Below are 218,061 nucleotides of genomic sequence, written 5' to 3'. Positions count from 1 at the left end.
ACTAAAACGGGTCTATTTACAAATAGAAGCTGTAGCAAAACGACACACCATACTTTTGCCTCCAGAATTCGTAAAAAAACTTCACAGATTGAAGTGAAGCTGACTGTGTGGACAATGAGCGGAAAGCCAAATGGTCAATATGGTACCTAAGGGGATACAGCAACGGCAGAGAGGTTTCCAAGTCCATCAGGATCCATCGCCTTTTACGGCCTGAGATAACCAACTGCTTTAGTGAATACACAATATTTACCTCAAAATTATCATGGATATGAAGAGAATGTACTCTGTACCTAATGCAAGAAACGAGAGGGAGATCAGAAATCCTAACGTATTGATTTATCAGTTAGTGGGAGTGTCTTATGAACTTATTTACCACAGTAGGTGATTTAACATAATATACATTATGCGCACCAACATAAACAAAGGGAAAATCCAGTCTTTAGCGGTCATGATTGTCCTGCTCATTAGCCACGATCAAACCCCACATCTCACTTAATTCCGTATTCTCGGCTTAACCGACCGTGCAACCTCAACACATTGGTTTCAATTGCCGTCACCACATTCTCCGGAAAATCTGCCGGTAATGAAGCCTTCACGTTATCCAGTGCTGCGGGAATCATTCTGGCAAAGTCACTCAGGATTTCATGCATCTGCACTTCCGGGAATTTCAGCGCCTTTGCTGTCGCCAAAAAATGTCGCGGATAAATTTTATCGATTGCCGTTTTTCTGCCTTTGGATGCGTTAAGCCCCATTGCCAGTTTGAGATCGCTGATGTGTATTCCCGCGCCACCCAATACCGGAAATGCTGAAATGATGTCGTAAAATGGCGTGAGTCGATAACTACCACCGGCCTGGATAAAAACCGAAAAATTTTTCGCATGGCCGTCCGTCGCGCCAATCAACCACTGGAATACCTGGAATTTCATAAAATCATAACGATCGCGAAGCGCCTCGCTGGACCCTATTAAAAACGCCATGATCCGCGCGATGCCTGGGCCTCCGTCAGATTCATATTTCACCGATGAAGGTAAACCGAATGTCTGACACATATCCTCCTGTGGCAAGCGAAGTAAAACCGTTCGTTCAGTATTCCAGCGCCTGTCAAAGCGTTCGACCGCTAACGCGCGCACTCTACCCGCTTTTATGATTTCTGCGTCCGGAACATTCAACCCGAGTTCTTTCGCCAGCAGCAGACAGTAATATTCATTATCCACGCTTTGACTGAGATCGAGCGTCGCGTTGGGCTGCCTGATTTCACCAATCGGTAATTTAATGATATGCGTCGTCGGCGTTATTCCTTTCGGAATGCACCAGTCATTGCCCATTCTGAGCAGCGCGGTCTTCTCCTGCGCGCCAGCAACCGAGATGCGAAAGTCATTTTCTTCTCTAATCATGCCTAGCGGAATATCTGCTTTATAAGCCGTTAATACTTCTTCAAGTCTGGCGTCAGTAAGCTTTTCCCATGCCATTATCGGGTGCGTTACGGTTTCATCTTCTGGTAATAACGTCACGGCGCCAACGCTGTCCCGCCCTATTTCTGACAATAAATCAAACGGTTGTCTGGATTTAGCATGATAACGTTTAACGATCCGGTCGCGTACAACCGGGCTATCGGGTAACAGGTTATCGAAGAAGTTAAACACGGCATCAGAGGTGATATTCCCCCTCTGCAATGGCATCGATAGCGACAACGGCCTGGCATAACGGTTGGCTAACCACTCCGGCGCATACCTAAAAGTGTGCGCGCCATTGGCCAACTTCGTTAACTCGCCTACCCGCTGGTTGTTCATCCAAGTGACAAGTTTAGGCATTACCACTCCAGATCTTGCTGTTCTGTTGATTCTGGCGCAGCGTTTTTCGTGTCGCATAGCGTCATTGAGAGTTCAAGTGACTGTAATATCTTAAAAAATGTCGTCAGCGTGGTGTTATCGGGATTATTCTCGAAATTCGAAATCGTCGCCTGCTTAATGCCGATTTTTTTCGCCAGCTCGCTCTGCGTCCAGCCATTTTGCTGACGAACCAGTTTCATTGCATTCGCTAATTGCGTTGGGCTATAGATCATCGGAAAGCTTATCATGCCATACGTCCACAGAAAGTTTATCCGCTTAAGGGGATATTGTCCGTTTTATCCCTTAGTGAGGATAAAGTCAATCTGTAAACGCATTTTATCCGCTATACGGGATAAATGCTGCGATATCCGCGATCGCGGATAAAAGGGAGAATTTAAAAAACGGCGCTGATGCGCCGGTTGAAAAGAAATAGGAATACCGATGCTCAAAAATTAACAGCCACGGTTATCAGGATGTGGCTGTCAATAAAACTATAACCCAGGCGCTTTCCATAACGATGTCGTCAGTCCGTGATCAACCAGCCCCAGTTGATCCTGATATACAGCCTGCCACTTATCGCGTGAATCTTGATAAAGTTCATGCTTTTCCGGGTCTGGTGTATGCGTTCGTTCCCAGCGTACAAGACGTTCTCCAGTTTCTGCCATTGATGAATAAATCCCGGCACCGACGCCAGCGGCAATAGCACATCCTAATGCGGTGGCTTCTTTGACCACCGGAATATTAACGGGTAATCCCGCGACATCAGCGAGAATTTGACTCCATAATTTCCCTTTTGAACCTCCGCCTGCAAAGACTAACGATGTGGGATGAATATTAGAAAAATCAGCAATTTGCTGCAAGTTACACGCTGATACAATCGCCGCATTTTCTTCCAGCGCACGGAACAATGTCGCTTTGTTACATTTATCCGGGTCAATGGACAAGTTAATAAAGGAAGGCGCAGCGTGATACCAGGTTTTAAAGCGCATTCTGTCGGAGAATATCGGCATCACGCCCCACGACCCAGGCGGCACCCGACTGGCCATCTCTTCCAGCAGCGTATAGGTGTCGATACCTAAACGTTCGGCAATCAGTTTTTCTTCGGCACAAAAGGCATCGCGGAACCAGCGCATGGTGAGTCCGGTAAAAAAGCTAATAGATTCAGCTTGTACCATGCCAGGAACAACATGGGGATTAACGCGCACGTTCATTTCTGGATCGGTCACTGGTGCAGCTAAGTTCACTACTTGCTGCCAGAATGTGCCGCCAAGAACAGCGGTTTGTGCCGGACGCACAACGCCTAATCCAAGGCAACCGAGTTGCACGTCCCCTCCTCCCACGACCACCGGAGTGCCAGCCTTCAGGCCGCAAAGTTCCGCAGCTTGTGAACTTACCACGCCCAGCAATGTGCCGGTTTCTTTGACAGGAGAAAGAATGTCAGCCCGCAGTCCGGCCATATCCAGCAATGCAGGTTTCCAGTCACGGGTGGTTAGATCAAGAAGTCCCGTGGTGCCTGCGTTAGACGGATCGACCGCCAGCTCCCCACTTAACATATAGGCCAGCCAGTCGCTGATCATGGTGATGGTCGACGCTTGTCGGTAGATATCAGAACGATGGTGCGCCAGCCAAAGTAATCTGGGAATGGCGCTTAAAGCCAACGTTTGTCCGGTCGCGCGATACACTTCGTTTTCAAAGGTATTGTTATGCAGTTCTTTTAGTTCGCTGACTTCCCGCGCCGCTCTGGCATCTACATTGGCGCAGGCCCAGATCGGTGTTCCTTCATTGTTATATAAAACAATGCCTTCGCGCATCGAACATGCCGAAACGGCAGCAATATATTCCGGCGCGATACCAGAATTATGTAACGCCTGGCGCATACATTCGCACGCCAGTTGCCAGTTCTTATTCAGATCAAATTCCATTGAACCGGGAACGTCAGGTACTGCCAGATGCCGCCACTCCGCCTGTCCTACCGCGATTTGATTGCCTTCCAGGTCGAAAATCACAGCCCGAATACTTCCGGTGCCTGCGTCCAGCGCCATCAGGTAATGCTTTGATTCTGAAGGGGTAAAGAGTCGAGCCATTAGATTGTCCTCGGCTTAAGCGTTCTGTCTGTTCCTCTATACGTTCTCCATCGTTCCCGGTAATAAGGTGATGCTAAATTAACCACGTAAAATCGCAGCGGCAGTATCCTGGTCGGTAACCAGCGCGTTGATGTAGCCGCCTTTCATCGCAGCGGCGATCGCTTCGGCTTTATTTTCGCCCCCTGCGACACCTACTCTAATTGGAATGGTTGTCATCGCGGTTAAAGGTAAGCCAATCAGTTCGTTATGTATTTTGATATCCGTGACAACGTCACCTTTAGCGTCAAAAAAGTAACCTAAAATATCGCCAATGGCCCCTTTTCGACCAATCATTAACTGTTCGCCCTGGCTGATATAACCGGAGCGAATAATCGTCGCATCCTCTTTTTGATTCACGGCGCCAATGCCGACAATTGCCACATCCGCAGCTTGTGCGGCTAACAGGACATCTTTGACGCAGTTTTCATTTTTCAGCGTTCGGGCAATTTCAGCCGAAGATGCCCGTAATGGCGCCGGAATGATGTTGACGCTGCACGCTGCGTTAAGTTGCCCGATGCCTGTCATATAAGAGCCGACGCCACCGGAGAGCGTGACCAGGCGGATTTGCTGTGACGAAATAAAACCACTTAAGCGTTGCAGCGTGTTCATCGTTGCCTCGCCAAAGCCAATCGCCAGCATTTGCTGTGGCTGGAGCAATCCCATCAACATATGCGCTGCGCCGATTCCTAAGCGCCCGCCGACATCTGCATCTGCGAGTCCAGGGATCACCCGCACATGCTGTAATGAAAACTGGCGACGTAATTGCGTTTCATATTCCAGACAGCCTTCAAAGCGAGAATTAATCTGCACGCGAATAATGCCGGACTGATGCCCTTTCTCCAGTAACCGCGACACTTTCAAACGCGTTAGCCCTAGGCGATCGCTAATCTCGCTCTGGGTCAGCCCGTCGTGATAGTAAAACCACGCGATCCGCGCGACCTGTTCTTCTTCGCACATTCCCTGTTCTGAAATTACCGAATCGTTGATTGTCATAATTCATTCTTCACTTTGAACATATTTAAATCTTTAATGCAATTGTTCAGTTATTGCGCGCTTATATCTGTGATAGCCACCACAGTTTGGTCAAACAGCAATGAACAAACGCAACCATAAAAATCAAAATAGCATAAATTGTGATCTATTCGTCGGAAATATGTGCAATGCCCACCTAAGGTTATGAACAAATTAAAAGTAGAAACACATTTGTTCAAAACTCACCTGCAAAACTGAATGGGGGAAATATGCAAACGAGTGATACCCGCGCGTTACCGCTACTTTGCGCCCGCTCGGTTTATAAACAGTATTCAGGGGTTAATGTCCTGAAAGGCATCGATTTTACGTTGCATCAAGGTGAAGTCCACGCCCTGCTCGGCGGTAACGGCGCGGGTAAATCGACGCTAATGAAAATCATCGCCGGTATTACCCCCGCTGATAGCGGCACGCTGGAGGTTGGTGGCAACAACTACACCAGATTAACGCCAGTTCATGCTCATCAGTTGGGTATTTATCTCGTTCCCCAGGAACCGCTGCTTTTCCCAAGCCTGTCGATAAAAGAAAACATCCTGTTTGGGCTGGCAAAAAAACAGCTCTCCATGCAAAAGATGAAGAACTTGCTGGCGGCTCTGGGCTGCCAGTTTGATCTCCATAGTCTGGCGGGCTCACTGGATGTTGCCGACCGCCAAATGGTGGAAATCCTGCGCGGTCTGATGCGCGATTCGCAAATTCTTATTCTCGATGAACCTACAGCGTCGCTTACCCCTGCGGAAACCGAACGCTTGTTTGGCCGTTTGCAGGAACTACTCGCCACTGGCGTGGGTATTGTTTTTATCTCACATAAGCTGCCGGAAATTCGCCAGATTGCCGATCGTATTAGCGTGATGCGCGACGGAACTATTGCGTTAAGTGGCAAAACCAGCGAGCTGTCTACCGACGACATCATTCAGGCCATTACGCCAGCAACGCGGGAAAAATCTCTCTCAGCCAGTCAAAAGTTATGGCTGGAATTGCCCGGTAATCGCCCACAACATGCAGCCGGAACATCGGTACTGGCGCTGGAAAATCTGACTGGCGAAGGTTTTATGAATGTCAGTTTTACGCTGAATGCCGGAGAAATTCTTGGCCTGGCTGGGCTAGTGGGGGCCGGGCGCACTGAACTGGCAGAAACGTTATATGGTCTGCGGCCTTTGCGTGGCGGGTGCATCATGTTGAATGGTAAAGAGATCAATAAATTATCTACCGGAGAACGTTTGCATCGCGGTCTGGTTTATCTACCAGAAGATCGCCAGTCCTCAGGATTGAATCTCGATGCTTCGCTGGCGTGGAACGTTTGCGCCCTCACCCATAATCAACGCGGATTCTGGGCAAAAACCGCGAAAGATAACGCCACACTGGAACGATATCGTCGCGCGCTGAATATTAAATTTAACGAATCGGAACAAGCTGCACGAACTTTATCCGGTGGCAACCAGCAAAAAATCCTGATTGCCAAATGTCTGGAAGCTTCGCCGCAAGTATTGATTGTTGATGAGCCGACGCGCGGCGTGGATGTCTCGGCGCGTAATGATATCTACCAGCTGTTGCGCAGCATCGCCGCACAAAATGTGGCCGTGCTGCTTATCTCCTCCGATCTGGAAGAGATCGAACTGATGGCTGACCGCGTGTATGTGATGCATCAGGGTGAAATTACCCACTCGGCACTGACCGGGCGCGATATTAATGTCGACACCATTATGCGCGTTGCCTTCGGCGATAGTCAGTGTCAGGAGGCGTCATGCTGAAGTTTATTCAGAACAACCGTGAAATCACGGCACTGCTGGCGGTGGTGCTGCTGTTTGTATTACCCGGTTTTCTCGACCGTCAGTATTTAAGTCTGCAAACGCTGACCATGGTTTATAGCAGCGCACAAATCCTGATCCTGCTGGCGATGGGCGCGACGCTGGTGATGCTGACGCGCAATATTGATGTTTCGGTAGGCTCAATTACGGGTATGTGCGCGGTGCTATTGGGGATATTACTGAATGCGGGGTATTCACTGCCTGTGGCTTGTGTCGCGACGTTACTGCTCGGCTTGCTCGCGGGATTTTTCAACGGTGTCCTGGTCGCGTGGCTAAAGATCCCTGCCATTGTCGCTACGCTCGGTACATTAGGGTTGTACAGGGGCATCATGTTGCTGTGGACTGGCGGTAAATGGATTGAGGGATTACCCGCTGAACTGAAACAACTCTCCGCCCCGCTACTGTTTGGCGTTTCCGCGATTGGTTGGTTGACGATAATTCTGGTGGCATTTATGGCCTGGCTGCTGGCGAAGACGGCGTTTGGACGCAGTTTTTATGCCACGGGCGATAATTTACAGGGCGCTCGTCAATTGGGCGTTCGTACAGAAGCCATTCGGATTGTGGCATTTTCGTTGAACGGCTGCATGGCGGCACTGGCGGGGATTGTGTTTGCTTCGCAGATTGGGTTTATCCCTAATCAGACCGGCACCGGGCTGGAAATGAAAGCTATCGCTGCCTGCGTGCTGGGCGGCATTAGTTTGCTCGGCGGTTCCGGCGCGATTATCGGAGCGGTGCTCGGCGCCTGGTTCCTGACGCAGATCGATAGCGTACTGGTGCTGTTGCGCATTCCGGCATGGTGGAATGATTTTATCGCGGGCCTGGTTCTGCTGGCGGTGCTGGTGTTTGATGGACGCCTGCGTTGCGCGCTGGAACGTAATCTGCGGCGGCAAAAATATGCCCGCTTTATGACGCAACCGCCATCCGTTAAACCCGCTTCGTCAGGTAAAAAACGGGAGGCCGCGTAATGCGTATTCGCTACGGTTGGGAACTGGCCCTTGCCGCACTGCTCGTTATTGAGATCGTCGCATTTGGTGCAATTAACCCACGGATGTTAGATCTCAATATGTTGCTGTTCAGCACCAGTGACTTTATCTGCATTGGCATTGTCGCCCTACCGCTGACGATGGTGATTGTCAGTGGCGGGATCGATATTTCGTTTGGTTCGACCATCGGCTTGTGCGCCATTGCATTAGGCGTACTGTTTCAAAGTGGTGTGCCGATGCCGCTGGCGATTCTTCTGACTTTACTGCTCGGCGCATTGTGCGGGCTGATTAACGCCGGATTAATTATCTATACCAAAGTTAACCCGCTGGTGATTACGCTTGGCACTCTGTATCTGTTTGCCGGAAGCGCTCTGCTGCTTTCCGGGATGGCCGGAGCGACGGGGTATGAAGGTATTGGTGGATTCCCGATGGCGTTTACAGATTTCGCTAACCTGGATGTGCTGGGACTCCCCGTTCCGCTGATTATCTTCCTGATATGTCTCCTCGTTTTCTGGCTGTGGCTGCATAAAACTCATGCCGGACGTAACGTGTTTTTGATTGGGCAAAGCCCGCGTGTGGCGCTTTATAGCGCGATTCCAGTTAACCGCACCTTATGTGCGCTCTATGCCATGACGGGGCTGGCGTCTGCGGTCGCCGCTGTGCTGCTGGTATCGTATTTTGGTTCAGCACGTTCCGATCTCGGTGCGTCGTTTCTGATGCCCGCCATCACCGCCGTGGTGCTTGGCGGTGCCAATATTTATGGTGGTTCCGGTTCCATTATCGGCACCGCCATTGCGGTTTTATTAGTGGGATATTTGCAACAAGGTTTGCAAATGGCAGGAGTGCCAAATCAGGTGTCCAGCGCCCTTTCCGGTGCGCTACTTATCGTCGTTGTCGTAGGTCGTTCCGTTAGCCTGCATCGCCAGCAAATTAAAGAGTGGCTGGCGCGTCGGGCCAATAACCCATTGCCATAAAGGATATCTTCATGACACTTCATCGCTTTAAGAAAATCGCCTTACTTAGCGCCCTTGGCATTGCCGCAATCTCTATGAATGTGCAGGCCGCAGAGCGTATTGCATTTATTCCCAAACTGGTTGGCGTGGGATTTTTTACCAGCGGTGGCAACGGCGCACAACAAGCGGGTAAAGAGCTGGGCGTTGATGTGACCTACGATGGGCCGACAGAACCCAGTGTTTCTGGTCAGGTACAGTTGATTAATAATTTCGTCAATCAGGGATATAACGCCATTATCGTTTCTGCGGTTTCGCCAGATGGTTTATGCCCGGCACTGAAACGCGCCATGCAACGTGGGGTGAAAGTACTTACCTGGGATTCTGACACCAAACCGGAGTGCCGTTCTTACTACATTAACCAGGGAACGCCCGCCCAGTTGGGAGGTATGTTGGTGGATATGGCGGCGCGCCAGGTGAATAAAGACAAAGCCAAAGTCGCGTTTTTCTATTCCAGCCCCACCGTTACGGACCAAAACCAGTGGGTGAAAGAAGCGAAAGCGAAAATCGCCAAAGAGCATCCAGGCTGGGAAATTGTCACTACGCAGTTTGGCTATAACGATGCCACTAAATCGTTACAAACCGCAGAAGGCATATTAAAAGCGTATAGCGATCTCGATGTCATTATCGCCCCCGACGCCAACGCCCTGCCCGCCGCCGCGCAAGCCGCTGAAAACCTCAAAAATGACAAAGTTGCGATTGTGGGATTCAGTACGCCAAACGTGATGCGTCCGTATGTAGAGCGCGGCACGGTGAAAGAATTTGGCCTGTGGGATGTGGTTCAGCAAGGCAAAATTTCAGTTTATGTCGCGGATGCATTATTGAAAAAAGGTGCAATGAAAACGGGCGACAAGCTGGATATCGAGGGCGTAGGTCAGGTGGAAGTCTCGCCAAACAGCGTTCAGGGCTATGACTACGAAGCGGACGGTAATGGCATCGTACTGTTACCAGAGCGCGTGGTTTTCAATAAAGAAAATATCGGCAAATACGATTTCTGATGTGCATTACTTAACCGGAGTAAGTTATGGCAGATTTAGACGATATTAAAGATGGTAAAGATTTTCGCACCGATCAACCGCAACACAATATCCCTTTTACCCTGAAAGGTTGCGGTGCGCTGGATTGGGGAATGCAGTCTCGTTTATCGCGGATATTTAATCCGAAAACGGGTAAAACCGTGATGCTGGCCTTTGACCATGGTTATTTTCAGGGGCCGACTACCGGACTTGAACGCATCGATATAAATATCGCCCCACTGTTTGAACATGCCGATGTATTAATGTGTACGCGCGGTATTTTGCGCAGCGTAGTGCCCCCGGCGACCAATAAACCAGTGGTACTGCGGGCGTCAGGTGCGAACTCTATTCTGGCGGAATTAAGTAATGAAGCAGTAGCGTTATCGATGGATGACGCTGTGCGCCTGAACAGTTGCGCAGTGGCGGCGCAGGTTTATATCGGCAGCGAATATGAACATCAGTCGATCAAAAATATTATTCAGTTAGTCGATGCTGGAATGAAAGTGGGAATGCCGACCATGGCAGTCACTGGCGTGGGCAAAGATATGGTGCGCGATCAGCGTTATTTCTCGCTCGCGACTCGAATCGCCGCTGAAATGGGGGCGCAAATTATCAAAACCTATTATGTCGATAAAGGTTTTGAACGGATTGTTGCCGGATGTCCGGTACCCATTGTTATTGCTGGCGGTAAAAAATTACCAGAGCGCGAGGCGCTGGAAATGTGCTGGCAGGCTATCGATCAGGGCGCATCTGGTGTGGATATGGGGCGAAATATTTTCCAGTCTGACCATCCGGTGGCGATGATGAAAGCCGTACAGGCGGTGGTACACCATAACGAAACGGCTGATCGGGCATATGAATTCTATCTGAGTGAAAAACAGTAACTGCGGATTAAGGAGAAGAAACATGCACGTCACACTGGTTGAAATTAACGTTCATGAAGACAAGGTTGACGAGTTTATCGAAGTTTTTCGCCAGAACCACCTGGGCTCGGTACAGGAAGAAGGCAATTTGCGCTTCGATGTCTTACAGGACCCGGAAGTGAATTCGCGCTTTTATATTTACGAAGCCTATAAAGATGAAGACGCAGTGGCGTTCCATAAAACCACGCCCCACTACAAAACCTGTGTCGCGAAACTGGAAGCGCTAATGACCGGGCCGCGTAAAAAACGTGTGTTCAATGGGTTGATGCCGTGAGGCGAATTCATCAGTTTTATCTACAATTGGGGTAACGCGCTGACGGGAGTAAAAAAATGTCTGACTGGAACCCCTCTTTATATCTGCACTTTGCCGCTGAACGATCGCGTCCGGCGGTGGAGTTGCTTGCCAGAGTGCCGCTGGAAAATGTCGAATATGTTGCCGATCTTGGCTGTGGCCCAGGTAACAGCACCGCCTTTCTACACCAACGTTGGCCTGCGGCGAAGATAACTGGCATCGACTCGTCTCCGGCGATGATTGCCGAAGCGCGCAGTGCTTTGCCGGACTGCCAGTTTGTGGAAGCAGATATCCGCAACTGGCAACCGGAACAGGCACTCGATCTGATTTTTGCTAATGCCTCGCTGCAATGGCTGCCCGACCACTACGAATTGTTCCCTCATTTGGTTTCGTTACTTAATCTTCATGGTGTGTTGGCAGTACAGATGCCAGATAACTGGCTGGAGCCGACCCATGTGCTGATGCGCGAAGTCGCCTGGGAACAAAATTATCCAGATCGCGGGCGTGAGCCGCTGGCTGGCGTTCATGCTTATTACGATATTTTGAGCGAAGCCGGATGCGAGATTGATATCTGGCGAACCACTTACTATCACCAGATGCCGTCGCACCAGGCGATTATCGATTGGGTGACCGCCACTGGATTACGTCCGTGGTTACAGGATCTGACCGAGAGCGAACAGCAGCATTTTCTTACGCGCTACCATCAGATGCTGGAAGAGCAGTATCCACTGCAAGAGAACGGACAGATACTGCTGGCATTTCCGCGTCTGTTTATTATTGCCCGACGTACGGAGTAATTATCACGTCAGCTGGTAATGGCGATCGGGAAGAATTTTCGCTGGAATTTCTGCTTCATCGTTCATCTGTAACAGGTCAATTTCAATAGCGTTGCAGATGGCATCCAGCGGTAAATCATTGTTTTCAGTACCGAACGGATCTTCAAGTTCTTCAGCCAGACAATCCAGCGAAATAAAAGTGTAGGAAATCAGCACAGAGATAAAAGGCGTCATGTAATGCAGATCCACGACCAGTGCAAACGGCAGCATGATACAAAACAGATAAACGGTACGATGCAAAATCAGGGTGTAGGCAAAGGGAATTGGCGTATAGGCAATGCGCTCGCAGCCTGCCAGAACCGCTGAAATATCATTAAGCCGATCGTTGAGGCTAATAAACAGGATATCTGAAAGTTGTCCATTGCGTCGCTGAACCGCCAACCACTCCCCCATTATTAACAAAATACGGTTAGCCGGAGTGTTTGAAGCCAGTACACGCTGAAGATCTTCAGTCTTGAGATAATGTGCCAGCACTTCCGCCTGTGGTTGTTTGCGTAACGTCATGCGTAAACAGTGGGCGAAGGCGATTTGCAGTCGGGCAAACTCCCTTACCCTTGCCGAATCCGGCAATGTCGTTTTTACCTCACGCAATAATGACCGCGAAGCAATCATCAACTGCCCCCAAAGTTTGCGCGCTTCAACGTAACGGGCGTAACCAGCGTTATTACGAAACCCCAGAAAGATGGCGATGGCGACACCAAGAATGCTGAACGGTGCGAGGGTGAATTTGATGCCCAGATGAGTGTACCAGGGCAGCATGAAAATAACAGCGATAGAAAAGAGAAAATTGAGTAGTAAGCGCGAGGATATCTTGGATAATACTGAACCGTGCCAGACAAAAATACGGCGCAGCCAGTGTTGTTGTGGACGAACAATCATGGTTATCTTCAGGCGTGGAAAAGTCGCCCTATTAAACGTGATTACGATCACATTCTCAAGACAGTACTTACAAATTACCTACAAGACTACAACATTTACAGGTGCTACATATGGCACCTGGTTATGATAATTAGCATATAGGATGTTGTAACTAAAATAGCTAAATAAGAAACCCGGTCGAAACCGGGTTCAGATAACGAAGCTATTTAGCACAACGGACGTACAGCTTCGCGCATCCCTTTTTCCAGAATGGAATCCAGGTCATTAGCAACCAGTTCGACCAGGCCAGGCACTTGCGTCAGGTCCTGTTCCCAGTGGTCTTTTTCTGCCAGCACAATAGCGACCAGCTCCTGGGTGTCGATGATACGGTCACGATGCTGGCTCCAGAGTTGCTGATAACGTTCCAGCCAGTGGGCATCATCCTGTACCGGATACGCTTCCCCGTTACGTTCTCCACGATAGAATGCAATCAATGCGGCTAACGCGAAGGTCAGTCGGGCCGGAAGTTTACCGTTCGCCTTCTGTCCTGCCAGCAACTGCGGCAGAATTCGGGTACGGAACTTGGTCATACCGTTGAGCGCGATGGAAAGCAGCTGATGCTTAATGTAAGGGTTACGGAAACGCCCGGTGACTGCACTGGCGAAAGATTCCAGTTCATCACGAGGCAAATCCAGTACTGGAATAATTTCTTCGTAGATGGCTTTCTCAACGAATGCGCAAATTTCAGCATCGTTCATCGCTTCGCCTACAGTATCCAGCCCTGCCTGGAACGCAACTGGCACCAACGCCGTATGCGCACCGTTCAGGATTGCAACCTTACGCTCTTTGTATGGTTTAATATCATCTACAATCAATACGTTGAGCGGATATTTGTCCAGACGTAGTTCTGAAGCTAAAGATTTCGGCCCCTGAATCACAAACAGGTAAAAGTGTTCAGCGGTATCGAGGAAACCATCGTGATACCCCAGCTCTTCTTCCAGTTTCGCCACTTCATCACGCGGATAACCGGTAACGATACGGTCCACCAGCGTTGAACAGAAGCTGTTAGCCTGATCCAGCCATTGAATAAATGCTTCTGGTAGCGCCCACTCCTGCGCGTAGCGCAGAACCAGTTCACGCAGCGCATCGCCGTTATAGTCGATCAGTTCACACGGGATGATGATCCAACCTTTATCCAGCGCACCGTTGAAATGGCTAAAACGTTCGAACAACAGGCGAGTCAGTTTTGCCGGATAGCTTACCGCTGGCGCGTCATCAAATTTGTCGCCTGCATGGTAGCTGATACCTGCTTCGGTGGTGTTAGAGAAAACAAAGCGCATTTCCGGGTTGTGCGCCAGTTTCAGGAATTCATCGTATTCACTGTAGACGCTGATTTCACGATTAACAGAACGAATCAGACGCGCATCGCTAACCGCTTCGCCCTTCTCATTCAAACCACGAATGATGGTGGTGTACAGACCATCCTGAGTGCTCAGTGACGGCGGGAATGAAGTTTCAATCGGACGAACTACGACCACACCAGAATTCAGATCGGTGTGCTCATTCAGGAGATCAATTTGCCAGTCGACAAAGGCACGCAGGAAGTTACCTTCACCAAACTGAATGATACGTTCTGGATACTGTGCACCGGGAAAATCGCGACGATTTAGTGTTTTCACAATGGGTTCCCTTTTGATTAGTCATACAACCTGTTTGAATTGGTACGACAGGTTAGCAAACTTTAATACGCTGAACCCCTGTTTTGATCAACTCGCGGCGAACAATTCACGTTTTTTGGCGAAAAATGTGCTGTTGGTCAAGATTCCGGAAAGTGAAAGCTTGTAATCATGATTCCCGGTAAAAATGGGAAATGACAAAATTGGTAGAACAAATCAGATGTTCACCGCCGAAAAATCACAACCTGTCAGACAACTTCCTCGCCATAATGCATAGTGCTGGTACGATTTCGCCCGTCTTTTTTCGAGCGATAAAGACAAGTATCGGCTTCTACCATCAGTTTGTTGAAATCATCGATTAACGTACGAAATGTTGCACTTCCACTTCCGACACCAATGCTAACCGTCAAATAAAGCGTTTTTTGTTGCCAGATAAACGGTTGCATTTCTACGCCTTTACGGATTTTTTCCGCCATCAGCAGACCATCCACAGGATTCACTGAAGGCACTGCAACAGCAAATTCTTCGCCGCCCATCCGTGCCACCAGCCCTTTATCACCAACTATCTTCTGTATATGCCGGGCAAACACGCTTAAAACTTTATCACCACATTCATGACCATAGTTGTCGTTTATGCTTTTGAAATAGTCGATATCAAGCAGCATCACCGTCAGATGTTGTGTCTGTTGTAGTGACGAATTTTTTAACGCCTCAAAAAGACCTGAGCGCGAGTAAACCTGGGTGAGAAAATCAAAATCGGCACGCAGAGAAACTTGCTTAACCAGCGAATTAATTGCCGCCACGCTAAAGGAAACCATGATTGGGCAAATTGCCATGGTAGCAATCCCCAGACGAGCGGAGAACATTTGTGGGATAGAGAACGGCGAACCGACGGCGATATCTATCACCGAATTTGCCACCAGCACGATTTCCACCGCTCCCGTCAAAAAAGTCAGCAAACACGTTACCTGCGGGGTATAGCGTACCGCACACCAGATCAATGCAGGCAATGGGAACGCCAGACTCCCCGCACCGCCAATCACTACCGAGGCAATGACAGATACAATGAGCGCAATAAACGGCATCATCTGTTCTGCTTTAAAGCGTGGCAACGCCCTGGGGATCGCCAGCGTCAACATACACGGAACAATTAACACGCCCGTCGAAAACTGTTCGCTAAACCAGTCAGCAAGTAAGGGCCAGAAATCCAGACTATCAATACTTACTGAACCAACCGCCCCGACAATTGCGCATAATAATGCGGCTATAAGGCAATAATTAAACAAGCGTAAGGCACTTACTGGCTCATACTTATTTTTCCCCAGTCGCTTATCCCTCACCACTAACCGAGCCACGGTCACAATAAACATCATATTGGACAAGTTGATGACCAGTGAAACTAAACCCCATTCGGTAGTCATCGCATCATAAGCCAGCATCGCCACGTAACTGATTGCATAGTAATGCAGTCGATTGAGCCAGACATACCGGGCAAAAACCCCTGCCATCACACCATTCAGCGGCCAGAAGAGAGAGAGTTCATGAACCAGACGTAACTCTGCACCAACAAAATAGAACAGCGTGGTTAGCGCAAAAATCGCGATGCTATTACGTAGCAAATGGCCTTCCAGGAACAAATGGAAAGTTGAGATGGGGTGTACACGCATTAATTATCTGTCCATACAATTGCAGGCTGCAATTATTTTAACGCAATAAGTAAATTCTCATAAAGGATAGCATGTTCACTGGCAGCGGTGACAAATAAAGATATTAATCCGATACGGCTTTGTCGAAATCTGACATTCTTATGGCTGATTCATCTGAATAACCAGCCAGTGGTAGATAACCATCACAATATAACGTTGTTGTTCCTCACTTAACGAAACACCCTGCGGAATGTTGTGCCACTTAGCCAGACAGCCGCGACAACATGTTGCTGTAGCATGCTGGGCAATAAACACCGGATGCCCGCGCATGGGAGTTTGCTTGCCATCGTTCGCCGGTAAGGCCGGGGCAAGACGTTTAGCGACAAAATCCGCCGCATGTTGTTCGATAACCGGCGCGCCCTTCTCCAGACAATACTGACGCTCCTTCACGCCTAAACGAAAGCGGGAGCGAAATTTTGAACGGGATAAACGCGCGAAGAGTGGATCAAGAGACTGCATTAGTAAACCGAGCGTCCTAATTGTTTCGTCAATTGTTCAAGTACTGCAATACCGGCAAGAGAGTTACCTGCGTCATCCAGTTCCGGACTCCAGACCGCAATGGCCATTTCATGTGGGACGATCGCCACAATACCGCCACCAACGCCAGATTTCGCCGGAAGTCCCACCCGCCAGGCAAACTCGCCCGCGTTCTGGTACATACCACTGGTTGCCATCAGCGCGTTAATTTGTCGCGCCTGCATTGGCGTCACCACGGGCTCATCGATATGAATAGCCTTCCCCTGATTTGCCAGAAAGACAAACGTTCGGGCCAGCTCAACGCAGCTCATTTTTAGTGCACAGTAGTGAAAGTAGTTTTGCAGTACTGTTGTCACATCATGATGGAAATTGCCAAACGACTTCATCAGCCAGGCTATCGCCGCATTTCTCGCAGAATGCTCGAACTCTGAACGCGCTACCACCGTATCGTAGGCAATATCAGACACACCGCTTAGTCCACGCACCACTTCCAGCATACGTTGCCGTGGGGCGCTTAATCGCCCTTGCAGCATGTCGCAGACCACCAGCGCACCGGCATTAATAAAAGGATTTCGTGGAATACCCTGCTCCATTTCAAGTTGCACCAGAGAATTGAATGGCGATCCCGACGGATCTTTGCCTACACGTTGCCAAATCTCTTCTTCGGAGTAATGACGCATTGCAACAACGAGGCTGAGCACTTTGGAAATAGACTGAATTGAAAAACGCTCTTGCGCGTCTCCGGCCTGAAAAAGCTGCCCGTCAATGGTACAGATAGCAATGCCCAGTCGGGAACCCTCTACCGTTGCCAGTGCCGGAATATAATCCGCGACTTTCCCCTGACCAATTAGCGGACGTACTTGCCGCAAAATGTTTTCTAAAATTGCATTATCCATGGCGACTGCCACTCTCTGCTCCTTGCTCGCAGGTCTGAAAAGACCTGCGAGTATAACAGAGCTAAATATGTGTCGTCAGATCCGGTCTTTCCATACTGTCTGGATATTACAGAACTCATGTAACCCAAAATGGGAAAGTTCACGACCAAAGCCGCTCTTCTTCACACCGCCAAACGCTACCCGTGCATCACTGGCGCTGAAACCATTGATAAACACCCCTCCACATTCCAGACGTGCTGCCATTTGTTTCGCCAGTGCTTCATTAGAGGTAATAATGGTTGCAGAAAGTCCAAACTCGCTGTCATTAGCCAGTTTAAGCGCATGTTCAGCATCTTTCGCAATGGTGATTGCCGCGACGGGTCCAAACAATTCTTCACGAAACGCGGTCATTTCTGGCGTGACGTCTGCCAGAACCGTTGCCGGATAGTAGTTTCCTGCGCCTGCTACCTTTTCCCCTCCGAGTAACAGACGGGCGCCCTGTGCCAGTGATTTTTCAACCTGATGATGTAGCTCATCACGCAAATCGAAACGCGCCATCGGTCCGAGGTCGTTTTCCTCATGACTCGGATCGCCCATTTTCAACGCCGATACCGCCGCCACAAAACGTTCGGTAAATGCAGAGGCAATCCCCTCTTCGATGATAAAGCGTTTTGCTGCTGCACAAACCTGCCCGGTATTCTGATAACGTCCGGCAACCGCGGCTTTCACGGCCAGGTCCAGATCGGCATCGTTAAGCACAATAAACGGGTCGGAACCGCCCAGTTCAAGCACACATTTTTTCAGCGCCGCCCCAGCCTGCGCGCCAATGGCTGCTCCGGCACGGACACTTCCGGTGACTGTAACCGCAGCAATGCGCGGGTCTTTAATCATCTGGCTTACACCGTCATTGTCGGCATTCAACCAGCCATATACGCCTTGTGGGATACCTGCATCGTTAAAGACCTGAGCAATTAACTGTGCACAGCCCATCACATTTGGCGCATGCTTAAGCAAATAACTGTTACCTGCCAGGATAATGGGAACAGCCCCTCGCATCACCTGCCATAACGGAAAGTTCCACGGCATAATCGCCAGGATCGTCCCCATAGGACGATATTCAATAACCGCTTGCTGATTTTCTACCTGCGTAGGTTCGCTCTTCAGCATTGCCGGGCCATGCTCTGCATACCAGTCGCACAAGTTAGCTGATTTCGCCACTTCGGCACGCGCCTGTTTGATCGGTTTCCCCATTTCTCGAGTGATCATTTGCGCCATCTCTTCGCTACGGGCGCGCAAAGCCTCACCGAGATCACGCAGTTTTTCTGCGCGATAATCTACGTTTGTTACGCGCCAGTCGCGAAAGCCTGCCGCCGCGAGCCGAAGTGCGTGTTCAATATCGTCAGCGCCAGCCCACGGCAGTGCAGAAAGTTGTTCGCCATTGGCTGGATTTATTGAAATAGCATGGGTAAGCGGAGTAATGGTCATCCGGGTATCTCCTTCGTGAGTTATGGTGTGAAGATACGCAGATTTACTCTTTCGTGAAAATGAATAATATTAAGCCACTTGTTCACGAATTGAGAATGCTATGGATCTGACCCAACTGGAGATGTTTAACGCCGTTGCCGAGGCAGGCAGCATTACCCAGGCGGCAGCAAAAGTGCATCGTGTGCCATCTAACCTGACTACCCGTATCCGCCAGCTGGAAACAGAACTCGGCGTTGAACTGTTTATTCGCGAGAATCAGCGTTTACGTCTCTCGCCTGCCGGGCATAACTTTTTACGCTATAGCCAACAAATTCTCGCGTTAGTGGATGAAGCGCGGAGCGTTGTCGCTGGCGATGAGCCACAAGGCTTGTTTTCTCTCGGTTCGCTGGAAAGCACCGCAGCGGTACGCATCCCAGCTACACTGGCAGAATTTAACCGTCGTTATCCTAAAATTCAGTTTTCCCTTTCCACTGGCCCTTCCGGAACTATGCTGGACGGTGTACTTGAGGGAAAACTGAATGCGGCATTTATTGATGGTCCGATTAACCATACAGCCATTGACGGGATACCGGTGTACCGCGAAGAGTTGATGATCGTTACGCCGCAAGGACATACTCCCGTTACCCGCGCCAGTCAGGTTAATGGTTGTAATATCTATGCCTTCCGCGCTAACTGCTCGTATCGCCGCCACTTTGAGAGCTGGTTTCATGTCGACGGCGCAGCGCCGGGGACAATTCATGAGATGGAGTCATATCACGGTATGCTGGCCTGTGTAATCGCCGGAGCGGGAATTGCGCTTATTCCTCGTTCCATGCTGGAAAGTATGCCGGGGCATCATCAGGTTGAAGCCTGGCCATTAGGTGAGCAATGGCGTTGGTTAACGACATGGCTGGTCTGGCGTCGTGGCGCGAAGACTCGTCAGCTTGAGGCGTTTATTGAACTGCTTGACACATCGCTGGAACAGCATGAAGCGGCAAAATGAGATGTGGATCACAAAGTCATTGTATTCACATCATTAACCGTTTTAAGATCATTTCATCACCTTTTCGCAACTCACCCGATAATCTGTTATGACAACAAACACTGTTTCCCGCAAAGTGGCGTGGCTACGGGTAGTTACGCTGGCAGTAGCCGCCTTCATCTTCAATACTACCGAATTTGTCCCTGTTGGCCTGCTTTCTGACATTGCGCAAAGTTTTCACATGCAAACTGCTCAAGTCGGCATCATGTTGACCATTTATGCATGGGTAGTAGCGCTAATGTCATTACCTTTTATGCTAATGACCAGTCAGGTTGAACGCCGCAAATTGCTGATCTGCCTGTTTGTGGTGTTTATTGCCAGCCATGTGCTGTCATTTTTATCGTGGAGCTTTACCGTTCTGGTGATCAGCCGAATCGGCGTTGCTTTCGCACATGCTATTTTCTGGTCGATAACGGCGTCTCTGGCGATTCGCATGGCGCCAGCAGGTAAACGAGCGCAGGCGTTGAGTTTAATCGCTACCGGTACAGCACTGGCAATGGTATTAGGTTTACCCATTGGTCGAATTGTGGGGCAATATTTCGGCTGGCGAACGACGTTTTTTGCCATTGGTATTGGAGCGCTTATCACTCTGCTATGCCTGATTAAGTTACTTCCATTACTCCCCAGCGAGCATTCCGGGTCGTTGAAAAGTCTTCCGCAACTGTTCCGCCGCCCGGCATTGATGAGCATTTATTTGTTGACGGTAGTGGTGGTTACCGCGCATTACACGGCATACAGCTATATCGAGCCTTTTGTGCAAAACGTAGCTGGGTTCAGCGCCAATTTTGCCACCGCATTGCTGTTAATACTCGGAGGCGCAGGCATCATTGGTAGCCTGATTTTCGGCAAACTCGGCAATCAGTATGCGTCTACGCTGGTGAGTGCGGCAATTGCGTTATTGCTGGTGTGCCTGGCGCTACTGTTACCTGCGGCGAACAGTGAGATGCACCTCGGCGTACTGAGCGTTTTCTGGGGGATTGCAATGATGATCATCGGCCTTGGGATGCAGGTAAAAGTGCTGGCGCTGGCACCGGATGCTACCGACGTTGCGATGGCGCTATTTTCGGGGATATTCAATATTGGTATCGGCGCCGGGGCGCTGGTGGGTAATCAGGTGAGTCTTCACTGGTCGATGTCGATGATTGGCTATGTTGGCGCGGTGCCTGCTCTCGCCGCGTTAATATGGTCAATCGTCATATTCCGCCGCTGGCCAGTGAAACTCGAAGAACAGACACAATAGTTGAAAGGCCCATTCGGGCCTTTTTTAATGGTACGTTTTAATGATTTCCAGGATGCCGTTAATAATAAACTGCACCCCCATACACACCAGTAAGAAGCCCATCAGGCGGGAGATCGCTTCAATTCCCCCCTTGCCCACCAGCCGCATAATTGCGCCAGAGCTACGTAGGCTTCCCCACAAAATGACCGCAACCAGAAAAAAGATCAGCGGCGGCGCAACCATCAGAACCCAGTCTGCGAAGGTTGAACTCTGACGTACTGTGGACGCCGAACTGATGATCATCGCAATGGTCCCCGGTCCGGCGGTACTTGGCATTGCCAGTGGAACAAAGGCGATGTTGGCACTGGGTTCATCTTCCAGCTCTTCGGATTTGCTTTTCGCCTCCGGTGAGTCAATCGCTTTTTGCTGGGGGAAGAGCATACGGAAACCAATAAACGCGACAATTAAGCCGCCAGCAATACGCAGACCGGGAATCGAAATCCCGAATGTGTCCATCACCAGTTGTCCGGCATAGTACGCCACCATCAAGATAGCAAAAACATATACCGAGGCCATTAATGACTGACGATTACGTTCGGCGGTGTTCATGTTACCCGCAAGCCCGAGAAACAACGCTACGGTAGTTAACGGGTTAGCTAACGGCAATAACACCACCAGCCCCAGGCCTATAGCTTTAAACAAATCTAACATTGGTGGTTGCCATCCTGTGTCGCTAGTTATCTGCGAAAAGTATAAAGGGTAAACAAGGGGAAAGTTTCACTCTTTAACTAATCTTGCAGCACACTGCGCAATACTTGAACCGATTTAGCAAATCGTGGCATCAAGGGATTCATTCGTTTGACTTATACTTGCCTGGGCAATATTATCCCCTGCAACTAATTACTTGCCAGGGCAACCATTGTGAAAAGTACCAGCGACCTGTTCAATGAAATCATCCCATTAGGTCGCTTAATCCATATGGTTAATCAGAAGAAAGACCGTCTGCTTAACGATTATCTGTCACCGCTCGATATCACCGCGGCACAGTTTAAGGTGCTCTGCTCTATCCGCTGCGCGGCGTGCATTACTCCCGTTGAGCTGAAAAAAGTCCTTTCGGTTGACCTTGGCGCGCTGACCCGCATGTTGGATCGCCTGGTTTGCAAAGGCTGGATTGAGCGGTTGCCGAACCCGAATGACAAGCGCGGCGTGTTGGTGAAACTCACCAGCAGCGGCGCGGCAATATGTGAACAATGCCATCAATTAGTTGGCCAGGACCTGCATCAAGAATTAACAAAAAACCTGACGGCGGACGAAGTGGCAACGCTTGAGCATTTGCTTAAGAAAGTCCTGCCGTAAACAAAAAAAGAGGTATGACGATGTCCAGACGCAATACTGACGCTATTACCATTCATAGCATTTTGGACTGGATCGAGGACAACCTGGAATCACCACTGTCACTGGAAAAAGTGTCAGAGCGTTCAGGTTATTCCAAATGGCACCTGCAACGGATGTTTAAAAAAGAAACCGGCCATTCATTAGGTCAATACATCCGCAGCCGTAAGATGACAGAAATCGCGCAAAAGCTGAAAGAAAGTAACGAGCCCATCCTCTATCTGGCAGAACGTTATGGTTTCGAGTCACAGCAAACGCTGACTCGCACCTTCAAAAATTACTTTGATGTTCCGCCACATAAATATCGGATGACCAATATGCAGTGCGAGTCGCGGTATTTGCATCCATTGAACCATTACAACAGTTAATAAAAATGTGACAACGTCACTGAGGCAATCATGAAACCACTTTTATCCGCAATGGTAACCGCGCTTATTCTCTTTTCCGCGCAGAGCTTTGCGGAGCAAACCTCGCAACCGGTCGTTACTTCCTGTGGCGATGTGGTGATTGTTCCCCCATCGCAGGAACAACCACCGTTCGATTTAAATCACATGGGTACAGGCAGTGACAAATCGGATGCGCTGGGCGTGCCCTATTATAACCAACACGCCATGTAGTTTATTCAGGCCCCGGCATATCGGGGCTTGTTAGCCTCTCACCTTCACCGCTTTACGCCACCGCAAACCAAACACATTGATATACAGTCCGGTCATAATAAGCACGGCACCTAAGAATTGCAGGCCTGTTAGGCGTTCATCCAGCAGTAACGCTGCACTTGCCAGACCGACTACCGGCACCAGTAATGATAATGGTGCGACACGCCATGTTTCATAGCGTCCAAGCAGCGTACCCCAGATCCCATAACCAACTATCGTCGCCACAAATGCCAGATACATCAACGCCAGAATGGTGGTCATGTCGATAGTGACCAGACTGTGAATCATTGTTTCCGAGCCATCGAGAATGAGCGAGGCGACAAAAAACGGGATTATAGGGATTAATGCGCTCCAGACGACCAGAGACATCACTGCCGGACGGGATGAATGAGACATGATCTTTTTATTGAAGATATTGCCACTCGCCCAACTAAATGCCGCCGCCAGGGTCAAAATAAAACCGAGCATCGCCACATGCTGACCGTTAAAGCTATCTTCGATTAACACCAGTACGCCAAAAATCGCTAACGCAATCCCCGCCAGTTGCTTACCGTGCAGTCGTTCGCCAAAAGTAAAAGCACCAAGCACGATAGTAAAAAACGCCTGAGCCTGTAAGACCAGCGAGGCTAGTCCTGCCGGCATACCGAAGTTAATGGCGCAAAAGAGAAAGGCAAACTGCGCAAAACTGATGGTTAAACCATACCCCAGCAGCAAATTCAGCGGTACTTTTGGCCGCGCCACGAAAAAGATTGCCGGGAAGGCGACCAGCATAAAGCGTAAACCGGCCAGCATCAGCGGTGGCATGTTATGGAGCCCCACTTTGATGACCACAAAATTAAGCCCCCATACAACGACGACTAATAGCGCCAACAACCCATCTTTCCGCGACATTTTCCCGCCTCTGAATTTTCATTTTTTGTCAGCAATCAACTTAGCTGAATTTACTTTTCTTTAACAGTTCATTCGTTAATCACCGTTTACCACGGCATTAATGGCAAATAAGTCGCTATACTTCGGATTTTTGCCATGCTATTTCTTTACATCTCAAAAACATAACGAAATGCATTGTCGGACAGCCAAATGAACTTATCTCTGAGACGCTCTACTTGCGCCCTTCTCGCCTCGTCGTTGTTATTAACTATCGGACGCGGCGCCACGCTGCCATTTATGACTATTTACTTGAGTCGCCAGTACAGCCTGGGTGTCGATCTCATTGGTTATGCGATGACAATTGCGCTCACTATTGGCGTCGTTTTTAGCCTCGGTTTTGGTATCCTGGCGGATAAGTTCGACAAGAAACGCTATATGTTACTGGCAATTACGGCCTTCGCCAGCGGTTTTATTGCCATTCCCCTGGTGGACAGTGTCACGCTGGTGGTACTTTTTTTCGCACTCATCAACTGTGCCTATTCCGTTTTTGCCACAGTGTTGAAAGCCTGGTTTGCCGACAATCTTTCATCCACCAGCAAAACGAAGATCTTCTCGATCAACTACACCATGCTCAACATTGGCTGGACCGTCGGCCCACCACTCGGCACCCTGTTAGTCATGCAGAGCATCAATCTGCCCTTTTGGCTGGCAGCTATCTGCTCAGCGTTTCCCATGGTTTTCATTCAAATTTGGGTAAAGCGCAGCGAGAAAATCATCGCCACAGAAACAGGCAGCGTCTGGTCGCCAAAGGTTTTGTTACGGGATAAAGCGCTGCTGTGGTTCACCTGCTCGGCCTTTCTGGCTTCTTTCGTGAGCGGTGCCTTTGCCTCTTGTATCTCGCAATATGTGATGGTCATAGCGGATAGTGGTTTTGCTGAAAAAGTGGTCGCAGTGGTCCTGCCTGTTAATGCCGCGATGGTGGTTACGTTGCAGTATTCCGTTGGGCGACGAATTAACCCGACCAACATCCGCGCGCTGATGACGGTAGGCACACTCTGTTTTGTCGTCGGGCTGGTCGGTTTTATTTTTTCCGGAAACAGCCTGCTATTGTGGGGAATTTCAGCCGCGGTATTTACTGTTGGTGAAATTATTTATGCTCCCGGTGAGTATATGTTGATTGACCATATTGCGCCGCCTGGAATGAAAGCCAGCTATTTTTCCGCTCAGTCATTAGGCTGGTTGGGTGCAGCAGTAAATCCATTAGTGAGTGGTGTGGTACTGAGCACTCTCCCGTCTTCCTCGCTGTTTATCATCCTGGCGGTAGTCATCATTGCCGCGTGGGCGCTGATGTTAAAAGGTATTAACGCCAGACACCAGGGGCAGCCAGCACTCTGTTGACATTCGTGCCGTGCCACTGCTGGCACGGCTTTGCTAATCATTATTCTGAGGCAAAGGCATAGCCTTCCCTCGCCGAGCGGGTAAATATGAGTCCGCGCACTTTTTTGAGACGTTTTGAGGCGTTAACCGGCATGACGCCCGCCCGCTGGCTGCTCAATGAGCGCTTAATACGAGTACAGGATTATCTGCAAAATTCGGCTTTTAACATCGATAAAATTGCCGAGCTGACGGGTTTTGGCAATTCAGCGTTATTGCGTCATCACTTTCACCAACGTTTTTTATTATCCCCTTCGCAATATCGTAAAAACAGCCGTTCCCCATCACAATAACCGCCTGATTCAGCCTTTGTTTAGGTAATCTCTGCTAATATCTTTCTCATTGAGATGAAAATTAAGGTAAGCGAGGAAACACACCACACAATAAACGGAGGAAAATAATGTTGGGTAATATGAATGTTTTTATAGCTGTTCTGGGAATAATTTTATTTTCTGGCTTTCTGGCCGCATATTTCAGCTACAAATGGGATGACTAATGAACGGAGATAATCCCTCACCTAACCGGCCCCTTGTTACAGTTGCGTGCAAGGGACCTGATTTTTTGACGGCGAAAAAAAACCGCCAGTAAACCGGCGGTGAATGCTTGCATGGATCGATTTGTGTTTTGCTTTTACGCTATCAGGCATTTCTCTGCGCTGGTAACGGTTCTTTGACACAGTAGCATTATTTTTCTCAATGAATGTTAAACAGAGCTTAAACTCGGGCTATCACACTCTGCTCGTCAATAAACATGCAGCGATTTCTTCCGGTCTGCTTACCTTCGTACATTGCTCTGTCAGCCCTTCCAATAACCACATCCAACGGTTCTTCAGGAAATGCGCGGCTCACGCCAGCGGTCACTGTTATTGGGATATGTCCGCCAGGATGCGCTATGGCATGGTTATCAACTAACTGACAAATACGTAGCCCAGCACGACACGCCTCATCATCATTTTGCGCTTTGATGATAATAATAAACTCTTCACCACCATAGCGATAAACCGTATCGTAGTCACGCGTCCAACCGGCTAAGTAAGTCGCCAGGGTTCGTAATACCACATCACCGATTAAATGCCCGTAGGTATCATTAACCAATTTAAATCGGTCTATATCCAGCAGCATCAAATAAAGATTCAATGGTTCAGCATTACGTAATTGATGATCAAAGGATTCATCAAGCACCCGACGGCCAGGTAATCCCGTCAATACATCCATATTGCTGCGAATAGTCAGCAAATAAATTTTGTAATCTGTTAATGCTGCGGTAAAAGAAAGCAACCCTTCCTGAAATTCGTCAAAATGAACTTCTTGCCAGCGATTTTCGACAATAGCCAGCATTAATTCCCGACCACAGTTATGCATATGCTGATGGGTAGAGTCTATTATCCGAACATAGTGTAATTCATCACTATCGAGTGGTCCATGATGATCAAGCCACCGACCAAACTGGCACAGTTCATAAGAATGGTTATCCGTAATTTCTGGCTGACTGGTATCTCTCGCTACCACGCTATGGAACATACTCACCAGCCACTGGTAATGGGCATCGATAGCCTTATTGAGATCTAACAAGATAGCATCGATTTCCGTTGTCTTCTTGATCATTGCCACTCCTTTTTCACAATTCCTTGTGCGTTCTATTGTAACGAGAGAAAAGAAAATTTATGTCAACAATTCCATAGAAAAAACATTAATTAATGGATAAAAACATAACGGCGTGATTTAAAACAAAATAAACAGAAAAAAGTGATTAAATCTGTCAGAACACGTTAAATTCAAGCCAGAAGATATAATACCGATTATGCCAAAGGGAAGAAGGTAATGGCCTGAAAGATTAGGTCTTTTGGCAGTATTATAAATCCAATTATTTCTGCAAATGTACGCAGATCCCGGATAACTAAAAAAGAAATGAACAGCATATTATAATATAGCACCGGACTGGATGTAGCCCGGTGCTATATGGGGGGAATTATACGTTCAAGCCGCGATGTTGCAGCATCGGTGTAATCTGTGGTGCCTTACCTCGCCATTGGCGATACAGGTGTTCTAAATCTTCGCTATTACCTTTGGAAAGGATAGCGTCGCGAAAACGTTGCCCATTTTCACGCGTTAAACCGCCTTCCTCGACAAACCATTGATAACCATCGTCTGCCAGCATTTGCGTCCACAGATACGCGTAGTAACCCGCCGCATATCCGCCACCAAAAATGTGAGCGAAATAACTACTGCGATAACGCGGCGGTACCGCGGGAAGATCCATGTTTTCCGCCGCCAGCGCCCGAAGCTCGAAATCGTCCACGTCGTGGCGTGCTTCATTCTCCTCCAGACAATGCCAGCGCATATCAAGAAGCGCAGCGCTAAGTAACTCGCTCATCTCGTAGCCTTTATTGAACAGGCTGGCATTGCGCATTTTCTGTTGTAACTCTTCCGGCATGGTTTCTCCGGTTTGGTAATGCTTCGCATAGCGAGAGAATACCTGCGGATTTGTCGCCCAGTGTTCGTTGATTTGTGAAGGGAACTCGACGAAATCACGCGGCGTGTTGGTGCCAGAAAGCGTCGCATAACGTTGGCTGGCAAACAGGCCGTGCAGCGTATGACCAAATTCATGGAATAAGGTTATAACATCGTCCCACAATAACAATGCAGGTTCGCCTGTCGCTGGTTTCTGATAATTGCAAACATTGTAAATAACGGGACGTGTGTCATTGAGCGTCGATTGCTCAACAAAATTCCCCATCCACGCGCCGCCGCTTTTGGAATCACGGGCAAAGAAATCACCGTAAAATAGCGCAAGACCGACTCCGTTATGGTCAAATATTTCCCATACGCGCACATCCGGGTGATAGACCGGTATATCAAAGCGCTCGACAAATTTAATGCCGAAAAGCTGATTTGCAGTCCAGAATACCCCCTCATTCAACACTGTGTTCAATTCGAAATAAGGCTTGAGCTGCGCTTCATCGAGATCGAATTTCTCGCGTCTTACCTGCTCGGCATAAAATGCCCAGTCCCACGGCTGGACGCTAAATCCGCCTTGCTGCTTTTCGATAACCGCCTGAATAGACGCCAGTTCATCGTCTGCTCGCTTACGCGCGGCCGGGACAATTTCACGCATGAAGTTAAGTGCTGCTTCGGGTGTTTTTGCCATCTGGTCGGCGATTTTCCACGCAGCATAATGAGGGAAACCAAGCAGTTTCGCCTGCTGCGCGCGGATCTCCACCAGCCGTTGAATAATGGCACGGGTATCGTTAGCGTCTTTTTTTTCTGCCCGAGTCCAGCCCGCAGTGAACAGTTTTTCACGCGTCGCGCGATCGCGCAGTTCGGCAAGCGCCGGTTGCTGGGTGGTATTCAGCAGTGGGATAAGCCACTTGTTATCCAGACCTTTCTCGCGCGCTGCATCCGCCGCCAGGGCAATATCTTGCTCACTCATCCCGGCCAGTTGCCCAATATCGTCAACCACCAGCCCACCGGATTTGTTCGCCGCTAATAACCGCTGGTTAAACTGACTGATAAGGGTCGCCGCCTCTGTATTCAGCACTTTTAATTTTGCCTTATCGGCCTCTGCAAGTTTGGCCCCGGCAAGAACAAAACGTTGATGAATCACCTCGACCAGTCGAATAGATTCGCTATCAAGACGCAGAGATTCACGGCGCTGCCAGATGGCATCGACCCGAGCGAACAATTCGCCGTTCAGGTAAATGTCATTAGCCAGTTCCGCAAGTTCTGCCGAGAACTGTTCATCAAGACGCTGTAATTCATCGTTGGTATGCGCCGAGGTCATAGCGAAGAAGACGCTGGTCACACGTGTGAGTAATTCCCCGCTCTTTTCAAGAGCCAGAATAGTATTAGTAAAATCGGGCGTCTGTGGGTTTAACGCTATCGCTTCTATCTCAACCCGCTTTTGCCGCATCCCCTCGTCGAATGCCGGGCGATAGTGATGATTTGCAATCTGATCAAAATGGGGCGCCATATAAGGCAGCGTGCTCTGCGTAAGAAAAGGATTCGTCGTTGACATTTTCTACTCCTGAAAACGAGGTGTTCCATAGCGTAGGCTGACTGATAACGGAGTGCAATGTTGCAAACCAGTATTACCCGCTCTTAAGCATCACGTGCTATGTTAGTGACACACAAAAGCGTTGAGGAACAGTGAGATGATCGTTTTAGTAACTGGAGCAACGGCAGGTTTTGGTGAATGCATTACTCGTCGTTTTATTCAACAAGGGCATAAAGTTATCGCCACTGGTCGTCGTCAGGAGCGGTTGCAGGAGTTAAAAGACGAGCTGGGCGATAATCTGTATATTGCCCAACTGGACGTCCGTAACCGCGCCGCCATTGAAGAAATGCTGGCATTGCTTCCTGCCGAGTGGAGTGACATTGATATTCTGGTGAACAATGCTGGACTGGCGCTGGGTATGGAACCTGCACATAAAGCGAGCGTTGAAGACTGGGAAACCATGATTGATACCAACAATAAGGGCCTCGTGTATATGACGCGCGCAGTCCTGCCAGGCATGGTTGAGCGCAATCGTGGTCACATTATTAACATTGGTTCAACGGCGGGTAGCTGGCCATATGCAGGTGGCAACGTCTACGGCGCGACAAAAGCGTTTGTTCGTCAGTTCAGTCTGAATCTACGCACAGATCTGCACGGTACGGCAGTACGTGTCACAGACATCGAACCCGGGCTGGTGGGTGGCACCGAATTTTCCAATGTCCGCTTTAAAGGCGATGACGGCAAAGCAGAAAAAACTTATCAAAATACCGTTGCACTGACGCCAGAAGATGTCAGTGAAGCCGTCTGGTGGGTAGCCACTCTCCCCGCTCACGTTAACATCAATACCCTGGAAATGATGCCGGTTACCCAAAGCTATGCCGGGTTGAATGTCCATCGGCATTAATTTTTATACCCGGCCTCACCGCCGGGTTATTGCTTGTCACAAAAAAGTGGTAGACTCTTGCAGTTAACCCACTCAAAAGCAATAACGAATGACCGTCGAAACACAACTTAATCCCACACAGCCTGTCAATCAGCAAATTTACCGTATTCTTCGCCGCGACATTGTGCATTGTCTGATTGCACCAGGTACGCCATTGTCGGAAAAAGAAGTTTCTGTTCGTTTCAATGTGTCACGCCAACCGGTTCGCGAAGCCTTCATTAAACTGGCTGAAAACGGCCTGATTCAAATTCGCCCGCAGCGTGGCAGCTACGTCAATAAAATCTCCATGACCCAGGTTCGCAATGGCAGTTTTATTCGACAGGCCATTGAGTGCGCGGTGGCACGGCGGGCAGCGAGCATGATCACTGAAAGCCAGTGCTACCAACTTGAGCAAAATCTTCACCAGCAACGCATTGCCATTGAGCGCAAACAACTGGATGATTTTTTTGAACTTGATGACAACTTCCATCAACTCCTTACCGATATTGCTGACTGTCAGCTCGCGTGGGACACCATTGAAAACCTGAAAGCGACCGTTGACCGGGTGCGCTACATGAGTTTTGACCACGTTTCGCCGCCGGAAATGCTGCTTCGCCAGCACATGGATATTTTCTCTGCGCTGCAAACACATGATGGTGATGCCGTTGAAAAGGCAATGGCATTGCATTTGCAGGAGATTAGCGAGTCCGTACAGCTAATACGCCAGGAAAATAGCGACTGGTTCAGCGAAGAGTAATTCTTTTCCTCTCATCCCATTCGGGGTGAGAGTTCATCCCCCTTCTTCTGGTTTATGCAAGCATCAAAAAAGATGTGAACTTGATCATAAACAAAAAAAAATTCACTCGACAGGAGTATTTATATTGCGCCCGTTACGTGGGCTTCGACTGTAAATCAGAAAGGAGAAAACACCTATGACGACCTACGATCGTAACCGTAACGCAATCACTACTGGCAGCCGTGTTATGGTTAGCGGCACCGGTCACACTGGCAAGATCCTGTCGATTGATACTGAAGGTCTGACCGCAGAGCAAATCCGCCGCGGTAAAACCGTAGTAGTTGAAGGTTGTGATGAAAAACTCGCACCTCTGGACCTGATTCGTCTCGGCATGAACTAAGCGTGTGAATGCCGCCATCGGCGGCATTGCTGTCACTTATCACTTCACCGCATATTTCGCCACGGTCGCTTTCGCACCATGCGCTAATAAAGACAAATACGCTTCCGTCACCTTTGCAGTGAACAACGCATTGTTCGGCAAATCGTCACCAAATATCGCATTAATCGCCATCAAGGACTGCACGCGCGCTTTCCCTTCTGCACTACTTTGCACGGCCTTCTGAATGGCCGGTAATAACGGGTCGCTGATTTCGATGGGATTACCCTGCTCATCAACACCGCCGACATATCGCATCCAACCAGCGACGCCAAGCGCCAACAAATCGAACGCGCTGCCCTGTTTCAGATGCCAGCGAATGGAATCCAGCATGCGCTGTGGGAGTTTCTGACTGCCATCCATCGCAATCTGCCAGGTTCGATGGCGTAACGCTGGATTACTGTAGCGTTCAATCAGTCGATCCGCATAATTTTGCAGATCCACGCCCTGCACTTTCAGCGTCGGCGCCTGTTCCTGCAACATCAAGGCATGTGCCGCACGGCGATAATGTTCATCTTCCATGCAGTCGTTAATATGCTGATATCCGGCCAGATAGCCCAGATACGCCAGGAATGAGTGGCTGCCATTGAGCATACGCAGTTTCATCTCTTCATAAGGCAGCACATCGCTGACCAGTTCAGCACCTGCTTTTTGCCATTCCGGACGTCCGGCAACAAAGTTATCTTCAATAACCCACTGACGGAACGGTTCACAGGCTACACCGGCTGGATCGCGCACGCCGGTAAGGTGCTCAATTTTATTCAGCGTTTCTGCCGTCACTGCCGGAACAATGCGATCAACCATTGTCGAAGGAAAAGTCACGTTTTCGACGATCCATTGCGCCAGTTCTGTATCGACTGCATGCGCGTAAGAAGTGACAACGTCACGCATCACATGACCATTTTCCGGCATATTGTCGCACGACATTACTGTAAATGCCGGTAAGCCTGCGGCCTTGCGCCGGGCCAGCGCCTCCACAATAACCCCTGCTGCCGTTTTCGGCTGGTGGGGATTATTTAGATCGTCAACGATCATCGGGTGATCCAGCATTAACTGCCCGGTCGCCGGAGAGTGAAAATAGCCTTTCTCTGTAATAGTCAGAGAAACAATTGCAATTTGCGGTTCGCACATGGCAGCAAGCACAGCTTCTAAACCGTCTATTTGCACGTGCAACGCTTTTTTCACTACCCCCACTACACGAGCGGTCCAGGCATCGGCCGACATTTCCGCAACGGTATAGAGATTATCTTGCTGTTTTAGATCGGCGATTTGCTGTTCACCGCCAATCAGGTTCACTTCATAGTAGCCCCAATCGCTGTGATGCTGGGCAGCCAGGATATCGGCATACACGCCCTGATGCGCGCGATGAAATGCGCCAAAACCTAAATGAACAATTTTGGGCGCCAGGTTATTACGATCATAAACAGGGAGTGTCGCTTTTGCTGATAACAAATTATTTCCCATGACAATTCCTTTAATTTCAATATGGCAAGCTGAATGGTTTGTTATATGAATAAAAAATCCCTCCTCACTAAGAGAAGGGATTCTGGATTTACAGACTTGTTGAAGGTTGCGCAGCTCTTACAACGCGCGGTTGATCTTCTGCCGCATCTTCCAGCGCACTCAAATCGCGGTCTTTAACTTCTGGCATTTTCAGCGCGGAGATTAAACCGATAACAGAATAAGCCATAATCATTATCGCAATCGGATACCAGGATTCAGTCATGGTGCAGAAAATACCCGCCAGGATAGGACCGAAACCTGAGGCAATAAGACCACCAATTTCTTTAGAAATTGCCATCCGGGTAAAGCGGTTTTTACAGCCGAACATCTCTGCCATGGTAATGTTTTCCAGGGCAAATAATCCCAACACCGCACAGTTATGAATCACAATCAACGCAACCATGATGGTGCTCGGGGCATAGCTTTTATCGACGATAATAGACAGCATTGGCCACGCCAGCACAATGGCTGAAGTATTCATAATAATGTAGGGAATACGACGACCAATTTTATCGGACAACCATCCCAGGAATGGAATAGTCATAAAACCGATAATTGAGCTGATCATTAAGGCATCTGTCGGAATCGCTTTATTAAACAGCAACGTCTGTACTAAATAACCTGCAAGGAAAGTTTGAATCAGGCCGGAGTTTCCTGCTTGCCCAAAACGAAGACCCGTTGCCAGCCAAAAAGATTTGCTCTGGAACATACTACCAGAAGGCACAGCTTTTGGCGCAGGTTGCTGACTGTCATTAACCTTCTCAAATACCGGGCTTTCTTTCAGGTTCATACGCAGCCAGATAGCAAAGACCATTACTACCACACTCGCCAGGAACGGTATACGCCATCCCCATGCCAGCAGTTCTTCTTTACTGAGAATAAAGAACATAAAGGCCCAGATTGCCGTTGCGCTCAAGGTTCCGCAGTTCGTTCCCATCGCGACGAACGAGGAGATAATTCCGCGCTTTCCTTTCGGTGCATATTCAGCAAGCATAGTACCTGCACCAGAAATTTCCGCGCCGGCTCCCAACCCCTGAACAATACGCAGCGTCACCAGCAAGATTGGCGCAAAAACACCAATCTGCGCATAGGTCGGCAACACGCCAATTAGGGTGGTACAGATCCCCATCATGGTGATGGTAATAAAGAGTACTTTTTTACGCCCTATTCTGTCGCCCATTTTGCCGAAAATAAATGCTCCGACAATACGTGCCACATAACCTGCACCGTAGGTTCCCATTGCCAGAATTAACGCCATTGCGGTTGATGATTCCGGGAAAAATATTTCATGAAACACTAACGCTGCGCCGAGCGAATATAGCTGAAAATCCATGAATTCAAGCGCAGTCCCCAACCATCCCGACACTGCTGCTTTCACCAAATCCTTAGTGCTTCTTTCGTGTTTTTCTATTGTCATAATGGATATCTCTAAATAAGAGGTAAGATGCGTACTACTTACTCGCTGTTATTGGTATTATTCAGAAAAAGTGAGTAAGACTTTGCAGCAATGTTTTTGATCCTGTTCAAATAAACTTATGGCATCAGCAACATGCTGAAAATCAAACGTGTGAGTAATTAATTTTTCTGGTTTAATTAACCCTTTGCTTAACCAGTCGATCACGACCGGGAATTTGTTAGCATTTAACCGGGATGAGAAAATAGAAAGTTCTTTTCCGGTAATTCCCTGCTGAATGACTTCAGACGGTTCACTGGAGAAGCCCATTAACACAATACGTGCCGCTGGAGAAGCCAATGTAACCGCTTCTTTCAAAATTGACGGATGGCAAGCAGCATCAATAATTAATGTTGGCTTGATTCCTTTTTCAGCGAATATTTCACCAAGCGGAGTCTGACCATTATTAATCGCCCAATCCGCCCCGCTCTCTTTCGCTTTTTCCAGTCGTTCATCAATGCGATCGGCAACAATCACGTTTTTGACGTTATAAACACCCTTTAATACCTGAACAATAGTCAGGCCAATCGGACCTGCGCCATAAACCAGCACGGTGTCATCTTCAGTAGGTTTACCGTGTCCGGTTACGTTCGCCGCAATGGTAAAGGGCTCGATCATTACCGCAAATTTATCTGCCACTGCATCGGGGATTTTCCACGCATTTTTTGCCGGAACAACGGCATATTCACTGAAACCACCGTCAGCGTGAACACCTAATACAGCTAGCGTTGTACAAACATTCGGTTTACCAATTGAGCACGGATAGCAATGCCCACAGCTCACTACCGGATCTACCGCAACACGTTCACCGATCCGGCTGTTTTCAATACCTTCGCCGACGGCATCAATCACGCCAAAAAATTCGTGGCCAATGACGCGCGGATATTTTGCAAACGGATTATGACCGCGATAAATATGGCTATCAGAGCCACAAATACCGGCCAGTTTCACTTTTACCCGTACTTCACCCGCAGACGGGTTGGGTATTTCACGTTCGATAATTGCCAGTTGATTTGGTTTTTCAATTAAAATACTTTTCATTATTTTTCTCCTTACCAGTTCCACAGCGTGCCATCTTCCAGACGTGCGACTGGCAGATAAGCGGGTTCGTAGGGGTATTTTGCTGCCAGCTTTTCATCAAACTCGATGCCAAGACCCGGTTTGTCGCCCGGATGCATATAGCCGTTATCGAAAGTCCAGTTATGCGGGAAGACTTCGAGCATTTGTTCTGAATAGCCCATATATTCCTGAACACCGAAATTCGGCACCCACAGATCAAAGTGCAGCGCCGCAGCCATGCAGACAGGCGACAAATCAGAAGGACCGTGTGAGCCAGTGCGTACCTGATACAGGGATGCGAAATCAGCGATCCGACGCATACCGGTGATGCCGCCCGCATGAGTCAGCGTAGTGCGGATATAGTCGATGAGTTGTTCTTCTATCAGTTGTTTGCAGTCCCAAATGCTATTGAAGACTTCACCCACCGCAATTGGCGTGACGGTATGTTGGCGAATGAGGCGGAAACACTCCTGGTTTTCCGCAGGCGTCGGGTCTTCCATCCAGAACATGCGATAATCTTCAATGCTTTTACCAAAACGCGCCGCTTCAATAGGCGTTAAACGATGGTGCATGTCATGCAGCAGATGTTCATCAAAACCAAACTTGTTACGTACCGCGTCGAACAGTTTTGGCATGAAGTCGAGATATTTTTCCGTCGACCACAACTGCTCCTCCGGCCACTGCCCTTTTGTCGCAGGTTCATAAGCCAGCCCCTTGCCTTTGGACATGCCATAGGTGGTCTTCATGCCTGGAATGCCGCACTGTACGCGGATGGCTTTGAATCCCAGTTCCTGATGACGAGCATAATCATCCAGTGCCTCATCAATGGAGTGACCGGTTGTGTGACAATAAACCATAACCCCTTCGCGAGACGCGCCACCCAGTAGCTGATAAAGCGGCATGTTGGCGGCTTTGGCTTTAATGTCCCACAGCGCCATATCAACAGCCGAAATGGCCGACATGGTGACTGGACCGCGACGCCAGTACGCCCCTTTATAGAAAAACTGCCAGATATCTTCGATACGGTGAGCATCGCGGCCTATAAGCTGCGGACAAAGGTGATCTTGCAGATAAGACGCAACGGAAAGCTCGCGTCCATTCAGTGTGGCATCGCCAAGACCGGTAATACCGTCCTCGGTGGTGATTTTTAAGGTGACGAAATTACGCCCCGGACAGGTAACAAAAACTTCAGCCCTTACGATCTTCATGTTCGATTCCTTGCATCGCTTGTCGTGATGCATGACATCTACGCAACTGAGCTACTACCATACAAGTATAAAAATTGGAAAAGGGAAGCGTGATCACAAAAAAAAGAGCATATTTACGCCGTGAATAAATCTAAAAAAAGCCAGACTTTGCTGTTATTCTGGACACCGGGTAGAGCATATCTTATTAATAATAAAGTACATTTTGTATTCCCGACAAAATCAAGCTCGCCCCCAGCCAGCAACAATAATCAACATCCCGCATAGCGCGACCAATGCTCCAGTCCAGTCGTAGAGACTGAGTTTTACGCCATCCACAACTCGCAGCCACAGCAGCGCCGTGCAAACATAAACGCCACCATAAGCGGCATACACTCGCCCACTGGCCGCCGGATGCAATGTTAACAGCCAGACGAAAAGCGCCAGGGAAATCCCCGCCGGAACCAGCAGCCATACGCTAGCGTTCCGTTTAAGCCATAGCCAGGGCAGGAAGCATCCGACAATTTCACACAAGGCGGTAGCAAAAAACAGTAACGTTGTTTTAATCATCTTTGTCACTCATTGACATCATGTATATTTATGGCTCGACATAATATCATCACCCTATACATCCTTCTGGTACGTTTTGCGTTCGCAGTGGATCGTGTAAAATCCCCTTTAAACATTCATGTAAGGAATGAATCATGAATATTACTTTCTGCAAACGGCTCGGACTGCTCGCTTTTCTGCTACCTTGCGCACTGGCATTTAGCGCAACGACTCATGCAGAAACCAATAAACTGGTGATTGAGTCTGGCGACAGCGCACAGAGTCGCCAACAGGCGACAATGCAAAAAGAGCAATGGAATGAAACTCGCAATCTGCGTCAAAAAGTCAATAAACGCGCCGAAAAAGAATGGGATAAAGTTGACTCCGCATTCGATAGCCGCGACAAATGCGAACAAAGTGCCAACATTAATGCCTACTGGGAACCGAATACTTTACGTTGCCTGGACCGTCGTACAGGCCGCGTAATTACCCCCTAAACTGTTATTGATATAAGGAATGTAAGGACACGTTATGACAAGCGCCCACAGTGTTAAGCTACGTCCGCTGGAGCGTGAAGATTTACGCTATGTGCATCAACTCGACAATAACGCCAGTGTGATGCGTTACTGGTTTGAGGAACCCTACGAAGCCTTTGTTGAACTCTCTGATCTGTACGATAAACATATTCACGATCAGAGTGAGCGTCGTTTCGTGGTGGAGTGCGATGGTGAAAAAGCGGGTCTGGTGGAACTGGTTGAAATTAACCATGTCCACCGCCGCGCAGAATTTCAGATAATCATCTCCCCGGAATACCAGGGTAAAGGTCTGGCAACACGCGCAGCAAAATTAGCAATGGATTATGGCTTCACTGTTCTTAATCTCTATAAGCTGTATCTGATTGTCGATAAAGAAAATGAAAAAGCGATTCACATTTACCGTAAGCTCGGTTTTACGGTCGAAGGTGAACTGATGCATGAATTCTTTATTAATGGTCAATATCGCAATGCCATTCGCATGTGTATATTCCAGCATCAGTATCTGGCGGAACATAAAACGCCGGGTCAGGCAATGCTGAAGCCGACCGCGCAATAGCGTTAATAATAATCAATGGTATTTTTGATTGTGTAAACCCGTTCGACGGCGGGTTTTTCCGCTTCATCAACAATGATCAATTGGCAGTCCACCGGATTGGCGTGGCTGTCATATTCACAGCTTTGCTTAACATTACCAACTTGTTGATTATTCAGTAAAGTAACTGCCGTGTAATCGAGTTTTTTGATCGGATCAGGTGACGGTGTTGCAGTGACTGATAACGTTTTGTCGTTGCTTACTGTGGTTTTACCCAGCGGATAGCCCTGTTCATCATACCTATAATCCACCTTCATCTGTTTACTGCTGGCTTTAACTACAAAGCCATTATCATCGGTTTCCCAACTCACTCCGGCGGAAGGTAATTCTGCTAACTGACATTTACCCTGTAAACGTACTTTTTTCTCCAGTGTCTGCGCGTCACGGTAATAATTCGCATCCAGCACTAAGGCAACCACGGTATTATTTTCCAGATCCAATAATTCAAGCGAATCGAAGCAACCTTCTTCCGATAAGCTGCCTGAAACACGTTTCGTCACTTCCCCTTGTTCATTCATCAATGTCTGGGTGAAATCTTTAACCGGACCACGCAGCGGATCAAAATCAAATTCATTAGAGAAACTGGCCATCTCTGGCGTAAAAGAAAACGTCACTTCTGCGCGATCGCATCCTGTAAGCATTATCGCGAGCAAACATGGCAGTAATTTGAAATTCACTTTAGTCACCAGACAGTAGAGATTATTATCAATCATAGTAGTAAATACAGTACTTTACACGTGAAATGCTATGCTTAGTGAGTAATATTCATTTAAGGAGCCAATGATGAAAATCTCAACTTATTGCGCCGCTCTACTGCTCACAATTGCCTCACCCGCCGTGCTGGCCGCGCCAGATTCTTGTGAACGGATAAAGAGCGATATTTCACAGCGTATTATCAATAACGGTGTGCCAGAAAGTAGCTTTACTTTAAGTATTGTGCCGAATGATCAGGTCGATCAGCCTGACACCAGGGTGGTTGGCCATTGTGCCAATGATACGCATAAAATTCTCTATAGCCGCACCACCAGCGGTAACAATTCTGCCCCTGCACAACCGACTCAGGATGGCGCGCCTGCCGAACCGCAATAAAAAGTATGATGGACGCTGGCGCGTCTTATCAGGTCTACATTCTGCAACGTGCTTGTGTTAGGGTTAACTCTCAAACTGGGCGGTGAGATGATCGGGCGAGCGCTATTTTATGGCCTGCATATGACTGTCGGAATGGCCGTCGCAGGTTAACAACTTGGTGCGGAGTAAGCCGCACGTTTCAGGATGATAGGAATGACGCATTTTTCACAACAAGATAATTTTTCTGTCGCGGCGCGCGTGCTGGGGGCGCTGTTTTATTACGCCCCAGAAAGCGAGGAAGCCGCGCCTCTGGTTTCTGCACTTACCAACGATGGCTGGGAAACTCAGTGGCCTCTGCCGCAAACTTCTTTAGTGCCGCTGGTAACGGCTTTTCAGCAACAAAGTGAAGAGTCGCGTGCGCAGGCCTGGCAGCGTTTATTCGTTGGCCCGTGGGCGTTGCCGTCCCCGCCGTGGGGATCGGTCTGGTTGGATCGTGAATCGGTACTGTTTGGCGATTCAACGTTGGCGCTTCGTCAATGGATGCGCGAAAAAGGCATTCAGTTTGAGATGAAGCAAAACGAACCTGAAGATCATTTTGGTTCCTTGCTACTGATGGTGGCCTGGCTGGCGGAGAACGGTCGTCAGACTGAGTGCGAAGAGTTGCTGGCGTGGCATCTTTTACCGTGGTCGACGCGCTTTCTCGAGGTGTTTATCGAAAAAGCAGAACACCCTTTTTACCGCACGCTTGGTGAACTGGCTCGCTTAACGCTGGCTGAGTGGCAGTCACAATTGCTGATTCCCGTCGCAGTTAAGCCGCTGTTTCGTTAAGGTTCCCGTAGCATTACCGGATGGCGACATTAGCGCGCCATCCCATATTAAATAAGTTACAGTGTCACACCATTTCCCCACATAAAGCACGTACAGCTTTTGCGCCTGACGTCTTTTCCCGCAAAATAGATGCCCGTGTTTAAATTGCCATTTCTACTCATGCATCATCTACACCTTTACCCGGATCTGCGCACCCTGTTTCGTCGTCTGCTTATCGCAACGATAATCGGTATTCTCGCGGCGTTTGCCGTTGCCGGATTCCGTCATGCCATGCTGTTGCTGGAGTGGTTGTTCCTGAGCAATGATTCCGGGAGTCTGGTCAATGCTGCGACAAACCTTTCTCCGTGGCGACGCTTGTTAACTCCTGCGCTCGGCGGTCTGGCGGCAGGTTTATTGCTCATGGGCTGGCAGAGAGTTACGCAGCAACGACCCCATGCGCCGACCGATTATATGGAAGCGTTGCAGAGCGAGGGGCAGTTCGATTACGCAGCAAGCCTGGTAAAATCACTTGCCTCTCTGCTGGTGGTGACCAGCGGTAGCGCAATTGGCCGTGAAGGCGCGATGATTCTGCTGGCGGCTCTTGCTGCATCCTGGTTTGCCCAACGTTTTACGCCGCGTGAAGAGTGGAAATTATGGATTGCCTGCGGTGCTGCGGCAGGCATGGCTGCAGCCTATCGCGCACCGCTTGCCGGGAGTTTATTTATTGCCGAAGTGCTGTTTGGCACCATGATGCTGGCCTCTCTTGGCCCAGTGGTGATTTCAGCCGTGGTGGCATTGCTTGTCAGCAATCTTATTAATCACAGCGATGCATTGCTCTACAGCGTTCAGCTCGAGGTGACGCTGCATGTGCAGGACTATGCGCTAATTATCAGTGCCGGCGTGCTGGCTGGTCTTTGCGGACCATTACTGTTGAAAATGATGAGCGCCAGTCATCAAGGTTTTGTTCACCTAAAACTGACGCCGCCCTGGCAGTTGGCGTTAGGGGGGTTGATCGTCGGCCTGCTTTCCCTGCTCACGCCTGCCGTATGGGGCAATGGTTATAGTACGGTGCAATCCTTTTTAACCACCCCACCACTGTTTACGGTCATTGCTGCGATCTTCATCTGCAAACTTTTTGCCGTGCTGGCCAGTAGCGGTTCCGGCGCGCCTGGCGGCGTGTTTACGCCAACGCTATTTATCGGGCTTGCAATTGGCATGCTGTATGGACGTAGCCTGGGGTTATGGCTTCCAGGCGGCGAAGAAATGACGCTTTTACTCGGACTAACAGGGATGGCAACACTGCTGGCTGCGACCACGCATGCGCCAATTATGTCAACATTGATGATATGTGAAATGACCGGGGAGTATCAGCTACTCCCCGGTTTATTGATTGCCTGCGTGATCGCGTCGGTAATGTCGCGGACCTTACACCCTGACTCTATCTACCGACAGCACACTACGCAGCATGGCTAAGCGGATGTATTGACCCAGTTCTCGCTGTTCAGCGCGGGGCAGATAAGGCAGTTCACCAATGAGCGGTGCCGGGAGTTTTTTACCCAGCACATCAATGATTTCAGCATAATGCGCTAACCCAGGGTTAATACGATTAGCCACCCAGCCAATGAGCGGCAGACCGTCGTTCGCAATCGCTTGTGCGGTCAGAAGCGCATGGTTAATACAGCCTTCCTGAATGCCCACCACCATCAACACCGGTAGCTGCTCCTGGACCACCCATTCAGAGAGCGGACGCAGATCATTCATCAGGCTGCGCCATCCGCCAGTCCCCTCAACGACAACATGATCAACTTTGTCAGTCAGGTTAGCCAGACCATCTGAAATGAGCGTGTAATTGATTGGACAACTGTGCGCCACGCTACTTTCTTCTTCGCTTAACGCAATGGGATTGACTGCTTCATAAGGCAGTTCAATTGATGAAACACTCTGCAACACCAGGGCATCTTTATTACGCAGCCCCTCAGGTGTCTCTTTGCTCCCCTTCGCTACGGGTTTGTATCCCGCAACCGTTTTTCCCTGGGAGGCTAACGCTTGTAGCAATGCGCGGGAAACCACCGTTTTCCCTACAGAAGTGTCTGTACCTGTTATAAAGAAACGCTTCAGCATCACTAACTCCACCGTTATGCTTCACTAATATAAGCCAGGAAAATAATTCAACGTGGAAAGTCTAAGTTATGCTTTCTGCACTCAATTTGAGATAGCGCAAATTTTGGTAGAACAGTTAAAAAATGTTAACCCTGCAACAGACGAATCAGCAAAGATCCATTATATAGCGCATCTTTTACCAGCGCGGCCCCTGCCATTGTCCCCTGATTGGTGAACTGAGTGCTCTCAACGCTAATATGCTGGCTGTATGCAGGAAGCGCCTGCTGACGGATGCTGTCAGAAATCACAGGGAACAGAATATTTGCCGCTTTGCTTAACGGCGAGCCAATCAGTATTTTTTGTGGGTTAAATAAATTCACCATGATGGCCAGAATGCGCCCAACATGCGCGCCTACGCCAGTGATAATATCCTTTGCCAGCAAGTCACCCTGCAACGCCGCATGGCATAATGAATCCACGCTCAAAGGCTGCCCGTGCAACATCGAACTCATTGACTGATTAAGGCGTAATTGCGCCAGTTCGAGGATGCTGTCCACACTGGCGATGGTTTCCAGACAACCGTGGTTACCGCAATAACAGCGTTTACCATACGGATCCACCTGGGTATGACCAATTTCTACCAGGCTACTGCTTCCGGCATGTAACAAGTGACCGTCGGTAATCACGCCCGCGCCAACATTGTGATCAATTACCACCTGAATCACATCGCGCGCCCCGCGAGAGGCTCCAAATAATGCCTCGGCCATCGTCCATGCACTAATATCATGCTGAATGTAAACCGGTACACCTGTGTGCTGCTCCAGCGCTTCGCCGAGCGGCATCTCTTTCACATCCTCGTAAAACGGCATCCGGTGCACAATACCATTTTCCGTATCAATAATTCCCGGCAAAGTAATGGCGATGGATGTCAGGCGTTCGAGTTTTTTCTGATGACGGATAAAAAACTGATCAATATGCGCAATGATACGTTCCAGCAAAGGCAATTCATCCTGAAGCGCCAGCTCCAGTGTCTCTTCCACCACCAGCTTGCTGCTTAAATCACGCAGGGCAAGAAAAATTAAACCACGACTGATGCGCAGAGAAAGATAATGCCAGGCTTCTGTTTCCACCACCAACCCCACCGCAGGGCGGCCACGGTTTCCCCCTTCTTTAATTTCTAACTCTTGCACCAGGTGCGCTTCTAGCATTTCGCGGACAATTTTGGTGATACTGGCGGGAGCCAGTTGCGCCATGCGGGAAAGGTCGATACGCGAAATGGGACCAAGCTGATCAATCAGGCGATAAACAGCACCCGCGTTGGTCTGCTTTATTTGATCAATATGTCCAGGCTGGTTTTCTGCAACCACCTTATACTCCCTATATTTTCGCGCTCCGAAATAATCTGTAGGCTATGGTGAAACACTTCAATGCGTGCCGTCAAATTTTTACTTAGCCATGTGATTAACAGCACACTTTTCGGGTTTTTTAGCTGAATTTTACCTCACCTGAGAGCATTCAGCAGCTGAATACGAAAGTTTCGCGCTGCCGGACTTTGTTCATGATGCGTCGGCCAGACCAACCACATTTCAGAAACCGCATCTTCTTCAGCAATAGGTATCCAACGCATTTCATTAAGCTGAACACGCTTAAATGAGGCGGGTAAAATCGAAACGCCCAAACCGGCAGACACAAGGCCAATGATGGTCATCGCCTCGCCCACTTCCTGGGTAATAACCGGTGTAAGATTGTAGCGTCGCATCAGGCCCAGAATGTCATCATAAAGCCCTGTCCCAACGTGAGGATCAAAGAAAACAAACGGCTCTTTTGCCAGTTCCGCCAACGTAACTACAGATTTACTCGCTAACGGATGATCGTGCGGAATCATCGCCATAAGCGGTTCATGCACAATTACCGCATGGTTCAACGTCTCCGGCAGCAAAGTATTGCGTAACAGTCCCATATTGAGCGTCCCTTCGATAAGGGGCGCAATTTGCTCGCGGGTATTCATCTCGCGCGTCTGCAAATGGACATCAGGAAATTCGCGGCGAAATAACGATAAGGTATCTGACACTGCGCGAATGAATGGCGCCGATGAGGTAAAACCAATGCGTAACTCTCCCGCCTCCCCCTGATGCAGTCGTTCTGCCCGCGCTGCGGCATCGTCTACCAGAGAAAGAATTTGACGACTATCGGCAAGAAATTGTTTGCCCGCAGCGGTGAGCGCAACGCTTCGATTGGTCCTGGCCAGCAGGCGCGCGCCAATTTGTTGCTCCAACGCCTGAATCTGTTGGCTTAGTGGCGGTTGAGAAATATTCAGGCGCGCAGCAGCACGACCAAAATGCAATTCTTCTGCAACAGCGATGAAGTAACGTAGGTGACGCAATTCGATATTCATATTTCATACATATTATTTGAGACTATTAATATATTAGACATAACAATTCGATTTTCCTACTCTATTCCTGAGCTAACACAACGCGCATATTTAGTAAGGATTTCAAGTGAGTCGTACCACAACTGTTGATGGTGCTCCGGCAAGCGCCACTGACAAGCAAAACGTTTCCCAGCCAAACCAGTTCATCAAACGCGGTACGCCGCAATTTATGCGCGTGACCCTGGCGCTTTTTTCTGCCGGACTGGCAACCTTCGCACTTCTCTATTGTGTGCAACCTATCCTTCCGGTTCTTTCGCAGGAGTTTGGCTTAACACCCGCAAACAGTAGTATTTCACTGTCCATTTCAACGGCAATGTTGGCTATCGGTTTGCTGTTTACTGGCCCGCTTTCCGATGCCATTGGTCGTAAGCCGGTGATGGTTACGGCGCTGTTATTGGCCTCCATCTGCACGTTACTTTCGACGATGATGACCAGCTGGCACGGTATTTTGGTGATGCGCGCCTTGATTGGCCTTTCATTAAGCGGCGTGGCTGCGGTGGGCATGACCTACCTTAGCGAAGAGATCCACCCGAGTTTTGTCGCCTTTTCGATGGGGTTGTACATCAGCGGTAACTCGATTGGCGGCATGAGCGGACGCTTAATTAGCGGTGTTTTCACCGATTTCTTCAGCTGGCGAATTGCACTGGCAGCGATTGGCTGTTTCGCACTGGCCTCGGCGTTAATGTTCTGGAAAATTCTTCCAGAATCTCGCCATTTCCGCCCTTCCTCACTGCGCCCTAAAACATTGTTTATCAACTTCCGTCTGCACTGGCGCGACCAGGGATTGCCTTTATTATTTGCAGAAGGTTTTTTGCTGATGGGCTCATTCGTCACCCTGTTTAATTATATTGGCTATCGCTTGATGCTTTCTCCGTGGCATGTCAGCCAGGCGGTGGTGGGTTTATTATCGCTGGCCTATTTGACCGGTACCTGGAGTTCACCAAAAGCCGGAACCATGACCACCCGCTTCGGACGCGGTCCGGTGATGCTCTCTTCGACAGGTGTCATGCTTGTTGGCCTGTTAATGACATTGTTCAGTTCGATATGGCTGATTTTTGCCGGGATGTTGCTCTTCTCCGCCGGATTCTTTGCTGCTCACTCGGTCGCCAGCAGCTGGATTGGCCCCCGTGCTAAACGCGCCAAAGGCCAGGCTTCCTCGCTGTATCTGTTCAGTTACTACGTGGGTTCAAGTATTGCCGGAACATTAGGTGGGGTCTTCTGGCATAACTACGGTTGGAACGGCGTTGGCGCCTTTATTGCGTCGATGCTGGTGGTCGCGATTATAGTGGGTACACGTTTGCACCATCGATTGCACGCCTGAAAAAATAAGCCCGGGCTGAGTAAAATACCCACCCGGGCTTATTGTCTGCTCAACTCAACGTTAATAACCATCCTAAAATAGACGAAGCGCCAGCCAATTCCCGCAGCGCATCTAATGTCATCAGGATAATAAATACCCAAATTAGCGGATTCATTTACTGTGTGTCATTTATTGATGATGCAAAGTAATTCTACCGTTTTGGGAACAGAGAAATAGTAAACTCGATCAAGACTACTGATATTAGTAGGGAATTTACCTTAAGTCACATCGCGTTATTATTTACCAATTTACTTTGTACATATCGTTACATGCCGAAACCAACCACTCACGGAAGCCTCTCATTACCCGAGATATAGTCATTACATCGGCCCCGTAGTGGGGTTGCATAAAAAAACCAAATTGAGGGTATGACAATGAAAAAAGTATTAGCTCTGGTTGTTGCCGCTGCGATGAGTCTCTCTTCTGCCGCTTTTGCCGCAGAGACTGCGACCACACCTGCCCCTGCAACTACTGCCACCAAAGCTGCACCTGCAAAAACCATGCATCATAAAAAACAGCATAAAGCAGCACCTGCCCAAAAAGCGCAGGCGGCTAAAAAGCATCATAAAAAAGCGAAAACTGAACAGAAAGCTCCGGAACAAAAAGCACAAGCCGCGACAAAACACACCAAGAAACACAGCCATCAGCAACCTGCAAAACCAGCTGCCCAACCAGCAGCTTAAGTTTTCAACAGCAATAATGGCGCGCCCCCTCGCGCCTGAAAATTACGGCGCTAGACGGATAACGTTTAGCGCCGCCTTAAGCGGAGGGTACTATGGTGGGCCGTTATCGCTTTGAGTTCATTCTTATCATCCTTATTTTATGTGCATTGATTGCCACTCGCTTTTATCTTTTCTGATCGTAGTTATCTGATTTCACTCCCACTTTAATCCCGTCCCAGCTATAGTATTTATGAGGGTTTGCTTTTAATAATCATAATTACCCACCAGAGTGTGATATGCGTACAACCATTGCTGTAGTGCTGGGTGCAATTAGTTTGACATCTGCATTGGTATTTGCAGATAAACCTGACAGTCCTGAATCGGCTAATGATGAAGTCAGCACCCTTTTTTTTGGTCATGATGATCGAGTGCCAGTAATTAACACGACCCAATCTCCGTGGGATGCGGTTGGGCAACTGGAGACTGCCAGTGGAAATCTCTGCACGGCCACCCTGATTGCGCCCAATCTCGCATTAACGGCGGGTCACTGTTTATTAACGCCGCCAAAAGGCAAACCAGACAAAGCAATTGCGCTGCGTTTTGTGTCGAATAAGGGGCTATGGCGCTATGAGATCCACAACATTGAAGGACGCGTTGACCCGACATTAGGTAAACGGTTAAAGGCAAATGGAGATGGCTGGATTGTCCCGCCTGCTGCTGCGCCGTGGGATTTTGGTTTGATTGTGCTGCGCAATCCGCCTTCTGGCATTACACCCTTACCACTTTTCGAGGGAGACAAAGCAGCACTCACCGCCGCATTAAAAACGGCAGGTCGTAAAGTGACCCAGGCAGGCTATCCCGAGGATCACCTGGATACGTTGTACAGTCATAAAAATTGCGAAGTGACTGGCTGGGCGCAAACGTCGGTGATGTCGCATCAGTGCGATACCCTGCCGGGTGACAGCGGTTCGCCGCTAATGCTGCATACTGATGACGGCTGGCAGTTGATTGGCGTGCAAAGTTCGGCGCCTGCGGCTAAGGATCGCTGGCGGGCCGATAACCGGGCTATCTCTGTTACCGGCTTTCGCGACAAACTGGAAGAGTTATCCCGGCAATAGCATTTAAATGCTGCCCGAAAATACGGGCAGCATAAACATCAGGCGAGTTTCACCATGATCATTCCGGCTAACAACAGGACCAGACCAACCCAGCCTTTGCGGTTTAACCGCTGACCAAACAGGACCCAACCTGCTGCTAATGTGGCGACAATACCAAACCCACCCCACAGCGCATACGCCACTGACAAGTCGATCCCTTTCACTGCCTGGGATAGTGCACTAAAAGCAGCAAGTACCGCCGCCAGCGACAGCAAGCCATAGACTTTACGGCGAAAGCCATCAGAAAATTTCAAAAAGACGTTAGCAATAATTTCCAGCACTATCGCCAGTGCCAACCAGGCGGCGTGAATCCATTCAAACTGAGCCATGATTCTGCTCCAGCGTAGATTTACGCACTTTACGTGTACCCGATTTAATCAATACAATCCCGGCAACCAGAGTTGTTAACCCGACAATTTTCATCAGCGATAAACTTTCATCAAATAACAGAACGCTAAACAGCGTAATAAATAAAATACCGATACCTTCCCACAGCGCATAGGCTACGCCTAACGCAATTTTTTTAACGGCGAAAGAGAGAAGTATATATGACAGAGAAATCATCACCAGCATTAAAATAAACCCACTGTTTCCATCACTGACGCTAGCCCATTTCATAGATAACGTGCCGGTAATTTCTGTGGCAATAGCCAGACCTAATAAAATCCAATAAAAATACATTACCCTTCTCCTGCAAGAGAATTATTTTAATATTCGCTTAATTCAGCGAAAGTAAAGTGGTCAAGCCCAGCGCATAGCGCAAGCTTCGGCAGAAGAAAGGACTAAAGCGCGTTGCGCCAGTGCTGCTCACCTGCGAGCAAGATAGTGGATGAGGTACGAAGATGGGTAAATGTAGAAAATAACGTCCTGAACAAATTGTCCATAAAATTACAATTATCCGCAGTGTTGCTTCTCGTCATCGCGGATGATAATTGTCCTCGGTAGTTGAACACGTCTGATTTGTATCATAGCTTAAGAATTAACTCAAAACATTTTCACTTCTTTACCTGAGTGGTTTGATTTTCGTTATAATGCCGCAGCAAAAAAGAAAATATTATTAGCGAAGGAAGAAAAAACGAGGATAAACATGGCAAAGCCGATCATCACGCTCAATGGCTTAAAAATCGTCATTATGCTGGGAATGCTGGTCATTATTCTGTGCGGTATCCGGTTTGCCGCCGATATCATCGTCCCCTTTATCCTCTCTCTATTTATCGCGGTAATTCTTAACCCGCTGGTACAACGCATGGTTCGCTGGCGAGTGCCGCGCGTGTTGGCGGTGTCAATTTTGATGACCATTATCGTGATGGCGATGGTGTTAATGCTGGCCTATCTCGGTTCAACACTCAATGAACTGACCCGCACTTTGCCACAGTATCGCAGCTCAATCATAAAACCCCTGCAGGCTCTGGAACCTTTATTACAGCGCGTGGGGATTGATGTCTCAGTTGACCAACTGGCGCATTACATTGATCCGAACTCGGCAATGACGTTGCTCACCAACTTACTGACTCAGTTATCTAATGCCATGTCGTCAATATTTTTACTGTTGCTGACGGTGTTGTTTATGCTGCTCGAAGTGCCGCATCTGCCCGGTAAACTCCAGCAAATGATGGCGCGTCCGGTTGAAGGGATGGCGGCAATTCAGCGCGCGATTGACAGTGTGTCGCATTACCTGGTACTAAAAACCGCTATCAGCATCATCACCGGACTGGTCGCCTGGGCGATGCTCGCTGCACTGGATGTTCGCTTTGCTTTTGTCTGGGGATTGCTGGCCTTTGCGCTTAATTACATACCCAATATTGGTTCAGTTCTGGCAGCGATTCCCCCTATCGCTCAGGTACTGGTGTTTAATGGTTTCTACGAGGCGTTACTTGTACTGGCGGGATATCTGCTGATTAATTTGGTCTTCGGCAATATTCTGGAGCCACGCATTATGGGGCGCGGGTTAGGACTTTCCACACTGGTGGTTTTTTTGTCATTAATTTTTTGGGGATGGTTGTTAGGTCCCGTGGGAATGCTGCTTTCTGTGCCATTGACGATTATTGTCAAAATTGCACTTGAGCAAACGGCGGGAGGCCAAAGCATCGCCGTTCTGTTAAGCGATCTCAATAAAGAGTGACGGCCTCCGTAGAGGCCGTTGAGGTTACAGAGCTTTGAGGATTGCATCCACGCTGGCTTTGGCGTCACCAAACAGCATGTGGGTGTTCTCCTTGAAGAACAGCGGGTTTTGCACGCCAGCATAGCCGGTGTTCATCGAGCGTTTAAAGACAATCACGTTCTGCGCTTTCCACACTTCCAGCACAGGCATACCAGCAATCGGACTCTTCGGATCATCCTGCGCCGCCGGGTTAACCGTATCGTTAGCACCAATCACCAGTACGGTATCGGTATCAGCGAAGTCATCGTTGATTTCGTCCATTTCCAGCACGATGTCATACGGTACTTTCGCTTCCGCCAGCAACACGTTCATATGCCCTGGCAAACGGCCCGCAACCGGGTGAATCCCGAAGCGCACGTTGATACCGCGCGCACGCAGTTTCTCGGTGATTTCTGCGACCGGATACTGTGCCTGCGCTACCGCCATGCCGTACCCTGGAGTAATGATTACTGAATGCGAGTTTTTCAGCAGCTCCGCCGTCTCTTCTGCGGTGATTTCGCGGTGCTCGCCCACTTCCTGATCATCGCCGGTAGAGGAACCATCAGTGCCGAAACCGCCCGCAATGACGCTGATAAAGGAACGGTTCATCGCCTTACACATAATGTAAGAAAGAATCGCGCCCGACGAACCGACCAGCGCACCGGTCACAATCAGCAGGTCATTACTGAGCATAAAGCCCGCCGCTGCCGCCGCCCAACCGGAGTAGGAGTTCAGCATCGACACCACCACTGGCATATCTGCACCACCGATGGAAGCCACCAAATGCCAACCGAATACCAGCGCAATAGCGGTCATTATCAGTAATGCCAGCACCTGCAAGCCAACACTATCGGTACGAACAAACACCATCAACAGCAGGAAGGAAACGACCAATGCAGCCAGGTTCATTTTATGGCGGTTTGGCAGCATCAACGGTTTAGACGAAATCTTTCCGCACAGCTTACCGAACGCCACAACCGAACCGGTAAAGGTTACCGCACCAATAAAGATGCCAAGGAACACTTCCGTCAGGTGAATATTGGCCAGAATCGGTGCCATTCCCGCGTCATGATGCAGATAGCTGTTAAAGCCAACCAGCACCGCCGCCAGCCCCACGAAACTATGCAGGATCGCCACCAGTTCCGGCATTTCGGTCATTTCGACTTTCTTCGCCAGACGGATACCAATCGCGCCACCAATGACCATCGCAACCAGGATCCAGCCAACATTGCCAGTATCCGGCCCGAAGATAGTTGCAATTAACGCAATCGCCATCCCGGCAATACCGAAGTTGTTACCACGGCGAGACGTTTCATGTTTAGAAAGCCCGGCCAGACTGAAGATAAACAGGATCGCGGCAACAATGTATGCAGCTGTAACTAATCCTCCAGACATATGTTACCCCTTAGTTTTTGCGAAACATTTTCAGCATGCGCTGAGTCACGGTAAAGCCACCGAAAATATTAATGCTGGCGATAAGCACCGCGATAAAACTAAGGAAGCTAACCCAGCCGCCCTGGCCAATCTGCAATAGAGCTCCGACAACAATAATTCCTGAAATCGCGTTAGTAACCGACATCAGCGGCGTATGCAACGCGTGGGAGACATTCCACACCACGTAATAACCTACCACGCAGGCCAGCGCGAAAACGGTAAAGTGCCCGAGGAATTCTTTCGGTGCTACGCTTGCCAACCAGCCGAAAAGGATGATTGCCAGCGCCATCAGCGCGTATTTACGCCACGGTGAGCAGGCACATTTTTCTTCGGTTTTAACATCAGGTGCCGCTTTCTGTGCTGCCTGCGGTTGGACTGAAACCTGAATCGGCGGCGCCGGCCAGGTAATTTCGCCAGAACGGATCACGGTCACGCCGCGAATCACCACATCATCAAAATCAACCGTGATATTGCCGTCTTTCTCTTTGCACAACAGTTTCAGCAGATTGACAAGGTTGGTGCCGTAAAGCTGTGAGGATTGCGTCGGCAGGCGACCAGGAAGATCGGTGTAGCCAATCACTTTGACGCCATTCTCCGTGGTGAAGATTTCACCCGGCACGGTGTATTCACAGTTACCACCGTTTTGGGCTGCCAGGTCGACAATCACACTACCCGACTTCATAGAATCAACCATTTCACGGGTAATCAGTTTCGGTGCTGGTTTGCCTGGAATAAGCGCAGTGGTCACAATGATATCGACCTCTTTTGCCTGGGCGGCAAAGAGTTCCATTTCTGCTTTGATGAACGCTTCCGACATCACTTTGGCGTAACCATCGCCACTACCTGCTTCCTCTTTAAAATCCAGCTCGAGGAACTCCGCGCCCATACTTTGAACTTGTTCTTTCACTTCCGGGCGAGTATCAAATGCACGCACAATTGCGCCGAGGCTGTTTGCTGCGCCAATGGCGGCCAGACCAGCAACACCCGCACCAATCACCATCACTTTTGCGGGCGGCACTTTACCTGCTGCGGTGATTTGCCCGGTAAAGAAACGCCCAAACTCATGAGCCGCTTCAACAATGGCGCGATAGCCGGCGATATTCGCCATCGAACTTAATGCATCAAGCGATTGCGCGCGAGAAATGCGTGGTACAGAGTCCATCGCCATCACCGTCACGTTACGCTCCGCGAGTTTTTGCATTAACTCCGGATTCTGCGCGGGCCAGATGAAGCTCACCAGCGTGGTTCCCGGATTTAGTAACGCAATTTCATCATCTAACGGCGCATTGACCTTCAGAATGATCTCTGACTGCCAGACGTTATTCCCTTCTACAATTTCGGCGCCCGCTTGCACAAACGCTTTATCGTCAAAACTAGCCAGTTGACCTGCGCCGCTCTCTACCGCGACGGTAAAACCTAGTTTCAGCAACTGCTCCACTGTTTTTGGCGTTGCTGCAACACGGGTTTCATTGGTTAACCGTTCTCTTGGTATGCCAATTCGCATGATATTCCCTTCCATCGGTTCTATTGATGATGGTTTGCCTGTGTTTTTGATACACAAGCCGCTCATGTACGAGCTAAATGTTACTCCGTTAAAATAAATTAGTAACAAACGCCTATAACGTACTGAAAATAATGCCTGTGATCTAGCGTCAAAAATCAGTATTTCGGCGTGAACTCGCAAAATATTAACGATTCAGCCTTGATAGCGGGATAAACACCATAGAACACAGGATAATGGGCGATAATTGTCTTTGATAATCAGGTAAAACATGAGATATCACCGACGCCAGCCACCGGTTAACATTAAATTAACTTATACAATTCAGCCAGTTCAGTCATTCTTCTGTTATTGTGGCTATTTTTTAAGCACGGACGCTCATTCGAGCAGATTTAAAATCAAATCAAGAAGTCTGATATGAAAAAATCACGCAGACAGTTACACACTTTAAATGCAATAATCAGCCACGTTTCTCGTTAATAACAATACCAGTACCTGGTTTGCGCAAGGCGAAGGATTATTTTTATGAAGCTTAAGAACACCCTCCTGGCGTCGGCACTGCTTTCTGCTACGGCATTTTCCGTTAACGCAGCAACAGAACTGACACCGGAGCAAGCGGCAGCGGTTAAACCTTTTGACCGTGTAGTGGTTACCGGTCGTTTTAATGCCATTGGCGAAGCGGTTAAAGCCGTTTCCCGTCGCGCTGATAAAGAAGGCGCCGCCTCTTTTTATGTTGTCGACACTTCAGATTTCGGTAACAGCGGTAACTGGCGTGTAGTTGCCGATCTTTATAAAGCCGATGCTGAAAAAGCAGAAGCTGATAAGAATCGCGTTTTTAATGGCGTTATTGAACTGCCTAAAGACCAGGCTGTTTTGATCGAACCGTATGACACCGTTACCGTCCAGGGCTTCTTCCGCAGCCAACCGGAAGTGAACGATGCCATCACCAAAGCAGCAAAAGCGAAAGGTGCCTACTCTTACTACATCGTTCGCCAGATAGATGCCAACCAGGGCGGCAACCAGCGTATTACTGCGTTCATCTACAAACAAGATGCTAAAAAACGCATCGTCCAGAGCCCGGATGTGATCCCTGCGGATTCTGATGCTGGTCGCGCGGCACTGGCCGCAGGTGGCGAAGCCGCGAAGAAAGTTGAAATCCCGGGCGTTGCCACCACTGCATCACCAAGTGCTGAAGTTGGTCGTTTCTTTGAAACTCAGTCCTCAAAAGGCGGACGTTACACTGTCACGCTTCCTGACGGCACCAAAGTAGAAGAATTAAACAAAGCGACCGCAGCAATGATGGTCCCGTTCGATAGCATTAAGTTCTCGGGTAACTACGGCAACATGACCGAAGTCTCCTACCAGGTTGCTAAACGTGCCGCGAAGAAAGGTGCTAAGTATTACCACATTACCCGCCAGTGGCAGGAACGTGGTAACAACCTGACCATCAGTGCAGACCTGTATAAATAAATAACTATTCAGTATCACATTAAGGCGGCTTTATGCCGCCTTTCAGATTTTTAGCTACAAATTTTCCCGCAACCATTGCATGCCGCCACTTCTCTTCGTAAAATCCCGCGCTTTAGTGGCATTCACCATTTTTATGCGTTTTGCCCTAATATTTATTCTTCTGAACACGTTTTAAATACTGGATATCGATGGAAAAGAAACTGGGACTGAGCGCACTCACCGCGCTGGTATTAAGCTCAATGCTGGGCGCGGGTGTTTTCAGTCTGCCGCAAAATATGGCGGCGGTTGCCAGCCCGGCAGCACTGCTCATCGGCTGGGGTATTACTGGCGCTGGCATCTTATTGCTGGCCTTTGCCATGCTGATCCTGACACGCATTCGTCCCGACCTTGACGGCGGTATTTTTACCTATGCACGGGAAGGGTTTGGCGAGTTAATCGGCTTCTGCTCCGCATGGGGATACTGGCTATGTGCGGTTATCGCCAACGTCTCTTATTTGGTTATCGTCTTTTCCGCATTAAGTTTCTTCACCGATACGCCGGAACTACGCCTGTTTGGCGATGGTAACACCTGGCAATCGATCGTCGGTGCATCGGCATTGTTGTGGATTGTTCACTTTTTGATTCTGCGCGGCGTACAAACCGCCGCCAGCATTAACCTGGTGGCGACATTGGCAAAATTATTGCCGCTTGGTTTGTTTATTGTGCTGGCGATGATGATGTTCAAACTGGACACCTTCAAGCTCGACTTTACAGGCCTTGCGCTTGGCGTGCCGGTATGGGAACAGGTGAAAAACACCATGCTAATCACACTGTGGGTATTTATTGGTGTGGAAGGTGCGGTGGTTGTTTCTTCACGGGCGCGGAATAAACATGATGTTGGCAAAGCAACGCTTCTGGCGGTGCTTTCTGCACTGGGCGTTTATTTATTAGTCACGCTGCTTTCGCTGGGGGTGGTTGCTCGTCCTGAACTGGCTGAGATTCGTAACCCGTCTATGGCCGGTCTGATGGTGAAAATGATGGGGCCGTGGGGCGAGATTATCATCGCTGCCGGATTGATCGTTTCTGTTTGTGGCGCGTATTTAAGCTGGACCATTATGGCGGCAGAAGTCCCCTTCCTGGCAGCTACCCATAAGGCATTCCCGCGTATTTTTGCGCGCCAGAATGCACAAGCAGCGCCGTCTGCCTCGCTGTGGCTGACCAACATCTGCGTGCAAATTTGTCTGGTGCTGATTTGGCTGACTGGTTCCGATTACAACACGTTGCTGACCATCGCCTCAGAGATGATTCTGGTGCCCTATTTCCTGGTTGGCGCATTCTTGTTGAAAATCGCTACTCGTCCACTGCATAAAGCGGTAGGTGTCGGCGCCTGCATTTATGGCTTATGGTTATTATACGCTTCAGGCCCAATGCACCTGTTGTTGTCCGTCGTTTTGTATGCGCCAGGGCTACTGGTCTTCCTGTACGCGCGTAAAACGCATACACATGATAATGTATTGAATCGTCAGGAAATGGTGCTGATTGGCATGCTGTTAATTGCCGCAGTTCCGGCAACCTGGATGCTGGTGGGATAACGTTCGTCCCATCGTATGCTTGCAAAGGAGATTAACGATGGGGAAAACCCAGCCCTTGCCAATATTAATCACTGGTGGAGGCCGTCGCATCGGCCTCGCTCTCGCCTGGCATTTCATTCATCAAAAGCAACCGGTGATTGTCAGCTATCGAACGCACTATCCTGCCATTGATGGACTGATTAATGCGGGTGCGCAGTGTATTCAGGCTGATTTTTCAACGAACGACGGCGTGATGGCGTTTGCCGATGAAGTGTTAAAAACCACTCACGGCCTGCGTGCCATTTTGCATAACGCCAGTGCGTGGATGGCAGAAAAACCAGGTACGCCACTGACTGATGTTCTGGCCTGCATGGTGCAGATCCATGTTAATACCCCTTACCTGCTCAACCATGCGCTGGAAAGATTACTGCGCGGTCACGGACACGCCGCCAGCGATATCATTCACTTCACCGATTATGTGGTGGAGCGCGGAAGCGACAAACATATTGCCTATGCTGCAAGTAAAGCGGCACTGGATAATATGACCCGTTCGTTTGCCCGCAAGCTGGCACCGGAAGTGAAAGTGAATTCTATTGCGCCATCGCTGATCCTGTTTAACGAGCATGATGATGCCGAATATCGCCAACAGGCGCTGAATAAATCACTGATGAAAACCGCGCCTGGTGAGAAAGAAGTTATCGATCTTGTCGATTACTTACTCACCAGTTGCTTTGTAACCGGACGCAGTTTCCCGCTTGATGGCGGTCGTCATTTGCGTTAATGCAGCTTCATCCAGCAAATAATTAGCACCCATGCGCTTAACCCCCAGCACGCAACAGAACCCACAAAAGCAGCGGGCAAGCGCATGATTCCGGTGAAATACCACAACGACGCCAGATAAACAAAATAGGGAATAATCGACCACATACTGAAAACGATTGTGGCGCGTAAAGCTTCAATGCCGCGTTCACTGACAACAATATAATGCGCGATAAGCGCAAAGGTCGGGAAAAGCGGGATCAGCCCGGCGATATAGTAATTTTTCGTTTTTGCTAATACACCAATCAACACCACCACCAGCGCACCAAGCGCGGCTTTGATTACCAGCCCCATTGTTTTACCTTAACACTTCCATAACAAGTCATCTGTAGAATACCCGATGCAACCTTGTTTAGAAACGATTGATAGTAAGTAAAATCAGCGCGGTGTATTGTGACGTTTTTATATCTGCCGTGAATAATATGAACACTATCGTTTTTGTGGAAGATGACACAGAAGTTGGTTCACTGATTGCCGCGTACCTGGCAAAGCATGATATGCAGGTTACCGTGGAACCGCGCGGCGACCATGCCGAAGAGACAATTCTGCGGGAAAATCCGGATCTGGTGCTGCTCGATATCATGCTGCCTGGCAAAGACGGAATGTCCATCTGCCGCGATTTACGCGCAAAGTGGTCCGGGCCGATTGTTCTGCTGACCTCTCTCGATAGCGATATGAACCACATTCTGGCGCTGGAAATGGGCGCCTGCGACTATATTCTCAAAACAACGCCCCCCGCTGTTCTGTTGGCGCGTTTACGTTTACATTTGCGCCAGAACGAACAAGCGACGCTGACCAAAGGTATTCAGGAAACGTCTCTGACACCTTACAAACCATTGCATTTCGGTACGTTAACTATCGACCCCATCAACCGCGTAGTGACGCTTGCTAACCATGAGATTTCCCTCTCGACGGCTGATTTTGAATTGTTATGGGAATTAGCCACCCATGCCGGACAAATTATGGACCGGGATGCGCTGCTGAAGAATTTACGCGGCGTAAGTTATGACGGGCTGGATCGTAGCGTGGATGTAGCTATTTCGCGGTTACGAAAAAAACTGCTCGATAACGCTGCCGAACCCTACCGCATTAAAACCGTGCGTAACAAAGGCTATCTTTTTGCGCCTCATGCGTGGGAATAAGCGATGAAAAAACTGTTTATCCAGTTTTATCTTTTGCTGTTTGTCTGCTTTCTGGTGATGTCTCTGCTGGTTGGCCTGGTGTACAAATTTACCGCCGAACGCGCGGGCAAACAGTCACTGGATGATTTGATGAACAGTTCGCTGTATCTGATGCGTAGCGAATTACGCGAGATCCCTCCGCACGACTGGGGAAAAACGCTGAAGGAGATGGATTTAAATCTCTCTTTCGATCTGCGCGTCGAGCCGCTGAGTAAATATCATCTCGATAATAACGCCATGCACCGATTGCGTGGCGGAGAGATTGTTGCTCTGGATGATCAGTACACTTTTTTACAGCGTATCCCGCGCAGCCACTACGTGCTTGCCGTGGGTCCCGTTCCTTATCTTTATTTCCTCCATCAAATGCGTTTGCTGGATATCGTGCTGATCGCCTTTATTGCCATCTCCCTCGCCTTTCCGGTGTTTATCTGGATGCGTCCGCACTGGAAAGACATGTTAAAACTGGAAGCGGCGGCGCAACGATTCGGCGATGGGCATCTCAATGAACGTATTCACTTTGATGAGGGTTCAAGCTTTGAACGACTTGGCGTGGCGTTTAACCAGATGGCGGACAATATCAACGCGTTGATTGCCAGTAAAAAGCAGCTTATCGATGGCATTGCCCATGAACTGCGAACGCCATTAGTGCGCCTGCGTTATCGGCTGGAGATGAGCGACAACCTGAACGCCATAGAGTCCCAGGCCTTGAATCGCGATATCAGTCAACTGGAAGCTTTAATTGAAGAACTGCTGACTTATGCCCGGCTCGATCGCCCACAAAATGAACTGCATCTTAGCGAACCAGACCTGCCGTTGTGGCTGTCAACACATCTGCAAGATATTCAGGCCGTGACCCCCGACAAAACGGTACGGATAAAAACGATCACGCCAGGTAATTACGCGGCACTGGATATGCGCTTAATGGAGCGCGTGCTGGATAACTTACTCAACAACGCCCTGCGCTACTGCCATTCAACCGTTGAAACCAGCCTGCTACTGGCAGGAAACAGAGCAACATTGATTGTTGAAGATGATGGTCCGGGAATTGCGGCAGAAAATCGCGAGCATATCTTTGAACCCTTTGTTCGCCTCGATCCCAGCCGGGACCGTGCAACTGGTGGCTGTGGGCTGGGGCTGGCGATTGTCCACTCCATCGCTCTGGCAATGGGCGGTACGGTCAATTGTGACACTAGCGAACTGGGGGGCGCCCGCTTCTCGTTCAGCTGGCCACTGTGGCACAACATCCCGCAATTTACTTCTGCCTGACACCAAACGCACGGTGGTTAAGTTGTCGTCAATGTGCTATAAATAAAGTATGTTGTAACTAAAGTGGTAATTTTATGGCCCGTTACGATCTTGTTGACCGACTCAATACGACTTTTCGCCAGATGGAACAAGAACTGGCAGCGTTTGCCGCTGAACTTGAACAGCACAAGTTGCTGGTTGCCCGCGTGTTCTCGTTACCGGAGGTCAAAAAGGAGGATGAGCATAATCCGCTTAATCGCATTGAGGTTAAGCAACATCTCGGGAAAGAAGCGCAGGCGCTGGCACTACGTCATTTCCGCCATTTGTTTATTCAACAACAGTCCGAAAATCGCAGCAGCAAGGCGGCTGTTCGTCTGCCTGGCGTGTTGTGCTATCAGGTCGATAACCTTTCACAAACGGCGCTGGCAAGTCATATACAGCGCATCAATCAACTTAAAACCACTTTCGAGCATATCGTTACGGTTGAGTCAGAACTGCCTACAGCAGCGCGTTTTGAATGGGTACATCGTCATTTGCCGGGGCTGATTACCCTTAATGCTTATCGCACGCTCACCGTTCTGCACGACCCCGCCACTTTACGTTTTGGCTGGGCGAATAAACATATCATTAAAAATTTGCATCGTGATGAGGTGCTGGCGCAGTTGGAAAAGAGCCTGAAATCGCCACGTAGCGTTGCACCGTGGACGCGCGAGGAGTGGCAGGGAAAACTGGAACGCGAGTATCAGGATATTGCCGCCCTGCCACAGGACGCGAAGTTAAAAATCAAACGTCCGGTGAAGGTTCAGCCAATTGCCCGTGTCTGGTACAAGGGGGATCAAAAACAAGTTCAGCACGCCTGCCCGACACCGCTTATCGCGCTGATTAATCGGGATAATGGCGCAGGCATGCCAGACGTTGGTGAGCTGTTAAATTACGATGCCGACAATGTTCAGCATCGTTTTAAACCCCAGGCGCAGCCGCTTCGTTTGATCATTCCCCGGCTGCACCTGTATGTCGCAGATTAACGCCCTGCTTTCATACTGCCGACCATCTGTTCTGGTCGCACCCAGCTATCAAACTCAGCTTCGCTAAGATAGCCCAGCGCAAGGGCGGCAGCTTTTAAGGTCAGCCCTTCTTTATGCGCTTTTTTGGCGATCTCCGCAGCTTTGTCATAGCCAATATGGGTGTTTAGCGCGGTCACAAGCATCAGCGATTCATTGAGTAGTTGGTTGATACGCTCGCGATTTGGCTCTATTCCCACCGCGCAGTGTTTGTTAAAACTTTCCATGCCATCTGCCAGCAAGCGCACCGATTGCAGGAAATTGTGGATCACCATCGGACGGAAGACGTTCAGTTCGAAGTTACCAGATGCGCCGCCGATGTTGATTGCCACGTCATTCCCCATCACCTGGCAGCAAAGCATGGTTAATGCTTCACACTGCGTTGGGTTCACTTTTCCCGGCATGATTGAACTGCCCGGCTCGTTTTCCGGGATTGAGATTTCGCCAATGCCGCAACGCGGGCCAGAGGCCAGCCAGCGGACATCATTGGCAATTTTCATCAGTGACGCCGCCAATCCTTTTAACGCACCGTGCGCCTGAACCAGCGCATCACAGGTCGCCAGTGCTTCAAATTTGTTCGGTGCGGTAACAAACGGCGCACAGGTAATGACCGAAAGCTCGTCCGCCACGCGACGGGCATACTCCGGATGGGTGTTCAGCCCCGTCCCTACAGCAGTCCCCCCCAGCGCCAGTTCCGCCACGTGTGGCAGGCTGTATTCAATATGTTTGAGGTTATGCTCCAGCATCGCTACCCAGCCAGAAATCTCCTGCCCCAGGGTCAGCGGCGTAGCGTCCTGCAAATGGGTACGACCAATTTTGACGATATCGGCAAATGCGCGGGATTTCTCATTCAGAGTCTGTGTCAGGGTTTTAAGCTGCGGAATGAGTTGCTTGCGCAGCGCCAGCAGCGCCGCAACGTGCATCGCCGTCGGAAAGACATCGTTGGAACTTTGGCTTTTGTTCACGTCGTCGTTAGGGTGAACTTTACGTTCCATCCCGCGCACACCGCCGAGTAATTCACTGGCCCGGTTAGCCAGCACTTCGTTCATGTTCATGTTACTTTGCGTGCCGGAGCCGGTCTGCCAGATAGCCAGTGGGAATTCGTCGTCATGCTGTCCTGCGAGTACTTCATCCGCCGCCTGCCGAATAGCACTCGCTTTCTCTTCAGACAGCAAGCCTAAATCTTCATTAACTTTTGCCGCTGCGCGCTTGGTTAGCGCCAGCGCATGAATCAGTGAGGTTGGCATTTTCTCCGTCGAAATGCGGAAATGCTCCAGCGAGCGTTGAGTTTGTGCGCCCCACAGCTTATCTGCCGGGACATCGATCGCACCCATCGAATCTTTTTCGCTGCGTACTGTTTTCATGGCCTGCTCCTCACCTGATTAATTTTTTTCTTCTTTGCTTACGTTAAGCAACTTTTAGCTCACTCATTATTTACTATTTGATAACAAATGTTTGGTATTTCGTGCCATGTAAAAAAGCCGCCTCGAAGGGCGGCTCTGCTTATTTCACGCAGCGGCTACACTGCGTGAGTTGTATCTGCTGGAAGAAGTCATTTCCTTTATCATCCACCAGGATAAACGCCGGGAAATCTTCCACTTCGATTTTCCAGATGGCTTCCATTCCCAGTTCCGGATATTCAACACATTCCAGACTCTTAATACTCCCCTGCGCCAGCACTGCCGCAGGCCCGCCGATACTGCCGAGATAGAAACCGCCATGTTTTTTACAGGCATCCGTCACCTGCTGGCTGCGGTTACCTTTCGCCAGCATGATCATGCTGCCGCCCTGCGCTTGCAGTTGATCGACGTAAGAATCCATACGTCCGGCAGTCGTTGGGCCAAGAGAACCGGAGGCATAACCTTCCGGCGTTTTGGCCGGACCCGCGTAGTAAATTGGATGATCTTTAATGTACTGTGGCAGCCCTTCACCGTTATCCATCCGCTCTTTCAGTTTGGCATGAGCGATATCACGACCGACGATAATCGTGCCGTTAAGCGATAAGCGTGTAGAAACGGGATACTGCGACAACTGTGCGAGGATCTCTTTCATTGGACGGTTAAGGTCAACGCGTACCGCTTCGCCTTCTCCCGCTTTACGCAGTTCTTCAGGGATGTATTTGCCAGGATTATGTTCCAGTTTTTCGATCCAGATCCCCTGACGGTTAATCTTCGCTTTGATATTACGGTCAGCAGAACAGGAGACGCCCATACCAATCGGGCAGGATGCGCCGTGGCGTGGCAGGCGAATCACGCGAATGTCATGGGCGAAATATTTCCCGCCAAACTGCGCGCCCAGCCCGAGATTTTGCGCTTCAATCAGCAATTCGTTTTCCAGTTCCACATCGCGGAACGCCTGACCGTGCTCGTTCCCTTCCGTTGGCAGTTCGTCATAGTATTTAGCGGAAGCCAGTTTCACCGTTTTAAGGTTAGTTTCCGCAGAAGTTCCGCCAATAACGAACGCAATATGATACGGAGGACACGCCGCCGTACCCAGTGTGCGCATTTTCTCAACCAGGTAATTTTTCAGTTTCCCCGGCGTCAGTAACGCTTTGGTTTCCTGATAGAGATACGTCTTGTTTGCCGAACCACCACCTTTGGCGATGCAGAGGAACTTGTACTCATCGCCATCAACGGTATAAAGATCGATCTGCGCTGGCAAGTTGGTGCCGGTATTCACCTCTTTATACATATCCAGCGGCGCGTTTTGCGAGTAGCGCAGATTATCTTCGATATAAGTGTTATAGACACCGCGCGCCAGCGCCGCTTCGTCGCCACCACCGGTCCATACACGCTGTCCTTTTTTACCAACGATAATCGCGGTGCCGGTGTCCTGGCAGGTTGGCAGAACGCCTTTTGCGGCGATATCGGAGTTTCGCAGGAATTGCAGTGCCACATACTTGTCGTTTTCGCTGGCTTCCGGGTCACGCAAAATATCGGCTACCTGCTGTTGATGGGCCGGACGCAGCATGAATGACGCATCATGAAACGCCTGACGCGCCAGAAGAGTTAACGCTTCTGGTGCAACTTTCAAAATCTCCTGCCCTTCAAATTCAGATACGCTGACATGTTCGCTGGTCAGCAGGTAGTACTCGGTATCATCTTTTTTGAGTGGGAAAGGAGCCTGATAATGAAAGGGTTTGTTTGACATTGTTCTCTCACTTACTGCCTGGTTTGGTTATGCTTTGGGCGAGTGTTCCATTGCCCTGTTAAAAGCGAGTTACATTATCCTACACACTTTTTTAACAAAAACTGAGACTAGTACGACTTTTTGCGGCTCCAGGTTACTTCCCGTAGGATTCTTGCTTTAATAGCGGGATTAATTTCCACATTTAAACAGGGATTGATCATGCAAAAACTCATTAACTCAGTGCAAAACTATGCCTGGGGCAGCAAAACGGCGTTGACTGAACTTTATGGCATGGAAAATCCGTCCAGCCAGCCGATGGCCGAGTTATGGATGGGCGCGCATCCAAAGAGCAGTTCACGTGTGTACGATGCCGCAGGAGATATCGTTTCACTGCGTGATGTGATTGAGAGTGATAAATCGACTCTTTTGGGAGATGCCGTTGCCAAACGCTTTGGCGAGTTGCCTTTCCTGTTCAAAGTATTATGCGCAGCCCAGCCACTCTCCATTCAGGTGCATCCAAACAAACGCAATTCTGAAATCGGTTTTGCCAAAGAAAATGCCGCCGGTATTCCGATGAATGCCGCCGAGCGTAACTATAAAGATCCTAATCACAAGCCTGAGCTGGTTTTCGCCCTGACCCCTTTCCTCGCGATGAACGCGTTTCGTGAGTTTTCCGACATTGTCTCCCTGCTTCAGCCCGTCGCGGGCGCACATCCGGCCATTGCTCACTTTTTGCAGCAGCCCAATGCCGAACGTTTAAGCGAACTGTTTGCCAGCCTGTTAAATATGCAGGGTGAAGAGAAATCCCGCGCGCTGGCGATTTTGAAATCGGCGCTCGACAGTCAGCAGGGCGAACCGTGGCAAACGATTCGTTTAATTTCTGAATTTTACCCGGATGACAGCGGTCTGTTCTCCCCGCTGTTGCTGAATGTCGTGAAATTGAATCCTGGCGAAGCGATGTTCCTGTTCGCTGAAACACCGCACGCTTACCTGCAAGGCGTGGCTCTGGAAGTGATGGCGAACTCCGATAACGTGCTGCGCGCGGGTCTGACGCCTAAATACATTGATATTCCAGAGCTGGTTGCCAACGTGAAGTTCGAAGCCAAACCGGCTAACCAATTGTTGACCCAGCCTGTGAAACAAGGTGCAGAACTGGACTTCCCGATTCCGGTGGATGATTTTGCCTTCTCGCTGCATGACCTTAGCGATCAAGAAACCACCATCAGCCAGCAGAGTGCCGCCATTTTGTTCTGCGTCGAGGGCGATGCAACGCTGTGTAAAGGTTCTCAGCAGTTACAGCTTAAACCGGGTGAATCAGCGTTTATTGCCGCCAACGAGTCACCGGTGACGGTCAAAGGCCACGGCCGTTTAGCCCGTGTTTACAACAAGCTGTAAGAGCTTACTGAAAAAATTAACATCTCTTGCTAAGCTTATTAAAGGCTTATAACACCTTCAGGCGGCCAGTCCGCCTGATTTTATTTTATGGATAATCATTATGAATAAATCGCTGGTAGCGGTAGGCGTCATTGTTGCGCTCGGCGTAGTCTGGACAGGCGGCGCATGGTACACAGGCAAGAAGATTGAAACCCATCTTGAAGACATGGTCGCGCAGGCAAACGCGCAACTCAAACTGACAGCTCCTGAATCCAACCTGGAAGTGAGTTATCAAAACTATCATCGCGGCGTATTCAGCAGCCAGTTGCAACTGGTGGTGAAACCCATTGCCGGGAAAGAAAATCCGTGGATTAAAAGCGGTCAGAGCGTCATCTTCAACGAATCGGTTGATCACGGTCCCTTCCCCCTTGCCCAGCTTAAAAAACTGAACCTGATTCCGTCGATGGCATCAATTCAAACCACGCTGGTCAATAACGAAGTAAGCAAACCACTGTTTGATATGGCAAAAGGTGAAACGCCTTTTGAGATTAACTCCCGCATTGGTTACAGCGGTGATTCCAGTTCCGATATTTCACTCAAGCCACTGAATTACGAGCAAAAGGATGAAAAGGTCGCCTTTAGCGGCGGCGAGTTCCAGTTAAATGCTGACAGAGACGGCAAAGCTATCTCCCTGTCAGGGGAAGCACAAAGCGGTCGGGTGGATGCGGTTAATGAGTATAACCAGAAAGTACAGTTGACCTTTAATAATATGAAAACTGACGGTTCCAGCACGCTGGCAAGTTTTGGTGAGCGCGTAGGAAACCAAAAACTGTCGCTGGAAAAAATGACCATTTCAGTGGAAGGCAAAGAACTGGCACTGCTGGAAGGCATGGAGATCAGCGGTAAATCGGATCTGGTCAATGACGGTAAAACGATCAATAGCCAACTGGATTACTCGCTAAATAGCCTGAAGGTTCAGAATCAGGATCTGGGCAGCGGCAAGCTGACCTTAAAAGTCGGCCAGATTGATGGCGAGGCCTGGCATCAGTTTAGCCAGCAATATAACGCGCAAACTCAGGCGCTGCTGGCACAGCCAGAAATTGCCAACAATCCCGAACTTTATCAGGAGAAAGTGACAGAAGTCTTCTTTAGCGCCCTGCCGCTGATGTTGAAAGGCGATCCAGTGATTACTATCGCGCCACTAAGCTGGAAAAACAGTCAGGGTGAAAGTGCGCTGAATCTGTCGCTGTTCCTGAAAGATCCGGCAACGACTAAAGAAGCGCCGCAAACGCTGGCACAGGAAGTGGACCGCTCGGTCAAATCTCTGGATGCGAAACTGACCATTCCGGTGGATATGGCAACTGAGCTGATGACTCAGGTAGCGAAGCTGGAAGGATATCAGGAAGATCAAGCGAAAAAACTGGCGAAACAGCAAGTTGAAGGTGCATCAGCAATGGGGCAGATGTTCCGTCTGACCACCTTGCAGGACAACACCATCACCACCAGCCTGCAATATGCTAACGGTCAGATCACGTTAAACGGACAGAAAATGTCGTTAGAAGATTTCGTTGGCATGTTTGCGATGCCAGCTCTTAACGTTCCGGCTGTACCGGCAATTCCGCAGCAGTAATTCACGACCAAAACGCCGGAGAATCTTCACTCCGGCGTATTCGTCTGATTACAAACCAGAGATTGCCTGATGCGCTACGCTTATCAGGCCTACCTTTTCCTGCAACATACTGAATTTATGAGCTTTTGTAGGCTGGATAAGGCGTTTACGCCGCATCCGGCATAAAAAACGCGCACTTTGTCAACAATCTGAAACGCCGGAGAATTTTCACTCCGGCGTTTTTTCTCACTTCAGCATAAAGTCATACTGAATGCTCATTTTCACATCCCAGTAATTCAGGCGATCGCCCAGCGCACTGCCATCGCGCTTTTCCCGCCCTTTATCGGCAGCAAGAAAGAAATTCATCCCTTGTAGCGGCCCTTCGCTAACCCGATAGTTCACGCCACCTAAGATACCCGCGCCTTCAATCCGCACGTCTCGTTTACTGGATTCATAGCCGCGGGTCACAATCGGTGCAAATGTCAGCGTAAATTGCGGGGTTAAACGATAATTGACGCCCAATTGCCAGGACTGCATTCCTTCGCGGTTACGATCAAGACTTAATGAAAAGGGATAGCCAATGTCGGTGTCCACCACGGCTCCATTCATCGCATGACGCAAATAACCGCCACTGCCAAATACGCTTCCCCACGGCGCGCTCCAGGTCAATTGTCCACTAACCAACGCCGTTTCATTGGGCTGGCTGGTATTACGACTTAGGCCTTCGAGTTGCGCATAAAAGCCGAGCAACTCCCCTTTCAACGAATAATTCGGGTCGAGTGGTATGCTTTTCTCGAGAATACTTTGTATCTGGTTGGAAACATCTTTCTGTACCGATGCTCCCAGAGAATAGCGACTGGTATCATCATGCCAACTGGCGGCTAAAAAAGAACGTGCGCGATGTTTATCGTATTTTCCCGTCTGGCTGTTATAAACCCCTTCATCACGAATACCGGTTGTTGAATCGGTCCATAAAAATACTCGTGAACGCCACATTCCCCACAATTCAATATTTGGCGTTAAAGCCCAGTAACCTAATGCTCCTTCGGAAACAGTCGGCAATGTCCGTTGCGAACTGCCAGCAATTACCGGAATACGATAAGGTAAGCTGCCATAACTATAATCTGTTCCGAAGCGACCTAATTTAAGCAGGCTATTTTCACTGGGTTTTATTTTTACTGCCCCCAGGGCAAAGCCAAAACTTTTATCACCATCAAGATACCAGCGGGTACTCATATCAGCACGAGCACCTAATTTATAAACATAATATGCCCCGCCTTCGACACCAATGATATTAGAATAATAGCCACTATTAAAATCAAGTAATCCTCCCTGTACCCACGCGTAAATGTCTCTTCCTGCGCCAGCACTAGGTTTGTCAGCCCTGCGTAATTCATTTTTCAGTCTGATGCGTAGTCCCGCTTCATCGTCAGCCAGTTGTGCAGCGTAAGCGGTGGTAAGGCCAGAGGCAGCCGTCAGGCAAATAACGGCCATGGCCACTATTTTTCTCATAGTTGCACCTTTGATGTTCTGATTATTTTTATGGGATATTAATTAGTGATATCGCTGATTAATTGCTGCTGCATTTGTTTGCGATTATCAATTTCAACTACGATTTCTTTGAATTTTTTATCCGTGAGCGGATAAAACCAGATTATTATAAATGCCAGTAGCATAAACCCGCAGGGTACTAAGGCAATTGATGTGCGGATCCCCATAATAACTTCCGGTGTTTGCACCTGATTGGCAATATATCCGCTTAATCCCAAAATAAAGGCGGGAATTGATCCTCCTATTGCCTGGCCGCATTTGCGCGTAAATGAGAATAGCGAATAGGTAAGTCCTTCAATCCGCACACCAGTCAGGTATTCACCATATTCTACGGTATCGGCTTCCAGCGCCCACATCACCGTCATGGTAACGCCCTGACCAATTGAGGCAATGGCTAACGCAACCAGTGCCACCGGCAGCGACCAGACGGATACCCAGAAGAACAGCAGGTAACCACAAGTCCCCAGCAGTGCGCCAATCAGGAAGGTATTCTTTTTACCGATCCTGGCGACCATCCCCGGCACCAGCGGTGCCGACGCCACTGTACCGACCAGGTTCTGTACCAGCACTAACACCGTGAACAATCCTGCATCATTCAAAACGTAGCGTACGTAAAATAACGATGAGGCACTGACCGCGAAGGTCGAGATCAGCACACACAGCGCCCCAATGCACAGCATAAACAGCGGGCGATTTCGTTTCAGCGTTTGCAGACTGATCTTCAACGAAGGCTGCGCCACAATACGCACCACATTTTCACGCGTCGATTTGAAGCAGATGAAGTAAAGCACCATTCCAGCAATCGCCAGCACAACCGTCCAGAAATGGTATACCGACACCATCTCCTCCGGGCTGGAGTTCTTAATGCTCGGTCCTATCAGAAATGCCAGGCAGACAAAGGTCAATGAAGCGGCAATCCCGCGAGCCGCGCCCAGACGGGCGCGGGATTGTGGTTGTTGGGTCATCGCGGTAGCAAGTGAACCATAAGGAATATTCACCAGGCTGTAGCAAAGCCCGAGGCCCATGTAGGTCAAATATGCATACACCACTTTGCTGCTATGGCTCCAGTCGGTCGGCACCCAGAATACCAGCACGCTGAAGATCATTAACGGCGCAGTACCGAAGAGTAAAAACGGGCGGAATTTTCCCCAGCGGGTATTCACACTGTCCACCACTCGTCCGGCGAGGACGTCGGCGAAGGCATCAAATACCCGCACCAGTAACAGCATAGTGCCCGCCGCAGCGGCACCGACGCCTGCGACGTCGGTGTAGTAACTCAACAAGAAGAGCGCCCCCATTGCGAAGGCGAAGTTATTGGCGACGTCACCGAGGCTGTAGCCGACGATGGTGCGCCAGGAGAGTTGTTGATTCATTGTTTGCCTCCCTGCTGCGGTTTTTCACCGAAGTTCATGCCAGTCCAGCGTTTTTGCAGCAGGAAAGCCGCCGATTTCGGTTTGCGGTCGCGAGTGAAGATCCCTTTCTTGTTGCCGCCAACGCGCATAATGCCCTGCGAGGTCGCAAAATCAGCAAAGTTCCATACCTGTTCACCGACGACGGCGCTAACGCGATCAAAGACGCGGTGATACATATCCAGCCATGCACACTGATACTCTTCACTCCACATGTCGGTGTACATCGAGTGCAGACCCGCTAACGTATCTACGCCGTATTCGGTGATGATAATCGGCTGATGCAGTTTCTCTTGCCAGGCAAGCAGTTCTTTTTCCAGTACCTTCTCTGCCGTTTCCAAATCGCCGCTTTGGACATACCAACCGTAATAACGATTCAGGCACAGCACATCAAAGAGATCGCTGATGGTATCGGTGTGAGCGTCGCAGAACATTACATTGACGCAGGTGATCGGTCGCGTCGGGTCGAGTTTACGCGTTGCTTCCGCCAGTGGTGCGAAATATTCCCGTGCACCTTGCGGACGGGTATCCGGTTCGTTGGCAATACTCCACATCACCACGCTGGGGTGGTTTTTGTCACGCGCAATCAGCTCTTTAATCGCCTGTAAGTGCGCCTGCTGGGTTTCCCCGTTGACTGCCTCTTCGCTGTAGAGTTCTTTTGGCTTGTTACCCGCTTCAAATCCAATGCCTAAAGAGAGGTTAAAGCCGACGGCAGCAGTTTCATCAATCACCACGATGCCATTTTCATCAGCCCAGTCGAGCATCTCTTCAGCGTAAGGGTAATGCGAGGTACGGTAAGAGTTGGCACCAATCCAGTCCATCAATGCGTGATCGTGCACCATCAGCACGTTATCGAATCCTTTACCGCGTAAATCCGCATCTTCATGACGACCAAAACCAGTGAAGTAGAACGGTTTGTGGTTGATCAGGAACTGTTCACCCTTCACTGCCACTGACCGGATGCCGACGCGCAGCGGGTAGATATCACACTCTGTCTGGCTTTTGGCTGTGACGCACAGTTCATAGAGATAACCTTCACCCGGTTGCCAGAGGTGCGGATTCACCACTTGCAAAGTCCCGCTAGTACCTTGTCCAGTTGCAACAACCTGTTGATCTGCATCACGCAGTTCAACGCTGACATCACCATTTGCCATCACCTGCCAGTCAATAGACGCGTGGTTACAGTCTTGCGCTACATGCGTCACCACGGTGATATCGCCCACCCAGGTGTTCGGTGTGCTGTAGAGCATTACGCTGCGATGGATCCCGGCGTAGTTAAAGAAATCATGGAAGTAAGACTGCTTTTTCTTGCCGTTTTCGTCGGTAATCACCATTCCCGGCGGGATAGTCTGCCAGTTCAGTTCGTTGTTCACACAAACGGTAATACGTACACTTTTCCCGGCAATAACATACGGCGTGACATCGGCTTCAAACGGCGTATAGCCGCCCTGATGCTCCATCACTTCCTGATTATTTACCCACACTTTGCCGTAATGAGTGACCGCATCGAAACGCAGGACGATACGCTGGCCCGTCCAACCTTTCGGTATAAAGACTTCGCGCTGATACCAGACGTTGCCCACATAATTACGAATATCTGCATCGGCGAACTGATCGTTAAAACTGCCCGGCACAGCAATTGCCCGGCTTTCTTGTAACGCGCTTTCCCACCAACGCTGAGAGATTCCACAGTTTTCCCGATCCAGGCTGAATGCCCACAGGCCGTCGAGTTTTTTGATTTCACGAGTTGGGGTTTCTACAGGACGTAACATAAGGGACTCCTCATTAAGATAAAAATACTGGTCAACCTTTAATCTGATTAGTTAACCAATTCTGTGTTGAACACAGTTATCTGTGAGAAACCCATGGAAGAGAAATGGAAATAAAAAGAACTGACACCGCGATCAAAAAACCAAAAACTGCAATACCCACAGCGTGATATGGATCGCATTAATCTTTAAAACAGCGTTGACAGAAGACACAAAATAAGCAATCGAACGCTCGTTCGACTGCTTGTAAAGCGATAAATTCCCATGACATATGGTTTCGGCGAATGTTTTAGTGGGATTTTTCGACCAGGGGAGAACGTTTTTTGTTCAGCCGTGTTGAGACATTGAACGCGGGCACTCTCTTCACCGGCCCGCGGAAAATGAGGTTCAGGATGCGGTCAAGATACCGCCAATCATCGCGCGCAGCCCCTGGGCAAATAACGCTTCTCGCGCCAGGTCTTCCGCTTCGATATCGGCCAGCACGCCATAGGTCAGATCCAGCAGTAAACGAGAGGTCATTGCCGTGTTAATGTCAGGGCTTATCTCGCCTTTTTGCTGGGCATCCCTCATGCGCTGGGCAATAAAATCCGTGATGGTCAGATGTTTATTCTTAAGCATGGTGGCAACCTGTGGATTGCGCATTCCTTCTGCCATAATTTCGACCACCAGCGCTCGTTGTCCAAAGGCTTCATGGGTGAGAGAGACTATCGACTCGACCATATAGTCAACGAAATGGATCCCTTCAATCGGTTCCCGGAAGCGGGCCAACGCCCTCTCCTGGTCCTGGAGAATAATCGCCTGAATCAAGGCTTCTTTCGAAATGAAGTGGTGATAAAGCGTCCCGGGACTGATAGCGCAGGATTTACAGATGGCTTTCATTGAGGCACTGTGAAATCCATTTTCTGAAAAAATCTCTCTGGCAGCATTGAGGATCCGGGTCCGTGTCGGTTGTGCTTCAGTTTGCATGTTATCCATCGTTAAACCAATATAGTTAGCATGAATAACTAGTTTACCGCGTTGTCCGGTGAGCGCCTATCATTGCAGTTGAATTGTGCGAAGGTACACCCGTTTCGTTTACTATTTGCACGATAATTGGTCAACCAGCAGGTGGAATTTGGCTACCAGTTATCTGGCGGAGGTTTTCCCTACTCTACAAGCGGTGTCGGTAAACAACACTCACTCGGTTGTTTACCGACCTGTTAGCGTATTAATTCAGTTCCTGTACCCCACCGCCGGAGACGGTGAGTATTTGTCCGCTTATCCAGCTGGCAGCTGGTGAACAGAGGAATAGCGCCGCGTTGGCAATATCTTGCGGCTGGCCCAGACGCCTGATTGGCGTGTGCTGCAACATTTTCTGTTCAATTTCTGGTGTAATAACGGATTTCAGGGCATCAGTTAATATTGCCCCAGGCGCTATGCCATTCACCCGAATATTTTTTTCACCCAGGTCAAACGCCATATTCCTGACCAGATGGCTGGCCGCAGCTTTAGATGACGCATAGGAGGTCATGTTCTTATTTTTATTTTCTGCCGCCATAGATGTGATGGTCAAAATAACGCCTCCGCCATTTTTTTCCATTTCAGGCGCTATGAGTTGTGACAGATGAAAAAAAGAAAACACATTCAGCTCATAAGCGCGGCGGAAATCCGCCATTGGCATATCAAACGGTTTAGGACCACCACCACCAGCATTGTTAACCAGAATATCAACTTTGCCCAGCTTACTGATGGCAAAGCCTGCCAGAGCAGATAACTCCTGTTCGGAAGTAATATCACAGCGCCAGGCAAATGCCTGCCCACCCAACTGTTGAATTTCATCTACAACATGATTAGCTGCATCGGCGTTAATATCACTGACCACCACAGATGCGCCAGCTGTCGCGAATGTAATGGCGATTTCTTTACCAATACCTGCACCCGCACCTGTGATGATGGCGCATTTTCCGTCGAGTCTCAGGTTGTCAGAATTAAACACATAAACCTCCTGTGAACTTCAGTAAAAATAAAAGGCACCGCCTGTGTGCCACATTTTTTATCATTAACTTTGAGGAAAGGACACTACCAGGTATAGCAGATAAAGAGAGGATTATTTCGCCGCAATGAGCCGGGCAGGAATAATAAGATTACGTGAATGCGTCTCTTCATGAGTGATTTTTTGCATCATGCGATCCGCAAGTGTCGTACCAAGTTCCCGCGCAGGCGTGCTGGCCCAGGTAACGGGTATATCATCAAGTGCAGTTGGCGTCGCATCGGTAAATGCCGCCAGTGAAACCTGTTGTTCAAAGTAACGATCGACGCCACTTTCCCCGCTTTGCCGCCCTGCTTTCAGCAAACCAAACCATGCCCCCATTGCAATAGTTTCGTTGTAACAAACCACGGCGCTGATGGTCGGGTTATGGCGCAAAAGCGCCGTAATGGCTTCCGCAGCTTGCTTCTGACTCGAGGCACACTCCAGTACCCAATCACTGTGAAACGGCAGGCTGAATTTTAATAGTGTCGCGCAATAACCACCCACTCGTTCCGCACGGGTTAAAGAGGAACTTTGCCCTCCCAGCCAGGCAATACGCTGGTGTCCATTGCGAATGAGATGCTCCGTCAATAACTGCGCTGCCTGCATGTTATCCGGGCGAACAGTATCAACATCATCAAGATAACTGGCTCGTGAAGCGAAAATCACCGGGATACCTTTTTCTTCTGCCATGCGCCGCAGGTCATCACTGCTCCCTGCCGCACCGGCAATGACGACGCCATCGACGCCCTGGTTCAGTAGCAGTGAAAAGCGCTGGGTCAGTTGCTCACCGTCTTTACCGCCGTGGAGCAAAAAAACCATTCGCCCCTGCGCTTCCAGTGCCTCCGTCAGCCCGGCTGTTAATTCAGCGTAAAACGGCGCAGACAAGTCACGCACAATTAAGCCAACCACACCACTCTGCCCGCCGCGTAGTGCCGACGCCTGGCGATTGCGCACAAACCCCAGTTCTTCAATGGCGGCGTTAACACGTTCTCCTGTGGCGGTAGAGATTCGCCCTTTGCCACTAAGCACCAGCGAAACGGTACTGACCGACACGCCCGCAGCGAGCGCAACATCATGAATGGTGATTTTTTTGGCGGTAGCCATGCAGATGACCTACTCCCTGATTATGTGACAGATAAAACGTTTTACCTTTTATTTATCTTATACCCGCTATTATCGTTGCGTAATGTGATTTATGCCTCACTAAAATTTGATAAAACGTTTTATCTTCTCGCGCAATTTATTGAATCCAGATTGTTCTCTACGAGGAGTCGTTTTATGACGGCGAAAGCAGCACCGAAAGTCACGCTGTGGGAATTCTTCCAGCAGTTAGGCAAAACCTTTATGTTACCTGTCGCATTACTGTCGTTCTGCGGCATTATGTTAGGGATTGGCAGTTCCCTTAGTAGCCACGATGTCATCACACTGATCCCGGCATTGGGTAACCCTGTGTTGCAGGCCATCTTTACCTGGATGAGCAAGGTTGGTTCGTTCGCGTTTAGTTTCCTGCCAGTGATGTTCTGTATCGCCATCCCGCTGGGTCTGGCGCGCGAAAACAAAGGCGTCGCGGCGTTCGCTGGTTTTGTTGGTTACGCAGTGATGAACCTGGCGGTGAACTTCTGGTTGACCAATAAAGGCATTCTGCCGACCACCGATGCTGCCGTGCTGAAAGCCAATAATATCCAGAGCATTCTTGGGATCCAGTCGATCGACACCGGGATCCTCGGTGCGGTGATCGCCGGTATTATCGTCTGGATGTTACATGAACGTTTCCATAATATCCGCCTGCCAGATGCGCTGGCGTTCTTCGGCGGTACGCGCTTCGTGCCAATCATCTCCTCGCTGGTGATGGGCCTTGTCGGTCTGGTGATTCCATTGGTCTGGCCGATCTTCGCCATGGGCATTAGCGGATTAGGCCATATGATTAACAGCGCGGGTGATTTCGGACCTATGCTGTTTGGTACGGGTGAGCGTCTGCTGTTACCATTTGGTCTGCATCACATTCTGGTGGCATTAATTCGCTTTACCGACGCAGGCGGCACGCAGGAAGTCTGCGGTCAAACCGTCAGCGGCGCACTAACCATCTTCCAGGCGCAATTGAGTTGCCCGACCACTCACGGTTTCTCTGAAAGCGCCACGCGCTTCCTCTCGCAGGGCAAAATGCCTGCATTCCTCGGCGGTCTGCCAGGTGCAGCGTTAGCGATGTATCACTGTGCGCGCCCGGAAAATCGCCATAAAATTAAAGGCCTGCTGATTTCTGGCCTGATCGCCTGTGTCGTTGGCGGCACTACCGAACCGCTGGAATTCCTGTTCCTGTTCGTAGCGCCAGTTCTGTACGTCATCCACGCGCTGTTAACCGGCCTCGGCTTCACCGTCATGTCTGTGCTCGGTGTCACCATCGGTAATACCGACGGCAATATCATCGACTTTGTGGTGTTCGGTATTCTGCATGGCCTGTCAACCAAGTGGTACATGGTGCCAGTGGTGGCGGCAATCTGGTTTGTTGTTTACTACGTCATCTTCCGTTTCGCTATTACCCGCTTCAATTTGAAAACCCCTGGCCGCGATAGCGAAATTGCCAGCTCAATCGAAAAAGCCGTTGCCGGTACGCCGGGTAAATCAGGTTACAACGTTCCGGCAATCCTCGAAGCCTTAGGCGGTGCCGACAATATTGTCAGCCTCGATAACTGCATTACTCGTCTGCGTTTGTCAGTGAAAGATATGTCCCTTGTTAATGTGCAGGCACTGAAGGACAATCGGGCAATTGGCGTAGTACAACTTAATCAACATAACCTGCAGGTTGTTATCGGGCCGCAAGTTCAGTCAGTCAAAGATGAAATGGACGGTCTGATGCGTACTGTTCAGGCATAAGGATAAGATATGTTCGATTTTTCGAAGGTCGTGGATCGTCATGGCACATGGTGCACTCAGTGGGATTATGTCGCTGACCGTTTCGGCACTGCTGACCTGTTACCGTTCACGATTTCAGACATGGATTTTGCCACCGCTCCCTGCATTATCGAGGCGCTGAACCAGCGCCTGATGCACGGCGTGTTTGGCTACAGTCGCTGGAAAAACGATGAATTTCTCGCGGCTATCGCCCACTGGTTTTCCACACAGCATTACACCGCCATTGATACGCAGTCGGTGGTATATGGCCCTTCCGTTATCTATATGGTGTCGGAACTGATTCGTCAGTGGTCCGCTGTCGGTGAAGGTGTGGTGATCCATACCCCGGCCTACGACGCATTTTACAAAGCCATTGAAGGTAATCAGCGCACCGTGATGCCCGTTGCTTTAGAGAAGCAGGTTGATGGCTGGTTTTGCGATATGGGCAAACTGGAAGCCGTGTTGGCGAAACCGGAGTGTAAAATTATGCTCCTGTGTAGCCCTCAGAATCCTACCGGTAAAGTCTGGTCTTGCGATGAACTGGAAACAATGGCTGACCTGTGCGAACGCTATGGTGTGCGCGTTATCTCCGATGAAATCCATATGGATATGGTATGGGGTGAGCAACCGCATATTCCCTGGAGCAATGTAGCTCGCGGCGACTGGGCGCTACTAACTTCTGGTTCGAAAAGTTTCAATATTCCGGCTCTGACCGGGGCTTACGGGATTATTGAAAATAACGACAGCCGTGAAGCGTATTTATCGGCCCTGAAAAGCCGTGATGGGCTTTCCTCCCCTGCGGTACTGGCGTTAACCGCCCATATCGCCGCCTATCAGCAAGGCGCGCCATGGCTTGATGCCTTACGCGTCTATCTGAAAGATAACCTGACGTATATCGCAGAGACGATGAACGCCGCGTTCCCTGAACTCAACTGGCAGATTCCCCAATCCACTTATCTCGCATGGCTTGATTTACGTCCGTTGAACATTGATGACAACGCGTTGCAAAAAGCCCTGATTGAACAAGAAAAAGTCGCAATCATGCCGGGATATACCTACGGTGAAGAAGGCCGTGGCTTTGTTCGGCTCAATGCCGGATGCCCACGTTCTAAACTGGAAAAAGGTGTCGCTGGATTAATTAACGCCATCCGAGCTGTACGCTAATTGCGATTGCGCAACGCAAATAATCGTTGCGCAATCGTAGATTTTTACCCTGCTTTGTTTTTATAATGGTGCGCACTTTTATATCCAGAAAAAGAGTGCGACCATGATTGATACCACCCTGCCATTAACTGATATCCATCGCCACCTTGATGGCAACATTCGTCCCCAGACCATCCTTGAACTTGGCCGCCAGTATAATATCTCGCTACCTGCACAATCCCTGGAAACGCTAATTCCACACGTTCAGGTCATTGCCAACGAACCCGATCTGGTGAGTTTTCTGACTAAGCTTGACTGGGGCGTTAAAGTTCTCGCCTCGCTCGACGCATGCCGTCGCGTGGCGTTTGAAAATATTGAAGATGCTGCCCGAAACGGTCTGCACTATGTCGAACTGCGTTTTTCGCCAGGTTATATGGCAATGACGCATCAGTTGCCTGTTGCGGGCGTTGTCGAAGCCGTTATTGACGGCGTACGTGAAGGTTGCCGCACCTTTGGTGTGCAGGCGAAACTTATCGGCATTATGAGCCGGACCTTTGGCGAAGCTGCCTGCCAGCAAGAGCTGGAGTCATTTTTAGCCCACCGTGATCAGATTACCGCACTGGATTTAGCCGGTGATGAACTTGGTTTTCCTGGGAGTTTGTTCCTCTCTCACTTCAACCACGCGCGTGATGCAGGCTGGCATATTACCGTCCACGCAGGCGAAGCTGCCGGGGCAGAAAGTATCTGGCAAGCCATTCGTGAACTGGGAGCTGAACGCATTGGGCACGGCGTAAAAGCCATTGAAGACCGGGCGCTGATGGATTTCCTCGCCGAGCAACAAATTGGCATAGAATCCTGCCTGACCTCCAATATTCAGACCAGTACCGTGGCATCTCTGGCGGCACATCCGCTGAAAACTTTCCTTGAGCATGGTATCTGCGCCAGTATTAACACCGACGACCCGGGTGTTCAGGGCGTCGATATCATTCACGAATATACCGTTGCCGCGCCCGCTGCAGGTTTATCTCGCGAGCAAATCCGCCAGGCGCAGATTAATGGTCTGGAAATGGCTTTCCTCAGCGCAGAGGAAAAACGCGCACTGCGAGAAAAAGTCGCAGCGAAGTAACAAAAATGGATGGTGCTAATTGCACCATCCCCTTTTCAAGCAAGGCACAAAGTCGAGCGATGTTTGGCGGATTCGATGCCCAGCTCAATCAACTCCATTACCTGAATGGCCTGACTTGCTGGCACCGGGTTTTCACCGTCGCCATTCAACGCATCACGAATGGCAGCATAGTAAGCCGGATAATTCCCCGGCACGGTCAACAGCGTTTCTTCAACACGTTCCTCGCCTTCAACGCGGGTTAGTACACCGTCACGCATATCGTAGCCCCAGTCTTCCTGCGGTAGACGCTCACCATTTTTCAACCGCTCTTCCTGCGGATCGAGACCGTATTTAACATAGCTGCCACGAGAGCCATGCACGATATAACGCGCTGACTCAGCTGCCGCCAACATGGTGCCGTGTAAAATGACCCGCCGCTGTGGGTAGGACAAAATGGCGTGGAAATAATCAGTCGACTGCGCCCCCGGGCGCAACTGTGCTAAATCCACCGTCATACTGACGGGTAAGCCAAAAAGCGTAATAGCTTGATCGAGCAAATGCGGTGCCAAATCATACCAGATACCGCTGCCAGGGCCGCCCTGTTCACGCCAGCGATCGCGCACCTGCGGCCGGAAGCGGTCAAAATGAGACTCAAAGTACGCAACTTCACCCAGCGAGCCTTCTGCGAGCAAACCTTTTAGTGTCAAAAAATCGCTATCCCAGCGACGATTATGAAACACCGACAATACGCGACCCAGACTTTTTGCTAACGCATCCAGTTCTCGAGCTTGTGACAGTGTCACGGTAAAAGGCTTGTCGACGACCACATGTTTACCCGCTTCAAGCGCCGCTTTGGCTAACGGGAAATGGGTATCATTTGGTGTGGGAATGACAATCAAGTCTATGTTGGGATCATTAAAAAGATGCTTTGGTTCAGAGACAACCGTCACTGTTGGCCAGTCGGCTTTTACTTTTGTTTCGTCACTGCTGGAAATTACTGCCAGTTCTAGTCCGGGCGTGCCCGCTATCAGGGGCGCATGGAAGGTTTTGCTCGCATAACCATACCCAATCAACCCAACACGGATGTTGTCGCTCATGTCATTGCCTCTCAGAGAAGTACGATCGCTATTTGACACTATCCTTTACCCTCTCTCAACAGTTTAATAACCTGCCCGCAATAAGGGATGTTATTTAACTTAAGTCAAAGAAATGGCGAATTTTCTAATGATAAAAGCTAAATATCGCAAAAACCTCAGCAAAAATCTTGCTGGGGCAATTATTGCTAAGTAACATTTACCCCCTGAAGTTAATGGATCACTCAACATAGATGTGGGCAGTAATGAATCGTCTTATTGAATTAACAGGTTGGATCGTTCTTGTCGTTTCTGTCATTCTCCTTGGCGTGGCGAGTCACATTGACAACTACCAGCCGCCAGAACAGAGTACAACAGTACAACATAAGTAATACCTGCACTTGCAAACCAGCATGCAGCCCGTCCGGATGCATGTTTTAACTTGTCGGGTATTAAACCAGGAATTTATTATCTTGTGGTGTGTTGTCGGCGATTGGCAGGGATAGTAAAGCGCGTTACTCTTTTCATGACAGTATTTTATCCCTGAATATTTACCATCAGCACATTCTTATTATTGTTATTACATAAGCGTTCACTTTTGGTGAAGTTTTATCATTACATATAATACCTACCACTTTGGTATTAATTATTTTATGGGCCTTTTATGACTGTTCAGGACTACTTATTAAAATTTCGCAAAATCAGTTCACTCGAAAGCCTGGAAAAACTCTACGATCATCTTAATTATACACTGACCGACGATCAGGACCTTATCAACATGTATCGCGCCGCCGATCACCGCCGCGCAGAGCTGGTGTCTGGCGGGCGTTTGTTTGACCTGGGCCAGGTGCCGAAGTCCGTCTGGCATTATGTCCAATAAAGAAAGTAGCGATTGATAATAAAAACCTTATAATAACGCCCCTAAAATTAGATTTGCCTGTTTGCTGTCGCTATTCTGGAGAACCTATGACCACCACAACGCCACAACGTATTGGAGGCTGGTTGCTTGGCCCTTTGGCCTGGCTGTTAGTCGCTCTATTGAGTACGACGCTGACGCTGTTACTGTATACCGCAGCGTTATCTTCTCCTCAAACATATAAAACGATCGGCGAACAAGCACTGACAACGCAAATCTTATGGGGCGTTTCTTTTATTACCGCCATCGCCATGTGGTATTACACTTTGTGGTTGACCATCGCTTTCTTTAAACGTCGGCGTTGTGTTCCTAAACACTATATTATCTGGCTACTGATCTCCGTATTACTGGCTGTTAAAACCTTCGCTTTTTCGCCAGTAGCAGATGGCGTAGCCGTGCGCCAGTTGTTGTTCACTTTGCTGGCAACCGCATTGATAGTCCCCTATTTCAAACGCTCGTTGCGGGTCAAAGCGACGTTTGTGAATCCGTAATAACCTTACAGTTAACCTGTTGTCGCCTGCTCTGGATTAACGGATAATAGGCGGCTTTTTTATTTCAGGCCGAAAAATGACTGACTACCTGTTACTGTTTGTCGGAACTGTACTGGTCAATAACTTTGTACTGGTTAAGTTTCTGGGCCTCTGTCCGTTTATGGGCGTTTCCAAAAAACTGGAAACTGCAATGGGGATGGGGCTGGCAACAACATTTGTGATGACGCTGGCGTCAATTTGCGCCTGGCTTATCGATACGTGGATCTTGATTCCACTCAATCTGATTTACCTGCGCACGCTAGCGTTTATTTTAGTGATCGCTGTTGTCGTGCAGTTCACCGAGATGGTAGTGCGTAAAACCAGCCCGGTGCTTTATCGTCTGCTGGGGATTTTTCTGCCGCTTATTACCACCAACTGTGCGGTGCTTGGTGTCGCGTTGCTGAATATTAATCTCGGGCATAATTTCTTGCAGTCGGCGCTGTACGGTTTTTCAGCAGCTGTCGGCTTCTCGTTGGTGATGGTGCTTTTCGCAGCCATCCGCGAGCGCCTGGCTGTGGCTGATGTCCCGGCACCTTTTCGTGGTAATGCCATTGCGCTGATTACCGCAGGTCTTATGTCTCTGGCCTTTATGGGCTTTAGTGGTTTGGTGAAGTTGTAATGAATGCTATCTGGATTGCCGTTGCCGCCATAAGCCTGCTGGGCCTGGCGTTTGGCGCCATTCTGGGTTATGCCTCCCGCCGTTTTGCGGTGGAAGACGATCCGGTCGTTGAGAAAATTGACGAAATTTTACCGCAGAGCCAGTGTGGTCAATGCGGTTATCCTGGCTGTCGCCCGTATGCGGAGGCTATCAGTTGCAACGGTGAAAAAATCAACCGCTGCGCCCCTGGTGGCGAAGCAGTAATGCTGAAAATTGCCGAGTTGCTCAACGTCGAACCACAGCCGCTGGATGGCGAAGTGCAAGAGTTGACGCCTGCGCGTATGGTAGCGGTTATCGATGAAAATAACTGTATTGGCTGCACTAAGTGTATTCAGGCGTGTCCGGTGGACGCCATTGTCGGCGCTACCCGAGCAATGCATACCGTCATGAGCGATCTGTGCACAGGTTGTAATCTGTGTGTAGACCCATGCCCAACGCATTGCATCTCCTTACAACCGGTTGCAGAAACGCCAGACAGCTGGAAATGGGATCTGAACACCATTCCCGTGCGCATCATTCCCGTGGAACACCATGCTTAAGTTATTCTCTGCTTTCAAAAAAAATAAAATCTGGGACTTCGATGGCGGCATTCATCCACCGGAGATGAAAACTCAGTCCAACGGTACTCCCCTGCGCCAGGTTCCGCTGGCGCAGCGATTTGTTATTCCACTGAAACAGCATATTGGTGCTGAAGGCGAGCTGTGCGTTAACGTTGGTGATAAGGTACTGCGTGGACAGCCACTCACCCGTGGACGCGGCAAAATGCTACCGGTTCACGCACCAACGTCTGGCACCGTTACGGCTATTGCGCCCCACTCTACTGCTCATCCATCGGCATTGGCTGAATTAAGCGTGATTATTGACGCCGATGGGGAAGATTGCTGGATCCCACGTGACGGTTGGACCGATTACCGCTCACGCAGTCGGGAAGAATTAATCGAACGCATTCATCAATTTGGCGTCGCCGGACTGGGTGGTGCTGGCTTCCCTACTGGCGTTAAATTGCAGGGCGGCAGCGATAAAATCGAAACGTTGATCATTAATGCCGCAGAATGCGAGCCGTATATTACCGCCGATGACCGACTGATGCAGGATTGCGCCGCCCAGGTCGTGGAAGGTATTCGCATTCTTGCGCATATTCTACAGCCACGCGAAATTCTGATCGGAATTGAAGATAACAAACCGCAGGCAATTTCCATGCTGCGTGCGGTGTTGGCGGATTCTCACGATATTTCTCTGCGAGTTATTCCGACCAAATATCCTTCTGGCGGCGCCAAACAGTTAACCTACATCCTGACCGGAAAGCAGGTTCCACACGGCGGTCGTTCATCAGATATCGGCGTGTTAATGCAAAACGTCGGCACGGCTTACGCAGTGAAACGTGCCGTTATTGATGGCGAGCCGATTACCGAGCGTGTCGTGACGCTGACTGGCGAAGCAATTGCACGCCCCGGCAGCGTATGGGCACGACTGGGTACGCCGGTCCGTCATTTATTGAACGATGCAGGATTCTGCCCTTCTGCCGATCAAATGGTGATTATGGGCGGCCCGCTAATGGGTTTTACCTTGCCGTGGCTGGATGTTCCGGTCGTAAAAATAACCAACTGTTTACTGGCACCGTCTGCCAATGAACTTGGCGAACCACAGGAAGAACAAAGCTGCATCCGTTGTAGCGCCTGTGCTGATGCCTGCCCTGCAGATCTCCTGCCGCAACAGTTGTACTGGTTCAGCAAAGGTCAGCAGCACGATAAAGCCACCACACATAACATTGCAGATTGTATTGAATGCGGGGCCTGTGCGTGGGTTTGCCCAAGTAATATCCCTCTTGTGCAATATTTCCGTCAGGAAAAAGCCGAGATTGCCGCCATTCGTCAGGAAGAAAAACGCGCAGCCGAAGCAAAAGCACGCTTTGAAGCTCGTCAGGCACGTCTGGAACGTGAAAAAGCCGCGCGTCTTGAACGACACAAGAACGCGGCGGTTCAACCTGCGGCCAAAGACAAAGATGCGATTGCTGCGGCACTGGCACGCGTAAAAGAAAAACAGGTCCAGGCCACACAACCTATTGTGATAAAAGCTGGCGAACGCCCGGATAACAGCGCGATTATTGCGGCACGGGAAGCGCGTAAAGCGCAAGCCAGAGCGAAACAGGCTGAATTGCAACAGACTAACGAAGCCGCAACGGTTGCCGATCCGCGTAAAGCGGCAGTGGAAGCCGCAATTGCTCGCGCCAAAGCACGCAAGCAGGAGCAGCAGCCTGCTAACGAAGAACCGCAGGAACAGGTTGACCCGCGTAAAGCTGCCGTCGAAGCGGCTATCGCCCGTGCGAAAGCGCGCAAGCAGGAGCAACAGCCTGCTAACGAAGAACCGCAGGAACAGGTTGACCCGCGTAAAGCTGCCGTCGAAGCGGCTATTGCCCGTGCGAAAGCGCGCAAGCTGGAACAGCAGCAGGCAAATGGAGAGCCAGAGGAACAGGTTGACCCGCGTAAAGCTACCGTTGAAGCCGCTATCGCCCGCGCCAAAGCGCGCAAGCAGGAACAGCAGCAGGCCAACGTAGAGCCAGAAGAACAGATTGACCCGCGTAAAGCTGCCGTTGAAGCCGCTATCGCCCGTGCTAAAGCGCGCAAGCTGGAACAGCAGCAGGCCAACGTAGAGCAGGAAGAACAGGTTGATCCCCGCAAAGCTGCAGTTGCCGCGGCTATCGCCCGGGTTCAGGCAAAAAAAGCCGCTCAGCAAAAGGTTGTAAACGAGGACTAAATGGTATTCAGAATAGCTAGCTCCCCTTATACCCATAACCAGCGCCAGACATCGCGCATCATGCTGCTGGTGCTGGTCGCAACCGTCCCTGGCATCGCTGCGCAACTGTGGTTTTTTGGCTGGGGTACTTTTGTTCAAATCCTGTTGGCCTCGGTCAGTGCACTCTTAGCCGAAGCCCTCGTACTCAAACTGCGCAAGCAATCTGTAGCTACAACCTTAAAAGATAACTCAGCATTGCTAACGGGCTTATTACTGGCGGTAAGTATCCCGCCTCTTGCGCCGTGGTGGATGGTGGTACTCGGCACGGTGTTTGCCGTAATCATCGCTAAACAGCTGTATGGCGGTCTGGGGCAAAATCCGTTTAACCCGGCAATGATTGGTTATGTGGTATTACTGATCTCCTTCCCGGTACAGATGACCAGCTGGTTGCCGCCGCATGAGATTGCGGTCAACATCCCTGGATTCATTGACGCTGTACAGATCATCTTCAGCGGCCATACCGCCAGTGGTGGTGATATGAACACACTTCGCTTAGGTATCGATGGCATTAGCCAGGCGACACCGCTGGATACGTTCAAAACATCTGTACGCGCCGGTCATTCGGTTGAGCAGATTATGCAGTATCCAATCTACAGCGGTGTTCTCGCGGGCGCTGGCTGGCAATGGGTAAACCTCGCCTGGCTGGCTGGTGGTGTGTGGCTGCTATGGCAGAAAGCGATTCGTTGGCATATTCCCGTCAGTTTCTTAGTGACACTGGCCCTGTGCGCAACGCTGGGTTGGTTGTTCGCTCCCGAAACACTATCTTCACCGCAGATTCATCTGCTGTCTGGCGCGACCATGCTCGGTGCATTCTTTATTCTGACCGATCCAGTAACCGCGTCTACCACCAATCGTGGTCGTCTGATTTTCGGTGCACTGGCGGGATTATTAGTCTGGCTGATCCGCAGTTTTGGTGGCTATCCTGACGGCGTTGCCTTTGCTGTCCTGCTGGCGAACATCACGGTTCCTCTGATCGATTACTACACGCGTCCACGCGTATACGGCCATCGCAAAGGATAAACCATGCTGAAGACTATCCGAAAACACGGTATTACGCTGGCGCTGTTCGCCGCTGGTTCAACAGGTTTAACGGCTGCCATCAACCAGATGACCAAAGCCACGATTGCTGAACAGGCTAGCCTGCAACAAAAAGCGTTATTTGATCAGGTGTTACCAGCCGATCGCTATAACAACGAGCTGGCCCAAAGTTGCTATATAGTGACTGCGCCAGAGTTAGGAAAAGGTGAACATCGGATTTACATCGCGAAACAGGATGATAAACCGGTAGCTGCCGTTCTGGAGGCCACCGCGCCGGATGGTTATTCCGGTGCGATTCAGTTGTTGGTTGGGGCCGATTTTAACGGCACGGTACTTGGCACCCGCGTGACAGAACATCACGAAACGCCGGGACTTGGCGACAAAATCGAACTACGCCTTTCTGACTGGATCACCCATTTTGCGGGTAAACAAATCAGCGGTGCGGATGACGCTCACTGGGCGGTGAAGAAAGATGGTGGTGATTTCGACCAGTTCACCGGGGCGACCATTACGCCTCGCGCGGTGGTGAATGCGGTAAAACGCGCCGGATTGTATGCCCAAACGTTGCCAGCACAACTTTCTCAACTTCCTGCCTGTGGAGAATAAACCGTGAGCGAAATTAAAGACGTTATTGTTCAGGGGTTATGGAAGAACAACTCCGCGTTGGTCCAGTTACTTGGCCTCTGTCCGCTGCTGGCGGTCACTTCCACTGCCACCAACGCACTGGGTTTAGGGCTTGCGACAACGCTGGTGTTGACTCTCACCAACCTGACCATCTCGACGCTGCGTCACTGGACGCCAGCCGAAATCCGAATCCCGATTTACGTGATGATCATCGCCTCGGTGGTCAGCGCCGTACAAATGCTGATTAACGCATACGCCTTTGGCCTGTATCAATCGTTAGGGATTTTTATTCCGCTGATTGTCACTAACTGTATCGTTGTTGGCCGTGCGGAAGCCTTCGCCGCAAAAAAAGGTCCGGCGCTCTCCGCACTTGATGGTTTTTCGATAGGCATGGGCGCAACCTGCGCCATGTTCGTACTGGGTTCACTACGCGAGATCATCGGCAACGGAACATTGTTTGACGGTGCCGATGCGTTGTTGGGCAGCTGGGCCAAAGTACTTCGGGTAGAGATCTTCCATACCGATTCTCCCTTCCTGTTAGCAATGTTACCGCCAGGCGCATTCATTGGTCTGGGACTGATGCTGGCGGGAAAATATCTGATTGATGAAAGAATGAAAAAGCGCCGTGCTGAAGCAGCTGCTACACGCGAGTTGCCAAACGGTGAAACAGGGAATGTCTGATGAACAAAGCAAAACGACTGGAGATCCTCACTCGCCTGCGTGAGAACAACCCTCATCCCACAACCGAACTTAATTTCAGTTCGCCTTTTGAATTATTAATTGCTGTACTGCTTTCCGCCCAGGCGACCGATGTCAGCGTCAATAAGGCGACGGCAAAGCTTTACCCGGTGGCCAATACACCTGCCGCAATGCTCGAACTGGGCGTCGATGGGGTTAAAACGTATATCAAAACCATTGGGCTATATAACAGCAAAGCAGAAAATATCATCAAAACCTGCCGTATTTTGCTCGAACAACATAATGGCGAAGTGCCGGAAGATCGCGCTGCGCTGGAGGCCCTGCCCGGTGTAGGGCGTAAAACAGCAAACGTGGTATTGAATACTGCTTTCGGTTGGCCGACCATTGCTGTAGATACGCACATTTTCCGCGTCTGTAATCGCACCCAATTTGCACCGGGGAAAAATGTCGAACAGGTTGAAGAAAAACTACTCAAAGTGGTTCCTGCAGAATTCAAAGTCGATTGCCACCACTGGTTAATCCTCCACGGGCGTTACACCTGTATTGCCCGCAAGCCTCGCTGTGGCTCCTGCATTATTGAAGATCTTTGTGAATACAAAGAGAAAGTTGACATCTGACGAAAAGGGGTAACATCGTTATCCCATTCATAACTATTTCTCATCCTCTTATAAAACATCTTGTTAACGTCAATGATGCCGCCTCGCGGCATCATTATCAGGCAATCCGTTTGTGAATAACCAAAAATGCAGGTTAATTGTTTTTTTAATAGCGAAATTTTCTATCTATTCGTGATCAAGATCACATTGATGTCACAATGTAAAAATATTGCTCTATTTAAGTTAAATTTGACAAGGCATTGATTCAACCAGGGCATAAACCTACAAAACATTACACTGTCTATTTTTCAGATAATGGACTATCTCACTACATAAAACACCTTACAGTAGAACATATCGCCAAATATCAGTATCCCCCCTCTTCTGGTAGTGAAAAAATCTGCCGTTACGTTTTATGAAAAATTTAACGCTGGATAACATTTCAATGGGCGGATGATTTCTCCACACCAGTTATATGTAACAGATTATTACAAAGGACTTGTCTGAAAGTGCAAGATAGTGAACATTACCTGCCGTTTCCCCTCCCACTATAACAATTGCGCGTATGTTTATTAGACATCACGCGAGAAAGCACCCCCGTTAATATGGGATGTAAAAAAAGAGGTAAAAGTGTCCACTGCAAACCAAAAACCAACAGAAAGCGTTAGTTTGAACGCTTTCAAACAACCGAAGGCGTTCTATCTCATCTTCTCGATCGAGTTATGGGAACGCTTTGGTTATTACGGCCTACAAGGAATTATGGCTGTCTACCTGGTTAAACAACTGGGTATGTCCGAAGCGGATTCAATCACACTTTTCTCTTCCTTTAGCGCCCTGGTTTATGGTCTTGTCGCTATTGGTGGTTGGTTAGGCGATAAAGTACTGGGTACAAAACGCGTCATTATGCTTGGCGCTATTGTGCTGGCGATTGGTTATGCGCTGGTTGCCTGGTCTGGTCACGATGCCGGTATCGTCTATATGGGTATGGCGGCAATTGCGGTCGGTAACGGCCTGTTTAAAGCCAACCCGTCTTCACTGCTGTCAACTTGCTACGAGAAAAACGATCCACGCCTGGACGGTGCATTCACCATGTACTACATGTCCGTCAACATCGGTTCATTCTTCTCTATGATTGCAACGCCGTGGTTAGCAGCCAAGTATGGCTGGAGCGTCGCATTCGCCCTTAGCGTAGTTGGTCTGTTGATCACCATCGTTAACTTCGCCTTTTGCCAACGCTGGGTTAAGCAGTACGGTTCAAAACCTGACTTCGAGCCGATCAACTACCGCAATCTGCTGTTAACCATTATTGGTGTTGTCGCGCTGATTGCTATTGCCACCTGGCTGCTGCACAACCAGGACGTTGCGCGTATGGCGCTGGGCGTTGTTGCCTTCGGTATCGTGGTTATCTTCGGTAAAGAAGCCTTTGCAATGAAAGGTGCTGCACGTCGTAAAATGATCGTTGCTTTCATCCTGATGCTTGAAGCAATCATCTTCTTCGTGCTGTACAGCCAGATGCCGACGTCTCTGAACTTCTTTGCAATCCGTAACGTTGAGCACACCATTCTGGGCCTGGCAGTAGAACCTGAACAGTATCAGGCACTGAACCCGTTCTGGATCATCATTGGTAGCCCGATTCTCGCCGCTATCTATAACAAGATGGGCGATACCCTGCCGATGCCGACTAAGTTTGCTATCGGTATGGTGATGTGTTCTGGCGCGTTCCTGATCCTGCCACTGGGCGCGAAATTCGCCTCTGACGCCGGTATCGTGTCTGTAAGCTGGCTGGTCGCAAGCTATGGCCTGCAGAGTATCGGTGAACTGATGATCTCCGGTCTGGGTCTGGCAATGGTTGCGCAGCTCGTTCCACAGCGTCTGATGGGCTTTATTATGGGTAGCTGGTTCCTGACCACTGCCGGTGCAAACCTGATTGGTGGTTATGTTGCGGGTATGATGGCGGTACCGGATAACGTAACCGATCCGCTGATGTCGCTGGAAGTCTATGGTCGCGTGTTCTTACAGATTGGTGTCGCCACTGCCGTTATTGCAGTGCTGATGCTGCTGACCGCGCCGAAACTGCATCGTATGACTCAGGACGATGCTGCTGATAAAGCGGCGAAAGCTGCCGTAGCGTAAATTTCAGGAAAACTCTTTTACAAGCCGCTAACTTTTCGTTAGCGGCTTTTTTTTTGTTCAGCAACGCACTACCATACTTTAAACCACAGCCAAAAGGAGTTACCGATGAAACTGTTCTACAAACCGGGCGCCTGCTCTCTTGCTTCCCATATCATCCTGCGTGAGAGCGGAAAGGACTTTACGCTCACCAGTGTGGATTTAATGAAAAAACGTCTGGAAAACGGCGATGATTACTTTGCGATTAATCCTAAAGGGCAGGTTCCTGCTCTGCTGCTGGACGATGGCACTCTGCTCACGGAAGGCGTGGCCATTATGCAGTATCTTGCCGACAGCGTCCCCGACCGCCAGTTACTGGCTCCGGTAAACAGTATTTCTCGCTATAAAACCATCGAATGGCTGAACTATATCGCCACTGAGTTGCATAAAGGCTTTACTCCGCTGTTTCACCCGGCTACACCGGAAGAGTTCAAGCCGACTGCACGCGCACAGCTGGAGAAAAAACTGCAGTACGTTAACGATGCGCTGAAAGAGGATCACTGGATTTGCGGGCAACGTTTTACTATTGCTGACGCCTATCTGTTTACTGTACTGCGCTGGGCATATGGGGTGAAATTGAATCTGGAAGGTTTAGCGCATATTGCCGCCTATATGCAGCGTATGGCTGAACGTCCGACGGTAAAAGCCGCGCTAACAGCAGAAGGCTTGCAGTAATGGTTTATCGGCCCGCAGGATACTGTGGGCCGACAAGACACTTTTCAGAGCTTCGTCGCACTGAAGTAGTGTTCTGGTTTAGCAATACGATCCTGGGCAGCTACAACTTGCAGCTCATATTCCTGCATTGCTTTGGTGGTTACCATAATTTCGTATACCGCCGCGGTCACATGCTCCAGCGCCTGCTGCAACGTTGCGCCCTGTAGTAGTTTCACCAGCAGTAACCCGCTCGTCACATCACCAACACCTACTGGCTGACGCGTGCCAAAATCTACCAGAGGACGGTCGATATGCCAGGCTTCATCGGCAGTGACCAGCAGCATTTCAAAACGTTCTGTGCTGTAACCGGCACGCGCCAGATGTTTCACCAGTACGATTTCAGGCCCCTGAGCAATAAGTTCGCGCGCAGCTTTAACCGCATCTTCGACGTTATGTACCGGATGCTCGCAGAGGATTTCCAGCTCAACCAGATTTGGCGCGATGATATCGCTGGCAGGAAGACCGTGACGCACGTGGAACTCCGCCACACCTTGCGCAACGATACAGCCTTTTTCGGGGTGCCCCATTACCGGATCGCAAAAATATTTCGCCTGCGGGTTCGCCGCTTTCACCTGACGGACAATACCGAGGATATGCTCGCCCTGCTCCGCCGACCCCAGATAGCCGCTTAATACAGCATCACAAGTGTGCAACTTATCGATGGCAGCAATGCCTTGCACAATTTCGGTTAAATGGCTGGGCGGCATAACACAGCCGGTCCATTTGCCGTATTGAGTGTGATTAGAAAATTGAACGGTGTTGAGCGGCCAGACATTCGCGCCCAGGCGGCGCATTGGAAACTCTGCCGCACTGTTACCCGCATGACCATAGACAACGTGAGACTGGATAGCGAGAATATTTTTCATCGTGTTCCCTGTATAAAAATCAGGGGGAGTGATTTCTCACCCCCCCTTTCCACTTAATGCATTATTTCCAGCAAATCAGACAGTAATTCTTTTTGCCGCGACGAAGTAAGGTATAACGACCAAACAGACGATCTTCTTCTTTAAAGAAGTATTCTGGATCGGACTGTTTTTCACCATTAATGGTGATGGCATTAGAGGCGATAGTTTTACGCGCCTGACCACGAGAAGGTTGCAGTTCAGAATCAACCAACGCCTGCATCAAATCAGCGCCTTTTTCCATCTCTACCATCGGTACGCCGTCCTGCGACAGTTGTTCGAAGTCCGCTTCACTTAGCGCACTCAGAGAACCGCTGAACAGGCACTCGGTAATACGTTTCGCAGCTTGCAGACCTTCTTCACCGTGAACCAGACGCGTCACCTGCTCCGCCAGCACATACTGAGCGCGTGGCGCTTTACCGCTGTTTTTGTCTTCTTCTTCGAGGGCATTGATCTCTTCAATGCTCATAAAGGTAAAGAACTTCAGGAAGCGGTAAACGTCAGCATCAGCAGTATTGATCCAGAACTGGTAGAACTTGTACGGACTGGTTTTCTTCGGATCCAGCCATACTGCACCACCTTCAGTTTTACCGAACTTAGTGCCGTCTGCTTTGGTGATCAGCGGAACGGTCAGGCCAAACACCTGGTTCTGATGCAGACGACGGGTCAGATCGATACCAGAGGTGATGTTACCCCACTGGTCAGAACCGCCGATTTGCAGCACCACACCGTACTGTTTGTTCAGGCAGGCAAAGTCATAGCCCTGCAACAGGTTGTAGGAAAACTCGGTAAACGAAATCCCCTGATCTTCACGGTTGAGACGCTGTTTAACCGCTTCTTTGTTGATCATCTGGTTAACGGAGAAGTGCTTGCCGATATCGCGCAGGAAGGTCAGCACATTCATATTGCCGAACCAGTCATAGTTGTTCGCTGCGATAGCAGAGTTTTCTCCGCAGTCGAAATCGAGGAACGGGGCAACCTGCTTGCGGATTTTGTCCACCCACTCCTGAACAGTTTCTTCAGTGTTCAGCTTACGCTCGGCAGCTTTGAAGCTCGGGTCGCCAATCAGACCCGTGGCGCCGCCTACCAGCGCAACCGGCTTGTGGCCCGCCTGCTGGAAGCGTTTCAGGCATAACAATGGAACAAGATGCCCCAAATGCAAGCTGTCAGCGGTAGGATCGAAGCCGCAATAGAGCGCGATCGGGCCTTGCGCCAGTCGCTCTGCTAACGCTTCTTCGTCCGTCACCTGGGCCACTAGCCCCCGCTCTTGCAATTGTTTAATCAAGTTACTGCTTGCCATCAAAATCTCCATGTATATAACGACTGCACCTTTGCCGGTACACGACTTTTCGCCAGATGCGAAAGAGACATAGAATAAAGTGCCGGAATCAGGAGTACCAGCGATTAAAGCAAGATTTTTGCATCTTTTCAGGGTGCGAGGCGATCGATTTTCCACGCCTCGTTTTCACGCTGGTACAAAAAGCGGTCATGCAGCCGATGCTCACCGCCCTGCCAGAACTCAATCTGTTCAAGGCTGACGCGAAAACCGCCCCAAAAACTCGGCAACGGCACTTCGCCCTGCTGAAACTTCTGCTTCAATTCCAGGAATTTGCTTTCAAGGATCCCACGCGCAGAAATACGGCTGGATTGCTTCGATACCCACGCGCCAATCTGGCTATCACGCGGGCGGCTATGAAAATATTTCATCACTTCGAGAGTCGAAAGACGTTCCGCTTTACCGGTAACCATCACCTGGCGTTCCAGGGTATGCCACGGAAAAAGCAGGCTAACGCGCGGATTATTTTCGATTTGGTGTGCTTTACGGCTGCCAAGGTTGGTGTAAAACACCATCCCTTTTTCATCGTAATGTTTTAGTAAAACAATGCGCTGATAGGGTTGGCCATGTTCATCAACGGTGGCGACGACCATCGCAGTAGGATCGGCCAGTTTGGCTTCACAGGCCTGAGAAAGCCAGCGTTCAAAAAGGGTTAAAGGATCGGCGGGAAGATCGCGGCGGCGTAAACCGCCTTTAGTGTATTCGCGGCGCAGATGCGCGATTTGCTGCAATTCGTCGTTATCAGCCATGGTTTTCTTTACAAATTGTCAGTGGGTGACGCTATTGTGCGCCGCCCCTGGAAAAATCTCAACGCTGCGGATTTTGTAACTGACAGTTATTCAAGACGATGCGGTCACGTTTATAGACCGTCGCCTCATCACCTTTTGACCAGAAAACGTAGATACCGTCGGTATAACGTGCGCCAGAAGCTGAAATACCCTGTTTAAGGTGCAGCAGTTGATTATCGTAAACAAAACTAACTTCCTGACGCGGATTATTCAGTTTGACCGTCAACGGTTTTTCATCACACTGGTATTCCAGCGTATCAGTTTGCATGCGCTCAACCAGTTGATTAAACGCGCCACAGCCGGTAAGAAATAGCGGCAGACAAAGTAGTAACAGTTTTTTCATAAACATATCCCGAAGACTTTCCTGGTCCGGAGGGCAAAAACGCCCTCCTCAACTTCCAAGTGTAACGGCAGACGCAGTAAGAAAAATTCAGTTAACTCTGATATCGCGGGTTGGCAGGGAAAATAGCGCCCAGCACCGTCTCCTCGCTTGCGCCGGTAACGGAAGGTAGATTGCCGGGCAGCCCAGCCAGCGTTCGCCAGGCAAGCCATGCGAAGGCTAACGCTTCCATATCATCGCCACTAATGCCAACGGCATCGGTGGAGATCACTTCAGTACCTGGCAGTAATGCAGCCAGACGCGCCATAAGCAGCGGATTGCGACTTCCGCCACCACATACCATCAATCGATCGCAGCCACCGCTCAACAAGACTTGTTCAGAAATGGTCACGGCGGTGAGTTCCGCCAGTGTTGCCTGGACATCTCGCGCATCCAGGCCAGGGAAATCGCGTAGATGGCGCTCCAGCCAGGCATAGTTAAAGTATTCGCGCCCGGTGCTTTTGGGTGTTGGCTGGGAAAAATAGGGATCGCTAAGCATTTTTTGCAGCAGCGGCAGAATAACCTTGCCCGCCCGCGCCCACTCAGCGTCTTTATCGTAAGGTTTACCGACCTGACGCCAGATCCATGCGTCCATTAGCATGTTGCCCGGTCCGGTATCGTAGCCACCTACCGGCATTCCCGGAATGAGTAGTGACAGATTGGCAATACCACCAATATTAAGCACCATTCGCCGCTCAGTTGGATGGGCCAGCAATGCGTGATGAAAAGCAGGTACCAGCGGTGCGCCCTGGCCACCTAAGGCGATATCGCGACGGCGAAAATCCCCGACGACGGTAATTCCAGTCCGCGCAACAATTTGATTGTTATCACCAATCTGTAGCGTATGTGGCGCGACGCCCGTGGGTTCGTGCCAGACGGTCTGGCCATGACAACCGATAGCTACGATATCTTTCGGCTGTAAATTTTCTGCTTTTAATAGTGCATTAACGGCATCCGCAAACAAGCAGCCAAGTCGGGTATCCAGTTGACCAAACTGGGAGAGCGTAAGCTGTTGCCCCTGGCAAATATCCAGCACCGCCTGTTTGATTGATGGGGGAATCGGCCAGCTCAAACTCGCCAGCTGCGCCACCCGGTGTTCATCGATCGTCGCCAACACAACATCGACACCATCCAGGCTAGTACCTGACATAACACCAATAAAGCGGCCTGATTTCATAGTTCATCCTTTTTCAATCTGATGTTTGCGTTCCACTCAAACACAAACCTTTCGCGAATTCCATGCATAAGAGCCGATTTTTATCGTTGGTAGTAAAAGATTATATTCACATCAATAACTAATATGAATGTTTTGTTTATACTTGGTTAACCCTACTCTAATTATGATTTAATCATGTTTTAGTGGAACATGTAATCATGGTTATACTAATGCGAATAACTTTGACCATTAGGGATGCTCGTGAGGCGTTTCATGGTAATCAGGAGATTTTTCAATGATTAAACGCGTACTGGTTGTATCAATGGTAGGTCTTTCTCTTGTTGGTTGTGTTAACAACGATACCCTATCTGGTGATGTTTATACTGCCTCTGAAGCGAAGCAAGTGCAGAATGTCAGCTACGGCACAATCGTTAACGTACGGCAGGTACAAATTCAGGGTGGTGATGATTCCAACGTCATCGGCGCAATTGGCGGTGCAGTTCTCGGTGGTTTTCTTGGTAATACCGTTGGTGGTGGTACGGGACGCTCTTTGGCTACCGCAGCAGGTGCCGTCGCGGGTGGCGTAGCCGGTCAGGGCGTACAGAGCGCAATGAACAAAACACAGGGTGTGGAGCTGGAAATTCGTAAAGATGATGGCAACACCATCATGGTGGTACAGAAACAGGGCAATACCCATTTCTCTCCGGGACAACGTGTAGTTCTGGCCAGCAACGGCAGCCAGGTGACGGTTTCCCCGCGCTAAACAAGTTGACGTGTGGTCAGGTACCTGGCCACACGCCCCCTTTATTTCACCCTTTGGCCTGTAACTCAGTAATATTATGCTCAAGTTTTGCAATGAGCCTAATCAGTTGTTCCAGTTCCTCTGCTGAAATCCCATCCAAAATTTCCGCCCGGGTCTTGTTAATAACAGCTTCCATTTCGCTAATCAGCGGCTCCGCCTTTTCCGTCAGTTTAATACGTTTGGCCCGCCGATCGCTGGGACAAGTTTGACGCGAAATTAACCCTTTTTCTTCCAGTTGGTCCAACGTACGAACCAGTGATGGCTGCTCAATGCCGATCGCTTTTGCCAGTTGAATTTGCGACTGGTCTGGAGGTAACTGATGTATATTGTGCAACGTCACCCAATGGGTTTGCGTTAACTCCAGGGGTTTCAGGCGATGGTCTATCAGAGCACGCCATATGCGCACCAACCGTGCCAGATCAGAACCTAGTGGCGATTCCAATTTCATCTCCTTATAATTAGCTTGCTAAGATATTATACGGCTTTTAGAATAGTGTGCAGCAATTGTATTGCTAAAACAAATGGATTGCTGCATTTGCTTACCGTCAGACATGCTTTTCAGAAATAGCGAGTAATTTTCTCTCACATAAACAATATTTATTAATCTAAAGCAATAAACTCAGCCTCAAAGGAATCTATTTTGTGAAGTTTATGCATAGTGCAACAGGATTGCCCCTACAAGATCTGGCGTTCGGTGCATCCGTCTACTTTCCTCCGTTTTTCAAAGCCTTCGCGCTTGGATTCGTCGTATGGCTTGTCCTACACCGCCTGCTTCGCGACTGGATCTACGCGGGCGACATCTGGCATCCCTTGTTAATGGATTTGTCGCTGTTTGCGATCTGCGTATGCTCCGCCCTGGCAATATTGATTGCGTGGTAACTATGTCAATTAAAACCATTAAGTATTTCTCAACAATAATTGTAGCAGTAGTTGCCGTTCTCGCCGGGTGGTGGCTCTGGAACTATTACATGCAATCACCGTGGACGCGGGATGGCAAAATACGCGCGGAACAGGTCGCTATCACCCCACAAGTGTCCGGACGTATTGTTGAGATGAATATAAAAGACAACCAGTTGGTTAACGCTGGCGATATTCTGCTCACTATCGATAAAACACCCTTCCAGATTGCCGAACTGAATGCCCGGGCCCAACTGGCGAAAGCGCAATCTGATCTTGCCAGAGCCAATAATGAGGCCAATCGCCGCCGTCATCTCTCGCAAAATTTTATCTCTGCCGAAGAACTGGATACGGCAAACCTCAATGTTAAAGCGATGCAGGCCAGTGTCGATGCCGCACAAGCAACGCTGAAACAGGCACAATGGCAACTGGCACAAACGGAAATTCGCGCCCCGGTCAGCGGATGGGTCACCAACCTCACTACCCGCATCGGCGACTACGCCGACACAGGAAAACCGCTGTTTGCCCTGGTGGACAGTCACTCGTTTTACGTCATTGGTTATTTTGAAGAAACCAAATTGCGGCATATCCGCGACGGTGCGCCAGCACACATTACACTCTATAGCGACAACAAAACGTTACAGGGTCACGTCTCCAGTATCGGTCGGGCAATTTATGATCAGAGTGTGGAAAACGATTCCAGCCTGATTCCAGACGTTAAACCTAACGTTCCCTGGGTTCGTCTCGCCCAGCGCGTCCCGGTTCGCTTTGCCCTTGATAATGTTCCCGGCGATGTCACGCTAGTATCCGGCACAACCTGTAGTATCGCAGTAGGTCAGTAATGAACGCCTGGTCATGGTCTCTGCGCAATCTGCCCTGGTTTAAGGCCACGCTGGCACAATGGCGCTATGCGTTGCGCAATACCCTTGCCATGTGTCTGGCGCTGACTGTTGCTTATTATTTAAATCTGGACGAACCCTATTGGGCGATGACATCAGCTGCGGTAGTGAGCTTTCCGACAGTTGGCGGTGTCATCAGCAAAAGCCTGGGGCGCATCGCTGGCAGTTTGCTGGGGGCTATCGCGGCGCTAATCCTTGCCGGGCATACTCTCAACGAGCCGTGGTTCTTCCTGTTGAGCATGTCGGCATGGCTTGGTTTTTGTACCTGGGCCTGCGCGCATTTCACGAATAACGTGGCCTATGCGTTTCAACTGGCGGGTTACACAGCCGCGATTATCGCCTTCCCGATGGTCAATATCACTGAAGCAAGCCAGTTGTGGGACATCGCCCAGGCGCGCGTTTGCGAAGTGATCGTCGGTATTCTCTGCGGTGGGATGATGATGATGATTCTGCCGAGCACTTCCGATGCCACTGCCCTTTTAACCGCATTGAAAAACATGCACGCCCGTTTACTGGAACATGCCAGTTTACTCTGGCAGCCTGAAACAACCGATGCCATTCGTACCGCACATGAAGGGGTGATTGGGCAGATACTGACCATGAATTTGCTGCGAATTCAGGCGTTCTGGAGCCACTATCGCTTCCGCCAGCAAAACGCGCGCCTCAATGCGTTACTCCACCAGCAATTACGCATGACCAGCGTCATTTCGAGCTTGCGGCGTATGTTGCTCAACTGGCCATCACCCCCTGGTGCTATACGGGAAATTCTTGAACAGTTGCTAACGGCCCTCGCCAGCAGGCAAACGGATTTTTACACCGTCGCACGCATTATTGCCCCGCTACGCCCGACGAACTCAGCTGACTACCGGCACGTCGCCTTCTGGCAGCGACTACGTTATTTTTGCCGCCTTTATCTGCAAAGTAGTCAGGAATTACATCGTCTGCAAAGCGGCGCAGATGATCAAACCAGACGCCCTCGCGCGTCCGGGCTGGCACGTCATACCGATAATGCAGAAGCCATGTGGAGCGGGCTGCGGACATTTTGTACGTTGATGATGATTGGTGCGTGGAGTATTGCCTCGCAATGGGATGCCGGAGCCAATGCATTAACCCTGGCTGCAATTAGCTGCGTCCTTTACTCCGCCGTCGCAGCGCCGTTTAAGTCATTGTCGCTGCTGATGCGCACGCTGGTATTGCTTTCGTTCTTTAGCTTTGTGGTTAAATTTGGCCTGATGGTCCAAATTAGCGAGCTGTGGCAATTTTTGCTGTTTCTTTTCCCCCTGCTGGCAACGATGCAGCTACTCAAAATACAATTGCCAAAACAAGCTGCATTATGGGGGCAACTGATTGTTTTTATGGGATCGTTTATCGCTGTCACTAATCCCCCGGTGTATGATTTTGCTGATTTTCTTAACGATAATCTGGCAAAAATCGTTGGTGTGGCGTTGGCGTGGTTAGCGTTCGCCATTCTGCGTCCAGGATCAGATGCTCGTAAAAGCCGTCGTCATATTCGCGCGCTGCGCCGGGATTTTGTCGATCAACTAAGCCGCCATCCAACACTGAGTGAAAGCGAATTTGAATCTCTCACTTATCATCACGTCAGTCAGTTGAGCAACAGCCAGGATGCGCTGGCGCGCCGCTGGTTATTACGTTGGGGGGTGGTGCTACTGAACTGTTCGCATGTTGTCTGGCAATTACGCGAGTGGGAGTCGCGTTCTGATCCGTTATCACAAGTGCGGGATAACTGTATTTCGCTGTTGCGGGGAGTGATGAGTGAGCGTGGCGTTCAGCAAAAATCGCTGGCTGCCACACTTGAAGAATTACAGCGGATTTGCGACAGCCTTGCCCGGCATCATCAGCCTGCTGCCCGTGAGCTGGCAGCGATTGTCTGGCGACTATACTGCTCGCTTTCGCAACTTGAGCAAGCACCGCCGCAAGGTACGCTGGCCTCTTAACTACTTAATAACACCACAGGCATAGCGTTCACCGCCACCGCCCAGCGGTTTAGGCTGATCGGACATATTATCGCCGCCAACGTGGATCATCAGCGCCTTGTCTTTGATTTCATCGAGTGATTTCAGACGAGGCGCAATAACGGCATCGGTCGCCTTGCCGTCATTATTGACCACCAGCGCAGGCAGATCGCCTAAATGTCCCGCACCTTCCGGCCCTTCATGCTTGTTGGTTTTTTGTGGATCAAGATGCCCGCCTGCAGATTCCGCGGCGCTGGCTTTGCCATCTTTGGTGGCTGGCTGGCAGCGTCCTTTAGCATGAATATGGAAGCCATGTTCACCGGGGGGTAATGCTTTCAGATCGGGTGAAAACTCCAGACCTTTATCGGTTTCAGTAATAGTTACGCTACCTATTGACTGCCCAACCCCTTGCGACGTAACGAGGTTCATCTCGACTTTTTCACTGGCCGCTTGTGCGCCGGTCGCAACAACCAGCGCCAGAATAGCCAGACTAAAACGCTTCATAGGACCTCCGTTCATTGTGCATACCCGTTAAGTGTAAACCAGTGACACATATTTGAACGGCGGCTATTCCTAAAAGTGTTTATGGTACGTCGTAACCCAGTGCCGCTTTACGGATACGGAACCACTGCTGACGCGTCATTTTCAGGGCTTCTGCCTCTACAGCAGCCCGTACGCGCTCAATTTTACCGGAACCAATTATCGGCAACGGTTGCGACGGCAGACGTAATATCCAGGCATAAACAACCTGCTCAATAGTGGCCGCGTTTAATTCCTGGGCTATCACAGCGAGTTCATCACGCAGCGGCTGGAAAAAATCATCATTGAACAGACGTCCACCACCAAGGCACGACCACGCCATCGGACGAACACGCAGTTGTTGCAGTTGGTCGAGCGTGCCATCCAGCAGCAACGGCTGATGCACCGGGGATATTTCCACCTGATTAGTGGCAAGGGTAAATGGCAGGCGTGATTGCAACAGGGCAAATTGCGCAGGCGTGAAGTTGGAGACGCCAAAATGGCGCACTTTGCCGCTCTGATGCAGATGTTTAAACGCATCCGCCACTTCATCGGCATCCATTAACGGGTCGGGACGGTGGATTAACAGCAGATCCAGATGATCGGTCGCGAGATTAATCAGCGACTGTTCGGCGCTTTTAATAATATGGTCGCGGTCAGTGATGTAATGACCAATGACGTTTTCTTCACGCGCGGTCGTTGCGATGCCACATTTGCTGACGATTTCCATCCGTTCACGCAGATGAGGCGCCAGCTTCAGCGCCTCGCCAAACGCCGCTTCACACTGATAGCCGCCATATATATCAGCATGGTCCACGGTGGTAATGCCGAGATCCAGATGCTCCTCAATAAAGCTAACCAACCGACGGGCAGACATATTCCAGTCCATCAGTCGCCAGTAGCCCATCACAAAACGGGAAAACTCCGGGCCTTGCGGCGCAATAGTAATACGCTGAACCATAATCGCTTCCTCTTATCAGATATGAGAGGAGTATACGCAAGATTATGCTCAAAAGAGTGATGGTTGCTCCGGTTCATCTGATGACGTTGGCTTATTCGCGCGTAATTTACGCATCAGCCGCTGGCGACAAAGGCGCAGCACCTCTTGTTTTTCGCCATCGCTCATTTTATTCCAGTTAAAACGCTCATCCCGGCTACGAAAACAGCCGCGACAAAATCCGCGCTCATCAGACTGGCAAATTCCCCGGCACGGGCTCTGGACGGGAAAGAACTCTAGTTGCTCCGCCACTTCGCCCTCCTGAAATGAGATTATTACCACTATTGAAGCTCTTAATGCCCAAAGTAGCAACTTTGCTTGCACTAGACCGACTGGTCTACTACACTCGAACGCATGAACAAACACACCGAACATGATACTCGCGAACACCTCCTGGCGACGGGTGAGCAACTTTGCCTGCAACGTGGATTCACCGGGATGGGATTAAGCGAATTACTGAAGACCGCTGAAGTGCCGAAAGGATCCTTCTATCACTACTTTCGCTCTAAAGAAGCGTTTGGCGTTGCCATGCTTGAACGTCATTACGCAGCATACCACCAGCGACTAACAGAGTTACTGCAATCCGGCGAAGGTAATTACCGCGACCGCATACTGGCTTATTACCAGCAGACGCTGAACCAGTTTTGCCAACACGGAACCATCAGTGGTTGCCTGACAGTAAAACTCTCTGCCGAAGTATGCGATCTGTCAGAAGATATGCGCAGCGCGATGGATAAAGGCGCTAGCGGCGTGATCGCCCTGCTCTCGCAGGCGCTGGAAAATGGCCGTGCCAGCCATTGTTTAACCTTTTGTGGCGAACCGCTGCAACAGGCTCAAGTGCTTTACGCACTATGGCTGGGTGCGAATCTGCAGGCCAAAATTTCGCGCAATTCCGAACCACTGGAAAACGCGCTGGCACATGTAAAAACCATTATTGCGATGCCTGCCGTTTAGTAGGCTTTTTTATCACCAGACGACCGGGAGCCTTTATGTCATCTGAAAAACTGTATTCCCCACTGAAAGTGGGCGCGATCACGGCGGCAAACCGTATTTTTATGGCACCACTAACGCGTCTGCGCAGTATTGAACCGGGTGACATCCCGACTCCGTTGATGGCGGAATACTATCGCCAACGTGCCAGTGCTGGTTTGATTATTAGCGAAGCCACGCAAATTTCTGCTCAGGCAAAAGGATATGCAGGCGCGCCTGGCATCCATAGCCCGGAGCAAATTGCCGCATGGAAAAAAATCACCGCTGGCGTTCATGCTGAAAATGGTCATATGGCCGTACAGCTGTGGCACACCGGACGCATTTCTCACGCCAGCCTGCAACCTGGCGGCCAGGCACCGGTAGCACCTTCAGCACTTAGCGCGGGAACACGTACTTCTCTGCGCGATGAAAATGGTCAGGCGACCCGTGTTGAAACATCCATGCCGCGGGCACTGGAACTGGAAGAGATTCCGGGTATCGTCAATGATTTCCGTCAGGCCATTGCTAACGCGCGTGAAGCCGGGTTTGATCTGGTGGAGCTCCACTCTGCTCACGGTTATTTGCTGCATCAGTTCCTTTCCCCTTCTTCAAACCATCGTACCGATCAGTACGGCGGCAGCGTGGAAAATCGCGCACGCCTGGTACTGGAAGTGGTCGATGCCGGGATTGAAGAATGGGGTGCCGATCGCATTGGCATTCGCATTTCACCAATCGGTACGTTCCAGAATACGGATAACGGCCCGAATGAAGAAGCCGATGCGCTGTATCTGATTGAACAACTGGGCAAACGCGGCATTGCTTACCTGCATATGTCAGAACCAGACTGGGCAGGCGGCAAACCATATACCGAGGCGTTTCGCGAAAAAGTACGCGCCCGTTTCCACGGTCCGATTATCGGCGCAGGTGCATACACGGTAGAAAAAGCAGAAATGCTGATCGGTAAAGGGTTAATTGATGCGGTGGCATTTGGGCGTGACTGGATTGCGAATCCGGATCTGGTAGCCCGCTTGCAGCGCAAAGCCGAGCTTAACCCACAGCGTGCTGAAAGTTTCTATGGTGGCGGTGCGGAAGGCTATACCGATTACCCGACGTTGTAATCCAACATTGCGAGCGGCGTAAAGCCGCCGCTATACTAAAACAACATTTTGAATCTGTTAGCCATTTTGAGGATATAAAGATGCGTCTTCTTCATACCATGCTGCGCGTTGGCGATCTGCAACGCTCCATCGATTTTTATACCAAAGTGCTGGGCATGAAACTGCTGCGTACCAGCGAAAACCCGGAATACAAATACTCACTGGCGTTTGTTGGCTACGGCCCGGAAACCGAAGAAGCGGTGATTGAACTGACCTACAACTGGGGCGTGGATAAATACGAACTCGGCACTGCTTATGGTCACATCGCGCTTAGCGTAGATAACGCCGCTGAAGCGTGCGAAAAAATCCGTCAGAACGGGGGTAACGTCACCCGTGAAGCGGGTCCGGTAAAAGGCGGTACTACGGTTATCGCGTTTGTGGAAGATCCGGACGGTTACAAAATTGAATTAATCGAAGAGAAAGACGCCGGTCGCGGTCTGGGCAACTAATCTCCTGCCGGGCGCGAACTCATCGCGCCCGCATCTTTACTGCATCGACAAGTAATATTTGTCATAATGCGCGCTGCAATTTATCCGTATTAAGAGAATCAGATGTCCGATAACGCTCAACTTACCGGTCTGTGCGACCGTTTTCGTGGTTTTTATCCTGTTGTGATCGATGTTGAAACAGCCGGATTTAACGCCAAAACCGATGCGCTGCTTGAGATTGCCGCCATCACCCTGAAAATGGATGAACAAGGCTGGCTGATGCCGGACACCACATTACATTTCCACGTCGAACCATTTGTCGGCGCAAATTTGCAGCCAGAGGCCCTCGCCTTCAACGGCATTGACCCGAACGATCCCGAGCGCGGCGCGGTCAGCGAATACGAGGCGCTGCACGAAATTTTTAAAGTTGTACGTAAAGGCATTAAAGCGAGCGGCTGTAACCGCGCCATTATGGTGGCGCACAACGCCAATTTTGATCACAGCTTTATGATGGCCGCCGCAGAACGCGCCTCACTGAAACGTAACCCATTCCACCCTTTCGCCACTTTTGACACCGCGGCACTGGCCGGGCTGGCACTCGGACAAACCGTATTATCAAAAGCCTGCCAGACCGCGGGGATGGACTTCGACAGCACCCAGGCGCACTCCGCGCTGTACGACACCGAACGCACTGCTGTGCTGTTTTGTGAAATCGTCAATCGCTGGAAACGTCTGGGAGGCTGGCCGCTGCCTGCCGCCGAAGAGGTGTAATCGAGTCGATGCCTGATGACATGCAATGATTCAGGCATCTATAGTGAGGCTATCCCACGCATCATGCATGATATTCACGGGGAATAGCGTTAATGGCAGATAATCCAGACCCTTCATCGCTCCTGCCGGACGTGTTTTCACCGGCGACCCGCGACTGGTTTCTTCGCGCCTTTAAACAGCCGACCGCTGTCCAGTCACAAACCTGGCATGTGGCGGCACGAGGCGAACATGCGCTGGTGATTGCACCGACCGGCTCCGGGAAAACGCTGGCCGCTTTTCTCTATGCCCTCGATCAGCTCTTCCGCGAAGGCGGAGACAACGCCAGCGAGGCGCATAAGCGTAAAACCTCGCGCATCCTCTATATTTCACCGATTAAAGCCTTAGGCACCGACGTTCAGCGCAATTTGCAGATCCCGTTACAAGGCATTGCAGTGGAACGGCGGCGGCGCGGCGAAATGGAAGTCAACCTCCGCGTGGGCATCCGGACTGGCGATACGCCCGCGCAGGAACGCAGCAAACTGACCCGCAATCCGCCGGATATTCTGATAACCACGCCCGAATCACTCTATCTGATGCTGACCTCCCGCGCACGCGAGACGCTGCGCGGCGTCGAAACGGTGATTATTGATGAAGTCCACGCGGTCGCGGGAAGCAAACGCGGTGCGCATCTGGCGTTAAGCCTGGAACGGCTCGATGCGCTGCTACACACCTCAGCACAGCGAATTGGCCTTTCCGCGACTGTACGCTCAGCCAGCGATGTGGCAGCATTTCTTGGTGGCGATCGTCCGGTTACTGTTGTCAACCCGCCCGCAATGCGCCATCCGCAGATACGGATTGTCGTCCCAGTCGCCAATATGGATGATGTCTCATCGGTCGCCAGCGGCACTGGCGAAGACAGCCATGCGGGCAGAGAAGGCTCAATCTGGCCGTATATTGAAACCGGCATTCTTGATGAAGTGTTGCGCCATCGCTCGACCATCGTCTTTACAAATTCACGCGGCCTGGCGGAAAAACTGACGGCACGGCTGAATGAGCTTTACGCCGCACGATTGCAGCGCTCCCCGGCCATCGCCATAGACGCCACTCATTTCGAGTCGACCTCCGGCGCAACCTCAAACCGCGTACAAAGTAGCGATGTTTTCATTGCCCGCTCGCACCACGGTTCCGTCTCTAAAGAACAACGGGCGATAACCGAACAAGCCCTGAAATCAGGCGAATTGCGCTGTGTGGTCGCGACTTCCAGTCTCGAACTGGGGATTGATATGGGCGCGGTGGATCTGGTGATTCAGGTGGCGACGCCGCTTTCTGTCGCCAGCGGGCTACAGCGCATTGGTCGCGCCGGACATCAGGTTGGCGGTGTATCTAAAGGGCTATTTTTCCCCCGTACCCGGCGTGATTTAGTCGATTCCGCCGTCATTGTCGAGTGTATGTTTGCAGGCAGGCTGGAAAACCTGACGCCACCGCATAATCCACTCGACGTCCTTGCGCAGCAAACCGTTGCCGCCGCGGCGATGGATGAATTACAGGTAGACGAATGGTACTCCCGCGTACGCCGTGCTGCACCGTGGAAAGATCTGCCAAGACGCGTTTTTGACGCCACGCTGGATATGCTTTCCGGGCGCTATCCCTCAGGCGATTTTTCTGCTTTTCGACCAAAACTGGTCTGGAACAGGGGGACGGGGATATTGACCGCCCGCCCTGGCGCTCAATTGTTGGCTGTTACCAGCGGTGGCACCATTCCGGATCGTGGCATGTACAGTGTGTTATTACCCGAAGGTGAAGAACAGTCCGGTTCGCGGCGGGTGGGCGAACTGGATGAAGAGATGGTGTATGAATCGCGAGTGAATGACATCATCACTCTCGGCGCTACCTCATGGCGGATCCAACAAATCACCCGCGATCAGGTCATTGTGACACCTGCACCAGGTCGCTCTGCCCGACTTCCCTTCTGGCGTGGCGAAGGTAATGGACGCCCCGCTGAATTGGGGGAAATGATCGGCGATTTTCTCCATTTGCTGGCGGATGGCGCGTTCTTTTCCGGAAATATCCCGCCGTGGCTGGCAGAAGAAAATACACTCGCCAATATTCAGGGGCTGATTGACGAACAGCGTAACGCTACGGGCGTTGTCCCTGGAAGCCGCCACCTGGTTCTCGAACGCTGCCGTGATGAAATTGGCGACTGGCGCATTATTTTACACTCTCCCTATGGAAGACGAGTGCATGAACCGTGGGCGCTGGCGATTGCCGGACGACTGCATGCGCTATGGGGCGCTGATGCCTCGGTAGTCGCCAGCGATGACGGTATTGTCGCCCGCATTCCAGATACCGACGGCAAATTGCCTGACGCCGCGATATTTTTGTTTGAACCGGAAAAGTTGCTGCAAATTGTCCGCGAGGCGGTGGGCAACTCAGCACTTTTCGCCGCCCGTTTTCGCGAATGCGCCGCGCGGGCATTATTAATGCCGGGCCGCACGCCGGGCCATCGCACCCCGCTCTGGCAACAACGGCTGCGCGCCAGTCAGTTGCTGGAAATCGCCCAGGGTTATCCGGATTTTCCTGTCATTCTCGAAACTCTGCGTGAATGCCTGCAGGATGTGTATGACCTTCCCGCGCTGGAACGTTTGATGCGTCGCCTGAACGGTGGCGAAATTCAAATATCCGATGTAACGGCCGCTACGCCCTCGCCTTTCGCCGCCAGTTTATTGTTCGGTTATGTGGCGGAATTTATGTATCAGAGCGACGCCCCGCTGGCAGAACGCCGGGCATCCGTACTGTCGCTGGACAGCGAGTTACTGCGCAATCTACTCGGTCAGGTTGATCCGGGGGAATTACTCGACCCGCAGATCATTCGTCAGGTGGAAGAAGAGTTACAGCGGCTGGCCCCCGGCAGAAGAGCGAAAGGTGAAGAAGGTCTTTTCGACCTACTGCGCGAACTGGGGCCAATGACCGTTGAAGACCTGGCGCAACGGCATACAGGCAGCAGTGAAGAGGTTGCGTCGTATCTGGAAAATCTTCTTGCAGTAAAACGAATCTTCCCGGCGATGATTAGCGGACAGGAGCGTCTTGCCTGTATGGACGACGCTGCTAAATTACGCGATGCTCTCGGAGTGCAACTGCCGGACTCGCTGCCTGATATTTACTTGCACCGTGTCAATTACCCGCTTCGCGATCTCTTTCTGCGCTATCTCCGGGCTCATGCTCTGGTCACGGCTGAACAACTGGCTCATGAGTTTAGCCTCGGTATTGCCATTGTCGAAGAGCAACTTCATCAATTGCGCGAACAGGGGCTGGTGATGAATTTGCAACAAGACATCTGGGTGAGCGATGAAGTTTTTCGTCGTTTGCGTTTACGTTCCCTGCAGGCTGCCAGAGAAGCTACGCGTCCGGTACCAGCCATTGCCTATGCACGATTGCTGCTGGTACGTCAGGGCGTGCTCCCCGCCACCGATGGTAGCCCGGCGCTCTTTGCCTCAACATCGCCAGGCGTTTATGAAGGCGTGGATGGCGTCATGCGAGTTATCGAACAGCTTGCTGGTGTCGGTTTACCCGCCTCACTCTGGGAAAGCCAGATCCTGCCCGCCCGTGTACGCGATTACTCGCCAGAAATGCTCGATGAACTGCTGGCAACCGGTACGGTTATCTGGTCGGGGCAAAAAAAGCTCGGCGAGGATGACGGTCTGGCGGCACTGCATTTACAGGAATATGCCGCCGAATCGTATATTCCTGCAGAAAATGATCACGCGAAACGTTCAGCGCTTCAGCAAGCAATTATCGCGGTTCTGACTGACGGGGGCGCCTGGTTTGCGCAACAAATCAGCCAACGAACAGGCGAGAAAATCGGCGAGCCAGTAGATCCTTCAGCCCTGCAAGAGGCGCTTTGGGAACTGGTCTGGCAAGGCGTCATCACCTGTGATATTTGGGCACCGTTGCGCGCCCTTACCCGCAGTAGTACCAGCGCACGCCCTTCAACTCGCCGCAGTAGTCGGGCTCGTCGTGGACGTCCGGTTTATGCACCGTCAGCTATGCCGTTGGTATCTTACAACACACCAAAGCTGGCTGGACGCTGGTCGTTATTGCAGGTGGAGTCACTAAACGATACCGAAAGGATGCTGGCGCTGGCGGAAAATATGCTCGACCGCTACGGAATCATCAGTCGTCAGGCGGTGATAGCCGAAAATATCCCTGGCGGATTTCCGTCGATGCAAACGCTTTGTCGAAGTATGGAAGACTCCGGGCGAATTATGCGGGGTCGATTTGTTGAAGGTTTGGGTGGTGCACAATTTGCTGATCGCCAGACCATTGACCGTCTGCGCGACCTGGCGCCCCATGCCACGCAGACGCGACAATATATGCCCGTGGCCCTTAGTGCCAACGATCCGGCCAATTTGTGGGGGAATCTGCTACCCTGGCCTGCACATCCGGCGACGCTGGTTCCGACTCGTCGGGCAGGCGCGCTGGTGGTTATTTCTGGCGGCAAATTATTGATTTATCTGGCGCAAGGTGGCAAAAAAATGCTGGTCTGGCAGGAAAAAGATGAATTATTACCACCGGAGGTTTTCCTGGCGCTAACCACCGCGTTACGGCGAGAACCACGGCTACGGTTTACGTTGACAGAAGTGAATGACCAACCGGTCCGGCAAACGCCGATGTTTACGCTGCTGCGTGAGGCGGGATTTTCAAGTTCGCCACAAGGGCTGGATTGGGGATAAAAAGCACTGACGGATGCCGGTTAGCATCCGTCAGTATTGCGAAACGGATTATTCAGCATCCGGCTCTTCAGACTTGTATTTAGCAGCAGTTTCTTTGATCAGCTGCTGCAGTTCGCCACGCTGATACATTTCAATCACGATATCACAACCGCCTACCAGCTCGCCGTCAACCCACAGTTGCGGGAAAGTCGGCCAGTTCGCATATTTCGGCAGTTCCGCACGAATGTCCGGGTTCTGCAGGATATCAACGTAGGCAAAACGTTCGCCACAAGCGGCAAGCGCCTGGACTGCCTGGGCAGAGAAACCGCAGCTCGGCAGTTTCGGTGAACCTTTCATGTACAGCAGGATCGGGTTTTCAGCAATCTGGCGTTGGATTTTTTCGATAGTGGTGCTCATTGTCTTGCTTCCTCAAACTTCTTTACGGCAGTAATCTGACATTGTAGCGGGTCAGTGCGGCATCGGAAAATAACATTTTCATCACGCTTTTGCTATTTTATCCCTTTGCTCTATTTGTTGCATTTCAAATATTCGTTTCTTCTCTGCCACGCTGCAAGCTGGCGTATTTGTGACCATTTTTAGCTTTCACTGCTGCTTTTTTTTGCGCTCGCCAACGAAACGTATTTTTTAACAATAAAAGCTATTAACTTTCCCTTCTTCTATGCATTAGAATCATCAAGTTTTGTAAATCAGACGCAGGCATGATAGACCTGCCTTAACAGAGGGACGCTCAGTGGCGCGGATAAACCGTATTTCGATCACGCTCTGTGCTTTACTTTTTACCACCCTGCCTTTAATGCCTATGGCCTATGCTTCCAAGCAAGCCAGGGAGAGTTCTGCTACCACTCATATCACCAAAAAAGCAGATAAAAAGAAAAGCACGGCAACCACCAAAAAGACCAATAATAAAGCCAGTCAGAAAACCGCCAAAAAAGTCGCCAGTAAAAGTACGACCAAAAGCAAAACCGCTTCTTCCGTTAAAAAATCCTCCATTACCGCTTCTAAAAACGCGAAAACTCGCAGCAAAAATGTTGTCACTAAAACGGCGTCTGCCAGCTTTACGGAAAAGTGCACCAAACGTAAGGGCAATAAGTCACATTGCGTGAAAGTCAAAAATGCCGCCCCTGGCACTATTGCCGACGCGCACAAAGCCAAAGTTCAGAAAGCCACTAAAGTGGCGATGAATAAACTGATGCAGCAAATTGGCAAGCCATATCGTTGGGGCGGGAGTTCACCGCGTACCGGTTTTGATTGCAGTGGACTGGTTTATTACGCTTATAAAGACTTGGTTAAGATCCGTATTCCGCGCACGGCAAACGAAATGTATCACCTGCGCGATGCGGCACCTATCGATCGCAGTGAACTGAAAAACGGCGACCTGGTCTTTTTCCGCACGCAAGGGCGTGGGACTGCCGATCACGTAGGCGTGTACGTTGGCAATGGTAAATTTATTCAGTCACCGCGCAGTGGCCAGGAAATTCAAATCACGTCGTTAAGTGAAGATTACTGGCAACGTCACTATGTTGGCGCTCGTCGGGTAATGACCCCAAAAACACTTCGCTAAAACTTTACCCTGTTGTTACAACAACAGGGTAAGTTCATCTTTTGTATCACCTTTTAATTTGCTACCCTATCCGTACTCACAATAAGGCTATTGTGCGTATACCAATGAATAATAAAGGAGAGTAGCAATGTCATTTGAATTACCTGCACTACCATATGCTAAAGACGCTCTGGTCCCGCACATTTCTGCGGAAACTATCGAGTATCACTACGGCAAACATCATCAGACTTATGTCACTAACCTGAACAACCTGATTAAAGGCACCGAGTTTGAAGGTAAATCACTGGAAGAGATTATTCGCAGCTCTGAAGGTGGCGTATTCAACAACGCAGCTCAGGTCTGGAACCACACTTTCTACTGGAACTGCCTGGCACCAAACGCTGGTGGCGAACCGACTGGCAAAGTCGCTGAAGCTATCGCCGCATCTTTCGGTAGCTTTGCCGATTTCAAAGCACAGTTTACTGACGCTGCAATCAAAAACTTTGGTTCTGGCTGGACCTGGCTGGTGAAAAACAGCGATGGCAAACTGGCTATCGTTTCTACCTCTAATGCTGGTACTCCACTGACCACCGATGCGACCCCGCTGCTGACCGTTGATGTCTGGGAACACGCTTATTACATCGACTATCGCAATGCGCGTCCTGGCTATCTGGAGCACTTCTGGGCGCTGGTGAACTGGGAATTCGTAGCGAAAAATCTCGCTGCATAATAACTGATGGCAAATGCAACATTGCCTGATGCGCTACGCTTATCGGCGTCTATCCGGATGAGGCGTTAACACCGCATCCGGCAAGATAAATCGCACTTTGCCTGCAAACTGTAACGCAGAAGGTATCCCCTTCTGCGTTTTGTTTTATTAGCTGTTGGCAACGCAAACTGCTTCAGGTTGTTTTCTGGCTGACATAAACACCAGCAACAATGCCAGTCCTGCGACAATCGCCCCCATCACCGGCACAAAACTGTACCCCAGACCACCCGAAATCACTGCGCCACCTGCCGCGGCACCCAGAGCATTACCCAGGTTAAAGGCACCGATATTCACTGAGGAAGACAGCCCTGGCGCTTCGCTGGCAACTCGCATCACACGCATCTGTAACGGCGGTACCACCGCAAAGGTTGCTGCGCCCCACACCACCATGCTGATAGCCGCACCAAACTCATTACGCGCCAGGAACGGGATCGCCAGCATAATCACCATCAGCAGCAGCAAAAAGCCTTTCAGCGTGCCGTTGACCGAACGATCTGCCAGTTTACCGCCTAAATAGTTACCGATGGAAAACCCGACGCCAATCAGCACCAGCATGGCTGTTACGAACACCGGCGTTGCATGGGTGATACTTTGCAGTACTGGTGAAATATAGGTGTAGAGGGTAAACATTGCGCCAGCCCCCAGTACCGTCGTCAGCAAGGCTGATAACACCTGCGGACGCATCAATACCGCCAGCTCTTTTTTCACATCCGGTCGCGCTCCTGCGCCGCCTTTCGGTAACGAGAAGAACAGGCTAACCATTGAAATCACGCCCAGCCCCGCCGTTGCCAGAAACGACATCCGCCAGCCAATAGTTTCGCCAAGCCAGGTCGCCGCAGGAACACCGCCAATATTTGCCAGAGTTAAGCCCATAAACATAGTGGCGACGGCGCTGGCCTGTTTGTGTTTAGGCACAACGCTTGCGGCCACGACTGAACCCAAACCAAAGAATGCCCCGTGATTCAGACTGGTCAGAATGCGTGAAAGCATCAACGTCATATAATCCGGCGCGATGGCGGAAAGCACGTTGCCAAGAGTGAAAATGGCCATCAGGAAAATAAGCGCACTGCGCCGGGCGCGATGAGACAGCAGTAATGTCATCAGCGGCGCGCCAACCATCACGCCAACCGCATAGGCGCTGATTAACATGCCCGCAGCAGGAATCGAGACATCCACACCGCGCGCAATGACGGGTAACAGGCCCATTGGCGAGAACTCCGTTGTCCCGATACCAAACGCGCCAACGGCCAGCGCCAACAACGGATAGTTAATTTTCATGCCTAATCTCCACCTCTTCGCGTCATTACACGATATTCATCAAAGTGGCCAAAGCATGACAGCAATCACAAAAAATTGAAAATAACAAAAAGAGAAAACACTTTTGCCATTTTGCTAACAAAAGGGAAGAGAGTGCGAGGGAGGATGCGCTCCCTCGAAGGGAAATCAGTGCAGCGCGGCAGTCAAACCTACGGCCACGATCAAACCGAGGACAATAATGGTTGTTACCAGTGAAAATTTAAGGTCGGTACTCATCAAGTTTTCTCCTTTTTTATTACCCTACAAAAAGTGATATTACGCATTTTTACACACTGTGAAGAAAAAATCTCCCGCCATTTATAATGATAAGTGTTTTTACCACTTCCCCTTTTCATCAAGATCGGCCAAAATTCCACGCTTACACTATTTGCGTACTGGCCATTGACCCCTTCCTGACGCTCTGTGTCGTTTTTCCGGCGTACCGCAACACTTTTGTTGCGCGTAAGGTGTGTAAAGGCAAACGTTTACCTTGCGATTTTGCAGGAGCTGAAGTTAGGGTCTGGAGTGAAATGGAATGGCAACAATAAAAGATGTAGCGAAGCGAGCAAACGTTTCCACTACAACTGTGTCACACGTTATAAACAAAACGCGTTTCGTCGCTGAAGAAACGCGCAACGCCGTGTGGGCAGCGATTAAAGAATTACACTACTCCCCTAGCGCGGTAGCGCGTAGCCTGAAGGTTAACCATACCAAGTCTATCGGCTTGCTGGCGACCAGCAGCGAAGCAGCCTATTTCGCGGAGATCATCGAAGCGGTTGAAAAAAATTGCTTCCAGAAAGGTTACACGCTGATCCTCGGCAACGCGTGGAACAATCTGGAGAAACAGAGAGCCTATCTGTCGATGATGGCGCAAAAACGCGTCGATGGCCTGCTGGTCATGTGTTCTGAGTATCCGGAACCGTTGCTGGCGATGCTGGAAGAGTATCGCCATATCCCGATGGTGGTAATGGACTGGGGCGAAGCAAAAGCCGACTTTACCGATGCAGTCATCGATAACGCGTTTGAAGGCGGCTACATGGCCGGACGCTATCTGATTGAACGCGGTCATCGCGAAATTGGTGTCATCCCTGGGCCTCTGGAACGTAATACCGGCGCGGGTCGTCTGGCAGGGTTTATGAAGGCGATGGAAGAAGCGATGATCAAGGTGCCGGAAAACTGGATTGTGCAGGGTGACTTTGAACCTGAATCGGGCTATCGCGCCATGCAACAAATCCTGTCGCAACCGCATCGCCCTACTGCTGTCTTCTGCGGTGGCGATATCATGGCAATGGGCGCACTTTGCGCTGCTGATGAAATGGGTCTGCGCGTACCACAGGATGTTTCGCTGATCGGTTATGATAACGTGCGCAACGCCCGCTACTTTACCCCGGCGCTGACCACTATCCATCAGCCAAAAGATTCGCTGGGCGAAACGGCGTTCAACATGCTGTTGGACCGTATCGTCAACAAACGCGAAGAACCGCAGTCTATCGAAGTTCATCCGCGTCTTATTGAACGCCGTTCCGTGGCTGACGGTCCGTTCCGCGACTATCGTCGTTAATCATCCGTTGCGGGAGTCTCTTCCGGCTCCCGCAGCCACTCCTTATTCAGCGTCTCACTATCGCCGAGATACTCCAGCAGCCAGGTTAACGCTGGCGACATATCATTCTGCTGCCATGTCAGGCAACATGCCGAATCAGGGAATGGATTTTCCAGTTCTAACGCCACCCATTTTCCCTCATTAAGCCACGGTTTGGCGAAATGCGTAGGCACCATGCCAATGCATAAACCGGCCGAGATACAGGTTGCCGATGATTCCCAGTCAGGTACGACAAGCCTTTTTTGGTTATCCAGCAGCCAGGTAATTCGTTTGGGTAACGTCCGCGACGTGTCTTCGCGCACCAGCGACGGCCAGTTGCGCAACGTGTCATCGCTGAGCGGCCCATTCATCGACGCAAGCGGATGGTGGCGGGCAACAACACAACTCCAGCTCAACATCCCCATATCACGGAAGGCGTAACGGCCACCGACCGGAATCGCTCGTGTCGCGCCAATCGCCAGTTCCACGCGCCCATCGGAAAGCGCATCCCAGACGCCGTTGAACACTTCCTGAAAAACCAGAAGTTCGACGTCATCAAAATGGCGATAGAAATCAACAATCATCTGCCGCGTGCGTTCTGGCCTGACAATATTATCTACCGCGATGGCTAACTGACCGCGCCAGCCGTTCGCTATCTGCTGACATTGTTGGCGAGTGATCTGCATTTTTTTGACAACAGAGCGCCCTTCTTTGAGAAACCACGCCCCGGCAGCGGTCAGTTCCACATCACGATGACGCCGTTCAAAAAGCGGTACCGCCAGCCACTCTTCCAGCTGACGTACGGTATAGCTGACCGCAGAAGGAACGCGATGCAACTCCTGGGCTGCAGCGCTGAAGCTGCCATTTCGCGCCACTGCATCAACCACTTCGAGAGAATACTCAGACCACATAGTTTGCCTGCAAAATTTTTGAAACCAGTCATCAAATATTACCGTTTCACAACAGGAATTTCACTCCCTACACTTTGCGACGGTGTTTAATTGAGGAATTTAGAGAATATACATGCAACCTGGGAAAAGATTTTTAGTCTGGCTGGCGGGTTTGAGCGTACTCGGTTTTCTGGCAACCGATATGTATCTGCCCGCTTTCGCCGCCATTCAGGCCGACCTGCAAACGCCTGCGTCTGCTGTCAGTGCCAGCCTTAGTCTGTTCCTTGCCGGTTTTGCCGCTGCCCAGCTCCTGTGGGGGCCGCTCTCCGATCGTTATGGTCGTAAACCTGTGTTATTGATCGGCCTGACAATTTTTGCGCTGGGTAGTCTGGGGATGTTATGGGTGGAAAACGCTGCCACGCTGCTGGTATTGCGTTTTGTGCAAGCTGTTGGTGTCTGTGCCGCTGCCGTTATCTGGCAGGCATTGGTGACGGATTACTATCCTTCACAAAAAGTTAACCGTATTTTCGCGACCATTATGCCTTTAGTGGGGCTTTCTCCGGCGCTTGCTCCGCTGTTAGGTAGCTGGCTGCTGGTCCATTTTTCCTGGCAGGCGATTTTCGCCACTCTGTTTGCCATTGCCGTAGTGCTGATTCTGCCCATTTTCTGGCTTAAACCCACCACGAAAGCACGCAATAATAGTCAGGATGGACTGACCTTTACCGATCTGCTGCGTTCAAAAACCTATCGCGGGAATGTGCTGATTTATGCGGCCTGTTCAGCCAGTTTCTTTGCCTGGCTAACCGGTTCACCGTTTATCCTCAGCGAAATGGGCTACAGTCCGGCAGTAATCGGATTAAGTTATGTTCCGCAAACCATCGCATTTCTTATTGGTGGTTACGGCTGTCGCGCCGCATTGCAGAAATGGCAGGGTAAGCAGTTGTTACCGTGGCTACTGGCGCTGTTTGCCGTCAGCGTGGTAGCAACCTGGGCTGCGGGCTTCATTAGCCATGTGTCGCTGGCCGAAATTCTGATCCCATTCTGTGTGATGGCCATTGCCAACGGAGCGATCTACCCGATTGTGGTCGCCCAGGCGCTACGCCCCTTCCCGCATGCGACTGGCCGCGCTGCTGCATTGCAGAATACCCTGCAATTGGGTCTGTGCTTCCTCGCAAGCCTGGGGGTATCCTGGCTCATCAGCGTCAGCACGCCACTGTTCACCACCACCAGCGTGATGTTATCGACCGTGGTGCTGGTTGCCATCGGCTATAAGATGCAACATCAACCTGAATCTCACTGCCAGAATCATGGCGAGACGGAAGTCGCACATAGTGAATCACATTGATCTATAGCGATATCGTTATACTTAGGCTGCTAACAAAATTTTGTTGTATGATTGAGATTAGCAGCCTATACTGAGTTCCAGTTGTTAATATTACGATAAATATTATGTTTTTACGGGGACAGGAGCGTTCCCGGGTCACTATGGATGGTCATTTCGGCAAGGGTTCCTCCTTTCCTCTGTTCTACGTCGGATTATAGACTCGCGGTTTTCCTGCGAGATTTCTCACAAAGCCCAAAAAGCGTCTACGCTGTTTTAAGGTTCTGATCACCGACCAGTGATGGAGAAACTATGAGTTCATCGTGTATAGAAGAAGTCAGCGTACCGGATGACAACTGGTACCGTATCGCCAACGAATTACTTAGCCGTGCAGGCATCGCCATTAATGGCTCTGCCCCGGCAGATATTCGAGTTAAAAACCCCGATTTTTTTAAACGCGTTCTACAGGAAGGATCGTTGGGGTTAGGCGAAAGTTATATGGATGGCTGGTGGGAATGTGACCGACTGGATATGTTTTTTAGCAAAGTCTTACGCGCTGGGCTTGAAAACCAACTCCCCCATCATTTCAAAGACACACTACGCATTGCTGGAGCACGGCTCTTCAATCTGCAAAGTAAAAAGCGTGCCTGGATAGTCGGTAAAGAGCATTACGACCTTGGTAATGACCTGTTCAGCCGTATGCTGGATCCCTTCATGCAGTATTCCTGCGCTTACTGGAAAGATGCCTATAATCTGGAATCTGCCCAACAAGCGAAGCTCAAAATGATTTGTGAAAAATTGCAGTTAAAACCGGGCATGCGGGTTCTGGATATCGGCTGCGGTTGGGGCGGGCTGGCGCATTACATGGCGTCTAATTATGACGTAAGTGTGGTTGGTGTCACGATTTCTGCCGAACAACAGAAAATGGCCCAGGAACGCTGCGCAGGTCTGGATGTCACCATTTTGCTACAGGATTACCGTGACCTGAACGACCAGTTTGACCGTATTGTTTCGGTTGGTATGTTCGAGCACGTCGGACCGAAAAATTACGATACCTATTTTGAGGTGGTGGATCGTAATCTGAAGCCAGAAGGGATTTTCCTGCTACATACTATCGGCTCGAAAAAAACCGATCTGAATGTTGACCCGTGGATTAACAAATATATTTTCCCGAACGGTTGCCTGCCTTCTGTACGCCAGATTGCGCAATCCAGCGAACCACACTTTGTGATGGAAGACTGGCATAACTTTGGCGCTGACTATGACACGACGTTGATGGCCTGGTATGAGCGATTCCTCGCCGCCTGGCCGGAAATTGCCGATAACTACAGTGAACGCTTTAAACGGATGTTTACGTATTATCTGAATGCTTGCGCTGGTGCCTTCCGCGCCCGTGATATCCAGCTCTGGCAAGTGGTGTTCTCACGTGGGGTCGAAAGCGGCCTTCGCGTGGCGCGTTAAGTGTTATTTCATCGCCCCCATTTTGGGGGCGATGTCATTTCAAACGCAGCTTTATTTCTTTTCCCGTGCCGCCAACACACGTTCAACAGTATCTACCACGGCCTGAGTTTGCGGATCGATTTCGATATTGACGCGTGCACCGAGTTTTTTCTTCCCGAGAGTGGTACGTTCCAGCGTTTCCGGAATTAAATGCACACAAAAGCGGGTCGCTGTCACTTCACCAACCGTCAGGCTGATACCATCAATACCAATAAACCCTTTATACAGGATATATTTCATTAACTGCTCATCCTGTACTTTGAACCAGATCTGGTGGTTATTTTCTGATGTTATTATTTTCGATACTTCTGCGGTGGTCATAATATGACCTGACATTAAATGTCCGCCGATTTCATCGCTGAATTTAGCAGCTCGTTCTACGTTTACCCAATCCCCAACGTTTAAATCGCCAAGGTTTGTTATTCGTAACGTTTCTTTCATCAGGTCAAAACTGATACGGTTGCCGTTAATTTCCGTTACAGTCAGGCAGCAACCGTTATGCGCGACAGAAGCGCCTGTCTCCAGACCATCCAACATGTAATCAGGTAATTCCACTACATGGGTTCGAAAATTTGCTTTCTCGTCAATCGACACCAACTTCGCGGTGCCCTGCACTATCCCCGTAAACATACTTACAACTCCTGAAATCAGTTAGGACATTCTGTTCAGCACAATAGCAGGTGGGAAACGTCCTTACCAGTAAAGGGGGTTGAGTGGTTATTTTTTCACTGGAGAATTAATAAATCCTCGCTACAATAGACTGAATTTCCCCTGCTTCTTCTTTTTGCTGCCCATTCAGGCGGTTTTTTAGTCTCTCATATAACAACAATATAAAAGGTGTTCACGTGCAGAAATACATTAGTGAAGCGCGTCTGTTATTAGCATTAGCAATCCCGGTGATTCTCGCGCAAATCGCCCAAACAGCGATGGGTTTTGTCGATACCGTCATGGCGGGCGGCTATAGCGCCACCGACATGGCGGCAGTCGCCATTGGTACTTCTATCTGGCTCCCGGCGATTCTTTTCGGTCACGGACTGCTGCTGGCAATGACGCCAGTCATCGCGCAATTGAATGGTTCCGGTCGCCGTGACCGTATTGCGCATCAGGTGCGACAAGGTTTCTGGCTGGCCGGTTTCGTCTCCGTGCTTATTATGCTGGTGCTGTGGAATGCGGGTTATATCATCCGCTCCATGCAAAATATCGATCCGGCCCTCGCCGATAAAGCAGTGGGTTATCTGCGTGCACTATTGTGGGGAGCTCCGGGCTATCTGTTCTTCCAGGTCGCTCGTAACCAGTGTGAAGGTTTGGCAAAAACCAAGCCGGGCATGGTAATGGGCTTTATTGGCCTGCTGGTGAACATTCCGGTTAACTATATCTTTATTTATGGTCACTTCGGTATGCCTGAACTCGGTGGCGTCGGCTGTGGTGTGGCGACTGCGGCGGTGTACTGGGTAATGTTCTTTGCTATGGTTTCTTATATTAAACATGCCCGTTCTATGCGCGATATCCGCAACGAAAAAGGCACCGCTAAACCAGACCCGGCAGTAATGAAAAGACTTGTGCAACTGGGGTTACCTATCGCGCTGGCACTGTTCTTTGAAGTTACACTGTTTGCGGTGGTTGCGCTGTTGGTTTCTCCGCTCGGTATTGTCGATGTGGCAGGCCACCAGATTGCCCTGAACTTTAGTTCGCTGATGTTCGTTCTTCCGATGTCGCTGGCAGCGGCTGTGACTATCCGTGTGGGTTATCGTCTGGGTCAGGGGTCAACGCTGGATGCGCAAACTGCCGCACGAACCGGGCTTATGGTTGGCGTCTGTATGGCAACGATGACGGCAATTTTTACAATCTCACTGCGGGAGCATATCGCTCTTCTGTATAACGATAATCCAGAAGTTGTGACACTGGCTGCACACCTGATGTTGCTGGCGGCGGTGTATCAGATTTCTGACTCGATACAGGTAATTGGTAGCGGGATTTTGCGTGGTTATAAAGATACGCGATCTATTTTTTATATTACCTTTATCGCGTATTGGGTGTTGGGTTTACCAAGTGGTTATATCCTGGCATTGACCAATCTGGTAGTTGAGCCGATGGGGCCGGCAGGTTTCTGGATAGGCTTTATCATCGGTCTGACTTCTGCTGCCATTATGATGATGCTACGTATGCGTTTCTTGCAACGTCTACCATCGGCTATCATTTTGCAACGTGCATCTCGATAAAAAAATGAGGCGCAATCCGCAAAGATTGCGCCTTAATTTTAGGCTGACTGGAGCGTTGCGCCAATGCCATCTTCGTCCGGCTGCAATTTAAGTGTGCTGCAAATAGGCTGCCGACTGGCATCCGTTATCTCAACGTGAATATCACCGCTGACTTCCCCTTTCACACTGATGAATTCTGGAGAAATTTCTTTCGCACTGGTTTGCAGGCAAATCGTTCCTTCTCCTCGCAGACGTTTCACCTTCAACTGCACAGACGTTGCTGTTGAGGTTATCAGCCACACTTTTCCGCCATCGAGATTCAGGTTGCCAACAGAGAAAGTGACATTGTCACCTTTAACCGTGCTGCCATCGAGGATCAACACGCCTTCCTGCTGGACTGTAATCGTTGATTGTTTCAGATCAGCGCCATAGCCAACAATCATAGAAGCGCCGTCCTGTAAGGCAACGCTCCCCGTAAGTTCAACCGGTGCGCAGTCTTCTTCTACGACAAATTTTTCGTCCGCACTGGTGGGAGGCATCACAATCACTGTCCCACTTTGTACCACTGCGTTTTCCAGCGTACCGGCATGCACTTCAGCCCGCCCACCGGTTTTAACTGTCAGGTTTTTAGTCTTACCAGAACTGTAGAGTTGCAGACCATCTGTCCCCAGGCGATAAACGGCGCCATTCTCAACGATGGTATGAATGTCTTCACCGCCGAGATTATTCATGGTGCCACCCGCAATCAGCGTATCACTGGCTTTACCTGCCAGCATAAAAACGCCGCCGTGGTTTATCTCACCATTGATGGCTTCTCCACCAGGGTAAACCAACAGTTCACCACCTTCATCTACAACAACTGCTGATGCTGTTCCGTTGACCAACAAACCACCATCCTGATCCAGAATGATTTTTTCCGCGCGATGGCCCTCCAGTACCCGCAGATTACCGCCATTCTCCAGCAATAAACCGCAGGCATAGCCCTGATCAACGCTAAATTCACCTTCGGGATGGCGGCCATTAACAGTCGCGAGCGTTGAGAGGCTAATCGCTCCACCGTCTGACTGAACAATGTCAGTGGCTATTGCGCCGTCACCGACTGATAACGTGCCATTGTTGCTGTACTGTGTACATTTGGCGATTCCACCAGTTTCAACTTTCAGCCAGCCAGTGTCTGTGACCACGGTATTTTCTGCTCTTCCGCCTGCCTCAACAATCAACTCGCCATCAGTAAGTTGAGTCGCACCGATAACGTCTCCAGCATGAACAATTTGCACTTTCCCGTCGCTAATCAAGTTTTTTGCATCAGATCCCATGACTTATTCCTTTGCTGCATCTGTGTGCCTTTATCGCTACCTAAGTGTAAAGGCTACGAAGGATTTATCCACGATAGAATTGATATGGTGGCAAAGTCTCTGTTTTACATTGTGAGTCGAAGGATAATCGGCTGTATCAGATCTGAATATGATCTCTGGCCAAAAATCGCCCTTGCAAATCAACAAAATATCGCCAATTTGCTTAAAAGCTCTGCAAACGATAGAAATACCGCAGAAAATTACGATTTGCCTCTTGCCACCTTCACGCTCTGCCGCTAATATTCGTCCCCGTTGTCACCTACAACGTTGCGTTCATAGCTCAGTTGGTTAGAGCACCACCTTGACATGGTGGGGGTCGTTGGTTCGAGTCCAATTGAACGCACCATCCTGCGTCCGTAGCTCAGTTGGTTAGAGCACCACCTTGACATGGTGGGGGTCGGTGGTTCGAGTCCACTCGGACGCACCAGATTTTCTTAATCTGGTCTTCTCTTCCCTTTTGTTTCTCCTGTTTCTTCTCTGTATCCAATACGTTAAAAGATTTACACTATCCTCTTATGCGTTATCAGAAGGAGAATAGCTATGGCAACTTTATTACAACTTCATTTTGCTTTTAATGGCCCGTTTGGCGACGAAATGGCTGAGCAACTTAAACCGCTTGCCGAGTCGATTAATCAGGAACCCGGTTTTCTGTGGAAGGTGTGGACAGAAAGTGAAAAGAACCATGAAGCCGGTGGGATCTACCTTTTTACCGATGAAAAAAGCGCCCTAGCTTATCTGGACAAACATACTGCCCGCCTGAAAAATCTTGGTGTCGCAGAAGTTATTGCCAAAGTTTTCGATGTCAATGAGCCACTGAGTCAAATCAATCAGGCAAAACTCGCCTGACAGAGATTAATGAAGGGCGATACGCGCCCTTTTCGTCCCCGTCTGAAATTTCTCCTTTTCCTAATATTTCCACCACACTTATCTGATAACACCAAATTCAAAAAAATGCATACAGGTAAGTAACAATGAAAAAAATTGCCATTGTGGGTGCCGGACCAACAGGGATCTACACTTTCCTCTCTCTTTTGCAGCAACATACGCCACTCTCCATTTCTCTCTTCGAGCAAGCCGACGAGGCTGGTGTCGGTATGCCGTACAATGATGAAGAAAACTCTAAAATGATGCTGGCAAATATTGCCAGCATTGAAATACCGCCGATTTATTGTACTTATCTGGAATGGTTGCAAGAGCAAGAGGCCAGCCATCTGCAACGTTATGGCGTTAAAAAGGAAAGCTTGCACGAACGCCAGTTTTTGCCGAGGATTTTGTTAGGAGAATATTTCCGTGATCGCTTTTTACGGTTGGTAGAGCAAGCACGGCTGCAGCAATTTGAAATCAACGTTTATGAATCTTGTCAGGTGACCGATCTGCAAGTCACAGACTCTGGCGTGCTTATCTTCACAGATCGGGATTTGCCAGTTGAGACGTTTGATTTAGCCGTAATAGCCACCGGTCACGTCTGGCCTGACGAAGAACAGGCAAGCCGAACATATTTCCCCAGCCCGTGGTCAGGGTTAATGGAAGCGAAAATTGAAGCCTGTCGCGTGGGCATTATGGGAACATCCTTGAGCGGACTGGATGCCGCAATGGCGGTTGCTATCCAGCATGGTTCCTTTATTGAAAAAGATAATCAACGCATTCTGTTTCAGCGCGATAGCGACAGTGAAAAACTCAGTATTACATTGATGTCACGCACAGGTATTTTGCCAGAAGCCGATTTCTATTGCCCAATTCCCTACGAACCTCTATGCATTGTCACTGAACAGGCCCTGAACGCGGAAATTGAAAAAGGTGCACAGGGCCTTCTGGAACGGGTATTTAAACTTATAGTGCGAGAGATTACTTCGGCTGATCCTGACTGGAGCCGACATATTGCGATAGAGATTCTGAATGTCGATACCTTCGCGCAAGCCTGGTTTGCCGACCGTAAACAGCATGATCCATTTGCCTGGGCAGAAAAAAACTTAGCAGAAGTCGAGCGAAATAAACGTGAAAAACATACCGTTCCCTGGCGTTATGTCATTCTTCGCCTGCATGAAGCCGTACAGGAAATTGTTCCGTATCTGAATGAGCACGACCATAAACGGTTCAGTAAAGGCCTTGCCAGAGTATTTATCGACAATTATGCGGCTATTCCTTCTGAATCTATAAAGCGCTTACTGGCTTTGCGCGAGGCGGGAATTATCCATATTCTCGCTCTCGGTGAGGACTACGATATGGAAATCGACAAAACGCACACAATGCTGAAAACAGCGGACAACAGCTACTCGTTTGACGTTTTTATTGATGCTCGTGGGCAACGCCCGCTCAAAGTGAAAGACATTCCTTTCCCTGGACTACGTGCACAACTACAGAAAACAGGCGATGAAATCCCTGATGTCGGTGAAGATTATACGCTACAGCAACCGGAAGACGTTCGTGGTCGCGTGGCGTTCGGCGCGTTGCCCTGGCTAATGCACGATCGGCCTTTCGTTCAGGGGCTTACGGCTTGTGCTGAAATTGGCGAGGCTATGGCGCAGGCCGTCGTGAAGCCAGCATCCCGCGCACGCCGACGTTTGTCGTTTGATTAAGGTAAAAGAGTCAGCATTCCACAAATTGATGCTGCTCATTCAGACGATAGCGAACTCCAGCGCGAATATTATTTTCACCTTCAACGGCTACGGCAAAGCGCACTCTTTCGCCGTCATGATAAGCCAGCGCGGCGCTGCCTCCTGGCCCGAGAATAATTGAATCCACCACGCCCGTACTCACTACCGTTGAATTTTCACCACTGGCGATGATATGAACGTTATCGCCGCTGTTTGCAATCCTGGCGTTTGTGCCAAAGCTGGCGATTTGCACCAGATCGCCATTACTGGCGACATGACACCGTTCACCCAATGTACAAACGCGTACTCGTATTCCGGTATTCGCAATACGACTGCTGTCTCCGGCGCTGCTTATCCGCGAGGAATTACCGGTTACAGCAACACGAGCACGTTCACCTGAGCTACCAATATGGCTGTTAAATCCGACACTGCCAATCCGCACGCTATAACCCATGCTGGCAATTTGCGCAGCATACCCCACGGTAGCGATTCTGGCGTTATCCTCACAACAGCCGACGCGTGCGTGATCGTCGGCCCGGGCGAACTGACTGCAAAAGGGTATCTCTACGGGGCCTTTGGCCAGTTTTTGCATTGAGGAAACTTCCTGACGGGCGAAATTTTCGTCTGCCAGCCATTTTTTCCAGGCGTACTCAACCAGACTTTCCGCCCAGTCAGTAAATCCTTCGCCAATCAGGGCGTGGTGAATATCGGCATAAATTCCACCTTGCGGAAAACGGCGCAGAAACCAGCGGTACATAACCGCTCCTACACGCCACTCTCGCAGGTCAGCTCGTGTAATGATCATTCGTTAATGCCGGTGATAGCCATCGACCATACATTTAAAGGTTTCGTGCGGAGTACGCCCCGTGGTGCAAAGATAGAGATGGCCGAAGATAAAAAAGAGGCTTATAGCTGCCAGAGCAAAATGCGCCTGCAATAACCAGTATCTTACGCCAGGGAACACGTCCCCCACGGTTTGCGGGTAAAGGCATAGCAGCCCCGTCAACAATAACAGTGGCAGCAATCCATACATCACACCAACATAAGCTGCCTGCTGCAATGGATTGAATTTAGACTGTGTTGTTGCAGGAAATGGATGATCTTCCCCTTGCATAATTCCAAGCAGATAAAACCGCGTTTGTTTAGCCGCTCGCCCCAGCCAGCCCTGACGACGGATAATGTAGTGATGACCATTACCCCCAACGGCATTAATGAGAATAAAGCCAAGCCAGCATGCCAGTAGCAGGAATCCACAAACTTCATGTACGGCAACCAGACTTTTGACTGCAGCAACGCCCACCAGCGCAAAGTGATTGATTAGCCCACTTGCCAGCAACAAGACAAAGAGTAACGCATTCGACCAGTGCCATAATCTCACCGCCCTGCTGTAGAGATAAACCTTCTCGCCATGACCAGTGGAGGATTTCTTTTTACCACGAGCGCGAAGCAAGGCGTGAAGCCCCAACACTAACCACATCCCGACCAGCAGCAGCCCGGCAATGACCAACCACACAGGCCAAAATTCGGGAGAAAACTGCGGTACATAGTTTGCCAACTGGTTATGAAATTGTTCAGCATTTTGCGACGGGTTCATACATTTTCCTTTTTAATCAAATGTTGACCGAACCGGCGATACAGATGCGGTTTCCCGGCACCAGGCAGCTGATATTGATAGTATTTATTTTCCTGTAACCACGCCTGAATTTCTGGGCTATCTTCGCGACCAAAGATCAACGCATGTTCCGGACAGGCGCTAACGCAGATGGGCGGAAAACCTTTTGCCAGCCGAGACTCGGCACAGAAATCACATTTATCCACCACTTTGGTCAGTGGATTAAGGTAACGAACCTGATACGGGCATGCGCCGATGCAGTAGCTACAGCCAATGCATTGTGATTTTTCTACCCGCACGATCCCCTGTTCATCACGCCACGATGCCCCTGTGGGGCAAACGTCGATGCAAGGAGCATCTTCACAGTGCTGGCATGACTGGCGAAAAAAGTGATACAGCGTTTCGTTATTGTTATCGGTGACCGGGATATGCGCGATAGACAAACGACTTCCCTGTGCCGGTACATGGTTAGTTTTACGGCATGCTCTGGCGCAAATATTACAGCCATTGCACCGTGATTCATCGTGAATCATGGCATATCGAACTTCCTTTCCTTGTCTGGTGTTCGCTAACAAAGAAGGTGCTGAACCGGTAAAAAAGATTACCGTTCCCATCCCCAGAACAAATTTGCGTCGAGTGAAGGACATCTTATTATCCTCTAATGCTGTGGCTGCGACTGTCCACCCTATCCATGATATCTCCCTGAAACTTCAGGGATTCTGAAACTGCTCAACCTCGAACCATTCGCATAAGCCATAAGCTTTGCCATAGCTCATGAAACGCTCGCTAAACAGGTACAACACAGCCGTCGATGACGTCACCTGGCGTATATCGGCATATTCAGGAGCGATATCCATCGCGGCGAGCGCGGCTTCAATCTGCGCTTCCTGGTAGTAATATGGCGCTTGCGTCAGCATGGCGACCTTATAAGGCCGGGGATACGTCTGGCATTCGAAGCGAACGGCGTGTGCAATGGCCCGACAGATGTCCTGCTCAACGACCTGCAAAGACATAGCGGCATAGTTTTCGCTCATGGTTTGCGTTGAGTAGTAATAATCATCTTGACTGCCCGTCATACAGGCGATATCTGCGAAGTCTGGACTCTGCCGTATGCTTTCCAGCAGTGCAGCAAGATCCTCTTCAGCAACCGAATATGGCGGCGACAGGAACACAGCGCGAGCAACCAGTTGACCCGCCGTCGAATGCTGGCGGATAAACTCCGCCAGAATTTCAGCCGGTTCAGGCCCTGTAACCGCATCGTTCGCAGTGTCATCGGGCTGACGCATACTGTGCAACCATTGACGCTTAGTCACGTCAATATCAGGTGCTTCCAGTTGTGTCATCTCCTCCTGCTGGCTCATTACGCCGGTTCCTTATGCTGGTAGCAGGTTATGTGTCGCCAGATCGGCGGCAATATCTTCCAGCCCGAGTCGATGAAGCGTTTCTCGCGTTGGACAACCAAGCTGTGGGTCCCAGCCCATTTCCTTGTAGAAAAGCGTGAGTGACTGGTGCATATCATCGCGGTCCATTTTGTCAGTACCTTCACTGAAGACCGGAATCTGCGGATCTTTATCAAATACCCAGGAACAGATCAGGTCATGCTCATTGCGCATATCTTTGGTTTGCATCAGTTTTACCGTGTAGGCACGATGTAACGTAAAGATACGCTCAGCAGCTAAATCTAATTTTTCCTGCGTCATATCTTCGCCAGTGATTGCTTTAAAGAATTTGGCTTCTAGCGCAAGGTCGCCACGATAATTGCGGCTTTTCAGTGGCGAAACGGTCATTGGCCAGACCCAGTTGCACAGGGTGACGGCGTTATGCAAACAAACCCGCAACAGCGACCATTTGGCATATTTAATTTTTGCGTCATTGATCGGCGTGTAGTTTTTGGTTTCATCGTAAGCATCTTCAGAGCCAAAAAGCTCTTTTGCCACTTCACGCTGCAGTTTCAACGGCAAACCGGAGCCGATAAAGTTGATGTGCGTATGCGTCATACAGTCACGGTTGAACATGCAGTTAACGATAGAGCCGACCTGTGCCGATGCTTCATTGGCATGGTGAACCGGATAACCAAACGGCGACCAGAGTTTATTTTTTGCGTAGCCCCAGTACTCTTCACCCAAATTCCAGCGTTCAGCAATGGCATACGAGCCATCAGCCAGGTGACTCAACTCACCCACGCGGTGCGCCAGACGGTAGTAAAAATCTTTAATGAAATTAACGTCGCCAGCTTCCAGTTGATCCCAACGAATTTCCGCATACTCTTCAGCAGGCAGAACGCGCTTAAACACACCTTTGCTGTAACAATAGGTAAAGTCGCGATGCAACTGCCCGTAGTTACACCACAGCCCGTAGTCATCGAACAGATTCAGACCGACCAGATTACCAATTACCCGGCCATCATCTTTATCTTCAAAATCTTTCGGCCCGTTCGGGAAGATGGTGGTATGGACAAAGTTAGCGACACAGGTGTTACCACCTGTACTGGGTACACCAAACTCTTTAACCCGAGGAATGTTCATCTGGGTCATACAACGAATTGGGCATGAGTGGCAGCCACTCATTTTGACGGTGTATTTTTCTGCTGCAGGACCTAAGTCAAAGACGGATTTATAGGTGCGGAAACCGACCGTGTTCTGATTGCCTGGCGGGATTTCTCCTGTTTCAATCGGGCCGCCTTCCGCTGCGCCCCAAAACAGCCCTTTACGAGCTGTCCAGCGCGACTTGGGATCAGAGTACTCTGCCCACGATTGCGGCGTACTTGGCACGACATGATTGTTATTAGCGCCAATAAGTTCGGTCATCATATAGTCATTGAGCCGTTTCATCTCCTGGCGATCGGCAATGTTGACTCCTTTTGTCCCTTCAACCGCAATCGCTTTCAGGTTTTTGGAGCCCATTATTGCGCCAGTTCCCGCGCCGCCACTGTGGTTACGACTATTCAGCATGCCAGAGAGAGGCACAAGATTTTCACCCGCCTGACCAATAGCCGCTACACAGGTTTCAGGGCTGGTTAAACGGCAAATTTCTTCCGTGGTTGCACGCGTCCCTTTCCCCCACAAGAAATCGGCTTTCTCCAGGCTAACTTTGTCATCTTTTATATTTAGCCAGACCGGTGATTTCGCTTTACCCTCGATAATAATGACGTCGTATCCGGCGAATTTCATTTGTGCAGCAAAAAAGCCGCCCATATGGGCGTCGACGACTAAATTTCCTTTGGTAAATGTGGAAAGTGATGTGATATTTACGCGAGAACTACAGGGTGCACCAGACCCTGTCAACGGCCCCGTAGCAAAAACTAATTTATTTGCTTCATCGAAAGGTTTGGTGCCTGGAGGTACTTCGTCATACATAATTTTGTAGCCAAAGCCCATACCACCGACAAAATCTTTAAACTTACTGGAATCTTCGAGGGTAATATTTCCTGTCGTAAGATTGACTCTTAATATATTACCAGTCCAACCGTTAGCCATGATTTTTTCCTTTGCAAGATTCACACAGTAATATCTTTCCACTCGATAATTTTTAACGCCCCTGTCGGGCAGGCGTTTGCGCATTCACCGCACAACACACATTTCGAGGATTTTTTAGTTTCAGTATTTACGGTGGCCATCATCCACGGGCATGCCGTAGTACAGGCGCTACAACCAATGCAACGTTTATGATCGACGGTTATACATCCCTCTTCCTGCTGCCAGGTAATCGCGCCAATCGGGCAGACGTTCAGGCATTGAGGATCTTTACACTGGCGGCAGGTGTCGGCGGTATAATTCAGATCGCCGTATAAGCCGCCACCGGAACCTACGCCCTTGTCGCCAAAGAAATAATTACGATGGATTTTGATGCGGGAGAAAAAAGTACCAACGGCGCCATCGTTATAGTTGGTACAGGAGATTTCACAGCGGTGGCAGCCGGTGCAACGCGCACGCTGGGTAACTAACACGCCTTTGGGCGTGTTTATCAGCCCCACCGTGCCGCTATCGACCTCTTCCTGTTTACAGCCCAAAAGTGACAATAACGCAGGGGCTATTGTTAAACCAGCAAGACCTTTTCCTGATATACGCAAGAACTCTAATCGCGTTAAGCCAATATCTAATAGTGGACGTTCAACCGGGTTCATTTATTTCGCATCCTCTTCGCAAACACAGTGCTGACAATTCAGCAGCCTGATATTAAGCATTCAACTAATACGCTGCTGACTATGCCTCCAACACCAGATATTTTTGTCCTAACCCGATAGCGTATGAGACATGATTTAACGCAAGCAAACTAATCCTTTATGGTTAGGAGAAAAAATAATGTGATTATTCTTAGCCCTTAACATTGATCGTTATCAATTAAAAACGGAAAGCAGGAGATTAAAAGCGGAGTGATATTTGTTATCATTTGAAATGAATTTCATTTACTCTACAATAATTTGTGATATACATTCCAGAATATAGAAATAGTTAATTCGCTATAAAATTAAATACATATCGCAATTAATATGGTTGCCTTACATCCATTTATAAAAATAAACTTACATGTGACGATATAATAAAACAGAGGGGATAAGGCGTTACGCGCTATCCCCGAACAATTATTTCACCAGTGCATTAATGACTGTTTCCATCGCCTGCTTTTCTAATTCGCTGCGTTGGATACGTTTATTTGCTAAAGCTGTACGCAGCACACCAGCGATGACGATGTGTTTTGGCTCCTGGCCCAGGTCACGCATCTCCAACACCACTTTCCCTACCACTCTGCACATTTCGCGGTACAGTTCATCATCTTTTGTCCGGTTGCCCATTATTCACACCCATTTATCATGCCAGTTATCAGCATATATCAATCTCATTACTTAAACAAAAAACAAACAAAATCAAACAAATAACTCGATAAATTATTATAATTGCATCTGTTGTGTCACGAGGGTATGCACTCTGTCTTTACTCCTGTCATCCTCCGCCTTCCAGCCATCGCCTTCCCGTTGCGCAAACAGCGATGATTTTGCGTAATCTGCTATCGAGGACGTTAAATCTTTGATAACAGTTTATTGTGTATATGCATGAATGTTTTTGAAACGCTGTTTTTGTTTTCCTTTTTGATTAAATTCAGCGTATAATCCGCGCCAATTGACTCTTGAATGGTTTCAGCACTTTGGACTGTAGAACTCAACGACTCAAAAACAGGCACTCACGTTGGGCTGAGACACAAGCACACATTCCTCTGCACGCTTTTTCGATGTCACCTATCCTTAGAGCGAGGCACCATCACTTTCGTAATACCGGATTCGCTTTCCGGCAGTGCGCCCAGAAAGCAAGTTTCTCCTATCCTTCTCAACTTAAAGACTAAGACTGTCATGAAAAAGACCAAAATTGTTTGCACCATCGGCCCAAAAACCGAATCTGAAGAGATGTTAGCTAAAATGCTGGACGCGGGCATGAACGTCATGCGTCTGAACTTCTCTCATGGTGACTATGCAGAACACGGTCAGCGCATTCAGAACCTGCGCAACGTGATGAGCAAAACCGGTAAAACTGCCGCTATCCTGCTCGATACCAAAGGTCCGGAAATCCGCACCATGAAACTGGAAGGCGGTAACGACGTTTCCCTGAAAGCAGGCCAGACCTTTACTTTCACCACTGACAAATCTGTTATCGGCAACAGCGAAATGGTTGCGGTAACTTATGAAGGTTTCACTACCGACCTGTCCGTCGGCAACACCGTACTGGTTGACGATGGTCTGATCGGTATGGAAGTTACCGCTATCGAAGGTAACAAAGTTATCTGTAAAGTACTGAACAACGGTGACCTGGGCGAGAACAAAGGTGTGAACCTGCCTGGCGTTTCCATCGCCCTGCCGGCACTGGCAGAAAAAGACAAACAGGACCTGATCTTCGGTTGCGAACAAGGCGTAGACTTTGTTGCTGCTTCCTTTATCCGTAAACGTTCTGACGTTGTCGAAATCCGTGAGCACCTGAAAGCGCACGGCGGCGAAAACATCCAAATCATCTCCAAAATCGAAAACCAGGAAGGCCTCAATAACTTCGACGAAATCCTCGAAGCATCTGATGGCATCATGGTTGCACGTGGCGACCTGGGTGTAGAAATTCCGGTTGAAGAAGTTATCTTCGCCCAGAAGATGATGATCGAAAAATGTATCCGTGCACGTAAAGTCGTTATCACTGCGACCCAGATGCTGGATTCCATGATCAAAAACCCACGTCCGACTCGCGCAGAAGCCGGTGACGTAGCCAACGCCATTCTCGACGGCACCGACGCAGTAATGCTGTCTGGTGAATCCGCAAAAGGTAAATATCCGCTGGAAGCTGTTTCTATCATGGCGACCATCTGCGAACGTACCGACCGCGTGATGAACAGCCGTCTCGAGTTCAACAACGACAACCGTAAACTGCGTATCACCGAAGCAGTTTGCCGTGGCGCAGTTGAAACTGCTGAAAAACTGGATGCTCCGCTGATCGTCGTAGCGACCCAGGGCGGTAAATCTGCTCGTGCAGTACGTAAATACTTCCCGGATGCAACCATTCTGGCGCTGACCACCAACGAAAAAACGGCTCATCAGCTGGTACTGAGCAAAGGCGTTGTACCGCAGCTGGTTAAAGAAATTACCTCTACTGATGATTTCTATCGTCTGGGTAAAGAACTGGCGCTGCAGAGCGGTCTGGCGCACAAAGGCGACGTCGTAGTCATGGTTTCTGGCGCGCTGGTACCGAGCGGCACGACTAACACCGCATCTGTTCACGTCCTGTAATATTGCTTTTGTGAATTAATTTGTATATCGAAGCGCCCTGATGGGCGCTTTTTTTATTTAATCGATAACCAGAAGCAATAAAAAATCAAATCGGATTTCACTATATAATCTCACTTTATCTAAGATGAATCCGATGGAACCATCCTGTTTTCTCTCATTTTTTTTATCTAAAACCAAGCGTTCGATGTTTCTTTGAGCGAACGATCAAAAATAAGTGCCTTCCCATCAAAAAAATATTCTCAACATAAAAAACTTTGTGTAATACTTGTAACGCTACATGGAGATTAACTCAATCTAGAGGGTATTAATAATGAAAGCTACTAAACTGGTACTGGGCGCGGTAATCCTGGGTTCTACTCTGCTGGCAGGTTGCTCCAGCAACGCTAAAATCGATCAGCTGTCTTCTGACGTTCAGACTCTGAACGCTAAAGTTGACCAGCTGAGCAACGACGTGAACGCAATGCGTTCCGACGTTCAGGCTGCTAAAGATGACGCAGCTCGTGCTAACCAGCGTCTGGACAACATGGCTACTAAATACCGCAAGTAATAGTACCTGTGAAGTGAAAAATGGCGCACATTGTGCGCCATTTTTTTTGCCTGCTCATTACGCCTATTGCGTCGCGCGTAACATATTTCCTTGCTCTGGTTCACCATTCTGCGCTGACTCTACTGCAGACGCATTGCTGGCTACTGGAGTTGTTCCACTGCTTACCGCAACCGGATACCCTGCCCGACGATACAATGCTTTATCGACTAACTTCTGATCTACAGCCTTATTGTCTTTAAATTGCGTGAAGCCTGCAGGCAGTGCGTACGGCATTGTCTGAACGTTCTGCTGTTCTTCTGCCGATAACGGTCGATGCACTTCAACATAACGCATCCCGTTCGGTTCTACAGAGTATTTTACCGGTTCGTTGATCACTCTTACCGGCGTTCCCGTTCTCACACTGGAGAACAGTGCTTTAATGTCCGGCGCGTTCATACGCATACAGCCTGAACTGACGCGCAAACCGACGCTGTCCGGCGCACTGGTGCCATGAATGAGGTATTCGCCGTTGCCGTGCGCCAGGCGCAGTGCATAGCGTCCCAGAGGGTTATTCGGCCCGGCTGGAACAACTGGCGGTAATTTGATGCCTCGCTCCAGTGAACGCTGACGAATACCCGCCGTGGGCGTCCAGGTAGGATTGGGGATTTTCTGCCCTACCCGTGTTTCCATCACTGGCGTTTCCAGCCCCTGCAAGCCAATGCCTATCGGGTAGACCTGCACGATATTTTCTCCCGGCGGATAATAATAAAGACGCAGTTCCGCAAGGTTCACAATTATCCCCTGGCGCGGTGCATCAGGTAATAACAGTTGCGAAGGAATGGTTATTGTCGTGCCTGGTTTTGGCACCGGAGCAATTGTGTTATTGGCTTCAAGGATCAACATTGCCGCAGTATCAAAACGACGGGCAATAGCCTGAAGGTTTTTATCCCCCTCTTGCACCGTATAGGTTTGATTTTGCCCAACCAGTCGGCTTCCGGTTGGTGGGAGCGGGTAATCTACCGCCCAGGCTGCCTGAATGGCGCTGAAAGCGCCGATAAGAGTCAGTGTTAGTAAAGACGCGCGTTTCATTGTAAACCTCCTGTATTTGCCGGTGGCTCACGCTGAAACGACGGATGGCGCTTATGTTTACCTGAAACCGAAACACTCCTGTGCAGGCCAGTGTAAACATCGACCACCCGGCAAAGTGAGCCTACCGGATGAAAGCTGTTCCTTTAGTTTAGCTAAGTGCAGCGGCTTTGGCGCGAATTGCGCGAATCATCGCTTCCAGACCTTGTGAACGTGATGGGGTGAGATGTTGGGTGAGCGCCATTTTTTCAAACCACGGACGCACATCGAAATGGACAATATCCTGCGGCGTCATTTGATCGTAGAGAATAAAAACGACCGCAATAAGCCCTTTCACAATGGCCGCATCGCTGTCGCCCTGCAATTCAATAATTCCCTGCGCATTCTGGCGCATTACAATCCATACCTGACTCTGGCATCCCTGAATACTATTTTGCGGGCTTCTGTCTTCGTCGCCTAATTCCGGCAGACGCTGTCCCAGTTCAATAATGTAGAGATATTTCTCTTCCCAGTTGGTGCAGCGTAAAAAGTTACGCAGCAATTTTTCTTTATCCGGCAATACAGCCATAGAGCCTCCCTTTTACCCCAGTAGACGATGAATACGTTGCAATCCAGTTACCAGACGATCCACTTCTTCATGGGTGTTGTACATTGCCAGCGACGCCCGACACATCGCGGGTACGTTGTAATAGGCCATTAATGGCATTGCGCAGTGATGTCCGGTACGCACAGCAATACCGTAGTTATCAAGAAAACTGCCGACGTCATAGGCGTGGTGTTTACCGAGATTAAAGGCAATAACGCCAAGTCTGTCCGGCGGACCATAGAGCGTAAGATCCGGCACCGCAGCCAACTGCGACAATGCGTAATGCATCAGATTCTGTTCATACTCGGCTATGTTATTAAGCCCAAGCGCCGAAACATACTCCAGCGCCGCGCCAAGGCCAATAATACCTCCGGTATTGGGCGTACCGGCTTCAAACCGCCACGGCGCTTTGGTCCAGGTAGTGCCTTCACTCAGGCTGACGGTGGCGATCATTGAACCGCCACCTTCCCACGGCGGCATCTCCTGCAACAAGGCTTCTTTGACATACAGCACGCCAATGCCGGTGGGGCCATACAGTTTATGCCCGGAGAAAACGTAGAAATCGCAATCCAGTGCCTGAACATCCACCGGATGATGCATCACCGCCTGAGCGCCATCCACCAGCACTTTTGCGCCATGTTGGTGCGCAAGCGTGATCATCTCCGCCAGCGGATTTTCCGTCCCCAGCACATTAGACACGTGAGTAATTGCCAACAGTCGGGTTTTCTCATCAAACAGCGTAGGCAGCGTCTCCAGTTGCAGCGTACCGTCTGGGTTGAGAGGGATTACACGCAGCTCTGCGCCAACACGGGCGCAAAGCATTTGCCAGGGAACAATGTTAGCGTGGTGCTCCATCTGACTAATGATGATGTTATCGCCCGTCCGCACATTGCTGTTGCCCCAGCTATTGGCGACCAGATTGATCCCTTCCGTCGTGCCGCGGACGAACACCAGCTCTTCCGCCGAACGGGCATTAATAAACAGCGATGCCCGCTTGCGCACGTTTTCCATTTTCTCGGTCGCCTGGGCGCTTAACGTATGAATACCGCGATGCACCGCCGCGTAGCCGTGACGATAAAACTCGGCCTCGGCGTCAATCACCTGGCTAGGTTTCTGCGCACTGGCGGCGCTGTCGAGATAAGCCAGTGGCAGACCGTTCACTTCACGCGAAAGCACCGGAAAATCGGCCCGCACTTTGTCGACGGAAAAAGTCATCTTGCACCTCCCGGCAGTCGTTGACCGATTCGGGCCAGCACCTGCTGTTTAAGCCCTTCATCACGCAGTGCTTCCGTCAGTTCGGCGGCAAAGGCGTAAATGATCATCTGCTGGGCATCCTGCTGATTGATCCCGCGCGAACGCAGATAGAACATCTGTTCGTTATCAATACGCCCCACCGTCGCACCGTGGCTGCATTTCACATCATCAGCATAGATTTCCAGCTGTGGTTTGGTATCCACTTCCGCCAGTTTACCCATCAGCAGATTATTGTTGGTCATCTGGCCGTCAGTCTTGATGGCGTGCTGCGCGACGTTGATCAAACCGTTAAACACCGCGCGACCTTTGTCGCTGACGATAGTTTTGTGCAGCTGGCGGCTATTGCAAAAACCTTTATTGTGTTCCAGCCAGGTGCGGGTATCAAACACTTCGTTTTTCACCGGCATCGCCAGGCTATTGATGCGCAGCGTGCTGTTTTCGCCATTGAGTTGCGTACTGGTATTGTGTCGTAACACGGCGCCGCCAAGCAGGAAACTGTGGCTAAATGCCGTGGCATCGTCTGCCAGCAGCAAGTCATTATGCGCAAAGTGGTGGCTGACCGGGTTTTCAAACGCCAGCTTGATATGCTGCAAGTGGGCGTTCGCTGCGACGTTGATAGTGAACCGTGCGCCAGTGAAATGACGAGCATCATTAAGACTGACAAAATGTTCAATCACCGTTGCTTCGGCACCTTCCGCCAGATCCAGATGATGCCGGTAATGGGCAGTGTTTACCTCTTCACCTGCCACGCCCTGGGTAATATGCATTAACAGCAATGGCTTTGCAGGCCGTTGACCGCGCTTCACGGCGATATGCGTCACGCTTTGGGCCAGGCTTTCCGTCAAATGCAGAAACACTTCCGCCTGAATAGCGTCGGGTAACCCCTGACGGTCGTCATTAATGCTCACTTCATATCCGCTGCCTTCAGTTGCATCGCTCAGCGCAGGCATGTAACGTCCATCGACAAACACCAGCCGCACGGCGTCTAACGTTAACGCTAAGGCATCGCGTTGTTGCGGGGATATCTCACCCGCAATGCTGACAAACTGGCTATTGGTCAGCCCTTCCAGCGGCGTATATTTCCAGTGCTCATGTTTACGTGTCGGCAGCCCGGTACGCAGCAATTGTTGTAAATGCTGCTGTGCTTCTGGAGAACGTTTCGCCCCTTCAGCTTCAAACAAATGATGCCACTGTTGCAGCGCATTACTGCTGTTCGGTAAGCCAGCCATAACCCTGCTCCTCCAGTTGCTTGACCAACGTGAAATCACCGGATTTCACAATTCGCCCCTGATACAGAACATGGACGTAATCAGGCTTGATATAGTCAAGAATGCGTTGGTAGTGCGTAACAATGATGAATGAACGCTTGCCATCACCCAGCGAGTTCACGCCATCGGCAACCACTTTTAATGCGTCGATATCGAGCCCGGAGTCCGACTCATCAAGAATGCACAGTTCCGGTTCCAGCACCGCCATTTGCAAAATATCGTTGCGCTTTTTCTCACCACCAGAAAAACCAACGTTGACCGAACGCGTGAGTAAATCTTCCGGCATCTTCAGGAGAGCAATTTTTTCTTCCATCAAATCCTGAAAATCAAAGCGGTCGAGCGTTTCCTGGCCGCGATAGCTGCGCACCGCATTAAGTGCCGTTTGCAGGAAAAACTGGTTACTGACGCCGGGAATTTCCACCGGATACTGGAAGGCCATAAAAATGCCTTCACCTGCACGATCTTCCGGCGACAGCGCAAGCAAATCTTTGCCTTTAAACTCAACCGTGCCGCCCGTCACTTCATAATCTTCGCGCCCGGCAAGCGTTGCCGATAAGGTACTTTTACCCGAACCGTTTGGCCCCATAATGGCGTGAACTTCACCGGGACGAACGTCGAGGCTTAATCCGCGCAGGATAGCTTTATCTTCCACGCTGACGTGTAAATCTTTAATACTTAACATGTTTATTCCTTATCCGACGCTGTGTTCAAGACTGATGGCGAGGAGTTTTTGTGCTTCAACGGCAAATTCCAGCGGCAGTTCCGAGAACACGTCTTTGCAGAAGCCGTTAACAATCATCGAGATGGCGTCTTCTTCGCTGATCCCGCGTTGCAGGCAGTAAAACAGTTGATCTTCACCAATACGTGATGTCGTTGCCTCGTGCTCCAGTTGTGCGCTGTTATTGCGACATTCGACATACGGGAAGGTATGCGCCCCACAATTAGCGCCAATCAGCATTGAATCGCACTGAGTGAAATTGCGCGCATTTGTCGCCGTCGGCATGATTTTCACTAACCCGCGATAACTGTTCTGGCTGTGTCCGGCAGAGATCCCTTTCGAGATAATGGTTGATTTGGTGTTTTTACCAATGTGGATCATCTTGGTGCCGGTATCCGCCTGCTGATGGCCGCTGGTCAGTGCCACTGAGTAAAACTCACCAATGGAGTTATCGCCGCGCAGAATGCAGCTGGGATATTTCCACGTAATGGCTGAACCGGTTTCTGATTGCGTCCACGACATTTTGCTGTTTTCGCCTTCGCACAAGGCTCGCTTGGTGACGAAGTTGAGAATACCGCCAGTGTTGTTATCACCAGGGAACCAGTTTTGTACCGTGGAATATTTCACCTCGGCGTTTTTATGGATGATGACTTCCACCACCGCCGCGTGTAACTGATAGCTGTCACGCACCGGAGCGGAACAGCCTTCAATGTAGCTGACGTAGCTGTCTTCATCGGCCACCAGAATGGTGCGCTCAAACTGCCCGGTTTTTTCCGCGTTAATGCGGAAATAGGTGGAGAGCTCCATCGGGCAGCGCACGCCTTTAGGCACATAAATAAACGTACCGTCAGAGGCCACTGCCGCATTAAGCGCGGCAAAGAAGTTGTCATTCCCGGGTACCACAGTGCCGAGATATTTCTTCACCAGTTCTGGGTGATCGTGAATCGCCTCGCCAAAGGAACAGAAGATAATTCCCTGCTCCGCCAGTTTTTCGCGATAAGTGGTGGCAACCGAAACAGAGTCGAAAATGGCATCCACCGCCACCTCTTTGCCTTCCCGCACGGGAACGCCTAGCTGCTCAAACGCCGCCTCCACCTCTTTACTTAAAAAGGCGTTCGCGCCAGTTTGCTGCACCGCGCCGGGTTCAGACGCACAGGTATCGTCACAATTACCGCACGACGGTGCCGAATAATAGCTGTAATCCTGATAATTCAGCTTGTCGTAGTGCGCTTTCAGCCAGTGCGGCTCTTCCATCTCCAGCCATGCGCAATAGGCGTTAAGACGAAACTCCAGCATCCACTCCGGCTCATTACGCTTCGCCGAAATTGCGCGCACCACCTCTTCGTTTATCCCCTTTGCCAGCTCATCGGTGGCTAACTGGGTGAAGAATCCTTCTTTATAATTCAGCGGGCCGCCGGTCCATGTTTTGACATCGTCAGTTGCTTCAGTATTACGAGACATAGTACCGCCTATACCCCAAAGCTTTCGCCACAGCCACATTCATTCTGGGCTTTCGGGTTGTGAAATTTGAATATCTGATTGAGTCCTTCGCGAACGAAATCGACTTCCGTGCCATCAATAAACGGCATCGCTTGCAGCGGGACGAACAGCTTCGCGCCGTCGAGTTCAAACTGCAGATCATCTTTCTCTGGCTCGCTGACGCTGTCGAGCACATAGCCAAAGCCCGCGCAGCCTGTTTGTTTGACGCCTAAACGCACGCCAACCATGCCCGACTGCTTCGCGACTAACTCACGTATATGCGCCGCGGCTGCGGGTGTTAACGTTAAGCCTTGCCAGGCGAAATCCTGTGGATTAAACGTTCCTGAATGCATGTCCATCGATTTACCTCACTTCATCGCTTTCAGCGGATAACAGCATGTTAGTGATAATGATTATCAGTTCAACCCAGCAAACGCAGGGGCTTTAGCGTAAAACATGCTTTTTGCCTGTATTTAATAAGCATAGACCCTGATGAGAGGGTTAACAGGCATGCTAAGAATTAGGTATCTCATTGTTAGATAATGATTATTATCGCACTGGCGTTAAGGCTGTGATGGAAAAGAAAAAGTTGTATCGAAAATGACTATTTAAGAGATAGGTAAAAAAGTGGCGAGTTCAGAAATAAGAAAACCCTTAAGTCTGTGCATCACAGGCTTAAGGGCTTCTACCCCATCCGGCGCTTATCTCCGGCACTCATAGTGGCTTAGCTCTTGAAGGGGCGATAAGAATAATCTCATAAGACTACGTCGCCGTTTTAACACAAACTGCGATTTGTATTATTTTTGAACAATATCAGGCAGGTAACAACGGGAGGGCGGTCAGAAAATAATCGTCAGACCTGGACAGATGTTAATCCAGGTCGATGGGCGTTCAGACTATGTTCAGTAGGGATTAATGCACGCCCAGACGCCAGGCGAAGTAGATTTCTTCTTTCAGCTCCGTAGAAGAGAGGGTAAGCAGGTCAGCAAATTCAAGTTCGAGTTGTTTCAGACGCTTGAGATATTGAGCGGGTGAAAGATTGCTTTGGTCACGGCGTAAAAATTCGATGGCCAGCTGGGTGGGATTAAGTTGAGTAGACATAGCATCCTCGCTTTAGACAAGACCTGCACAGTATACCACCGTTTACTGCGCAGATAATAACCAAAAGCAATATGCATCACACTTTTCTGGTGACAACGTCACAAAATGGCGGTCGTCAATCGTGATGAACAACACAAACGCCCTTTCTCATCGAAGATTTCGATCTGCCAGACCTGATGCCGTGAACCGAGATGCAGCGGTTTACAAACGCCGCGTACCCGCCCTTCTCGTGCTGAGCGAACATGGTTAGCATTGACTTCCAGGCCAACCACTTTTTGCTCGCCTTCGGTACATAAATAACCGGCAACGGAGCCGATACTCTCAGCCAATACTACGGACGCCCCGCCATGTAGCAGCCCAAAAGGCTGCTTTGTCCGCGAGTCTACTGGCATTGTCGCTTCAAGGGTGTCATCACCAATATGTTCAAAGCGAATATCCAGCAACCCCACCATGTTTCCTTCACCCATAGCATTCAGTGCTTCCAGGGTGATTTTACGTTTCCATATCATTTAATAATCTCCAGTAATGCCTGCACGGGATGGCGTACCCCCGTCCCTTCAACCCGTTTAACCTGGCTGCGGCAAGAATACCCGGTTGCCAGACAGCGATTACGCGGTAGACGCTGCATTGCCTGATGCCAGGATAACTCATAGATCCCGAGCGAGTTTTTATGGTTTTTCGCCTCATGTCCGTAAGTCCCTGCCATGCCGCAGCAACCCACGCTGACATTTTCCAGTTTCGCGCCAAAACGGGCAAATATCGCGGCCCATTGTGCTGGCGCCCCCGGCAAGGCGGTAACTTCAGTACAGTGACCAAAGAAATACCATGATTCACCGCTGACTGCTGTCACTGGCTGTGACTGAAGCGCGCTTGCCAGCCATTCATTCGCCAGTAAGACGTTAAACTCGCCACGCGCCTCGCCCAGAGCCAGTTTATATTCATCGCGATAACAAAGTACCAGCGCCGGATCGACACCCACCATTGGCATACCCAGTTTCGCCATGCGGTTAAGGAAATCCGCCGTTTTTTTCGCCGTCTTCGCAAAACGATTAAGAAAGCCTTTGATATGCTGCGCTTTACCATTCGGTGAGAATGGCAACAGCACCGGCTGGAAACCTAATTTTTCGACCAAACGAACAAAATCCGCCACCACCTGCGCATCGTAATAACTGGTGAAAGGATCCTGCACTACCAGCACCGTGCGTGCTTTCTGTTCTGAACTGAGCGCTTCAAGCTGTTCCAGCGTCATGTTTGCCGAGCGATGCCCCACCATTTGTTGTTGCAGCGACGGCACTGAAAGCAGCGGCAAATCGACCATACCGATGTGTTTTTCCGAGAGTTTGCGCACCAGCGGCTGGTTAATGAAGAAGTTAAAAGTCTTTGGCGCACGCGCCATCAGCGGTGCGTAACTTTCGACCGTTGCCACCAGATGATCGCGCAATGGGCGTAGATAACGCGTGTGATAGAGTTGCAAGAAACGAGAGCGAAACTCCGGTACGTCAATTTTGATCGGACACTGAGTCGAACACGCTTTACAGGCCAGGCAGCCCGACATTGCCTCTTTGACTTCGTGCGAGAAGTCATATTCGCCTTTATTTGCATGCCAGCTATTGCGCATACGGGCAATTAACGTGCGCAAGCTGACGCCAGACTCTGGCAGCTCTTGCTCCAGTTTTAGAGGATCAACGCCGCGATCCGCCAGCAAACGTAACCATTCACGCACCAGCGTCGCACGCCCTTTCGGGGAATGAATCCGGTTCTGAGTTATCTTCATTGACGGACACATCGGGCTGCGGGCATCAAAGTTGAAGCACAAACCGTTGCCATTGCATTCCATAGCGCCGCGCCACTGCTGGCGTACCGCGATGGGGATTTGTCGGTCATACGTGCCACGCTTTACCGCGTCCACTTTCATCATTGGCGCGTCAATACCTTCTGGTGGGCAGATTTTCCCTGGATTTAGTCGGTTATGCGGATCAAACGCCGCTTTAACCTTACGCAGTTCTGCGAAAAGCTCCTCACCGAAAAACGCCGGACTGTATTCGGCACGAAAACCTTTACCGTGCTCGCCCCATAACAAGCCACCGTATTTTGCAGTCAGCGCCACCACGTCATCAGAGATTTGCTTCATCAACATCTCTTGTTGCGGATCGCACATATCCAGCGCCGGACGGACGTGCAAAACACCAGCGTCAACGTGGCCAAACATACCGTAGCTTAAACCGTGGCTGTCGAGCAGTGCGCGAAATTCAGCAATATAATCTGCCAGATGTTCCGGCGGCACGCAGGTATCTTCGGCAAATGGAATCGGTTTGGCTGCACCTTTGGCATTGCCGAGCAGGCCGACGGCTTTTTTGCGCATTGCATAAATACGTTCAACACCTGCCAGCTCACTGCACACCTGCCAGCCGATCACCCCTGCCTGCTGGCTGGCAATCAGTTCATCCAGCCGCGCACAGAGTGAATTTACCCGCTCGTCAATCAGCGCCTCATCATCTCCGGCAAATTCAACAATGTTCAGCCCGAGCATCTCTTTGTCTGGCACATTGGTAATCAGTTCGCTGACGGAATGCCAGACAATATCTTCCCGCGCCAGATTCAGCACTTTTGAGTCTACCGTCTCTACCGAAAGCGCACGCGCCTCAACCATAAACGGCGCATTACGTAGCGCGGAGTCAAAAGAGTCATATTTGACGTTCACCAGACGGCGCACTTTAGGCAAGCGCGTAATATCCAGCCGCGCTTCGGTAATAAAGGCCAGCGTCCCTTCTGATCCGGTCAGAATGCGCGTCAGGTCGAACTCGGTCATTTCATCGTTAAAGACATGACGCAGATCGTAACCGGTAAGAAAACGGTTAAGTTTGGGGAATTTGTCGATGATTAACTGGCGTTGCTGACGGCAACGTTGATAGACAGTGTTGTAGATCCGCCCAATCGTGGTATTGGTTTTACCCAGCGTTTCAGCAAGTTCGACGGGTAAAGGTTGCGTATCGAGAATATCGCCCCCCAACAACACCGCCCGCACGCCCAACACGTGATCTGACGTTTTGCCATAGACCAGCGATCCCTGACCTGATGCATCGGTATTGATCATCCCGCCGAGCGTTGCCCGGTTGCTGGTCGAAAGTTCTGGTGCAAAAAAGTAGCCGAACGGTTTCAGGTACTGATTGAGTTGGTCTTTTATCACCCCGGCCTCAACGCGCACCCAGCCCTCTTCAGGGTTAATTTCGATGATGCGGTTCATATGGCGGGACATATCAACAATAATCCCCTGGTTGAGCGCCTGACCGTTAGTGCCGGTGCCGCCGCCGCGGGGGGTAAAGATCAGCGATGTATAGCGTTCCTGGGCGGCAAGACGGGCGATCAGCGCCACATCTGCGGTTGAACGCGGAAATACCACCGCATCGGGGAGAAGTTGGTAAATACTGTTGTCGGTCGACATTGTCAGACGATCGGCATAACTTGTCGCCGTATCGCCGGTAAAACCTTGTTGCTCCAGCTCTTGCAAAAAATTAAGCACCAGTTGAACGACGCCGGGTGCCTGGGAAATCTGTGGAATCATTATATTGACCCTTTCCTGCGGTCTGTGATGTAGGTCGATACACTGTTCTTTCAGGCTGCTGCAATAGCGCACTGAAAGGTGATGTTTGTTTACTCTATGGATTTCGAGTTGCAGGAAGGCGGCAAGCGAGTGAACTCCAGGAGCTTACAAAAGTAAGTGACTGGGGTGAACGAACGTAGCCGCAGCACATGCCACTTGAAATACGACGAGTAAATCGTTTGCGTGTTACCTGAGTTGTTGTACCACATTTTTTTCTAACACGCCCATCAGAATTAAGGGCAGAATCGGCCTGTTAAAAACCGCTGAAATTGCTCATCATTATGCAGGTGAGTTTCGCGTGTTCACGTCGCGTCGACGATTTGACGCACAAAAAAGGTGAAAAGTAGTTATGGTAAATGTTCGTCAGCCCAGGGATGTCGCACAAATTCTGCTTTCGGTGCTGTTTTTAGCCATCATGATTGTGGCATGTCTGTGGATCGTTCAACCCTTTATTCTCGGCTTCGCATGGGCCGGTACGGTGGTTATCGCCACCTGGCCGGTATTGTTACGTTTGCAAAAGATCATGTTTGGCCGCCGCTCTCTCGCCGTTCTGGTAATGACGTTGCTCCTGGTGATGGTGTTTATCATCCCTATCGCCTTACTGGTTAACAGTATCGTCGACGGCAGTGGCCCGTTAATTAAGGCCATCTCCAGTGGCGATATGACATTACCGGATTTAGCGTGGCTTAATACCATTCCGGTGATTGGCGCGAAGCTGTACGCAGGCTGGCACAATTTGCTGGATATGGGCGGCACGGCAATTATGGCGAAAGTCCGTCCTTATATTGGCACCACTACCACCTGGTTCGTCGGGCAAGCCGCGCATATCGGGCGCTTTATGGTGCATTGTGCCTTAATGCTGCTCTTCAGCGCCCTGTTGTACTGGCGCGGTGAACAGGTGGCGCAAGGCATCCGACATTTTGCGACCCGTCTGGCGGGCGTTCGTGGTGATGCGGCAGTTCTGCTGGCGGCACAAGCTATCCGCGCAGTGGCGCTGGGCGTTGTGGTCACTGCTTTAGTACAGGCTGTACTTGGCGGTATCGGTCTGGCCGTTTCTGGTGTGCCTTACGCCACGCTGCTAACGGTATTAATGATCCTCTCCTGCCTTGTTCAGCTAGGCCCGCTGCCAGTGTTGATTCCGGCGATTATCTGGCTCTACTGGACCGGCGATACCACCTGGGGAACGGTATTGTTAGTGTGGAGCGGTGTGGTTGGCACTCTGGATAACGTCATCCGCCCAATGCTAATTCGCATGGGCGCAGATTTACCGCTGATTCTGATCCTCTCCGGGGTTATTGGTGGTTTGATTGCTTTCGGTATGATCGGTCTGTTTATTGGTCCGGTACTACTGGCTGTTTCCTGGCGTCTGTTTGCTGCGTGGGTTGAAGAAGTCCCGCCGCCGACTGACCAACCAGAGGAAATTCTCGAAGAGCTGGGCGAAATCGAGAAACCGAATAAGTAATTTCTCATCAGGCGGCTCTGCCGCCTGATTGTTAATCACTGCTAATTGATATTTCATTCCTCCAGTCCGTATTTTCCTGCTTACCGCCATTCAGCTGGCAGTATCTGTCGCAAATCCTTTACAGTTTTTAAACTAATGAGACGAATCTGATCGACGCAAAAAGTCCGTATGCCTACTATTAGCTCACGGTTATAAATCAACATATTGATTTATAAGCATGGAAATCCCCTGAGTGAAACAACGAATTGCTGTGTGTAGTCTTTGCCCATCTCCCACGATGGGCTTTTTTTTAACATTTTTTGCTTCATTACCCCGCCTCTCGTTCTTTCCAATAATGTTGCACAAGATACTGTGACTCTCTTCAAGCCGTAAGCAGGCTGATAATGTTATTTATATTTTATTCTTTTTTTCATGCAGCCATTACACGATGAACGCTTATGAACTCCAGGCACTACGCCATATTTTTGCCATGACCATTGATGAATGCGCGACCTGGATTGCCCTGACGGGCGACAGTGAAAGCTGGCAACAATGGGAGAAAGGAAAAACGGATATTCCTGACGAGATAGTTGAAAAACTGCTGGCAATGCGCCAGCAAAGAAAAAGGCATCTTCACGCCATCATAGAAAAAATAAACAACCGCATCGGCAACAATACCATGCGTTTTTTCCCCAATTTAACCGCATTTCAACGTATCTACCCAGAAGGTAATTTTATTGACTGGAAGATTTACCAGTCGGTCGCAGCTGAATTATATGCGCACGATCTTGAACGCCTGTGTTGATATTTTAACGGGATACAACGGACGTCATGACAAAAATAATAAACGGATGCTGACATAACAACAGCAACTTTTTAAGCAATATTGCTAAGTAGATCTTATGAAAAATCCCTACCTCCCTACCGCGCTTGGGTTGTATCTCAATTACCTGGTGCATGGTATGGGTGTCATTTTGATGACTTTAAATATGGCCTCGCTGGAGACGCTCTGGCAGACCAATGCCGCAGGCGTTTCGATTGTTATTTCATCATTAGGTATAGGACGATTGAGTGTCTTGCTTTTTGCAGGATTATTATCCGATCGTTTTGGTCGCCGCCCTTTTATTATTCTGGGTATGTGCTGCTATATGGCCTTCTTTTTTGGCATCCTGCACACCAATAACATCATTATTGCTTATGCTTTTGGCTTCCTGGCGGGCATGGCGAACAGTTTTCTCGATGCTGGTACCTATCCCAGTTTGATGGAAGCCTTTCCTCATTCACCGGGTACAGCCAATATTTTAATTAAAGCCTTTGTCTCCAGCGGGCAATTTTTATTGCCGCTAATTATCAGCCTGTTAGTGTGGGCTGAACTGTGGTTCGGTTGGTCTTTTATGATTGCCGCGGCGATTATGATCGTTAACGGTCTGTTTTTATATCGCTGTACCTTTCCACCACATCCGGGCCGTCGCTTGCCTGTGGTAAAGAAAGCGACCACTTCCGCGGGGCATCGCTGCTCAATTATTGATTTAGCCAGTTACACCCTCTATGGCTATATTTCAATGGCAACCTTTTATCTGGTTAGCCAGTGGCTGGCACAATACGGGCAATTTGTCGCTGGCATGTCATACACCATGTCGATCAAATTACTCAGTATCTATACCGTGGGTTCGCTGCTGTGTGTATTTATTACTGCTCCACTCATTCGTAAAACCGTTCACTCAACAACATTGTTGATGCTGTACACTTTTATCTCATTTATCGCCCTGCTCACCGTCTGCCTGCATCCCACATTTTATGTGGTGATAATATTTGCTTTCGTCATCGGTTTTACCTCCGCAGGTGGTGTTGTACAAATTGGCCTGACGTTAATGGCGGAACGTTTTCCCCATGCCAAAGGAAAAGCAACGGGGATCTATTACAGTGCGGGCAGCATTGCAACATTTACCATTCCGTTGATTACGGCTCATCTTTCGCAAAGAAGTATTGCCGATATTATGTGGTTCGATACCGCCATCGCTGCTATCGGCTTTTTACTGGCGCTGTTTATTGGCGTACGCAGTCGAAAAGAAGCACAACATCCATCATTAAAGGAGAATGTTGCTACGGGCGGGTAATGCAATATTCTTTTCAGGTCATGCAAGATCTTACGGATAAATTACTCTTTCTGCGCTAATTAAGGAAAATCGCGATCAAAAACAAACTATCACATGCAATATTCCTGGAAACATAAACTTTATGCCATGTACCCAGAGAAAATCATCTTCAGTATAGTGATTATGAAAACCGTCGAAATACAACACGGACGGTAACAAAATTATCTTTCAGCAAGGAGCTGTGAAAATGTCTCAAAATAAGGCTTTCAGCACGCCATTTATCCTGGCTGTCCTTTGTGTATACTTCAGCTATTTCCTACATGGCATTAGTGTTATTACGCTTGCACAAAACATGTCATCTCTGGCAGAAAAGTTTTCTACCGATAACGCCGGTATCGCCTATTTAATTTCTGGTATCGGTCTGGGCCGTCTGATAAGTATTTTATTCTTCGGTGTAATCTCCGATAAATTTGGTCGACGAGCAGTAATATTCATGGCCGTTGCCATGTATATGCTGTTTTTCTTTGGTATTCCGGCCTGCCCAAGTTTAGCTCTCGCTTACGGTCTGGCTGTGTGCGTTGGTATCGCCAACTCAGCCCTGGATACCGGTGGATATCCGGCGTTAATGGAATGCTTCCCGAAAGCCTCGGGTTCAGCCGTAATATTGGTTAAGGCGATGATATCGTTCGGGCAAATGCTCTATCCGATGCTGGTGAGTTATATGCTGTTGAATAACATCTGGTACGGTTATGGGCTGATTATCCCAGGCATCGTATTTGTGCTGATCACGCTGATGCTATTGAAAAGTAAATTCCCTGGCCAGTTGGTGGATGCCAGCGTAGCTGGTGAACTACCGCAAATGAACAGTAAGCCGTTAGTCTGGCTGGAAGGTGTTTCATCGGTGTTGTTCGGTGTTGCCGCATTCTCGACCTTTTATGTAATTGTCGTGTGGATGCCCAAATATGCGATGGCGTTTGCCGGTATGTCGGAAGCTGAGGCATTAAAAACCATCTCTTATTACAGTATGGGTTCGCTGGTCTGTGTCTTTATTTTTGCCGCACTATTGAAAAAAATGGTGCGTCCCATCTGGGCTAACGTGTTTAACTCAGCACTGGCAACGGTAACCGCCGCTATCATTTATCTGTACCCTTCTCCACTGGTCTGTAATGCCGGGGCTTTTGTTATCGGTTTTTCTGCTGCTGGCGGTATTTTACAGCTTGGCGTTTCAGTCATGTCCGAGTTTTTTCCAAAAAGCAAAGCCAAAGTCACCAGTATTTATATGATGATGGGTGGCCTGGCCAATTTTGTTATTCCGCTGATTACCGGTTATCTGTCGAATATCGGCCTGCAATACATCATCGTTCTCGATTTTACTTTCGCGCTTCTGGCCCTGATTACCGCAATTATTGTTTTCATCCGCTATTACCGCGTTTTCATTATTCCTGAAAATGATGTCCGGTTTGGCGAACGCAATCTTAGCACCCCGGTTAAACACAATTAAGCAAAGAAATTAGAGGAGTTAATTATGGATGTTACCGCTAAATACGAATTGATTGGCCTGATGGCCTATCCTATCCGCCACAGTTTATCGCCTGAAATGCAAAACAAAGCCTTAGAAAAAGCGGGATTGCCATTTACCTATATGGCCTTTGAAGTGGATAACGATAGCTTTGCCGGTGCAATTGAAGGCTTAAAAGCCTTAAAAATGCGCGGAACCGGTGTGTCGATGCCTAACAAACAACTGGCGTGTGAATATGTTGATGAATTAACACCTGCGGCAAAACTGGTTGGCGCTATCAATACCATCGTCAATGATGACGGCTACCTGCGCGGCTATAACACCGACGGCACGGGCCATATTCGCGCCATTAAAGAGAGCGGTTTTGATATCAAAGGCAAAACGATGGTGCTGCTAGGTGCCGGTGGTGCCTCAACGGCGATTGGCGCACAGGGGGCAATTGAAGGTTTAAAAGAGATTAAAATCTTCAACCGTCGGGATGAATTCTTCGATAAAGCCCTCGCCTTCGCGCAGCGGGTCAACGAAAACACCGATTGTGTCGTCACCGTTACCGATCTCGCCGATCAGCAAGCCTTTGCTGAAGCCCTGGCTTCCGCCGACATTTTAACCAACGGCACAAAAGTGGGTATGAAGCCTCTTGAAAATGAATCATTAGTTAACGATGTCAGTATGTTACACCCAGGACTGCTGGTCACTGAATGCGTGTATAACCCGCATATGACGAAGTTATTGCAGCAGGCGCAACAAGCAGGTTGCAAAACGATTGATGGATACGGCATGTTGTTGTGGCAAGGGGCTGAACAGTTCACGTTATGGACTGGCAAAGATTTCCCTCTGGAATACGTTAAACAGGTCATGGGGTTCGGCGCCTGACAGGCTGACCGCGTGCAGAAAGGGTAAAAAATGAAAACCGTAACTGTAAAAGATCTCGTCATTGGCACGGGCGCACCAAAAATCATCGTCTCGCTGATGGCGAAAGATATCGCCAGCGTGAAATCCGAAGCTCTCGCCTATCGTGAAGCGGACTTTGATATTCTGGAATGGCGTGTGGACCACTTTGCCGACCTCTCCAGCGTGGAGTCTGTCATGGCCGCGGCAAAAATCCTCCGTGAGGTAATGCCAGAAAAACCGCTGCTGTTTACCTTCCGTAGCGCTAAAGAAGGCGGCGAGCAGGCGATTTCCACTGAGGCTTATATTGCACTCAATCGCGCAGCCATCGACAGCGGTCTGGTCGATATGATCGATCTGGAGTTATTTACCGGCGATGATCAGGTTAAAGAAACCGTCGCCTATGCACATGCGCATGATGTGAAGGTTGTCATGTCCAACCATGACTTCCATAAAACGCCGGAAGCCGAAGAGATTATTGCCCGTTTGCGTAAAATGCAGTCCTTCGACGCCGATATTCCTAAAATTGCGTTGATGCCGCAAAGCACCAGCGATGTCCTGACGTTGCTTGCCGCTACCCTGGAGATGCAGGAGCAGTATGCCGATCGTCCAATCATCACGATGTCGATGGCAAAAACTGGCGTAATTTCCCGTCTGGCTGGTGAAGTATTTGGTTCGGCGGCAACCTTTGGCGCAGTAAAAAAAGCCTCTGCGCCTGGGCAAATATCGGTGAATGATTTGCGCACAGTATTAACTATTTTGCACCAGGCGTAATAAATAACGTACCGGCGGGAGTAACCTTCCCCGCCGTATTAAAATAATATTTTTAAAGAGTATTTGATAAAAATATTCTGTGGGTATCTGTGCGCTATTTTTAATGCTTGCGCAGAGAAACCCACACCTGAATCAGGAAAAAATAATGAAACCTGTAAAACCACCTCGTATTAATGGACGCGTGCCGGTCCTGTCGGCACAGGAAGCGGTAAGTTATATTCCCGACGAAGCAACGCTTTGTGTATTAGGTGCAGGTGGCGGTATTCTGGAAGCCACCACATTAATTACCGCTCTTGCTGACAAATATAAACAAACCCAGACACCGCGTAATTTATCGATTATTAGCCCTACAGGGCTTGGCGATCGCGCCGATCGGGGTATTAGTCCGCTGGCGCAAGAAGGTCTGGTGAAATGGGCATTATGCGGCCATTGGGGACAATCACCTCGTATTTCTGAACTCGCAGAACAAAATAAAATTGTTGCCTATAACTATCCACAAGGTGTGCTCACTCAAACATTGCGCGCTGCTGCTGCCCACCAGCCAGGAATTATTAGCGATATTGGTATCGGAACGTTTGTCGACCCTCGCCAGCAAGGCGGCAAACTGAATGAAGTGACTAAAGAAGATCTGATTAAACTGGTCGAGTTTGATAATAAAGAATATCTCTATTACAAAGCGATCGCGCCAGATATTGCCTTTATTCGTGCCACCACCTGCGACAGCGAAGGCTACGCCACCTTTGAAGATGAATTGATGTATCTCGACGCATTGGTTATTGCCCAGGCGGTGCACAATAACGGTGGTATCGTGATGATGCAGGTGCAGAAGATGGTTAAGAAAGCCACGCTGCATCCTAAAGCTGTCCGTATTCCAGGTTATCTTATCGATATTGTGGTGGTCGATCCGGACCAAACCCAACTGTATGGCGGTGCGCCAGTTAATCGTTTTATTTCTGGTGACTTCACCCTGGATGACAGCACCCAACTTAGCTTGCCTCTTAATCAGCGTAAATTAGTCGCGCGGCGCGCATTGTTTGAAATGCGCAAAGGTGCTGTGGGGAATGTTGGTGTCGGTATTGCCGACGGTATTGGCCTGGTCGCCCGGGAAGAAGGTTGTGCTGATGACTTTATTCTGACGGTGGAAACAGGCCCAATTGGCGGTATTACTTCGCAAGGTATCGCCTTTGGCGCGAACGTGAATACCCGCGCCATTCTGGATATGACGTCCCAGTTCGATTTTTACCACGGCGGTGGTCTGGATGTCTGTTATTTGAGTTTTGCCGAAGTCGACCAGCACGGTAACGTCGGTGTGCATAAATTCAATGGCAAAATCATGGGTACAGGTGGATTTATTGATATCAGTGCCACCTCGAAGAAAATCATTTTCTGCGGCACGTTAACTGCGGGCAGTTTAAAAACAGAAATTGCCGATGGTAAATTAAATATCGTCCAGGAAGGACGGGTAAATAAATTTATCCGTGAACTACCGGAAATTACTTTTAGCGGAAAAATCGCGCTCGAACGGGGACTGGATGTTCGTTACATCACCGAACGTGCTGTATTCACCCTGAAAGAAGACGGCCTGCATTTAATCGAAATCGCGCCTGGCGTCGATTTACAAAAAGATATTCTCGACAAAATGGATTTCACCCCAGTTATTTCGCCAGAACTGAAAATGATGGACGAAAGATTATTTATCGATGCGGCGATGGGTTTTGTCCTGCCTGAAGCGGCTCATTAACAGGAGTATCACGATGGATTTTTCTTTAACTGAAGAACAAGAACTGCTGCTGGCCAGTATTCGCGAACTGATTACAACTAACTTTCCGGAAGAGTATTTCCGCACCTGCGATCAAAACGGTACATATCCGCGTGAGTTTATGCGGGCGCTGGCGGATAACGGCATTTCTATGCTTGGCGTGCCGGAAGAGTTCGGCGGCATCCCTGCGGATTACGTCACCCAGATGCTGGCGCTGATGGAAGTGTCAAAATGCGGTGCTCCGGCGTTTTTGATTACCAACGGTCAGTGTATTCACAGCATGCGCCGTTTCGGTTCTGAGGAGCAGCTACGTAAAACGGCAGAAAGCACCCTGGAAACCGGCGACCCCGCCTATGCCCTGGCGTTGACGGAACCCGGTGCTGGCTCAGATAACAACAGCGCCACCACCACTTACACGCGTAAAAATGGCAAGGTTTACATCAACGGACAGAAAACCTTTATTACCGGTGCGAAAGAGTACCCGTATATGCTGGTGTTGGCGCGCGATCCAGAACCGAAAGATCCGAAAAAAGCCTTCACCCTGTGGTGGGTTGAGTCCAGTAAGCCCGGCATTAAGATCAATCCGCTGCATAAAATCGGCTGGCATATGCTTAGCACCTGCGAAGTTTATCTCGACAACGTGGAAGTTGAAGAGAGCGACATGGTAGGCGAAGAAGGAATGGGTTTCCTCAATGTGATGTACAACTTTGAGATGGAGCGCCTGATCAACGCCGCGCGCAGCACTGGCTTTGCCGAATGCGCATTCGAAGATGCCGCCCGCTATGCCAACCAGCGTATCGCTTTTGGTAAGCCAATTGGTCATAACCAGATGATCCAGGAAAAACTGGCGCTGATGGCGATTAAGATCGACAACATGCGCAATATGGTTCTGAAAGTGGCATGGCAAGCTGATCAGCATCAGTCACTGCGCACCAGCGCGGCGCTGGCAAAACTGTACTGCGCGCGTACTGCGATGGAAGTCATTGACGATGCGATTCAAATCATGGGCGGTCTGGGCTACACCGATGAGGCGCGCGTCTCCCGCTTCTGGCGTGATGTGCGCTGTGAACGGATTGGCGGTGGTACTGACGAGATTATGATTTACGTTGCAGGTCGGCAGATCCTGAAAGATTACCAGAATAAATAATCTTCAGGCGGCGCAGCTTCTGACAAAAACTGCGCCGCCAGATTTATCCGGCAAGACTTACAGGTTCAGAAAATTCAGATAAGATTTCTTGTTCCGCAAAACAATTTTTAAATTGTTTGCGATAATCACTGGGAGAACAGCCAACATGGCGCAAAAACAGTTTGGCAAAGTGATCGACATTTTCATAACCCACACGCCAGGAGATCTCTGCCTGCGACATATCAGTATTGGTCAACAGCCATTTCGCTTCCGTCATACGCCGTTGAATCACGTAGTTAATGGGAGAAATTCGATACTCTTTAGTAAATTCATGACAAATATAACTGACGCTGGCACGAAATTTTTTCGATAACTGTTCTAAAGTGATTTTTTCGCGGTAATTATTATTAAGATAAAAGAGAATATCTTTTATCAGAACATCTTTTTTAATATACCCCTGCTCCGAACGATAGGCATTTTTAAAGTTTTCGTAATAGAGAATCGCTAACGTATAGGAAAATGCATCCCACACTGAAGATGTGTTGCCATTTTTACTTTGCGGTAAAATCACACTTAATTCATTAAAAAGCGTTTTGATGACCTCTTTTCCCTGCCCTGCGGCAATTACCGGGCAAGAATGCGGTTGCAGTAACTGATTTTCTTCTGCGCCCTGAAACTGAAAACCGTATAGCGCACAGGTACAGGTCGTTGCCGGGTCGTTAGCATCTGAGGCCACTGCGTGCAGTCTGCCACGCTCTATCACCACAATGTCATCGGCATGTGCCACATAGAGCGAAGAATCAATGGTAAACCTTGCCACCCCTTTCTTAACATAAATCAGCTCGGTTTCATTATCATGAACGTGATGTCCCGACTCCCATTTAGGATCGTCACTAAACGCAAAGCGCGAAAGTCGTGGCGTTTTACCGGCGACAAACAGCGTTTCGCTGGCATTATCAAAACAGCGTTGATACATGACAACCTCCCTATTCCATGAGCAAGCAAAAACAATATATGCCGGATAAAATACGGCGTGTATTGCGGTTATACAACCGCATTTAGCGAGAGCTAAACAAGATTATTTACATTGAATGCAAGATAGTACGCCCAGCACAGAAGAATATTTCTGTACATTTCGCTTTTGTTTTAGCGATCGCATTTTTTTTGCAAGATTGTTGGCAAGGAAAACAGATTGCTCCGTCGAAAACCCCGCCCTGCTATCGCACACTATTTTCAGGCCATTTTTACCTTCCATCGGAGATGGTTCCGTATGCGACCCACAGGAGAAATCATGAAAATAATAACCTGCTTTAAGCTGGTGCCTGAAGAACAGGACATTGTTGTCACTCCCGAGTACACCCTCAATTTCGACAATGCCGACGCCAAAATCAGCCAGTTCGATCTCAATGCCATTGAAGCTGCAAGCCAGTTTGCAACAGATGACGATGAGATAGCCGCGCTGACTGTTGGCGGCTCATTGTTGCAGAACTCAAAAGTGCGTAAAGACGTGTTATCCCGCGGACCGCACTGTCTGTATATGGTGCAGGATGCCCAGCTTGAGCATGCACTCCCCCTTGATACGGCTAAGGCCCTGGCCGCGGCGGCAGAAAAGATCGGCTTCGATTTACTCATCTTCGGTGAAGGTTCTGGCGATCTCTATGCCCAGCAGGTTGGCTTGCTGGTGGGAGAAATGTTGCAACTTCCGGTGATCAACGCGGTGAGTGCCATTCAGCGTCAGGGGAATACGCTGATAGTTGAACGCACTCTTGAAGATGAAGTTGAAGTGATCGAACTCGCTGTTCCAGCCGTGCTGTGCGTCACGTCCGATATTAACGTGCCACGCATTCCATCGATGAAAGCCATTCTCGGCGCGGGCAAAAAAACGGTACATCAGTGGCAGGCGAGTGATATCGGCTGGAGCCAGGCCACGCCGCTTGCTGAACTGATCGGCGTTCGCGTACCGCCGCAAACAGAACGCAAACACATCATTCTCGATAACGATTCGCCGGAAGCCATTGCCGAGCTGGCGGATCATCTGAAGAAAGCCCTGAACTAAAGCCAACGGAGAAGAAACGATGAGTCAATTAAACAACGTCTGGGTCTTTAGCGATAATCCTGAACGTTATGCCGAACTGTTTGGCGGCGCGCAGCAATGGGGCCAACAGGTGTATGCCATTGTACAAAATACCGACCAGGCACAGGCTGTTATGCCTTATGGTCCAAAATGTATTTATATTCTTGAGCAAAACGATGCACTGCAACGCACTGAAAATTACGCTGAAAGCATTGCTGTCCTGCTGAAAGATAAACACCCCTCTATGTTGCTGCTGGCCGCGACAAAACGCGGTAAAGCGCTGGCTGCACGGTTAAGTGTGCAACTGAATGCGGCGCTAGTGAACGATGCCACTGCGGTTGATGTGGTTGATAGTCACGTTTACGCCGAGCACCGTATGTATGGCGGGCTGGCGTTCGCCCAGGAAAAGATCAATAGCCCGCTGGCGATCATTACCCTTGCACCCGGTGTTCAGGAACCTTGCACCAGTGACGCCTCGCATCAGTGTCCGATTGAAACTGTGTCTTACGTTGCTCCGCGTCATGAAATTCTTAGTCGCGAACGCCGTGCGAAAGCGGCAAGCAGCGTGGACCTGAGCAAAGCAAAACGCGTGGTCGGCGTCGGTCGTGGTCTGGCAGCACAGGATGACCTGAAAATGGTCCACGAACTGGCAGCGACAATCAATGCTGAAGTCGGTTGTTCACGCCCGATTGCCGAAGGCGAGAACTGGATGGAGCGTGAACGTTATATCGGTGTCTCCGGCGTGTTGCTGAAATCCGATCTCTACCTGACGCTGGGGATCTCCGGGCAGATCCAACATATGGTTGGCGGCAATGGCGCAAAAGTGATTGTCGCCATCAATAAAGATAAAAATGCGCCAATCTTCAACTATGCCGACTACGGTCTGGTGGGCGATATCTACAAAGTCGTCCCTGCCCTGATTAGCCAGTTGAGTCACTAATTCCCTTTCAACCACATCTCCCGCTGTAAACGCAGCGGGAAGGGAGCATAACGCATGTCGGATGACAAATTTGATGCCATTGTGGTCGGTGCGGGCGTTGCCGGTAGCGTTGCCGCATTGGTCATGGCGCGAGCCGGACTGGATGTCCTGGTGATCGAACGCGGCGACAGTGCCGGATGTAAAAATATGACCGGCGGGCGTCTTTATGCCCACACGCTTGAAGCGATCATTCCCGGCTTTGCTGCATCAGCGCCGGTAGAACGCAAAGTCACACGCGAGAAAATCTCCTTCTTAACCGAAGAGAGCGCCGTTACCCTCGATTTTCACCGCGAGCAGCCAGATGTTCCGCAACACGCTTCTTATACCGTATTGCGCAATCGTCTCGACCCGTGGTTGATGGAACAAGCCGAACAGGCGGGTGCGCAGTTTATCCCGGGCGTTCGCGTCGATGCGTTGGTTCGTGAAGAAAACAAGGTCACAGGCGTCCAGGCCGGGGATGATATTCTCGAAGCCAATGTGGTGATTCTGGCTGATGGCGTTAATTCAATGCTTGGCCGTTCGCTGGGAATGGTTCCCGCCTCCGAACCGCATCATTACGCTGTTGGCGTTAAAGAAGTCATTGGCCTCACGCCGGAGCAAATCAACGATCGCTTTAACGTCACTGACGACGAAGGTGCCGCCTGGCTGTTTGCCGGTTCCCCTTCTGACGGCCTGATGGGCGGCGGATTCATCTACACCAATCACGATTCCGTATCGTTGGGTCTGGTTTGTGGATTGGGTGATATCGCCCATGCGCAAAAAAGCGTGCCGCAAATGCTGGAGGATTTTAAACAGCACCCCGCCATTCGCCCACTGATTAGCGGTGGCAAACTGCTTGAATATTCCGCGCATATGGTGCCGGAAGGCGGTCTGGCAATGGTACCGCAGCTGGTTAACGATGGTGTGATGATCGTCGGTGACGCCGCAGGCTTCTGCCTCAATCTGGGCTTTACGGTTCGCGGAATGGATTTAGCCATCGCATCGGCCCAGGCGGCTGCCACAACGGTGATTGCCGCCAAAGAACGCGCGGATTTTTCTGCCACTAGTCTGGCGCAATACAAACGCGAGCTGGAACAAAGCTGTGTTATGCGTGATATGCAGCATTTTCGCAAGATCCCAGCGCTGATGGAAAACCCGCGCCTGTTTAGTCAGTATCCGCGCATGATCGCCGATATCATGAACGATATGTTCACTATTGACGGCAAACCAAACCAGCCGGTACGAAAAATGATTCTCGGACATGCGAAGAAAATCGGGCTGATTAATCTGCTGAAAGATGGCATTAAGGGAGCAACCGCGCTATGAGCCAGAACGCTACGGTCAACGTTGACGTCAAATTAGGCGTCAACAAATTCCATGTTGATGAGGGCCACCCACATATCATTCTGGCGGCAAATCCCGACATCAATGAATTTCAAAAATTAATGAAAGCCTGCCCTGCCGGACTTTATAAGCAGGATGACGCAGGAAACATTCATTTCGATTCCGCCGGTTGTCTGGAGTGCGGCACCTGTCGGGTGCTGTGCGGCAACACTATTCTCGAACAGTGGCAATATCCCGCAGGCACCTTCGGTATTGAATTTCGCTACGGCTAATCATGCATCCCACAGGCCCGCATCTCGGGCCTGATGTTCTGTTTCGAGAGTCCAAAATGAAAGTGACATTAACGTTCAACGAACAACGTCGTGCTGCGTATCGTCAGCAAGGGTTATGGGGCGATGCTTCGCTGGCCGATTACTGGCAGCAGACCGCTCGTGCGATGCCAGACAAAATTGCCGTGGTCGATAATCATGGTGCAACGTACACCTATAGCGCGCTCGATCACGCCTCGAACTGTCTGGCAAACTGGATGTTAGCGAAGGGTATTGAATCAGGCGATCGCATCGCATTTCAACTGCCAGGCTGGTGTGAATTTACCGTTATCTATCTTGCCTGCCTGAAAACCGGTGCGGTTTCCGTGCCGCTGTTACCTTCCTGGCGGGAAGCAGAACTGGTGTGGGTGCTCAATAAGTGTCAGGCAAAAATGTTTTTTGCACCGACATTGTTTAAACAAACGCGTCCGGTAGATTTAATCCTGCCGCTGCAAAATCAGCTTCCACAACTACAACAGATCGTCGGCGTGGATAAGTTGGCTCCCGCCACCTCGTCTCTCTCGTTAAGTCAGATTATTGCCGACAATCCCCCGCTGGCCGTCGCAACATCGGTCCACGGCGATGAATTAGCGGCGGTGCTATTTACCTCCGGAACTGAGGGTATGCCAAAGGGCGTGATGCTAACGCATAACAATATTCTCGCCAGTGAGCGGGCTTATTGCGCGCGGCTGAATCTGACCTGGCAGGATGTCTTTATGATGCCTGCGCCACTCGGCCACGCAACGGGCTTTCTGCATGGCGTAACAGCACCATTTTTGATTGGTGCTCGCAGCGTGTTGTTAGATATTTTCACTCCTGATGCGTGTCTCGCGCTGCTTGAGCAACAACGTTGCACCTGTATGCTCGGCGCAACGCCGTTTGTTTATGACCTTTTGAATCTACTTGAGAAACAGCCTGCCGACCTTTCTGCGCTGCGTTTCTTTCTTTGCGGCGGCACCACGATCCCCAAAAAAGTGGCGCGTGAATGCCAGCAGCGCGGCATTAAATTATTAAGCGTTTATGGTTCCACAGAAAGCTCGCCACATGCAGTGGTGAATCTCGACGATCCTTTGTCGCGCTTTATGCACACCGATGGTTACGCTGCCGCAGGCGTGGAAATTAAAGTGGTCGATGACGCACGCAAGACCTTACCGCCAGGTTGCGAAGGTGAAGAGGCCTCGCGCGGCCCTAATGTGTTTATGGGTTATTTTGATGAACCTGAATTAACCGCTCGCGCGCTGGATGAAGAGGGCTGGTATTACAGTGGCGATCTCTGCCGCATGGATGAAGCTGGCTATATAAAAATAACCGGACGCAAGAAAGATATTATTGTCCGCGGCGGCGAAAATATTAGCAGCCGTGAAGTGGAAGATATTCTATTGCAGCATCCTAAAATTCACGATGCTTGTGTGGTTGCAATGCCCGATGAACGCTTAGGTGAACGTTCATGTGCCTATGTCGTGCTGAAAGCGCCGCATCATTCATTATCGCTGGAAGATGTGGTGGCTTTTTTTAGCCGTAAACGGGTCGCGAAATATAAATACCCTGAACATATCGTGGTGATCGAAAAACTGCCGCGCACGGCCTCCGGTAAAATACAAAAATTTTTGTTACGCTAAGATATTCTTCAACGGCTGGAACAAACATGCGTTGAGGCATAATTCATAAATAATAAAGCACCTTATACGCAAGGTGCTTTATTCAATCCCGATTAACCACGTCCGACATATGGCATATTATTTGCCATAATCGTTATTTCCAGCACATTCGTGGTTACTGGCAACTGGGCCATCATCTGAATGGCTGCTGCAACATCAGCAACATTCATCATATCTTCCGCTTTAATAGCGCCATCTGCCTGATAAACGCCCTTACGCATCCGATTCGATAATGTCGTTTCCGCATTGCCGATATTAATTTGCCCGCAAGCGATATTAAATTTGCGACAATCAAGGGAAATGGCCTTGGTCAACCCGGTAACAGCATGTTTCGACGCCGTGTATGCCGCAGTATAAAGGCGCGGTGTCAGTGCGGAAATCGACGCATTGTTAATAATGCGTCCTCCCATTGGCTGCTGCGCTTTCATGATTTTAATCGCTTCTTTCGAACACAAAAATGTCGAGTGAATATTGGCGTTAAACACGCGTGTCCACTCAGTAAACTCAACCTCTTCAATACTTTTTGCCGGACTATTATTGCCCGCATTATTGAACAAGAGATCCAGTCGACCAAAACGAACCTTAATCTCGGCAAATAGTGCAACGACAGCGGACTCATCCGTGACATCAGCAACCAGAGGAATAAAGCGTTCCTTGGCTAAACCTTGTGCACATTGCTGTAAGGTTTCTTCGTTACGCGCGGCAACAATAACAGTATATCCAATGTCATAGAGTGCCTTTGCTGCCGCGTAGCCGATACCTTTACTTCCCCCTGTCACCAGGGCAATTTTTGTCATAGCCAGCTCCGCCTATAATAAACTCATGTCGATTTTCACGACTGTTTTTTTGATTTTCTCCACGTTATCGACTTTATAACATGCCCGATGTACCTCTTCCGGGAAGACCACCACAAACTGTCCTGGTGTCAACGTGATTATCCGATCATTAATACGTTCATCAGCATAAAAAATAACGTCACGGTCGCCCAGGTGGCTTTCTACAACCGAGTTTTCTCCATCATCAAAATCCACACAAATCCGCTCTTCTCCGGCAATTAAGAAATGGACATCAAGATATTTACGATGAACTTCTGGTCGGCATTCATGTAGTGGTTTAGTCATCGGCTCAACCACGGTATAAAATATTGAGTCATCCTGAATAAAAACCTTTTCCCCCACAGGAACACTATTCAGCTCATGCTGTGAAAGATACTCAATGACACGAGCAATGACAGGATGAAATGTCCGCTTTTGTTGTTCACTAAGATACGCGATATCACCATAAATCATATTTCCCGCCTTATTGAGTAACAGGGGTAATAACTGGCTGTCCGCTAAAGAAAGCCTGTAAGTTATCAAAAACCAAATCTGCCATTGCATTAAACGTTTCGCTCGTACCACTGGCGATATGTGGCGTCAGGACAACGTTATCCAGCGACATTAATTGTTCTGGCACATGTGGTTCGTTGGCATAAACGTCCAGTGCCGCACCAGCAATGATGTTATTTTGCAGAGCATCAATCAGATCGGTTTCGTTCACCACTGATCCCCGGGAAATACTGATCAAATGTCCGGTTTTCCCCAGAGCCTGCAGCACAGTTTTGTCGATAACGCCGCGTGTACTTACCCCGCCTGGCAGCGTCAGAACGAGGAAGTCCACCGCTTGCGCCAGAGAAACCAGCGAATCATGCACCGTCCATTCAGGTTTGTTATGCGGTTTTGGGTCGAAATAGTGAATTTCCATTTCAAATGCTGCTGCACGGCGGGCTACAGCATTACCAATGTTCCCCAGACCAACAATTCCGCAACGTTTACCACTCACTTTCGTCGCCATCGGGAAACGCCCTTCGTTTGGCCAACGACCGCCACGAACATAACGATCGGCAATGTTAATACGTCGGGCAACATTGAGTAACAACGCCATGCCAATGTCTGCAACACAGTCATTAAGCACGCCAGGGGTGTTGGTGACGATAACGCCATGCTCCCTGGCTGCCACGATATCAATAGGGTCATAGCCCACACCATTGCTGGCAATAATCTTCAGATTCGGAAATTTTTCAATTAGCGCCCGAGAAGCTCCCATTACCGGATTACCACTGGTCACCAGCGCCTTAATATCCGGCGCGATCTGCGTGTAAAAAGCGTCTGCGTCGGTCAGTTCCCACAGGCGATATGCGGTGAAGGTAGATTCAACTTTAGCCATTAAGCGGTCGCTTAATTTGCCGACGATCGCCACCTGAATATCTTTTAAGTTCATACACTATTCCTTGATTGATGTTTGCCGCAGGCCACTTACCATAGGCCAAGAATTTTCCACCACACCGCCCCCAGTCCGAACCAGATGACAATGTTCAACAACATGACGATAAAGCCCAGCCGCCACCATTCTCGTTGCGAGACATAGCCAGCGCCGTAATAGATGACTGCGGGTCCGTTGCCATAATGCGAAATGCCGCTCATCAGGTTAGTGACGAACGCCAGTGACAGAGCAGCCATCATCGGCGGCGCGTCTGCAGCAACCGAGACGCTGCCAAAAGCGGCATACATCGCCACTACATGCGGCGTACTTCCGGCAAAGAAATAGTGGGAATAGCAGTAAACTATCAGCAACACCGTCAACGTTATCTCCCACGGAATGCCGGTGAACAGAGCCGAGGTTGTGACAGCAAACCATTTGAACAGGCCAAGCTGATTGAGCTTATCAGCCATACAGATCATGACGCCCAGCCAGACCAGAATGTCCCAGGCCCCCTTCTCTGACTGCACATCCTGCCAGGTGATAATCCGGGTCATCAACATTAAACAGACGCCGGAAAGCGCGACAGCGGTCGCATCCAGACCAGTCCATTTCGATGTACTCCAGGCCAATAATGAAAGCAGGAAAATGCCAATCGTCACGCGCTCATCTCGGGTTACCGGCCCCATTTTGATAAGTTCTTCCTGTGCCAACGCTTTGGCTTCTGGCGTCTTTTTGATCTCTGGCGGGTAGAGTTTGTAAATGACCAACGGCATAGTGATAAAAGCGATAATGCCCGGCACCAGTGCGCTTAGCGTCCACATCCCCCATGAGATATCGACAAATAAGGTGCTGGCCGCCAGAGATACAATGAGTGCATTTGGCGCGCTGGCCGTCATAAACATCGAGGATGAGAGACAGTTGGAATGGAACACCGTCTGCATCAGATAAGCGCCAATTTTACGCGGCCCTTGATCCGGTTCAGATCCAAAGCTGTTAGAGACACTGCGAACAATCGGGAACAAAATTCCCCCTGCTCGCGCTGTGTTTGATGGCGTTGCGGGCGCGATAATCATATCGCTTAGCGCCAATGTATAACCCAGACGTAACGAGCTGCCGCCAAATCCGCGAATCAGCAAAAAGGCGATACGCCGCCCCAACCCCGTTTTGATGAATCCTTTCGCGTACAGGAATGCGGCGACAATAAGCCATACCGTGGTGCTGCTGAAACCTTTTAAGGCTTCGCTGGTTTTCATCATGCCGGTCAGCATAATAAAACTGATGGTTATTAACGCGATAGCGCCTACCGGCAACGGTTGCAGAATAAACGCCACCACAGTGGTGATGAATATGGCCAGAATGTGCCAGGTTAAGGGTGTTAATCCGTCAGGGACGGGGGAAAACCATATAGCGAGTGCGACAATCGCACAAATCAGGACTTTCAAATAGCAACTCATATGCAATCCCTGTAGCTGTTTCCCTCCGCTCGCGGAGGGAATTTATCCTGTTTTCTGTACAGCCAGACAAATCAGAAAATCGGTTTTAGTTCGAATAAATTCTCTGAATTACATAATCTGCGCTTATGTCTGAATAACGGTGCGGTAATTTTTCATATCCATATCCCTTTTTATTCTGTGGTTGAAGACAGTATAAAAACGGGACTCGCCAGTGACTTCGTGCAATCCAACGAACTCTGGACGAAAAAATTACGCATATGCTTAAGGAAATTGACGAGTGGTCACATTCGGCTTTGAGAAAAAACAGTATCGAGAATTATTCTGTGGAGAGGATCGCAAACGAATTAAAATCAGAAAGAACACCAGCCAATTATTCAGATGATGCCCGGAAGCTTTTTATATTGCACGAGCGCGTTTGCCCGAAGTAGGTTGATAAAAGGTGGGGATATAGAAATGGACCCGGCGACTGAACGCCGCCGGGTATTTATTTTATTTCTTCAGTTCCGCCAGGCTTAACCAGGTTTGCACCACGGTGTCCGGGTTCAGAGACAGGCTATCGATCCCCTCTTCCATCAGCCATGCAGCAAAGTCTTCGTGGTCAGATGGACCCTGACCGCAAATCCCGACATATTTGCCCTGTTTCTTCGCGGCACGAATCGCCATCGACAGCAGTGCTTTCACCGCATCGTTGCGCTCATCGAACAGTTCAGACACCACGCCGGAGTCGCGGTCCAGACCGAGCGCCAGCTGTGTCATGTCGTTTGAGCCAATTGAGAAGCCGTCGAAATATTCGAGGAACTGTTCAGCCAGCAAGGCGTTGGACGGAATTTCGCACATCATGATGATTTTCAGCCCGTTCTCGCCACGTTTCAGCCCCTGACGCGCCAGTTCTTCAACCACTGCTTTCGCCTGATCCACGGTACGCACGAACGGGATCATGATCTCTACGTTGGTCAGTCCCATGTCGTTGCGCACACGTTTCACCGCTTCACACTCCAGCGCGAAGCAGTCGCGGAAGCTGTCAGAAACGTAGCGGCCCGCGCCACGGAAGCCCAGCATCGGGTTCTCTTCATGCGGCTCGTAACGCTCACCACCCACCAGATTGGCATATTCGTTGGATTTAAAGTCAGAGAGACGGACAATCACGCGTTTCGGATAAAACGCGGCGCCCAGCGTCGCGATCCCTTCGGTCAGACGGCCAACGTAAAATTCGCGCGGAGAATCGAAGCCTTTCATCATCTCGCGAATTTCATTTTGTAACTGTGGTTCCTGGTCATCAAACTCAAGCAGTGCGCGGGGGTGAACGCCAATCATGCGGTTGATGATAAATTCAAGACGCGCCAGACCTACGCCTTCGTTCGGCAGGCAGGCGAAGTCGAAAGCACGGTCCGGGTTACCGACGTTCATCATCACTTTCAGTGGCAGGTCCGGCATGGTTTCCACGCTGGAGCTTTTCACGCTAAATTCCAACAACTCAGCATAGACGTAACCGGTATCGCCTTCGGCACAAGAAACGGTGACGTTCTCACCGTCTTTCATACGCTCGGTCGCATCACCACAGCCCACTACCGCCGGAATACCCAGTTCACGGGCGATAATTGCCGCGTGACAGGTACGCCCGCCACGGTTGGTGACGATAGCAGACGCTTTCTTCATGATCGGTTCCCAGTCCGGGTCGGTCATGTCAGTAACCAGCACGTCGCCAGGTTCAATGCGGTTCATTTCGCTGATGTCATGAATGACTTTCACCGGACCCGCGCCGATGCGATGACCGATAGCGCGGCCTTCGGCGATAATCTTGCCCTGTGAATGCAACGTATAACGTTCCATCACCTGACCGCGAGAACGTACAGTTTCAGGACGCGCCTGCACGATAAACAATTTACCGGTGTGGCCATCTTTCGCCCACTCAATATCCATCGGGCGACCGTAGTGTTTCTCAATTTGTACGGCCTGTTTTGCCAGTTCCTGCACTTCTTCGTTGGTCAGCGAGAAGATGTCACGCTGTTCCTGCGGTACATCTTCAATTTTAACCTGCTTGCCGTGTTCCTGGGTCGGCGCGTAGACCATGCGGATTTTTTTCGACCCCATGGTGCGGCGCACGATAGCCGGGCGATTCGCTGCCAGTGTCGGTTTATGCACGTAAAACTCATCCGGGTTAACCGCGCCCTGCACGACCATTTCACCCAGGCCCCATGCGGAAGTGATAAACACCACCTGGTCAAAGCCGGATTCGGTATCAATGGAGAACATCACCCCAGAAGATGCGAGGTCGGAGCGCACCATCCGCTGAACACCGGCGGAGAGTGCCACGCCACGGTGATCATAACCCTGATGCACACGATAAGAGATGGCGCGATCGTTAAACAGAGAAGCAAAGACATGTTTCACTGCCACGAGAACGGCGTCAAAACCCTGAACGTTGAGGAAGGTTTCCTGCTGACCGGCAAAGGAAGCGTCCGGCATGTCTTCTGCGGTGGCGGAGGAGCGTACCGCAAAAGAGGCGTTTTCGTCATCGGCGGAAAGCTGTGCATAGGCTTCGCGGATGGCGTTTTCCAGCTCAGGCTGGAAGGGAGTGTCGATAATCCACTGGCGGATTTGCGCGCCCGCTTTCGCAAGCTGGGTAACATCGTCAATATCCGTTTTATCCAGCAGTTCATAGATGCGCTGGTTTACGCCGCTTTGGTCCAGAAACTGGTTAAACGCGTCGGCGGTTGTGGCGAAACCATTCGGAACGGAAACGCCCATTCCGGAAAGGTTAGTAATCATTTCACCCAGGGAGGCATTTTTGCCCCCAACCCTGTCTACATCATTCATGCCGAGTTGGTTATACCAAAGCACCAGCGGTGACGAGCCATTGTTGGACATCGAACAATCCTTTTGTGATAAATGAACGGTTTGAGAAACACATTTCTGCGCATTTATCTTTGCATATTTAACCGGATGAAAAAAACGGTGAATCGTTCAAGCAAATATATTTTTTTACTTTTTAAGACTGATCCCAGCGTTGCGCAAATCCGCTATCTTCAGTAATTTCCACATAAACCATCGGTATAAACGAAAGCGTAAAAATGAAATACTGTTTTCATAAAATATAAAATTGAAGGTTCATTTTATAAACCAGGCATAACCTTCTACGCTTCTGTACGTTTTTAATTTATGCTTTCATAGAATTATGTCTGCATCACGGGAAGAACAAAATGGATAATGCTGTTGATCGCCACGTTTTTTATATTTCTGATGGTACGGCTATAACTGCGGAGGTATTAGGACACGCAGTGATGTCACAATTTCCCGTTACTATCAGCAGCATTACGCTGCCGTTTGTCGAAAATGAAAGCCGTGCACGGGCGGTGAAGGATCAGATTGACGCAATTTATCACCAGACAGGTGTGCGCCCGCTGGTTTTTTACTCCATTGTGCTACCGGAAATCCGCGCCATCATTTTGCAAAGCGAAGGTTTTTGCCAGGATATTGTGCAGGCGCTGGTTGCCCCTCTCCAGCAAGAGATGAAACTGGACCCGACGCCGATTGCTCACCGTACCCACGGCCTGAACCCTAATAATCTCAATAAATATGATGCGCGTATTGCGGCAATTGATTACACCCTCGCCCATGACGACGGCATTTCGTTGCGCAATCTGGATCAGGCTCAGGTGATCCTGCTCGGTGTCTCTCGTTGTGGTAAAACCCCCACCAGCCTGTATCTGGCGATGCAGTTTGGTATCCGTGCGGCAAACTACCCCTTTATTGCCGACGATATGGATAATCTGGTGCTACCCGCGTCGCTCAAGCCGCTTCAGCATAAATTGTTCGGACTGACTATCGACCCGGAGCGTCTGGCGGCGATTCGCGAAGAGCGTCGGGAGAACAGTCGCTATGCCTCGCTTCGTCAGTGCAGGATGGAAGTCGCGGAAGTGGAAGCGTTGTACCGTAAAAATCAGATCCCGTGGATTAACAGTACCAATTATTCGGTAGAAGAGATTGCCACCAAGATCCTCGATATCATGGGCCTTAGCCGCCGAATGTACTAGAGAACTAGTGCATTAGCTTGTTTTTTTGTTATCATGCTAACCACCCGGCGAGGTGTGACACACCTCGCACTTGAAATCAGCTGCGATTGGTTTATCGTGATGCGCATCACTTCCCGGTAGTCCTGCCGTTGAAGCAACAAATTTCTGAGACTTGTAATGAACAGAACTGACGAACTCCGTACTGCGCGTATCGAGAGCCTGGTAACGCCCGCCGAACTCGCGCTACGGTATCCCGTAACGCCTGGCGTCGCCAACCATGTCATTGATTCCCGCCGCAGAATTGAAAAAATACTGAATGGTGAAGATAAGCGACTGTTGGTCATTATTGGCCCCTGCTCGATCCACGATCTGACCGCTGCCATGGAGTATGCCACCCGTCTGCAGGCGTTGCGCAACCAGTACCAGTCACGACTGGAAATTGTAATGCGTACCTATTTTGAAAAACCGCGTACCGTTGTCGGCTGGAAAGGACTCATCTCCGATCCGGATTTAAACGGCAGCTATCGCGTTAATCACGGCCTTGAAATGGCGCGTAAGTTGCTGTTGCAGGTAAATGAACTGGGCGTTCCCACCGCGACCGAGTTTCTCGATATGGTGACCGGTCAGTTTATTGCTGACTTAATTAGTTGGGGCGCGATTGGCGCACGGACTACCGAGAGCCAGATCCACCGTGAAATGGCGTCAGCCCTCTCCTGTCCGGTAGGTTTTAAAAACGGTACCGATGGCAACACGCGGATTGCCGTGGATGCTATCCGCGCTGCCCGTGCCAGTCATATGTTCCTCTCGCCAGACAAAAACGGTCAGATGACCATCTATCAGACCAGCGGCAACCCGTATGGCCACATTATTATGCGTGGCGGCAAAAAACCGAACTACCATGCCGATGATATCGCCGCAGCCTGCGATACGCTGCACGAGTTTGATTTACCTGAACATCTGGTGGTGGATTTCAGCCACGGTAACTGCCAGAAGCAGCACCGTCGCCAGTTAGAAGTTTGTGAGGATATTTGTCAGCAAATCCGCAATGGCTCCACGGCGATTGCCGGAATTATGGCAGAAAGTTTCCTGCGCGAAGGTACACAAAAAATCGCCAGCAGTCAGCCGCTCACCTACGGTCAGTCGATTACCGATCCTTGTTTAGGTTGGGAAGATACTGAACGCCTGGTCGAAAAACTCGCCTCTGCGGTAGATTCCCGCTTCTGAATGCGTGCCCATTCCTGACGGAATGGGCATTTCTGCGCAACTTGTTGTCTTCTCAACAAATTACTGCTTGCTCTGGCTTGCCATAATATTGATAATAAGAATCATTGTTATATCGATTATTATTAATTTTTATGCGTTATACGGATAGCAGAAAACTCACGCCTGAAACGGATGCCAATCACAAGACCGCTTCCCCGCAGCCCATTCGGCGAATTACCAGCCAGACACTGTTAGGTCCTGATGGCAAACTGATTATCGATCATGACGGGCAAGAATATCTGCTCCGTAAAACTCAGGCTGGCAAGCTGCTGTTGACCAAGTAGCCTTTAACTCGAGCAGCTGACTTCAAGCCGTTTACCCCAGTCAGGTGGACGACTGACATAGTCATCATCCCTGTCGCTGAAAGGATTTCGCAACGCTTCATGCAGACGTTGTAATTCTGTCATATCGCCCTTTTCTACCGCCTCAATAGCGCGTTGTGCCAGCCAGTTTCGCAATACCAGCGCAGGATTGACGCTCTGCATCAGTTGCTGACGTTCACTATCGGCAACTCCGTCTTGTTGCAAGCGCGCCCGATAACGCGTAAACCAGTCATCAAACGCCGCGCGGTCAATAAACTCATCGCGCAGCGGTGAAGCCGCACTGTGCTGCTCGGTCAGGCTTAACATGCGGAATGTGCGAGTATAATCACTGCGCTCTTGCGCCATCAGACTGAACAATTCATTCAGTAGCGCATTATCCTCTTTTTGCTCCGTCATAAAGCCCAGCTTCTGCCGCATACGTTTTCCATAATGCGTCAACAAAACCTGTTGATAGCTTTCCAGTGCCTCGTTTAACGCGTCGACAGTGATAAACGGCGACAATGTCTGCGCCAGACGCTGTAAATTCCACAACGCAACGGCAGGTTGATTATCAAAGCTGTAACGTCCCTGATGATCAGAGTGATTACAAATAAAGCCCGGTTCATAATCATCGAGGAAAGCAAATGGACCATAATCCAGCGTCAGCCCGAGAATCGACATGTTATCCGTGTTCATCACCCCGTGAGCAAAACCGACTGTCTGCCAGCTGGCGATTAACGAAGCCGTACGTGCGACAATATCGGTAAACCAGAGGCGGTATTTATCCTCTTCATCCTGAAGATGCGGCCAGTAATAGCGAATGGCGAAGTCAGCCAGCTGGCGAACTTTTTCCGGTTCCCGACGATAGTAAAAGTGTTCAAAGTGGCCAAATCGCAAATGACTCTGCGCTACGCGCATCAGCATCGCTCCTGATTCGACCGTCTCCCGGTAAACCGGCGTATCGCTGGTAACAATGCTTAAGGCGCGTGTCGTCGGAATGCCAAGGTGATGCATTGCCTCACTGGCAAGACTTTCGCGAATTGTTGAACGTAAAACCGCACGTCCGTCGCCCATCCGCGAATAAGGCGTCAGCCCCGCACCTTTCAGATGCCAGTCCATGGTGGTGCCGTCGGAAAACTGTTGCTCGCCGAGTAAAATACCGCGCCCGTCGCCAAGCTGCCCCGCCCAGACACCAAACTGGTGGCCACTGTAGACCTGGGCCAGTGGCGACATGCCTGGCAGTAAAGTTTCGCCGCCCCAGACACCCGCGCCACTTTCAAACAGCGACGATGGAACACCCAGCGTATTAGCCAGTTCGGCGTTATACCAAATCAACCGGGCATTATTTAAAGGCGTAGGGGAAAGCGATGTATATGTTGCCGGCAATTCATCACGCCAGCGGGTAATAAAAGACAGGGTCATAGATCCTCCTGTTTGATAGTGTAGACGGTTACTCTCGTCTTAAACACCAGCAAACAAGAGGGTTATCGCTGGACCAGCGTTGTTATCTGGCTTACGGGAACTGCGGGCCACAAGCATCCCTGAAAAGCATGGAAACCAAACGGCACCATCTGCGCCAACATCTCCGGTGTATTAATACCAGCAGCAATAATACAATTGCAACAAGGTGAAATTTGCGCATGGAGCGCACGAATAAAAGGCGCGAAAGATTTATGGACTATTTGTTGCTGAATAAAACCTTTATCCAGCATGACGCGAGTGAAAAGCCCATCAAAAACAGCCTTCATTGTACTGTTGCCCGCACCCAAATTTCCCAAAACCAATGGAAAAATTTGCGATAAGTGCAAAAGTTCATAATTATCTTTTCCCTCATTAAGATGAGGATAATTTTCATTAATCATCAATTCAGCAAAGGGAATTTTTAATAGTTTGCTTGCGTAATTATCCCTATCTAATAATAACTTTGCTACTTGTGGCGTTAAATTAATCCAGGCAAAGAGTTTGTGTTGAATAAAAAAGTGTTGGCATGATTTTAGTAATTCCAACTTTTCGGCAAATAATTGCCAATGCTGCTCCTCTGAAAGTTGTGCAATAACCCGTGTCGTCGGGATGCGAACCGTACCGTCGTCACTGGAGAAATGGGTTATTAACTCAACCCCAACAAGATTTTGTTGGCTGTCTCTTATCGGTAGAAAATAGTAATCAGAATGATAAAGATTCTCCAGTAAGACCTTCATGGTAACAGCCCCTCTCTACGGATTTTTTTCAACATCCAGATAAAAAGTTTGAGGCCATAAGGCATAACAAATACAGAAGGAATAACTTTCATTTGTTCCATGTTAACCACTTTTTCAGGGGTCCTTTTTTTAGATTATCCTGAGTATAAACGAATATTCCATTTGCGGTATTTTTGTCTGCAAAATACTACTGTATTCAGGAGTTAACAGACGGTGCGGTATCATCACCGTCCATTTATTGGGATACTAGATTCGTCTCGCCTGCCAGAAATTTTTCTGCCAGTAGACATTATCGAGGGAAGAACGCATCACCCCCTTGCTGGTAGAGGCATGAATGAATTGATTGTTAGTATCGTAAATACCCACGTGTAAACCATTTTGCCCGGAACCTGTTTTGAAAAAGACCAGATCGCCTGGCAGCAATTCTTCTTTATCAATTTGGGTACCGATAGCGGCCTGTTGTTTTGTTTCGCGTGGCAACTGCAAGTCGAAACGGTCGCGCATCGTCACAACCACGAAACCCGAACAGTCCACTCCACGTCGAGTCATGCCGCCATAACGATACGGCGTACCATGCCAGCTCTGTAGTTGATCGTTCAAACCGGCAATGACAGTAATGGAGTCAGAAAGCCTGGCGTTTGGCGGCGGCGCTTTATGATGGCTACACCCGGCCAGAAACAGTGCTGTAATTAAAATTAGGCAGAAACGCATTCCGTACGAATCCTCTGTTTTTTATTCTTGCATTAATTTAGCGTCGAAATTACCCGTTTTTCAAGATGCTAATGAAATCAGGTGGTCGAAATCAGCATTCGGTGACCTTCAATGTCCAGCCGACGGAAGCTCATACCATAAGCCTGGGCCAGATTCGGCGGCGTTAGTACTTCATCTCTCCGCCCACTGGCAAGCAGTTTTCCTTGTTTAAGCAACCACGCCCGATGCGCGTGACGCAATGTGTGGTTAAGATCGTGACTGCTCATCACAATCGCCACGCCTTGCTGACATAGCGCGCTCAAAATTTTATCTAACGCGCTTTGCTGGGCAACATCAAGGCTATTCATGGGTTCATCAAGGAGAAGCAATTGACCTGTCGGATTCGCTTGCGGCGTAATTTGTAGCACCACCGCAGCAAGACGGACACGTTGCCATTCACCACCGGATAGTTGATTGGTGCTTCGACCGAGTTTGTCATCAAGGGCCAACGCCCCTGCGACATCATTTAGCAGATCGGTTCGCGTTTTATTGTGCTGGTGCATGGTCAGGTAATGCCAGACCGGCATAGCAAACGGCGGCGTCTGCTGCTGTGCAAGATAAGCGCGATGCAGGGCGAGTTTTGTTGCGGGCCAGGTATCCAGTGGTTTACCTGCAAACTGAATGCTTCCCTGACCACTGGTCATCCCCGCCATTCGCGCCAGCAAGGTGCTCTTGCCTGCGCCGTTCGGACCCACCAGATGCAGGATCTCCCCTGCCCGGACCTCGCCAGAAAGCGGCCCCAGGCGGGTTGATTCCGCTACATCCTGTAACTGCATCACAATAGACATTATTTTGCCAACGCCAGTTTAATGCTTTCCATTACAATAGGATCTTCCGGTGTCATATCCGGGGAAAAACGCTGGATGACCTTTCCGTCTCTACCCACCAGAAACTTTTCAAAATTCCACAAAATATCATCAGGGTACAGTGGCGCACGGCCTTTACTGGCCATTCGCGCGTAGAAACCGCTCTCTTCCGGTGCCACCGCCGTGGGCGCTGCGGCAATCAATTTTTGATATAGCGGATGACGCCCTTCGCCATTGACCTCAATTTTACTGAACATTGGGAACGTCACGCCCCAGGTGGTGGTGCAATAAGTTTTAATTTCTTCATCACTACCTGGTTCTTGTTCAAGGAACTGGTTGCACGGAAATCCCAGCACGACGAAACCACGATCGGCCCAGGCTTTCTGGATGTTCTCCAACTGTTCATATTGCGGCGTTAAGCCACACTTTGAAGCGACATTAACAATTAGCAGCACATTACCGGCATATTTCTCCAGCGTGGTCACTTCCCCGTCAATCGTCTTCACTACGGTGGTCAGAATGGGATCTTGCATCGTGTCTCCTGGATAAGGTCAGTAAAAATCTTAGCTTTTAATCATAGACCGTCTTTATGCGGCTAACGTCCTGCTTTTAACAATAACCAGATAAACACCGGCGCACCCAGGGTGGCGGTGACCACACCAATCGGTAACTCTGCGGAAGCCAGCGCCAGTCGAGCAACAATATCGGCAAGCAGCAACGCAGTAGCACCTGCCAGCGCGCAGCCGGGAAGTAATACCCGGTGATCGGTTAATCCGCACAGCCGCAGAATATGTGGGATAACCAGGCCAATAAACCCAATAGCGCCAGCCAACGCCACACTGACACCGACCATCCAACCGGTAGCCGCGACCAGCACATTGCGCCAGAGCCACAGTGGTAACCCCAGTTGTCGCGCCGAAATTTCACCCAGCGCTAACATATTCATTGGGCGGGACTGACAGCAAATCCACAACAACACCGGAATCAAGGCCACCATCAGCCAACTTTGCCGCCAGTCTACACCACCAAAGCCGCCCATCATCCAGTACATCAGTTGGCGTAAATCAACAGACGTGGAAAAGTAGATGGCCCACGTCATTAACGCGCTACAGATGATACCCAGCGCAACACCAGCCAGCAGTAATCGGCTGGTTGAAAGATGACGGCGGGCAAAACGCAAGAGAATTAAGGTGATAATAAGCGCGCCAGCAATCGCACACAGCCCCAGCGCCCAGTTCGGTAACTGCCCTTGCCCGAGCAATACAGCGGCGATAAGCCCCACTCCAGCGCCGTTAGAGACGCCAAGCAGCCCCGGCTCCGCAAGAGGGTTTTCAAACAGCGCCTGCATGACCGCGCCTGATAACGCCAGCGCCGCGCCAACCAGCAATACAGCCAGGGTACGTGGCAGGCGAATTTGCCAGACGAACAGTTCGCCACGAGGAGTGAACCAGTCGGCAGGTGAAATCCATTGTTCACCAGCGCAAAGGCTTAAGAGAAGCGCCAGCAGCATCAAAACTGACAGGCATAGTAACCAGCGAATATTTTGTCGCTGTTGGTGGCGGGCAAGTGTCAGCATGGTATCCGTTCTGCTGAAGTGTCATTCCGTTGATTTTACGGTGACTCTTCGACAGTGAAAAGAAAAAAGGCCGCAGAGCGGCCTTTTTAGTTAGATCAGATTACTCGTCTTTGGGTGTGGCGTTTTCGACCCGGCTTTTTAACTTCTGTCCGGGTCTGAAGGTCACCACGCGCCGTGCTGTAATGGGAATATCCTCGCCCGTTTTCGGGTTACGTCCCGGGCGTTGATTCTTATCACGCAGATCGAAGTTACCAAAACCAGAGAGTTTCACCTGCTCGCCGTTTTCCAGAGCGCGACGGATCTCTTCGAAAAACAGTTCAACCAGTTCTTTGGCATCCCGCTTGCTAAGCCCAAGCTTATCAAACAGATATTCTGACATTTCAGCTTTTGTAAGCGCCATAGGTTCAATCCCTCAATGATGCCTGGAATCGCTCTTTTAATGCCTCTACACATTTGGCGACGGTAGCGGCAATCTCCTCTTCTTCGAGTGTACGGCTGGTATCTTGCAGGATCAGGCTTATGGCGAGGCTCTTATACCCCTCCGCAACACCCTTACCGCGGTACACGTCAAATAAGTTTACGCCAACTACCTGATTTACGCCAACTTTCTTACATTCGGATAAAATATCCGCTGCGGGAACGTTTTCTGCAACCACAACCGCGATGTCACGACGGTTCGCCGGGAAGCGCGAAATCTCGCGCGCTTGAGGCACCACGCGGTCTGCGAGCTTGTTCCACTCCAGTTCAAACACCAGAGTGCGACCGTTAAGATCCAGTTTACGTTCCAGTTCAGGATGAACAACCCCAACAAAACCAATACGTTCACCTTTCAGATAAATCGCTGCGGATTGCCCCGGATGCAGTGCCGGATTCGCTTCTGCACGGAACTCAACCTCATTCAGTTTACCGGTCAGGTCAAGAACGGATTCAAGATCGCCTTTCAAATCATAGAAATCAACGGTCTCTTTTGCCAGGTTCCAGTGCTCTTCGTAACGGTTACCGCAAATCACACCGGCTAACATCAGATCCTGACGAATGCCCAATGGCGCCTGGGTATCTGGCACGAAGCGCAGACCGCTTTCAAAAATGCGCACACGGTTTTGCTGACGGTTCTGGTTGTACACTACAGTTGCCAGCAGACCTGTCCACAGAGAAAGACGCATTGCCGACATTTCAACGGAAATCGGGCTTGGCAGCAGTAAGGCTTCAACGCCCGGGTGGATCATCTGCTGCACTTTCGGATCAACGAAGCTATAGGTGATCACTTCCTGATAGCCTTTGTCGTTGAGCAGCGTTTTCACGCGCTTGAGCGACAGGTCAGCTTCACGGTGAGTCCCCATAATCAGACTTGCCTGTACCGGCTCGTCCGGGATGTTGTTGTAGCCGTAAACGCGCGCCACTTCTTCGACCAGATCTTCTTCAATCTCCATGTCGAAACGCCAACTCGGTGCAACAGCCTGCCACTCGTCTTTGCCTTCGGTCACTTCGCAGCCGAGACGACGCAGAATGTCAGTCACCTGCTCATCAGCAATATGATGGCCGATCAGACGATCCAGTTTGCTACGACGTAAAGTGATGGTTGCACGCTTCGGCAGCGTTGCTTCGTTGGTGATATCAATTACCGGACCAGCCTCACCACCGCAGATGTCGATCAGCAGACGGGTCGCACGTTCCATCGCTTTGTGCTGCAGTGCCGGATCAACGCCACGCTCATAACGGTGAGACGCATCGGTATGCAGGCCATGACGACGAGCACGACCGGTGATAGACAGCGGGCTGAAGAAAGCACATTCCAGCAGAACGTTTTGCGTTTCGTCATTCACGCCAGAGTGTTCGCCACCAAAGATGCCGCCCATCGCCAGCGCCTTGTTGTGGTCGGCGATGACCAGGGTGTCAGCATTCAGCTTCGCTTCAGTGCCATCAAGCAGCACCAGCGTTTCGCCCTCTTTCGCCATCCGCACCACAATGCCGCCTTCAATGCGATCTTTATCGAAAGCGTGCATCGGCTGGCCCAGTTCAAGCAGCACATAGTTGGTGACGTCAACGACTGCATCGATAGAACGAATCCCGCAACGACGCAGTTTTTCTTTCATCCACAGCGGAGTTGGCGCTTTAACGTTAATGCCTTTTACTACGCGGCCAAGATAACGCGGGCAGGCTTCCGGTGCTTCTACCGCAATCGGCAGCGTGTCATCGATGGTTGCACCAACCGGGACAATTTCCGGTTCAACCAGTGGAAGCTGGTTCAGCACGGCAACATCACGCGCTACGCCGATAATGCCTAAGCAGTCTGCACGGTTTGGCGTCACACTGATTTCGATGGTGTTGTCATCAAGTTTCAGGTATTCACGGATGTCGGTGCCAATTGGCGCATCCGCAGGCAGTTCGATAATACCGTTATGATCGTCAGAAATACCCAGCTCAGAGAAGGAGCACAGCATCCCTTCAGACGGTTCACCGCGCAGTTTCGCGGCTTTAATTTTGAAATCGCCCGGCAATACAGCACCAATAGTTGCTACCGCCACACGCAGGCCCTGACGACAGTTTGGCGCGCCGCAGACGATGTCCAGCAGGCGATCGCCACCGACGTTGACTTTGGTCACTCGCAGTTTGTCAGCATTCGGATGCTGCGCACATTCAACCACTTCACCAACGACCACGCCGTGGAAGCTACCGGCAACCGGTTCTACACCGTCAACTTCCAGGCCCGCCATCGTGATTTGATTCGCCAGCGCATCGCTATCAATCGCCGGGTTCACCCATTCGCGTAACCACAGTTCACTGAATTTCATAATCTATTCCTGCCTTATTTAAACTGTTTGAGGAAACGCAGATCGTTTTCGAAGAATGAACGCAGGTCGGTGACGCCGTAACGCAACATGGTCAGACGCTCCATCCCCATCCCGAAGGCGAAACCGGAGTAAACTTCCGGATCGATGCCAACATTACGCAGCACGTTCGGATGCACCATCCCGCAGCCCAGTACTTCCAGCCATTTGCCGTTTTTACCCATGACGTCCACTTCTGCGGATGGTTCAGTGAACGGGAAGTAGGAAGGACGGAAACGGATCTGCAAATCTTCTTCAAAGAAGTTACGCAGGAAGTCGTGCAGCGTGCCTTTCAGATTGGTAAAGCTGATGTTGGTATCAACAATCAGACCTTCCATCTGATGGAACATCGGCGTGTGAGTCTGGTCGTAGTCGTTACGATAAACACGGCCAGGCGCGATGATACGAATCGGCGGCTGCTGGGCTTTCATGGTGCGGATCTGTACGCCAGAGGTCTGGGTACGCAGCAGGCGGGTAGCGTCAAACCAGAAAGTGTCGTGGTCAGCGCGCGCCGGGTGGTGGCCAGGAATGTTCAGAGCATCGAAGTTATGATAATCATCTTCGATTTCCGGCCCGGTTGCCACGGTAAAGCCAAGCTCACCGAAGAAACTTTCGATACGATCGATGGTGCGGGTAACCGGATGCAGACCACCATTTTCGATACGACGACCTGGCAGGGAAACATCGATAGTTTCTGCAGCCAGACGCGCATTCAGCGCTGCGCTTTCCAGTTCGGCTTTACGCGCATTCAGAGCCTGCTGAACTTGCTCTTTCGCTTCGTTGATAACCGCACCAGCTGCCGGACGCTCTTCTGGCGGCAGCTCACGCAGGGTCGTCATCTGAAGGGTTAAGTGCCCTTTTTTACCCAAATATTCGACGCGCACATTGTCTAACGCGGCAACATCTGACGCCTGGCTAATGGCCGCCTTCGCACTGGCAACCAGTTCTGCGAGATGTGACATGGTTTTCCTCATTGTGTCAGTGGTGACACTGGTTCGTTGGACTTAGAGCCTATCCCATCAGGCTATTTTACTTGCCATTTTGGTCCCGGCAGTGCTCGAAATCCTCACGTACTTAAGTACGCTCCGGTTTCTCCACGCTGACCGTATCCAGACTGGCTGCGACAATTACGCCTGATGAGACAGGCTTTTTATTTTTCAAAACGCGCATACAAAAAAAGCCTCCACTGGGAGGCTTTCAGGCGCTGTTTTCCGTTTCTCTTCTCACGCGCTAGCCTCCTGGAGTCAGGTGCTAAAGTAAAAAAAGAAGCGGAAAATAGCAGCATTCATTGCTTGCGTTACCTTTTGGTACTTTTCAAAAGACCTTTATTGAAAAGGCTACGGCGATAAAAGTCAATGTTTTGATGGCGTTGAAACGAAAAGAGGGAGACTAGCTCCCTCTTTCAACTGGCTTATGCCAGAGCTGCTTTCGCTTTTTCAACCAGAGCGGTGAACGCTACTTTGTCGAATACTGCGATATCAGCCAGGATCTTACGGTCGATTTCAACAGAGGCTTTTTTCAGGCCATTGATGAATTTGCTGTAAGAAATACCGTTCTGACGTGCTGCTGCGTTGATACGCGCAATCCACAGTTGACGGAACTGACGCTTACGTTGACGACGGTCACGGTAAGCATACTGACCAGCTTTGATAACAGCCTGGAAGGCAACGCGGTATACGCGAGAACGCGCACCGTAGTAGCCTTTAGCTTGTTTCAAAATTTTCTTGTGACGTGCGCGTGCAATAACACCACGTTTTACGCGAGCCATATGTGCTCTCCTGTATCTATATTCTAATTAAAAAGTTAAAAAACGTTAACGGCTTATGCGTACGGCAGGCACGCGATTACCAGGCCCAGATCGCCTTTGGAAACCATGGCTTTCGGACGCAGGTGACGTTTACGTTTGGTCGCTTTTTTGGTCAGAATGTGACGCAGGTTAGCGTGCTTGTGCTTAAAACCACCTTTACCGGTTTTTTTGAAGCGCTTAGCAGCACCGCGTACGGTCTTAATTTTTGGCATTTTAATAACTTCCACTTCGCATTGTTGATAAACAGAAACAAAGGCGAATCACCCTGTGAACCGAGGCCCACAGGAATGATTACTTGATGGCCTTACTGTTTCTTCTTAGGAGCGAGCACCATGATCATCTGGCGGCCTTCGATCTTCGTTGGGAAGGATTCGACCACTGCCAGTTCTTGCAAATCGTCTTTCACGCGATTAAGCACTTCCATACCGATTTGCTGGTGCGCCATCTCACGACCGCGGAAACGCAGCGTGATTTTGGCTTTATCACCCTCTTCGAGAAAGCGAATCAGGCTGCGGAGTTTTACCTGATAGTCGCCTTCATCTGTACCAGGACGGAATTTAATTTCCTTAACCTGGATAACTTTTTGCTTTTTCTTCTGTTCCTTAGAAGACTTGCTCTTTTCATAGAGGAATTTGCCGTAATCCATTATACGACAAACCGGCGGCTCGGCGTTAGGGCTGATCTCGACTAAGTCTACTCCGGCTTCTTCAGCTTTCTCCAGAGCTTCTCTCAGACTCACAATACCAAGCTGCTCGCCTTCCAAACCTGTTAAGCGAACTTCCTGGGCGCGAATTTCGCCATTGATACGGTTAGGACGCGCCGTTTGAACTCGTTTTCCGCCTTTAATACCTTATTCCTCCAATTGTTTAAGACTGCGGCTGCGAATCTCTTGTTGCAGCTTCTCGATCACTTCATTTACGTCCATGCTTCCCAGGTCTTTACCACGGCGGGTGCGAACGGCAACTTTGCCAGATTCCACCTCTTTATCACCACAGACCAGCATATATGGGACGCGACGCAAAGTGTGCTCGCGGATTTTAAAGCCAATCTTCTCATTTCTCAAGTCTGCTTTAACACGAATGCCCGCATTTGATAGTTTTTGCGTCAATTCGTTAACGTATTCAGACTGTGAATCCGTAATGTTCATGATAACAACCTGAACCGGCGCAAGCCAGGTCGGGAAGAAACCAGCGAACTCTTCGGTCAGGATACCGATGAAACGTTCCATCGACCCAAGAATTGCACGGTGAATCATTACCGGAACCTTACGCTCGTTGTCTTCGCCTACATAGGAAGCGCTCAGACGAGACGGTAAGGAGAAGTCCAGCTGTACTGTACCGCACTGCCATGCACGATCGAGGCAGTCATACAGGGTAAATTCAATTTTCGGACCGTAGAACGCGCCTTCACCCAGTTGATACTCAAACGGGATGTTGTTTTCTTCCAGCGCAACTGCCAGGTCCGCCTCAGCACGATCCCACATTTCGTCACTGCCAATACGTTTTTCAGGACGAGTGGAAAGCTTGACCACGATCTTCTCGAAGCCAAAAGTGCTGTACATATCATAGACTAAACGGATACATCCGTTAACTTCATCGCGAATTTGTTCTTCAGTACAGAAGATATGCGCGTCATCCTGGGTAAAACCACGCACGCGCATCAGGCCGTGAAGGGATCCTGACGGCTCGTTACGGTGGCAGCTACCGAACTCGGCCATACGCAGCGGCAGATCGCGATACGACTTCAGCCCCTGGTTAAAGATTTGTACGTGACCCGGACAGTTCATCGGCTTAATGCAGTATTCACGGTTCTCAGAAGAGGTGGTGAACATTGCATCTTTATAGTTTTCCCAGTGACCGGTTTTTTCCCACAGGACGCGGTCCATCATAAACGGACCTTTAACTTCCTGATACTGGTACTCTTTCAGTTTAGAACGAACGAACACTTCCAGTTCACGGAAGATGGTCCAGCCGTCATTGTGCCAGAACACCATACCCGGCGCTTCTTCCTGCATATGGTACAGGTCGAGCTGTTTACCGATTTTACGGTGGTCGCGTTTAGCGGCTTCTTCCAGACGCTGCAGGTACGCGTTGAGGGCTTTTTTATCTGCCCACGCAGTACCATAAATACGTTGCAACATTTTGTTGTTGCTGTCGCCGCGCCAGTAGGCCCCTGCCGTTTTCATCAGTTTGAAATGGTGGCAGAAACGCATATTCGGTACGTGCGGACCGCGGCACATATCGACATATTCTTCGTGGAAATAGAGGCCAGGCTGGTCATCATGGGCGATGTTTTCGTCCAGGATGGAGACTTTATAGCTCTCGCCGCGTTTAACGAAAGTTTCACGCGCTTCGTGCCAGCTGACTTTCTTCTTAATGACGTCGTAGTTTTTCTCAGCAAGCTCATGCATCCGCTTCTCGAGTGCTTCGACATCTTCCTGGGTTAACGTGCGGTCAAGATCAACGTCGTAATAGAAACCGTTGTCAATAACCGGGCCGATTGCCATTTTGGTATGCGGCCAAAGTTGTTTAATTGCGTGCCCTAACAGGTGCGCACAGGAGTGACGAATGATCTCCAGACCTTCTTCGTCTTTAGCGGTAATGATCGCCAGTTTAGCGTCGTTTTCAATCAAATCGCACGCATCTACCAGTTCGCCATTAACGCGCCCTGCGATACAGGCTTTCGCCAGACCTGGACCAATGTCCAGCGCAACATCCATAGGGCTTACAGCGTGGTCGTAATGGCGTTGGCTGCCATCAGGAAGAGTAATAACAGGCATGTTATATCCTTATTTGCAGTGGTGACCCACACGAAAGATCACATACAAAGATTCATATGAAATTTATCAAAAAGGTTTGAGCTGATTCCCGCTTCACTCTGCGAAATATGTCACAGCATGCTGATTGGCGATGCCAGACCTACACCCACTTTCTGATAATACCGCTTGGCAGTTTACACGGTAATTGTTATCGGGCAAAGCGACAATCATCATGTTTGATATGATATAAATCAATACAGGCAACACCTGACCCTTTTGTTACACTCGATTATTGAAGACTGGAAATCCCCTGGAAAAACGCATGCCGACAAAACGTTTCAACAAAAAACACTGGAAGATGGTGGTCGTCCTGCTGTCTATTTGCGGCGCGATGCTGTTGCTGCGCTGGGCAGCGATGATTTGGGGCTGAATGGTGATGCGCTATCAACAAACAATGCAGCCAGACCGCATAACACGGCCCGGCACATTATTACATCCTGTAGCCCAGCGATAACGTGGTGCGACGATCGGTATGTTCTGGCGCAGACTCAGGCGGTTCAGAGTTCCATGTAACGTTGTAGGCGACCTTCAGACCAAAATGTTCATTGATGGCAACATTTAATGCGCTTTCCGAGTTCAGCGTAGTGTCTTCAGCACCAAAAACCGATACACCCTGGGTAAATTTAGCGTTGTCGGTCAACTGCCATGCATAAGCTCCGGAGGCATACCCCAGCGGCTGCGTTTTACTGGCATTATCGGTATATTTGTCGTAACGCACGCCAGGGCCGAATTCAAAACGGAAGCTGTGCACCGGGCCATTTAAAAACTGGCGACCATAACCCGCAGTCAATACATCTCGTTCCCGATAACCGTTATAACGGTCTGTCAGCCAACTTGCCTGACCAAACAGATAATCATAATCAGTTAAATTAAAACGGCTACGACCACCTACTGCATATTTTTCCGAAGAACGCTCATCATTAGAAGAAGTATTGCTGGCATTTCCCCACAGCGACCAGGCAGTCGTCTGCCCATACCAGGTCATGGTGGTATCAGCCGTCAGTGAGGAACTTTTCGTGTTGCCTGATTGTGCAAGATAACCTGCGTTCAGATTACCTTCGAAAGTTTTTTTTGCGCTGGCAGGATCGTCCATGACAGTAAAAACGGAATCATCGGCAGTTGCAGTCAGAGACGCAAACATACCCCCCGCCAGCATAACGATGGCAGGAACTGTCTTCAAAAGCTTCATTTATTAAAAGTCCGTACAACAAAAAAAGAGACCATCGCGGTCCCGGAAACTTTCTTAAGGATCAAAGAGTAGCGTCCCTGGAAAGGTGACAAATTATAAAAAGGAGTGAAAAACTTAGCAATGACTTCTTATTTCATTTTTTGAATAAGCGCGTTGCGAAAACAGATATTTATTTATATATCTTTACCTTATTAATTTTATATAAATATCTAATAAATCATATTGTTAATTCCTTCACTTTCCACTGATTCAGTGCCAGACTGAAATCAGCCTATAGGAGGAAATGATGGTACGTATCTATACGTTGACACTTGCGCCCTCTCTCGATAGCGCAACAATAACCCCGCAAATTTACCCCGAAGGAAAACTGCGCTGTACTGCCCCCGTGTTTGAACCAGGTGGCGGCGGTATTAATGTCGCTCGCGCTATTGCTCATCTGGGCGGGAGCGCGACGGCTATATTCCCGGCCGGCGGCGCGACCGGCGAACATCTCGTCGCTCTGCTGGCCGATGAAAATGTCCCTGTTGCCACTGTCGAAGCGAAGGACTGGACCCGCCAGAATCTGCATGTACATGTGGAATCCAGCGGGGAGCAGTATCGCTTTGTCATGCCCGGCGCAGCTTTAAGCGAAGATGAATTTCGTCAACTTGAAGAACAAGTTCTGGAAATCGAGTCAGGGGCTATTCTGGTTATTAGTGGAAGCCTGCCACCAGGCGTGAAACTGGAAAAGTTAACGCAGCTTATTTCTGCTGCGCAAAAACAAGGAATACGCTGCATCGTCGACAGTTCCGGCGAAGCCTTAAGCGCAGCACTGGCGATTGGCAATATCGAGTTAGTTAAACCTAACCAAAAAGAACTCAGCGCACTGGTAGGTCGCGAACTCACTCAACCCGATGATGTGCGTAAAGCCGCGCAGGAAATTGTTAATAGTGGTAAGGCCAAACGGGTCGTCGTTTCCCTTGGTCCACAAGGAGCGTTGGGGGTAGATAGCGAAAACTGCATTCAGGTTGTGCCACCGCCGCTAAAAAGCCAAAGTACCGTCGGTGCTGGCGACAGTATGGTTGGGGCTATGACGCTGAAGCTGGCAGAAAATGCCTCGCTTGATGAAATGGTTCGTTTTGGCGTGGCTGCCGGTAGTGCCGCAACACTCAATCAAGGAACACGCCTGTGCTCCCATGACGATACACAAAAAATTTACGCTTACCTTTCCCACTAATCGAGACATTCCCCCATCGGTTGGGGGAATCACCACAAACCTGTCGGCAACGCGTTTCTGCGACTATGCTAAAAAATCACGTGATAACAAAGAGGTGAATTATGGCTGGTGGCGATCTTGTCCGTTATGTCATTACCGTCATGTTGCATGAAGATACATTAACTGAAATTAATGAGTTAAATAACTTTCTGACACGCGATGGCTTTTCACTGACCATGACAGACGATGATGGGAACATCCATGAACTAGGGACGAATACCTTTGGACTTATCAGTACGCAAAACGAAGATGAGATAAGAGAACTCGTTGCCGGGCTCGCCCAGAGCGCTACAGGCAAAGACCCCGAGATAAGGATCACAACCTGGGAGGAATGGAATAGCAACAAATAAAGATTTTTGGGCAATAATCAGTCTGTGGTGTGCGTTAGCTCGTGTTTTTACACCTTATTCTTGCGCTAACCTTATGATCTGGCAGACAGCATGGGAGAGACATCATGTGGCAGGTAATCAGTCGTCTTTTGAGCGAGCAGTTAGGTGAAGGCGAAATCGAACTGCGTAATGAACTGCCTGGCGGGGAAGTCCATGCCGCATGGCATTTGCGCTATGCAGGACGTGACTTTTTCGTCAAATGTGATGAAAGAGAATTGCTTCCCGGTTTTACCGCCGAAGCCGACCAACTGGAGTTATTATCTCGCAGTAAAACCGTCACCGTACCCCGGGTGTGGGCAGTTGGCGCTGACCGTGACTACAGTTTTCTAGTGATGGATTATCTCCCTCCTCGGCCGTTGGATGCACATAACGCCTTTATTTTAGGGCAGCAAATTGCGCATCTACATCAATGGAGCGACCAGCCACAATTTGGCCTCGATTTCGATAACGCCCTTTCTACTACCCCTCAACCCAATACCTGGCAACGCCGTTGGTCAACGTTTTTTGCTGAACAACGGATTGGCTGGCAACTGGAGCTGGCAGCAGAAAAAGGGATCGCCTTCGGCAATATCGACGCCATCGTCGAGCATATCCAGCAGCGCCTGGCCTCACATCAGCCGCAACCATCACTGTTACACGGCGATCTATGGTCAGGGAATTGTGCGCTAGGTCCGAATGGTCCGTATATTTTCGACCCTGCTTGTTACTGGGGCGACAGAGAGTGCGATCTGGCGATGTTGCCGCTACATACCGAACAGCCTCCGCAAATCTATGATGGTTATCAATCAGTGTCACCGCTACCGATCGATTTCCTCGAACGCCAACCGATTTACCAGCTTTACACTTTGCTAAACCGTGCAAGGTTGTTTGGTGGTCAACATCTGGTTATTGCTCAACAATCATTGGATAGAGTGTTAGCCGCGTGACGGGAGTCGATGATAATGGCCGCACCGCGCGGCCTTTGTATTAAATGAAACCGAGCAGAGAAAAGAACACGTATCCCGCAGCAATACAAATTACCGGCAGGATATAGAGTGAAAAAAACTGCGTGAAGATAGTATGGCGTGGAACGACAATGCGCGACTCGATCTGTTCACGCGTTAACCCTTCTTCCCCTTTAGCCTTCTCCAGAATGAGTTGATCTTCAACGCCTTCGCGCAAGAAGCGCACCTGACGACTCATGCGTGCTCCAGAGTCTTGCAACGCCAGACCGACAAAAATCAGGATAAAGATCACCCAGAACATAACGTTCACACCACCATTAAAATTGGGCGTCGGCGAGTTATACCAGAACAGATTCAAAAAAGGCGTATTCGCTTGCATCATATCGATCATGACATGGGCAAAGTCGAGCATTACCGCATTAATGCCTTCCTGGGTTTCTTGCCGGGTATTCATAAACTTCAGCAAGGAAATCAACGTGGAAACAAGTGTTGGTATAAAAATCACCCAACCGAAAATCCTTTTCAAAATAGCAATGCGTCCAGCTTGTTGATACGTCATGAGTTCTCCTTGATTAAGACGCGTCGATTCACTTAGTTTACCTGTAGATATCTGTTTTCGCCCATTCTTTAAAGGCGATATGATAGGCGCTTAATCATAAGCACTGCTTAATACCTTACACATAATGCTCTAAAGGAGAGGTTGTAATGTCAACCCCACGACAGATTCTTGCTGCAATTTTTGATATGGATGGATTACTTATCGATTCCGAACCATTATGGGATCGGGCCGAACTGGATGTGATGGCAAGCCTGGGGGTGGACATCTCCCGTCGTAATGAGCTACCGGACACCTTAGGTTTACGCATCGATATGGTGGTTGATCTGTGGTATGCCCGGCAACCGTGGAATGGACCGAGTCGTCAGGAAGTTGTAGATCGGGTAATTGCCCGGGCCATTTCGCTGGTTGAAGAGACGCGTCCATTACTGCCTGGCGTGCGTGAAGCCGTTGCTTTATGTAAAGCGCAGGGCTTATTGGTTGGCCTGGCTTCAGCGTCACCGTTGCATATGCTTGAAAAAGTGCTGGCCATGTTTGACCTACGTGACAGTTTCGATGCCCTCGCCTCCGCTGAAAAATTGCCTTATAGCAAGCCACATCCGCAGGTTTATCTCGACTGCGCAGCAAAACTGGGCGTTGACCCAATCGCCTGCGTGGCGCTGGAAGATTCTGTTAATGGCATGATCGCCTCGAAGGCAGCACGAATGCGCTCCATCGTCGTTCCAGCACCAGAAGCGCAAAATGATCCACGTTTTGTGTTGGCGAATGTAAAACTTTCATCCTTGACCGAACTCACCGCGAAAGACCTCCTCGGCTAATAAAAAGGGGCGTGGTGACACGGCCCCTGGTTGCTTATCTGAAATCACGTTCAACTGATGATTTTATCATCAAATTATGATGAAGAGTTACACCGTCACCACTTCCGCGCACTGTATAAAAACCCTATACTGTACGTATCGACAGTTTAGTGAGTTTTATCATGACGGCGGAAGGTCACCTCCTCTTTTCTATTGCTTGTGCGGTGTTTGCTAAAAATGCCGAGCTTACACCCGTGCTGGCACAGGGTGACTGGTGGCATATTGTCCCTTCCGCAATATTAACTTGTCTGTTACCGGATATTGACCATCCAAAGTCGTTTCTTGGGCAGCGATTAAAGTGGATATCAAAACCCATTGCCCGCGCTTTTGGTCACCGTGGCTTTACCCACAGTCTGCTGGCGGTGTTTGCTCTACTGGCGACCTTTTATCTGAAAGTTCCGGAAAGCTGGTTTATTCCGGCTGATGCTCTGCAAGGTATGGTTCTCGGTTATTTGAGTCATATTCTTGCTGATATGCTGACCCCTGCTGGCGTTCCCCTACTCTGGCCGTGCCGATGGCGTTTCCGTCTGCCAATTCTGGTTCCACAAAAAGGCAACCAGTTAGAACGTTTTCTCTGCATGGCGTTGTTTGTCTGGTCAGTGTGGATGCCCCATTCACTGCCCGAAAACAGTGCCGTGCGTTGGTCATCGCAAATGATTAATACCTTGCAGATCGAGTTTCATCGCCTTATTAAGCATCAGGTTGAATACTAAAAAAACAAAAATCGCTTTTCTGGAATAAGCCATTCCATTTGAATATAAGAGCCAGCTCACAGTTCTGTTAATCTTGCTTCAACACTATGGCTACTGCGTAGCGATAGAAATAATAAGATCAGGAGAACGGGGATGAACTTTCCATTAATTGCGAACATCATAGTGTTCGTTGTGCTGCTGTTTGCGCTGGCCCAAACCCGCCACAAACAGTGGAGTCTGGCCAAAAAAGTGCTGGTAGGTCTGGTGATGGGTGTGGTTTTTGGCCTTGCCCTGCATACCATTTATGGTTCTGACAGCCAGGTACTCAAAGATTCTGTGCAGTGGTTTAACATTGTCGGTAACGGCTATGTTCAGTTACTGCAAATGATCGTCATGCCGCTGGTATTTGCCTCCATTTTAAGTGCGGTTGCCCGTCTGCATAACGCGTCTCAACTAGGAAAAATCAGTTTTCTGACCATCGGTACGCTTTTGTTTACCACGCTGATTGCGGCGCTGGTCGGTGTGCTGGTCACCAACCTGTTTGGTTTGACGGCTGAAGGTCTGGTTCAGGGTGGCGCTGAAACTGCGCGTCTGAACGCTATCGAAAGCAACTATGTCGGTAAAGTCTCTGACCTGAGCGTTCCGCAGCTTGTCTTGTCCTTTATCCCGAAAAACCCGTTTGCCGATCTGACCGGTGCCAATCCGACGTCAATTATCAGCGTGGTAATTTTTGCGGCTTTCCTGGGCGTTGCAGCACTGAAACTGCTGAAAGATGATGCGCCGAAAGGTGAACGAGTCTTAACTGCTATCGATACGCTGCAAAGCTGGGTGATGAAACTGGTTCGCTTGGTCATGCAACTGACGCCATACGGCGTTCTGGCACTGATGACCAAAGTCGTTGCTGGCTCCAACCTGCAAGACATCATTAAACTGGGTAGCTTCGTTGTCGCGTCCTACCTCGGTCTTATCATTATGTTTGCAGTGCATGGCATTCTGCTGGGCATTAATGGCGTAAGCCCGCTGAAATACTTCCGTAAAGTATGGCCAGTGCTGACGTTTGCCTTCACCAGTCGCTCCAGTGCTGCGTCTATTCCGCTGAATGTAGAAGCACAAACGCGTCGTCTGGGTGTTCCTGAATCCATCGCCAGTTTCGCCGCCTCTTTCGGCGCGACCATTGGTCAAAACGGCTGTGCCGGGCTGTATCCGGCAATGCTGGCAGTGATGGTTGCGCCTACGGTTGGCATTAATCCGCTAGACCCAATGTGGATTGCGACACTCGTTGGTATCGTCACTGTGAGTTCAGCAGGTGTTGCAGGCGTTGGTGGCGGTGCAACATTCGCCGCACTGATTGTACTCCCTGCAATGGGCTTGCCGGTAACGCTGGTGGCATTGTTAATTTCCGTTGAACCACTTATCGATATGGGCCGTACGGCACTGAACGTCAGCGGTTCTATGACCGCAGGTACACTGACCAGCCAGTGGCTGAAGCAGACCGATAAATCCATTCTGGATAGCGAAGATGACGCCGAACTGGCTCACCGTTAACCCTGGCTTATAACGCAAAACGCCTGTCATCCCGACAGGCGTTTTTTTACTCTTCGACCTCATTCTCTTGTCGAATCTGATTCGCCCAGCGCTGGGCCGCCTCCGGCACACTAAACGCCGGTGAGCGCAAGAATGACTCCCCCACCAGAACAAACGCCACATATTTGCCACGTAGTATCCAGACATCACGAAACGAATCCATTTTAATCGCATGCTCCGGCGGCGCAGGTTCCGTGCGCGGGACATAGCTAATAATCGGGCGGTTTTGCTGACGTAGCGGTTTCTTCATTACTGGCTTCACTAAACGCATATTAAAAATCAGAAAAAATGTAGTTTAGCCGATTTAGCCCACGTCCGTCCTGCTTTGCGTACATCTTCAAATACTTTCGCCGACACCACTTCCAGAGCGAGACATCCCTGATGGTCTATAGTTAGAGGGTTTTTTGACCAAAAAAGCGGCCCTTTCAGCAATGAAATAAGGAGACGAGTTCAATGTCGCAACATAACGAAAAGAACCCACATCAGCACCAGTCCCCCCTGCACGACTCGAACGAAGCGAAACCAGGAATGGACTCACTGGCACCTGAGGACGGCTCTCATCGTCCAGCGGCTGAACCGACCCCGCCTGGCGCGCAGCCTACCGCGCCAGGCAGTCTTAAAGCCCCTGATACGCGTAACGAAAAACTCAATTCTCTGGAAGACGTACGCAAAGGCAGTGAAAATTATGCGCTGACCACCAATCAGGGCGTGCGCATCGCTGACGATCAAAACTCACTGCGTGCCGGTAGCCGTGGTCCAACGCTGCTGGAAGATTTTATTCTGCGCGAGAAGATCACTCACTTTGACCATGAGCGTATCCCGGAACGTATTGTTCATGCGCGAGGTTCTGCGGCTCATGGTTATTTCCAGCCGTATAAAAACTTAAGCGATATTACCAAAGCCGACTTCCTGTCTGACCCGAACAAAATCACTCCGGTATTTGTCCGTTTCTCGACCGTTCAGGGTGGCGCTGGCTCGGCAGATACCGTGCGTGATATTCGCGGTTTTGCCACCAAATTCTATACTGAAGAGGGTATTTTTGACCTTGTTGGCAACAACACGCCGATCTTCTTTATTCAGGATGCGCATAAGTTCCCCGATTTTGTTCATGCGGTAAAACCGGAACCGCACTGGGCGATCCCACAGGGAGGTAGCGCCCACGACACATTCTGGGATTATGTTTCCCTGCAACCGGAAACGCTGCATAACGTGATATGGGCGATGTCGGATCGCGGGATCCCGCGCAGCTACCGTACGATGGAAGGTTTCGGCATCCACACTTTCCGCCTGATTAACGCCGAAGGGAAAGCGACGTTTGTGCGTTTTCACTGGAAACCACTGGCAGGTAAAGCCTCGCTGGTATGGGATGAAGCGCAGAAACTCACCGGACGTGACCCGGACTTCCACCGCCGTGAGCTGTGGGAAGCCATTGAAGCAGGCGATTTCCCGGAATACGAACTGGGCTTCCAGTTAATCCCGGAAGAAGACGAATTCAAGTTTGATTTCGACCTTCTCGATCCAACCAAACTTATTCCGGAAGAACTGGTGCCAGTACAGCGCGTCGGCAAAATGGTGCTTAACCGCAACCCGGATAACTTCTTTGCCGAAAACGAACAGGTCGCTTTCCATCCAGGGCATATCGTCCCCGGTCTGGATTTCACCAACGACCCGTTATTGCAGGGACGTTTGTTCTCTTATACCGATACACAAATTAGTCGTCTTGGTGGGCCCAATTTCCATGAAATTCCGATTAACCGCCCGACCTGCCCTTACCATAATTTCCAGCGTGACGGCATGCACCGCATGGGAATCGACACCAATCCGGCAAACTACGAACCAAACTCCATCAACGACAACTGGCCGCGCGAAACACCGCCGGGGCCGAAACGCGGCGGATTTGAATCATACCAGGAACGTGTAGAAGGCAACAAAGTCCGCGAGCGTAGCCCATCGTTTGGCGAATATTATTCCCATCCGCGTCTGTTCTGGCTAAGCCAGACACCGTTTGAACAGCGCCACATTATCGACGCTTTCAGCTTTGAATTGAGCAAAGTTGCTCGTCCGTATATTCGTGAACGCGTCGTTGATCAACTGGCACATATCGATCTCACTCTGGCGCAGGCTGTGGCGGAAAATCTCGGTATCGAACTGACTGATGAACAACTGAATATTACCCCGCCACCAGACATCAACGGTCTGAAAAATGCCCCAACATTAAGCCTGTATGCCATTCCTGACGGTGATGTCAAAGGCCGTGTGGTAGCGATTTTGCTTAATGATGAAGTGAGATCGGCAGACCTGCTGGTCATTCTCAAGGCCCTGAAAGCCAAAGGCGTTCATGCCAAACTGCTTTATTCACGGATGGGCGAAGTGACCGCCGACGACGGCACGGTGTTGCCAATTGCTGCTACCTTTGCCGGAGCGCCTTCGCTGACGGTGGATGCGGTCATTGTCCCTTGCGGTAATATTGCGGATATCGCAGACCACGGCGATGCGAACTATTACCTGATGGAAGCCTACAAACACCTTAAACCGATTGCGCTGGCGGGAGACGCCCGCAAGTTCAAAGCGACAATTAAGGTGGATGACAAAAGCGAAGAAGGGGTTGTGGAAGCCGACAGCGCCGACGGTAGTTTTATGGATGAACTGTTAACGCTAATGGCGGCGCACCGCGTCTGGTCCCGTATGCCTAAGATTGACAAAATTCCGGCGTAAATATGGGTGGCGCAATTGCGCCACCTTTGCCTGATGCGCTGCGCTTATCAGGCCTACCAGATGCTCATAATGCTTTGAAATTTCAATATATTGCATGCCGAATAAGGCGTTTACGCCGCATCCGGCAAAACAGCCTTACCTACACATCCAGATAACTACCCAACCGATAACCACGCTCGGCAATGGCATACTTCAACGACGCCGACGTTAACACATCCAGTTCCGCTAACCGCGGGAAACAGTAAGCACTCTGGCGAATTGTATTATCGACGAACGCCGGATGGCACATCACTTCCAGTGAGCGTTCACCACGATGACTGGAATCATCCAACACTTGCAGGAACAGTGATTCACTGATCTCTTCACCATAGAATGCACTACTGAAGCCCTGTGAACTGCGCAGATTAGCGGGTAAATCACCGTCGTTAAATACTGGCTGGCGATCAATACGCAACGCAATCCTCTCTTCAGCCGCAAACTTCGCCACAATCGGGAAAATCTGCGGGAACATATGCACATGATGATGACTATCAAGATGTGTTGGTTTGCGGCCAAACAATTCAATGAATCGCAGATACTGGCGGGCGAGTTCCTGGGAAATTTCTTCCAGTGGTAAGGCATCGTCTTCTGCCAGCTGCCAGATCCATTTCCCCAGCACACCTTGCCGGGTCAGCCCAGGCATTTCAGTCAGCGGCTTGCCCAGTGTAAGGACAAAGTGCATCCCAACTGCCAGACTCGGTTCATCACGACTTAACCGCACCGCATGGTCGATAGCTTCCCCATTCACCAGCGCCGTCGTTGAGGTGACAATACCATTACGACAGGCCTCGATAATGCCGTAGTTCTGGCCTTTACTTAAGCCAAAGTCATCAGCATTAACAATCAGTAAGCGTTCCATAATCAGCCTCAGTTAATGTGCTTTTTTGAGTTCTGCAATGCAGTCAGCAAAGTTTGGCAACCACTTCTCATGCGCCAGAATCATCTCTCTTGCCAGCAGTTCCGCGTCACGATCGGAATGCACCAGCGGGCTAAGGTTGAGCGCCAGTAACACATCGTTAAATTCACCGCTAAGGGCTGCGTGGCTGGCGGCAATCTCAAAACCTTTGATGGTATGAATCAAGCCCATCACTTTGTCATCGAAGTGTGTAATACGTGGATGTGGCGTCGCGCCATCGCGCCCCAGTGTACAGGTCATTTCTACCGCCCAGTCTGCCGGAATATTATCAATATGCCCATGATGCGGGATATTAACGTAATGTTCTGCTTGCTTGTCGTTGTAGATAGCATTAATCACTTCACACGCCGCATCTGAGTAATATGCCCCGCCGCGCTGTTCCAGTTCTTTCGGCTTAACTTTCAGGTCCGGATTTTTATACAGGTCAAAGAGTTGTTTCTCGACTTTCTGTACCACCTGTGCACGTGCGCCGCCTTTATAATACTCACCCATTTCAATCGCCAGCATCTCTTTTTGCTTGAAGTAATAAAGCAGATACGAGCACGGCAACAGATTCAGTGAGCGAATTAAGCCTTCGCTAAACGGCAGATCGAAAATATTTTTTACGCCAGACGCTTTTAACTGCCCGGATGCCACACCATCAAGCAATTCGGCAAAGCGAGACTTGCCATTTACCAGCACATCTTTAATAAACACCATGTGGTTTAGCCCGAACAGATCGATAGATAAATCATCGTTCTCATTCAACGCTAAAACATCGCTGATAAACATCTTCATGCCAATCGGAATATTACACACGCCGATAAAGCGTTTAAATCCGGTATGACGATAAACGGCTTCGGTGACCATTCCCGCTGGGTTCGTAAAGTTAATCACCCAGGCATTGGGGCAGAATTCTTCAACATCTTTGACTATGTCAAAAATCACCGGAATAGTACGCAGACCTTTAAACAGGCCACCTGCACCGTTGGTTTCCTGGCCGAGATAACCATGACTTAACGGAATACGTTCATCGAGTTCGCGTGCGGGTAATTGACCTACGCGCAGCTGGGTGGTGACGAAATCGGCATCTTTCAATGCTTCGCGGCGATCGAGCGTTTTATAAAGCTTCATTGGTACACCAGCGTTATCAATCATCCGCTGGCAGAGATCGAAAATAATATCCAGCTTCGCTTTACCCTCTTCGATGTCCACCAGCCATAATTCACTCACCGGCAATTCGTGATAACGTTTAATAAACCCTTCCAGTAATTCCGGGGTATAGCTGCTCCCGCCACCAATAGTGACGACTTTTAATTTCTGGCTCATAATTTCTCCCTTCATTAGGAAATACTGATATTCGTCGTGCCTGCCGCTAAGTCAGGAATAACCTGGAAATACCAGGTTATACAGAGCAAGCATGTAAATTTAGTGTTCTGATACAATGGCTACTGATTAAATTCAGTCAGTTTTTTACGATAGCTATTGGGTGTAAATGAGGTCAGTTTCTTAAACGTTTTAATAAACAAGCTTGGGCTACTATAACCAGCTTCAAATGCAATATCCGTTACCGAATAGTTGGTCATTTCCAGTTGTTTTTTGGCAAAATTAATACGAATTTCATTAATAATCTGCATTGGTGTTTTGCCATAATATCGCTGGGTCGCACGCGTCAAATATTCCTGCGATTTCGCCGACAGTATCACCATATTTTCCAGTGCATTTTCACTAAACTGCTCTTTATCATGCATCTTTTCAACCGTGCTTTTCAGCCACTGCGGCACATCATCAATTACCTGTTCTTCACGGTAATGACGTAAGCGGTTAATAACATAAAAAGTCACTGTCTCAACAAACTCTTCCAGCCCGGTTTCACGGAAATTCAGTGAAGAGATGACCGTTTCCACATAGGTGAGAAAAGCGTTATTGGTCCGGTATACCTGTGATGCGACGAAGCAATAAGGCAACAACGGCAGATAATGTTGCTCAAAAAAACGTTTGCTGATCCCAACATTTAATATACGCGTGGCGCCAAACTCATAAAAACTTTGATGGTGCGAGCCCAACGGAATAAAGACAAAATCGCCCCGCTCCAGCAACACGCGTTTACCGTTTATCTCCTGGTAATAACGACCCGTTAACACCAGGGTGAATTCATAATAGTCGTGTTGATGCAGCCCACTGATACTCTCAGTTTTGTTGTAGATAAACACATGGAAGTTTTTGCCATTAAACAGTTGTTGTTCACGGGCTGTGGCAATTTCCGGCGCATTAATCACTGGCTGCATCATCAACTCCTTATGCCTTCAATTTTTCATGAAGCTCAATTAATTCGCTAATCAGTTCACGTGCAAGCATTGAGGTCATTAAATGATCCTGGGCGTGAACCAGCACCAGACTCACTTTCATCTTACCTTCGCCCGCATCGCCTTCAATCAGTTTCGTCTGTACCAGATGCGCTTCATTCAACGCCATTCGTGACTGATCCATCATCGCTTTTGCTGCAGCAAAATCGCCCTGCTTTGCCTGTTTCAGCGCCGCATACGCCAGACTGCGCGCCTGCCCGGAATTGATGATAAGCCCCATCACCACTTCTTCCAGTTCTTCGGCTTCGGTTTGCGTATCCGGGATATTGTCGAGATCCATCATACTCAGTTCCTCACTTTCCTTACCCGGCACAGCGTTACCTGTGCCGATATCGATTAAAATTTCAGCGCGTTAGCAATATCTTCTTCACTCTCTTCTTTATCAATCACGTTTTGTGCTTTGTTAGCCACCACAACAAATGGCAGATAAATCAGCGTGGCGATACCGAGGTTGAAGAGTGCGACCAGTAAGGCGGCGACGCTACCGTTGGTGTTAAAGAAGGCTCCCAGACCGGTTGGCATGGTCCACGGCGCAATGTTGGTCACTGGTGGAATAATGCCCATGTAATATGCCGCCAGGGTGATTGCCGCCAGAATCGGTTGTACCAGCACAAACGGGATAAACATCACCGGGTTCATAATAATCGGCAGACCAAACAGAATCGGTTCGTTAATCTGGAAGATGCCTGACGGCAGAGCCAGTTTTGCCACCTGACGATAATCAGCACGGCGAGAAGCAATAAAGATAGCCAAAATCAGGCCCAGGGTCGCGCCACTACCACCGAGGAAAATAAAGGAGTCCAGCATCGGCTTGGCCCAGATATGGAAGGTCTTACCGGCAGCTAATGCCGCTTCGACGGAACCATATTGCTGGTAGGTCGCAATGTTTTCCAACGCCCACGGCGTCATGATGCCGTTGTCCAGTGCAGTCAGCGCCAGCGCGCCGTGAATACCGAAGAACCACAGCAGTGGAACAAAAATCACATACGCCCAGCCGACCACACTGCCCAACGATGCCAGCGGCGTCGAGATAGTATCCATAATGATCTGATGGAAGTTTGTACCCCAGGTCGTCAGCGCCCAGGCAATAATCCCCATCACGGAAAGAATAATAAAGCCGGGAATCAATGCAGAGAAAGAACGCGATACCGACGCAGGTACGCTATCGGGCAGTCTAATTACCCAGTTGCGGCGGACAATAAAGGTAAACATTTCTGCCACCACCAGGCCGATAATAATCCCGGAGATGATATTCGCGCCGCCTAACCAATTAGCGCCGACGGCATAAGCCTCGCCGACGCTATAAGGCGTGACGGTCATAAACGCCGCAACGGATAACAATCCCGCTGCCAGCGCATCGACTTTACGCTCTTCTGCCAGCGCCATGCCGATAAAGAACGGTGCCATTAAAGACATAATCCCCAATGTTCCGTTATAAACATTTCCGCCAATACCTTTCAGACCATTGAGTGTTTCAATGGTCGAGGCGTCGAGGCGAATACCTAAGGAATAAAAAAATGACCCCTCCCCAAAGCTAAGGAAAACGTTATTAATTAATACAAACATAGCCCCTGCGAGGGTTAACGGCATTAAGCGAATAAAACCGTTTTTGATTGCATTAACGTGCGGTTGCTTTCCTATTTTAACTGCAAAAGGGAGGAGTACCTTTTCAAGCGATGCAATAACATTACTCATAGAAAAATACCCTTAAAAACCGCAATTCAAATATTGCGGTATAGATTTATGAAATAACTCTTTGACGGGAAAATTTAAAAATTAATTTGCTGCGGCTTTTTTAATTGCTGCAACTGCAGCCTTAAGCACGCCTAAACCATCGACTTTGCCATATAACAACGAGTCAATTACTTCCACCGGTTTGTTGGGTAACAAACGCTGAATTTCGGGCAACATATAAGCAATCTGCGGCCCTAATAAAACGACATCGGCATTCAGCCCTTTTTCACCAGCCAGCGTTTCTGGAAATGCTTCAATAATGACCGGAACTTCATATTTTTCTGCCTGAGCGCGCATTTTTGATACCAGTAAAGAGGTAGACATGCCCGCAGAACAAAACAGATAAATGTGTTTCTTTTCCATAAAACTGCCCTCATCAACGATTATCTGTCAGCCAGACACTCCGCAAGCCTTCACCTGCTTCCATGCTCTGGGTAACTTGCGAAACCAACATGACTTTTTTTGGTGGCTGAAAAGAGTATACGGTATTGACCTGAGCAATAGTATTTCTTTGACTATACAAATTGTCTCTCCTTGACCTGCTGTTATGACCACCTTCACATTTCGGTTAAATAATTCGCGTCAACAAATAAGAACACGCGCATAAAAAAACCGGCACAGTGGCCGGTTTTCGTTGTGACTCAAGCTTTCAGATGAAGGAATTACTTCGCAGCCTGCGGATCAGTGTCGTATTCGGCACAGGTCTGATAGCCGGTATTGATCACATGCCCGGTATCATCTAACGCGACAAAATAGGTTTCTGCTTTACCATCACGTTGACCCAGAATGTAGGTCTGGCAAGTACCACGAGCATGGATCATGCTCACTTCAGACGAAGGTTTACCCGCAATTTGTGCAACCTGCGCCCGGCTCATGCCTTTTTTGACGTCTTTCACCACAGGCTGTACAAACTGGTCTTTGGTACGATCATACGCCGTACAACCTGCCAGCATGGTTAATACCGCCGCTGCACCCAGAATTCCTGCCATATTCTTGTTCATATTCCGTCCTCTTGTTTATCAGCGTATTAGATAAGCCTGGAATACATCGGGGGCTTTTTCAAGCCTGAGAGCGAAACGGTGTCGCTTTCAGAGGATTCCTGTATGACGTTTTAACCACCATTCAACCTGCTGTCGCTTGTCGTTTCTGTAGCAACGGGTTAGCTTTAAGGAAGTTTTATTTTTTTGTCTGGAGGGGTTCAATGACATTGCAGCAACAAATAATAAAGGCGCTGGGCGCAAAACCGCAGATTAATGCTGAAGAGGAAATTCGTCGCAGCGTCGATTTTCTGAAAAGCTATCTACAAACCTACCCGTTCATTAAATCACTGGTACTCGGCATTAGCGGTGGTCAGGACTCTACCCTTGCCGGTAAGTTGTGTCAGATGGCAATTAATGAACTGCGCCAGGAAACCGGTAATGAATCACTGCAATTTATCGCCGTGCGCCTTCCCTACGGTGTTCAGGCCGACGAACAAGATTGCCAGGACGCAATTGCCTTTATTCAGCCGGATCGCGTATTAACCGTCAATATCAAGGGCGCGGTACTCGCCAGTGAACAGGCATTGCGGGAAGCAGGTATCGAACTGAGCGATTTTGTGCGTGGCAATGAAAAAGCACGTGAGCGGATGAAAGCGCAATACAGCATTGCGGGTATGACTAATGGCGTCGTAGTTGGCACCGATCATGCGGCAGAAGCCATTACTGGATTCTTCACTAAATATGGTGATGGTGGCACAGACATTAACCCTCTGTATCGTCTGAACAAACGTCAGGGTAAACAGTTACTGGCGGCGTTAGGTTGCCCTGAGCATCTCTATAAGAAGGCACCCACAGCCGACCTGGAAGATGACCGCCCGTCACTGCCAGATGAAGTCGCGCTCGGCGTAACGTATGAAAATATCGATGACTATCTTGAAGGGAAAAATGTCCCGGAACAGGTCGCCAGAACGATTGAGAACTGGTATCTGAAAACCGAGCATAAACGCCGCCCACCCATTACGGTTTTCGATGATTTCTGGAAAAAATAAACAGCGCGGCCTCCCCGCCTGAGATTGTCGACAACAAACACTTTATTCATGCCGGATGTGGCGTAAACGTCTTATCCGGCCTGTAAAACTTTGCGAATTCAATACATTGCAGGAGTCGAGTAGGCCTGATAAGCGTAGCGCATCAGGCAGTGTTAGCTTTGTCATCGGCCTTGCCTCTTTTTTAATCGCCACCCACCCGCTATACTGGATAAATGACCAGCATTCGGAGTAAACAGTGGTACGGCGTTTAACTTCCCCGCGGCTCGAATTTGAAGCGGCGGCAATTTATGAATATCCCGAACATTTACGTTCATTTCTTACTGACTTACCCACCCGACCCGGTGTGTATCTGTTTCATGGTGAAAGTAACACTATGCCGCTCTATATCGGCAAAAGCGTTAACATCCGCAGCCGCGTCCTTTCCCATTTACGTACCCCGGATGAAGCGGCCATGCTGCGACAATCCCGACGCATTAGCTGGATATGTACCGCGGGCGAAATCGGCGCTCTGCTCCTTGAAGCGCGTCTAATCAAAGAGCAACAGCCTTTGTTTAATAAACGGTTGCGCCGCAATCGTCAGCTCTGCGCCCTGCAACTGAATGAAAAACGCGTGGATGTGGTGTACGCCAAAGACGTGGATTTTTCTACTGCGCCAAACCTGTTTGGCCTGTTTGCCAACCGCCGCTCGGCATTACAGGCATTACAGACAATCGCCGATGAACAAAAGCTCTGTTATGGCCTGCTCGGGCTGGAACCGCTAAGCCGCGGTCGTGCTTGCTTTCGTTCAGCGCTAAAACGTTGCGCCGGAGCGTGCTGCGGAAAAGAGAGCCATGAAGATCATGCTCAACGTCTGCTCCAGTCGCTGGAACGTTTGCGGGTGATCTGCTGGCCGTGGCAAGGTGCGGTGGCGTTGAAAGAACAGCACCCGGAAATGACCCAATACCATATTATTCATAACTGGCTGTGGCTGGGGGCGGTTAATTCGCTGGAAGAGGCGGCAACGTTGATCCGTACGCCTGCCGGATTCGATCACGATGGTTATAAAATTCTTTGTAAACCACTGCTTTCCGGTCGCTATGAAATTACTGAACTTGATCCGGTGAATGGCCTGCAAGCCAGTTAATTTCACTGAACAGCAGTTTGCCTTGCGGTTGCAAAAGCCGCAGGGTGTGTTTGCCATCGTACCAGCACGCGCCCTGGTCGGTAGTTAACAATTTTTCGCCCAGTTGCCATGCCCCGCTAATCACAAACACCACCCCGCCGCGTGAGCCAAAAGTGGTGAACGTGCGATCGGCAATTCTGACTTTCGCCTTACAGGCATCCAGGCGCGTCATAATGTTGAAATCCATCGACATCTGCCCTTCCGTCAGTTTCGCTTTTACCACCTGGTCCGCCGCAAAAGCAAAAGGCTGTAACGGCTTTAAGGTATGGCTAAAACGGTCTGCGCTTTCAAGAAGCATCTCACCGCCTTCCAGCAGCGTCACACTTCTTTCCATCCCAGGAAATAAAGAAAATTCACCATTGGCCGCAATGGACGCAATGCTGGCACGCCAGTAAAAATCACGTTTCGCAGGGGGAAAACTACAGATCTCACGAGTTTCACCGGCAGCGTTTCGCCACAGGTTCACCGACATTTTACGCATATCAAAGTATTCCATACTCGCTCCGGGCATGCTCTTTTCATTGTTATCGCTCAGGCAACCGTGGATTGTTATCGGCAACTCGTATGATTTACCTTAGCGTTTTTGCAAAAATGACAGGCACAGGCGCATAAAAGAAAACCGCCGATCCTGTCCACCGCCTTACTGCAAGGTAGTGGACAAGACCGGCGGTCTTAAGTTTTTTGGCTGAAAGATTATTCAGCAGTTGCAGGCATTTTACCTTTTCCCGCTGGGCGTTCTGTCAGACGCTTCTCAAAATTAGCATTAAATTGCTTTTTCTGCTCCGGCGTCAGGATGTTGTAAATCTTGTTCTGGGTTTCCATGTGCGCCAGCATGTTAGCTTTGCGCTGTTCTTCCATTTTAGCAATCTGCGCTTCAGCTTTTGCTTTGTCGAAAGTATCGCTGGCGATGATGTCATGCATTGCGCGGCGTTCTTCCAGCGGCGGACGTTTCATCTGGTCACGCTGGCCTTTCATGATTTCACGAATCTGCTGTTTCTGCGCGTCGGTCAGGTTCAGGTCTTTGAACATCATGTCCTGATGCGGACCGAACTTGCCTTTATGATGCATCATCGGCTTCGCGTCAGCCGGTGCTGCGGTAGTGGTGTCAGCGGCGTGGGCCAGGTTAGCCGCGCCAAGAGCCAGGGTAGAGGCAACAAACAGTGCAGTTAATTTACGCATATTCTATATCCTTCCTTTCAGTTATTTGTTACGGCTTTCTTAAGTAACGTGCCGTGTTGACGAGATTAACTTTACTGAGTTTAGCGTCAATTAATCAGAGCAACGGTAAATCAATGAAAGTATAAAAAACATTTTCTCGCCAATTATGGAGAAAAAAAGAAAAATTGAAGGAAAGTGATGAGCAAATATTACAACACAATGATTTTGCAGAAATTATGGAGGACTATACCTGATAAATGGCGATAAATAAAGCAAACACCCAGGATTAATCCGTATTATTCCGAAAGCCGTTATTAAATACCCGCAGAAACCTTTCTGCGGGCAAGTGCTAGGTTATTTTTTCCAGCATTAATCCCGCGCGTAATCCCAACGCCACCAGTGGATTGGGGAATAACACATATTCAATATCATGAGTCACGGTAAAACGTTCCTCACCATCCTGCGCCAATAACGTTCCTTTCTTAAACGGCGTGAAATTCAGCGTCTCGCTCGCCATATGCAACTCGAAAGCAGCAGTGTGACGGGTAATCTGCGAAACCACCCGGTAACGCTGGGGCAGTTTTCTCTCTATACCGACACTTGCCCCTGCTAACAGCGTAGCAATTGCATTGGTGGTTGGCGCAAACTGACGAAGCTCGTTTTGCCCAAACGGCAGTGCTTTGCCTAGCTCCAGCGTACACGCCAGTGCGCCAAAATGTTTGCAGCTGAAATGGGTAAACGTGCCGCCTGGCGCCTGATGAAACACCAACGCCTCCAGCCCTGCCGCGCCCAGCCATGTCAGAAAACTTTCGTCCCAGGGAATTTCTCGTTGCGGTAAAACACCAAACCGCTGGTGATACGAACCGCGGATGGCTGTATGCAGATCAAGATGCCAGCGCACAGACTCTTTCCCCTGCTGATAAAAATCTTCCAGGCACTGTTCCAGCTCGCGGGCGCGGCAGGTTTCGCCGCTTTCGGCAAATAGCTGCCAGCGTCCGCCAAACATCCGGTTCATATCGCTATGGCAATAGCGCTTTCCTTGCTTGAGCGCTGGGGGATTTCCGAGGATTGCCAACAAGCGCCAGCGTAACTTAATTTCACCGTGATAAATTGCGCCAAGTAAGGCGTCCAGCATTTCTACAGGCGCCGTTTCATTACCGTGGATCCCCGCCGAAATTACCAACGCGCCTTGCGGTGGGGTTAATGGCGTCAGTTCCAGCACGCCGTCCCCCAGCCAGCGCCAGCGAATGCCGTTGATTTCTCTCTCGGTGATGACAGGTTTTTTACCCTCTAATGTCAGAGTGAGAAAATTATCCATTCTCCCCTCCCTCGCGCTGGAACGGATAAACCGAACCGAGATTCAGTAATTGAGTCAACGCATCCAGCGCTTCCCGCCCTTCACGCAGCAATTGCGGGTCGGCCAGTTCGGCAGCAGTAAGACGATCGCGGTAGTAACGATCCACCCAGTCATTGAGCGCATTAAACAACGTATCGTTCATCATCACCGCCGGATTCACCGCCCGGCGTTCTTCATCCGTCAACACCACGCGCAAACGCAGGCACGCAGGGCCTCCGCCGTTCGCCATGCTTTCGCGCAAATCAAAAACTTTTAGTGAGCTTATCGGGTTATCCGCAGCAAGGAGTTCATTGAGATAACGCCATACTCCGGCGTGTTCCCGACACTCCTGTGGCAGCACCAGCATCATCGAACCATCATCGCGACTCAACAACTGGCTGTTAAACAGATAGGTCGAGACAGCATCCGGAACGGAAACCTGCGACGTCGGAACTTCTATCGCCATAAAACCATTGACCCGCGCACGCAGGTTTGCCAGTAATTGCGCCTGGCGAGCAAATGCCTGCTGATGGCAAAACAGCACCTGGCGGTTGCTCACGGCAATCACGTCATTATGAAAAACGCCCTGGTCGATAACGTCCGGGTTTTGCTGGGCGAAAATCACCTGCTGCGGATTAACCTGATTCAGCCTGGCTACCGCCTCGCTGGCTTCGCGGGTCTGCCGCGCCGGATAGCGGGAAGGCCGCGTACCGTTACCCTCTTCTCGCCCGTAAACAAAAATCTGCACACCGGGTTCGCCGTAATGACCGCCGAGGCGATTGTGGTTTGCCGCCCCTTCATCACCGAGCAATGCCACCTGCGGCAACGCCGAATGGATGGTGAATTTCTCTTTATCGTTAAAAATGGCGTTTAACAGCGATTCGGTGACGGGGGCTTCCAGCGAACGGTGAAATTTATTGTTCAGGTTGGCGACCGTGAAATGCACTTTGCCATCCAGCGTATCAGCGGATGGCGCGACCGTGGCCGCATTAGCTACCCACATTGGCGATGCTGAACTGACGCTGGAAAGCCAGTGTGGTGCCTGGCGGGCAACCTTTTCCAGTATCTGCTCATCGCTGCCGCTGAATCCCAACTGACGCAGCACCGGAATAAACGGACGCTCGTGCGGCGGGATCACCGCCTGGGGAAATCCTGCATCGGCAAGGGCTTTCATTTTCAGTAAGCCCTGCTTCGCCGCCAGTCGTGGATTCGATACCTGAAAACGGTGACGGGTGGAGGCTTCATTACCAAACGACAGGCCAGCGTAATGGTGCGTCAGCCCCACCAATCCATCGAAATTGACTTCCCAGGCATTCATCGCGCCACCTCATCGGAAAAATCCAGCCCGGGGTTAAGCGTTGCGGGCAACGTTAACGAGTCCGACTCCAGGCTCGCCATCGGCCAGGCACAATAATCTGCGGCATACCAGGCGCTGGGGCGATGGTTGCCGGAAGCGCCAATGCCGCCGAATGGTGCGGTACTGGCGGCTCCGGTAAGCGGTTTGTTCCAGTTAACAATCCCTGCCCGCGCTTCCAGTAACAGTTGCTCGAACTTTTCCCGTTTTGGGGAAACCAGCCCACAAGAGAGGCCAAAGCGGGTGTTATTCGCCATCTTTATCGCCCCATCAAAAGTGTCATAACGCCATACGCGAAGTAGCGGCCCAAACACTTCTTCATCCGGCACGCCTGAAACGCCCGTCATTTCAACGATCCCTGGCGTCAGCAGCGATGTTCCCGCTTGTAGCAAACGTGGCGCAAGCAGCGTTTGCCCGCCCAATGCTTCCAGTTCCTGCCAGGCAGTAACCACCTGCTGTGCGGCCTGTTCAGAAATCAGCCCGCCAATAAACGGCTGCGGTTCGTCATCCCATTTCCCCGGCGTTAACCGCTGGCTGACGGCAACAAGGCGAGCAAGAAACGCATCGCCCTGCGCCCCGCTTTTCACCAATAAACGGCGGGCGCAGGTGCAGCGTTGCCCGGCAGTGACAAATGCCGACTGGATAGTCAGATGGACAGCGGCGTCGATATCCACCACGTCATCAATAATCAGCGGGTTATTGCCGCCCATTTCGAGGGCAAGAATTTTTTCCGGCTGACCGGAAAGCTGGCGATGTAACTGGTAGCCGGTATTGGCGCTGCCGGTAAACAGCAAGCCGTCGAGATCCTCCAGTGCACTGAGTGCCTGACCGGTTTCGCGCCCACCTTGCACCAGGTTCAGCACGCCCGACGGCAAACCTGCCTGCTGCCATAAACGCATGACTGCCTCGCCGCTCCAGGGGGTTAGTTCGCTGGGTTTAAAGATTATCGTGTTACCTGCCAGCAGCGCCGGAACGATATGCCCGTTAGGCAGATGTCCGGGGAAATTGTACGGTCCAAACACTGCCAGCACGCCGTGTGGACGATGGCGCAAGCTCGCTGCTCCATCCGGCATTTCACTGCGCTGCTCTCCCGTACGAGCGTGATACGCCTTGATTGATATCGCGATCTTATTGATCATCGCCGTCACTTCGGTTGCCGCTTCCCAACGCGGTTTGCCGGTTTCTCTGGCAATAATCGCGGTTAATTCGGCTTTGTTGCTTTCCAGCAGTGCGGCAAATCGTTCAACTCTTACCTGACGATCGCCAAAGGAGAGCCGCGCCCAACGCGGAAACGCTGCACGAGCAGCCCGACAAGCCTGCTCAACCTGAGCAGCATCGGCATCATTGCCCTGCCATAACACCTCGCCCGATACCGGATTACGCTTCACGCGCTGTGCGCCCTGGCCCGTCACCCAGTCACCGTTGATCCATAAAGTCATGCTGTTTTCTCCTCTGCGCACAGGCGCACCAGACGAACGCGATCCCCGGCGTGGCATTTGAGGGCATCCAGTTGTGCGGCGGTTAAAATCAAACGTTCGGTCGCCGGATCGGCTCGCACCAGCAACACGCGGAAATGGTGATAATTTTCATTGGCGACCAGGCAAGCCGGAAAATCGCCCTGTGCAGGTTGTCCTTCCGCTACTTCCACCAGCCGACTTTTGCGGATAGCGCGAACGCGGTCAATGTCACACTCCAGCGTCGGCCCGCCGTCGAAAATGTCGATATAGTTGCGGTAGCGAAAGCCCTCTTTTTCCAGCACCGCCCGCGCGGGCGCGGTTTGCGGATGAACCTGTCCAATGACGTCCTGTGCTTCCTGGGATAAAAAGTCCGTATAGATCGGATGTTTCGGCATCAGTTCTGCAATAAATGCCTTTTGCCCGGTGCCGCAGAGAAAATCGGCGCGGCTAAAATCCATCGAAAAGAAACGTTTACCGAGGCTTTGCCAGAACGGTGAATAGCCGTGTTCGTCAATCACACCGCGCATTTCCGCGACCACTTTGTCATTAAACTTGTCGCGAAAAGCCGCCATAAACATAAAGCGCGATTTCGACAGCAAATAGCCGTTGCCCTCTTTGCGCCAGTCCGGGTCGAGAAACAGCGTACACAGCTCGCTGCTGCCGGTGTGATCGTTACTGAGAAACAGCGTCGGCAACGCGTTATAGACATTCAGCTCTTTCGAAGCGTGAACCAGCGTGCCGACGCGATAGTTGTACCAGGGATCGTTCAGCCCAACTGCCACCTCTATGGCGCAAATTCCCGCCACAGTACCTGTTTCACTCTCTTCCAGCACAAACACATAGCCCTGCTCGCTTTTGGGCAGTTCGCCCTGCCAGGTTTTGATTGCCCTTTCGATACGTGCCGAAAGCGTGGCTTCATTGGCGGGAAGCGACGTCAGGCCGCCGCCCGTTTTGCTGGCAAGCTGCATCAGCGCCGAGACATCTGATCGCTCAACGGGACGGATGACCATCATGATGAACCTCGGCTCACAAAGTGTTCGCAAGCAGCTGCAAAACGATCCAGTCCGGTCGTCACTTCTTCTTCGCTGACATTCAGTGCCGGAGCAAAACGCACCACATTGCCGCCCGCAATCAGCACCATCACGCCCGCTTTCGCCGCTTCCTGAGAAATTTGTTTCGCTTGCCCGGCGTAATCCGCATTCAACACACAGCCAATCAAAAGACCTAAGCCGCGAATTTCACTGAATAAACCGCAGCGGTGATTAATGGTATTAAGACGCTCAACAAACCAGTCGTGACGCTGCTTAACACCGTTAAGCATTTCTGGCGTGTTGATAAGTTCCAGCACTTTACCCGCCACCGCCGAGGCCAGCGGATTACCGCCATAGGTGGTGCCATGAGTGCCAACGGTCATCACCCGGCCGCACTCTTCGGTTGCCAACAGAGCGCCAACGGGGAAACCGCCGCCCAGCGCTTTGGCGGTAGTTAACAGATCAGGCGTCACGCCGTAGTGCATATAGGCATACAGTTCCCCGGTGCGCCCGACGCCGGTTTGTACTTCATCAAAAATCAGCAAAGCATTGTGGCGGTCACACAATTCACGCAGACCTTGTAAAAACGCGTTGCTGGCTGGCACCACACCGCCTTCCCCCTGAATGGGCTCAACAATCACCGCACAGGTGGAGTCATCAATCAGCGCGCTGGCAGAGTTAATATCGTTATATGCGGCATGACGGATATCCGGCGGCAGTGGCGCAAAATCCTGTGAATAGGCTGGCTGCCCGCCTGCGCTGACGGTAAACAGCGTGCGCCCGTGAAACGCATTTTTGAACGCCACGATACCGCTCTTATGGCTGCCGTAGCGGTCGTGAGCGAATTTACGCGCCAGTTTTAGCGCCGCTTCGTTGGCTTCCGCACCGGAGTTACAAAAGAAAATGCGATCGGCAAACGTTGCGTCGATCAATTTTTTCGCCAGTCGCAGTACCGGCTCGTTGGTGTAACCGTTGCCGGTATGCCAGAACTTACTCGCCTGTTCGTTCAGCGCCTCGCGCAGTTCGGGATGCGCATGACCCAATGCGTTTACCGCAATGCCACCCGCGAAGTCGATATACTCTTTCCCCTGCTGATCCCACAAGCGCGAACCTTCGCCACGTACCGGTATAAACGGTGCCGGAGCGTAAACAGGTATCATCCATTCATCAAAGTTTTCACGCGTAATTGGCTGAGACATAGCGACCTCCACAGTAAATAATTCGTTATTTATATGTTAATTATAAGTAATGTTTGCGCTGTAAATGTAGATTGCAGGGTTCATGCCAGCCAGGGGGAAAAGTGCATAAATGACGGTCACTAACTGGAAATCAATGTGTTACAACCGAACGATATGCACCTTAAGTGCATATAAAGTGAATATGTTTGCCATGTGGATGAATAAATAGAATAAAAAACGCAATGTTATGCAGAAGTAAAATATAATTCTGGAATTGTGATCTTTGACGAAATTTACTGGAAATTACTGCGCCATTCTGACGCAGCGCGCACCAAAAGCGGGCATTTTTTGCGCCATCGTTGACATCATTAACAACCATCGATCAAATCACTTAACAACAGGCAGTAAGTCAGACGAATTTCTGCTAACATCCACGCACTCATTATCAGAATAAATGGCAGCGACTATGAAATTTGTCTCTTTTAATATCAACGGCCTGCGCGCCAGACCACACCAGCTTGAAGCTATCGTCGACAAGCACCAGCCTGATGTGATTGGCCTGCAGGAGACAAAAGTTCATGATGATATGTTTCCGCTCGAAGATGTGGCAAAGCTCGGCTACAACGTGTTTTATCACGGGCAGAAAGGCCATTACGGCGTGGCGCTGTTGACCAAAGAGACGCCGATTGCCGTGCGTCGTGGCTTCCCAGGCGACGGCGAAGAGGCACAACGGCGGATTATTATGGCGGAAATCCCCTCACCGCTGGGCAATGTCACCGTGATCAACGGCTACTTCCCGCAGGGCGAAAGCCGCGACCATCCCATAAAATTCCCGGCTAAAGCACAGTTTTACCAGAACCTGCAAAACTACCTGGAAACCGAACTCAAACGTGATAATCCGGTGCTGATTATGGGCGATATGAATATCAGCCCCACCGACCTGGATATCGGCATTGGCGAAGAGAACCGCAAACGCTGGCTGCGTACGGGTAAATGTTCTTTCCTGCCGGAAGAACGCGAATGGATGGACAGGCTGATAAGTTGGGGGCTGGTCGATACCTTCCGCCATGCGAATCCGCAAACAGCAGATCGTTTCTCATGGTTTGATTACCGCTCAAAAGGTTTTGACGATAACCGGGGTCTGCGTATCGACCTGCTGCTTGCCAGCCAGCCGCTGGCCGAATGCTGCGTAGAAACCGGTATCGACTATGAAATCCGCAGTATGGAAAAACCGTCAGATCACGCACCTGTCTGGGCCACCTTCCGCCGCTAATTTCTCCGTTCTCCTGGCTCGCACTGGGTCAGGAGAATTAACCTTGAGAAAAATCAACAAACTGTCAGTAATGATTTGTTGCCCGCCGTCCTTTGTTATACCGTCACTGCGTTTTTTAGTTGTCTGACCACTTCTCTATTATCAAGTTTGATATAGGAAACTCCACGATGAACGCTGAGCGTAAATTTCTTTTTGCCTGTCTGTTTTTTGCGCTGGTCATTTACGCTATCCATGCTTTCGGTTTATTCGATCTACTCACCGATTTACCCCACTTACAGACACTCATTCGCCAGAGCGGATTGTTCGGTTATAGCCTCTATATTCTGTTATTCATCATCGCCACCCTCTTTCTGCTACCGGGTAGCGTACTGGTGATCGCCGGTGGAATAGTTTTTGGTCCGCTAACTGGAACCCTACTTTCGTTAATTGCCGCCACGCTAGCCTCGTCGTGCTCATTCCTGTTGGCGCGCTTTCTGGGGCGTGATTTACTGCTGAAATACGTTGGCCATAGCCACACTTTTCAGGCTATTGAAAAAGGCATTACGCGTAACGGTATCGATTTTCTTATTCTGACCCGCTTAATCCCGCTATTTCCATACAATATTCAAAATTACGCTTACGGATTAACCGCCATCGCCTTCTGGCCTTATACCCTTATTTCGGCATTAACCACTCTGCCAGGAATAGTGATTTATACCGTGATGGCCAGCGATCTTGCCAGTGAAGGCATTACGCTGCGCTTTATTTTACAACTCTGTCTGGCGGGCCTGGCGCTATTTATTCTCGTCCAGCTCGCCAAACTCTACGCTCGTCACAAACACGTGGATCTGTCTGCTTCGCGCCACAGCCCACTTACTCACCCTAAAAATGAAGGATAGAACGATGTTGCAACATTATTCAGTGTCATGGAAAAAAGGACTGGCTGCACTGTGTTTACTGGCCGTTGCGGGGCTTAGTGGCTGCGATCAAAAAGAGAATACGGCGGCAAAAGTGGAATACGACGGGCTTTCGGACAGCCAGCCGCTGCGTGTCGATGCCAATAACCATACGGTAACCATGCTGGTGCAAATTAATGGGCGTTTCCTCACCGACGATACCCGCCACGGTATTGTGTTTAAAGATGGCTCCAACGGACATAAATCGCTGTTTATGGGTTATGCCACGCCGAAAGCATTTTATGAAGCCCTGAAAGAGGCAGGTGGTACGCCGGGCGAAAACATGACGATGGATAATAAAGAAACGACTCATGTCACAGGCAGCAAACTGGATATTTCAGTTAACTGGCAAGGAGCGGCAAAAGCGTATTCCTTTGATGAAGTGATAGTTGACAGTAATGGCAAGAAACTGGATATGCGCTTTGGCGGTAATTTAACGGCAGCTGAAGAGAAAAAAACGGGCTGCCTGGTATGTCTGGATAGTTGCCCGGTCGGTATCGTCAGCAATGCGACATACACTTATGGTGCGGTGGAAAAACGCAGCGAAGTGAAATTCAAAGGCAATGCCTCGGTTCTCCCGGCAGATAACACGCTGGCAACGGTTACCTTTAAAATCGCCGAATAAAACCAGGATAAAGGATGATGAAAATGCAATCGCGTAAAATCTGGTACTACCGCATAACCCTCATCATCCTGTTGTTCGCTATGCTGCTGGCATGGGCGCTGCTTCCCGGCGTCCATGAGTTTATCAATCGCAGCGTTGCGGCGTTTGCCGCCGTGGACCAACAGGGTATAGAACGCTTTATTCAGTCTTACGGCGCACTGGCGGCAGTTGTTTCGTTCTTGTTGATGATTCTACAGGCCATTGCTGCACCGCTACCTGCGTTTTTGATCACCTTTGCCAATGCGTCGCTGTTTGGCGCGCTCTGGGGCGGCTTGCTGTCGTGGACCAGTTCGATGGCCGGCGCGGCGCTGTGCTTTTTTATCGCCAGAGTGATGGGTCGCGAAGTGGTTGAAAAATTAACCGGTAAAACCGTGCTTGACAGTATGGACGGCTTTTTCACTCGCTACGGCAAACACACCATTCTGGTCTGTCGGTTATTGCCTTTTGTCCCTTTCGATCCAATCAGCTATGCTGCCGGTTTGACTTCAATACGTTTTCGCTCGTTTTTTATCGCCACCGGGCTTGGTCAGTTACCGGCGACTATTGTTTATTCCTGGGCGGGCAGCATGTTAACAGGCGGTACTTTCTGGTTTGTCACCGGACTGTTTATTCTGTTTGCCCTGACCGTGGTGATTTTTATGGCGAAGAAAATATGGCTTGAGCGCCAGAAGAGGAATGCCTGATGGGTTTACCGCCGCTTAGCAAAATTCCTTTCATTTTACGTCCACAGGCGTGGCTGCACCGTCGCCATTACGGCGAGGTGCTAAGCCCCATTCGCTGGTGGGGGCGGATCCCGTTTATCTTTTATCTGGTGTCGATGTTTGTTGGCTGGCTGGAGCGCAAACGCTCACCGCTCGATCCAGTGGTGCGATCGCTTGTCAGCGCGCGCATTGCGCAAATGTGTCTGTGTGAGTTTTGCGTGGATATCACCAGTATGAAAGTCGCCGAGCGCACCGGCAGCACCGATAAATTGCTGGCGGTAGCTGACTGGCGACAAAGCCCGCTCTTCAGCGACGAAGAGCGGCTGGCGCTGGAGTACGCCGAAGCCGCAAGCGTAACGCCGCCAACGGTCGATGATGCCCTGCGCACCCGACTGACTACGCATTTTGACGCCCAGGCGCTCACCGAGCTGACGGTATTGATCGGCTTGCAAAATCTGTCAGCCCGTTTTAATTCTGCCATGGACATTCCCGCTCAGGGGCTGTGCCGTATTCCTGACAAACGTTCTTAAGGAGAGATGATGCGCCATTGTGTATGGTTGCTGGGATTGTTATCGCTGTTTTCTTTGGCAACACATGCCAGTGACTGGCAGGAAATTAAAAATGAGGCCAAAGGGCAAACCGTCTGGTTTAACGCCTGGGGCGGCGACACCGCGATTAACCGCTATCTCGACTGGGTTAGCGGCGAGATGAAAACCCATTACGCTATAAACCTGAAGATTGTTCGTCTGGCGGATGCCGCTGACGCGGTGAAGCGCATTCAGACCGAAGCTGCTGCCGGACGTAAAACGGGCGGCTCGGTGGATCTGCTCTGGGTGAACGGCGAAAACTTCCGCACCTTAAAAGAGGCCAATTTATTACAAACGGGCTGGGCGGAAACGCTACCCAACTGGCGCTATGTCGACACACAGCTGCCTGTAAGGGAAGATTTTTCTGTGCCGACACAAGGTGCGGAATCGCCCTGGGGCGGCGCGCAATTGACGTTTATCGCCCGACGCGATCAGACACCACAGCCACCGAAAACGCCACAATCCTTGCTGGAATTTGCCAAAGCCAACCCTGGTACGGTTACCTATCCGCGCCCACCAGACTTTACCGGCACCGCGTTTCTTGAACAGCTGCTGATTATGCTGACGCCCGATCCCGCTGCATTAAAAAAAGCGCCGGACGATGCGACTTTCGCCCGTGTCACTGCGCCCTTGTGGCAATATCTTGATGCGCTGCATCCATATTTGTGGCGCGAAGGAAAGGATTTCCCGCCTTCGCCCGCGCGGATGGATGCTCTGCTGAAAGCCGGCACATTGCGCCTGTCGCTGACTTTTAATCCTGCTCATGCGCAGCAAAAAATCGCCAGCGGCGATTTACCCACCAGCAGTTACAGCTTTGGCTTTAGCGAGGGAATGATTGGCAACGTGCATTTCGTCACCATTCCAGCCAACGCAACTGCCAGTGCTGCGGCAAAAGTCGTCGCCAACTTCCTGTTGTCACCTGAAGCACAACTGCGTAAAGCGGATCCCGCTGTCTGGGGCGATCCTTCGGTTCTCGATCCGCAAAAACTACCTGCCGGGCAGCATGAAACATTGCAATCAAGAATGCCGCAGGATCTGCCGCCGGTACTGGCGGAACCGCATGCTGGTTGGGTAAATGCGCTGGAACAAGAATGGCTACGCCGTTACGGTACGCATTAATTTCTTTGCTGTGGGTGGTGATGGCGGTGATTTACGCACCGCTGGTACCGTCGGCTTTCACGCTGATAACACCTGCCATGTCGCTGACGCACTGGCAGGCGTTATTTGCCGATCCGCAGCTACCGCAGGCATTACTGGCAACACTGGTGTCGACAAGCATTGCGGCGGTCGGCGCTTTGTTTATTGCCCTGCTGGTGATAGTAGCGCTATGGCCTGGGCCGAAATGGCAGCATCTGTGCGCCCGTCTGCCGTGGCTACTCGCCATCCCCCACGTGGCTTTTGCCACCAGCGCCCTGCTGCTCTTTGCTGACGGAGGGCTGCTTTATGACTATTTCCCATATTTCACTCCGCCAATGGACAAATTGGGTATTGGGCTGGGCTTCACGCTGGCGGTGAAAGAAAGCGCATTTCTGCTGTGGATCTTATTGGCAGCACTGAGTGAAAAACGCCTGGTACAGCAAGTTATTGTACTGGATTCGCTGGGCTACAGCCGCTGGCAATGCCTGAACTGGTTGTTATTGCCCTCCGTCGCGCCTGCGCTGGCAATGGCGATGTTGGCGATTGTCGCCTGGTCGCTTTCGGTCGTGGATGTAGCGATTATTCTTGGTCCGGGTAATCCACCGACGCTGGCGGTAATTAGCTGGCAGTGGTTAACCCAGGGCGACATTGACCAACAAACAAAAGGCGCGCTTGCCAGCCTGCTGCTGATGCTGTTACTCGCCGCCTACGTTTTGCTTGGTTATCTATTATGGCGCGCCTGGCGATGTACGATCCCCCGGGAAGATGGCATTCGCATGCCAGCCACGCCTTTATTGCCAGGGAAGATGCTGGCGAAGTTGTTACCCTTAACTGGCGTGCTCTGTGTGATTCTGCTGGCGATCCTCGCGAATCAGTCGACGATCAATAACGAGGCGCTGCTCAATAGCCTGACGATGGGACTGGTGGCGACATTCATCGCTTTGGTTCTGTTGTTGCTGTGGCTGGAATGGGGGCCACAGCGTCGCCAGTTGTGGCTATGGTTGCCCATATTATTACCCGCCTTGCCGCTGGTGGCGGGCCAGTACACGCTGGCGCTATGGCTGAATCTGGATGGCCGCTGGACTGCGGTGGTGTGGGGGCATCTGCTGTGGGTGATGCCGTGGATGCTGTTCATCCTGCAACCGGCCTGGCGGCGCATCGATTCACGATTAATATTGATTGCGCAAACGCTGGGTTGGTCACGGGCCAAAATCTTCTTTTACGTGAAATGTCCGCTAATGCTGCGCCCTGCGCTGATTGCCTTCGCTGTCGGATTTTCAGTGAGTATTGCGCAGTATATGCCAACGCTGTGGCTGGGAGCCGGACGTTTCTCGACGCTCACCACCGAAGCGGTAGCGTTAAGTAGCGGCGGTAGTAACAGCATTCTCGCCACCCAGGCCCTATGGCAACTGCTTTTGCCACTTATTATTTTTGCCCTGACCGCGTTAGTCGCAAAATGGGTAGGTTTTATCAGACAAGGACTCCGCTAATGCTCTGCGTGAAAGATGTTTCGCTGCGTTTGCCTGAAACCTGTTTACTGGAAGACGTTAACTTTACAGTCAATAAAGGTGACATTGTCACATTAATGGGGCCCTCAGGCTGTGGTAAGTCTTCTCTGTTTTCATGGATGATTGGTGCGCTTTCCGGGCAATTTTCTTGTACAGGCGAGCTATGGCTCAATGATCAACGTATCGATACCCTGCCTACCGCCCGGCGTCAGATTGGTATTCTTTTCCAGGATGCGCTGTTATTTGACCAGTTCAGCGTCGGACAGAATTTGCTTCTGGCGCTACCGTCGACGCTCAAGGGGACGGCCAGGCGCAATGCCGTGAAAGACGCGCTTGAGCGAGCGGGACTGGCTGAAACTTATCACCAGGACCCTGCGACATTATCAGGCGGTCAGCGAGCGCGGGTGGCCCTGCTGCGCGCCCTTCTCGCACAGCCAAAGGCATTATTGCTTGATGAACCGTTCAGCCGTCTTGACGTAGCTCTGCGCGATAATTTTCGTCAGTGGGTATTCAATGAAGTTCGCGAGCTGGCGATCCCCGTCGTTCAGGTAACCCACGATCTTCAGGATGTTCCTGCCGATAGTCCCGTTATGGATATGACGCGGTGGTCAGAAAATTACAACAAACTGCGATAACGCAAAGTTTTTCCCGATGTGTCAGTTCAGAATGGCGCACTCAAAACTACAATGTCGGGATTTTCGATGAAACGTGTTTCTCAAATGACCGCGCTGGCAATGGCTTTAGGGCTGGCTTGCGCTTCTTCGTGGGCCGCTGAACTGGCGAAGCCTCTTACACTTGACCAGCTTCAACAACAAAATGGCAAAGCGATTGATACTCGCCCCAGCGCGTTTTATAACGGCTGGCCACAAACTCTAAATGGCCCTTCCGGTCATGAACCTGCCGCCTTAAACCTTTCTGCTAGCTGGCTCGACAAAATGAGCACCGAGCAGCTCAACGAGTGGATCAAGCTGCATAACCTGAAAACGGATGCCCCGGTGGCGCTGTACGGTAATGACAAAGATGTCGATGCCGTTAAAACGCGACTACAAAAAGCAGGCTTTACACATATCTCTATCTTGAGTGATGCACTGAGCGAACCTTCCCGACTGCAAAAACTGCCGCACTTTGAGCAGCTGGTTTATCCGCAATGGCTGCATGACCTGCAACAAGGTAAAGAAGTTACGGCGAAACCTGCGGGTGACTGGAAAGTCATTGAAGCGGCCTGGGGCGCTCCTAAGCTTTATCTCATCAGCCATATTCCTGGAGCCGATTACATCGATACCAACGAAGTCGAAAGCGAACCGCTGTGGAATAAAGTTTCTGACGAACAACTTAAAGCAATGCTGGCTAAGCACGGCATTCGTCACGACACCACGGTCATTCTGTACGGGCGTGATGTTTACGCCGCAGCGCGCGTGGCGCAAATTATGCTCTACGCTGGCGTGAAAGATGTGCGACTGTTGGATGGCGGCTGGCAAACCTGGTCCGACGCAGGTCTGCCCGTTGAGCGCGGTACGCCACCAAAAGTGAAACCGGAACCTGACTTCGGCGTGAAGATCCCGGCGCAACCGCAACTGATGCTCGATATGGAACAGGCGCGCGGTCTGCTACATCGCCAGGATGCCTCACTGGTCAGCGTACGTTCCTGGGCGGAATTTATCGGTACCACCAGCGGCTATGATTACATCAAGCCAAAAGGTGACATTCCGGGCGCACGTTGGGGCCATGCGGGCAGCGATTCAACGCATATGGAAGATTTCCATAATCCAGACGGCACCATGCGTACTGCCGATGACGTCGCGGCAATGTGGAAAGAATGGAATATCCTGCCGGATCAACAAGTCTCGTTCTACTGCGGCACCGGCTGGCGCGCCTCAGAAACCTTTATGTATGCGCGCGCAATGGGCTGGAACAACGTCTCCGTTTATGACGGTGGCTGGTACGAATGGAGCAGCGATCCAAAAAATCCGGTAGCAACTGGTGAACGCGGCCCGGACAGTAGCCAATAACACGGCAATTACTGACGCTGAAGCGACTTCAGCGTCAGATACCCACTCCAAATCCGCGTAAATGTTGTCATCCAACAAAGCGCGCCAAATATCCATGCAAACCACGGGAAATATTCCGGAAAGAGACAACTTAAAACAAACAGCAAAATCGTCTCGCTGCCTTCTGTTAACCCGCCCAGATAGTAAAACGATTTGTGCGCATAACCGGGATTATCAATCTGATGTTTCGCCGCCAGTGCAGCAAATGCGAGAAAACTGCTGCCCGTGCCGATAAACGCAAACAGCAGCCAGCCGCCCGCCAGCGCATTTTGTTCCGGTGCGGCGAGAATAAACCCGAACGGTACCAGCGCGTAAAAAAGAAAATCCAACGAAATATCGAGAAAGCCCCCCGCGTCGGTTAACCCTCTGCGCCGCGCCAGCGCACCGTCCAGACCATCAAGCAACCTGTTCAGTAAAATGGCAATCACCGCCGCCAGATACCAGTCCAGTGCCAGAAACGGCAGTGTCAGCACGCCGATGGCAAATCCCACTAACGTTAAACCATCTGGTGTAATGCCTGGTTTATCCAGAACCCGCACGCACTGATGCAACAAAGGCTTAATTCGTGGATGAAGATGGCGGTCTAACACGGGTACTCCTTAAGAAATAAAACCCTTCAGCTCGGGCAACACTGCGGATATTATGGCATTTTTCCTGTATTCTACCGTGTGTAATTTATCCAGTGCGCCGTAAAACCCCGTCCTTCAGGGCGGGGATATAAGGCGCGGTTTTCCACCTAACCAGGTGTTTGCTGTTGTTCAATGTATTGGCGGATGACGGATATTGGCGCACCTCCGCAGCTACTGGCAAAATAGCCGGGACTCCACAAAACGCATTTGTGGTAATACCTGACTGCAATATCTGGTCGATCTCGTCGCAGTAATCTACTCGATACGCCTTTGAGGCTGTTTACCAGACTGGATATCGCCAGCTTGGGTGGATAGGTAATTAACAAATGGACGTGATCTTGTTCGCCATCCATTTCAACCAGTTCAGGTTCAAAATCAGCACATACATTTGAAAAGTAAGTGCGTAGTTTTTCTGTCGCGTCATAGTCAAAAATCTGACGTCGGTATTTGGTTACAAAGACCAAATGAACATGCTTCAGGAAAACACAGTGCCTTCCGCGTCGGATATCGGTTTCTTTTTTCATAGACCAAAGTATGATTTTCCCTATGAAGCGACTACAAGCATTTAAATTCCAGTTAAGACCCGGTGGTCAACAGGAGCGTGAAATGAGGCGCTTCGCGGGCGCGTGTCGTTTCGTTTTCAATCGTGCTCTGGCGCTTCAGAATGAGAATCATGAGGC

The 218,061-nt window shown here is 50.0% G+C and carries 213 protein-coding genes, 2 tRNA genes, 1 other RNA gene, 5 pseudogenes and 1 other annotated feature; of the genes and pseudogenes, 112 read left to right on the top strand and 109 right to left on the bottom strand.

The window, feature by feature from the left end; translation table 11 throughout:
* Positions 1-22 precede the first annotated feature (22 nt).
* The 5 genes and pseudogenes from D9597_RS23610 to lsrR all read right to left on the bottom strand — a co-directional run.
* Positions 23-241 (bottom strand): annotated as a pseudogene (locus tag D9597_RS23610) (site-specific integrase); the annotation flags it as partial.
* 247 nt (positions 242-488) lie between these two features.
* A complete protein-coding gene (gene hipA / locus D9597_RS22570; RefSeq protein WP_130224830.1) occupies positions 489-1,811 on the bottom strand; it encodes a type II toxin-antitoxin system serine/threonine protein kinase toxin HipA in 1,323 nt (440 codons plus the stop codon).
* Positions 1,811-2,077: a type II toxin-antitoxin system antitoxin HipB gene (gene hipB / locus D9597_RS22565; RefSeq protein WP_130219125.1), complete on the bottom strand. Its 267-nt coding sequence runs from the start codon at positions 2,075-2,077 to the stop codon at positions 1,811-1,813. Before hipB ends, hipA begins: the two co-directional genes overlap by 1 nt.
* Positions 2,078-2,320: 243 nt before the next feature.
* Complete coding sequence (gene lsrK / locus D9597_RS22560; RefSeq protein ID WP_130224828.1) at positions 2,321-3,913, bottom strand: autoinducer-2 kinase; 1,593 nt, start codon at positions 3,911-3,913, stop codon at positions 2,321-2,323.
* A 78-nt stretch (positions 3,914-3,991) separates the two neighbouring features.
* Positions 3,992-4,945, bottom strand: coding sequence for a transcriptional regulator LsrR (gene lsrR, locus D9597_RS22555; protein WP_130219121.1), 954 nt, complete (start codon positions 4,943-4,945; stop codon positions 3,992-3,994).
* Between the two features lie 248 nt (positions 4,946-5,193).
* Between lsrR and lsrA the strand changes: the two genes are divergently transcribed.
* From lsrA to tam, 7 genes are read left to right on the top strand one after another with little or no spacing between them, the layout of a single operon-like run.
* Positions 5,194-6,729 carry an autoinducer 2 ABC transporter ATP-binding protein LsrA gene (gene lsrA / locus D9597_RS22550; protein WP_130224826.1) on the top strand — a complete coding sequence of 512 codons (1,536 nt, stop codon included), beginning with the start codon at positions 5,194-5,196 and terminating at the stop codon, positions 6,727-6,729.
* Positions 6,723-7,751, top strand: coding sequence for an autoinducer 2 ABC transporter permease LsrC (gene lsrC / locus D9597_RS22545; protein ID WP_130224824.1), 1,029 nt, complete (start codon positions 6,723-6,725; stop codon positions 7,749-7,751). The genes lsrA and lsrC overlap by 7 nt, the downstream gene beginning before the upstream one ends.
* Positions 7,751-8,743 carry an autoinducer 2 ABC transporter permease LsrD gene (gene lsrD / locus D9597_RS22540; protein ID WP_001222721.1) on the top strand — a complete coding sequence of 331 codons (993 nt, stop codon included), beginning with the start codon at positions 7,751-7,753 and terminating at the stop codon, positions 8,741-8,743. Before lsrC ends, lsrD begins: the two co-directional genes overlap by 1 nt.
* Positions 8,744-8,754: 11 nt before the next feature.
* Positions 8,755-9,777, top strand: coding sequence for an autoinducer 2 ABC transporter substrate-binding protein LsrB (lsrB, locus tag D9597_RS22535; RefSeq protein ID WP_130224822.1), 1,023 nt, complete (start codon positions 8,755-8,757; stop codon positions 9,775-9,777).
* Positions 9,778-9,803: 26 nt separating this feature from the next.
* Entirely contained in the window at positions 9,804-10,679 is an 876-nt protein-coding gene (lsrF, locus tag D9597_RS22530) for a 3-hydroxy-5-phosphonooxypentane-2,4-dione thiolase (RefSeq protein WP_130224820.1), read from the top strand.
* A 22-nt stretch (positions 10,680-10,701) separates the two neighbouring features.
* Positions 10,702-10,992, top strand: coding sequence for a (4S)-4-hydroxy-5-phosphonooxypentane-2,3-dione isomerase (gene lsrG / locus D9597_RS22525; RefSeq protein WP_130209237.1), 291 nt, complete (start codon positions 10,702-10,704; stop codon positions 10,990-10,992).
* A 56-nt stretch (positions 10,993-11,048) separates the two neighbouring features.
* The gene (gene tam / locus D9597_RS22520) at positions 11,049-11,807 is read left to right on the top strand and encodes a trans-aconitate 2-methyltransferase (protein ID WP_130224818.1); all 759 of its coding nucleotides are present in this window, start codon (positions 11,049-11,051) and stop codon (positions 11,805-11,807) included.
* A gap of 3 nt (positions 11,808-11,810) precedes the next feature.
* Here tam and D9597_RS22515 read toward each other — a convergent pair whose 3' ends face one another.
* From D9597_RS22515 to sad, 6 genes are all read right to left on the bottom strand, one after another.
* Positions 11,811-12,725, bottom strand: coding sequence for a bestrophin family protein (locus D9597_RS22515; protein WP_130224816.1), 915 nt, complete (start codon positions 12,723-12,725; stop codon positions 11,811-11,813).
* A 206-nt stretch (positions 12,726-12,931) separates the two neighbouring features.
* Complete coding sequence (gene uxaB, locus D9597_RS22510) at positions 12,932-14,383, bottom strand: tagaturonate reductase (RefSeq protein ID WP_130219107.1); 1,452 nt, start codon at positions 14,381-14,383, stop codon at positions 12,932-12,934.
* Positions 14,384-14,628: 245 nt separating this feature from the next.
* Positions 14,629-16,047, bottom strand: a complete 1,419-nt coding sequence (locus D9597_RS22505; protein WP_130224814.1) for a GGDEF domain-containing protein — start codon at positions 16,045-16,047, stop codon at positions 14,629-14,631.
* A 138-nt stretch (positions 16,048-16,185) separates the two neighbouring features.
* On the bottom strand, positions 16,186-16,545 hold the full coding sequence (locus D9597_RS22500; RefSeq protein WP_130224812.1) for a DUF4186 domain-containing protein: 360 nt from the start codon (positions 16,543-16,545) through the stop codon (positions 16,186-16,188).
* The gene (gene glsB, locus D9597_RS22495; RefSeq protein ID WP_130224810.1) at positions 16,545-17,471 is read right to left on the bottom strand and encodes a glutaminase B; all 927 of its coding nucleotides are present in this window, start codon (positions 17,469-17,471) and stop codon (positions 16,545-16,547) included. The genes D9597_RS22500 and glsB overlap by 1 nt, the downstream gene beginning before the upstream one ends.
* A gap of 63 nt (positions 17,472-17,534) precedes the next feature.
* Positions 17,535-18,923 carry a succinate-semialdehyde dehydrogenase gene (gene sad / locus D9597_RS22490; protein WP_130224808.1) on the bottom strand — a complete coding sequence of 463 codons (1,389 nt, stop codon included), beginning with the start codon at positions 18,921-18,923 and terminating at the stop codon, positions 17,535-17,537.
* A gap of 100 nt (positions 18,924-19,023) precedes the next feature.
* On the opposite strand from sad, the gene D9597_RS22485 reads away from it, so the two are divergent.
* Entirely contained in the window at positions 19,024-19,905 is an 882-nt protein-coding gene (locus D9597_RS22485; RefSeq protein ID WP_130224806.1) for a LysR family transcriptional regulator, read from the top strand.
* Positions 19,906-19,993: 88 nt separating this feature from the next.
* Positions 19,994-21,184 carry an L-arabinose MFS transporter gene (ydeA, locus tag D9597_RS22480; protein WP_130224804.1) on the top strand — a complete coding sequence of 397 codons (1,191 nt, stop codon included), beginning with the start codon at positions 19,994-19,996 and terminating at the stop codon, positions 21,182-21,184.
* A 24-nt stretch (positions 21,185-21,208) separates the two neighbouring features.
* On the opposite strand, the gene marC is transcribed toward ydeA, so the two are convergent.
* Complete coding sequence (gene marC, locus D9597_RS22475) at positions 21,209-21,874, bottom strand: NAAT family transporter MarC (RefSeq protein ID WP_130209251.1); 666 nt, start codon at positions 21,872-21,874, stop codon at positions 21,209-21,211.
* Between the two features lie 210 nt (positions 21,875-22,084).
* Here marC and marR point away from each other — a divergent pair, with 210 nt between their 5' ends.
* Genes marR through marB form a run of 3 tightly spaced genes read left to right on the top strand, consistent with a single transcriptional unit; the run spans position 22,085 to position 23,172 of the window.
* Complete coding sequence (gene marR, locus D9597_RS22470; protein WP_130209253.1) at positions 22,085-22,519, top strand: multiple antibiotic resistance transcriptional regulator MarR; 435 nt, start codon at positions 22,085-22,087, stop codon at positions 22,517-22,519.
* A gap of 20 nt (positions 22,520-22,539) precedes the next feature.
* A complete protein-coding gene (gene marA / locus D9597_RS22465) occupies positions 22,540-22,923 on the top strand; it encodes an MDR efflux pump AcrAB transcriptional activator MarA (RefSeq protein WP_130209255.1) in 384 nt (127 codons plus the stop codon).
* A 30-nt stretch (positions 22,924-22,953) separates the two neighbouring features.
* Positions 22,954-23,172, top strand: a complete 219-nt coding sequence (gene marB, locus D9597_RS22460; RefSeq protein WP_130209257.1) for a multiple antibiotic resistance protein MarB — start codon at positions 22,954-22,956, stop codon at positions 23,170-23,172.
* Between the two features lie 30 nt (positions 23,173-23,202).
* Here the strand turns inward: marB and eamA are convergent, their stop codons facing one another.
* Positions 23,203-24,102: an O-acetylserine/cysteine exporter gene (gene eamA, locus D9597_RS22455; protein ID WP_130219097.1), complete on the bottom strand. Its 900-nt coding sequence runs from the start codon at positions 24,100-24,102 to the stop codon at positions 23,203-23,205.
* A gap of 189 nt (positions 24,103-24,291) precedes the next feature.
* On the opposite strand from eamA, the gene ydeE reads away from it, so the two are divergent.
* The 4 genes and pseudogenes from ydeE to D9597_RS23455 all read left to right on the top strand — a co-directional run bounded on the left by ydeE (position 24,292) and on the right by D9597_RS23455 (position 26,114).
* Complete coding sequence (gene ydeE / locus D9597_RS22450) at positions 24,292-25,479, top strand: efflux MFS transporter YdeE (protein WP_130224802.1); 1,188 nt, start codon at positions 24,292-24,294, stop codon at positions 25,477-25,479.
* A 65-nt stretch (positions 25,480-25,544) separates the two neighbouring features.
* Positions 25,545-25,808 (top strand): annotated as a pseudogene (locus D9597_RS22445) (helix-turn-helix domain-containing protein); the annotation flags it as partial.
* Positions 25,809-25,915: 107 nt separating this feature from the next.
* The gene (gene mgtS / locus D9597_RS22440) at positions 25,916-26,011 is read left to right on the top strand and encodes a protein MgtS (RefSeq protein WP_064529968.1); all 96 of its coding nucleotides are present in this window, start codon (positions 25,916-25,918) and stop codon (positions 26,009-26,011) included.
* Positions 26,011-26,114: pseudogene (locus D9597_RS23455) on the top strand (hypothetical protein). Before mgtS ends, D9597_RS23455 begins: the two are co-directional and overlap by 1 nt.
* Before the next feature lie 114 nt (positions 26,115-26,228).
* On the opposite strand, the gene D9597_RS22435 reads toward D9597_RS23455, so the two are convergent.
* Both D9597_RS22435 and dcp read right to left on the bottom strand, forming a co-directional pair.
* Entirely contained in the window at positions 26,229-27,119 is an 891-nt protein-coding gene (locus D9597_RS22435; protein WP_130224800.1) for a diguanylate cyclase, read from the bottom strand.
* A 364-nt stretch (positions 27,120-27,483) separates the two neighbouring features.
* The gene (gene dcp, locus D9597_RS22430) at positions 27,484-29,529 is read right to left on the bottom strand and encodes a peptidyl-dipeptidase Dcp (protein ID WP_130224798.1); all 2,046 of its coding nucleotides are present in this window, start codon (positions 29,527-29,529) and stop codon (positions 27,484-27,486) included.
* A gap of 136 nt (positions 29,530-29,665) precedes the next feature.
* Between dcp and ydfG the strand changes: the two genes are divergently transcribed.
* The 3 genes from ydfG to ydfZ all read left to right on the top strand — a co-directional run bounded on the left by ydfG (position 29,666) and on the right by ydfZ (position 31,566).
* Positions 29,666-30,412 carry a bifunctional NADP-dependent 3-hydroxy acid dehydrogenase/3-hydroxypropionate dehydrogenase YdfG gene (ydfG, locus tag D9597_RS22425; protein WP_130224796.1) on the top strand — a complete coding sequence of 249 codons (747 nt, stop codon included), beginning with the start codon at positions 29,666-29,668 and terminating at the stop codon, positions 30,410-30,412.
* Between the two features lie 88 nt (positions 30,413-30,500).
* The gene (rspR, locus tag D9597_RS22420) at positions 30,501-31,187 is read left to right on the top strand and encodes a DNA-binding transcriptional regulator rspR (protein ID WP_130219085.1); all 687 of its coding nucleotides are present in this window, start codon (positions 30,501-30,503) and stop codon (positions 31,185-31,187) included.
* Between the two features lie 175 nt (positions 31,188-31,362).
* Positions 31,363-31,566 (top strand): putative selenium delivery protein YdfZ, encoded by a 204-nt coding sequence (ydfZ, locus tag D9597_RS22415; protein ID WP_000214710.1) that lies wholly within the window; start codon positions 31,363-31,365, stop codon positions 31,564-31,566.
* A 39-nt stretch (positions 31,567-31,605) separates the two neighbouring features.
* On the opposite strand, the gene D9597_RS22410 is transcribed toward ydfZ, so the two are convergent.
* The 5 genes from D9597_RS22410 to D9597_RS22390 form a co-directional block, all read right to left on the bottom strand.
* Positions 31,606-33,066, bottom strand: a complete 1,461-nt coding sequence (locus D9597_RS22410; protein ID WP_130224794.1) for a mannitol dehydrogenase family protein — start codon at positions 33,064-33,066, stop codon at positions 31,606-31,608.
* Positions 33,067-33,154: 88 nt separating this feature from the next.
* On the bottom strand, positions 33,155-34,522 hold the full coding sequence (gene ydfJ, locus D9597_RS22405; RefSeq protein WP_130224792.1) for an MHS family MFS transporter YdfJ: 1,368 nt from the start codon (positions 34,520-34,522) through the stop codon (positions 33,155-33,157).
* A 57-nt stretch (positions 34,523-34,579) separates the two neighbouring features.
* Positions 34,580-35,599 carry a Zn-dependent oxidoreductase gene (locus tag D9597_RS22400; RefSeq protein WP_130224790.1) on the bottom strand — a complete coding sequence of 340 codons (1,020 nt, stop codon included), beginning with the start codon at positions 35,597-35,599 and terminating at the stop codon, positions 34,580-34,582.
* Between the two features lie 11 nt (positions 35,600-35,610).
* Positions 35,611-36,825 carry a starvation-sensing protein RspA gene (gene rspA / locus D9597_RS22395; protein WP_064529975.1) on the bottom strand — a complete coding sequence of 405 codons (1,215 nt, stop codon included), beginning with the start codon at positions 36,823-36,825 and terminating at the stop codon, positions 35,611-35,613.
* 219 nt (positions 36,826-37,044) lie between these two features.
* Positions 37,045-37,371: a YnfA family protein gene (locus D9597_RS22390; RefSeq protein ID WP_064529976.1), complete on the bottom strand. Its 327-nt coding sequence runs from the start codon at positions 37,369-37,371 to the stop codon at positions 37,045-37,047.
* A gap of 134 nt (positions 37,372-37,505) precedes the next feature.
* Between D9597_RS22390 and D9597_RS22385 the strand changes: the two genes are divergently transcribed.
* Positions 37,506-37,847, top strand: a complete 342-nt coding sequence (locus tag D9597_RS22385) for a DUF1283 family protein (RefSeq protein ID WP_130224788.1) — start codon at positions 37,506-37,508, stop codon at positions 37,845-37,847.
* A 34-nt stretch (positions 37,848-37,881) separates the two neighbouring features.
* The gene (gene speG / locus D9597_RS22380) at positions 37,882-38,442 is read left to right on the top strand and encodes a spermidine N1-acetyltransferase (protein ID WP_064529978.1); all 561 of its coding nucleotides are present in this window, start codon (positions 37,882-37,884) and stop codon (positions 38,440-38,442) included.
* Positions 38,443-38,444: 2 nt separating this feature from the next.
* On the opposite strand, the gene D9597_RS22375 is transcribed toward speG, so the two are convergent.
* Positions 38,445-39,155, bottom strand: coding sequence for a YnfC family lipoprotein (locus tag D9597_RS22375; RefSeq protein WP_130219131.1), 711 nt, complete (start codon positions 39,153-39,155; stop codon positions 38,445-38,447).
* 106 nt (positions 39,156-39,261) lie between these two features.
* Between D9597_RS22375 and D9597_RS22370 the strand changes: the two genes are divergently transcribed.
* From D9597_RS22370 to clcB, 4 genes and pseudogenes are all read left to right on the top strand, one after another.
* Positions 39,262-39,567, top strand: a complete 306-nt coding sequence (locus D9597_RS22370) for a DUF1161 domain-containing protein (protein ID WP_130224836.1) — start codon at positions 39,262-39,264, stop codon at positions 39,565-39,567.
* A gap of 51 nt (positions 39,568-39,618) precedes the next feature.
* Positions 39,619-39,717, top strand: a pseudogene (locus D9597_RS22365) (dimethylsulfoxide reductase); the annotation flags it as partial.
* A gap of 42 nt (positions 39,718-39,759) precedes the next feature.
* Entirely contained in the window at positions 39,760-40,374 is a 615-nt protein-coding gene (gene dmsD, locus D9597_RS22360) for a Tat proofreading chaperone DmsD (RefSeq protein WP_130224786.1), read from the top strand.
* A 159-nt stretch (positions 40,375-40,533) separates the two neighbouring features.
* On the top strand, positions 40,534-41,826 hold the full coding sequence (clcB, locus tag D9597_RS22355) for a voltage-gated ClC-type chloride channel ClcB (protein WP_130224784.1): 1,293 nt from the start codon (positions 40,534-40,536) through the stop codon (positions 41,824-41,826).
* Here clcB and bioD read toward each other — a convergent pair.
* The 3 genes from bioD to D9597_RS22340 all read right to left on the bottom strand — a co-directional run bounded on the left by bioD (position 41,779) and on the right by D9597_RS22340 (position 44,848).
* On the bottom strand, positions 41,779-42,474 hold the full coding sequence (gene bioD, locus D9597_RS22350; RefSeq protein ID WP_130224782.1) for a dethiobiotin synthase: 696 nt from the start codon (positions 42,472-42,474) through the stop codon (positions 41,779-41,781). The genes clcB and bioD overlap by 48 nt on opposite strands.
* 125 nt (positions 42,475-42,599) lie before the next feature.
* Entirely contained in the window at positions 42,600-43,820 is a 1,221-nt protein-coding gene (mlc, locus tag D9597_RS22345; RefSeq protein ID WP_130219069.1) for a sugar metabolism global transcriptional regulator Mlc, read from the bottom strand.
* 134 nt (positions 43,821-43,954) lie between these two features.
* The gene (locus tag D9597_RS22340) at positions 43,955-44,848 is read right to left on the bottom strand and encodes a LysR substrate-binding domain-containing protein (RefSeq protein WP_130224780.1); all 894 of its coding nucleotides are present in this window, start codon (positions 44,846-44,848) and stop codon (positions 43,955-43,957) included.
* A gap of 106 nt (positions 44,849-44,954) precedes the next feature.
* Here D9597_RS22340 and D9597_RS22335 point away from each other — a divergent pair, with 106 nt between their 5' ends.
* The 4 genes from D9597_RS22335 (at position 44,955) to D9597_RS22320 (ending at position 48,027) form a co-directional block, all read left to right on the top strand.
* A complete protein-coding gene (locus tag D9597_RS22335) occupies positions 44,955-46,208 on the top strand; it encodes an MFS transporter (RefSeq protein WP_130224778.1) in 1,254 nt (417 codons plus the stop codon).
* 413 nt (positions 46,209-46,621) lie between these two features.
* Positions 46,622-46,930, top strand: a complete 309-nt coding sequence (asr, locus tag D9597_RS22330) for an acid resistance repetitive basic protein Asr (protein WP_240780459.1) — start codon at positions 46,622-46,624, stop codon at positions 46,928-46,930.
* 92 nt (positions 46,931-47,022) lie between these two features.
* Entirely contained in the window at positions 47,023-47,106 is an 84-nt protein-coding gene (locus D9597_RS22325) for a hypothetical protein (protein ID WP_000233091.1), read from the top strand.
* A 99-nt stretch (positions 47,107-47,205) separates the two neighbouring features.
* Positions 47,206-48,027 (top strand): serine protease, encoded by an 822-nt coding sequence (locus D9597_RS22320; protein WP_130209303.1) that lies wholly within the window; start codon positions 47,206-47,208, stop codon positions 48,025-48,027.
* Positions 48,028-48,065: 38 nt separating this feature from the next.
* On the opposite strand, the gene mdtI is transcribed toward D9597_RS22320, so the two are convergent.
* Entirely contained in the window at positions 48,066-48,395 is a 330-nt protein-coding gene (gene mdtI, locus D9597_RS22315; RefSeq protein WP_130219061.1) for a multidrug/spermidine efflux SMR transporter subunit MdtI, read from the bottom strand.
* Entirely contained in the window at positions 48,382-48,747 is a 366-nt protein-coding gene (gene mdtJ, locus D9597_RS22310) for a multidrug/spermidine efflux SMR transporter subunit MdtJ (RefSeq protein ID WP_130209307.1), read from the bottom strand. The genes mdtI and mdtJ overlap by 14 nt, the downstream gene beginning before the upstream one ends.
* A gap of 406 nt (positions 48,748-49,153) precedes the next feature.
* Here mdtJ and tqsA point away from each other — a divergent pair, with 406 nt between their 5' ends.
* On the top strand, positions 49,154-50,188 hold the full coding sequence (gene tqsA / locus D9597_RS22300) for an AI-2 transporter TqsA (RefSeq protein WP_130224774.1): 1,035 nt from the start codon (positions 49,154-49,156) through the stop codon (positions 50,186-50,188).
* Positions 50,189-50,212: 24 nt separating this feature from the next.
* On the opposite strand, the gene pntB is transcribed toward tqsA, so the two are convergent.
* Both pntB and pntA read right to left on the bottom strand, forming a co-directional pair.
* Complete coding sequence (pntB, locus tag D9597_RS22295; RefSeq protein ID WP_130209313.1) at positions 50,213-51,601, bottom strand: Re/Si-specific NAD(P)(+) transhydrogenase subunit beta; 1,389 nt, start codon at positions 51,599-51,601, stop codon at positions 50,213-50,215.
* 10 nt (positions 51,602-51,611) lie between these two features.
* Positions 51,612-53,144, bottom strand: a complete 1,533-nt coding sequence (pntA, locus tag D9597_RS22290; protein WP_130219055.1) for a Re/Si-specific NAD(P)(+) transhydrogenase subunit alpha — start codon at positions 53,142-53,144, stop codon at positions 51,612-51,614.
* Between the two features lie 522 nt (positions 53,145-53,666).
* On the opposite strand from pntA, the gene ydgH reads away from it, so the two are divergent.
* The 3 genes from ydgH (at position 53,667) to folM (ending at position 56,942) form a co-directional block, all read left to right on the top strand.
* Positions 53,667-54,611: a DUF1471 family protein YdgH gene (gene ydgH / locus D9597_RS22285; protein ID WP_130209317.1), complete on the top strand. Its 945-nt coding sequence runs from the start codon at positions 53,667-53,669 to the stop codon at positions 54,609-54,611.
* Between the two features lie 188 nt (positions 54,612-54,799).
* A complete protein-coding gene (locus tag D9597_RS22280) occupies positions 54,800-56,182 on the top strand; it encodes an amino acid permease (RefSeq protein WP_130209319.1) in 1,383 nt (460 codons plus the stop codon).
* 37 nt (positions 56,183-56,219) lie between these two features.
* On the top strand, positions 56,220-56,942 hold the full coding sequence (gene folM, locus D9597_RS22275) for a dihydromonapterin reductase (RefSeq protein WP_130224772.1): 723 nt from the start codon (positions 56,220-56,222) through the stop codon (positions 56,940-56,942).
* Here the strand turns inward: folM and D9597_RS22270 are convergent.
* Positions 56,939-57,274, bottom strand: coding sequence for a GlpM family protein (locus D9597_RS22270; RefSeq protein ID WP_130209323.1), 336 nt, complete (start codon positions 57,272-57,274; stop codon positions 56,939-56,941). The two genes, folM and D9597_RS22270, sit on opposite strands and share 4 nt — an antisense overlap.
* 128 nt (positions 57,275-57,402) lie before the next feature.
* Here D9597_RS22270 and rstA point away from each other — a divergent pair, with 128 nt between their 5' ends.
* From rstA to tus, 3 genes are all read left to right on the top strand, one after another.
* Complete coding sequence (rstA, locus tag D9597_RS22265; RefSeq protein ID WP_130209325.1) at positions 57,403-58,122, top strand: two-component system response regulator RstA; 720 nt, start codon at positions 57,403-57,405, stop codon at positions 58,120-58,122.
* 3 nt (positions 58,123-58,125) lie between these two features.
* Complete coding sequence (gene rstB, locus D9597_RS22260) at positions 58,126-59,427, top strand: two-component system sensor histidine kinase RstB (protein ID WP_130224770.1); 1,302 nt, start codon at positions 58,126-58,128, stop codon at positions 59,425-59,427.
* Positions 59,428-59,501: 74 nt separating this feature from the next.
* The gene (gene tus, locus D9597_RS22255) at positions 59,502-60,431 is read left to right on the top strand and encodes a DNA replication terminus site-binding protein (RefSeq protein ID WP_130219049.1); all 930 of its coding nucleotides are present in this window, start codon (positions 59,502-59,504) and stop codon (positions 60,429-60,431) included.
* On the opposite strand, the gene fumC is transcribed toward tus, so the two are convergent.
* The gene (fumC, locus tag D9597_RS22250; RefSeq protein ID WP_130219047.1) at positions 60,428-61,831 is read right to left on the bottom strand and encodes a class II fumarate hydratase; all 1,404 of its coding nucleotides are present in this window, start codon (positions 61,829-61,831) and stop codon (positions 60,428-60,430) included. The genes tus and fumC overlap by 4 nt on opposite strands.
* 139 nt (positions 61,832-61,970) lie before the next feature.
* Complete coding sequence (gene fumB, locus D9597_RS22245) at positions 61,971-63,617, bottom strand: class I fumarate hydratase (RefSeq protein WP_130224768.1); 1,647 nt, start codon at positions 63,615-63,617, stop codon at positions 61,971-61,973.
* 198 nt (positions 63,618-63,815) lie between these two features.
* On the opposite strand from fumB, the gene manA reads away from it, so the two are divergent.
* Both manA and D9597_RS22235 read left to right on the top strand, forming a co-directional pair.
* The gene (gene manA / locus D9597_RS22240) at positions 63,816-64,991 is read left to right on the top strand and encodes a mannose-6-phosphate isomerase (protein ID WP_130224766.1); all 1,176 of its coding nucleotides are present in this window, start codon (positions 63,816-63,818) and stop codon (positions 64,989-64,991) included.
* A gap of 100 nt (positions 64,992-65,091) precedes the next feature.
* On the top strand, positions 65,092-66,600 hold the full coding sequence (locus D9597_RS22235; RefSeq protein ID WP_130224764.1) for a YdgA family protein: 1,509 nt from the start codon (positions 65,092-65,094) through the stop codon (positions 66,598-66,600).
* Positions 66,601-66,825: 225 nt separating this feature from the next.
* On the opposite strand, the gene uidC is transcribed toward D9597_RS22235, so the two are convergent.
* The 6 genes from uidC to malI all read right to left on the bottom strand — a co-directional run bounded on the left by uidC (position 66,826) and on the right by malI (position 74,423).
* The gene (gene uidC / locus D9597_RS22230; protein WP_130224762.1) at positions 66,826-68,091 is read right to left on the bottom strand and encodes a glucuronide uptake porin UidC; all 1,266 of its coding nucleotides are present in this window, start codon (positions 68,089-68,091) and stop codon (positions 66,826-66,828) included.
* A 38-nt stretch (positions 68,092-68,129) separates the two neighbouring features.
* On the bottom strand, positions 68,130-69,503 hold the full coding sequence (gene uidB / locus D9597_RS22225) for a glucuronide transporter (RefSeq protein WP_130219039.1): 1,374 nt from the start codon (positions 69,501-69,503) through the stop codon (positions 68,130-68,132).
* The gene (uidA, locus tag D9597_RS22220) at positions 69,500-71,311 is read right to left on the bottom strand and encodes a beta-glucuronidase (RefSeq protein ID WP_130224760.1); all 1,812 of its coding nucleotides are present in this window, start codon (positions 71,309-71,311) and stop codon (positions 69,500-69,502) included. Before uidA ends, uidB begins: the two co-directional genes overlap by 4 nt.
* Before the next feature lie 384 nt (positions 71,312-71,695).
* Complete coding sequence (gene uidR / locus D9597_RS22215) at positions 71,696-72,283, bottom strand: DNA-binding transcriptional regulator UidR (protein ID WP_130224758.1); 588 nt, start codon at positions 72,281-72,283, stop codon at positions 71,696-71,698.
* A 232-nt stretch (positions 72,284-72,515) separates the two neighbouring features.
* Positions 72,516-73,283 carry a 7-alpha-hydroxysteroid dehydrogenase gene (gene hdhA / locus D9597_RS22210; RefSeq protein WP_130219035.1) on the bottom strand — a complete coding sequence of 256 codons (768 nt, stop codon included), beginning with the start codon at positions 73,281-73,283 and terminating at the stop codon, positions 72,516-72,518.
* Between the two features lie 111 nt (positions 73,284-73,394).
* On the bottom strand, positions 73,395-74,423 hold the full coding sequence (gene malI / locus D9597_RS22205; RefSeq protein ID WP_130219033.1) for a mal regulon transcriptional regulator MalI: 1,029 nt from the start codon (positions 74,421-74,423) through the stop codon (positions 73,395-73,397).
* Between the two features lie 174 nt (positions 74,424-74,597).
* Here malI and malX point away from each other — a divergent pair, with 174 nt between their 5' ends.
* The 3 genes from malX (at position 74,598) to add (ending at position 78,477) form a co-directional block, all read left to right on the top strand.
* Positions 74,598-76,190 (top strand): PTS maltose transporter subunit IICB, encoded by a 1,593-nt coding sequence (malX, locus tag D9597_RS22200; protein ID WP_130224756.1) that lies wholly within the window; start codon positions 74,598-74,600, stop codon positions 76,188-76,190.
* A 9-nt stretch (positions 76,191-76,199) separates the two neighbouring features.
* Entirely contained in the window at positions 76,200-77,372 is a 1,173-nt protein-coding gene (malY, locus tag D9597_RS22195; RefSeq protein ID WP_130224754.1) for a bifunctional maltose regulon transcriptional repressor/cystathionine beta-lyase MalY, read from the top strand.
* 103 nt (positions 77,373-77,475) lie between these two features.
* Positions 77,476-78,477 carry an adenosine deaminase gene (add, locus tag D9597_RS22190; RefSeq protein ID WP_130224752.1) on the top strand — a complete coding sequence of 334 codons (1,002 nt, stop codon included), beginning with the start codon at positions 77,476-77,478 and terminating at the stop codon, positions 78,475-78,477.
* Positions 78,478-78,512: 35 nt separating this feature from the next.
* Here the strand turns inward: add and D9597_RS22185 are convergent, their stop codons facing one another.
* Positions 78,513-79,553 (bottom strand): oxidoreductase, encoded by a 1,041-nt coding sequence (locus tag D9597_RS22185; RefSeq protein WP_064530016.1) that lies wholly within the window; start codon positions 79,551-79,553, stop codon positions 78,513-78,515.
* Between the two features lie 242 nt (positions 79,554-79,795).
* Here D9597_RS22185 and blr point away from each other — a divergent pair, with 242 nt between their 5' ends.
* The 12 genes from blr to gstA all read left to right on the top strand — a co-directional run bounded on the left by blr (position 79,796) and on the right by gstA (position 90,227).
* A complete protein-coding gene (blr, locus tag D9597_RS22180) occupies positions 79,796-79,921 on the top strand; it encodes a division septum protein Blr (RefSeq protein WP_001296096.1) in 126 nt (41 codons plus the stop codon).
* 272 nt (positions 79,922-80,193) lie between these two features.
* Complete coding sequence (gene ydgT / locus D9597_RS22175; protein WP_064530017.1) at positions 80,194-80,409, top strand: transcription modulator YdgT; 216 nt, start codon at positions 80,194-80,196, stop codon at positions 80,407-80,409.
* An 86-nt stretch (positions 80,410-80,495) separates the two neighbouring features.
* The gene (locus tag D9597_RS22170; RefSeq protein WP_130209359.1) at positions 80,496-80,936 is read left to right on the top strand and encodes a DUF2569 domain-containing protein; all 441 of its coding nucleotides are present in this window, start codon (positions 80,496-80,498) and stop codon (positions 80,934-80,936) included.
* A 76-nt stretch (positions 80,937-81,012) separates the two neighbouring features.
* Positions 81,013-81,594 (top strand): electron transport complex subunit RsxA, encoded by a 582-nt coding sequence (gene rsxA, locus D9597_RS22165; protein WP_000133193.1) that lies wholly within the window; start codon positions 81,013-81,015, stop codon positions 81,592-81,594.
* Positions 81,594-82,172 (top strand): electron transport complex subunit RsxB, encoded by a 579-nt coding sequence (gene rsxB, locus D9597_RS22160; RefSeq protein WP_130224750.1) that lies wholly within the window; start codon positions 81,594-81,596, stop codon positions 82,170-82,172. Before rsxA ends, rsxB begins: the two co-directional genes overlap by 1 nt.
* Positions 82,165-84,387: an electron transport complex subunit RsxC gene (gene rsxC, locus D9597_RS22155; protein ID WP_130224748.1), complete on the top strand. Its 2,223-nt coding sequence runs from the start codon at positions 82,165-82,167 to the stop codon at positions 84,385-84,387. The genes rsxB and rsxC overlap by 8 nt, the downstream gene beginning before the upstream one ends.
* A complete protein-coding gene (gene rsxD / locus D9597_RS22150) occupies positions 84,388-85,446 on the top strand; it encodes an electron transport complex subunit RsxD (protein ID WP_130224746.1) in 1,059 nt (352 codons plus the stop codon). It abuts the gene before it with no gap.
* 3 nt (positions 85,447-85,449) lie between these two features.
* Entirely contained in the window at positions 85,450-86,070 is a 621-nt protein-coding gene (gene rsxG / locus D9597_RS22145; protein ID WP_130224744.1) for an electron transport complex subunit RsxG, read from the top strand.
* A gap of 3 nt (positions 86,071-86,073) precedes the next feature.
* Positions 86,074-86,769 (top strand): electron transport complex subunit RsxE, encoded by a 696-nt coding sequence (gene rsxE / locus D9597_RS22140; protein WP_064530022.1) that lies wholly within the window; start codon positions 86,074-86,076, stop codon positions 86,767-86,769.
* Positions 86,769-87,404 carry an endonuclease III gene (gene nth / locus D9597_RS22135; RefSeq protein WP_001030332.1) on the top strand — a complete coding sequence of 212 codons (636 nt, stop codon included), beginning with the start codon at positions 86,769-86,771 and terminating at the stop codon, positions 87,402-87,404. The genes rsxE and nth overlap by 1 nt, the downstream gene beginning before the upstream one ends.
* Positions 87,405-88,013: 609 nt before the next feature.
* The gene (gene dtpA / locus D9597_RS22130) at positions 88,014-89,516 is read left to right on the top strand and encodes a dipeptide/tripeptide permease DtpA (RefSeq protein ID WP_064530078.1); all 1,503 of its coding nucleotides are present in this window, start codon (positions 88,014-88,016) and stop codon (positions 89,514-89,516) included.
* A gap of 105 nt (positions 89,517-89,621) precedes the next feature.
* Positions 89,622-90,227 carry a glutathione transferase GstA gene (gene gstA, locus D9597_RS22125; protein WP_130224742.1) on the top strand — a complete coding sequence of 202 codons (606 nt, stop codon included), beginning with the start codon at positions 89,622-89,624 and terminating at the stop codon, positions 90,225-90,227.
* 44 nt (positions 90,228-90,271) lie between these two features.
* Here the strand turns inward: gstA and pdxY are convergent, their stop codons facing one another.
* The 5 genes from pdxY to anmK form a co-directional block, all read right to left on the bottom strand.
* Positions 90,272-91,132 carry a pyridoxal kinase PdxY gene (gene pdxY / locus D9597_RS22120; RefSeq protein WP_130224740.1) on the bottom strand — a complete coding sequence of 287 codons (861 nt, stop codon included), beginning with the start codon at positions 91,130-91,132 and terminating at the stop codon, positions 90,272-90,274.
* A gap of 61 nt (positions 91,133-91,193) precedes the next feature.
* Positions 91,194-92,468 (bottom strand): tyrosine--tRNA ligase, encoded by a 1,275-nt coding sequence (gene tyrS, locus D9597_RS22115; protein ID WP_130224738.1) that lies wholly within the window; start codon positions 92,466-92,468, stop codon positions 91,194-91,196.
* A 128-nt stretch (positions 92,469-92,596) separates the two neighbouring features.
* The gene (gene pdxH, locus D9597_RS22110; protein WP_130224736.1) at positions 92,597-93,253 is read right to left on the bottom strand and encodes a pyridoxamine 5'-phosphate oxidase; all 657 of its coding nucleotides are present in this window, start codon (positions 93,251-93,253) and stop codon (positions 92,597-92,599) included.
* A 58-nt stretch (positions 93,254-93,311) separates the two neighbouring features.
* On the bottom strand, positions 93,312-93,641 hold the full coding sequence (gene mliC / locus D9597_RS22105) for a C-type lysozyme inhibitor (RefSeq protein WP_130208174.1): 330 nt from the start codon (positions 93,639-93,641) through the stop codon (positions 93,312-93,314).
* Between the two features lie 85 nt (positions 93,642-93,726).
* Entirely contained in the window at positions 93,727-94,848 is a 1,122-nt protein-coding gene (anmK, locus tag D9597_RS22100) for an anhydro-N-acetylmuramic acid kinase (RefSeq protein WP_130224734.1), read from the bottom strand.
* 274 nt (positions 94,849-95,122) lie between these two features.
* Here anmK and slyB point away from each other — a divergent pair, with 274 nt between their 5' ends.
* Positions 95,123-95,590: an outer membrane lipoprotein SlyB gene (gene slyB, locus D9597_RS22095; RefSeq protein WP_064530029.1), complete on the top strand. Its 468-nt coding sequence runs from the start codon at positions 95,123-95,125 to the stop codon at positions 95,588-95,590.
* Positions 95,591-95,636: 46 nt separating this feature from the next.
* On the opposite strand, the gene slyA is transcribed toward slyB, so the two are convergent.
* Positions 95,637-96,071, bottom strand: coding sequence for a transcriptional regulator SlyA (gene slyA / locus D9597_RS22090; protein WP_064530079.1), 435 nt, complete (start codon positions 96,069-96,071; stop codon positions 95,637-95,639).
* A gap of 200 nt (positions 96,072-96,271) precedes the next feature.
* Here slyA and D9597_RS22085 point away from each other — a divergent pair, with 200 nt between their 5' ends.
* The 3 genes from D9597_RS22085 to D9597_RS22075 are packed head-to-tail and all read left to right on the top strand — an operon-like array spanning position 96,272 to position 99,380.
* Entirely contained in the window at positions 96,272-96,508 is a 237-nt protein-coding gene (locus D9597_RS22085; RefSeq protein WP_130224732.1) for a DUF1656 domain-containing protein, read from the top strand.
* A 2-nt stretch (positions 96,509-96,510) separates the two neighbouring features.
* Complete coding sequence (locus tag D9597_RS22080) at positions 96,511-97,368, top strand: HlyD family secretion protein (RefSeq protein WP_130224730.1); 858 nt, start codon at positions 96,511-96,513, stop codon at positions 97,366-97,368.
* A complete protein-coding gene (locus D9597_RS22075) occupies positions 97,368-99,380 on the top strand; it encodes an FUSC family protein (protein ID WP_130224728.1) in 2,013 nt (670 codons plus the stop codon). The genes D9597_RS22080 and D9597_RS22075 overlap by 1 nt, the downstream gene beginning before the upstream one ends.
* On the opposite strand, the gene sodC is transcribed toward D9597_RS22075, so the two are convergent.
* The 3 genes from sodC to D9597_RS22060 all read right to left on the bottom strand — a co-directional run bounded on the left by sodC (position 99,381) and on the right by D9597_RS22060 (position 101,166).
* The gene (gene sodC, locus D9597_RS22070; RefSeq protein WP_130224726.1) at positions 99,381-99,902 is read right to left on the bottom strand and encodes a superoxide dismutase [Cu-Zn] SodC; all 522 of its coding nucleotides are present in this window, start codon (positions 99,900-99,902) and stop codon (positions 99,381-99,383) included.
* Between the two features lie 79 nt (positions 99,903-99,981).
* Positions 99,982-100,878 (bottom strand): aldo/keto reductase family oxidoreductase, encoded by an 897-nt coding sequence (locus D9597_RS22065; RefSeq protein WP_130224725.1) that lies wholly within the window; start codon positions 100,876-100,878, stop codon positions 99,982-99,984.
* Between the two features lie 48 nt (positions 100,879-100,926).
* Positions 100,927-101,166: a DUF1289 domain-containing protein gene (locus D9597_RS22060; protein WP_000840482.1), complete on the bottom strand. Its 240-nt coding sequence runs from the start codon at positions 101,164-101,166 to the stop codon at positions 100,927-100,929.
* 102 nt (positions 101,167-101,268) lie between these two features.
* Between D9597_RS22060 and nemR the strand changes: the two genes are divergently transcribed.
* The 5 genes from nemR (at position 101,269) to D9597_RS22035 (ending at position 108,948) form a co-directional block, all read left to right on the top strand.
* Positions 101,269-101,868, top strand: a complete 600-nt coding sequence (gene nemR / locus D9597_RS22055; RefSeq protein WP_130224724.1) for a DNA-binding transcriptional regulator NemR — start codon at positions 101,269-101,271, stop codon at positions 101,866-101,868.
* Positions 101,869-101,903: 35 nt separating this feature from the next.
* Positions 101,904-103,001, top strand: a complete 1,098-nt coding sequence (gene nemA, locus D9597_RS22050; RefSeq protein ID WP_130224723.1) for an N-ethylmaleimide reductase — start codon at positions 101,904-101,906, stop codon at positions 102,999-103,001.
* Positions 103,002-103,081: 80 nt separating this feature from the next.
* Positions 103,082-103,489, top strand: coding sequence for a lactoylglutathione lyase (gene gloA, locus D9597_RS22045; protein WP_001237796.1), 408 nt, complete (start codon positions 103,082-103,084; stop codon positions 103,487-103,489).
* 102 nt (positions 103,490-103,591) lie between these two features.
* Complete coding sequence (gene rnt / locus D9597_RS22040) at positions 103,592-104,239, top strand: ribonuclease T (RefSeq protein WP_130224722.1); 648 nt, start codon at positions 103,592-103,594, stop codon at positions 104,237-104,239.
* A 92-nt stretch (positions 104,240-104,331) separates the two neighbouring features.
* On the top strand, positions 104,332-108,948 hold the full coding sequence (locus D9597_RS22035; protein WP_130224721.1) for an ATP-dependent helicase: 4,617 nt from the start codon (positions 104,332-104,334) through the stop codon (positions 108,946-108,948).
* A 48-nt stretch (positions 108,949-108,996) separates the two neighbouring features.
* Here D9597_RS22035 and grxD read toward each other — a convergent pair whose 3' ends face one another.
* Positions 108,997-109,344, bottom strand: coding sequence for a monothiol glutaredoxin 4 (gene grxD / locus D9597_RS22030; RefSeq protein ID WP_000108172.1), 348 nt, complete (start codon positions 109,342-109,344; stop codon positions 108,997-108,999).
* 334 nt (positions 109,345-109,678) lie between these two features.
* On the opposite strand from grxD, the gene mepH reads away from it, so the two are divergent.
* Together mepH and sodB are read left to right on the top strand one after the other, a co-directional pair.
* Positions 109,679-110,509, top strand: coding sequence for a peptidoglycan DD-endopeptidase MepH (mepH, locus tag D9597_RS22025; protein ID WP_130208194.1), 831 nt, complete (start codon positions 109,679-109,681; stop codon positions 110,507-110,509).
* A 127-nt stretch (positions 110,510-110,636) separates the two neighbouring features.
* On the top strand, positions 110,637-111,218 hold the full coding sequence (sodB, locus tag D9597_RS22020) for a superoxide dismutase [Fe] (RefSeq protein ID WP_130208196.1): 582 nt from the start codon (positions 110,637-110,639) through the stop codon (positions 111,216-111,218).
* Between the two features lie 147 nt (positions 111,219-111,365).
* On the opposite strand, the gene D9597_RS22015 is transcribed toward sodB, so the two are convergent.
* Both D9597_RS22015 and cydH read right to left on the bottom strand, forming a co-directional pair.
* Positions 111,366-112,535 carry an MFS transporter gene (locus D9597_RS22015; RefSeq protein WP_130224720.1) on the bottom strand — a complete coding sequence of 390 codons (1,170 nt, stop codon included), beginning with the start codon at positions 112,533-112,535 and terminating at the stop codon, positions 111,366-111,368.
* A 165-nt stretch (positions 112,536-112,700) separates the two neighbouring features.
* Positions 112,701-112,790, bottom strand: coding sequence for a cytochrome bd-I accessory subunit CydH (gene cydH, locus D9597_RS22010; protein WP_000102278.1), 90 nt, complete (start codon positions 112,788-112,790; stop codon positions 112,701-112,703).
* 298 nt (positions 112,791-113,088) lie between these two features.
* Here cydH and purR point away from each other — a divergent pair, with 298 nt between their 5' ends.
* Complete coding sequence (gene purR, locus D9597_RS22005) at positions 113,089-114,114, top strand: HTH-type transcriptional repressor PurR (RefSeq protein WP_000190978.1); 1,026 nt, start codon at positions 113,089-113,091, stop codon at positions 114,112-114,114.
* Here purR and punR read toward each other — a convergent pair.
* Positions 114,111-115,043: a DNA-binding transcriptional activator PunR gene (gene punR, locus D9597_RS22000; protein ID WP_130218967.1), complete on the bottom strand. Its 933-nt coding sequence runs from the start codon at positions 115,041-115,043 to the stop codon at positions 114,111-114,113. The two genes, purR and punR, sit on opposite strands and share 4 nt — an antisense overlap.
* A 112-nt stretch (positions 115,044-115,155) precedes the next feature.
* Between punR and punC the strand changes: the two genes are divergently transcribed.
* Together punC and cfa are read left to right on the top strand one after the other, a co-directional pair.
* Entirely contained in the window at positions 115,156-116,367 is a 1,212-nt protein-coding gene (punC, locus tag D9597_RS21995; RefSeq protein WP_130224719.1) for a purine nucleoside transporter PunC, read from the top strand.
* A gap of 288 nt (positions 116,368-116,655) precedes the next feature.
* Entirely contained in the window at positions 116,656-117,804 is a 1,149-nt protein-coding gene (gene cfa / locus D9597_RS21990; protein ID WP_130208204.1) for a cyclopropane fatty acyl phospholipid synthase, read from the top strand.
* 51 nt (positions 117,805-117,855) lie between these two features.
* Here cfa and D9597_RS21985 read toward each other — a convergent pair whose 3' ends face one another.
* Positions 117,856-118,473, bottom strand: coding sequence for a riboflavin synthase (locus tag D9597_RS21985; protein ID WP_064530047.1), 618 nt, complete (start codon positions 118,471-118,473; stop codon positions 117,856-117,858).
* Positions 118,474-118,688: 215 nt separating this feature from the next.
* Here D9597_RS21985 and mdtK point away from each other — a divergent pair, with 215 nt between their 5' ends.
* Positions 118,689-120,062 (top strand): multidrug efflux MATE transporter MdtK, encoded by a 1,374-nt coding sequence (gene mdtK, locus D9597_RS21980; protein ID WP_130224717.1) that lies wholly within the window; start codon positions 118,689-118,691, stop codon positions 120,060-120,062.
* A 38-nt stretch (positions 120,063-120,100) separates the two neighbouring features.
* Here mdtK and D9597_RS21975 read toward each other — a convergent pair whose 3' ends face one another.
* Positions 120,101-121,357 carry an AIDA repeat-containing protein gene (locus D9597_RS21975; protein ID WP_130224715.1) on the bottom strand — a complete coding sequence of 419 codons (1,257 nt, stop codon included), beginning with the start codon at positions 121,355-121,357 and terminating at the stop codon, positions 120,101-120,103.
* 308 nt (positions 121,358-121,665) lie between these two features.
* On the opposite strand from D9597_RS21975, the gene D9597_RS21970 reads away from it, so the two are divergent.
* From D9597_RS21970 to D9597_RS21955, 4 genes are all read left to right on the top strand, one after another.
* Positions 121,666-121,742, top strand: a tRNA-Val gene (locus D9597_RS21970).
* 4 nt (positions 121,743-121,746) lie between these two features.
* Positions 121,747-121,823, top strand: a tRNA-Val gene (locus D9597_RS21965).
* A gap of 113 nt (positions 121,824-121,936) precedes the next feature.
* Entirely contained in the window at positions 121,937-122,242 is a 306-nt protein-coding gene (locus D9597_RS21960; RefSeq protein WP_130218959.1) for a monooxygenase, read from the top strand.
* A 125-nt stretch (positions 122,243-122,367) separates the two neighbouring features.
* A complete protein-coding gene (locus D9597_RS21955; protein ID WP_130224713.1) occupies positions 122,368-123,972 on the top strand; it encodes an FAD-NAD(P)-binding protein in 1,605 nt (534 codons plus the stop codon).
* Positions 123,973-123,982: 10 nt separating this feature from the next.
* On the opposite strand, the gene ydhT is transcribed toward D9597_RS21955, so the two are convergent.
* The 7 genes from ydhT to fumD all read right to left on the bottom strand — a co-directional run bounded on the left by ydhT (position 123,983) and on the right by fumD (position 130,394).
* The gene (gene ydhT / locus D9597_RS21950; RefSeq protein ID WP_130224711.1) at positions 123,983-124,795 is read right to left on the bottom strand and encodes a protein YdhT; all 813 of its coding nucleotides are present in this window, start codon (positions 124,793-124,795) and stop codon (positions 123,983-123,985) included.
* Between the two features lie 3 nt (positions 124,796-124,798).
* Positions 124,799-125,584 carry a thiosulfate reductase cytochrome B subunit gene (gene phsC / locus D9597_RS21945; protein ID WP_130218953.1) on the bottom strand — a complete coding sequence of 262 codons (786 nt, stop codon included), beginning with the start codon at positions 125,582-125,584 and terminating at the stop codon, positions 124,799-124,801.
* Positions 125,581-126,249: a 4Fe-4S dicluster domain-containing protein gene (locus D9597_RS21940; protein WP_130224709.1), complete on the bottom strand. Its 669-nt coding sequence runs from the start codon at positions 126,247-126,249 to the stop codon at positions 125,581-125,583. Before D9597_RS21940 ends, phsC begins: the two co-directional genes overlap by 4 nt.
* A 63-nt stretch (positions 126,250-126,312) precedes the next feature.
* Positions 126,313-126,963 carry a YdhW family putative oxidoreductase system protein gene (locus tag D9597_RS21935; RefSeq protein ID WP_130224707.1) on the bottom strand — a complete coding sequence of 217 codons (651 nt, stop codon included), beginning with the start codon at positions 126,961-126,963 and terminating at the stop codon, positions 126,313-126,315.
* A gap of 12 nt (positions 126,964-126,975) precedes the next feature.
* Positions 126,976-129,078 (bottom strand): aldehyde ferredoxin oxidoreductase, encoded by a 2,103-nt coding sequence (locus tag D9597_RS21930; RefSeq protein ID WP_130224705.1) that lies wholly within the window; start codon positions 129,076-129,078, stop codon positions 126,976-126,978.
* 20 nt (positions 129,079-129,098) lie between these two features.
* Positions 129,099-129,725, bottom strand: a complete 627-nt coding sequence (locus tag D9597_RS21925) for a ferredoxin-like protein (RefSeq protein ID WP_130224703.1) — start codon at positions 129,723-129,725, stop codon at positions 129,099-129,101.
* A 459-nt stretch (positions 129,726-130,184) separates the two neighbouring features.
* Positions 130,185-130,394: a fumarate hydratase FumD gene (gene fumD / locus D9597_RS21920; protein ID WP_000528337.1), complete on the bottom strand. Its 210-nt coding sequence runs from the start codon at positions 130,392-130,394 to the stop codon at positions 130,185-130,187.
* 350 nt (positions 130,395-130,744) lie between these two features.
* On the opposite strand from fumD, the gene D9597_RS23555 reads away from it, so the two are divergent.
* From D9597_RS23555 to lpp, 3 genes are all read left to right on the top strand, one after another.
* A complete protein-coding gene (locus D9597_RS23555; protein ID WP_242664678.1) occupies positions 130,745-130,939 on the top strand; it encodes a hypothetical protein in 195 nt (64 codons plus the stop codon).
* 7 nt (positions 130,940-130,946) lie between these two features.
* Entirely contained in the window at positions 130,947-132,359 is a 1,413-nt protein-coding gene (gene pykF / locus D9597_RS21915; RefSeq protein WP_064530058.1) for a pyruvate kinase PykF, read from the top strand.
* A 310-nt stretch (positions 132,360-132,669) separates the two neighbouring features.
* Positions 132,670-132,906 (top strand): murein lipoprotein Lpp, encoded by a 237-nt coding sequence (lpp, locus tag D9597_RS21910; protein ID WP_000648420.1) that lies wholly within the window; start codon positions 132,670-132,672, stop codon positions 132,904-132,906.
* A 63-nt stretch (positions 132,907-132,969) separates the two neighbouring features.
* Here lpp and ldtE read toward each other — a convergent pair whose 3' ends face one another.
* From ldtE to D9597_RS21860, 10 genes are all read right to left on the bottom strand, one after another.
* Positions 132,970-133,974: a L,D-transpeptidase LdtE gene (gene ldtE, locus D9597_RS21905; RefSeq protein WP_130224701.1), complete on the bottom strand. Its 1,005-nt coding sequence runs from the start codon at positions 133,972-133,974 to the stop codon at positions 132,970-132,972.
* Positions 133,975-134,122: 148 nt separating this feature from the next.
* A complete protein-coding gene (gene sufE / locus D9597_RS21900) occupies positions 134,123-134,539 on the bottom strand; it encodes a cysteine desulfuration protein SufE (RefSeq protein WP_130224699.1) in 417 nt (138 codons plus the stop codon).
* A gap of 12 nt (positions 134,540-134,551) precedes the next feature.
* On the bottom strand, positions 134,552-135,772 hold the full coding sequence (gene sufS / locus D9597_RS21895) for a cysteine desulfurase SufS (RefSeq protein ID WP_130224697.1): 1,221 nt from the start codon (positions 135,770-135,772) through the stop codon (positions 134,552-134,554).
* The gene (gene sufD / locus D9597_RS21890) at positions 135,769-137,040 is read right to left on the bottom strand and encodes a Fe-S cluster assembly protein SufD (protein ID WP_130224695.1); all 1,272 of its coding nucleotides are present in this window, start codon (positions 137,038-137,040) and stop codon (positions 135,769-135,771) included. Before sufD ends, sufS begins: the two co-directional genes overlap by 4 nt.
* Entirely contained in the window at positions 137,015-137,761 is a 747-nt protein-coding gene (gene sufC / locus D9597_RS21885; protein WP_130224693.1) for a Fe-S cluster assembly ATPase SufC, read from the bottom strand. Before sufC ends, sufD begins: the two co-directional genes overlap by 26 nt.
* Before the next feature lie 9 nt (positions 137,762-137,770).
* Positions 137,771-139,258 (bottom strand): Fe-S cluster assembly protein SufB, encoded by a 1,488-nt coding sequence (gene sufB, locus D9597_RS21880; RefSeq protein ID WP_130224691.1) that lies wholly within the window; start codon positions 139,256-139,258, stop codon positions 137,771-137,773.
* Between the two features lie 8 nt (positions 139,259-139,266).
* Entirely contained in the window at positions 139,267-139,635 is a 369-nt protein-coding gene (gene sufA / locus D9597_RS21875; RefSeq protein ID WP_130208234.1) for a Fe-S cluster assembly scaffold SufA, read from the bottom strand.
* A 553-nt stretch (positions 139,636-140,188) separates the two neighbouring features.
* Positions 140,189-140,377 (bottom strand): YdiH family protein, encoded by a 189-nt coding sequence (locus D9597_RS21870; protein ID WP_088376204.1) that lies wholly within the window; start codon positions 140,375-140,377, stop codon positions 140,189-140,191.
* Positions 140,378-140,475: 98 nt separating this feature from the next.
* The gene (gene menI, locus D9597_RS21865; protein WP_130224689.1) at positions 140,476-140,886 is read right to left on the bottom strand and encodes a 1,4-dihydroxy-2-naphthoyl-CoA hydrolase; all 411 of its coding nucleotides are present in this window, start codon (positions 140,884-140,886) and stop codon (positions 140,476-140,478) included.
* Positions 140,883-143,939 (bottom strand): FAD-binding and (Fe-S)-binding domain-containing protein, encoded by a 3,057-nt coding sequence (locus tag D9597_RS21860; protein WP_130224687.1) that lies wholly within the window; start codon positions 143,937-143,939, stop codon positions 140,883-140,885. The genes menI and D9597_RS21860 overlap by 4 nt, the downstream gene beginning before the upstream one ends.
* A 388-nt stretch (positions 143,940-144,327) precedes the next feature.
* On the opposite strand from D9597_RS21860, the gene ydiK reads away from it, so the two are divergent.
* From ydiK to D9597_RS21815, 9 genes and pseudogenes are all read left to right on the top strand, one after another.
* The gene (ydiK, locus tag D9597_RS21855; protein WP_000248636.1) at positions 144,328-145,440 is read left to right on the top strand and encodes an AI-2E family transporter YdiK; all 1,113 of its coding nucleotides are present in this window, start codon (positions 144,328-144,330) and stop codon (positions 145,438-145,440) included.
* A gap of 185 nt (positions 145,441-145,625) precedes the next feature.
* Positions 145,626-145,733: antisense sRNA RprA (gene rprA, locus D9597_RS21850), an RNA gene on the top strand.
* Between the two features lie 134 nt (positions 145,734-145,867).
* Positions 145,868-146,224, top strand: a complete 357-nt coding sequence (locus D9597_RS21845; protein ID WP_130218933.1) for a YdiL family protein — start codon at positions 145,868-145,870, stop codon at positions 146,222-146,224.
* Positions 146,225-146,321: 97 nt separating this feature from the next.
* Positions 146,322-147,536, top strand: coding sequence for an MFS transporter (locus D9597_RS21840; RefSeq protein ID WP_130224685.1), 1,215 nt, complete (start codon positions 146,322-146,324; stop codon positions 147,534-147,536).
* Between the two features lie 226 nt (positions 147,537-147,762).
* Positions 147,763-149,029, top strand: a pseudogene (locus tag D9597_RS21835) (MFS transporter).
* A gap of 11 nt (positions 149,030-149,040) precedes the next feature.
* Positions 149,041-149,907, top strand: a complete 867-nt coding sequence (gene ydiB / locus D9597_RS21830) for a quinate/shikimate dehydrogenase (RefSeq protein WP_130218929.1) — start codon at positions 149,041-149,043, stop codon at positions 149,905-149,907.
* Between the two features lie 30 nt (positions 149,908-149,937).
* Entirely contained in the window at positions 149,938-150,696 is a 759-nt protein-coding gene (aroD, locus tag D9597_RS21825) for a type I 3-dehydroquinate dehydratase (RefSeq protein WP_130218927.1), read from the top strand.
* 145 nt (positions 150,697-150,841) lie between these two features.
* Positions 150,842-152,437, top strand: coding sequence for an acyl CoA:acetate/3-ketoacid CoA transferase (locus D9597_RS21820; RefSeq protein ID WP_130224683.1), 1,596 nt, complete (start codon positions 150,842-150,844; stop codon positions 152,435-152,437).
* Between the two features lie 13 nt (positions 152,438-152,450).
* A complete protein-coding gene (locus tag D9597_RS21815; protein ID WP_000347861.1) occupies positions 152,451-153,602 on the top strand; it encodes an acyl-CoA dehydrogenase in 1,152 nt (383 codons plus the stop codon).
* Positions 153,603-153,645: 43 nt separating this feature from the next.
* Here the strand turns inward: D9597_RS21815 and D9597_RS21810 are convergent, their stop codons facing one another.
* On the bottom strand, positions 153,646-154,557 hold the full coding sequence (locus tag D9597_RS21810; protein WP_130224681.1) for an AraC family transcriptional regulator: 912 nt from the start codon (positions 154,555-154,557) through the stop codon (positions 153,646-153,648).
* A 315-nt stretch (positions 154,558-154,872) separates the two neighbouring features.
* Here D9597_RS21810 and D9597_RS21805 point away from each other — a divergent pair, with 315 nt between their 5' ends.
* The 5 genes from D9597_RS21805 to fadK are packed head-to-tail and all read left to right on the top strand — an operon-like array spanning position 154,873 to position 159,884.
* The gene (locus D9597_RS21805; protein WP_130224679.1) at positions 154,873-155,637 is read left to right on the top strand and encodes an electron transfer flavoprotein; all 765 of its coding nucleotides are present in this window, start codon (positions 154,873-154,875) and stop codon (positions 155,635-155,637) included.
* Positions 155,638-155,656: 19 nt separating this feature from the next.
* Complete coding sequence (locus D9597_RS21800) at positions 155,657-156,595, top strand: electron transfer flavoprotein subunit alpha (protein ID WP_130224677.1); 939 nt, start codon at positions 155,657-155,659, stop codon at positions 156,593-156,595.
* 54 nt (positions 156,596-156,649) lie between these two features.
* The gene (locus D9597_RS21795) at positions 156,650-157,939 is read left to right on the top strand and encodes an FAD-dependent oxidoreductase (protein ID WP_130224675.1); all 1,290 of its coding nucleotides are present in this window, start codon (positions 156,650-156,652) and stop codon (positions 157,937-157,939) included.
* Positions 157,936-158,229, top strand: coding sequence for a ferredoxin family protein (locus D9597_RS21790; protein ID WP_130224673.1), 294 nt, complete (start codon positions 157,936-157,938; stop codon positions 158,227-158,229). The genes D9597_RS21795 and D9597_RS21790 overlap by 4 nt, the downstream gene beginning before the upstream one ends.
* Before the next feature lie 56 nt (positions 158,230-158,285).
* Positions 158,286-159,884 carry a medium-chain fatty-acid--CoA ligase gene (gene fadK / locus D9597_RS21785; RefSeq protein ID WP_130224671.1) on the top strand — a complete coding sequence of 533 codons (1,599 nt, stop codon included), beginning with the start codon at positions 158,286-158,288 and terminating at the stop codon, positions 159,882-159,884.
* 92 nt (positions 159,885-159,976) lie between these two features.
* Here fadK and D9597_RS21780 read toward each other — a convergent pair whose 3' ends face one another.
* The 5 genes from D9597_RS21780 to ppsA all read right to left on the bottom strand — a co-directional run bounded on the left by D9597_RS21780 (position 159,977) and on the right by ppsA (position 166,486).
* The gene (locus D9597_RS21780) at positions 159,977-160,720 is read right to left on the bottom strand and encodes an SDR family oxidoreductase (RefSeq protein WP_130218913.1); all 744 of its coding nucleotides are present in this window, start codon (positions 160,718-160,720) and stop codon (positions 159,977-159,979) included.
* A 12-nt stretch (positions 160,721-160,732) separates the two neighbouring features.
* Positions 160,733-161,212, bottom strand: coding sequence for a YhcH/YjgK/YiaL family protein (locus D9597_RS21775; RefSeq protein WP_130218911.1), 480 nt, complete (start codon positions 161,210-161,212; stop codon positions 160,733-160,735).
* 10 nt (positions 161,213-161,222) lie between these two features.
* Entirely contained in the window at positions 161,223-162,182 is a 960-nt protein-coding gene (locus D9597_RS21770; RefSeq protein ID WP_130224669.1) for a 2-hydroxyacid dehydrogenase, read from the bottom strand.
* A gap of 35 nt (positions 162,183-162,217) precedes the next feature.
* The gene (locus D9597_RS21765; RefSeq protein WP_130224667.1) at positions 162,218-163,618 is read right to left on the bottom strand and encodes an anion permease; all 1,401 of its coding nucleotides are present in this window, start codon (positions 163,616-163,618) and stop codon (positions 162,218-162,220) included.
* 489 nt (positions 163,619-164,107) lie between these two features.
* Positions 164,108-166,486 carry a phosphoenolpyruvate synthase gene (gene ppsA, locus D9597_RS21760; RefSeq protein ID WP_130208268.1) on the bottom strand — a complete coding sequence of 793 codons (2,379 nt, stop codon included), beginning with the start codon at positions 166,484-166,486 and terminating at the stop codon, positions 164,108-164,110.
* 332 nt (positions 166,487-166,818) lie between these two features.
* On the opposite strand from ppsA, the gene ppsR reads away from it, so the two are divergent.
* The 3 genes from ppsR (at position 166,819) to hemP (ending at position 169,178) form a co-directional block, all read left to right on the top strand.
* The gene (ppsR, locus tag D9597_RS21755; RefSeq protein WP_000368046.1) at positions 166,819-167,652 is read left to right on the top strand and encodes a posphoenolpyruvate synthetase regulatory kinase/phosphorylase PpsR; all 834 of its coding nucleotides are present in this window, start codon (positions 166,819-166,821) and stop codon (positions 167,650-167,652) included.
* Positions 167,653-167,808: 156 nt separating this feature from the next.
* Complete coding sequence (aroH, locus tag D9597_RS21750) at positions 167,809-168,855, top strand: 3-deoxy-7-phosphoheptulonate synthase AroH (protein WP_130218903.1); 1,047 nt, start codon at positions 167,809-167,811, stop codon at positions 168,853-168,855.
* A gap of 131 nt (positions 168,856-168,986) precedes the next feature.
* The gene (hemP, locus tag D9597_RS21745) at positions 168,987-169,178 is read left to right on the top strand and encodes a hemin uptake protein HemP (RefSeq protein ID WP_001270810.1); all 192 of its coding nucleotides are present in this window, start codon (positions 168,987-168,989) and stop codon (positions 169,176-169,178) included.
* A 3-nt stretch (positions 169,179-169,181) separates the two neighbouring features.
* On the opposite strand, the gene selO is transcribed toward hemP, so the two are convergent.
* The 14 genes from selO to thrS form a co-directional block, all read right to left on the bottom strand.
* Positions 169,182-170,618 (bottom strand): protein adenylyltransferase SelO, encoded by a 1,437-nt coding sequence (gene selO / locus D9597_RS21740; protein ID WP_130224665.1) that lies wholly within the window; start codon positions 170,616-170,618, stop codon positions 169,182-169,184.
* A gap of 62 nt (positions 170,619-170,680) precedes the next feature.
* Positions 170,681-171,394: an EAL domain-containing protein gene (locus D9597_RS21735; protein ID WP_130224663.1), complete on the bottom strand. Its 714-nt coding sequence runs from the start codon at positions 171,392-171,394 to the stop codon at positions 170,681-170,683.
* Positions 171,395-171,640: 246 nt separating this feature from the next.
* Positions 171,641-172,105, bottom strand: coding sequence for an NlpC/P60 family protein (locus D9597_RS21730; RefSeq protein WP_130208276.1), 465 nt, complete (start codon positions 172,103-172,105; stop codon positions 171,641-171,643).
* 77 nt (positions 172,106-172,182) lie between these two features.
* Positions 172,183-172,932 carry a vitamin B12 ABC transporter ATP-binding protein BtuD gene (btuD, locus tag D9597_RS21725; RefSeq protein ID WP_130224661.1) on the bottom strand — a complete coding sequence of 250 codons (750 nt, stop codon included), beginning with the start codon at positions 172,930-172,932 and terminating at the stop codon, positions 172,183-172,185.
* Positions 172,932-173,483, bottom strand: a complete 552-nt coding sequence (btuE, locus tag D9597_RS21720; protein ID WP_130208280.1) for a bifunctional thioredoxin/glutathione peroxidase — start codon at positions 173,481-173,483, stop codon at positions 172,932-172,934. Before btuE ends, btuD begins: the two co-directional genes overlap by 1 nt.
* A 62-nt stretch (positions 173,484-173,545) precedes the next feature.
* Positions 173,546-174,526, bottom strand: coding sequence for a vitamin B12 ABC transporter permease BtuC (gene btuC, locus D9597_RS21715; RefSeq protein WP_130224659.1), 981 nt, complete (start codon positions 174,524-174,526; stop codon positions 173,546-173,548).
* Between the two features lie 100 nt (positions 174,527-174,626).
* A complete protein-coding gene (ihfA, locus tag D9597_RS21710) occupies positions 174,627-174,926 on the bottom strand; it encodes an integration host factor subunit alpha (protein WP_002440155.1) in 300 nt (99 codons plus the stop codon).
* A gap of 4 nt (positions 174,927-174,930) precedes the next feature.
* Complete coding sequence (pheT, locus tag D9597_RS21705; RefSeq protein WP_001524772.1) at positions 174,931-177,318, bottom strand: phenylalanine--tRNA ligase subunit beta; 2,388 nt, start codon at positions 177,316-177,318, stop codon at positions 174,931-174,933.
* Between the two features lie 14 nt (positions 177,319-177,332).
* Positions 177,333-178,316 carry a phenylalanine--tRNA ligase subunit alpha gene (gene pheS, locus D9597_RS21700; protein ID WP_000018588.1) on the bottom strand — a complete coding sequence of 328 codons (984 nt, stop codon included), beginning with the start codon at positions 178,314-178,316 and terminating at the stop codon, positions 177,333-177,335.
* Positions 178,317-178,524: 208 nt separating this feature from the next.
* Positions 178,525-178,649: a sequence feature (Phe leader region), on the bottom strand.
* The gene (gene pheM, locus D9597_RS23155) at positions 178,599-178,643 is read right to left on the bottom strand and encodes a pheST operon leader peptide PheM (RefSeq protein ID WP_001386830.1); all 45 of its coding nucleotides are present in this window, start codon (positions 178,641-178,643) and stop codon (positions 178,599-178,601) included. It overlaps the preceding feature by 45 nt.
* Before the next feature lie 116 nt (positions 178,650-178,765).
* Positions 178,766-179,122 (bottom strand): 50S ribosomal protein L20, encoded by a 357-nt coding sequence (rplT, locus tag D9597_RS21690; protein WP_000124850.1) that lies wholly within the window; start codon positions 179,120-179,122, stop codon positions 178,766-178,768.
* A 53-nt stretch (positions 179,123-179,175) separates the two neighbouring features.
* Positions 179,176-179,373 carry a 50S ribosomal protein L35 gene (gene rpmI / locus D9597_RS21685; protein ID WP_001124225.1) on the bottom strand — a complete coding sequence of 66 codons (198 nt, stop codon included), beginning with the start codon at positions 179,371-179,373 and terminating at the stop codon, positions 179,176-179,178.
* A gap of 92 nt (positions 179,374-179,465) precedes the next feature.
* Positions 179,466-180,008 (bottom strand): translation initiation factor IF-3, encoded by a 543-nt coding sequence (gene infC, locus D9597_RS21680; protein WP_001700733.1) that lies wholly within the window; start codon positions 180,006-180,008, stop codon positions 179,466-179,468.
* A 3-nt stretch (positions 180,009-180,011) separates the two neighbouring features.
* Positions 180,012-181,940, bottom strand: a complete 1,929-nt coding sequence (gene thrS, locus D9597_RS21675) for a threonine--tRNA ligase (protein ID WP_130208286.1) — start codon at positions 181,938-181,940, stop codon at positions 180,012-180,014.
* 301 nt (positions 181,941-182,241) lie between these two features.
* Between thrS and yniD the strand changes: the two genes are divergently transcribed.
* Positions 182,242-182,349 (top strand): small membrane protein YniD, encoded by a 108-nt coding sequence (yniD, locus tag D9597_RS21670; protein WP_064529152.1) that lies wholly within the window; start codon positions 182,242-182,244, stop codon positions 182,347-182,349.
* Between the two features lie 60 nt (positions 182,350-182,409).
* On the opposite strand, the gene D9597_RS21665 is transcribed toward yniD, so the two are convergent.
* On the bottom strand, positions 182,410-183,168 hold the full coding sequence (locus D9597_RS21665) for a YdiY family protein (RefSeq protein WP_130224657.1): 759 nt from the start codon (positions 183,166-183,168) through the stop codon (positions 182,410-182,412).
* A 286-nt stretch (positions 183,169-183,454) separates the two neighbouring features.
* On the opposite strand from D9597_RS21665, the gene pfkB reads away from it, so the two are divergent.
* From pfkB to D9597_RS21650, 3 genes are all read left to right on the top strand, one after another.
* Complete coding sequence (gene pfkB / locus D9597_RS21660; RefSeq protein WP_130219020.1) at positions 183,455-184,384, top strand: 6-phosphofructokinase II; 930 nt, start codon at positions 183,455-183,457, stop codon at positions 184,382-184,384.
* A 101-nt stretch (positions 184,385-184,485) separates the two neighbouring features.
* The gene (gene ghoS, locus D9597_RS21655) at positions 184,486-184,773 is read left to right on the top strand and encodes a type V toxin-antitoxin system endoribonuclease antitoxin GhoS (protein ID WP_130218889.1); all 288 of its coding nucleotides are present in this window, start codon (positions 184,486-184,488) and stop codon (positions 184,771-184,773) included.
* A gap of 104 nt (positions 184,774-184,877) precedes the next feature.
* Complete coding sequence (locus tag D9597_RS21650) at positions 184,878-185,738, top strand: fructosamine kinase family protein (protein WP_130218887.1); 861 nt, start codon at positions 184,878-184,880, stop codon at positions 185,736-185,738.
* 40 nt (positions 185,739-185,778) lie between these two features.
* On the opposite strand, the gene D9597_RS21645 is transcribed toward D9597_RS21650, so the two are convergent.
* Positions 185,779-186,315 carry a YniB family protein gene (locus D9597_RS21645; protein WP_130224655.1) on the bottom strand — a complete coding sequence of 179 codons (537 nt, stop codon included), beginning with the start codon at positions 186,313-186,315 and terminating at the stop codon, positions 185,779-185,781.
* 146 nt (positions 186,316-186,461) lie between these two features.
* On the opposite strand from D9597_RS21645, the gene hxpB reads away from it, so the two are divergent.
* From hxpB to tcyP, 3 genes are all read left to right on the top strand, one after another.
* On the top strand, positions 186,462-187,130 hold the full coding sequence (gene hxpB / locus D9597_RS21640; protein ID WP_130218883.1) for a hexitol phosphatase HxpB: 669 nt from the start codon (positions 186,462-186,464) through the stop codon (positions 187,128-187,130).
* A gap of 161 nt (positions 187,131-187,291) precedes the next feature.
* Positions 187,292-187,882 carry a metal-dependent hydrolase gene (locus D9597_RS21635; protein WP_064529159.1) on the top strand — a complete coding sequence of 197 codons (591 nt, stop codon included), beginning with the start codon at positions 187,292-187,294 and terminating at the stop codon, positions 187,880-187,882.
* Between the two features lie 132 nt (positions 187,883-188,014).
* Entirely contained in the window at positions 188,015-189,406 is a 1,392-nt protein-coding gene (gene tcyP, locus D9597_RS21630) for a cystine/sulfocysteine:cation symporter (RefSeq protein ID WP_064529160.1), read from the top strand.
* Between the two features lie 46 nt (positions 189,407-189,452).
* Here tcyP and cedA read toward each other — a convergent pair whose 3' ends face one another.
* Positions 189,453-189,716, bottom strand: coding sequence for a cell division activator CedA (gene cedA / locus D9597_RS21625; protein WP_130208300.1), 264 nt, complete (start codon positions 189,714-189,716; stop codon positions 189,453-189,455).
* 182 nt (positions 189,717-189,898) lie between these two features.
* Between cedA and katE the strand changes: the two genes are divergently transcribed.
* Complete coding sequence (gene katE / locus D9597_RS21620) at positions 189,899-192,160, top strand: catalase HPII (protein ID WP_130224653.1); 2,262 nt, start codon at positions 189,899-189,901, stop codon at positions 192,158-192,160.
* A gap of 139 nt (positions 192,161-192,299) precedes the next feature.
* On the opposite strand, the gene chbG is transcribed toward katE, so the two are convergent.
* The 7 genes from chbG to osmE form a co-directional block, all read right to left on the bottom strand.
* Entirely contained in the window at positions 192,300-193,058 is a 759-nt protein-coding gene (gene chbG / locus D9597_RS21615) for a chitin disaccharide deacetylase (protein WP_130224651.1), read from the bottom strand.
* 12 nt (positions 193,059-193,070) lie between these two features.
* Positions 193,071-194,423, bottom strand: a complete 1,353-nt coding sequence (gene celF, locus D9597_RS21610) for a 6-phospho-beta-glucosidase (protein WP_130224649.1) — start codon at positions 194,421-194,423, stop codon at positions 193,071-193,073.
* A gap of 119 nt (positions 194,424-194,542) precedes the next feature.
* Entirely contained in the window at positions 194,543-195,385 is an 843-nt protein-coding gene (gene chbR / locus D9597_RS21605; protein WP_171022612.1) for a transcriptional regulator ChbR, read from the bottom strand.
* 7 nt (positions 195,386-195,392) lie between these two features.
* Positions 195,393-195,743: a PTS N,N'-diacetylchitobiose transporter subunit IIA gene (gene chbA, locus D9597_RS21600; protein ID WP_064529165.1), complete on the bottom strand. Its 351-nt coding sequence runs from the start codon at positions 195,741-195,743 to the stop codon at positions 195,393-195,395.
* Positions 195,744-195,796: 53 nt separating this feature from the next.
* Positions 195,797-197,155: a PTS N,N'-diacetylchitobiose transporter subunit IIC gene (chbC, locus tag D9597_RS21595; protein WP_130208308.1), complete on the bottom strand. Its 1,359-nt coding sequence runs from the start codon at positions 197,153-197,155 to the stop codon at positions 195,797-195,799.
* Between the two features lie 81 nt (positions 197,156-197,236).
* Positions 197,237-197,557, bottom strand: a complete 321-nt coding sequence (gene chbB, locus D9597_RS21590) for a PTS N,N'-diacetylchitobiose transporter subunit IIB (protein ID WP_000412160.1) — start codon at positions 197,555-197,557, stop codon at positions 197,237-197,239.
* Between the two features lie 299 nt (positions 197,558-197,856).
* Complete coding sequence (gene osmE, locus D9597_RS21580) at positions 197,857-198,195, bottom strand: osmotically-inducible lipoprotein OsmE (protein WP_064529167.1); 339 nt, start codon at positions 198,193-198,195, stop codon at positions 197,857-197,859.
* Positions 198,196-198,395: 200 nt separating this feature from the next.
* Between osmE and nadE the strand changes: the two genes are divergently transcribed.
* Together nadE and cho are read left to right on the top strand one after the other, a co-directional pair.
* Positions 198,396-199,223 (top strand): ammonia-dependent NAD(+) synthetase, encoded by an 828-nt coding sequence (gene nadE / locus D9597_RS21575; protein ID WP_064529168.1) that lies wholly within the window; start codon positions 198,396-198,398, stop codon positions 199,221-199,223.
* Positions 199,224-199,458: 235 nt separating this feature from the next.
* Positions 199,459-200,346 (top strand): excinuclease Cho, encoded by an 888-nt coding sequence (cho, locus tag D9597_RS21570; RefSeq protein ID WP_130208310.1) that lies wholly within the window; start codon positions 199,459-199,461, stop codon positions 200,344-200,346.
* Here the strand turns inward: cho and ves are convergent.
* From ves to astC, 7 genes are all read right to left on the bottom strand, one after another.
* Positions 200,306-200,881 (bottom strand): environmental stress-induced protein Ves, encoded by a 576-nt coding sequence (ves, locus tag D9597_RS21565; protein ID WP_130218867.1) that lies wholly within the window; start codon positions 200,879-200,881, stop codon positions 200,306-200,308. The two genes, cho and ves, sit on opposite strands and share 41 nt — an antisense overlap.
* Positions 200,882-201,078: 197 nt before the next feature.
* Positions 201,079-201,564 (bottom strand): ATP-independent periplasmic protein-refolding chaperone Spy, encoded by a 486-nt coding sequence (gene spy, locus D9597_RS21560; protein ID WP_130208314.1) that lies wholly within the window; start codon positions 201,562-201,564, stop codon positions 201,079-201,081.
* A 328-nt stretch (positions 201,565-201,892) separates the two neighbouring features.
* Entirely contained in the window at positions 201,893-202,861 is a 969-nt protein-coding gene (astE, locus tag D9597_RS21555; protein ID WP_130224647.1) for a succinylglutamate desuccinylase, read from the bottom strand.
* Complete coding sequence (gene astB, locus D9597_RS21550) at positions 202,854-204,197, bottom strand: N-succinylarginine dihydrolase (protein ID WP_130224645.1); 1,344 nt, start codon at positions 204,195-204,197, stop codon at positions 202,854-202,856. Before astB ends, astE begins: the two co-directional genes overlap by 8 nt.
* Positions 204,194-205,672 (bottom strand): succinylglutamate-semialdehyde dehydrogenase, encoded by a 1,479-nt coding sequence (astD, locus tag D9597_RS21545; protein ID WP_130224643.1) that lies wholly within the window; start codon positions 205,670-205,672, stop codon positions 204,194-204,196. The genes astB and astD overlap by 4 nt, the downstream gene beginning before the upstream one ends.
* On the bottom strand, positions 205,669-206,703 hold the full coding sequence (gene astA / locus D9597_RS21540; RefSeq protein ID WP_130208322.1) for an arginine N-succinyltransferase: 1,035 nt from the start codon (positions 206,701-206,703) through the stop codon (positions 205,669-205,671). The genes astD and astA overlap by 4 nt, the downstream gene beginning before the upstream one ends.
* Positions 206,700-207,920: a succinylornithine/acetylornithine transaminase gene (gene astC, locus D9597_RS21535; protein ID WP_130218857.1), complete on the bottom strand. Its 1,221-nt coding sequence runs from the start codon at positions 207,918-207,920 to the stop codon at positions 206,700-206,702. The genes astA and astC overlap by 4 nt, the downstream gene beginning before the upstream one ends.
* A 445-nt stretch (positions 207,921-208,365) precedes the next feature.
* Between astC and xthA the strand changes: the two genes are divergently transcribed.
* The 9 genes from xthA to ynjE all read left to right on the top strand — a co-directional run bounded on the left by xthA (position 208,366) and on the right by ynjE (position 216,713).
* Entirely contained in the window at positions 208,366-209,172 is an 807-nt protein-coding gene (gene xthA, locus D9597_RS21525) for an exodeoxyribonuclease III (RefSeq protein ID WP_130218853.1), read from the top strand.
* Positions 209,173-209,339: 167 nt separating this feature from the next.
* Complete coding sequence (locus D9597_RS21520; protein ID WP_130224641.1) at positions 209,340-210,050, top strand: TVP38/TMEM64 family protein; 711 nt, start codon at positions 209,340-209,342, stop codon at positions 210,048-210,050.
* 4 nt (positions 210,051-210,054) lie between these two features.
* Positions 210,055-210,732 carry a lipoprotein YdjY gene (gene ydjY / locus D9597_RS21515; protein WP_130218849.1) on the top strand — a complete coding sequence of 226 codons (678 nt, stop codon included), beginning with the start codon at positions 210,055-210,057 and terminating at the stop codon, positions 210,730-210,732.
* Between the two features lie 14 nt (positions 210,733-210,746).
* A complete protein-coding gene (locus D9597_RS21510; protein WP_000977139.1) occupies positions 210,747-211,454 on the top strand; it encodes a TVP38/TMEM64 family protein in 708 nt (235 codons plus the stop codon).
* Complete coding sequence (locus D9597_RS21505; protein ID WP_130224639.1) at positions 211,454-212,002, top strand: carboxymuconolactone decarboxylase family protein; 549 nt, start codon at positions 211,454-211,456, stop codon at positions 212,000-212,002. The genes D9597_RS21510 and D9597_RS21505 overlap by 1 nt, the downstream gene beginning before the upstream one ends.
* 9 nt (positions 212,003-212,011) lie before the next feature.
* Positions 212,012-213,178 carry an ABC transporter substrate-binding protein gene (locus D9597_RS21500; protein WP_130224832.1) on the top strand — a complete coding sequence of 389 codons (1,167 nt, stop codon included), beginning with the start codon at positions 212,012-212,014 and terminating at the stop codon, positions 213,176-213,178.
* The gene (locus D9597_RS21495) at positions 213,151-214,686 is read left to right on the top strand and encodes a thiamine ABC transporter permease (protein WP_130224637.1); all 1,536 of its coding nucleotides are present in this window, start codon (positions 213,151-213,153) and stop codon (positions 214,684-214,686) included. Before D9597_RS21500 ends, D9597_RS21495 begins: the two co-directional genes overlap by 28 nt.
* The gene (locus tag D9597_RS21490; RefSeq protein WP_130224635.1) at positions 214,686-215,339 is read left to right on the top strand and encodes an ATP-binding cassette domain-containing protein; all 654 of its coding nucleotides are present in this window, start codon (positions 214,686-214,688) and stop codon (positions 215,337-215,339) included. Before D9597_RS21495 ends, D9597_RS21490 begins: the two co-directional genes overlap by 1 nt.
* Before the next feature lie 66 nt (positions 215,340-215,405).
* Entirely contained in the window at positions 215,406-216,713 is a 1,308-nt protein-coding gene (gene ynjE / locus D9597_RS21485) for a thiosulfate sulfurtransferase YnjE (protein ID WP_130224633.1), read from the top strand.
* 8 nt (positions 216,714-216,721) lie between these two features.
* Here ynjE and D9597_RS21480 read toward each other — a convergent pair whose 3' ends face one another.
* Complete coding sequence (locus D9597_RS21480; RefSeq protein ID WP_130224631.1) at positions 216,722-217,342, bottom strand: CDP-alcohol phosphatidyltransferase family protein; 621 nt, start codon at positions 217,340-217,342, stop codon at positions 216,722-216,724.
* 146 nt (positions 217,343-217,488) lie between these two features.
* Positions 217,489-217,905 (bottom strand): IS200/IS605 family transposase, encoded by a 417-nt coding sequence (gene tnpA, locus D9597_RS21475; protein ID WP_165383563.1) that lies wholly within the window; start codon positions 217,903-217,905, stop codon positions 217,489-217,491.
* A 22-nt stretch (positions 217,906-217,927) separates the two neighbouring features.
* On the opposite strand from tnpA, the gene D9597_RS21470 reads away from it, so the two are divergent.
* On the top strand, positions 217,928-218,061 hold a 134-nt coding region (locus D9597_RS21470; protein ID WP_148936134.1), incomplete at its 3' end, for a helix-turn-helix domain-containing protein.

Origin of the sequence: Escherichia sp. E13S3, from assembly GCF_004212325.1 — a bacterium.
Taxonomy (GTDB): domain Bacteria; phylum Pseudomonadota; class Gammaproteobacteria; order Enterobacterales; family Enterobacteriaceae; genus Escherichia.
This window is presented reverse-complemented; position numbering and strand designations above follow the sequence as displayed.

Coding starts and splice junctions, on each gene's coding strand:
- hipA (WP_130224830.1), bottom strand. CDS start 1,811: ATGCCTAAACTTGTCACTTGGATGAACAACCAGCGGGTAGGCGAGTTA.
- hipB (WP_130219125.1), bottom strand. CDS start 2,077: ATGATAAGCTTTCCGATGATCTATAGCCCAACGCAATTAGCGAATGCA.
- lsrK (WP_130224828.1), bottom strand. CDS start 3,913: ATGGCTCGACTCTTTACCCCTTCAGAATCAAAGCATTACCTGATGGCG.
- lsrR (WP_130219121.1), bottom strand. CDS start 4,945: ATGACAATCAACGATTCGGTAATTTCAGAACAGGGAATGTGCGAAGAA.
- lsrA (WP_130224826.1), top strand. CDS start 5,194: ATGCAAACGAGTGATACCCGCGCGTTACCGCTACTTTGCGCCCGCTCG.
- lsrC (WP_130224824.1), top strand. CDS start 6,723: ATGCTGAAGTTTATTCAGAACAACCGTGAAATCACGGCACTGCTGGCG.
- lsrD (WP_001222721.1), top strand. CDS start 7,751: ATGCGTATTCGCTACGGTTGGGAACTGGCCCTTGCCGCACTGCTCGTT.
- lsrB (WP_130224822.1), top strand. CDS start 8,755: ATGACACTTCATCGCTTTAAGAAAATCGCCTTACTTAGCGCCCTTGGC.
- lsrF (WP_130224820.1), top strand. CDS start 9,804: ATGGCAGATTTAGACGATATTAAAGATGGTAAAGATTTTCGCACCGAT.
- lsrG (WP_130209237.1), top strand. CDS start 10,702: ATGCACGTCACACTGGTTGAAATTAACGTTCATGAAGACAAGGTTGAC.
- tam (WP_130224818.1), top strand. CDS start 11,049: ATGTCTGACTGGAACCCCTCTTTATATCTGCACTTTGCCGCTGAACGA.
- D9597_RS22515 (WP_130224816.1), bottom strand. CDS start 12,725: ATGATTGTTCGTCCACAACAACACTGGCTGCGCCGTATTTTTGTCTGG.
- D9597_RS22505 (WP_130224814.1), bottom strand. CDS start 16,047: ATGCGTGTACACCCCATCTCAACTTTCCATTTGTTCCTGGAAGGCCAT.
- D9597_RS22500 (WP_130224812.1), bottom strand. CDS start 16,545: ATGCAGTCTCTTGATCCACTCTTCGCGCGTTTATCCCGTTCAAAATTT.
- sad (WP_130224808.1), bottom strand. CDS start 18,923: ATGACCATTACTCCGCTTACCCATGCTATTTCAATAAATCCAGCCAAT.
- D9597_RS22485 (WP_130224806.1), top strand. CDS start 19,024: ATGGATCTGACCCAACTGGAGATGTTTAACGCCGTTGCCGAGGCAGGC.
- ydeA (WP_130224804.1), top strand. CDS start 19,994: ATGACAACAAACACTGTTTCCCGCAAAGTGGCGTGGCTACGGGTAGTT.
- marC (WP_130209251.1), bottom strand. CDS start 21,874: ATGTTAGATTTGTTTAAAGCTATAGGCCTGGGGCTGGTGGTGTTATTG.
- marA (WP_130209255.1), top strand. CDS start 22,540: ATGTCCAGACGCAATACTGACGCTATTACCATTCATAGCATTTTGGAC.
- marB (WP_130209257.1), top strand. CDS start 22,954: ATGAAACCACTTTTATCCGCAATGGTAACCGCGCTTATTCTCTTTTCC.
- eamA (WP_130219097.1), bottom strand. CDS start 24,102: ATGTCGCGGAAAGATGGGTTGTTGGCGCTATTAGTCGTCGTTGTATGG.
- ydeE (WP_130224802.1), top strand. CDS start 24,292: ATGAACTTATCTCTGAGACGCTCTACTTGCGCCCTTCTCGCCTCGTCG.
- mgtS (WP_064529968.1), top strand. CDS start 25,916: ATGTTGGGTAATATGAATGTTTTTATAGCTGTTCTGGGAATAATTTTA.
- D9597_RS22435 (WP_130224800.1), bottom strand. CDS start 27,119: ATGATCAAGAAGACAACGGAAATCGATGCTATCTTGTTAGATCTCAAT.
- dcp (WP_130224798.1), bottom strand. CDS start 29,529: ATGTCAACGACGAATCCTTTTCTTACGCAGAGCACGCTGCCTTATATG.
- ydfG (WP_130224796.1), top strand. CDS start 29,666: ATGATCGTTTTAGTAACTGGAGCAACGGCAGGTTTTGGTGAATGCATT.
- rspR (WP_130219085.1), top strand. CDS start 30,501: ATGACCGTCGAAACACAACTTAATCCCACACAGCCTGTCAATCAGCAA.
- ydfZ (WP_000214710.1), top strand. CDS start 31,363: ATGACGACCTACGATCGTAACCGTAACGCAATCACTACTGGCAGCCGT.
- D9597_RS22410 (WP_130224794.1), bottom strand. CDS start 33,066: ATGGGAAATAATTTGTTATCAGCAAAAGCGACACTCCCTGTTTATGAT.
- ydfJ (WP_130224792.1), bottom strand. CDS start 34,522: ATGACAATAGAAAAACACGAAAGAAGCACTAAGGATTTGGTGAAAGCA.
- D9597_RS22400 (WP_130224790.1), bottom strand. CDS start 35,599: ATGAAAAGTATTTTAATTGAAAAACCAAATCAACTGGCAATTATCGAA.
- rspA (WP_064529975.1), bottom strand. CDS start 36,825: ATGAAGATCGTAAGGGCTGAAGTTTTTGTTACCTGTCCGGGGCGTAAT.
- D9597_RS22390 (WP_064529976.1), bottom strand. CDS start 37,371: ATGATTAAAACAACGTTACTGTTTTTTGCTACCGCCTTGTGTGAAATT.
- D9597_RS22385 (WP_130224788.1), top strand. CDS start 37,506: ATGAATATTACTTTCTGCAAACGGCTCGGACTGCTCGCTTTTCTGCTA.
- speG (WP_064529978.1), top strand. CDS start 37,882: ATGACAAGCGCCCACAGTGTTAAGCTACGTCCGCTGGAGCGTGAAGAT.
- D9597_RS22370 (WP_130224836.1), top strand. CDS start 39,262: ATGAAAATCTCAACTTATTGCGCCGCTCTACTGCTCACAATTGCCTCA.
- dmsD (WP_130224786.1), top strand. CDS start 39,760: ATGACGCATTTTTCACAACAAGATAATTTTTCTGTCGCGGCGCGCGTG.
- clcB (WP_130224784.1), top strand. CDS start 40,534: ATGCATCATCTACACCTTTACCCGGATCTGCGCACCCTGTTTCGTCGT.
- bioD (WP_130224782.1), bottom strand. CDS start 42,474: ATGCTGAAGCGTTTCTTTATAACAGGTACAGACACTTCTGTAGGGAAA.
- D9597_RS22340 (WP_130224780.1), bottom strand. CDS start 44,848: ATGAATATCGAATTGCGTCACCTACGTTACTTCATCGCTGTTGCAGAA.
- asr (WP_240780459.1), top strand. CDS start 46,622: ATGAAAAAAGTATTAGCTCTGGTTGTTGCCGCTGCGATGAGTCTCTCT.
- D9597_RS22325 (WP_000233091.1), top strand. CDS start 47,023: ATGGTGGGCCGTTATCGCTTTGAGTTCATTCTTATCATCCTTATTTTA.
- D9597_RS22320 (WP_130209303.1), top strand. CDS start 47,206: ATGCGTACAACCATTGCTGTAGTGCTGGGTGCAATTAGTTTGACATCT.
- mdtI (WP_130219061.1), bottom strand. CDS start 48,395: ATGGCTCAGTTTGAATGGATTCACGCCGCCTGGTTGGCACTGGCGATA.
- mdtJ (WP_130209307.1), bottom strand. CDS start 48,747: ATGTATTTTTATTGGATTTTATTAGGTCTGGCTATTGCCACAGAAATT.
- tqsA (WP_130224774.1), top strand. CDS start 49,154: ATGGCAAAGCCGATCATCACGCTCAATGGCTTAAAAATCGTCATTATG.
- pntB (WP_130209313.1), bottom strand. CDS start 51,601: ATGTCTGGAGGATTAGTTACAGCTGCATACATTGTTGCCGCGATCCTG.
- pntA (WP_130219055.1), bottom strand. CDS start 53,144: ATGCGAATTGGCATACCAAGAGAACGGTTAACCAATGAAACCCGTGTT.
- ydgH (WP_130209317.1), top strand. CDS start 53,667: ATGAAGCTTAAGAACACCCTCCTGGCGTCGGCACTGCTTTCTGCTACG.
- D9597_RS22280 (WP_130209319.1), top strand. CDS start 54,800: ATGGAAAAGAAACTGGGACTGAGCGCACTCACCGCGCTGGTATTAAGC.
- folM (WP_130224772.1), top strand. CDS start 56,220: ATGGGGAAAACCCAGCCCTTGCCAATATTAATCACTGGTGGAGGCCGT.
- D9597_RS22270 (WP_130209323.1), bottom strand. CDS start 57,274: ATGGGGCTGGTAATCAAAGCCGCGCTTGGTGCGCTGGTGGTGGTGTTG.
- rstA (WP_130209325.1), top strand. CDS start 57,403: ATGAACACTATCGTTTTTGTGGAAGATGACACAGAAGTTGGTTCACTG.
- rstB (WP_130224770.1), top strand. CDS start 58,126: ATGAAAAAACTGTTTATCCAGTTTTATCTTTTGCTGTTTGTCTGCTTT.
- tus (WP_130219049.1), top strand. CDS start 59,502: ATGGCCCGTTACGATCTTGTTGACCGACTCAATACGACTTTTCGCCAG.
- fumC (WP_130219047.1), bottom strand. CDS start 61,831: ATGAAAACAGTACGCAGCGAAAAAGATTCGATGGGTGCGATCGATGTC.
- fumB (WP_130224768.1), bottom strand. CDS start 63,617: ATGTCAAACAAACCCTTTCATTATCAGGCTCCTTTCCCACTCAAAAAA.
- manA (WP_130224766.1), top strand. CDS start 63,816: ATGCAAAAACTCATTAACTCAGTGCAAAACTATGCCTGGGGCAGCAAA.
- D9597_RS22235 (WP_130224764.1), top strand. CDS start 65,092: ATGAATAAATCGCTGGTAGCGGTAGGCGTCATTGTTGCGCTCGGCGTA.
- uidC (WP_130224762.1), bottom strand. CDS start 68,091: ATGAGAAAAATAGTGGCCATGGCCGTTATTTGCCTGACGGCTGCCTCT.
- uidB (WP_130219039.1), bottom strand. CDS start 69,503: ATGAATCAACAACTCTCCTGGCGCACCATCGTCGGCTACAGCCTCGGT.
- uidA (WP_130224760.1), bottom strand. CDS start 71,311: ATGTTACGTCCTGTAGAAACCCCAACTCGTGAAATCAAAAAACTCGAC.
- uidR (WP_130224758.1), bottom strand. CDS start 72,283: ATGGATAACATGCAAACTGAAGCACAACCGACACGGACCCGGATCCTC.
- malI (WP_130219033.1), bottom strand. CDS start 74,423: ATGGCTACCGCCAAAAAAATCACCATTCATGATGTTGCGCTCGCTGCG.
- malX (WP_130224756.1), top strand. CDS start 74,598: ATGACGGCGAAAGCAGCACCGAAAGTCACGCTGTGGGAATTCTTCCAG.
- malY (WP_130224754.1), top strand. CDS start 76,200: ATGTTCGATTTTTCGAAGGTCGTGGATCGTCATGGCACATGGTGCACT.
- add (WP_130224752.1), top strand. CDS start 77,476: ATGATTGATACCACCCTGCCATTAACTGATATCCATCGCCACCTTGAT.
- D9597_RS22185 (WP_064530016.1), bottom strand. CDS start 79,553: ATGAGCGACAACATCCGTGTTGGGTTGATTGGGTATGGTTATGCGAGC.
- blr (WP_001296096.1), top strand. CDS start 79,796: ATGAATCGTCTTATTGAATTAACAGGTTGGATCGTTCTTGTCGTTTCT.
- ydgT (WP_064530017.1), top strand. CDS start 80,194: ATGACTGTTCAGGACTACTTATTAAAATTTCGCAAAATCAGTTCACTC.
- D9597_RS22170 (WP_130209359.1), top strand. CDS start 80,496: ATGACCACCACAACGCCACAACGTATTGGAGGCTGGTTGCTTGGCCCT.
- rsxA (WP_000133193.1), top strand. CDS start 81,013: ATGACTGACTACCTGTTACTGTTTGTCGGAACTGTACTGGTCAATAAC.
- rsxB (WP_130224750.1), top strand. CDS start 81,594: ATGAATGCTATCTGGATTGCCGTTGCCGCCATAAGCCTGCTGGGCCTG.
- rsxC (WP_130224748.1), top strand. CDS start 82,165: ATGCTTAAGTTATTCTCTGCTTTCAAAAAAAATAAAATCTGGGACTTC.
- rsxD (WP_130224746.1), top strand. CDS start 84,388: ATGGTATTCAGAATAGCTAGCTCCCCTTATACCCATAACCAGCGCCAG.
- rsxG (WP_130224744.1), top strand. CDS start 85,450: ATGCTGAAGACTATCCGAAAACACGGTATTACGCTGGCGCTGTTCGCC.
- nth (WP_001030332.1), top strand. CDS start 86,769: ATGAACAAAGCAAAACGACTGGAGATCCTCACTCGCCTGCGTGAGAAC.
- gstA (WP_130224742.1), top strand. CDS start 89,622: ATGAAACTGTTCTACAAACCGGGCGCCTGCTCTCTTGCTTCCCATATC.
- pdxY (WP_130224740.1), bottom strand. CDS start 91,132: ATGAAAAATATTCTCGCTATCCAGTCTCACGTTGTCTATGGTCATGCG.
- tyrS (WP_130224738.1), bottom strand. CDS start 92,468: ATGGCAAGCAGTAACTTGATTAAACAATTGCAAGAGCGGGGGCTAGTG.
- pdxH (WP_130224736.1), bottom strand. CDS start 93,253: ATGGCTGATAACGACGAATTGCAGCAAATCGCGCATCTGCGCCGCGAA.
- mliC (WP_130208174.1), bottom strand. CDS start 93,641: ATGTTTATGAAAAAACTGTTACTACTTTGTCTGCCGCTATTTCTTACC.
- anmK (WP_130224734.1), bottom strand. CDS start 94,848: ATGAAATCAGGCCGCTTTATTGGTGTTATGTCAGGTACTAGCCTGGAT.
- slyB (WP_064530029.1), top strand. CDS start 95,123: ATGATTAAACGCGTACTGGTTGTATCAATGGTAGGTCTTTCTCTTGTT.
- D9597_RS22080 (WP_130224730.1), top strand. CDS start 96,511: ATGTCAATTAAAACCATTAAGTATTTCTCAACAATAATTGTAGCAGTA.
- D9597_RS22075 (WP_130224728.1), top strand. CDS start 97,368: ATGAACGCCTGGTCATGGTCTCTGCGCAATCTGCCCTGGTTTAAGGCC.
- sodC (WP_130224726.1), bottom strand. CDS start 99,902: ATGAAGCGTTTTAGTCTGGCTATTCTGGCGCTGGTTGTTGCGACCGGC.
- D9597_RS22065 (WP_130224725.1), bottom strand. CDS start 100,878: ATGGTTCAGCGTATTACTATTGCGCCGCAAGGCCCGGAGTTTTCCCGT.
- nemR (WP_130224724.1), top strand. CDS start 101,269: ATGAACAAACACACCGAACATGATACTCGCGAACACCTCCTGGCGACG.
- nemA (WP_130224723.1), top strand. CDS start 101,904: ATGTCATCTGAAAAACTGTATTCCCCACTGAAAGTGGGCGCGATCACG.
- gloA (WP_001237796.1), top strand. CDS start 103,082: ATGCGTCTTCTTCATACCATGCTGCGCGTTGGCGATCTGCAACGCTCC.
- rnt (WP_130224722.1), top strand. CDS start 103,592: ATGTCCGATAACGCTCAACTTACCGGTCTGTGCGACCGTTTTCGTGGT.
- D9597_RS22035 (WP_130224721.1), top strand. CDS start 104,332: ATGGCAGATAATCCAGACCCTTCATCGCTCCTGCCGGACGTGTTTTCA.
- grxD (WP_000108172.1), bottom strand. CDS start 109,344: ATGAGCACCACTATCGAAAAAATCCAACGCCAGATTGCTGAAAACCCG.
- sodB (WP_130208196.1), top strand. CDS start 110,637: ATGTCATTTGAATTACCTGCACTACCATATGCTAAAGACGCTCTGGTC.
- D9597_RS22015 (WP_130224720.1), bottom strand. CDS start 112,535: ATGAAAATTAACTATCCGTTGTTGGCGCTGGCCGTTGGCGCGTTTGGT.
- cydH (WP_000102278.1), bottom strand. CDS start 112,790: ATGAGTACCGACCTTAAATTTTCACTGGTAACAACCATTATTGTCCTC.
- purR (WP_000190978.1), top strand. CDS start 113,089: ATGGCAACAATAAAAGATGTAGCGAAGCGAGCAAACGTTTCCACTACA.
- punR (WP_130218967.1), bottom strand. CDS start 115,043: ATGTGGTCTGAGTATTCTCTCGAAGTGGTTGATGCAGTGGCGCGAAAT.
- punC (WP_130224719.1), top strand. CDS start 115,156: ATGCAACCTGGGAAAAGATTTTTAGTCTGGCTGGCGGGTTTGAGCGTA.
- cfa (WP_130208204.1), top strand. CDS start 116,656: ATGAGTTCATCGTGTATAGAAGAAGTCAGCGTACCGGATGACAACTGG.
- D9597_RS21985 (WP_064530047.1), bottom strand. CDS start 118,473: ATGTTTACGGGGATAGTGCAGGGCACCGCGAAGTTGGTGTCGATTGAC.
- D9597_RS21975 (WP_130224715.1), bottom strand. CDS start 121,357: ATGGGATCTGATGCAAAAAACTTGATTAGCGACGGGAAAGTGCAAATT.
- D9597_RS21960 (WP_130218959.1), top strand. CDS start 121,937: ATGGCAACTTTATTACAACTTCATTTTGCTTTTAATGGCCCGTTTGGC.
- D9597_RS21955 (WP_130224713.1), top strand. CDS start 122,368: ATGAAAAAAATTGCCATTGTGGGTGCCGGACCAACAGGGATCTACACT.
- ydhT (WP_130224711.1), bottom strand. CDS start 124,795: ATGATCATTACACGAGCTGACCTGCGAGAGTGGCGTGTAGGAGCGGTT.
- phsC (WP_130218953.1), bottom strand. CDS start 125,584: ATGAACCCGTCGCAAAATGCTGAACAATTTCATAACCAGTTGGCAAAC.
- D9597_RS21940 (WP_130224709.1), bottom strand. CDS start 126,249: ATGTCCTTCACTCGACGCAAATTTGTTCTGGGGATGGGAACGGTAATC.
- D9597_RS21935 (WP_130224707.1), bottom strand. CDS start 126,963: ATGAGCCAGCAGGAGGAGATGACACAACTGGAAGCACCTGATATTGAC.
- D9597_RS21930 (WP_130224705.1), bottom strand. CDS start 129,078: ATGGCTAACGGTTGGACTGGTAATATATTAAGAGTCAATCTTACGACA.
- D9597_RS21925 (WP_130224703.1), bottom strand. CDS start 129,725: ATGAACCCGGTTGAACGTCCACTATTAGATATTGGCTTAACGCGATTA.
- fumD (WP_000528337.1), bottom strand. CDS start 130,394: ATGGGCAACCGGACAAAAGATGATGAACTGTACCGCGAAATGTGCAGA.
- pykF (WP_064530058.1), top strand. CDS start 130,947: ATGAAAAAGACCAAAATTGTTTGCACCATCGGCCCAAAAACCGAATCT.
- lpp (WP_000648420.1), top strand. CDS start 132,670: ATGAAAGCTACTAAACTGGTACTGGGCGCGGTAATCCTGGGTTCTACT.
- ldtE (WP_130224701.1), bottom strand. CDS start 133,974: ATGAAACGCGCGTCTTTACTAACACTGACTCTTATCGGCGCTTTCAGC.
- sufE (WP_130224699.1), bottom strand. CDS start 134,539: ATGGCTGTATTGCCGGATAAAGAAAAATTGCTGCGTAACTTTTTACGC.
- sufS (WP_130224697.1), bottom strand. CDS start 135,772: ATGACTTTTTCCGTCGACAAAGTGCGGGCCGATTTTCCGGTGCTTTCG.
- sufD (WP_130224695.1), bottom strand. CDS start 137,040: ATGGCTGGCTTACCGAACAGCAGTAATGCGCTGCAACAGTGGCATCAT.
- sufC (WP_130224693.1), bottom strand. CDS start 137,761: ATGTTAAGTATTAAAGATTTACACGTCAGCGTGGAAGATAAAGCTATC.
- sufB (WP_130224691.1), bottom strand. CDS start 139,258: ATGTCTCGTAATACTGAAGCAACTGACGATGTCAAAACATGGACCGGC.
- sufA (WP_130208234.1), bottom strand. CDS start 139,635: ATGGACATGCATTCAGGAACGTTTAATCCACAGGATTTCGCCTGGCAA.
- D9597_RS21870 (WP_088376204.1), bottom strand. CDS start 140,377: ATGTCTACTCAACTTAATCCCACCCAGCTGGCCATCGAATTTTTACGC.
- menI (WP_130224689.1), bottom strand. CDS start 140,886: ATGATATGGAAACGTAAAATCACCCTGGAAGCACTGAATGCTATGGGT.
- D9597_RS21860 (WP_130224687.1), bottom strand. CDS start 143,939: ATGATTCCACAGATTTCCCAGGCACCCGGCGTCGTTCAACTGGTGCTT.
- ydiK (WP_000248636.1), top strand. CDS start 144,328: ATGGTAAATGTTCGTCAGCCCAGGGATGTCGCACAAATTCTGCTTTCG.
- D9597_RS21845 (WP_130218933.1), top strand. CDS start 145,868: ATGAACGCTTATGAACTCCAGGCACTACGCCATATTTTTGCCATGACC.
- D9597_RS21840 (WP_130224685.1), top strand. CDS start 146,322: ATGAAAAATCCCTACCTCCCTACCGCGCTTGGGTTGTATCTCAATTAC.
- ydiB (WP_130218929.1), top strand. CDS start 149,041: ATGGATGTTACCGCTAAATACGAATTGATTGGCCTGATGGCCTATCCT.
- aroD (WP_130218927.1), top strand. CDS start 149,938: ATGAAAACCGTAACTGTAAAAGATCTCGTCATTGGCACGGGCGCACCA.
- D9597_RS21820 (WP_130224683.1), top strand. CDS start 150,842: ATGAAACCTGTAAAACCACCTCGTATTAATGGACGCGTGCCGGTCCTG.
- D9597_RS21815 (WP_000347861.1), top strand. CDS start 152,451: ATGGATTTTTCTTTAACTGAAGAACAAGAACTGCTGCTGGCCAGTATT.
- D9597_RS21810 (WP_130224681.1), bottom strand. CDS start 154,557: ATGTATCAACGCTGTTTTGATAATGCCAGCGAAACGCTGTTTGTCGCC.
- D9597_RS21805 (WP_130224679.1), top strand. CDS start 154,873: ATGAAAATAATAACCTGCTTTAAGCTGGTGCCTGAAGAACAGGACATT.
- D9597_RS21800 (WP_130224677.1), top strand. CDS start 155,657: ATGAGTCAATTAAACAACGTCTGGGTCTTTAGCGATAATCCTGAACGT.
- D9597_RS21795 (WP_130224675.1), top strand. CDS start 156,650: ATGTCGGATGACAAATTTGATGCCATTGTGGTCGGTGCGGGCGTTGCC.
- D9597_RS21790 (WP_130224673.1), top strand. CDS start 157,936: ATGAGCCAGAACGCTACGGTCAACGTTGACGTCAAATTAGGCGTCAAC.
- fadK (WP_130224671.1), top strand. CDS start 158,286: ATGAAAGTGACATTAACGTTCAACGAACAACGTCGTGCTGCGTATCGT.
- D9597_RS21780 (WP_130218913.1), bottom strand. CDS start 160,720: ATGACAAAAATTGCCCTGGTGACAGGGGGAAGTAAAGGTATCGGCTAC.
- D9597_RS21775 (WP_130218911.1), bottom strand. CDS start 161,212: ATGATTTATGGTGATATCGCGTATCTTAGTGAACAACAAAAGCGGACA.
- D9597_RS21770 (WP_130224669.1), bottom strand. CDS start 162,182: ATGAACTTAAAAGATATTCAGGTGGCGATCGTCGGCAAATTAAGCGAC.
- D9597_RS21765 (WP_130224667.1), bottom strand. CDS start 163,618: ATGAGTTGCTATTTGAAAGTCCTGATTTGTGCGATTGTCGCACTCGCT.
- ppsA (WP_130208268.1), bottom strand. CDS start 166,486: ATGTCCAACAATGGCTCGTCACCGCTGGTGCTTTGGTATAACCAACTC.
- ppsR (WP_000368046.1), top strand. CDS start 166,819: ATGGATAATGCTGTTGATCGCCACGTTTTTTATATTTCTGATGGTACG.
- aroH (WP_130218903.1), top strand. CDS start 167,809: ATGAACAGAACTGACGAACTCCGTACTGCGCGTATCGAGAGCCTGGTA.
- hemP (WP_001270810.1), top strand. CDS start 168,987: ATGCGTTATACGGATAGCAGAAAACTCACGCCTGAAACGGATGCCAAT.
- selO (WP_130224665.1), bottom strand. CDS start 170,618: ATGACCCTGTCTTTTATTACCCGCTGGCGTGATGAATTGCCGGCAACA.
- D9597_RS21735 (WP_130224663.1), bottom strand. CDS start 171,394: ATGAAGGTCTTACTGGAGAATCTTTATCATTCTGATTACTATTTTCTA.
- D9597_RS21730 (WP_130208276.1), bottom strand. CDS start 172,105: ATGCGTTTCTGCCTAATTTTAATTACAGCACTGTTTCTGGCCGGGTGT.
- btuD (WP_130224661.1), bottom strand. CDS start 172,932: ATGTCTATTGTGATGCAGTTACAGGATGTAGCGGAATCAACCCGCCTG.
- btuE (WP_130208280.1), bottom strand. CDS start 173,483: ATGCAAGATCCCATTCTGACCACCGTAGTGAAGACGATTGACGGGGAA.
- btuC (WP_130224659.1), bottom strand. CDS start 174,526: ATGCTGACACTTGCCCGCCACCAACAGCGACAAAATATTCGCTGGTTA.
- ihfA (WP_002440155.1), bottom strand. CDS start 174,926: ATGGCGCTTACAAAAGCTGAAATGTCAGAATATCTGTTTGATAAGCTT.
- pheT (WP_001524772.1), bottom strand. CDS start 177,318: ATGAAATTCAGTGAACTGTGGTTACGCGAATGGGTGAACCCGGCGATT.
- pheS (WP_000018588.1), bottom strand. CDS start 178,316: ATGTCACATCTCGCAGAACTGGTTGCCAGTGCGAAGGCGGCCATTAGC.
- rplT (WP_000124850.1), bottom strand. CDS start 179,122: ATGGCTCGCGTAAAACGTGGTGTTATTGCACGCGCACGTCACAAGAAA.
- rpmI (WP_001124225.1), bottom strand. CDS start 179,373: ATGCCAAAAATTAAGACCGTACGCGGTGCTGCTAAGCGCTTCAAAAAA.
- thrS (WP_130208286.1), bottom strand. CDS start 181,940: ATGCCTGTTATTACTCTTCCTGATGGCAGCCAACGCCATTACGACCAC.
- yniD (WP_064529152.1), top strand. CDS start 182,242: ATGCCGACAAAACGTTTCAACAAAAAACACTGGAAGATGGTGGTCGTC.
- D9597_RS21665 (WP_130224657.1), bottom strand. CDS start 183,168: ATGAAGCTTTTGAAGACAGTTCCTGCCATCGTTATGCTGGCGGGGGGT.
- pfkB (WP_130219020.1), top strand. CDS start 183,455: ATGGTACGTATCTATACGTTGACACTTGCGCCCTCTCTCGATAGCGCA.
- ghoS (WP_130218889.1), top strand. CDS start 184,486: ATGGCTGGTGGCGATCTTGTCCGTTATGTCATTACCGTCATGTTGCAT.
- D9597_RS21650 (WP_130218887.1), top strand. CDS start 184,878: ATGTGGCAGGTAATCAGTCGTCTTTTGAGCGAGCAGTTAGGTGAAGGC.
- D9597_RS21645 (WP_130224655.1), bottom strand. CDS start 186,315: ATGACGTATCAACAAGCTGGACGCATTGCTATTTTGAAAAGGATTTTC.
- hxpB (WP_130218883.1), top strand. CDS start 186,462: ATGTCAACCCCACGACAGATTCTTGCTGCAATTTTTGATATGGATGGA.
- D9597_RS21635 (WP_064529159.1), top strand. CDS start 187,292: ATGACGGCGGAAGGTCACCTCCTCTTTTCTATTGCTTGTGCGGTGTTT.
- tcyP (WP_064529160.1), top strand. CDS start 188,015: ATGAACTTTCCATTAATTGCGAACATCATAGTGTTCGTTGTGCTGCTG.
- cedA (WP_130208300.1), bottom strand. CDS start 189,716: ATGCGTTTAGTGAAGCCAGTAATGAAGAAACCGCTACGTCAGCAAAAC.
- katE (WP_130224653.1), top strand. CDS start 189,899: ATGTCGCAACATAACGAAAAGAACCCACATCAGCACCAGTCCCCCCTG.
- chbG (WP_130224651.1), bottom strand. CDS start 193,058: ATGGAACGCTTACTGATTGTTAATGCTGATGACTTTGGCTTAAGTAAA.
- celF (WP_130224649.1), bottom strand. CDS start 194,423: ATGAGCCAGAAATTAAAAGTCGTCACTATTGGTGGCGGGAGCAGCTAT.
- chbR (WP_171022612.1), bottom strand. CDS start 195,385: ATGATGCAGCCAGTGATTAATGCGCCGGAAATTGCCACAGCCCGTGAA.
- chbA (WP_064529165.1), bottom strand. CDS start 195,743: ATGATGGATCTCGACAATATCCCGGATACGCAAACCGAAGCCGAAGAA.
- chbC (WP_130208308.1), bottom strand. CDS start 197,155: ATGAGTAATGTTATTGCATCGCTTGAAAAGGTACTCCTCCCTTTTGCA.
- chbB (WP_000412160.1), bottom strand. CDS start 197,557: ATGGAAAAGAAACACATTTATCTGTTTTGTTCTGCGGGCATGTCTACC.
- osmE (WP_064529167.1), bottom strand. CDS start 198,195: ATGAACAAGAATATGGCAGGAATTCTGGGTGCAGCGGCGGTATTAACC.
- nadE (WP_064529168.1), top strand. CDS start 198,396: ATGACATTGCAGCAACAAATAATAAAGGCGCTGGGCGCAAAACCGCAG.
- ves (WP_130218867.1), bottom strand. CDS start 200,881: ATGGAATACTTTGATATGCGTAAAATGTCGGTGAACCTGTGGCGAAAC.
- spy (WP_130208314.1), bottom strand. CDS start 201,564: ATGCGTAAATTAACTGCACTGTTTGTTGCCTCTACCCTGGCTCTTGGC.
- astE (WP_130224647.1), bottom strand. CDS start 202,861: ATGGATAATTTTCTCACTCTGACATTAGAGGGTAAAAAACCTGTCATC.
- astB (WP_130224645.1), bottom strand. CDS start 204,197: ATGAATGCCTGGGAAGTCAATTTCGATGGATTGGTGGGGCTGACGCAC.
- astD (WP_130224643.1), bottom strand. CDS start 205,672: ATGACTTTATGGATCAACGGTGACTGGGTGACGGGCCAGGGCGCACAG.
- astA (WP_130208322.1), bottom strand. CDS start 206,703: ATGATGGTCATCCGTCCCGTTGAGCGATCAGATGTCTCGGCGCTGATG.
- astC (WP_130218857.1), bottom strand. CDS start 207,920: ATGTCTCAGCCAATTACGCGTGAAAACTTTGATGAATGGATGATACCT.
- xthA (WP_130218853.1), top strand. CDS start 208,366: ATGAAATTTGTCTCTTTTAATATCAACGGCCTGCGCGCCAGACCACAC.
- D9597_RS21520 (WP_130224641.1), top strand. CDS start 209,340: ATGAACGCTGAGCGTAAATTTCTTTTTGCCTGTCTGTTTTTTGCGCTG.
- ydjY (WP_130218849.1), top strand. CDS start 210,055: ATGTTGCAACATTATTCAGTGTCATGGAAAAAAGGACTGGCTGCACTG.
- D9597_RS21510 (WP_000977139.1), top strand. CDS start 210,747: ATGATGAAAATGCAATCGCGTAAAATCTGGTACTACCGCATAACCCTC.
- D9597_RS21505 (WP_130224639.1), top strand. CDS start 211,454: ATGGGTTTACCGCCGCTTAGCAAAATTCCTTTCATTTTACGTCCACAG.
- D9597_RS21500 (WP_130224832.1), top strand. CDS start 212,012: ATGCGCCATTGTGTATGGTTGCTGGGATTGTTATCGCTGTTTTCTTTG.
- D9597_RS21495 (WP_130224637.1), top strand. CDS start 213,151: ATGGCTACGCCGTTACGGTACGCATTAATTTCTTTGCTGTGGGTGGTG.
- D9597_RS21490 (WP_130224635.1), top strand. CDS start 214,686: ATGCTCTGCGTGAAAGATGTTTCGCTGCGTTTGCCTGAAACCTGTTTA.
- ynjE (WP_130224633.1), top strand. CDS start 215,406: ATGAAACGTGTTTCTCAAATGACCGCGCTGGCAATGGCTTTAGGGCTG.
- tnpA (WP_165383563.1), bottom strand. CDS start 217,905: ATGAAAAAAGAAACCGATATCCGACGCGGAAGGCACTGTGTTTTCCTG.